This is a genomic window from Neobacillus sp. 204, from assembly GCF_046562815.1.
Taxonomy (GTDB): Bacteria; Bacillota; Bacilli; order Bacillales; family Cytobacillaceae; genus Neobacillus.
The window spans coordinates 115,344-346,029 of record NZ_JBJORY010000002.1; the positions used below are offsets into that span (position 1 = coordinate 115,344).

General features: G+C 37.0%; 224 protein-coding genes, 5 pseudogenes and 2 riboswitches (2 of these 231 only partly in view). Of the genes and pseudogenes, 126 read left to right on the forward strand and 103 right to left on the reverse strand.

Going from position 1 to position 230,686, the window contains the following annotated elements:
• From ACJ004_RS04675 to ACJ004_RS04740, 14 genes and pseudogenes are all read left to right on the forward strand, one after another.
• Positions 1-451, forward strand: the 3' portion of a protein-coding gene (locus ACJ004_RS04675) for a S8 family serine peptidase (protein ID WP_410891416.1). The gene continues 3,728 nt to the left of window position 1, outside the view; only the last 451 of its 4,179 coding nucleotides appear in the window; the start codon falls outside the window, past its left edge; the stop codon is at positions 449-451.
• Between the two features lie 392 nt (positions 452-843).
• Positions 844-1,263, forward strand: a pseudogene (locus ACJ004_RS04680) (substrate-binding domain-containing protein).
• A 500-nt stretch (positions 1,264-1,763) separates the two neighbouring features.
• Positions 1,764-3,047, forward strand: coding sequence for an ABC transporter substrate-binding protein (locus ACJ004_RS04685; RefSeq protein ID WP_410891417.1), 1,284 nt, complete (start codon positions 1,764-1,766; stop codon positions 3,045-3,047).
• Between the two features lie 37 nt (positions 3,048-3,084).
• A complete protein-coding gene (locus ACJ004_RS04690; RefSeq protein WP_410891418.1) occupies positions 3,085-4,026 on the forward strand; it encodes a carbohydrate ABC transporter permease in 942 nt (313 codons plus the stop codon).
• A 1-nt stretch (position 4,027) separates the two neighbouring features.
• Positions 4,028-4,849 carry a carbohydrate ABC transporter permease gene (locus ACJ004_RS04695; protein WP_410892120.1) on the forward strand — a complete coding sequence of 274 codons (822 nt, stop codon included), beginning with the start codon at positions 4,028-4,030 and terminating at the stop codon, positions 4,847-4,849.
• 20 nt (positions 4,850-4,869) lie between these two features.
• A complete protein-coding gene (locus ACJ004_RS04700) occupies positions 4,870-5,658 on the forward strand; it encodes a sugar phosphate isomerase/epimerase family protein (protein ID WP_410891419.1) in 789 nt (262 codons plus the stop codon).
• 2 nt (positions 5,659-5,660) lie between these two features.
• A complete protein-coding gene (locus tag ACJ004_RS04705) occupies positions 5,661-6,629 on the forward strand; it encodes a Gfo/Idh/MocA family protein (RefSeq protein WP_410891420.1) in 969 nt (322 codons plus the stop codon).
• An 18-nt stretch (positions 6,630-6,647) separates the two neighbouring features.
• Positions 6,648-7,556 (forward strand): myo-inosose-2 dehydratase, encoded by a 909-nt coding sequence (gene iolE / locus ACJ004_RS04710; protein ID WP_410891422.1) that lies wholly within the window; start codon positions 6,648-6,650, stop codon positions 7,554-7,556.
• A gap of 27 nt (positions 7,557-7,583) precedes the next feature.
• Complete coding sequence (locus ACJ004_RS04715) at positions 7,584-8,576, forward strand: LacI family DNA-binding transcriptional regulator (protein ID WP_410891423.1); 993 nt, start codon at positions 7,584-7,586, stop codon at positions 8,574-8,576.
• Between the two features lie 105 nt (positions 8,577-8,681).
• Positions 8,682-9,683, forward strand: coding sequence for a 5-dehydro-2-deoxygluconokinase (gene iolC / locus ACJ004_RS04720; RefSeq protein WP_410891425.1), 1,002 nt, complete (start codon positions 8,682-8,684; stop codon positions 9,681-9,683).
• A 50-nt stretch (positions 9,684-9,733) separates the two neighbouring features.
• Positions 9,734-11,197: a CoA-acylating methylmalonate-semialdehyde dehydrogenase gene (locus ACJ004_RS04725; RefSeq protein WP_410891426.1), complete on the forward strand. Its 1,464-nt coding sequence runs from the start codon at positions 9,734-9,736 to the stop codon at positions 11,195-11,197.
• A 95-nt stretch (positions 11,198-11,292) separates the two neighbouring features.
• A complete protein-coding gene (gene iolD, locus ACJ004_RS04730) occupies positions 11,293-13,212 on the forward strand; it encodes a 3D-(3,5/4)-trihydroxycyclohexane-1,2-dione acylhydrolase (decyclizing) (protein WP_410891427.1) in 1,920 nt (639 codons plus the stop codon).
• A gap of 156 nt (positions 13,213-13,368) precedes the next feature.
• The gene (locus ACJ004_RS04735) at positions 13,369-14,226 is read left to right on the forward strand and encodes a class II fructose-bisphosphate aldolase (RefSeq protein ID WP_410891429.1); all 858 of its coding nucleotides are present in this window, start codon (positions 13,369-13,371) and stop codon (positions 14,224-14,226) included.
• A complete protein-coding gene (locus tag ACJ004_RS04740) occupies positions 14,219-15,007 on the forward strand; it encodes a 5-deoxy-glucuronate isomerase (RefSeq protein WP_410891430.1) in 789 nt (262 codons plus the stop codon). Before ACJ004_RS04735 ends, ACJ004_RS04740 begins: the two co-directional genes overlap by 8 nt.
• Positions 15,008-15,511: 504 nt before the next feature.
• On the opposite strand, the pseudogene ACJ004_RS04745 reads toward ACJ004_RS04740, so the two are convergent.
• Positions 15,512-15,822 (reverse strand): annotated as a pseudogene (locus ACJ004_RS04745) (ornithine cyclodeaminase family protein); the annotation flags it as partial.
• A gap of 251 nt (positions 15,823-16,073) precedes the next feature.
• On the opposite strand from ACJ004_RS04745, the gene ACJ004_RS04750 reads away from it, so the two are divergent.
• The 14 genes from ACJ004_RS04750 (at position 16,074) to ACJ004_RS04815 (ending at position 34,439) form a co-directional block, all read left to right on the forward strand.
• Positions 16,074-16,343: a hypothetical protein gene (locus tag ACJ004_RS04750; RefSeq protein ID WP_410891432.1), complete on the forward strand. Its 270-nt coding sequence runs from the start codon at positions 16,074-16,076 to the stop codon at positions 16,341-16,343.
• Positions 16,344-16,907: 564 nt separating this feature from the next.
• Positions 16,908-17,624: a GntR family transcriptional regulator gene (locus ACJ004_RS04755; RefSeq protein WP_410891433.1), complete on the forward strand. Its 717-nt coding sequence runs from the start codon at positions 16,908-16,910 to the stop codon at positions 17,622-17,624.
• A 213-nt stretch (positions 17,625-17,837) separates the two neighbouring features.
• Positions 17,838-18,920 carry an ABC transporter substrate-binding protein gene (locus ACJ004_RS04760; protein WP_410891435.1) on the forward strand — a complete coding sequence of 361 codons (1,083 nt, stop codon included), beginning with the start codon at positions 17,838-17,840 and terminating at the stop codon, positions 18,918-18,920.
• Positions 18,921-18,935: 15 nt separating this feature from the next.
• A complete protein-coding gene (locus ACJ004_RS04765) occupies positions 18,936-19,994 on the forward strand; it encodes an ABC transporter ATP-binding protein (RefSeq protein WP_410891437.1) in 1,059 nt (352 codons plus the stop codon).
• Between the two features lie 11 nt (positions 19,995-20,005).
• Positions 20,006-20,929, forward strand: coding sequence for an ABC transporter permease (locus ACJ004_RS04770; protein WP_410891439.1), 924 nt, complete (start codon positions 20,006-20,008; stop codon positions 20,927-20,929).
• Positions 20,926-21,729 carry an ABC transporter permease gene (locus tag ACJ004_RS04775; RefSeq protein ID WP_410891440.1) on the forward strand — a complete coding sequence of 268 codons (804 nt, stop codon included), beginning with the start codon at positions 20,926-20,928 and terminating at the stop codon, positions 21,727-21,729. The genes ACJ004_RS04770 and ACJ004_RS04775 overlap by 4 nt, the downstream gene beginning before the upstream one ends.
• 12 nt (positions 21,730-21,741) lie before the next feature.
• On the forward strand, positions 21,742-22,065 hold the full coding sequence (locus tag ACJ004_RS04780) for a (2Fe-2S)-binding protein (RefSeq protein WP_168243807.1): 324 nt from the start codon (positions 21,742-21,744) through the stop codon (positions 22,063-22,065).
• A complete protein-coding gene (locus ACJ004_RS04785; RefSeq protein WP_410891441.1) occupies positions 22,055-23,143 on the forward strand; it encodes an NAD(P)/FAD-dependent oxidoreductase in 1,089 nt (362 codons plus the stop codon). Before ACJ004_RS04780 ends, ACJ004_RS04785 begins: the two co-directional genes overlap by 11 nt.
• A gap of 25 nt (positions 23,144-23,168) precedes the next feature.
• Positions 23,169-23,507 carry a (2Fe-2S)-binding protein gene (locus ACJ004_RS04790; RefSeq protein ID WP_410891442.1) on the forward strand — a complete coding sequence of 113 codons (339 nt, stop codon included), beginning with the start codon at positions 23,169-23,171 and terminating at the stop codon, positions 23,505-23,507.
• On the forward strand, positions 23,508-24,593 hold the full coding sequence (locus tag ACJ004_RS04795; RefSeq protein ID WP_410891443.1) for an NAD(P)/FAD-dependent oxidoreductase: 1,086 nt from the start codon (positions 23,508-23,510) through the stop codon (positions 24,591-24,593).
• A 57-nt stretch (positions 24,594-24,650) separates the two neighbouring features.
• Positions 24,651-24,986: a DUF1904 family protein gene (locus tag ACJ004_RS04800; protein WP_410891444.1), complete on the forward strand. Its 336-nt coding sequence runs from the start codon at positions 24,651-24,653 to the stop codon at positions 24,984-24,986.
• Between the two features lie 403 nt (positions 24,987-25,389).
• Positions 25,390-32,340 carry an immunoglobulin-like domain-containing protein gene (locus ACJ004_RS04805; RefSeq protein ID WP_410891445.1) on the forward strand — a complete coding sequence of 2,317 codons (6,951 nt, stop codon included), beginning with the start codon at positions 25,390-25,392 and terminating at the stop codon, positions 32,338-32,340.
• A gap of 410 nt (positions 32,341-32,750) precedes the next feature.
• Positions 32,751-33,035 (forward strand): ArsR/SmtB family transcription factor, encoded by a 285-nt coding sequence (locus tag ACJ004_RS04810; protein ID WP_098573007.1) that lies wholly within the window; start codon positions 32,751-32,753, stop codon positions 33,033-33,035.
• A 66-nt stretch (positions 33,036-33,101) separates the two neighbouring features.
• On the forward strand, positions 33,102-34,439 hold the full coding sequence (locus ACJ004_RS04815; protein WP_410891446.1) for an MFS transporter: 1,338 nt from the start codon (positions 33,102-33,104) through the stop codon (positions 34,437-34,439).
• 105 nt (positions 34,440-34,544) lie between these two features.
• Here the strand turns inward: ACJ004_RS04815 and ACJ004_RS04820 are convergent, their stop codons facing one another.
• Together ACJ004_RS04820 and ACJ004_RS04825 are read right to left on the reverse strand one after the other, a co-directional pair.
• Positions 34,545-35,012 (reverse strand): hypothetical protein, encoded by a 468-nt coding sequence (locus ACJ004_RS04820; RefSeq protein WP_410891447.1) that lies wholly within the window; start codon positions 35,010-35,012, stop codon positions 34,545-34,547.
• 832 nt (positions 35,013-35,844) lie between these two features.
• Entirely contained in the window at positions 35,845-36,273 is a 429-nt protein-coding gene (locus tag ACJ004_RS04825; protein ID WP_410891448.1) for a hypothetical protein, read from the reverse strand.
• A gap of 281 nt (positions 36,274-36,554) precedes the next feature.
• On the opposite strand from ACJ004_RS04825, the gene ACJ004_RS04830 reads away from it, so the two are divergent.
• From ACJ004_RS04830 to ACJ004_RS04875, 10 genes are all read left to right on the forward strand, one after another.
• A complete protein-coding gene (locus ACJ004_RS04830; RefSeq protein WP_410891449.1) occupies positions 36,555-36,929 on the forward strand; it encodes a FixH family protein in 375 nt (124 codons plus the stop codon).
• A 589-nt stretch (positions 36,930-37,518) separates the two neighbouring features.
• Positions 37,519-38,832, forward strand: coding sequence for a Toprim sub domain-containing protein (locus tag ACJ004_RS04835; RefSeq protein WP_410891451.1), 1,314 nt, complete (start codon positions 37,519-37,521; stop codon positions 38,830-38,832).
• Positions 38,808-40,232, forward strand: coding sequence for a hypothetical protein (locus ACJ004_RS04840; protein ID WP_410891453.1), 1,425 nt, complete (start codon positions 38,808-38,810; stop codon positions 40,230-40,232). The genes ACJ004_RS04835 and ACJ004_RS04840 overlap by 25 nt, the downstream gene beginning before the upstream one ends.
• 31 nt (positions 40,233-40,263) lie before the next feature.
• Entirely contained in the window at positions 40,264-40,893 is a 630-nt protein-coding gene (locus ACJ004_RS04845; protein WP_410892122.1) for a hypothetical protein, read from the forward strand.
• Entirely contained in the window at positions 40,890-44,096 is a 3,207-nt protein-coding gene (locus ACJ004_RS04850) for an AAA family ATPase (RefSeq protein ID WP_410891455.1), read from the forward strand. Before ACJ004_RS04845 ends, ACJ004_RS04850 begins: the two co-directional genes overlap by 4 nt.
• A gap of 411 nt (positions 44,097-44,507) precedes the next feature.
• Entirely contained in the window at positions 44,508-45,746 is a 1,239-nt protein-coding gene (locus ACJ004_RS04855; protein WP_410891457.1) for a Bcr/CflA family multidrug efflux MFS transporter, read from the forward strand.
• 371 nt (positions 45,747-46,117) lie between these two features.
• Complete coding sequence (locus tag ACJ004_RS04860) at positions 46,118-46,885, forward strand: TatD family hydrolase (RefSeq protein WP_410891459.1); 768 nt, start codon at positions 46,118-46,120, stop codon at positions 46,883-46,885.
• Positions 46,886-47,083: 198 nt separating this feature from the next.
• Positions 47,084-47,617, forward strand: a complete 534-nt coding sequence (locus tag ACJ004_RS04865) for a hypothetical protein (RefSeq protein WP_410891460.1) — start codon at positions 47,084-47,086, stop codon at positions 47,615-47,617.
• Between the two features lie 181 nt (positions 47,618-47,798).
• Positions 47,799-47,966, forward strand: coding sequence for a hypothetical protein (locus ACJ004_RS04870; protein ID WP_410891462.1), 168 nt, complete (start codon positions 47,799-47,801; stop codon positions 47,964-47,966).
• A 203-nt stretch (positions 47,967-48,169) separates the two neighbouring features.
• Positions 48,170-48,463 (forward strand): hypothetical protein, encoded by a 294-nt coding sequence (locus ACJ004_RS04875; protein WP_410891464.1) that lies wholly within the window; start codon positions 48,170-48,172, stop codon positions 48,461-48,463.
• A gap of 104 nt (positions 48,464-48,567) precedes the next feature.
• Here ACJ004_RS04875 and ACJ004_RS30200 read toward each other — a convergent pair whose 3' ends face one another.
• Positions 48,568-48,705, reverse strand: coding sequence for a hypothetical protein (locus ACJ004_RS30200; protein ID WP_486348386.1), 138 nt, complete (start codon positions 48,703-48,705; stop codon positions 48,568-48,570).
• A gap of 227 nt (positions 48,706-48,932) precedes the next feature.
• Here ACJ004_RS30200 and ACJ004_RS04880 point away from each other — a divergent pair, with 227 nt between their 5' ends.
• Positions 48,933-49,175, forward strand: a complete 243-nt coding sequence (locus tag ACJ004_RS04880; protein ID WP_410891465.1) for a hypothetical protein — start codon at positions 48,933-48,935, stop codon at positions 49,173-49,175.
• 106 nt (positions 49,176-49,281) lie between these two features.
• On the opposite strand, the gene ACJ004_RS04885 is transcribed toward ACJ004_RS04880, so the two are convergent.
• The gene (locus tag ACJ004_RS04885; protein WP_410891467.1) at positions 49,282-52,407 is read right to left on the reverse strand and encodes an efflux RND transporter permease subunit; all 3,126 of its coding nucleotides are present in this window, start codon (positions 52,405-52,407) and stop codon (positions 49,282-49,284) included.
• Positions 52,408-52,701: 294 nt separating this feature from the next.
• Between ACJ004_RS04885 and ACJ004_RS04890 the strand changes: the two genes are divergently transcribed.
• Together ACJ004_RS04890 and ACJ004_RS04895 are read left to right on the forward strand one after the other, a co-directional pair.
• On the forward strand, positions 52,702-54,642 hold the full coding sequence (locus ACJ004_RS04890; protein WP_410891468.1) for a PhoX family protein: 1,941 nt from the start codon (positions 52,702-52,704) through the stop codon (positions 54,640-54,642).
• A gap of 115 nt (positions 54,643-54,757) precedes the next feature.
• On the forward strand, positions 54,758-56,080 hold the full coding sequence (locus tag ACJ004_RS04895; RefSeq protein WP_410891469.1) for a multicopper oxidase family protein: 1,323 nt from the start codon (positions 54,758-54,760) through the stop codon (positions 56,078-56,080).
• Positions 56,081-56,243: 163 nt separating this feature from the next.
• Here ACJ004_RS04895 and ACJ004_RS04900 read toward each other — a convergent pair whose 3' ends face one another.
• Together ACJ004_RS04900 and ACJ004_RS04905 are read right to left on the reverse strand one after the other, a co-directional pair.
• Complete coding sequence (locus ACJ004_RS04900; RefSeq protein WP_410891471.1) at positions 56,244-56,750, reverse strand: hypothetical protein; 507 nt, start codon at positions 56,748-56,750, stop codon at positions 56,244-56,246.
• Between the two features lie 149 nt (positions 56,751-56,899).
• The gene (locus ACJ004_RS04905) at positions 56,900-57,664 is read right to left on the reverse strand and encodes a YqjF family protein (protein WP_410891472.1); all 765 of its coding nucleotides are present in this window, start codon (positions 57,662-57,664) and stop codon (positions 56,900-56,902) included.
• A 189-nt stretch (positions 57,665-57,853) separates the two neighbouring features.
• On the opposite strand from ACJ004_RS04905, the gene ACJ004_RS04910 reads away from it, so the two are divergent.
• The 4 genes from ACJ004_RS04910 (at position 57,854) to ACJ004_RS04925 (ending at position 67,078) form a co-directional block, all read left to right on the forward strand.
• Complete coding sequence (locus ACJ004_RS04910; protein ID WP_410891473.1) at positions 57,854-59,266, forward strand: FMN-binding glutamate synthase family protein; 1,413 nt, start codon at positions 57,854-57,856, stop codon at positions 59,264-59,266.
• 162 nt (positions 59,267-59,428) lie between these two features.
• On the forward strand, positions 59,429-60,829 hold the full coding sequence (locus ACJ004_RS04915) for an FMN-binding glutamate synthase family protein (protein WP_410891475.1): 1,401 nt from the start codon (positions 59,429-59,431) through the stop codon (positions 60,827-60,829).
• Between the two features lie 255 nt (positions 60,830-61,084).
• Positions 61,085-63,838 carry a bifunctional YncE family protein/alkaline phosphatase family protein gene (locus ACJ004_RS04920; protein ID WP_410891477.1) on the forward strand — a complete coding sequence of 918 codons (2,754 nt, stop codon included), beginning with the start codon at positions 61,085-61,087 and terminating at the stop codon, positions 63,836-63,838.
• Positions 63,839-63,991: 153 nt separating this feature from the next.
• Complete coding sequence (locus ACJ004_RS04925; protein ID WP_410891478.1) at positions 63,992-67,078, forward strand: efflux RND transporter permease subunit; 3,087 nt, start codon at positions 63,992-63,994, stop codon at positions 67,076-67,078.
• A gap of 120 nt (positions 67,079-67,198) precedes the next feature.
• Here the strand turns inward: ACJ004_RS04925 and ACJ004_RS04930 are convergent, their stop codons facing one another.
• A complete protein-coding gene (locus ACJ004_RS04930; RefSeq protein ID WP_410891479.1) occupies positions 67,199-67,372 on the reverse strand; it encodes a hypothetical protein in 174 nt (57 codons plus the stop codon).
• Positions 67,373-67,469: 97 nt separating this feature from the next.
• Positions 67,470-67,798 (reverse strand): annotated as a pseudogene (locus tag ACJ004_RS04935) (MFS transporter); the annotation flags it as partial.
• A gap of 182 nt (positions 67,799-67,980) precedes the next feature.
• On the opposite strand from ACJ004_RS04935, the gene ACJ004_RS04940 reads away from it, so the two are divergent.
• The 3 genes from ACJ004_RS04940 to sstT all read left to right on the forward strand — a co-directional run bounded on the left by ACJ004_RS04940 (position 67,981) and on the right by sstT (position 73,701).
• Positions 67,981-69,390 (forward strand): phospholipase D-like domain-containing protein, encoded by a 1,410-nt coding sequence (locus ACJ004_RS04940; protein ID WP_410891480.1) that lies wholly within the window; start codon positions 67,981-67,983, stop codon positions 69,388-69,390.
• Between the two features lie 367 nt (positions 69,391-69,757).
• Complete coding sequence (helD, locus tag ACJ004_RS04945; RefSeq protein ID WP_410891481.1) at positions 69,758-72,067, forward strand: RNA polymerase recycling motor HelD; 2,310 nt, start codon at positions 69,758-69,760, stop codon at positions 72,065-72,067.
• Positions 72,068-72,462: 395 nt separating this feature from the next.
• Positions 72,463-73,701 carry a serine/threonine transporter SstT gene (gene sstT, locus ACJ004_RS04950; RefSeq protein WP_410891483.1) on the forward strand — a complete coding sequence of 413 codons (1,239 nt, stop codon included), beginning with the start codon at positions 72,463-72,465 and terminating at the stop codon, positions 73,699-73,701.
• A 67-nt stretch (positions 73,702-73,768) separates the two neighbouring features.
• Here sstT and ACJ004_RS04955 read toward each other — a convergent pair whose 3' ends face one another.
• From ACJ004_RS04955 to ACJ004_RS04965, 3 genes are all read right to left on the reverse strand, one after another.
• Positions 73,769-74,635: a nuclease-related domain-containing protein gene (locus ACJ004_RS04955; RefSeq protein ID WP_410891485.1), complete on the reverse strand. Its 867-nt coding sequence runs from the start codon at positions 74,633-74,635 to the stop codon at positions 73,769-73,771.
• Positions 74,636-74,670: 35 nt separating this feature from the next.
• Positions 74,671-75,099 carry a hypothetical protein gene (locus tag ACJ004_RS04960; RefSeq protein WP_410891486.1) on the reverse strand — a complete coding sequence of 143 codons (429 nt, stop codon included), beginning with the start codon at positions 75,097-75,099 and terminating at the stop codon, positions 74,671-74,673.
• Positions 75,100-75,396: 297 nt separating this feature from the next.
• On the reverse strand, positions 75,397-76,482 hold the full coding sequence (locus ACJ004_RS04965; protein WP_410891487.1) for a hypothetical protein: 1,086 nt from the start codon (positions 76,480-76,482) through the stop codon (positions 75,397-75,399).
• A gap of 455 nt (positions 76,483-76,937) precedes the next feature.
• Between ACJ004_RS04965 and ACJ004_RS04970 the strand changes: the two genes are divergently transcribed.
• From ACJ004_RS04970 to ACJ004_RS04985, 4 genes are all read left to right on the forward strand, one after another.
• Positions 76,938-77,852, forward strand: a complete 915-nt coding sequence (locus ACJ004_RS04970; protein ID WP_410891488.1) for a proline dehydrogenase family protein — start codon at positions 76,938-76,940, stop codon at positions 77,850-77,852.
• A 30-nt stretch (positions 77,853-77,882) separates the two neighbouring features.
• Positions 77,883-79,451, forward strand: a complete 1,569-nt coding sequence (gene pruA / locus ACJ004_RS04975; RefSeq protein ID WP_410891489.1) for an L-glutamate gamma-semialdehyde dehydrogenase — start codon at positions 77,883-77,885, stop codon at positions 79,449-79,451.
• A 129-nt stretch (positions 79,452-79,580) separates the two neighbouring features.
• Positions 79,581-81,038 (forward strand): sodium/proline symporter PutP, encoded by a 1,458-nt coding sequence (gene putP / locus ACJ004_RS04980; protein WP_410892124.1) that lies wholly within the window; start codon positions 79,581-79,583, stop codon positions 81,036-81,038.
• Positions 81,039-81,301: 263 nt separating this feature from the next.
• Complete coding sequence (locus tag ACJ004_RS04985) at positions 81,302-82,990, forward strand: sigma-54 interaction domain-containing protein (RefSeq protein ID WP_410891491.1); 1,689 nt, start codon at positions 81,302-81,304, stop codon at positions 82,988-82,990.
• Between the two features lie 127 nt (positions 82,991-83,117).
• Here ACJ004_RS04985 and ACJ004_RS04990 read toward each other — a convergent pair whose 3' ends face one another.
• Entirely contained in the window at positions 83,118-83,354 is a 237-nt protein-coding gene (locus tag ACJ004_RS04990) for a YitT family protein (RefSeq protein WP_410891492.1), read from the reverse strand.
• Between ACJ004_RS04990 and ACJ004_RS04995 the strand changes: the two genes are divergently transcribed.
• The 7 genes from ACJ004_RS04995 to ACJ004_RS05025 all read left to right on the forward strand — a co-directional run bounded on the left by ACJ004_RS04995 (position 83,349) and on the right by ACJ004_RS05025 (position 90,378).
• The gene (locus tag ACJ004_RS04995; RefSeq protein WP_410891494.1) at positions 83,349-83,765 is read left to right on the forward strand and encodes an Lrp/AsnC family transcriptional regulator; all 417 of its coding nucleotides are present in this window, start codon (positions 83,349-83,351) and stop codon (positions 83,763-83,765) included. The genes ACJ004_RS04990 and ACJ004_RS04995 overlap by 6 nt on opposite strands.
• A gap of 445 nt (positions 83,766-84,210) precedes the next feature.
• A complete protein-coding gene (locus ACJ004_RS05000) occupies positions 84,211-84,642 on the forward strand; it encodes a nitroreductase family protein (RefSeq protein ID WP_410891496.1) in 432 nt (143 codons plus the stop codon).
• Positions 84,643-85,217: 575 nt separating this feature from the next.
• Positions 85,218-86,879 carry a LytS/YhcK type 5TM receptor domain-containing protein gene (locus ACJ004_RS05005; protein ID WP_410891498.1) on the forward strand — a complete coding sequence of 554 codons (1,662 nt, stop codon included), beginning with the start codon at positions 85,218-85,220 and terminating at the stop codon, positions 86,877-86,879.
• Positions 86,876-87,643, forward strand: a complete 768-nt coding sequence (locus ACJ004_RS05010) for a LytR/AlgR family response regulator transcription factor (protein WP_410891500.1) — start codon at positions 86,876-86,878, stop codon at positions 87,641-87,643. Before ACJ004_RS05005 ends, ACJ004_RS05010 begins: the two co-directional genes overlap by 4 nt.
• A gap of 149 nt (positions 87,644-87,792) precedes the next feature.
• Complete coding sequence (locus ACJ004_RS05015) at positions 87,793-89,040, forward strand: L-lactate MFS transporter (protein ID WP_410891502.1); 1,248 nt, start codon at positions 87,793-87,795, stop codon at positions 89,038-89,040.
• Between the two features lie 211 nt (positions 89,041-89,251).
• Positions 89,252-90,007, forward strand: coding sequence for a DUF2087 domain-containing protein (locus ACJ004_RS05020; RefSeq protein WP_410891503.1), 756 nt, complete (start codon positions 89,252-89,254; stop codon positions 90,005-90,007).
• 20 nt (positions 90,008-90,027) lie between these two features.
• Positions 90,028-90,378: a GIY-YIG nuclease family protein gene (locus ACJ004_RS05025; RefSeq protein ID WP_410891505.1), complete on the forward strand. Its 351-nt coding sequence runs from the start codon at positions 90,028-90,030 to the stop codon at positions 90,376-90,378.
• 129 nt (positions 90,379-90,507) lie between these two features.
• Here ACJ004_RS05025 and ACJ004_RS05030 read toward each other — a convergent pair whose 3' ends face one another.
• A complete protein-coding gene (locus ACJ004_RS05030) occupies positions 90,508-91,179 on the reverse strand; it encodes a hypothetical protein (protein WP_410891507.1) in 672 nt (223 codons plus the stop codon).
• A 91-nt stretch (positions 91,180-91,270) separates the two neighbouring features.
• On the opposite strand from ACJ004_RS05030, the pseudogene ACJ004_RS05035 reads away from it, so the two are divergent.
• Both ACJ004_RS05035 and ACJ004_RS05040 read left to right on the forward strand, forming a co-directional pair.
• Positions 91,271-91,984, forward strand: a pseudogene (locus tag ACJ004_RS05035) (phospholipase D-like domain-containing protein); the annotation flags it as partial.
• 58 nt (positions 91,985-92,042) lie between these two features.
• On the forward strand, positions 92,043-92,858 hold the full coding sequence (locus tag ACJ004_RS05040; RefSeq protein ID WP_410891509.1) for a lipid II flippase Amj family protein: 816 nt from the start codon (positions 92,043-92,045) through the stop codon (positions 92,856-92,858).
• Positions 92,859-93,151: 293 nt separating this feature from the next.
• On the opposite strand, the gene ACJ004_RS05045 is transcribed toward ACJ004_RS05040, so the two are convergent.
• Positions 93,152-94,135, reverse strand: coding sequence for a DUF3231 family protein (locus tag ACJ004_RS05045; protein ID WP_410891510.1), 984 nt, complete (start codon positions 94,133-94,135; stop codon positions 93,152-93,154).
• Between the two features lie 221 nt (positions 94,136-94,356).
• On the opposite strand from ACJ004_RS05045, the gene ACJ004_RS05050 reads away from it, so the two are divergent.
• The 5 genes from ACJ004_RS05050 to ACJ004_RS05070 all read left to right on the forward strand — a co-directional run bounded on the left by ACJ004_RS05050 (position 94,357) and on the right by ACJ004_RS05070 (position 98,107).
• Positions 94,357-95,517: a DUF4317 domain-containing protein gene (locus ACJ004_RS05050; protein ID WP_410891512.1), complete on the forward strand. Its 1,161-nt coding sequence runs from the start codon at positions 94,357-94,359 to the stop codon at positions 95,515-95,517.
• A gap of 209 nt (positions 95,518-95,726) precedes the next feature.
• A complete protein-coding gene (locus ACJ004_RS05055) occupies positions 95,727-95,945 on the forward strand; it encodes a DUF1540 domain-containing protein (protein ID WP_410891514.1) in 219 nt (72 codons plus the stop codon).
• Positions 95,946-96,132: 187 nt separating this feature from the next.
• Positions 96,133-96,594: a Gmad2 immunoglobulin-like domain-containing protein gene (locus ACJ004_RS05060; protein WP_410891516.1), complete on the forward strand. Its 462-nt coding sequence runs from the start codon at positions 96,133-96,135 to the stop codon at positions 96,592-96,594.
• Positions 96,595-96,749: 155 nt separating this feature from the next.
• Positions 96,750-97,571 (forward strand): GNAT family N-acetyltransferase, encoded by an 822-nt coding sequence (locus tag ACJ004_RS05065; protein WP_410891517.1) that lies wholly within the window; start codon positions 96,750-96,752, stop codon positions 97,569-97,571.
• A gap of 53 nt (positions 97,572-97,624) precedes the next feature.
• Positions 97,625-98,107 carry a DinB family protein gene (locus ACJ004_RS05070; RefSeq protein ID WP_410891518.1) on the forward strand — a complete coding sequence of 161 codons (483 nt, stop codon included), beginning with the start codon at positions 97,625-97,627 and terminating at the stop codon, positions 98,105-98,107.
• Positions 98,108-98,209: 102 nt separating this feature from the next.
• Here the strand turns inward: ACJ004_RS05070 and ACJ004_RS05075 are convergent, their stop codons facing one another.
• A complete protein-coding gene (locus tag ACJ004_RS05075) occupies positions 98,210-98,599 on the reverse strand; it encodes a DEAD/DEAH box helicase family protein (protein WP_410891520.1) in 390 nt (129 codons plus the stop codon).
• A 148-nt stretch (positions 98,600-98,747) separates the two neighbouring features.
• Between ACJ004_RS05075 and ACJ004_RS05080 the strand changes: the two genes are divergently transcribed.
• Together ACJ004_RS05080 and ACJ004_RS05085 are read left to right on the forward strand one after the other, a co-directional pair.
• Positions 98,748-99,215: an SRPBCC family protein gene (locus ACJ004_RS05080; protein WP_410891521.1), complete on the forward strand. Its 468-nt coding sequence runs from the start codon at positions 98,748-98,750 to the stop codon at positions 99,213-99,215.
• Positions 99,216-99,600: 385 nt separating this feature from the next.
• Positions 99,601-99,704: riboswitch (purine riboswitch) on the forward strand.
• A gap of 151 nt (positions 99,705-99,855) precedes the next feature.
• The gene (locus ACJ004_RS05085) at positions 99,856-100,734 is read left to right on the forward strand and encodes a 5'-methylthioadenosine/S-adenosylhomocysteine nucleosidase (RefSeq protein WP_410891522.1); all 879 of its coding nucleotides are present in this window, start codon (positions 99,856-99,858) and stop codon (positions 100,732-100,734) included.
• A gap of 465 nt (positions 100,735-101,199) precedes the next feature.
• Here the strand turns inward: ACJ004_RS05085 and ACJ004_RS05090 are convergent, their stop codons facing one another.
• From ACJ004_RS05090 to ACJ004_RS05105, 4 genes are all read right to left on the reverse strand, one after another.
• Positions 101,200-102,171, reverse strand: a complete 972-nt coding sequence (locus tag ACJ004_RS05090) for an NAD(P)-dependent alcohol dehydrogenase (protein ID WP_410891523.1) — start codon at positions 102,169-102,171, stop codon at positions 101,200-101,202.
• A 179-nt stretch (positions 102,172-102,350) separates the two neighbouring features.
• Positions 102,351-103,337, reverse strand: coding sequence for an inorganic phosphate transporter (locus tag ACJ004_RS05095; RefSeq protein ID WP_410891525.1), 987 nt, complete (start codon positions 103,335-103,337; stop codon positions 102,351-102,353).
• A gap of 52 nt (positions 103,338-103,389) precedes the next feature.
• Positions 103,390-104,007, reverse strand: coding sequence for a DUF47 domain-containing protein (locus tag ACJ004_RS05100; protein WP_410891527.1), 618 nt, complete (start codon positions 104,005-104,007; stop codon positions 103,390-103,392).
• A 162-nt stretch (positions 104,008-104,169) separates the two neighbouring features.
• Positions 104,170-105,453 (reverse strand): ATP-binding protein, encoded by a 1,284-nt coding sequence (locus ACJ004_RS05105; RefSeq protein WP_410891528.1) that lies wholly within the window; start codon positions 105,451-105,453, stop codon positions 104,170-104,172.
• Between the two features lie 339 nt (positions 105,454-105,792).
• Here ACJ004_RS05105 and ACJ004_RS05110 point away from each other — a divergent pair, with 339 nt between their 5' ends.
• The 7 genes from ACJ004_RS05110 (at position 105,793) to ACJ004_RS05140 (ending at position 112,004) form a co-directional block, all read left to right on the forward strand.
• Positions 105,793-106,602, forward strand: a complete 810-nt coding sequence (locus tag ACJ004_RS05110) for a class I SAM-dependent methyltransferase (protein ID WP_410891529.1) — start codon at positions 105,793-105,795, stop codon at positions 106,600-106,602.
• Positions 106,603-106,892: 290 nt separating this feature from the next.
• The gene (locus ACJ004_RS05115; protein ID WP_410891530.1) at positions 106,893-108,302 is read left to right on the forward strand and encodes a GH1 family beta-glucosidase; all 1,410 of its coding nucleotides are present in this window, start codon (positions 106,893-106,895) and stop codon (positions 108,300-108,302) included.
• Between the two features lie 85 nt (positions 108,303-108,387).
• Positions 108,388-109,095, forward strand: a complete 708-nt coding sequence (locus ACJ004_RS05120; protein WP_410891531.1) for a GntR family transcriptional regulator — start codon at positions 108,388-108,390, stop codon at positions 109,093-109,095.
• A 61-nt stretch (positions 109,096-109,156) separates the two neighbouring features.
• A complete protein-coding gene (locus tag ACJ004_RS05125; RefSeq protein WP_410891532.1) occupies positions 109,157-109,726 on the forward strand; it encodes a dihydrofolate reductase family protein in 570 nt (189 codons plus the stop codon).
• Positions 109,727-109,897: 171 nt separating this feature from the next.
• Entirely contained in the window at positions 109,898-110,389 is a 492-nt protein-coding gene (locus ACJ004_RS05130) for a hypothetical protein (protein ID WP_410891533.1), read from the forward strand.
• A 129-nt stretch (positions 110,390-110,518) separates the two neighbouring features.
• A complete protein-coding gene (locus ACJ004_RS05135) occupies positions 110,519-111,790 on the forward strand; it encodes an MFS transporter (protein ID WP_410891534.1) in 1,272 nt (423 codons plus the stop codon).
• Between the two features lie 49 nt (positions 111,791-111,839).
• Positions 111,840-112,004 (forward strand): hypothetical protein, encoded by a 165-nt coding sequence (locus tag ACJ004_RS05140; RefSeq protein WP_410891535.1) that lies wholly within the window; start codon positions 111,840-111,842, stop codon positions 112,002-112,004.
• 176 nt (positions 112,005-112,180) lie between these two features.
• Here the strand turns inward: ACJ004_RS05140 and ACJ004_RS05145 are convergent, their stop codons facing one another.
• The gene (locus ACJ004_RS05145; protein ID WP_410891536.1) at positions 112,181-113,623 is read right to left on the reverse strand and encodes a flavin monoamine oxidase family protein; all 1,443 of its coding nucleotides are present in this window, start codon (positions 113,621-113,623) and stop codon (positions 112,181-112,183) included.
• A 228-nt stretch (positions 113,624-113,851) separates the two neighbouring features.
• Between ACJ004_RS05145 and ACJ004_RS05150 the strand changes: the two genes are divergently transcribed.
• Together ACJ004_RS05150 and ACJ004_RS05155 are read left to right on the forward strand one after the other, a co-directional pair.
• Positions 113,852-114,400 (forward strand): GNAT family N-acetyltransferase, encoded by a 549-nt coding sequence (locus ACJ004_RS05150; protein WP_410891538.1) that lies wholly within the window; start codon positions 113,852-113,854, stop codon positions 114,398-114,400.
• A gap of 16 nt (positions 114,401-114,416) precedes the next feature.
• Positions 114,417-115,706 (forward strand): ATP-binding protein, encoded by a 1,290-nt coding sequence (locus ACJ004_RS05155; protein ID WP_410891540.1) that lies wholly within the window; start codon positions 114,417-114,419, stop codon positions 115,704-115,706.
• A 480-nt stretch (positions 115,707-116,186) separates the two neighbouring features.
• Here ACJ004_RS05155 and phaC read toward each other — a convergent pair whose 3' ends face one another.
• From phaC to ACJ004_RS05170, 3 genes are all read right to left on the reverse strand, one after another.
• Entirely contained in the window at positions 116,187-117,272 is a 1,086-nt protein-coding gene (gene phaC / locus ACJ004_RS05160) for a class III poly(R)-hydroxyalkanoic acid synthase subunit PhaC (protein WP_410892125.1), read from the reverse strand.
• Between the two features lie 68 nt (positions 117,273-117,340).
• Complete coding sequence (locus ACJ004_RS05165; RefSeq protein ID WP_410891542.1) at positions 117,341-118,084, reverse strand: 3-oxoacyl-ACP reductase; 744 nt, start codon at positions 118,082-118,084, stop codon at positions 117,341-117,343.
• 74 nt (positions 118,085-118,158) lie between these two features.
• A complete protein-coding gene (locus ACJ004_RS05170; protein ID WP_410891544.1) occupies positions 118,159-118,563 on the reverse strand; it encodes a polyhydroxyalkanoic acid synthase subunit PhaR in 405 nt (134 codons plus the stop codon).
• A gap of 318 nt (positions 118,564-118,881) precedes the next feature.
• On the opposite strand from ACJ004_RS05170, the gene fabG reads away from it, so the two are divergent.
• The 3 genes from fabG (at position 118,882) to ACJ004_RS05185 (ending at position 121,544) form a co-directional block, all read left to right on the forward strand.
• Positions 118,882-119,616: a 3-oxoacyl-[acyl-carrier-protein] reductase gene (gene fabG / locus ACJ004_RS05175; RefSeq protein WP_410891546.1), complete on the forward strand. Its 735-nt coding sequence runs from the start codon at positions 118,882-118,884 to the stop codon at positions 119,614-119,616.
• 382 nt (positions 119,617-119,998) lie between these two features.
• Positions 119,999-121,189: an acetyl-CoA C-acetyltransferase gene (locus ACJ004_RS05180; protein ID WP_410891548.1), complete on the forward strand. Its 1,191-nt coding sequence runs from the start codon at positions 119,999-120,001 to the stop codon at positions 121,187-121,189.
• 136 nt (positions 121,190-121,325) lie between these two features.
• Positions 121,326-121,544: a hypothetical protein gene (locus ACJ004_RS05185; protein ID WP_410891550.1), complete on the forward strand. Its 219-nt coding sequence runs from the start codon at positions 121,326-121,328 to the stop codon at positions 121,542-121,544.
• 100 nt (positions 121,545-121,644) lie between these two features.
• On the opposite strand, the gene ACJ004_RS05190 is transcribed toward ACJ004_RS05185, so the two are convergent.
• Positions 121,645-121,962, reverse strand: a complete 318-nt coding sequence (locus ACJ004_RS05190) for a hypothetical protein (protein WP_410891552.1) — start codon at positions 121,960-121,962, stop codon at positions 121,645-121,647.
• 267 nt (positions 121,963-122,229) lie between these two features.
• On the opposite strand from ACJ004_RS05190, the gene ACJ004_RS05195 reads away from it, so the two are divergent.
• Positions 122,230-123,807 carry a cation:proton antiporter gene (locus ACJ004_RS05195; RefSeq protein WP_410891554.1) on the forward strand — a complete coding sequence of 526 codons (1,578 nt, stop codon included), beginning with the start codon at positions 122,230-122,232 and terminating at the stop codon, positions 123,805-123,807.
• A gap of 97 nt (positions 123,808-123,904) precedes the next feature.
• A complete protein-coding gene (locus ACJ004_RS05200) occupies positions 123,905-124,198 on the forward strand; it encodes an antibiotic biosynthesis monooxygenase family protein (RefSeq protein ID WP_410891556.1) in 294 nt (97 codons plus the stop codon).
• Positions 124,199-124,206: 8 nt separating this feature from the next.
• Here ACJ004_RS05200 and ACJ004_RS05205 read toward each other — a convergent pair whose 3' ends face one another.
• Positions 124,207-124,884, reverse strand: coding sequence for a DUF421 domain-containing protein (locus ACJ004_RS05205; RefSeq protein ID WP_410891558.1), 678 nt, complete (start codon positions 124,882-124,884; stop codon positions 124,207-124,209).
• Between the two features lie 149 nt (positions 124,885-125,033).
• On the opposite strand from ACJ004_RS05205, the gene ACJ004_RS05210 reads away from it, so the two are divergent.
• From ACJ004_RS05210 to ACJ004_RS05235, 6 genes are all read left to right on the forward strand, one after another.
• Positions 125,034-125,378 carry an avidin-fold protein gene (locus tag ACJ004_RS05210; RefSeq protein ID WP_410891560.1) on the forward strand — a complete coding sequence of 115 codons (345 nt, stop codon included), beginning with the start codon at positions 125,034-125,036 and terminating at the stop codon, positions 125,376-125,378.
• A gap of 26 nt (positions 125,379-125,404) precedes the next feature.
• Complete coding sequence (locus ACJ004_RS05215) at positions 125,405-125,908, forward strand: GNAT family N-acetyltransferase (protein WP_410891562.1); 504 nt, start codon at positions 125,405-125,407, stop codon at positions 125,906-125,908.
• 124 nt (positions 125,909-126,032) lie between these two features.
• Positions 126,033-126,479 carry an NUDIX hydrolase gene (locus tag ACJ004_RS05220; protein WP_410891564.1) on the forward strand — a complete coding sequence of 149 codons (447 nt, stop codon included), beginning with the start codon at positions 126,033-126,035 and terminating at the stop codon, positions 126,477-126,479.
• Positions 126,480-126,706: 227 nt separating this feature from the next.
• Positions 126,707-129,217, forward strand: a complete 2,511-nt coding sequence (locus ACJ004_RS05225) for a sensor histidine kinase (protein WP_410891566.1) — start codon at positions 126,707-126,709, stop codon at positions 129,215-129,217.
• The gene (locus ACJ004_RS05230) at positions 129,195-129,842 is read left to right on the forward strand and encodes a response regulator transcription factor (protein ID WP_410891568.1); all 648 of its coding nucleotides are present in this window, start codon (positions 129,195-129,197) and stop codon (positions 129,840-129,842) included. The genes ACJ004_RS05225 and ACJ004_RS05230 overlap by 23 nt, the downstream gene beginning before the upstream one ends.
• Before the next feature lie 458 nt (positions 129,843-130,300).
• Complete coding sequence (locus ACJ004_RS05235) at positions 130,301-130,918, forward strand: nitrite reductase (protein WP_410891570.1); 618 nt, start codon at positions 130,301-130,303, stop codon at positions 130,916-130,918.
• 107 nt (positions 130,919-131,025) lie between these two features.
• Here the strand turns inward: ACJ004_RS05235 and ACJ004_RS05240 are convergent, their stop codons facing one another.
• On the reverse strand, positions 131,026-131,622 hold the full coding sequence (locus ACJ004_RS05240) for a YdhK family protein (RefSeq protein ID WP_486348384.1): 597 nt from the start codon (positions 131,620-131,622) through the stop codon (positions 131,026-131,028).
• A gap of 378 nt (positions 131,623-132,000) precedes the next feature.
• Between ACJ004_RS05240 and ACJ004_RS05245 the strand changes: the two genes are divergently transcribed.
• The 4 genes from ACJ004_RS05245 (at position 132,001) to ACJ004_RS05260 (ending at position 134,891) form a co-directional block, all read left to right on the forward strand.
• Positions 132,001-132,384 carry a MarR family winged helix-turn-helix transcriptional regulator gene (locus ACJ004_RS05245; RefSeq protein WP_410891571.1) on the forward strand — a complete coding sequence of 128 codons (384 nt, stop codon included), beginning with the start codon at positions 132,001-132,003 and terminating at the stop codon, positions 132,382-132,384.
• A gap of 60 nt (positions 132,385-132,444) precedes the next feature.
• On the forward strand, positions 132,445-132,843 hold the full coding sequence (locus ACJ004_RS05250; RefSeq protein WP_410891572.1) for a DoxX family protein: 399 nt from the start codon (positions 132,445-132,447) through the stop codon (positions 132,841-132,843).
• 83 nt (positions 132,844-132,926) lie between these two features.
• Entirely contained in the window at positions 132,927-133,895 is a 969-nt protein-coding gene (locus ACJ004_RS05255) for a ring-cleaving dioxygenase (RefSeq protein WP_410891574.1), read from the forward strand.
• Positions 133,896-133,913: 18 nt separating this feature from the next.
• Complete coding sequence (locus tag ACJ004_RS05260) at positions 133,914-134,891, forward strand: ring-cleaving dioxygenase (protein ID WP_410891575.1); 978 nt, start codon at positions 133,914-133,916, stop codon at positions 134,889-134,891.
• A 151-nt stretch (positions 134,892-135,042) separates the two neighbouring features.
• On the opposite strand, the gene ACJ004_RS05265 is transcribed toward ACJ004_RS05260, so the two are convergent.
• Positions 135,043-135,939: an RCC1 domain-containing protein gene (locus ACJ004_RS05265; RefSeq protein WP_410892127.1), complete on the reverse strand. Its 897-nt coding sequence runs from the start codon at positions 135,937-135,939 to the stop codon at positions 135,043-135,045.
• Positions 135,940-136,036: 97 nt separating this feature from the next.
• Complete coding sequence (locus ACJ004_RS05270) at positions 136,037-136,933, reverse strand: AraC family transcriptional regulator (RefSeq protein ID WP_410891576.1); 897 nt, start codon at positions 136,931-136,933, stop codon at positions 136,037-136,039.
• 288 nt (positions 136,934-137,221) lie between these two features.
• On the opposite strand from ACJ004_RS05270, the gene ACJ004_RS05275 reads away from it, so the two are divergent.
• The 4 genes from ACJ004_RS05275 (at position 137,222) to xerS (ending at position 141,855) form a co-directional block, all read left to right on the forward strand.
• The gene (locus tag ACJ004_RS05275) at positions 137,222-138,205 is read left to right on the forward strand and encodes an aldo/keto reductase (RefSeq protein ID WP_410891577.1); all 984 of its coding nucleotides are present in this window, start codon (positions 137,222-137,224) and stop codon (positions 138,203-138,205) included.
• A gap of 37 nt (positions 138,206-138,242) precedes the next feature.
• On the forward strand, positions 138,243-139,094 hold the full coding sequence (locus ACJ004_RS05280) for an aldo/keto reductase (RefSeq protein WP_410891578.1): 852 nt from the start codon (positions 138,243-138,245) through the stop codon (positions 139,092-139,094).
• A gap of 754 nt (positions 139,095-139,848) precedes the next feature.
• On the forward strand, positions 139,849-140,679 hold the full coding sequence (locus ACJ004_RS05285; protein ID WP_410891579.1) for a hypothetical protein: 831 nt from the start codon (positions 139,849-139,851) through the stop codon (positions 140,677-140,679).
• An 87-nt stretch (positions 140,680-140,766) separates the two neighbouring features.
• Positions 140,767-141,855, forward strand: a complete 1,089-nt coding sequence (gene xerS / locus ACJ004_RS05290) for a tyrosine recombinase XerS (RefSeq protein ID WP_410891580.1) — start codon at positions 140,767-140,769, stop codon at positions 141,853-141,855.
• A 253-nt stretch (positions 141,856-142,108) separates the two neighbouring features.
• Here xerS and ACJ004_RS05295 read toward each other — a convergent pair whose 3' ends face one another.
• From ACJ004_RS05295 to ACJ004_RS05330, 8 genes are all read right to left on the reverse strand, one after another.
• Positions 142,109-144,007, reverse strand: coding sequence for an ABC transporter ATP-binding protein (locus tag ACJ004_RS05295; protein ID WP_410891581.1), 1,899 nt, complete (start codon positions 144,005-144,007; stop codon positions 142,109-142,111).
• Positions 144,004-145,731 (reverse strand): ABC transporter ATP-binding protein, encoded by a 1,728-nt coding sequence (locus ACJ004_RS05300; protein WP_410891582.1) that lies wholly within the window; start codon positions 145,729-145,731, stop codon positions 144,004-144,006. The genes ACJ004_RS05295 and ACJ004_RS05300 overlap by 4 nt, the downstream gene beginning before the upstream one ends.
• Positions 145,732-145,944: 213 nt before the next feature.
• The gene (locus ACJ004_RS05305; RefSeq protein WP_410891584.1) at positions 145,945-146,703 is read right to left on the reverse strand and encodes a hypothetical protein; all 759 of its coding nucleotides are present in this window, start codon (positions 146,701-146,703) and stop codon (positions 145,945-145,947) included.
• A 96-nt stretch (positions 146,704-146,799) separates the two neighbouring features.
• Positions 146,800-149,238, reverse strand: a complete 2,439-nt coding sequence (parC, locus tag ACJ004_RS05310; RefSeq protein ID WP_410891585.1) for a DNA topoisomerase IV subunit A — start codon at positions 149,236-149,238, stop codon at positions 146,800-146,802.
• Positions 149,235-151,214 carry a DNA topoisomerase IV subunit B gene (gene parE, locus ACJ004_RS05315; protein ID WP_410891586.1) on the reverse strand — a complete coding sequence of 660 codons (1,980 nt, stop codon included), beginning with the start codon at positions 151,212-151,214 and terminating at the stop codon, positions 149,235-149,237. The genes parC and parE overlap by 4 nt, the downstream gene beginning before the upstream one ends.
• A gap of 291 nt (positions 151,215-151,505) precedes the next feature.
• Positions 151,506-151,922 carry a CoA-binding protein gene (locus ACJ004_RS05320; RefSeq protein WP_410891588.1) on the reverse strand — a complete coding sequence of 139 codons (417 nt, stop codon included), beginning with the start codon at positions 151,920-151,922 and terminating at the stop codon, positions 151,506-151,508.
• Between the two features lie 123 nt (positions 151,923-152,045).
• Positions 152,046-152,519 carry a hypothetical protein gene (locus ACJ004_RS05325; RefSeq protein WP_410891589.1) on the reverse strand — a complete coding sequence of 158 codons (474 nt, stop codon included), beginning with the start codon at positions 152,517-152,519 and terminating at the stop codon, positions 152,046-152,048.
• 22 nt (positions 152,520-152,541) lie between these two features.
• The gene (locus tag ACJ004_RS05330; protein ID WP_410891591.1) at positions 152,542-153,831 is read right to left on the reverse strand and encodes a diguanylate cyclase; all 1,290 of its coding nucleotides are present in this window, start codon (positions 153,829-153,831) and stop codon (positions 152,542-152,544) included.
• Between the two features lie 303 nt (positions 153,832-154,134).
• Here ACJ004_RS05330 and plsY point away from each other — a divergent pair, with 303 nt between their 5' ends.
• From plsY to ACJ004_RS05345, 3 genes are all read left to right on the forward strand, one after another.
• Positions 154,135-154,734: a glycerol-3-phosphate 1-O-acyltransferase PlsY gene (gene plsY / locus ACJ004_RS05335; RefSeq protein ID WP_410891593.1), complete on the forward strand. Its 600-nt coding sequence runs from the start codon at positions 154,135-154,137 to the stop codon at positions 154,732-154,734.
• A gap of 127 nt (positions 154,735-154,861) precedes the next feature.
• Positions 154,862-156,016 carry a CapA family protein gene (locus ACJ004_RS05340; RefSeq protein WP_410891594.1) on the forward strand — a complete coding sequence of 385 codons (1,155 nt, stop codon included), beginning with the start codon at positions 154,862-154,864 and terminating at the stop codon, positions 156,014-156,016.
• A gap of 50 nt (positions 156,017-156,066) precedes the next feature.
• On the forward strand, positions 156,067-156,858 hold the full coding sequence (locus ACJ004_RS05345) for a CPBP family intramembrane glutamic endopeptidase (protein WP_410891595.1): 792 nt from the start codon (positions 156,067-156,069) through the stop codon (positions 156,856-156,858).
• Positions 156,859-156,884: 26 nt separating this feature from the next.
• On the opposite strand, the gene ACJ004_RS05350 is transcribed toward ACJ004_RS05345, so the two are convergent.
• The 8 genes from ACJ004_RS05350 to mtnA all read right to left on the reverse strand — a co-directional run bounded on the left by ACJ004_RS05350 (position 156,885) and on the right by mtnA (position 162,723).
• A complete protein-coding gene (locus ACJ004_RS05350; RefSeq protein ID WP_410891596.1) occupies positions 156,885-157,202 on the reverse strand; it encodes a hypothetical protein in 318 nt (105 codons plus the stop codon).
• Between the two features lie 55 nt (positions 157,203-157,257).
• Positions 157,258-157,686, reverse strand: a complete 429-nt coding sequence (locus ACJ004_RS05355; protein WP_410891597.1) for an acyl-CoA thioesterase — start codon at positions 157,684-157,686, stop codon at positions 157,258-157,260.
• Between the two features lie 27 nt (positions 157,687-157,713).
• The gene (locus ACJ004_RS05360) at positions 157,714-160,038 is read right to left on the reverse strand and encodes an AAA family ATPase (protein ID WP_410891598.1); all 2,325 of its coding nucleotides are present in this window, start codon (positions 160,036-160,038) and stop codon (positions 157,714-157,716) included.
• 103 nt (positions 160,039-160,141) lie between these two features.
• On the reverse strand, positions 160,142-160,372 hold the full coding sequence (tlp, locus tag ACJ004_RS05365) for a small acid-soluble spore protein Tlp (protein ID WP_410891600.1): 231 nt from the start codon (positions 160,370-160,372) through the stop codon (positions 160,142-160,144).
• A 131-nt stretch (positions 160,373-160,503) separates the two neighbouring features.
• Positions 160,504-160,644, reverse strand: coding sequence for an acid-soluble spore protein N (locus tag ACJ004_RS05370; RefSeq protein ID WP_410891602.1), 141 nt, complete (start codon positions 160,642-160,644; stop codon positions 160,504-160,506).
• A 66-nt stretch (positions 160,645-160,710) separates the two neighbouring features.
• Positions 160,711-160,842 (reverse strand): FbpB family small basic protein, encoded by a 132-nt coding sequence (locus ACJ004_RS05375; RefSeq protein WP_007087036.1) that lies wholly within the window; start codon positions 160,840-160,842, stop codon positions 160,711-160,713.
• 138 nt (positions 160,843-160,980) lie between these two features.
• Entirely contained in the window at positions 160,981-161,517 is a 537-nt protein-coding gene (locus tag ACJ004_RS05380; protein ID WP_410891604.1) for a redoxin domain-containing protein, read from the reverse strand.
• Between the two features lie 156 nt (positions 161,518-161,673).
• Positions 161,674-162,723 carry an S-methyl-5-thioribose-1-phosphate isomerase gene (mtnA, locus tag ACJ004_RS05385; RefSeq protein WP_410891606.1) on the reverse strand — a complete coding sequence of 350 codons (1,050 nt, stop codon included), beginning with the start codon at positions 162,721-162,723 and terminating at the stop codon, positions 161,674-161,676.
• A 193-nt stretch (positions 162,724-162,916) separates the two neighbouring features.
• Here mtnA and ACJ004_RS05390 point away from each other — a divergent pair, with 193 nt between their 5' ends.
• Positions 162,917-163,957 (forward strand): NAD-dependent epimerase/dehydratase family protein, encoded by a 1,041-nt coding sequence (locus tag ACJ004_RS05390; RefSeq protein WP_410891608.1) that lies wholly within the window; start codon positions 162,917-162,919, stop codon positions 163,955-163,957.
• A 71-nt stretch (positions 163,958-164,028) separates the two neighbouring features.
• Here the strand turns inward: ACJ004_RS05390 and abc-f are convergent, their stop codons facing one another.
• Both abc-f and acnA read right to left on the reverse strand, forming a co-directional pair.
• Complete coding sequence (gene abc-f, locus ACJ004_RS05395; protein WP_410891610.1) at positions 164,029-165,765, reverse strand: ribosomal protection-like ABC-F family protein; 1,737 nt, start codon at positions 165,763-165,765, stop codon at positions 164,029-164,031.
• A 325-nt stretch (positions 165,766-166,090) separates the two neighbouring features.
• Positions 166,091-168,796 (reverse strand): aconitate hydratase AcnA, encoded by a 2,706-nt coding sequence (acnA, locus tag ACJ004_RS05400; RefSeq protein WP_410891611.1) that lies wholly within the window; start codon positions 168,794-168,796, stop codon positions 166,091-166,093.
• A 332-nt stretch (positions 168,797-169,128) separates the two neighbouring features.
• On the opposite strand from acnA, the gene sspO reads away from it, so the two are divergent.
• Positions 169,129-169,281: a small acid-soluble spore protein SspO gene (gene sspO / locus ACJ004_RS05405; RefSeq protein ID WP_026567316.1), complete on the forward strand. Its 153-nt coding sequence runs from the start codon at positions 169,129-169,131 to the stop codon at positions 169,279-169,281.
• A gap of 161 nt (positions 169,282-169,442) precedes the next feature.
• Here sspO and ACJ004_RS05410 read toward each other — a convergent pair whose 3' ends face one another.
• Positions 169,443-169,712: a hypothetical protein gene (locus tag ACJ004_RS05410; RefSeq protein ID WP_410891613.1), complete on the reverse strand. Its 270-nt coding sequence runs from the start codon at positions 169,710-169,712 to the stop codon at positions 169,443-169,445.
• Between the two features lie 112 nt (positions 169,713-169,824).
• Between ACJ004_RS05410 and ACJ004_RS05415 the strand changes: the two genes are divergently transcribed.
• Entirely contained in the window at positions 169,825-169,962 is a 138-nt protein-coding gene (locus ACJ004_RS05415) for a small acid-soluble spore protein P (RefSeq protein WP_410891615.1), read from the forward strand.
• A 95-nt stretch (positions 169,963-170,057) separates the two neighbouring features.
• On the opposite strand, the gene selA is transcribed toward ACJ004_RS05415, so the two are convergent.
• Complete coding sequence (gene selA / locus ACJ004_RS05420) at positions 170,058-171,464, reverse strand: L-seryl-tRNA(Sec) selenium transferase (protein WP_410891617.1); 1,407 nt, start codon at positions 171,462-171,464, stop codon at positions 170,058-170,060.
• Between the two features lie 148 nt (positions 171,465-171,612).
• Here selA and ACJ004_RS05425 point away from each other — a divergent pair, with 148 nt between their 5' ends.
• The gene (locus ACJ004_RS05425) at positions 171,613-172,011 is read left to right on the forward strand and encodes an Hsp20/alpha crystallin family protein (protein WP_410891619.1); all 399 of its coding nucleotides are present in this window, start codon (positions 171,613-171,615) and stop codon (positions 172,009-172,011) included.
• Between the two features lie 95 nt (positions 172,012-172,106).
• On the opposite strand, the gene ACJ004_RS05430 is transcribed toward ACJ004_RS05425, so the two are convergent.
• Positions 172,107-172,346, reverse strand: coding sequence for an Rdx family protein (locus ACJ004_RS05430; RefSeq protein WP_410891621.1), 240 nt, complete (start codon positions 172,344-172,346; stop codon positions 172,107-172,109).
• A gap of 128 nt (positions 172,347-172,474) precedes the next feature.
• Between ACJ004_RS05430 and selD the strand changes: the two genes are divergently transcribed.
• Positions 172,475-173,542 (forward strand): selenide, water dikinase SelD, encoded by a 1,068-nt coding sequence (selD, locus tag ACJ004_RS05435; protein ID WP_410892128.1) that lies wholly within the window; start codon positions 172,475-172,477, stop codon positions 173,540-173,542.
• Positions 173,543-173,647: 105 nt separating this feature from the next.
• Here selD and ACJ004_RS05440 read toward each other — a convergent pair whose 3' ends face one another.
• Both ACJ004_RS05440 and ACJ004_RS05445 read right to left on the reverse strand, forming a co-directional pair.
• The gene (locus tag ACJ004_RS05440; protein WP_410891623.1) at positions 173,648-174,592 is read right to left on the reverse strand and encodes an L-threonine 3-dehydrogenase; all 945 of its coding nucleotides are present in this window, start codon (positions 174,590-174,592) and stop codon (positions 173,648-173,650) included.
• Positions 174,593-174,628: 36 nt separating this feature from the next.
• Complete coding sequence (locus ACJ004_RS05445) at positions 174,629-175,819, reverse strand: glycine C-acetyltransferase (RefSeq protein ID WP_410891625.1); 1,191 nt, start codon at positions 175,817-175,819, stop codon at positions 174,629-174,631.
• A 424-nt stretch (positions 175,820-176,243) separates the two neighbouring features.
• On the opposite strand from ACJ004_RS05445, the gene ACJ004_RS05450 reads away from it, so the two are divergent.
• Entirely contained in the window at positions 176,244-176,531 is a 288-nt protein-coding gene (locus ACJ004_RS05450) for a hypothetical protein (RefSeq protein ID WP_410891627.1), read from the forward strand.
• 183 nt (positions 176,532-176,714) lie between these two features.
• Here ACJ004_RS05450 and ACJ004_RS05455 read toward each other — a convergent pair whose 3' ends face one another.
• A complete protein-coding gene (locus ACJ004_RS05455) occupies positions 176,715-177,713 on the reverse strand; it encodes an NAD(P)H-dependent flavin oxidoreductase (RefSeq protein ID WP_410891629.1) in 999 nt (332 codons plus the stop codon).
• A gap of 209 nt (positions 177,714-177,922) precedes the next feature.
• Positions 177,923-178,024: riboswitch (purine riboswitch) on the forward strand.
• A 135-nt stretch (positions 178,025-178,159) separates the two neighbouring features.
• Between ACJ004_RS05455 and ACJ004_RS05460 the strand changes: the two genes are divergently transcribed.
• From ACJ004_RS05460 to ACJ004_RS05470, 3 genes are all read left to right on the forward strand, one after another.
• Complete coding sequence (locus tag ACJ004_RS05460) at positions 178,160-178,753, forward strand: xanthine phosphoribosyltransferase (RefSeq protein ID WP_410891631.1); 594 nt, start codon at positions 178,160-178,162, stop codon at positions 178,751-178,753.
• Entirely contained in the window at positions 178,753-180,057 is a 1,305-nt protein-coding gene (locus ACJ004_RS05465; protein ID WP_410891633.1) for a nucleobase:cation symporter-2 family protein, read from the forward strand. The genes ACJ004_RS05460 and ACJ004_RS05465 overlap by 1 nt, the downstream gene beginning before the upstream one ends.
• Before the next feature lie 96 nt (positions 180,058-180,153).
• A complete protein-coding gene (locus tag ACJ004_RS05470) occupies positions 180,154-181,161 on the forward strand; it encodes a tyrosine-type recombinase/integrase (protein WP_410891635.1) in 1,008 nt (335 codons plus the stop codon).
• A 43-nt stretch (positions 181,162-181,204) separates the two neighbouring features.
• Here ACJ004_RS05470 and ACJ004_RS05475 read toward each other — a convergent pair whose 3' ends face one another.
• From ACJ004_RS05475 to ACJ004_RS05515, 9 genes are all read right to left on the reverse strand, one after another.
• Complete coding sequence (locus tag ACJ004_RS05475; protein ID WP_410891636.1) at positions 181,205-181,345, reverse strand: hypothetical protein; 141 nt, start codon at positions 181,343-181,345, stop codon at positions 181,205-181,207.
• 174 nt (positions 181,346-181,519) lie between these two features.
• Positions 181,520-181,699 carry a hypothetical protein gene (locus ACJ004_RS05480; RefSeq protein ID WP_410891638.1) on the reverse strand — a complete coding sequence of 60 codons (180 nt, stop codon included), beginning with the start codon at positions 181,697-181,699 and terminating at the stop codon, positions 181,520-181,522.
• Between the two features lie 123 nt (positions 181,700-181,822).
• Positions 181,823-182,647, reverse strand: coding sequence for an ATP-dependent DNA ligase (locus ACJ004_RS05485; RefSeq protein WP_410891639.1), 825 nt, complete (start codon positions 182,645-182,647; stop codon positions 181,823-181,825).
• 98 nt (positions 182,648-182,745) lie between these two features.
• Positions 182,746-183,021, reverse strand: a complete 276-nt coding sequence (locus tag ACJ004_RS05490) for a hypothetical protein (RefSeq protein WP_410891641.1) — start codon at positions 183,019-183,021, stop codon at positions 182,746-182,748.
• 164 nt (positions 183,022-183,185) lie between these two features.
• Positions 183,186-183,452: a hypothetical protein gene (locus tag ACJ004_RS05495; protein WP_410891642.1), complete on the reverse strand. Its 267-nt coding sequence runs from the start codon at positions 183,450-183,452 to the stop codon at positions 183,186-183,188.
• Positions 183,453-183,501: 49 nt separating this feature from the next.
• Complete coding sequence (locus ACJ004_RS05500) at positions 183,502-184,194, reverse strand: hypothetical protein (protein WP_410891644.1); 693 nt, start codon at positions 184,192-184,194, stop codon at positions 183,502-183,504.
• Positions 184,195-184,748: 554 nt separating this feature from the next.
• Positions 184,749-185,234, reverse strand: a complete 486-nt coding sequence (locus ACJ004_RS05505) for a hypothetical protein (RefSeq protein ID WP_410891645.1) — start codon at positions 185,232-185,234, stop codon at positions 184,749-184,751.
• Between the two features lie 12 nt (positions 185,235-185,246).
• Entirely contained in the window at positions 185,247-185,840 is a 594-nt protein-coding gene (locus ACJ004_RS05510; protein WP_410891647.1) for a replication-relaxation family protein, read from the reverse strand.
• On the reverse strand, positions 185,776-187,119 hold the full coding sequence (locus ACJ004_RS05515; protein WP_410891649.1) for an FtsK/SpoIIIE domain-containing protein: 1,344 nt from the start codon (positions 187,117-187,119) through the stop codon (positions 185,776-185,778). Before ACJ004_RS05515 ends, ACJ004_RS05510 begins: the two co-directional genes overlap by 65 nt.
• Positions 187,120-187,397: 278 nt before the next feature.
• Here ACJ004_RS05515 and ACJ004_RS05520 point away from each other — a divergent pair, with 278 nt between their 5' ends.
• From ACJ004_RS05520 to ACJ004_RS05540, 5 genes are all read left to right on the forward strand, one after another.
• Positions 187,398-187,604 carry a helix-turn-helix transcriptional regulator gene (locus tag ACJ004_RS05520; protein WP_410891651.1) on the forward strand — a complete coding sequence of 69 codons (207 nt, stop codon included), beginning with the start codon at positions 187,398-187,400 and terminating at the stop codon, positions 187,602-187,604.
• Positions 187,585-187,743, forward strand: a complete 159-nt coding sequence (locus tag ACJ004_RS05525; RefSeq protein ID WP_410891652.1) for a hypothetical protein — start codon at positions 187,585-187,587, stop codon at positions 187,741-187,743. Before ACJ004_RS05520 ends, ACJ004_RS05525 begins: the two co-directional genes overlap by 20 nt.
• Entirely contained in the window at positions 187,727-187,984 is a 258-nt protein-coding gene (locus ACJ004_RS05530; RefSeq protein WP_410891654.1) for a hypothetical protein, read from the forward strand. Before ACJ004_RS05525 ends, ACJ004_RS05530 begins: the two co-directional genes overlap by 17 nt.
• A gap of 124 nt (positions 187,985-188,108) precedes the next feature.
• Positions 188,109-188,462, forward strand: a complete 354-nt coding sequence (locus ACJ004_RS05535) for a DUF898 family protein (protein WP_410891655.1) — start codon at positions 188,109-188,111, stop codon at positions 188,460-188,462.
• A 20-nt stretch (positions 188,463-188,482) separates the two neighbouring features.
• Positions 188,483-188,635, forward strand: coding sequence for a hypothetical protein (locus ACJ004_RS05540; protein ID WP_410891656.1), 153 nt, complete (start codon positions 188,483-188,485; stop codon positions 188,633-188,635).
• Between the two features lie 51 nt (positions 188,636-188,686).
• On the opposite strand, the gene ACJ004_RS05545 is transcribed toward ACJ004_RS05540, so the two are convergent.
• The 32 genes from ACJ004_RS05545 to ACJ004_RS05700 form a co-directional block, all read right to left on the reverse strand.
• Positions 188,687-191,173 carry a phage tail tape measure protein gene (locus ACJ004_RS05545; RefSeq protein ID WP_410891657.1) on the reverse strand — a complete coding sequence of 829 codons (2,487 nt, stop codon included), beginning with the start codon at positions 191,171-191,173 and terminating at the stop codon, positions 188,687-188,689.
• Entirely contained in the window at positions 191,173-191,427 is a 255-nt protein-coding gene (locus ACJ004_RS05550) for a hypothetical protein (RefSeq protein ID WP_410891658.1), read from the reverse strand. The genes ACJ004_RS05545 and ACJ004_RS05550 overlap by 1 nt, the downstream gene beginning before the upstream one ends.
• Before the next feature lie 17 nt (positions 191,428-191,444).
• Positions 191,445-191,789, reverse strand: a complete 345-nt coding sequence (locus tag ACJ004_RS05555; RefSeq protein ID WP_410891659.1) for a hypothetical protein — start codon at positions 191,787-191,789, stop codon at positions 191,445-191,447.
• Between the two features lie 67 nt (positions 191,790-191,856).
• A complete protein-coding gene (locus ACJ004_RS05560) occupies positions 191,857-192,669 on the reverse strand; it encodes an IPT/TIG domain-containing protein (protein ID WP_410891660.1) in 813 nt (270 codons plus the stop codon).
• Positions 192,670-192,686: 17 nt separating this feature from the next.
• Positions 192,687-193,073: a hypothetical protein gene (locus ACJ004_RS05565; protein ID WP_410891661.1), complete on the reverse strand. Its 387-nt coding sequence runs from the start codon at positions 193,071-193,073 to the stop codon at positions 192,687-192,689.
• Entirely contained in the window at positions 193,070-193,474 is a 405-nt protein-coding gene (locus ACJ004_RS05570; RefSeq protein WP_410891663.1) for an HK97-gp10 family putative phage morphogenesis protein, read from the reverse strand. Before ACJ004_RS05570 ends, ACJ004_RS05565 begins: the two co-directional genes overlap by 4 nt.
• Positions 193,474-193,791: a hypothetical protein gene (locus ACJ004_RS05575; RefSeq protein ID WP_410891664.1), complete on the reverse strand. Its 318-nt coding sequence runs from the start codon at positions 193,789-193,791 to the stop codon at positions 193,474-193,476. Before ACJ004_RS05575 ends, ACJ004_RS05570 begins: the two co-directional genes overlap by 1 nt.
• A complete protein-coding gene (locus ACJ004_RS05580; RefSeq protein WP_410891666.1) occupies positions 193,788-194,108 on the reverse strand; it encodes a phage head-tail connector protein in 321 nt (106 codons plus the stop codon). Before ACJ004_RS05580 ends, ACJ004_RS05575 begins: the two co-directional genes overlap by 4 nt.
• A gap of 2 nt (positions 194,109-194,110) precedes the next feature.
• Positions 194,111-194,314: a hypothetical protein gene (locus ACJ004_RS05585; RefSeq protein ID WP_410891667.1), complete on the reverse strand. Its 204-nt coding sequence runs from the start codon at positions 194,312-194,314 to the stop codon at positions 194,111-194,113.
• A 60-nt stretch (positions 194,315-194,374) separates the two neighbouring features.
• Positions 194,375-195,304 carry a major capsid protein gene (locus ACJ004_RS05590; protein ID WP_410891669.1) on the reverse strand — a complete coding sequence of 310 codons (930 nt, stop codon included), beginning with the start codon at positions 195,302-195,304 and terminating at the stop codon, positions 194,375-194,377.
• 27 nt (positions 195,305-195,331) lie between these two features.
• Positions 195,332-195,919: a DUF4355 domain-containing protein gene (locus ACJ004_RS05595; RefSeq protein ID WP_410891671.1), complete on the reverse strand. Its 588-nt coding sequence runs from the start codon at positions 195,917-195,919 to the stop codon at positions 195,332-195,334.
• Positions 195,920-196,048: 129 nt separating this feature from the next.
• Complete coding sequence (locus tag ACJ004_RS05600) at positions 196,049-196,924, reverse strand: minor capsid protein (protein WP_410891673.1); 876 nt, start codon at positions 196,922-196,924, stop codon at positions 196,049-196,051.
• Positions 196,924-198,195 carry a phage portal protein gene (locus ACJ004_RS05605; protein WP_410891675.1) on the reverse strand — a complete coding sequence of 424 codons (1,272 nt, stop codon included), beginning with the start codon at positions 198,193-198,195 and terminating at the stop codon, positions 196,924-196,926. The genes ACJ004_RS05600 and ACJ004_RS05605 overlap by 1 nt, the downstream gene beginning before the upstream one ends.
• A gap of 21 nt (positions 198,196-198,216) precedes the next feature.
• Positions 198,217-199,938, reverse strand: a complete 1,722-nt coding sequence (locus ACJ004_RS05610; RefSeq protein ID WP_410891677.1) for a hypothetical protein — start codon at positions 199,936-199,938, stop codon at positions 198,217-198,219.
• Between the two features lie 679 nt (positions 199,939-200,617).
• Positions 200,618-201,169, reverse strand: coding sequence for a tyrosine-type recombinase/integrase (locus ACJ004_RS05615; protein WP_410891678.1), 552 nt, complete (start codon positions 201,167-201,169; stop codon positions 200,618-200,620).
• Between the two features lie 146 nt (positions 201,170-201,315).
• On the reverse strand, positions 201,316-201,738 hold the full coding sequence (locus tag ACJ004_RS05620; protein WP_410891679.1) for a phBC6A51 family helix-turn-helix protein: 423 nt from the start codon (positions 201,736-201,738) through the stop codon (positions 201,316-201,318).
• Between the two features lie 212 nt (positions 201,739-201,950).
• The gene (locus ACJ004_RS05625; RefSeq protein WP_410891681.1) at positions 201,951-202,109 is read right to left on the reverse strand and encodes a hypothetical protein; all 159 of its coding nucleotides are present in this window, start codon (positions 202,107-202,109) and stop codon (positions 201,951-201,953) included.
• The gene (locus ACJ004_RS05630) at positions 202,106-202,258 is read right to left on the reverse strand and encodes a hypothetical protein (RefSeq protein ID WP_410891682.1); all 153 of its coding nucleotides are present in this window, start codon (positions 202,256-202,258) and stop codon (positions 202,106-202,108) included. Before ACJ004_RS05630 ends, ACJ004_RS05625 begins: the two co-directional genes overlap by 4 nt.
• 1 nt (position 202,259) lies before the next feature.
• Positions 202,260-202,502: a hypothetical protein gene (locus ACJ004_RS05635; RefSeq protein ID WP_410891683.1), complete on the reverse strand. Its 243-nt coding sequence runs from the start codon at positions 202,500-202,502 to the stop codon at positions 202,260-202,262.
• 77 nt (positions 202,503-202,579) lie between these two features.
• The gene (locus tag ACJ004_RS05640; protein WP_410891684.1) at positions 202,580-202,738 is read right to left on the reverse strand and encodes a hypothetical protein; all 159 of its coding nucleotides are present in this window, start codon (positions 202,736-202,738) and stop codon (positions 202,580-202,582) included.
• The gene (locus tag ACJ004_RS05645) at positions 202,739-202,876 is read right to left on the reverse strand and encodes a hypothetical protein (protein ID WP_410891686.1); all 138 of its coding nucleotides are present in this window, start codon (positions 202,874-202,876) and stop codon (positions 202,739-202,741) included.
• Positions 202,877-202,962: 86 nt separating this feature from the next.
• Positions 202,963-203,661, reverse strand: a complete 699-nt coding sequence (locus tag ACJ004_RS05650) for a hypothetical protein (protein WP_410891687.1) — start codon at positions 203,659-203,661, stop codon at positions 202,963-202,965.
• A 70-nt stretch (positions 203,662-203,731) separates the two neighbouring features.
• Entirely contained in the window at positions 203,732-204,439 is a 708-nt protein-coding gene (locus ACJ004_RS05655) for a hypothetical protein (protein ID WP_410891689.1), read from the reverse strand.
• Between the two features lie 142 nt (positions 204,440-204,581).
• On the reverse strand, positions 204,582-205,337 hold the full coding sequence (locus ACJ004_RS05660) for a hypothetical protein (protein WP_410891691.1): 756 nt from the start codon (positions 205,335-205,337) through the stop codon (positions 204,582-204,584).
• A gap of 3 nt (positions 205,338-205,340) precedes the next feature.
• The gene (locus tag ACJ004_RS05665; protein ID WP_410891693.1) at positions 205,341-205,619 is read right to left on the reverse strand and encodes a hypothetical protein; all 279 of its coding nucleotides are present in this window, start codon (positions 205,617-205,619) and stop codon (positions 205,341-205,343) included.
• Positions 205,620-205,635: 16 nt separating this feature from the next.
• Positions 205,636-206,112, reverse strand: a complete 477-nt coding sequence (locus tag ACJ004_RS05670; RefSeq protein ID WP_410891695.1) for an SLOG family protein — start codon at positions 206,110-206,112, stop codon at positions 205,636-205,638.
• A complete protein-coding gene (locus tag ACJ004_RS05675) occupies positions 206,099-206,311 on the reverse strand; it encodes a hypothetical protein (protein WP_410891697.1) in 213 nt (70 codons plus the stop codon). The genes ACJ004_RS05670 and ACJ004_RS05675 overlap by 14 nt, the downstream gene beginning before the upstream one ends.
• Before the next feature lie 370 nt (positions 206,312-206,681).
• The gene (locus ACJ004_RS05680; protein WP_410891699.1) at positions 206,682-206,861 is read right to left on the reverse strand and encodes a helix-turn-helix domain-containing protein; all 180 of its coding nucleotides are present in this window, start codon (positions 206,859-206,861) and stop codon (positions 206,682-206,684) included.
• Positions 206,862-207,306: 445 nt separating this feature from the next.
• Positions 207,307-209,937: a hypothetical protein gene (locus ACJ004_RS05685; protein ID WP_410891701.1), complete on the reverse strand. Its 2,631-nt coding sequence runs from the start codon at positions 209,935-209,937 to the stop codon at positions 207,307-207,309.
• A 383-nt stretch (positions 209,938-210,320) separates the two neighbouring features.
• A complete protein-coding gene (locus ACJ004_RS05690; protein WP_410891703.1) occupies positions 210,321-211,934 on the reverse strand; it encodes a DEAD/DEAH box helicase family protein in 1,614 nt (537 codons plus the stop codon).
• Between the two features lie 39 nt (positions 211,935-211,973).
• Positions 211,974-212,174 (reverse strand): DUF5659 domain-containing protein, encoded by a 201-nt coding sequence (locus tag ACJ004_RS05695; protein ID WP_410891705.1) that lies wholly within the window; start codon positions 212,172-212,174, stop codon positions 211,974-211,976.
• A 12-nt stretch (positions 212,175-212,186) separates the two neighbouring features.
• A complete protein-coding gene (locus ACJ004_RS05700; protein ID WP_410891707.1) occupies positions 212,187-212,366 on the reverse strand; it encodes a helix-turn-helix domain-containing protein in 180 nt (59 codons plus the stop codon).
• A gap of 376 nt (positions 212,367-212,742) precedes the next feature.
• Here ACJ004_RS05700 and ACJ004_RS05705 point away from each other — a divergent pair, with 376 nt between their 5' ends.
• The gene (locus ACJ004_RS05705; RefSeq protein WP_410891709.1) at positions 212,743-213,048 is read left to right on the forward strand and encodes a hypothetical protein; all 306 of its coding nucleotides are present in this window, start codon (positions 212,743-212,745) and stop codon (positions 213,046-213,048) included.
• A gap of 363 nt (positions 213,049-213,411) precedes the next feature.
• On the opposite strand, the gene ACJ004_RS05710 is transcribed toward ACJ004_RS05705, so the two are convergent.
• From ACJ004_RS05710 to ACJ004_RS05730, 5 genes are all read right to left on the reverse strand, one after another.
• A complete protein-coding gene (locus tag ACJ004_RS05710) occupies positions 213,412-213,567 on the reverse strand; it encodes a hypothetical protein (RefSeq protein ID WP_410891710.1) in 156 nt (51 codons plus the stop codon).
• Positions 213,568-213,672: 105 nt separating this feature from the next.
• Positions 213,673-213,993 (reverse strand): hypothetical protein, encoded by a 321-nt coding sequence (locus ACJ004_RS05715; protein ID WP_410891711.1) that lies wholly within the window; start codon positions 213,991-213,993, stop codon positions 213,673-213,675.
• Positions 213,994-214,008: 15 nt separating this feature from the next.
• The gene (locus ACJ004_RS05720; RefSeq protein ID WP_410891712.1) at positions 214,009-214,281 is read right to left on the reverse strand and encodes a hypothetical protein; all 273 of its coding nucleotides are present in this window, start codon (positions 214,279-214,281) and stop codon (positions 214,009-214,011) included.
• 65 nt (positions 214,282-214,346) lie between these two features.
• Positions 214,347-214,580 (reverse strand): hypothetical protein, encoded by a 234-nt coding sequence (locus ACJ004_RS05725; protein WP_410891714.1) that lies wholly within the window; start codon positions 214,578-214,580, stop codon positions 214,347-214,349.
• Between the two features lie 157 nt (positions 214,581-214,737).
• The gene (locus ACJ004_RS05730) at positions 214,738-214,968 is read right to left on the reverse strand and encodes a hypothetical protein (RefSeq protein WP_410891716.1); all 231 of its coding nucleotides are present in this window, start codon (positions 214,966-214,968) and stop codon (positions 214,738-214,740) included.
• 157 nt (positions 214,969-215,125) lie between these two features.
• Here ACJ004_RS05730 and ACJ004_RS05735 point away from each other — a divergent pair, with 157 nt between their 5' ends.
• Both ACJ004_RS05735 and ACJ004_RS05740 read left to right on the forward strand, forming a co-directional pair.
• Entirely contained in the window at positions 215,126-215,344 is a 219-nt protein-coding gene (locus ACJ004_RS05735) for a helix-turn-helix domain-containing protein (RefSeq protein ID WP_410891718.1), read from the forward strand.
• Positions 215,345-215,493: 149 nt separating this feature from the next.
• Positions 215,494-215,931: pseudogene (locus ACJ004_RS05740) on the forward strand (solute carrier family 23 protein); the annotation flags it as partial.
• Positions 215,932-215,965: 34 nt separating this feature from the next.
• On the opposite strand, the gene ACJ004_RS05745 reads toward ACJ004_RS05740, so the two are convergent.
• Both ACJ004_RS05745 and ACJ004_RS05750 read right to left on the reverse strand, forming a co-directional pair.
• Positions 215,966-216,190 (reverse strand): spore germination protein, encoded by a 225-nt coding sequence (locus tag ACJ004_RS05745; protein ID WP_410891720.1) that lies wholly within the window; start codon positions 216,188-216,190, stop codon positions 215,966-215,968.
• Positions 216,191-216,503: 313 nt separating this feature from the next.
• Positions 216,504-216,977, reverse strand: a complete 474-nt coding sequence (locus ACJ004_RS05750) for a hypothetical protein (protein ID WP_410891722.1) — start codon at positions 216,975-216,977, stop codon at positions 216,504-216,506.
• Between the two features lie 216 nt (positions 216,978-217,193).
• Here ACJ004_RS05750 and ACJ004_RS05755 point away from each other — a divergent pair, with 216 nt between their 5' ends.
• The 6 genes from ACJ004_RS05755 (at position 217,194) to ACJ004_RS05780 (ending at position 224,107) form a co-directional block, all read left to right on the forward strand.
• The gene (locus tag ACJ004_RS05755; RefSeq protein ID WP_410891724.1) at positions 217,194-218,747 is read left to right on the forward strand and encodes an ABC-F family ATP-binding cassette domain-containing protein; all 1,554 of its coding nucleotides are present in this window, start codon (positions 217,194-217,196) and stop codon (positions 218,745-218,747) included.
• 212 nt (positions 218,748-218,959) lie between these two features.
• Positions 218,960-219,859 carry a putative selenate ABC transporter substrate-binding protein gene (locus ACJ004_RS05760; protein ID WP_410891726.1) on the forward strand — a complete coding sequence of 300 codons (900 nt, stop codon included), beginning with the start codon at positions 218,960-218,962 and terminating at the stop codon, positions 219,857-219,859.
• A 13-nt stretch (positions 219,860-219,872) separates the two neighbouring features.
• Positions 219,873-220,625, forward strand: a complete 753-nt coding sequence (locus tag ACJ004_RS05765) for a phosphonate ABC transporter ATP-binding protein (RefSeq protein ID WP_410891727.1) — start codon at positions 219,873-219,875, stop codon at positions 220,623-220,625.
• 1 nt (position 220,626) lies between these two features.
• Positions 220,627-222,264 (forward strand): PhnE/PtxC family ABC transporter permease, encoded by a 1,638-nt coding sequence (locus ACJ004_RS05770; RefSeq protein WP_410891728.1) that lies wholly within the window; start codon positions 220,627-220,629, stop codon positions 222,262-222,264.
• Positions 222,265-222,541: 277 nt separating this feature from the next.
• On the forward strand, positions 222,542-223,714 hold the full coding sequence (locus ACJ004_RS05775) for an MFS transporter (protein ID WP_410891730.1): 1,173 nt from the start codon (positions 222,542-222,544) through the stop codon (positions 223,712-223,714).
• A gap of 72 nt (positions 223,715-223,786) precedes the next feature.
• Positions 223,787-224,107 (forward strand): hypothetical protein, encoded by a 321-nt coding sequence (locus ACJ004_RS05780; RefSeq protein ID WP_410891731.1) that lies wholly within the window; start codon positions 223,787-223,789, stop codon positions 224,105-224,107.
• Between the two features lie 50 nt (positions 224,108-224,157).
• Here the strand turns inward: ACJ004_RS05780 and ACJ004_RS05785 are convergent, their stop codons facing one another.
• Positions 224,158-225,228 carry a pyruvate kinase gene (locus ACJ004_RS05785; protein WP_410891732.1) on the reverse strand — a complete coding sequence of 357 codons (1,071 nt, stop codon included), beginning with the start codon at positions 225,226-225,228 and terminating at the stop codon, positions 224,158-224,160.
• A gap of 334 nt (positions 225,229-225,562) precedes the next feature.
• On the opposite strand from ACJ004_RS05785, the gene ACJ004_RS05790 reads away from it, so the two are divergent.
• Together ACJ004_RS05790 and ACJ004_RS05795 are read left to right on the forward strand one after the other, a co-directional pair.
• Positions 225,563-226,453 carry a permease gene (locus ACJ004_RS05790; RefSeq protein ID WP_410891733.1) on the forward strand — a complete coding sequence of 297 codons (891 nt, stop codon included), beginning with the start codon at positions 225,563-225,565 and terminating at the stop codon, positions 226,451-226,453.
• A gap of 13 nt (positions 226,454-226,466) precedes the next feature.
• Positions 226,467-227,315 carry a TIGR03943 family putative permease subunit gene (locus ACJ004_RS05795; RefSeq protein ID WP_410891734.1) on the forward strand — a complete coding sequence of 283 codons (849 nt, stop codon included), beginning with the start codon at positions 226,467-226,469 and terminating at the stop codon, positions 227,313-227,315.
• Between the two features lie 263 nt (positions 227,316-227,578).
• Here the strand turns inward: ACJ004_RS05795 and ACJ004_RS05800 are convergent, their stop codons facing one another.
• Complete coding sequence (locus tag ACJ004_RS05800) at positions 227,579-228,514, reverse strand: metal ABC transporter substrate-binding protein (protein ID WP_410891736.1); 936 nt, start codon at positions 228,512-228,514, stop codon at positions 227,579-227,581.
• A 222-nt stretch (positions 228,515-228,736) separates the two neighbouring features.
• Between ACJ004_RS05800 and ACJ004_RS05805 the strand changes: the two genes are divergently transcribed.
• The gene (locus tag ACJ004_RS05805) at positions 228,737-229,747 is read left to right on the forward strand and encodes a permease (protein WP_410891737.1); all 1,011 of its coding nucleotides are present in this window, start codon (positions 228,737-228,739) and stop codon (positions 229,745-229,747) included.
• 10 nt (positions 229,748-229,757) lie between these two features.
• Positions 229,758-230,686, forward strand: the 5' portion of a protein-coding gene (locus ACJ004_RS05810; protein WP_410891739.1) for a TIGR03943 family putative permease subunit. Its footprint extends 4 nt past the window's final position; 929 of the gene's 933 nt are visible here — the first part of the coding sequence; its start codon is at positions 229,758-229,760; its stop codon lies beyond the right edge, outside the window.

Here is a 230,686-nt window from a genome sequence, read left to right on the forward strand (position 1 = left end):
TGATGATGGAAAAACAGTTGTTGAAGCTCCTCTGACAAACAAAAGTGGTAGTTACGTTGCTGGTGGAATGAAAGCTGATAAAAATCCTTATACAGTGACTGTTGATGTACCAGGTCATTTTACGATGTCTAAGTCCATTGTGTTATCGTATGACGTTCGAGGTGAAATAATTGGAAGGGACATGAGTTATTTATTATCTCCAGCTAAAGCGGGAGATGTTAATAAAGATAATGTCATTGATGTATTAGATGCAATTGAGTTACAAAAAAATTGGGGTACGAAAGCATCAGGATCGGATTTGAACTTCGACGGTATCGTTGATAAAAAGGACATGGATTATGTCGTTAAAAACTATGGATTACAAAATGACTCTGTTCCAAATGCCCCTAAAGCGCAAAATACGTATAAGAGTATTACGTTGGATACGGTGTTAAGTCAGCTAGGATTATAATAATAGGCAACTAGAAAAAAATCTAATGCAGTGACTCCACTTAAGCATCTTTTATAAAATATAATTTTTATGACTGAGTTCTAAATTTAATAGGACTCAGTTTTTTCTTTTGATCTTGATTTAAATGAGGATTCTTCTATCGAAAGGGTGGAAGCGTTATCTTTTGCTGAAGAAAAACGGTAGAATAGAAATGAAAAGAAGTTCATTTGGCCACTGTTTCTATAAAGACAAACTTAGATAACTATTTTTTTGTAGCCAACAAAAATTACTTAGATAATTTATCCAAATAATATGGTGGTTTCCCTTATATTTAATCATGAATCAATATCTTATAGCGGTTCTTCACATAAAAACATGTGCCAAATAGGAGTAAATGATTTTGTCGGAGAAAAATGGCTGCAATACACCTATTAGAGCACGGCCATCGTCACATTGGCGTTATTTGTGAAGAGGATGGAACTCCAAACAATCATGACCGGCTCCTTGGCTGTAAAGCAGCAGTACAGGAATGGAAACTGGACCAGTCATTAACTGTTATACATGCGGAATCGACCATTTATTCAGCATGGGAAGCTTCCCAAAAGGTCTTCAGCAGAATTCATATGTCACAGGTATAGTCTGTTGTAATGATTTATTAGCAATTGGTCCGATCTTTGGGGTTGCGGGTACCGAAAGATATACCAATCGTAGGGGTTGACTGCACCATGTTCGCAATAACCTTTGAGCCGAGCTTAACAACGGTTGTCCAGCCTTTGAATAAGATGTATGAAGTAGCCGTTCAAATGTTTGTAGATGAAATAGAGTCAAATTAGATCATTGAGAGAAAATTAGTTTTTGAACCGAAATTATTTATAGAAAATCAACTAGTTTATGTCCGGTTTAATCAAATATTCAAAAGTTAGAAGTGGAATTATGTCCGAAAAAAAGCTGTGTATCTCATTCGAAAGAATAGGGAACATAGATTTTTTACTTCCTATTATCTACCATTTTATTCCCTTAAGAAAAAGTTAATTACATAATAAGTAATTATTCAAAATATTTATAAAAAATAAAAAATAAGTATTGTAAAAATATTATGAAAAATATATGATAATTAATGTAAGCGCTTAATAATTCTTTCATGATAGTTACAAAAAATTCAATCTAGGCGGGTGGTAAAGAATAAAATGGAAATAATAGAAAATAGCTGAAAAATAAAGAATATAAGGGTATTTACCATTAGCTTGATGCTTTGATTTACAAGATTTTTCAAAACAATCATGTAAGAATTTACATTTATAGAAGGAACATAAACTTGAAAGGGGTATAAATTGTGAATAAAAAAAGACTAATTAAGAGTTGCGTTTTCTTAATGATCATGACAATGTTGTTTCTTACTGCGTGTAATCAACAATCTGCTACATCAAATGGAAAGGTCACTATTACATTTTCAGTAGCAGAATATGATTCGCAAATTAAACCTGAAATGCAAGATTTAATCAAGAGATTTGAAAAGGCCAATCCAAAAATTCAAGTGAAACTTCTTGTTAGTAACTGGAATGATTATCATGACCGTCTAGTTACATGGATTTCAGGTAATCAAGCGCCTGACATCGCAAATCTATCTGGCTTATGGCTAGGTGAGTTTAAAGATATGAATGCGATTCAGCCTGTAGATTCATATGCTAGCTCAGATTTTCTTAAAGGATTTGTTCAAGGCCCGCTAGATTCATTTAAAGACAGCAATGGAAAACTATCAGGATTACCATTTTTCCTTGATCCAAGGGTGCTTTATTATCGAAAGGACTTATTTGCACAAAACCATTTATCAGCACCGAAAACATGGGATGACATTTATAAAGATGCAAAAGTGTTAACTTCTACCTCAAATGTGTACGGATTTGGAGTGGGCGGTAAGTATCCAAACGTTATGACTGGTTTAGAGTACTTCTATTTTAATTCAGATTCGAATGTAACCGCTTCACATTTTGGACCAAAGCACCAATTATTGTACAACTCACCTGAGGGAATTAAATCATTAGACTTCTTAAATAAGCTTGTAAAAGAAAATTTAACAAACCCTAATCCAAATGCAGTGGAATGGGAAAATGGAGTTCAGCCAATTTTCCAAGCTGGAAAAGTCGGAATGATGATCACCGGACCATGGTTTGCTTCTATGCTGGATCAAGCAAAGATCCAATATGGTATGGTACCGATTCCAACAGCAGAGCCTGGAATGAAATCGAGAGCAGTCATGCAACCAGATGTCCTATCAGTTATGACGACTGATTCATCGAAAAAAGCAGGTATTGAGAAATTCCTGCAGTTTATCTATCAACCAGAAAACCGTTTAAACTTTGCTGTTAAACACGGTGCTATTCCAGAGTTGAACTCCGTATTAAATGATTCGAAATGGTATAATTTACCTAATAATAAATTTTTTGCCTCTCTTGTACCAACTGCGATCAACAAATATGAAGATGTAGGTAAATACGGAGATCAAATGGACCATGTGGTAACAGATGAAATCCAAAAAGTATATTTACAGCAGCAAATTCCTGCACAAGCTCTTAAAACAGCAAGTCAAAAAGTAAAAGATTTGTATTCAAATAATTAATTGTTTAATTTCTCTAACGTGAGTGGAGGTGAACGGCTTGTCTTTACAAGCTGAAGTCGAACAAAATTTGAAGGTAACAGCTGCCAAAAAACGAAGAAAAAAATCTCCATTTCAAATGGTATTGCCTTACCTACTCGTATTACCTACATTGCTTTTAGTATTTGTCACGCTTATTTACCCGCTGTTTAAAACACTATTACTTTCGATCTCAAAGGTTAATAGAATTGGACAAATACAATCGATTGGTTTCTTAGGAAATTTCAGATCCGTACTATCTCAAGATGGAATTGGAACCATTTTATGGCAGACTATTTTGTGGGTCATCATTACGGTAGGTGTCACATTTGTTTTGGCCTATATGCTTGCACTCATTTTAAATGAGAAATTCCGTTTTAGAAGAATGGCTTATATGTTAATCGTTTTACCATGGGCGGCTCCGCTAAGTATTGCCACGATGAGCTGGATGTGGATATTCCATGGGGATTTGGGGCCATTGAATCAAATCTTAAAGGATTTACATCTTATCCAGCAGTTCCATCAATGGCTGGGAACACCCGTATCAGCATTCATCGCCGTTTGTATCGTTGGAATCTGGTCAAACATTTCTTTTATAGTTATAACCTTAATCGCAGGCTTGCAATCTATTGATCCAGAATTATATGAATCTTGTTCACTAGATGGTGCAGGACCAATTACAAAATTCTATCATATCACTTGGCCGTTAATGAAAACGGTAAACTCGTTAGTAATTGTTTTATCCGTAATATGGGCATTTAATGCTTTCCCGATAATTTGGATTTTAACGAAGGGCGGGCCAGCAGGAGGAACGGAAACTTTAGTGACTCTTATTTATAAATTATCATTTGTAAAGATTGACTTTGGACAGGCTTCGGCGCTATCTATTTTTACTTTCCTAATTATGACGGTCTTTACCGTTGTATACTTCTTCATTAGTAAAAGGGGGGGAAATCGTGCTTAATATGAGACTGAACGGTTGGGCTACAATCAAATGGAGCTTTCTCTTAATCATGATTGTCCTGCTTGATTTCCCTTTTTTCATCATGCTGATTACATCATTAAAAACAAAAGCGGAAGTTTTTAATACGTCTATTTTCTTACCGAAGCATTGGGAATTTGCAAACTATATTAAACTTTGGAAAAGTACAGGATTAGGAAATTATTTTTTAAATAGTATAAAGATTTCTTTAGGTTCAACGATTCTAGTACTATTATTTTCCATTCCAACTGCGTATGCGTTAAGTCGCTTACAATTTATTGGGAAAAACATCATCTTATCTCTGTTACTAGTGATTCAAATGTTTTCGCCAATTGTGATCTTAGTACCGCTATATAAAATGTTTGCGATGAATCATTTGCTGGATAATATCTGGTCATTAATTCTTATTAATACAACGTTCTCGATTTCATTTGCAGTTTGGTTTATGTATACGTTTTTTAATCATATACCAACTGAAATTGATGAAGCTGCACAAATTGATGGTTGTAATGAAATGACAACATTATTCAAAATTTTAGCGCCATTAGCCGTCCCTTCGATTGTAACGGTTGCGATTTTCTCGTTTATTAATGCTTGGAACGAGTTTCTCTTCGCCTTAACGTTTATTCAAAGTGACAACAAAATGCCAATTACCATTGGGTTATATAGTTTTGTCGGCAGATACGATGTTCAATGGAATTACATGATGGGTGCTTCACTGCTCAGTACAATTCCAGTACTAATTTTATTCATACTGATCCACAAACATCTTGTAAAAGGCCTTGCAGCCGGGGCAATCAAATAATGAATTAGGAGATTTCAAATATGAAAATTGCATGCAGTTCTCAAACCTTCGATACACAATTATTAGAAAAAAAGCTGAGTTTAAAAGAGTTCATTCAATTTTGTTCTACCCACGATTTTATTAAGGGAGTAGAGCTGGAGGATAAACACATTTTTTATCCAGAAGATCAAGAATATTTAAACGGAATTGTTGATTTAAGTAAACAATTTCAGCTTCCAATTGTGAATCTAGCGTTTGATTGCAACTTTGGCTATGAGTCAATCGAAAAAAATGAATTAGAGCTACATAAAGTTCAAGAATGGATCAAAGTAGCAAAAACTTTGCAGATTCCAAACTTCCGACTTTTCGCAGGATGGCCGGATGTAAACAAAGAAGAACAATGGAATACTATGATTCAATATGTAAATAAAGCCAGTGATTTAATTGAACAGGCAGGTATGACAGTAGTGATTGAAAACCATAATCATGGCGGGTTTTTATCTAGCAGCGATGATGTATTAAGGTTATTTAAAGACTTAAACCGTCCATCTATTAAACTATTATTAGATACCGGAAATTATGTCGATCAATTAAGTGGTGTATTAAAAACAGCCCACTATTCTGGACATGTTCACGCAAAAGTGAAGGAAATTACCGAAACGGGTGAAGCCGTTGATATTGAGTATCCAACAATATTGAAAAAATTATCTGAAGTTCAGTATGATGGCTGGCTGTCCATTGAGTACGAAGGAAACGAAGAACCGAAATCGATTGTAAATCTTTTTGGGGAATTTTTAAAAAATAATTTAACAGAATTACTGGAGGTATAAACATGAAAATTGGTATTGTTGGCGCAGGAAATATGGGTTCACTGCATGCATTGCTGCTTAAAAATCGCCCAGATGTGGAATTTATGGGCGTTACGGATATCGATTTAGACCGTTGTAAGCTATTTTGTGAAACTCATGGTGGAAAAGTCTATCGTTCGGTTGCTGAAATGGTTCAAGCTGGTACAGAGGTTGTTTTTGTAACGATTCCGAACACAAAACATAAGGAAGTTGTCGTCTCCGCATTAAAAGAAGGAGCTATCGTATTTTGTGAAAAACCATTTGTGACAGACATGAGAGACGCCGATGAAATCATGAGTGTTCTAGGCGGACAAGAAAATCGCGTTTATGTTGGATTTAATAGACGATTTGCGCCAGTTTATGCGGAATCAAAGAAATTGATCAATAACGGGTTCAAGGTGTTTTCTGGAAACATCATCATGAATGACGGTGATATGACATCGCCGCCATGGGTAACGAATGTGGAATTAACTGGCGGGTTTTTATATGACTCCACCATCCATATGTTCGATATGGTTCGCTATTTAATAGGTGAAATTCGCGAAGTAAGCTGTGTTGCACAGCAATGCTTATATCCTTTACAAGATAATTTTTCCTGCATGTTTAGAACAGAGGGAGGACAATCGCTTGTATTAAGTACGAATGGGCATGCGTCCTGGACTTGGCCATCTGAAAGAATCCAGCTTTGGGGAGATCATGGAACAATCGTGACGGAAGAACTGGACTTAGTTACTGAATGCGGTCCGTTTAAACCAGAACAACAAACAACAAATGTAAGAAACTTAGATCGTAACTTAAAATGGGGATATGTCCAAATGCATCAAGATTTCTTAGATTCAGTTAAAAATAAAACACCATTTAGTGTTACAGCTGAGGATGGTTACAAATCAGTGCTTATTACCGATGCTTGCTACCGCAGCGCAAGTGAAGGCGGAAAAATAATTTATTTATGATAAAGGGAGAGAATAAATATGAAGCCATTATATAACTGTCAATTAGCTGTTTCGCCAATTAACTGGGCAAATGATGATATGCATGATTTAGGAGATCATTATTCCTTTTCACAAATCGTAGATGAAATGAGTGAGCTTGGTTTTCTCGGTACGGAACTTGGCAGAAAGTATCCAAGAGATATTGCAACTTTACAGAGTGAACTTGGGAAGCGCAATTTATCTTTAACTTCCGGCTGGTGCGATATTCTCTTCTCAGACCCGGATTATTTAGAAGAAAGCTTACAAAAGTTTCAAGCACATGTATTATTCTTAAAACTGATGGGCTCCAAATATGTTGTTACAGCAGATGGTGGTGGTTCTGTCCATTGGGATCCAAGAGAAGACCGTTCAAATAAAGGAATTAAGAAATATACAGAACGGGAATGGGAATCACTTTGTAAAGGATTAAATATTGCCGGACAATTTTGCCGCAAGCACCGAATGACACTTGTTTATCATATTCATACGGGAACTGGGGTAGAAACATTAGAAGAAACAGACAGACTATGTGCAGGAACTGACCCAGAAGTGGTATCGTTATTAGTAGATACAGGTCATTTGTACTATTGTGGAGTAGATCCAGTTGATGTCATAAAAAAATATCGGGACCGCGTAAAGTATATCCATCTAAAAGATGTGCGCGAAGATGTACTACAAACGGTTAAAGAAAAACTAATTAACTTTAATGATTCAGTACGATTAGGGATTTTTACAGTACCTGGAGATGGTGCGATCGATTTCAAACCTTTCTTTACAGAATTGGCTGAGATCAATTATCAAGGCTGGCTGGTCATTGAAGCAGAACAGGATTCTGTTGTAGCGAATCCGGTAGAATATGCAAAAAAATCAATTCAATATATCGAATCGATTACAAATCTAAAGTTATAGTTTTAGGAGAACGGAGTTGTATGTAGGGTGACTGTCACTATTTACGATGTTGCAGAAAAAGCAGGGGTTTCTATTGCTACAGTATCAAGAGTTATTAATGAACACCCAAGTGTGAAAAATGAGACGAAGAAAAAGGTTTTTGAAGTGATTCATCGGTTGAATTATCAGTACAATTCAGCTGCAGCCACTTTAGCAACTGGGAAAACCAATACTGTCGCATTAATAACTCCTAACAATAGTAACCCTTTCTATTCGGAAGTGGCAGAAGGCATTTATCAAGAAGCATTAAATAAAGGAATCAATGTTTTTACGTATAATATGCCGTTGGATCAAGATAAAGATATTCCATTCTTAAACCAGCGGCTTGTTGACGGAATATTGGCGATGGATATTTCCATCCATCAAGTAGAAAAGCTGAGAAATCAAGTTAGTAATTTAGTATTGATCGGAAATGATATGCTTGATGGAAAAACAAATTGTGTCATAACCGATAATTTCGCGGGCATTCAGTTAGCAATGAATCACTTAGTTCAATCCGGGCATAAAAAAATCGCATTCATCTCTGAACCTCCTAATTACAATGATATAAAAGCAAGAATCCGAGCGTACCAAGCCCTTATGTTTGAACATGAATGTTCAAAATATTGTGAAGTACTGATAGCAGAAGGATCAGGGATTAAAGATGGGGAAAAGATGGCTGCTAATCTGATCAAAAGTGGTATAAAGAATACTGCCTATGTTGTCAGCAATGATATGATAGCGATTGGTCTTAAAAAATCATTAAAAGCAACAGGTCTTCAAATACCAGCAGATATCTCGATTATTGGCTTTGACGGTTCATGGATTTCGACGGTTGTCGAACCGCCGTTAACAACAGTTAAACAGCCGATGCATGAATTAGGTGAAGCAGGACTTTCATTATTATTAGATATCATTAAACAAGAGCATTCTTCACCAAGAAAAATTGTTTTAAATCCTTCTTTTCAGCTCGGTGGTACAACAAAAAAACTAAATATTTAAACTTAATTGAATAGGACATGTTGATTGGATGTAGTGATATCAGCATGTCCTTATTGTTTAGTATTAAATAGTTCCATTAATTTTCAAGGAAAAGGACGGGAGAATATGAACCCGCTAAAATTTAACCAAAATCGTCCGCTAGATATTGTTGCTATTGGTCGGCTATGCATTGACTTGAATGCCAATGAGACAAACCGCCCGATGGAGGAGACCAGTACATTTACCAAGTACGTTGGCGGTTCTCCTGCGAACATTGCCATTGGTTCAGCCAGGCTAGGCCAAAAAACAGGCTTTATCGGTAAAGTATCTGATGATCAGATGGGCCGTTTTATCAAAGATTACTTAGAAAAAAATGCAATTGATACAACAGGCGTGAAGATTGATCGTACTGGTGGGGTTACGGGTCTTGCTTTTACAGAAATCAAAAGCCCTGAGGATTGCAGTATTTTGATGTACCGCGACAATGTAGCCGATTTGAAGCTTCATCCATCTGAAGTAGATGTGAATTATATTAAACAATCAAAATCGCTATTGATTTCCGGGACAGCCCTTGCAAAAAGCCCCTCACGTGAAGCGGTATTTTTGGCACTCGAATATGCAATGGAGCATGAGGTAACCGTTTTCTTTGACCTAGATTACCGTCCATATACCTGGACTGACGAAGCTGAAACGGCTGTTTATTATAATCTGGCTGCAGAAAAATGTGATGTTATTATCGGTACACGTGAAGAGTTCGATATGATGGAAAAATTGTTAAATATCGAAGAATCAAATGACCATTATACAGCGTCCCGCTGGTTCTCATACCGCGCAGACCTTGTTGTCATTAAACACGGCGGCGCCGGATCCATTGCATATACAAAAGACGGTGGATCACATAGGAGCGGAATTTTCCGGACGAATGTTCTGAAAACATTTGGGGCAGGCGACTCGTATGCCTCGGCATTCATATACGGACTGATGAATGGGAAAGACGTATCAGAGGCAATGAAGTTGGGCAGTGCTTCGGCATCGATTGTCATTTCGCGTCATAGCTGCTCCGATGCGATGCCAACAAAGGAAGAACTTCAACATCATATGGATACGGCAGTCTATGAATTGGCTTAATGAAATATCTAAAAGTTTGGTAGATTTTAATAAGAAAGGAAGAGTTTCAGATGACATTGACAACAGTAAAAACGTTGAAAAATTATATTAACGGCGAATGGGCAGAGTCAACAGCAGAAAAGACAGAGGTAGTTTACAATCCTGCAACGGGAGAAGAGCTGGCAATCGTACGACTTTCCACAAAAGAAGAGGTTGACCGGGCTGTTCAAGCGGCGCATGAAGCATTTCAAACATGGTCTCAAGTAGCTGTTCCAAAACGCGGTCGCATTCTTTTCAAATATCAGCAGCTTCTTGTAGATCATTGGGATGAACTTGCAAAACTCGTAACCATCGAAAACGGAAAAAGCTTTGCAGAAGCACATGGTGAAGTACTTCGCGGCATTGAGTGTGTGGAATTTGCAGCAGGAATTCCAAATCTAATGATGGGGAAACAGCTTCCGGATATAGCATCAGGACTTGAATCAGGTATGTACCGTTATCCGATTGGCGTAGTAGGCGGGATTACACCATTTAATTTTCCAATGATGGTTCCATGCTGGATGTTCCCATTGGCAATTGCTTGTGGAAATACATTTGTTTTAAAACCATCTGAACGCACTCCTCTGCTTGCGGCACGCCTAGCTGAATTATTTGATGAAGCTGGTCTTCCAAAAGGAGTATTAAACATTGTCAATGGTGCACATGATGTCGTGAACGGTTTATTAGATCATAAGCTTGTGAAGGCCATTTCTTTCGTTGGTTCACAGCCTGTCGCAGAGTATGTGTACAAAATGGGTACGGCAAACTTAAAGCGTGTTCAAGCTCTTTCAGGAGCAAAAAATCATTCTATCGTCTTAAAGGATGCGAATCTTGATGTAACTGTATCACAAATTGCCAGTGCTGCATTCGGTTCAGCGGGAGAACGCTGCATGGCAGCGGCAGTCGTTGCTGTTGAAGAGTCAATTGCAGATCAATTAATTGAAAAACTTCAACAAGCTGCGGATGACATTATGATCGGAAATGGACTAGATAAAGGAGTATTTTTAGGGCCAGTTATTCGCCAAAACCATAAAGAGCGTACACTTGGTTATATCGAAGCTGGAATTGAAGAAGGCGCAACATTGCTGCGTGACGGCCGTAATGACGAAGCAACTAGCGGTAATGGGTACTTTGTTGGACCAACCATCTTCGATCACGTCACACAAGAAATGAAAATTTGGCAGGATGAAATCTTTGCACCGGTTCTATCCATCGTCCGTGTAAAAGATTTAACTGAAGCGATTGATTTAGCTAACGCTTCTGTTTTTGCGAACGGTGCATGTATTTATACAGACAGCGCATCTGCTGTCCGCCAATTCCGTGAAACCATTGATGCGGGTATGCTTGGTGTCAATATTGGTGTCCCGGCACCGATGGCATTCTTCCCATTTTCAGGCTATAAAGGTTCCTTCTACGGAGATCTACATGCGAATGGTACAGATGGAGTTGAATTCTATACTAGAAAGAAAATGCTTACAGCTCGTTATGTAAAGTAATTCGGTCTATAAAAGGGAAGTGGTGGGATGGAGAAAGTCCGTGCTGCATCCCTTTTTTTTTTGAAAAAACGTTATGAAAGAGAGGAGATTGACTAGTGGGTACGATTCGTTTAACGACAGCACAGGCGCTAGTAAAATTTTTGAACGCACAATATGTAGAATTTGATGGCAAGCAAGAGAGGTTTGTAAAAGGGATCTTTACGATTTTTGGCCATGGGAATGTGCTTGGACTTGGTCAGGCTTTAGAAGAAAATCCAGGCGAATTGGAAGTCTTTCAAGGACGGAATGAACAAGGGATGGCGAATGCAGCGATGGCCTTTGCTAAGCAGAAACTTCGAAAACAGATAATGGCCTGCACCGCTTCTGTCGGCCCGGGATCGGCCAACATGATTACGTCCGCTGCTACGGCAACGGCGAACAATATTCCTGTTCTTTTACTCCCTGGTGATGTATTCGCGACACGGCAGCCTGATCCTGTCCTGCAGCAAATTGAACAGACGCACAATTTATCGATTTCTACGAATGACGCTTTCCATGCTGTTAGTAAGTATTGGGATCGCATCAGCCGTCCTGAGCAGCTAATGTCTGCGATGCTAAACGCTATGCGTGTTTTAACAAACCCTGCTGATACGGGTGCCGTTACGATTGCTCTGCCGCAGGATGTACAAGGAGAGGCATGGGATTTTCCCGAAAGATTTTTTGAAAAGCGGGTTCATCGAATTGAACGCCGTCAGCCTTCTGTGGAAAGTGTACAGGATGCAGTGAACCTCATTCAATCAAAGAAGAAGCCTTTATTAATTTTAGGCGGAGGAGTCCGCTATTCAGAAGCGGCAGATACTTTCTTAGCATTTGCTGAAAAATTTCATATTCCATTTGGGGAAACACAGGCAGGTAAAAGTGGTGTGGAAAGTACTCATCCGCTGAATCTTGGTGGACTTGGTGTAACAGGTAACTCGGCAGCCAATGTAATCGCAAAAGACGCAGATTTAATCATTGCGGTTGGCACTCGCTTTACTGATTTTACAACCGCTTCTAAGCAATTGTTTGGTAAAGCAGACATTCTGACTATCAATATCTCAGAATTCCACGCAGCGAAATTGGATGCAGTGAAGTTAGTTGCTGATGCCAAGGCTGGTATTGAGGCCATTTCCTCTGGCCTCGAAGACTATGTTTCCGGCTATCAATATGAAATCGTGGAAGCGAAGCAAGAATGGGCGGATGAATTGACTCGCCTTAACGAGGTTACATATAGAGAAAATTTCACACCAGAAATCGCCGGACATTTGGATAATAAGCTGTCTGAATATAAAGAAGTACTTAAATCTGTCCTAACACAAACTAGTGTGATTGGCAAGGTGAATGAACTTCTCGATAATAATGCCGTGATTGTGGGGGCCGCGGGAAGTCTGCCAGGTGACTTGCAACGTATGTGGGTATCGAAATCTCGTAACACCTATCATATGGAATATGGTTATTCTTGCATGGGGTATGAGATTGCTGGGGCGTTCGGTGCGAAGCTTGCGGAGCCTAACAAGGAAGTTTACGCGATGACAGGGGATGGAAGTTATTTGATGCTCCATACTGAACTTGTCACAAGCCTTCAGGAAGGGAAAAAAATCAATGTCATCCTATTTGATAACTCTGGATTCGGTTGTATTAACAATTTACAAATGGAAAATGGCATGGGAAGTTTTGCCACAGAATTCCGTAAACGAAATCCGGAAACTGGGAAATTGGATGGGTCCGTGATGACGATTGATTTTGCAAAAGTGGCAGAAGGCTACGGTGTAAAAACTTATTCCGTTCGTACAATGGAAGAACTAGAAGCGGCGATTATTGACTCGAAAAAACAGCAGGTCAGCACGCTGATAGATATTAAAGTATTACCCAAAACAATGACACATGGCTACGGTTCCTGGTGGAATGTGGGAATTGCCGAAGTCTCTGAAAAAGAAAGCATCCAGGCTGCATATGAAAAAAACCAAACAAATCTAGAAAACGCGCGTGCGTACTAATGGGGGTAACGAAAATGTTTGAGGGAAAGCATGTTCATTTAAAGGATGTCTGACGATGAAGCGGACCAAGATCCTACAGTAGCGAAGCCTTTTGAGTATGCATTGAAAGCAAGCCACTATATCCGCTAAACCAGCGGATTATAAAGGAGAAAGACCATGACATTAGTAAAAATGAAAGAGATTCTTAAACATGCCAAGGCAAATCATTATGGTGTAGGAGCGTTTAGTGTAGCCAACATGGAAATGGTGATGGGGGCTATCCGAGCAGCAGAGGAACTTCGCTCTCCACTTATTTTGCAAATTGCGGAAGTCCGTTTGAAGCATTTTCCGCTTCATTTATTTGGTCCAGTAATGGTAGCGGCGGCAAAGGAAGCGACAGTTCCGGTGGCAGTACACTTTGACCATGGTTTGACAGAAGAAAAGATCCTTGAGGCGCTTGAAATTGGTTTTTCTTCTATTATGTATGATGGCTCTCACCATCCTCTTGAAAAGAATATTGCCGAAACGAAGAAAATGGCTGCCATTGCGCGGGAATTTGGGGCAACGGTAGAAGCGGAGGTTGGCCAGGTTGGCGGCAGTGAAGACGGTTCTGTTGATCTTGAAGTTTTGATCACTTCAACGGAAGAGGCCAAGCGATTCGCTTCTGAAACAGGGATTGACGCACTGGCGATTGCAATCGGCAATGCACACGGAATGTATAAAGGAGAACCAAAATTACGAATGGACCGTTTAGAAGAAATCGATCGTGAAGTGGATATTCCGCTTGTGCTTCACGGCGGTTCGGGAATTTCAGAGACTGATTTTCGGACTTGTATCCACCATGGCATCAGGAAAATTAACATAGCTACTTCAACCTTTAACCATTTTGTCCATATGGTCAATGAGGAAGCTCCATTCAAGGATTATTTTACCTATCATGGGTCTGTAATTGAAGCAGCTGCAGAAAATGTAAAACGCCATATGCATATGTTTCAAAGTGTGGGGCGTGTGAAAGGGGATAAAGTGTATGTATGAAAAGCTTGGTGAATTAAAACATGGCTATACCATGATTACAGATATGGAAAGCAAGCATCCTGAAATGCTTCAGGATATCGGTATATCCACATTGGCTGAGGGTGAAGCCAATGTGCTTTTTGATGATAGCAAAGAAACTGCTATCCTTCTTCTTGAAGGTGCCGTACTTTTAGAATGGAACGGGCACTCACAAGAAATAAAGCGCGATAGTGTATTTGAAGAAGACCCATGGTGTCTGCATGTTCCAAAAGAGGTAGAAGTGAAGGTCACTGCGCATGCGAACAGTGAAGTGCTTGTTCAAAAAACGGATAATGAAAATACCTTCGAAGCAAAGTTATATTCGCCGGAAGATTGTTCGAGCACCGTTGCTGGTGAAGGAGTTTGGAATGGAACGGCGGAACGTGTCATCCGGACCATATTTGATTATAACAATGCTCCTTATTCCAATCTTGTGATTGGGGAGGTTATTTCTTACCCTGGCCGCTGGTCAAGTTATCCACCGCATCATCATGATCAGCCTGAGGTTTATTACTATCGTTTTGATAAGCCGCAGGGTTTTGGATGTGCAATGGTTGGACCAGAAACATACCGTGTCGAACATAACAGCTATATTACAATCCCGGGTGAACTGGACCATCCGCAAGCAACAGCACCTGGTTATGCAATGTATTTTTGCTGGATGATTCGCCATCTCGAAAACAATCCATGGACAGAGCGTATATTTGAGGAAGAGCATAAATGGCTGCTTGAACCTGATGCAAAAATATGGCCTGAAAAGTAAAATGATAGAAAACATTGAAGAGATGTTTTACTTCGTAGTAAGTGATAGTAGAAGCCCTACGTAATGCTCCATCATCCAAAAGAAATTTACTTTCTTAGCTGATCTTGAATTGGTTGGAAAACGTTGTCGATACCAGCGACTTTCTAATATAATAAAACCGTAAAGGACGAACGAAAACTTTAAACGTGATTAAACAAAAACTGTGTAAGGCGTTGATTGAACGTTGATGTTGACGCCGATTTAATGGAATGAATGAGCGGAATATATAGCGTCAGTCTTCAAAACTGCAGTTAAAGTGCGTGGTTCAAAGTTTTGATATATCAACGTAGGGTGTTAAAACCCACCCAGTTTTTTTGTCATTTTAGGAGGGTTTGTTCACGTCCGAGAGTGCGAAACTGGGTATGTTGAAGACTCTATTTATGTACCTTCAAATTACAATATTTGGAGGTTTTTATTATGAGTAAAACTGTACGTAAGCATGGAAGAAATACCGTAACAAGAACAAATAACACACAACTTTTTTGAATCTTGACGGGATAAATATTGTGGTGCCCCCCCTGAAAAGGCACCTGTTCTAATCATCGTTAAATATGAGCCCTCCAAAAGAGCGATTGGTACCCCAGTCATAAAGTCTGATAGCATAACGACGCCTGTTATCGTTTTCTTACCTAATTTTTTGTTATTGGGTGCTACCGATACTACCTTTAATCCACAGTACCAAGATCCTCAGCTACCGAAGGCATAATTAAAGATGTATTTTGCCCATTATTAAAAGGAAGGGTTGCACGGATAGGTGTAATCGTTCTTTCTGCTGAATCCATTCCCCTTTACTTCTGTAAAAAGGCAGCCCAGTACGCCAATAAAATGGTTTAAGTAACTCAAAACGCTAAACTCTAATCCTATTTAAGTTTAGCGTTTTTTCTATTGTTATAACAATTCGAAAAAGTACAAAGTTTGACCATTCTGGATTTTTATTGTTCCTATTTTTGAATCCAGTTAATATCTTTATGGCACTATAATATTAATAAATAAGAAATAAACTTATATTTTATAGGAGTGACCATAATTGGATATTGAAAATACGCAAAAAGTCACATTTAAGTTGGAGAATGGCAAAGGGAAGCTTGAAGTAAAAGGGGAAATTATCGGGGAAAGCCGAATCCCATTTTTTGATGATTTAAAGTTTAAAGGGGTAATTGCTTTACTTAATTCCATCGATAAACAAAACTTTAATGAATCAGGGAATCCTCAACTATTTGATCATTTTATCAGGGAAATAGAAGAGACAATCGATGAAATGAAAAAATATGACCAATTTCAGGGGAAACTTAGCTGATCCAAGTATTTTCATAATCATCTTAAATTAGCTGGGTTTGTTTAAAAGAGAAGAATTACAACCATTCTTGCTGGGCTGCCCTTCCCAACTCGACGGCTGCTTTCCCTTGAAGAATCTTTAGAAAAGAACAAAGAACGATTAAAGAACCTTGTTAAAAAAGAACATACCCAAAAATATGAGTCCACAATAAGCTGGGCATCCGACTTAAAAGTTAAAAAAACAGAGAGACAGTCGGTATCCATATCATCCAAGTTAACGAAGTATAAGAAGTAATGGGGTCTCATTCAGTTTCAAAATGAAAGATGAGTAAAAGGAAACACATCGGAATGATCCATCCGATATGTTTTTTACATTGAACCTCTTTTAAAGGGATAAGTGTAATGAAATAGTAAACACCGCGATGTTAGAAGTTCGTAAAATAATAAGTGGGGAAACCATTCATAATCAAAATTTTTAAGGTACAAAATATTCAAAAAATATTGACAACGGAGGGAAATCACGGTAAATTATGTATTAATAGTATAAGGTTATAAAGTTATAATATTATAAATTAGGTGTGATTTTATGAAAATAGACAAAAATAATCATGTTCCTCTTTATCGTCAAGTGGAACTTGTATTAGAGGAAAAAATTAAATCCAAGCAGTGGGATATAGGTTATCAGCTGCCAACTGAACAGGAATTAGCTGATCTGTTTGATGTGAGTACCATTACAGTCAAACGGGCGGTCATTGAATTGGTAAACAAAGGGTATCTATATAGGCAGAGAGGGAAAGGGACATTTGTTGCAGGTACCACAAATGAACAAGACATCACTGCCATTTTTTCTTTAGTAACGGAGGAAGAAGAACATCCCCATGAATTAATTAGTTTTTCTATTGAAGATTCGGATAGAGAAGTCGCAGAGAAACTGGGGTTAGAACCTAAAACAAAGATCTTTAAGATAAAGCGTTTAAAGATTGAAAAAAATGAACCTGTGACACTTGAATATACGTATCTTCCGTATGAACTATGTACAAGTCTCACACCGGATGACATCAATAATGAACTGATTTACAATATTCTAAGGAAAAAATTTCATATATCGCTGGGCAAGGCAAAGTTATTTATTAAGCCATATATTGCTTTAGATGAAAAAGCAGATAGACTGCATATTGAACCTGGTACGCCAGTTTTTAAATGGGAGAGGTTTACCTACTCAAAACAAGGGGAGATCGTTGAATACTCGAAATTTTATGACCGTCAGGACAAAATTACCTACTATACAGAGATAAATATTTAATAATAACAGAGATCATTTTTATACTATAAAGTTATAATATTATATCTTTAAAGATTATAATATTATATTTTTTTAGAATTAAATATCTGAAAATTAGCAATATTATATAGATATAAAATTGCTGATCTTACATATGAAAGGGAGGGTTGAATCATCTGTTAATGCCTTTTGTGTTCATGAAAGTAGGAAACCTATTACAAGGGAGGAATTATGATGAAAAGTAAAACTCTGCTTTTTGGATTTATTTGTTTGATCCTTGTTGTTATGTCTGCATGCGGTAGTAAAACGGGCAGTACCTCCAAAGACACAAACTCAAAAAGTGACAAAACCTTGGTATTAGCAGCTTACGGTGGAAGTTATGAGAAAAAAATGAAGGAAACCGTTATTCCTAAATTTGAAAAAGAATTTGGTGTAAAGGTTCAGTATATTACCGGCAGCTCTGTTGATACGGTATCAAAGCTACAAGCACAAAAGGCTAACCCACAAATTGATGTAGCCTTTATAGACGATGGTCCTCAAGCCCAGGCAAAATCCTTTGGTTTGCTTGCACCATTAGATGAGAAAATTGTTACGAACTTAGCCAATGTCTATGATATTGCAAAAGATAAGGATCATATTGGTGTCGGTTTTGGGATTATTACCACTGGACTTGCTTATAATAAAAAGCTCTTCGAGGAGAACAAGTGGGAGCCAATCACATCTTGGAATGATTTAGCAGATCCTAAGTTTAAAGGAAAACTTGTATTACCATCCATCTCAAACACTTATGGTATTCATATGCTCGTTATGGCAGCTAAGGCCAATGGAGGAAGTGAAACAAATATTGAACCTGGATTTGAAAAACTAAAAGAAATGGCTAAAAATGCTGTGACATTTGATAAAACGGCAGATGTATCCAATTACTTTTTACAAGGACAGACTGTTGCAAGTGCTTGGGGGAGCAGCAGGGTTTTCACTCTAAAAGAGTCTGGGTTCCCAATTGAGTTTGTTATTCCAAAAGAAGGCGCCCCAGCATTAATGTCGACAGTTAGTGTGGTTAAAAATGCTCCGCATGAAGAGCTTGCACAGAAATTTGTCAATTATGTTCTAAGTGAAGAAGTGCAATCAGAATTTGCCAAATCCTTGTTTGACGGTCCAGTTAATAAGAATGTGAAATTAGAAGGAGATATTCTTGAAAAGATTATTTATGGACAAGAACAGGTCTCGAAGCTTGTGAAAATAGATTGGGAATCTGTGAATCAAAAACGAGCTGAGTGGACAGAGAGAGCAAACAAAGAAATTGAAGTGGCCCACTAATGAAGGGATGATATGATGAGTTATTTATGCCTTGAAAATGTTATCAAGACGTTTAACAAAACAGAAGTTGTCAAAAAGATGAATCTTGAAATTAAGCAGGGAGAGCTTGTTTCTTTTCTTGGACCTTCAGGCTGCGGTAAGACAACGACTCTAAATATGATTGCAGGATTTTTGGAAGTAGACGGCGGAAGAATTGTGGTGGACGGTAAACCCGTTCACCTGCTTCCTCCTAATAAAAGAGAAATGGGCATGGTATTCCAAAACTATGCACTCTTTCCTCACATGACTGTGTTTGATAATGTGGCCTATGGTCTAAAACTTCGCAAAGCTGGTAAAAGTGAAATCATTAAACGTGTTTTGGAAGCGCTTGAAATGGTCCGATTATCCGGGTATGAAAAACGTTATCCGAAGGAGCTTTCAGGCGGACAGCAGCAGCGTGTCTCATTAGCCAGAGCACTTGTCATAAAACCTAAAGTATTACTCCTTGATGAACCATTAAGCAATCTGGATGCGAAATTGCGACAGGAAATGCGTGAAGAAATTGTGGAAATTCAAAAAAAGGTGGGCATCACAACCATTTTTGTTACCCATGATCAGGAAGAAGCGCTTGCGATTTCAGACCGGATTGCGGTTATGTATGAGGGGAGAATTGAACAGGTTGATACCCCAGTAGCCATTTATAACCACCCGCAAACCGATTTCGTTTCTAGGTTTATTGGAGAAGTGAACCAGATTCAAGGCCATGTTGGTGATACGTACAGCGATAAACAATGTAAGGTGTCCTTTCATGGATATCAGCAGATTATTTCGTATCATGGTACAAAAGATGCTGTGGTTGACTTTTATCTGAGACCCGAAAAAATACAAATCTATCAGGAAAATAACGATGGGCTTAGAGTAAAGGTAGAAAGAAAAATGTTTTTAGGTGCTAAAACGCGATATATTTTAAAACTCCAAGATAAACAGTTGATTGCAGATATTTCCAATACTATTTTAAACCCTGATCAAATAAAAGAGGGACAGAACGTATTGGCTGTTTGGAACCCAGAGGATCTATTAGTTTCTAAAAAGTGAGGTGATTTCGAATGCAAGCAGAAATAGAAATGAATCAGGAACAAGAAATACTATACAAGGGAAAGAAAAAGAAAGTAACGAAAAAAAGGCTTGATTCATGGTTATTGTTACTGCCGACGCTCGCTATTTTTATTTTTTTCTTTCTGATTCCTTTGTTTTTCCTTTTTATCACGAGCTTTAAAACATTCGATGCAGCTAGTGGAATTGGTAATGATTGGACCCTTCAAAACTATGTGAAGTTTATTACGGATAAATTTTATCTGGGAGTTTTATGGAGAACGGTAAAAATCGCCTTGATAACCACATTAGCAGCCATTGCTATTTCCTATCCGGTAGCTTATCAGATTACAAAAGTGAAAGGCAGAATGAAAAATTATTTAACACTTCTCGTATTATCCCCGTTGTTAATTAGTATGGTTATCCGCTGTTATGGATGGGTCATCTTATTGTCCAATAATGGGGTAGTGAATAATACCCTATTGAAGATGGGCTTAATTGAAAAGCCTCTAACTTTATTATATACGGAGTTTAGCGTTGTGATTGGAATGGTCCACGTTTTATTTCCATATATGGTGTTAAGTATCATGGGGTCACTTGAAAGAATCGATCCTAGTATCATCAGAGCCTCACAAAATCTTGGTGCAAGCCCAATTAGAACCTTCTTTTCCGTTGTTTTACCACTAACTCTTCCTGGAATATTTGCCGGATCTGTCATGGTGTTCAGTTTAGCAGTGAGTTCATTTGTCACACCTGCCATTCTTGGAGGCCCGCAAGTAAAGGTGATGTCCTTCCTTACATATGAACAGGTGTCTACTATGTTGAATTGGCCATATGGTTCAGCAATTGGCTTCATCCTTATCTTTATCGCCACGATTACCATCATCGTATATAGTAAACTGCTTACTCAATCAGAAAAAGGGGTGGCCATTCAATGAGGAAGGCATTACCAAAATTCGGCTTAAATTTCTTTTGTCTGATCGTCTACATCTTTTTGGCTGCCCCGATTGTCGTTGTTTTATTGTCTTCCCTGACAACCACTGAGTTTATCGTGTTTCCTCCCAAAGGGATCACGTTCAGGTGGTATGTCGAATTAATCAATCATCCTGAATTTATGCAGTCCTTTATGCTCAGTATTAGCGTTGCATTTGGTACGGCAATCATTTCAACGATTATCGGAACGATGGCTTCTATTGCTGTTGTCAGATATCAATTTAGAGGGAAAACAGCTATCATGCAATTAATTGGTTCCCCTCTCTTAATCCCCTCCGTTGTATTTGGGGTGGCTCTTTTGCAGTTTTATTCCTGGATTGGTTTGGCCGCGAGCCCGGCAGCTTTAATTATTGGTCATATAATCTTAACCATCCCCTTTGTCATGCGCCTGGTTGTTGCCAGTTTAGTAGGCTTCGACCGCACGATCGAGCAAGCGGCTATGAATCTAGGGGCGGGAAGCCTCAGGGTATTTTTTCAAATTACACTTCCAATCATTAAATCGGGTGTGATCGCAGGAGCTATTTTTTCCTTCATTACCTCTTTCGACGACTTAACCGTTGCCCTATTTATTGTCAGTACCGATGTGGTGACGCTGCCAGTGCGGATTTATACCTATATGCAATATCAGTATGATCCTATCATCACCTCTGTTTCTAGTATCATGATTCTTTTAACAGTCGTATTAATGGTCGTTATCGAAAGAGTATTAGGCGTAGGAAAAGTATTTGAGTCGAAAAATTCATAAGAAGGTGTTTTTATGCACATTAAACATCATCCCGTATTAGGGGAACAGCTTCAAAAACAAGTAACAATCTACTTTAATGATGAACCGTATAAAGCTTATGAACACCAATCCGTCGCTGCAGCATTGTTAGCCAATGATATAAAAAAATTAGGGCAGAGCAGGAATTTAATCCAGCCAAGAGGCTTGTTTTGCTCGCGGGGCAGATGCTGCAGCTGCTATATGACGGTAAATGGGGAGGATCATGTACGAACGTGCATGACGAAGGTTGAAGAAGGCATGAAGATTTATCCGAATGATGGAGATCCAGAAGTAAGGAGTGAATGCCGTGGAGACTGATGTTCTTATTATTGGTGCTGGTCCCTCAGGTCTTACAGCTGCATTGGAAACAGCATCAAGAGGTTTAGATGTAACCATAGTAGAAGAATCTTTTTCAATGGGCGGACAATTAATTCAACAGACCCAGCTCATTCAATCGCTTCCTTCGTCCTATCAGCCTATGCGCGGGTTTGAGCTGGCTGGTCTTTTAACGAAACAAGTAGAGGACTACTCGATTCGTTGTTTGCTAGGTCATCGTGTGATTGGCTTTTACAAGGATGGAAGTGTTGGTATTACCGATGAGGTCAATGTAATCCCTCTTAAAGCGAAAAAAATAATCGTCGCTACGGGTGCGGCTGAAAATGCCCTTGCCTTTCCGAAATGGACGCTACCTGGAGTCATGACCATAGGTGCAGTCCAAACCTTAATAAATCGGGATTTTGTTCTCCCTGGTAAACATGCCGTAATTTTAGGATCCAGTGACTTTGCAATGGATGTTGCGCTCCAGCTTTCTGAGCTAGGTGTACAAATAAAGGGGATAGTTGAAAAAACTCCAAGCTTAACGGCACGGGATACAGAAAAAGGGGAAGAGGTTCGAAAAAAAGGTATTCCAGTTTATGTTAATTCCTCCATCAAGGAAGCCAGGGGAATTGGTAAGGTAGAGGAAATTGATATCGAGCACGGAGAACAAATTCTTACCGTAAGTGTTGATGTCGTATGTATAGATGGCGGCCGGTCGCCTATTCTAGATGTTTTTTACCAGCTTGGCTGTTCATTCAGTTATCAAAAAGAACTAGGAGGCTGGATCCCGCAATACAACAAATCTTTACAAACAGACCGGGAAGATGTTTTTTTAGCAGGGAACGCTGCTGGGGTCAGTTCTCAGGGAGTTTTACTAACAACAGGTATGATAGCCGGGGTTAATGTTTCTGAATCCTTGGGAGCTATCCGTAAGCAAGAGGCCGATATCGAGACCACGTCTCTATGGAGAGAACTCGAAATACTGGAGACGAAGCTTCATCCAGATGCATGGAAAGCAAGAATGCATCATGTTGAAAACTATGAACATCCCGTCCTTAAGGACCAATTTATCTCTTAGTTCGAAAAGATTAAGAGACTAGAAGGTGAATAAATTGGATAAAACCACGATTATTTGTCGATGTGAAGAAATTAGTTACGAAGAAATCGAGGAAGTCATTTCGAATGGCGCCAAGAGATTTGATGATATTAAAAGAATGACACGCTGCGGCATGGGACCATGCCAGTCAAAAATATGCAACAGCCTGGTGGCCACTATAATTCATGAGAAAACAGGCCTACCTTTTCATGCGATTTCCCTGCCGCGTATGAGGATGCCGATAAGTCCAATTAAGCTTGAAACACTAGCAACGAATAGTACCTCATTTTCCTCGGTGAAATCTGTTTTAGATGAGGTGGAGCTAGAGGATGGGAAGGTGAGATAAATGGAAACTAGTTATGAAACAATCATTATCGGGGGAGGGGTAGTCGGAAGCAGCATCGCTTATCACCTTTCGGAACGAAAAAAGGAAGGAATTATGATACTGGATCAAAAATTCCCTCTATCGGGAACTTCAGGTTCCACACAAGCGTGGGTATGGGTTCATAATAAAACACCGTCTTGGTATGCAGAGTTTAATATGTACAGTGCCGAACTTTATCCTTATTTATCAAAAAAAATTGGGGATGTAGAATATAAACGGACTGGCGGACTTTCCCCATTTTTTAATAAAGCCGATTGTGAAAAAGCGTTACGGCTTGCGGAGGCCTACAAAAAAATTGGCATCAAAATTAAGGTTTTATCCCGTGAGGAGGCCTTAGAAAAAGAACCATCGCTCAATCCGGAGGTTGCAGGCGCTACGTATAGTTCCATTGATGGCAACGTCAATCCTTTTCGGTTAGTCGATATGTATATGAGGGCGGCCAAGAAAAATGGGGTTCAATACTCTACTTATAATAAAGTAACGGAGATTCAAAAGCTTCCCGGAAAATTCATTGTTGTCTCACAAAAGGGAACGTATGCTTGTAAGAATCTTGTTCTTGCTGGCGGCACCTGGTCAAGAGAATTAGGAAAATTAGTAGATATCAACATTCCGGTCAATCAGTTAAGAGGGCAGATTCTTGTTACCGAACCTCTAAAACCATTTTTACATTATACCATCAGCGGGTTAAGACAGGCCTTTAATGGCGAGGTATTAATCGGTTATTCAATGGAAGAAGAAGGATTTAACAGAGCAACCACATTGGATGTCATTCAAGAAACGGCTAATATGGCTGTTCACTATATTCCGCAATTAAAAAAAGCAAAGATTGTTCGCGCTTTTTCAGGAATTCGAGCCATGCCGGAAGATGGTTTTCCCATTCTAGGGAATATCCCGGGTATTGAAAACCTTTATGTGGCAGCTACGCATAGCGGCATAACTCTGTCGCCGCTAATAGGGACTCTTATGACTGAGTTAATTCTGGATGGGGAAACTTCAATCCCAATTGATCGCTATTCCATCAGCAGGTTTGATTTGGCCATTATATAAATTAGTGTCATAATTTATATAGTAAAAATTTATCAAACCCATACAGGAGAGATTTGTATGCCACATTTAATCATTCGAGGAGTTTCAGTGGATCAGGTAAAAACGGTTAGTACTTCATTAGTACAAGATTTGGCGGATTTATGTGCATGTGGAACGGACAATTTCACCTTAGAAATTGTCAATTCTACCTATGTATTTGATGGCAATGAAGTGCCAGGTTACCCATTAATTGAAGTAAAATGGTTCAATCGCGGTCAGGAAATTCAAGATCAATTTGCCAGCATTGTAACCAAACATATTCAAGCACTCGAATTTCCAGAAGTAGAAGTCGCTTTCAGCACATTTCAGGAGTCCGCTTATTATCTGAACGGAAAGAGTTTTGCCTCATCGTGACATAGAAGATTTTTATTAAGTTATGGGGGTCAGACCCCATGCCCAAAGATCGCAAGCGAATTAAACAACGAATGCATTTGAACTCATTTCATGAGTTCTTTTTTTGTGGAAAATGGTGAGAAACGAGAAAAGTACAGGAGAATACTAGAATGCGCCAAAATTCCCCCAAGTTTTAAGGTGATTTCGATCGATTTTTAGGGCGTAGACACGAAATTTAGTTAATTTGTCCTATTTTTCGTTCAACGCATGGGATATAAACAGGCGGAAAGGGGAAAAATTCCCCCATTTTACGCCAGTTTACTATTTCGGTAGAATGACATTATAAGTATTAAGAAAATTTTAAATACTTATAATGTTAAATCAAAACAACCGGATTGAGCAGGGTCAGTCGGAGGGGGAAGCTATGAAAAACAAACACAAGAAGAAGTCGATGAAGGTCCTGTCGGTCGCAACGATGATTGGGTTAACCTTTTCGAACATGTCATTTGGACATGCCGAAGAAACCAAGTCAAGACCAATCGTCGCAAACGAAGAGGGGCCAACGGCTGGGATTTTAGTCACAAACAATGACAAAACCCCGGGTTCAGCCCAGTTATCGCCTGAAAAATTGGCGGAACTAACAAAAAAAGGGGAAAAGAGTATCGAGGCTGCGGCAGCTAGCTATTTAAAAAAGAAACTAGCAAGTAAAGAGTCTCTCTCAACGATCGAAACACACAAACCAGATGAACTGGTTTCCGTTATTGTTGAGTTAAAAGGTCAAACGGTTTCGGATATGACAGAAACAGTTGGGGCGACACAATTATCGCAAAATAAGGCAAAAAGCCTTGTGAAAGCAGACATTGAAACCAAAAAGAATGCCGTGATGAGTACCTTGTCAGTCGGGAAATCGAAAAGTGCAAAACCAGCCGTTTTCAAACATGAATTCGAACATGTCTTCAAAGGGTTCAGTATTGACCACATCAAGTATAGTGACATTGAAGCAATCAAGGATCTACCTGGAGTGAAAGCGGTAACCCTTCAAAAAACGTTCTACCCTGCGATGAACCAACAACATGAGTTAACAGGGATTAAAAACGTATGGAATGGTTCAAGCGTTGGGAAACCAACTGGTTATAAAGGAGAAGGGATGCTGATCGCCGTCGTTGATACGGGCGTTGATTATACACATGAAGCGTTTCCTGATCCAAAGGAACAAAGTAAATTACGCATTAAAAAAGGGAAATTTACGCGTCCTGATGGAACGACTTCCCTAAAGGTTGTCGATGGATACAACTGGGCGGACCAAAATGATGATATCATTCCGCGTGTGGAAGATCCAAACAATGCAACAAGTTCACATGGTGTGCACGTCGCTGGGATCGCAGCTGGTTCCGGTCCTGTGATGCAAGGTGTTGCGCCAGAAGCGCAAATCATTGCGGAAAAAGTGTTTTCAGACCACCAAGCCGGTGCGTTAACAGAAGATATTATCAAGGGGATTGACCATGCGTCCGCACTTGGAGCAGACACCATTAACATGAGTTTAGGGTCTTCTTCTTCATTCGATACAAGAGACGCAAATGATCCACTTGGGATTGCCATCCGAAATGCAACAGACGAAGGACATATCGTTGTTGTGGCTGCGGGGAATGCATCAAATGCCTATGCAGACCGTGGAAGAGGATTAGGTGAAAGTATCAAAATCGGCGAAACGCCTGATTTAAATAAAATTGGAAATCCTGGCGTGTATCCAGATTCCTTTACTGTTGCAGCAGCAAACAATTTGGTGTCAAAGCATACCTATACTTTCTCTGGTGATGGATTGAACAATACATTCTCAGGTGAAGGGCTAGATGACTGGCACTGGAAAGATGACAAAAACAAAATTTATTCTCTTGTGACACTTGGTGAAAAAGTTGGTGAACTGTCTGACTATGACGATATCGATGTCACAGGGAAAGTGGTCTTAGTCAAACGTGGTACCATCAATTTTGGCGAAAAAGTAGCGAATGCAAAACAAAAAGGCGCTGTCGGTATCATTGTTTATAACGGAAGTACGACGCAAGCAAAGCCAGAACCATTAGGGTTCAGTAGTATTCCCTTTTCTTTTCTAAGCTACGAAGATGGCATGATGTTAGAAGAAAAATTTAACGAATTGTCTTGCGATGATGATGGTGGCATTGTCATCGGACCAATGGCAACCTGTGATGATGGTGACATTGACATCGGACCAATGAGTGCAAATGAACCGGCTTCGATCGACTTTGCGATTCAAGGAGAAAAAATTGGTTCGGCTTTTGCAGAATCGAACCCAGGTCAACCAACAGACTTTACCTCTTGGGGAACAACAAGTGATTTATTATTAAAACCAGAGATCATGGCACCTGGTCATGCCATCATGTCGAGTGTTCGAACGAGTGATCCAGACCAACACAATGGCTACGAAAGCGAAGACGGCACGTCAATGGCAGCACCTTATGTGGCGGGTGCAGTGGCTGACGTGATGCAAGGGCTGATTGCAAAAGGATTCACCCCGGGAACAAGAGCGTTTGCTCAATTAACGAAAAACGTTCTGATGAATACGTCAATTCCGGCAAAACGCGATTTCGTCAATGGAGACAATTCGATCAACCGAAATGACTATATGACAGAATACCAACCTAGACGACAAGGTGCTGGGATGATTCGTCCGGATCTTGCACTCCAAACACCGGTTGTGGTGAGTGGATCGACTGGAACAGGTAGCATTAGTTTAAAAGAAATCGGAAAAGAAACATCGTTTACGATAACGGCACAAAATCTTACGAATAAGGCAGTGACATATAAATTAAACGGCACCGTGATGACGGATAGCTTAAAGGATTCACTGAAAACAAATTCAGATAATATTCGTAGTCGCTATTTAGATGACGCGAAATTGTCATTTGATAACAAGGAAATTACGATTCCTGCAAATGGCACAAAACGTGTAACGGTGGCGGTCAAACTTGGTGCATCCGCCCTGAAAAATACGTTTATCGAAGGCTATATCTACCTAGAGCCAACGGACTCAAAACTCCCTCTATTAAACGTCCCCTATAACGGATTTTACGGGGATTGGGATGAGCCGACGATCATTGATACGAAAGACACAACGAATGTGTGGGGCAATTCAGGCGGCGGCACACAACTTGCGCTTCAAGCAGGCGGACTGTATTTTGGGTACGATCAAATATTTGGTGTCCCAACAACAGAAGCCCAGAAAGCGCTTGGCGACAAGTTTTATGCGTTTGGTCAGGGTTTATATCCAGTACCGGCCATCTCATTATTACGTAGTGCACGAAACTTGAACATCGATGTCGTGGATAAAGACCATAACGTGGTGTCGCACATCACAAATGACGAATGGGTTGTGAAAACCGATCCGTATAGCGGAGGCTACCCTTCTGCACTCCAAGAAAACTGGGTTTGGTATGGTTGGAATCAAGCTGTTGACCTTCCAGATGGGCAATATTATTTCTCCATGACGGCAACAGCAGATGGAAGTAATACAAAACCACAACCAACAGTTTATTTACCGATGTACAAAGATACAACCGCACCAACATTAAATATGCTTCGTTCAAAAGATTATGATGAAAAAACACATCCAGAAACAACGAATAACGATTCTTATACAGTGCGTTGGACAATGGATGATGGGGATGCTGGGTTTGTGGATGGCAACGTATTCCTTGCTGTCAACGGGAGTGAGCCATTTACGAACTATCGTGGTGATGTGAAACAAAACGAAGATGGTTCATACGAACTGAAGATTCCTGAATTAAATGAGGGACTAAACACCATTACGATTGCACCGATGGATAAAGTCGGCAATCAAGGTGAACCACATACGGTTGTTGTCAAAAAAACAACAAAACATGTATGGATCGATTTATCGTCTGCGACACTTGGGAACAATGTACCAAGTATGTACTGGGATGTAGACGGGAAACCAGGCGATGAGTTTACCTTAAACTTTGATGCGGTTGGGCCAAAAAATGGCGTGAAAAAACTGCAAGCGATCGTTTTACGAGATTATTACGATAACGCGAGTATCATCGGCTCACCTGTTGATCTAAATGTAGAGGATTTAGTCACAGAAACACCTGCTTACGCTGAGTATAGCCAGTACAAAATTAAAGGGAAATTCACCATTCCTGCTACCTTGGAAAAAGGTCAATATTATGTGAAATTTGTTGCATTAGCAGAGGGTGAAAATTGGAATGATCAAACCACTTCAGCAATTGGGATTAAAACGTACGTGGATACAGATGCACCAACGATGACGATTAACCCAACGAAAATGAAAGCGTATGTTGAAAAAACAGGCGATCCGGTATCGCTGATGATCAACACATCTGCAACAGATAGTGTGAGTAATTCACATGGGTTTAAATTAGACGTAGCTGTTGACGGAAACGCGCCAAAAACAATGGGTAGTGTGCTCACATCGACAACTTCTGCTCAAACATTCCGTTACCCAGTAGTGCTCGGAAATGGCGAACACAATCTGATGGTAACAGCGACAGATGCACTTGGGAATACGCGAAATAGCGAGTTCACTGTGAATGTAGCGGATGACAAAGTAACCGTTACGAACGGAGATACAACAACGAACGTCGCGATTAATGTCGTGCCATATAAAGATGACACGCGACAACCAGGAATCAAAATGAACATGGAATCGTACAATGTTGAAGGATTTGATCCATATGTGTCAGGATACCTAGTTTCACCTTACGGAAATACGAAAAACTATTCGTTTAACCCAGATTTAGCACCTGTTCTATTAGTAGGCAATCAACAAAAAGCAGCCGGTCTATCTTATGTGCCAGATGCGATTCCACAATGGAATCTACCAATTGGTGATGTGTATGCTTTTAACGCTGCTGTTGGCTATAACGACCCAAGTAGTATCCCACAAGGAGATAGTGAAATCCCGGTCACAATGATTGACTACTTAGGTCATGAAACGACGATTAAGGTACCTGTACACAAAAATTCGTACATCCCAAAAGTCAAATTTGACGAAGCGATCATTGATGCAACGGGTACGGCTACATTCTTTACGTATGATTCAACGTTCACTGTAAACGGAAACGTGACCGCTGTGAATAATAACTTCTACGCGGAATGGGTTGACTGGAATCGAAGAGTTGCGGGAGAAGACAACTTCTACAAAAACTTATTTGATCCAACGTCAGCATGGCGAAGTGGCCCTTATGACAATGCCTTTACAACACAAGACATCCCAGGAGGATACAACAATGAACCGGGTGTGAAACGTTTCAGTATGCCAACGGGTGAGTTAAAACCGGGTGTGAACTTCTTTGAAATTGATGGTGGAAGCACGATTGGTGAAAACCCAGCTCATCCATTCGCAGGGAATCATCCACTTGTCTTTAATGTGGTGGTTTATCGTCTTGGGGCTGCTGAAAATGCAGATCAAGCACTTGCAACCATGGCTTCAGAAAAATTATCATGGGAAGCGATCAAAGGGTTAAACACGGAACCTACAAATGTGTTAACGCATCTATCCCTTCCGACTGTTGATAAAGAGAATAAAGCAGACATCACATGGAAAAGTAGTGATGAGTCAGTTATCACAGAAGACGGACATGTCTACCGACCAGAAGTTGATGCAGATGTGACCTTAACAGCCATCACAACAGTTGGAAATGCGACAGGGACGAAAACGTTTACGGTTACCGTCAAAGCGAAAAACGGAGACGATCGTTTTGCAGTCGCAGAAGATGCATCATTCCTAACGTGGGATGTAATTCGCGGAGCGAACACAAACGAAAATGATGTCGCACAAGCACTTACATTACCAACAAGAAGTTCAAATGGCTCGAAAATTTCTTGGACGTCAGATGATGTGGCGCACATTACAAATCAAGGTCGCGTGTACCTACCGTTATTTAACGAAGGCGATGCGCACGTTGAACTCGTTGCGAAATTCACACGAAACAAAAGTACATTCTACAAAACGTTTCATCTAACAGTCCTAAAAGATAGCAAAAACGAAGAACGCACAAAAGTGTTGCAAGCTGCTAATTCAATTGAAACAAAAGACTTACTTGGCGACAACACGAGTGATTTAGACGTCACAAAAGACTTAACGTTCCCAACAACTGTTGGAACAAACGGCGTTGAAATCCGATGGGAGTCAGATGCACCAGACGTGATCGCGAATGACGGAAAAGTGACAAAACCAGCTCAAAACCAGTACATTCGAGTGACGGCTTACTTAAAACTAGGCAATGTAGGTTTGGCAAAACCGTTTTATTTCTTTGTGCGAAGTGAAGATACGTCATACGATGCAAGTGTGGTTGCTGCAAAAGCATCCATTACGTGGAATGTGATCAAAAACGCGAACATTGCGCAAAACGCTGTGAAAACCGCATTAACGTTGCCAACAAAAGGTGCAAACGACACGAACATCAAGTGGTCATCAAATGTTCCTTCGATTATTGGAGCAGATGGAACAGTGAAACGTCCAAGTTATGTGATGGGCAATCGAACCGTTACATTAACTGCAACGATTACAAAAGGAAACGCAAGCACAACAAAAGCATTTACCGTTACCGTTTTACGTTATGAATCACCGATCAAATTAACGGTTACTACAAAATTAGTTGATGACAATGACACGGTGATCTCAGGAAAAACAGAAGCAAACGCAACAGTGATTGTGAAAAACAAAGGCTTCCAAATTGGAAGTGGAAAAGCCAATGCGAAAGGCGACTTCAGCGTGAAATTCGCAGTGCAAAAGGCAGGTTCGACGCTTTCTGTTTATGCGACGAACACAATCGGCAATCAAAGTTTAACAACCACATTCACGGTAATTGATAAAACGGCACCGAAACCACCAAAAGTGAATACGGTCGATGACAATGATTGTGTATTCACTGGCGTAACGGAACCCAATGCAGTGGTTAGCATCAAACTAGGATCAAAAGTGATTGCAACTGGAAAAGCCAATTCAAAAGGTGTTTTCCAAGTGAAAATCGTAAAACAAAAAGCAGGAACGATGTTAACTGTGACGGCAAAAGACTTTGCTGGTAATGTGAGTACCATTTCGAAAGTGACTGTACTTGATCGGACGGCGCCACCAAAACCAAGTATTACAAGTTTAGTAGGCAGTTCGAAGTATGTCACCGAGATAAAAGGAAAAGCAGAAGCAAAGGCAATCGTTGTGATTAAAGTAGGCAACAGCGTCATCGCAAAAGGCAAAGCAACAAGCAAAGGAACATTTAGCATTAAATTACCAAAGCAAGTGAAGCGAGGCACTACATTCACGGTCTACGCGAAAGATGCCTCAGGAAACAGCAGCATCTCAATCAAACGGAAATAAAGTAGCGTTCATAGCAAACAAGAAAAAACCGCCAGGTTGTTGTAACGGGTTCTGATACCTGTCACAAAACGTAAAAATGTAAATGAAAATGGCCATCAAATTGTAGTTGTATTTGATGGCCTATTTTTGTTGATATATATGGCATTATGGCAATATTATTATTTGTATTTGTAGTACAATTTGTATACGAAATTGCAGGGTTACAGAACTTTCCGTAAGTATACAATTTACAGTACATTTTCACTTACAAATTGTTGAACATAAATTTGCCAATAAATATAATACAGTAAACCCAAAAGGTAGCTGCTCTATTAGTTGAACTGGTTTGATAATTTGTGCATCCCGGCCAAATCCAAGAAAGTATTCGGCAAAGAAGTTGACAATTTGAATTCTAATAATATAATAGTCATATGACTTTAGAACAAAACGATACGCAACGAATAAAAATATTTAATGCCTTAGCAGATGAAAAAAGGATCGCAATCATCCGCTTATTGTATTACGGAAACAATCGCCCGATGTGTACGGATATAGGAAGGAGTTTAGGTGTAAGTAAGTCCAATGGTTCCTATCATTTAAAAATTTTATCCGAAGCAGAGCTGGTGAAGATTGACCGTGAGGGTGTCATAAAATATGTCTCATTAAATGAGGAGACATTCACCCGCTATTTACCTGGGTTTTTGGCTACACTTTAATGTAGCCTCCTTTTTTGGTTATTAGTTCTAAAGTTTTATGACTTTGATATAATGGGGGAGAAATAGATGAATCAAAAAGAGAATAGGTTGATTATCACATTATGTTTAATCGTTTTATCCGGGGTAGCCAATTCACTTCTGTTTAATGTTGCCTTATTTGATATGATGAATGGGCTTGAGGTGACAGCTTCCAAAATTAGCTGGGTGGTTATTTCCTATACTTTAGTGATTGCCTGTGGTTCGATTACTTATAGTAAGCTAGCCTCTTATTTTCAAATTAAAAGTTTGTTGATTTTTGGGATTAGTTTATTCGTTTCAGGTTCCCTTATAGGGTACACGACGAATGATTTTATCGTTGTGGTCTTGGCCCGTATTATTCAAGCAGCAGGTGGTAGCTCGTTTATTGCATTATCCATGATCCTGACGAATCAGTATCTCACCTTCCCTAAACGCAATCTGGCTCTATCATTAATAGGTGCCTGTCTATCACTTGGTTCAGGAATAGGATTTTTGCTCGGAGGCTTCTTTACTCATTTTTGGGGCTGGCACTCCCTATTTTTATTAATGAGTATGGCTATTTTTACGTTGCTAGGAATTATTTTGTTTGTGCCCTCCGGATATGCCAATCATAAGAAGCTTACCCAACCGTTTGATTTTTTAGGCTTCCTTTATTTATTGACTTTTGTCGTGACGTTTATTTTAGGAGTCAAATTAAATGGTTATTTGCTAATCATTACAGTGATATCTGTATTTTTTATGGGGATCCATAGCAAACGTCAAGATGTCGAGATATTTATGGATCTATCAGTTTTTCGATTCTATGCCTTTAATCGGTTCCTTTTGCTTAGTTTTATTAATAGTGCTGCCATGGTGGGAATTATTTTTCTTTTTCCGTTATTAGCAGGACAGCAGTTTCATGTCTCTGCCTTGAAAACTGGCTTTATTTTGGCGGGGATATCAATCTTTTCCTTTTTGCTGAGCTTCGTAATAAGACCAGCTATAACCCGCATCCAAGGGAATGGTCGATTGGTCGTTGCTGTCGTCCTTCAATTCATTGGATTTCTGCTATTAGCCATCTTTGGAGTAAACCAATTTGCAGTGGCTAGTGTTGGAGTTGCCCTTATTAATATAAGCTTTACAATCCTTACCATTGTCATCAATATTGATATTCCCCACACGATAAAGAAGGAAAAAAGTGCAATGGGGCTGGGGATCTATAACTTAATCAACTTTTTAGGAATGTCATTTGGCCCTTCAATAGCGAGCCGAATCCTAAACGTGACATCAAGTTTCAGCCTGAGCTTTGGATTTTTCGTTAGTCTATTACTTGTAGCATTGCTATTATCATGCGTGAGCAGCATTCCAGTCTCTTCAAGGGATATAAAGCAGTCACGTCAACTGTAATCTTAAAAAACTGGTTAGATATTTTCGTAGAGGCTCTGACAAACAAGGTCAGGGCTTTTCTTTTTAGATGGTAAGTACTTCAGGGAGGGAGGCAGAAGCGCCTCCTTACTGAGACTTCCAGTATATAAGAACCTTGCTTGCTCCAGTACCATAATGGCTATAAACATCATAGTTAGTCCCATAGACCTCATTAACCTTCTCCATGATAGCCTTATTATCAGTAGGGTTATATGAGTACGTATTATCAGGGTCATTAAAGTAGATATGGAAAGTCTCAGTCATAGGAAAGTGGTCATACTCACGCCCTACCCAAGTTACTTCCCTGCCTAAAGTAGCCTCAGCAAACTCCTTTATAATCAGTTCATTAGACTTAGGAGTTACATAATGGGGATTCCTTTCATTCTGCCAACCTAAATGCTTACCCTGATTATCAGTGTTAATCTGGTTTTCAGTACTAACCTTTTCTGGGGTAATCTCATTCTTAGAAATATCTTGATTAGCATTAGCACAAGCTCCAAGAAAGCCTGTTAGTAATAATCCTGCTGATAAAATTACTGTAGATGCCTTCTGCATAATGTTTATTAGACCTCCTGATTTAAAGTCTCACGACTATAGTTTGTGATTGCCCTACAAGAACCATCCTTATCAACAGCAAGGGTTGTTAATGCAACTCCTTCTAAATAAAGAAGTAAAGTTTGTGAATTAATGTACTTAAGCTAACGGGTGCTTTAGTGAAAGAAGAGATAATAAGAAGCAAGGCTTAGAGGAAAATTCTCTAGGCATTTTTCAATGTGAATTAAAATCTGAATTGTGTTGTAAAAACCTTTGAAAAGTATTGCGATTTTCTGTGTTATTTAGCAATTCGTACCGAAAAAACACTCCAAAAAAATAGATACCTTGATATAAAAAGAAAATGACATAACCAATTCATACGTCATTTTTAATAAACAAAAAGCACCGCATTTTACGGTGCAATTAGTTATACATATTTCCATACATTAGTTAGAACAAATAAAAGTTTTGTGACAGGTATCAGAACCCGTTAATGTTGTTGGCGGTTTTTTTCGTCTAAACCGAAAAATCGCGACTATACTAGTAGCGAAGTCAAAAAAACGAAGGGTGAGTTTAATGGAAAACAATGAGCGCAATGTGTTTGAACGAAATGAAAAACCTGTGCTGAGTCTACATGGCACCCTTCGATTGAAGGGAGTAGTTTATTAGTACTTAAAGTTATGGAGGGGCTGCCCCCATAACTATGTTTCCACAGTTCTATTAATCGTACATATCATTAACGTTTTCCATCAGATGCTTTCTTTTATTCATCTGAAAAGCACCATATAATCTATTTTGGATGCAAGCACATGGATAAAAACTGTTGTAACTGCTCTTTATTTTTCAACCGTGTTTAATAGCTTTTTAGGAGCATTTTATCTAACTCACGGACTTTATCATAGGAATTTACTAATTTTTCAGGTACCAATGTTCTACCATAATCCCAGGCATTGGATTCTATTTGAGCTAGAAGCTGTGCTTTTTCATCTTCCTCGAAATACTTTAAAACCCTTAGATCATGTTTGTTGTTTTTAAAAACTAAATAATAACCGAGCTGATGATAGAGAATTAGTTTTACACAGTCTTCATCTGTCTCTTTTATTTTAAAGTTAATATTCGCTATGTATCCATTAATTTGTAAATAGTTAAACTTAATCGTAGAAGTTGATACATTAAAACTCATAGGTGCAGGTAAGTTATTGTTAAATTCATAATCAATAGTTAATTTGTGCTCTTGCAATGTATTTTCAATAATTTTTTCAATATCCCGTATATAAAGCATCTTATGGATCACGGCCTTTCAAAATCTTCTCCTTTTATTTTTCAGAAATAATAGTGGAAAGTAAATCCTTCTATTTTCCTTTAGACTTTATTCCTATGCATTAGAGCTGATTAACATAAAAAAACTGAAATAGGCCTTTGCTTATTTTTATTGGTAATGAGTATATAGCCCTTCCGTTTAAATTTAATATTTGTATCTATCATGGTTTTGAATGATAATCTTAAATGGTGAGTGCCTCATTTTATTTCAACAAGATAAAACAATAGAAAGGATGGGGAGTAATGAACAAATTTACGATTTTACTTATTAGCCTCATTTTAATTTTGATAACAGGCTGCAGTTCAAATAATTTTGAGATCAAGCTATTTACGCCAAAATCATTTACACCAGATCAATCTACTCCCATTAAAGTAAAGATTTTAGATCGAGAAGGTAATCCAGTAATAGGTGCCAAGGTAAGTGCAGATTTGGATATGCAAGGGATGAGTCATGGAGATATTACAATGAAGATGCAGGAAACAGGGAATGGCGTGTATGTCGGAAGGGCTAAATTTGAAATGGAAGGGGATTATACTGCTACCATTAAAATAGATTACAACGGAGAAAAATGGAAGAGGGAAAAAAGATTTTCGATTGTTTACAATAATGCACAATAAAGTCGACCCCTCCTGAGGGTACCATCTCTTGCTTGACTGGACATGTTGCTGCATGTCTGGTCTTTTTTTATTTAATTCATTAATTAGTACATATCATCCTTTTTTTTAAAAATATTGTATTTACAGGTGGGAAAAACTATTAGAATTTTAATTGAAGAAGAATTTATTCAATTACTTATCTAGTAAGCTATTAATTCTATCTTTAAAACGTTTAAATGGAGTCTACAGAATTGTAGGCTTTTTTTACTCTTTATATATTCGAAAGTTAAGAGGTTTGTACACAGCTAACCACTTTATTTTTTCTATCGAATCCGTAAAGAAACAATTACTTTAGGAGAACACATTCGTTAACCCGCGAATGTGTTCTATTTTATTTATCTCTAATTAATAAAATCATAAGGTTAGGATGTTTCCTTTCGCAAAATTTTATCTTAGGTTAATCCATATATCTAATACCTTTTAACATCATTTCAACATTGCTTTTAGTATAGGAATTCATTAAACTTTTACAGGATTTCAATTTTTTCCATTCTACAACAACCCTTATACTTTGTTAGAATAAGATTAAATAAGTTAATGGAGAAAAAACATGATGAATCAAGAAGAAATAAACTATATTAATAAATTATTATTAAAAAGTGGAGAACGATTAGACTTCTCCCATCAGATAATAGATAGTGACCCTTTAGTCGATATAAAAATTGTTAAGCAAACGGAAAGAACGTATCGAGTGGTTGGAATATTTACTCTAGCAATATATGAAGAAGCATTACATGTGGATGAAGATTTACTGAAATTAGCTTTTACCCCAAAGAAAAAAATTCATCTTAATGAACATAATCAAAACACGATCACTTGGTTCAATCAAGGTTTAATTATTAAAGAGATAAGGTTTAAAAAGGACGGTAAAACACCTGATGCACAACATTTTAGAATGGGCTTCCGCTTATTCCAATATCAACAAGAACAAATCCGTGCTAAAGAATTAGAAATAGAACAGGAGTTTAGTAGTTGGAAAGAAAGCTTGTCAACTTTAGTTGATGAAAACATACAAGTTTTCTCAAGTCAAAGACAGTGGGGATACAAATCTTGTTTATCAATCCTGAACGAGGTTTGCCGTTATAATGGTTCTGATCTTAAGGACTTGTCCCACTTTCCTAGAGGTTGGTCGGTGTCAAAGAGACTTAAATTCCTTCATTTTATTTCTGCCTTTCTCCAACTTTGCATACAAAAAGACAACTTTGACTGGAAGGAAATCGGAGCAAGATACTATCAAGAAATTGGAGGATCAAAGGAATTTGATCGGTTTAAGGATGAATTTATCAACCAATTAGAGGAATGGGCCCAATGTCCAGCTGCTTTATTAGGACTGACCAGTCTTGGAAAGATCACCCCATTGTATTTTTCTGGAACAATAATGGGACGTTTCTCAACCTATAGGCATGGTCCTGTTCACTCTCTGACAGATTTATCGATTTCCGAAGAAGAATATACTACTTCTTCAACAACCATCTGGCTAGTAGAAAATAGAGCCATCCTGACAAGATTAGCTGCAGAGAAGCACTTTCTTGAAGAAATGAAAACCCTTGTTCTATGCATTGATGGACATATCAGGTCATCACATAAGAAATGTATCAAACAGCTCTTAACAAACGGGAATGTTAAGCAGGTGTTAATATGGTGTGATTATGACCCAGATGGCTTACTGATTTCTAAAGAAGCATATGGAACTGTCTCTGCTGTATATCAGGGTTTGATTAAGTGGATTACTCACAGTAAGGAAGTCCTCCATGATTGGAAGGAATACGAACAATATTTGCAGGATTTACTGGTATATAAAAGAATCGAACAAGAACAGGTGTTAGGAGGTGTTGATGATTGGAGAAAGTGGATCAGTCGTTGATTTCAATTTTTCAAGTGAATGATTCCAATCCTGAAGTGCTGCAAACGATGAGAGATATTGCCTCCTTGTCAGGTGTTTTGAGTGATTTGGGGTCACAGAATGCATTTCAGTCACCTGGGGAAATCTTACGGTTTCTAAAAATTATTCAATTAATCAACGAAGAAGCCCTCGGATTAGATGATCCGATTGAAAATGCAGAAACCGTCTATTATCGTTATCGTAACCGCTATTTCGACCCTGAACCTCCAACGAAGAAAAAGGTAGAGCAAATTGTCAATGTCCTCGTGAAATATAATTGGATTTCCAAACAATCCAGGCAGTTGAAAATGCGTGATTCCGGGAAGCGAATGATGGATGCATTGATCCGTTTAGCGAATGATTCGTTGGCTTACTATTTGCATGATGATATTGGCCGATCACTGTTTCAAGCGAGGCGGGATGCAGAATTAAGTGAAGCATATGATGACCACGGAATTTCTGGTGGCAATAAGATTGCTAGTATGATCCGTAATGTAGAAAATGCCATTCAAATTATGAAAGAACGAGAGCTTGAGATGCTTGCGGATCGGAATGCCCTTCCACAGTTGGAATTGATTCATCAGTTAATGCAGGAGTTAGAGGTAAAATTACAGGAACGGTTTCGATTGTTTCAGACCGTAGAAGAAAGTCTGGTTCTATCTAATTTAATGCAAAAGGGAACAGCGGTTCTTGCGGAAGGGACCAATTTAAGTTTAGGAATGATTAATAAATATTTGAGGTTTACTCATATGCAAAAGACACCCCTATCCTCTACGATTCAACCGGATAAGGTCCGCGCCTTTATTATGCAAATGTACGATCCTCCACTAGATTCAGATGTACCAAATATTTACCAGCTTTTTAGTTTCATCGAGCAAGGACAGTATGAAGAGGAAGCTATTGATGGTTTATGGATGCCCATAAAGTTTGCCGCAGCAATACCGCCTGCTGCTATCGATGAAACAATTCACTATCTTGAAACCTATGAACCAGTCGCAGATCCAATCGCAGATTTGGAAGAAGATCCTGACTATACAGCCGAAATGATTTCTCAGGGGGAAATGGAAGAACTGATGGGGGAGGCTCATTGGATGTTGACAAAGACTATGATTGAAACAGAAGCCATTGAATCCTATTTAAAAGAACATGATGAAACACCTATGGAACAGTTAGTCATTGAAGCTACCTCCTCCAATTGGAGTGATGCGGTTAATTCTATCACCGCCATTGCTGCATTAGTAGGCAACAAAAAAATAACCATCTCAAAGCCGAAAGAAAAGGTGGAAATTCCACAATATGAAAGAAGATGGGAGTGGATGAATCGTGAAGATGGATCCAATATTATCACAAAACGAATCAAGTCAGACAAACCATCAGATTGATAGCGAGGCTAACGTTAATCCTCTCAATGTGATGCAGTCTTTAAAGGGTTTTTTAACGGAAAATGAGGAAATAGCTTTTATGAATATTCTCTTTTCGTCATCGGCGACGATTCGGTCTGGAAATTTTGGACTTTCTCGAAAAGAGGTAGAAAAGCTGCTGCAAGTACAAGGTAACGATGAAAAATTTTTCTCTTTTCTAACAAGAGTCAACCAGGCCATGAATCGGTATATGAAGTTGATTTATGACAACCGCCGTGACCAAGTTATCGTGATGATGAGAGTTCCAGCAAAATCGGCCCGTAATACCTTAACGAAAGAAAGTTTGTCGATTTTACTTTATATGTTTTATCAGCAAGAGGTATTACAACATGAATTTACCTTATTTGATCAGCTTTTAGATGCATTTGGGCACGAAACAACAAAAGCCAATCAACGTATCTTACTCAATATTGACCCGCTTAAAAAGATAGGAGCAATTGAGGAATATAATACAAACTCACAAGAAAAGGCGTACCAGCTTACAGCAATTGGTGTTCATATGTTCACTGACTCCTTCTTAAGGCGGACGGCAGAGTTTAGTCAATCCAACCAGTTAAATAAAGAAGAAGTATTAAAATTTTTCAAACGATATAATCTCTATCAACAAGGTGATCGTGTATGATTCCATGGCGACTTACTTTTTCTGGTATTCGTGACTATCCGCCAACGTTAATAGACCTATCGGGGGAAAATGACCATGTGATGATTACAGGACCAAATGGCGCAGGAAAATCAACGATTACATTCTGTATGGGAGGAGTTCTGTATTCCTCAAAAGTTGATGTGGAAGGTTTAAAATCGCGTAATTTACCGGCGGGTCAAACTTGGAAGGCTAGAATTTCGCTTACTTTTAAGAATGAAGGCTGGATGAAAATCGATGCGCCTGAATTTGTAGAATTCGGTTTAAACATTGTCCAGGATTCTGGGCAGCCCATGAAAAAAGAGTTTAGTGTTTCTACGGGTGATAATATCGACCATTGGGAAGAAACGATTAAGTATACATCTGGTGATCGCTTCTATAACTTTACGGCTTTTAAAAGAGATCTTCAATATAAATACAAGGTGGATCCGGATCTCTTCTATTTAATTTGGTACCAGCAAGAAGTGAACCAATTTGCTGTGATGAATCCTGAAGAACGTTTCCGTATTTTTAGTGAAATGCATGGGATTGCCCAAGTGCAGCGCGACTGGGAAGAGAGTATGGAGAAGGTGAGAGATACAGAGGAATCACTTCGTACCGCAGAATCAAACGTTAAGTTTATGAAGGCAGAACTTTCTATGAAAAAGACTGCATTAGAGCGATTCATGGATAATCAAAGCAGGATTAATGAGGGCGGCAGGCTTTATGCTACATCCCTTTTCCAATTAGAAACCCATTATAAAAAGGAAATTAAAAGAATTGAAGAAATCTTTTTAAATGTAGAAGAGGAAATCGCCGAGGCAAAGGATGATATATCCTTAAAAAGGGGCTTAAAAGAAAACGCCGAAGAACAATTACAAATTTCTACTGAGCGGTATTCCCTGCTCAAAGTAGAGATTGAGGAAGAAGAACAAAAGCGGGAAGAGATGGACCGGAGAATCAAACAAATACAATCCCGTACAACCGAACTTGACCAAGAATTAGAAGCCTTTACGAAAAAGCAGAACCAAATTACGAGAACAGAAGAAGAGGTAAAAGCAGCATTAACGAAGCTTTTTGATGAGCAAGAAAAAACAAATTGTGATTTTGACCAGAATCAGGACCTGCTAAACAAAAACAATTTTGCTTGGCAAGAAAAGGTTGAACTAATCACCAAAATTAAACAAGAGCTAGAAAATGATGAACAATTAAAACAGGTACATCTTGAAAGATTACAACAATATAAAAGCAGTCATGAAGTCCAACAAACGATTCACTCACTTGAAGCAAGAGTAACTGCTAATAAAGAAATCTTTTTCTCGGATTCACAAAGGCTAAAAGAATTAAAAGAAGAATGGATGCTCCTTGACGAGAATCGCGATTTATCGATTCGACAAATAGAATCCATGAAATTTTTTGCGTCTCAGAAGATAAAATTTTACGCTCTTCGGGAATTGTTAGAGTTGGATGAGACTGCAGCACTAAAGGATGAACAATTATACCATACGATAAAATATACCATTTTCTTTAATGGTAAACATGTTACACCGCCAAACGATTTATACCATGTTCCGTTAATGCTTGTGATTCCCGACCGGGTAGTAACCAAATTGCCGTCTCTTCATTTACAAGTAAAGGAAGGATTAAATGAAGAAGAACTTACTTATGCCATGAAAGCACTTTGGTGGGTAGAGCAATTTTTTAAACCAGGATCTTTTTCGATCAAAAATGGAACATTAATAGACCCCATGGGAATACGTGGTCCGCAGGAAAAGGAACGTTATATCTTGAGTGCCAAGGCGCTTAAATTACGGAAACAGGAAGTAGAAAAGCTTGCTAACGGCCTTTCTCTTAAGCTTTCTAAATTAGAGCAGGAAATCTCTGCCGATACCAAAACCATTCAAGAGCTTAATAGTATTATTCATCAAGTAAAAGAATCCGAAGCCTTTATGACGAAGGAACATGAAAGGGTTGCTAAAAGTAAGAAACTTGAAGAGGAACTACATCTAAAACAATTAATTGATGAGACGATAACGGAATTGAAACAAAAAGAAAAAGAATTAATGCGGCTGCAAATGGACCAAGAAAATCTATACAAAAAATTAGAGGAAGAAGCAAAGATATACGAAGAACTGGGAAAAATGAAAGATAAGTATGAAGAGCGGAATCAACTAATCATTCTATGTGAGCAGGAAAAAGGGCTTTTTACTCACCAGAAAGATAAGATTGAACGGCTCAATGATGATTATGATACATTAGAAAGAACCATTCATCGGATGGAACGTGAAATTAGAAATATCGCTTATGCGGTAGAAGATGCTGAGCGAAACATCGCCGTTATTGAGAAACGGAAACGTCATACTAGTGATGATAAAGAGACGAACCAAAAAGAACTTGTGGATGTCATGAAAGAATTGGCTGACTTACAAAAATTAATCCCCAAGATATACTCTGAAGCCGCTGGAAGCAGTGGATGGGACTCTATGCCTTCCGTTTCACAATTGAAGCAAAATCGTGAGAAGGGAAAAGTTATGTTTGATAATGCCCGGACAGAGGCTGATATCGATCCCGCAGCTCCGGAGAATTATCATACGATCAAACAGGAATTTGAACGACTTGAAAATGAATATAAACGTACGAAAATATTGCTTGACCAAGACAAAGAGAGAACAGAGACTCTTAAAGATCAATTAGAAACCACGATTAACATGCGTGTCTTAGAATTGCAGCAACGATTTAAATTTTATATGAGTCAGTTCCAGTTTGAAGGGGAGATTAGTTGGGAGTCGTATGAGGACAGACGACAGCGTACACGTTTTCACTTGTATATTAAAGCTCGAAAAGAAGGACATCGCGGTGCCATGGAAGATGTAAGCATTAAAGCACGGGGTGGCAGAGTAGGAAAAGGGGTATCTGGTGGTGAGGAGTCTCTAAGTTCCTTGCTTTTTGCCCTAGCACTCCTGCAAAATCTACAGACCACACCTGGATTTATTGTTCTTGATGAGTTTGACAGTGCATTGGACGAGCATCGGAAAGTAAAAGTCTTTGATTTATATGTTAGTGAATTAAAACGGAAACTCATTATCCTGACACCAAAGTCACACGAAGAAACATACTTAGACCGATTTACAAAAGCCTTTGTTGTACAGCATGATCCGACCATTCCTAAAAGTAAAGTCGTAGGTATCGTTAAAACTCTTTGTTAATTTCATAGTCGCATTGAGGAATGGAAGGAACGAAATATCGGTGATCTAGTAAGGTTTCAGAAAACCAATCAGAATAAGATTCAGAAAGAAAATCCTCGAACCAATAAGGGTCCGAGGATTTTTTAGTGGATACATAATTATCAATTACCAAATGGTGATAGAATCATTGTTGTGTATTTTATGCCGTAAATACATTACGGGTAGCTGGTATATCTAAGATTATTTACGGACATGGAGCAGAAGAACCGTCCTCCTTCTGCCATTTCACCTATACTCGAAAATTGAAATCGTTTCCAAGTAATTTAATTGTTTACCCCTGAGCAAGGCTCAGGTTATAATAAGATTTATTATTTAGGATGTCGAAATAATAGCAATAAGAAATAAACTTCTTTTATAGAAAGGCGATGGACATTGAATAAACCTAGTGGAAAAAAACGAATACAGCTTGCAATACTTCTTGGATCACTTGGACTGTTAGGACCTTTTACAATCGATACGTATCTACCATCCTTTCCAACGATAGTAAATGATTTTCATACAACGGCTTCACTCGTACAAATAAGCTTAACTTCTTGTTTATTAGGCCTGGGATTGGGGCAATTGATCATTGGTCCTATGAGTGATGTTAAGGGCCGTAAAAAACCCTTGTTAATCTTTATTACCTTGTACTTACTTGCTTCTTTAACATGCTCATTCGCACCCAATATCTATTTCCTTATTATTTCTCGTTTAGTCCAGGGCTTTGCTGCAGCAGGGGGACTTGTGATTTCAAGAGCGATTGTTCGAGATCTCTTTAGTGGAAAGGAACTGACCAAGTTCTTTACGATGATGGTGTTAGTGGGTAACCTCGGGCCGATCGTAGCACCGATTGCTGGAGGGGGGATCCTTGCTTTTACCAATTGGCATGGGGTTTTTGTTGCTTTGGCTTGTGTGGGTGCAGTGCTTCTGTTCACTGTTACATTAAAATTAGAAGAAACGCTGCCAACAGAAAACCGTGTTCCAAGCAATTTACCACAAATCATGAAGAATTTTGGTTCTTTATTCAGAGATCGGACGTTCATGGGTTACGCACTAACTCAAGGTTTTACTACTGCTGGTATCTTTGCCTATGTATCTGGGGTTCCATTTGTCTATCAGAATATTTACGGAGTCACACCGCAGCAATTTAGTTTCTTATTCGGGACAAATGGATTAGCCTTAATTATTGGAAGTCAGTTGGTCGGCCGCTTGGCAGACAAAGTTTCGGAGCGGACATTCTTAAAGCTGGGCTTAGTCATCTCTAATGTAGCCGGTGTATCGTTACTAATAGCTCTGTTGTTAAAAGCTCCGCTTTTCGCCGTTGCGATCCCGATCTTCTTTTTTATCTCTTCCATCAGTATGATCGGAACCACGTCCTTTGCTTTAGCGATTGAAACCCAAGGACATATTGCGGGCAGTGCCTCTGCATTATTAGGTTTATTACCATTTGTACTTGGCTCGATATCAGCTCCACTTGTTGGAATAGCAGGGGCGAATTCAGGCATTCCTATGGGCGCCATCATCTTTTGCTCAAGTTTTTTGGCTTTCCTTTCCTATTTTGTGTTGGTACGAAAAGCTTCACTGGGGATTCTATCCAATGACCAGTGCACAATAAAGAAACCCAGTGTCTAAAAATATAAATTTAAAGGAGAACACATTTCGTAAACCAGTGAGTGTGTTCTCCTTTATTCATCAACTATTAATCTTAATATGAACATAAAGGGTAGGATTTTTCCATTCAACATAAATTTTATCTAAAGGTTAATCCATATATCTAACACCTTTTAACATCATATGCACCTTTCCTAATTCCTTTGCTTTTTTGAAGGCTTCCAGGTACTGTTTCTATCCTATCGAGTGATGAAGCTGTCTGGTAAGCAGGCAAAGGTCGTTTCAAACATAGAGGTCCCATTTGAAAGGAAGCGGCACGAAGGTCTTCTGCTAGATGAAAGCTTTATTCAATGCAAAAGGGATTTATATTACCAATTAGTAGGTAAAGTCAAATGAACATGATCGACGCTCATATCCATTTGGATCGCTATCAGGATGAGGAAATCAAAAGGATTGTATTGGATTCTGCCCAAATCGAGGCCTTGATTTCTGTATCCTTTCATTTGGAATCCAGTAAACGAAACCTTTTGCTTTCGCAAAAATATCAAAAGGTAAAACCTGCATTTGGCTACCATCCAGAACAAGCATTGCCTTCTGAAAACGAGCTGAACGTGCTGCTAAATTGGATGGACGAACATCGTGATGAGATGATTGCTGTGGGAGAGGTGGGGCTGCCATACTACTTAAGGCAAAAGCAGGGGATTTCGATTGCTCCTTATCTAGAAGTATTAGAAGTGTTTATAAGTAAGGCGAAAAAATGGGACAAACCGATCGTTCTCCATGCTGTTTACGATGATGGGCCTTTCGTTTGTGACCTTCTCGAAAAATATTCTGTTTCCAAAGTGCATTTTCATTGGTTTAAAGGGGAGCAGAAAACAATAGATCGAATGATACGAAACGGCTACCATATTTCTATTACGCCGGATGTGGTGTATGAACCAGAAATCCAGCAGCTTGTCAGCGTCTTTCCTCAGGAGCTCATGATGGTTGAAACAGATGGTCCTTGGCCATTTGAAGGTCCATTTGCAGGGAAAATGACCCATCCGAATATGATGGAGGAATCCATAAGGAAAATGGCTCTGCTCAAGAAGCTTTCCGCTGCGGAAGTTTCAGATGTCTTACATCAAAACACAAAAGGGTTTTATCAATTAACATATTGAAGCTGCCGATCAAACATTGGCAGCTTTCTTTATTTGTAAATAATGATTAGGAAGCCAATTGATTCATAAAGATCCAATATTGATTGAGTGCTAAGCAACTATTTTTTAGATTTCCCGCGATACTCTGATATAATTTCACTAAAAAAAGAACGTAGCTGTAAAAATTTTAATCTTATCAATCTTTCGAGGTGGGCAGGTTTGACTAATAAAAAATTGGAAAAAGGTTTACTTAATGTCTTACAAGGTTTAAAAGAGACGAGGAGAAACATGGAACAGAAAGCAGATTTAAAAACCTGGAGTGATATATCTGTTCCCATATCAATAAAAGATGCTCTCGCAAGACTTTCAAAAGATGAATTAAGTGAGATAAGGAAACGTTTGGATTTAAAAGGCGTCATCCATTTAAAAAAAGGGGAATTAGTCGAATTACTTAGTATGAAGATTCCGGGTTTGCTTGAAAAGATCTGCATGAATATAGACTTGGACCGTTACAACCTTGTAAAGGAAATTATCCGAAATGGTGGATCTTTCGCAGCACCCAAATTAGAAGCACATCAATTAGATTATTTACGTACCAGCGGTTTTATTTTTATCGGAACTTTTGAAGGCAAAAAGATTTTGGTAATGCCTGAGGAAATTTTGAAGAACCCGCTTATTCAAGAGAATGACAAGGAAATCAGGTCCATTTGCCGACGAAATTCGGAATTTATAATTAAATATTCAAGTAAATAAAAAAAATCACCTCTTTGATATTATCCCCTTTAAGACAGTATAAAAAACCAATTAGTCAGTTTCCTTTAACTTCCACTATTAAAGAAAAAACTTTTGAAAAGAATAGTTGATGAAAACGGCTGTAAACGCTTCAAAACGGAAGGAAATTGTATTCATTTAATCGTCTAAGGAGGAATAGTGAATGACTGAGCAAAATCAATCTGCTATTGATCAGGGGCGTAACAAAACCAAACAGGGCGTTGAAGCAGCAGGCGATGCAACAAAAAATGCAATTGATGCTGTTGAAGATGCTGGAAAAGGAATAGTGGACCGTATTTCCGACGCAATTAAAGATGTTACAGCAAGATGATTGTTATGAGTCTATGGAGTAATCTTTGAGCAAAGAATAAGTATGAAATAATATCGTCAAGAGTTGATGGTCTTATTTTGAACTTACCCGATGGAGTGGAACTAAGCCAAAATATTGCCAGCATATTTAAATGCCTTAAAGCTAAAATTAAATTCGGAAAGTCGTTTTGCTTTCTGAATTTCTTTGATAGGAAGTGCTAAAATTTGAATAACTGGATAACAGGGCTTTTGAATATTGGCAGAAGACAACCCTTTTTAAATATGTTTGGCAGAAGAAGAAACAATCGGGGGATCATGTGGGGTTCCTTATTAGGTTTGGGATTAAGTGTAGCAGCATATGGAGTAGGCAGAAATGGAAACAGAAATATGGGGCGCCCCATACAAAATTTATTAAATAATTTTGGTAAGGGAAAAACAACCCTGACGCCGAACATTGCTGGATTAACTGAGTTTTCTAAGGAATTAATCCCCAACAATAATCCAAATACCAAAAAATAGGTTTTTTCAGAAAAATGCCCTAGCTTTTGCGGGCATTTTTCATGACATCATTTTTTATCAAAATATTTTCTGCAGATCATCCTGGAGTGAAATTATTTATATCATTAGGTCCAGTTCTTAGAGTTGGAATGATCTTTTCCTAATTCTTTTCGCATCAACCTATTATGCAGTTTGGATAGGAAAAGTAATGCAATGATTGTTCCAGCTAAGGTTAATACCATATCCCATTGTGTATCCCATATATCACATTTTTTAGGGGTACCGTCAGGAAAATGCGGTTATCTTAACTAGTCATAACGGATGACTTTACAGTATTCAATGTAAAGTTTGGGCTTTCCCGTTACTTTATAAAATATATTTGACTATTTATTATAAAAAGGTTTCAGATAATCGAGAAGTAATAAACCCTTCTAAAAGCTCCGCTTTTCGCCGTTGCGATCCCGATATTCTTTTTTTCTCTTCCATCAGTATGATTGGAACCACGTCCTTTGCTTTAGCGATTGAAACCCAAGGACATATTGCGGGCAGTGCCTCTGCCTTATTAGGTTTATTGCCATTTGTACTTGGCTCGATATCAGCTCCACTTGTGGGAATAGCAGGGGCGAATTCAGGCATTCCTATGGGGGTCATCATCTTTTCTACAAGTTTTACTGGCGTTCCTTTCCCATTTTGTATTCGTACGAAAGGGTTCGCTGCGGATGCAAATTTCTAATGACCAGTGCTCAATAAAAGAGACCAATATCTAAAAAATAGAGATAATAAAAGAAGGAAAAAACAAAGAAGCATCGACAAATTTGTCGGTGCTTCTTTAGATTTTTTTAACTGTTCATACTTTGATTTGTTGTACTCATGTTTTTGGTCGCAGATTTTTTATGCAGCCATTCATAAATGATTGGGATGATAATAAAGCTGTTAATGGTCGATGTTACCATACCTCCAATGACGACAATCCCAAGGGTTTGAGAAATTACCGTATCGGCATTATGTGAAAAGGCAAGTGGTAACAATGTAAGGACTGTTGCTGCAGCTGTCATTAAGATCGGTCTAATCCTTGAAAGACTACCATTCAATACAGCTTCTTTAACAGGCATTCCTTCTTTTCTATTTCTTTCAATTTTGTCAATTAACACAATACCGTTGGTTACTACAATACCAGTAAGCATTAAAATGCCGATCAATGCCGCTAGATTCCACTCTCCATGGAATAAAATTAAGGCGATGACCACACCGCTTAACGCTAGAGGGATACTTAATAGTACCGATACTGGTGCTCTCCATCCTTTGAAAATAGAAGAAGTAATGAGCAATACTAAAAGGATAGAAAAGGCAACGGCAACAGACATATCGAAAATCATTTGTTTGACTTGTTCAGTGATTCCTCCCAATGAGTACGTTACATCTGTCGGAAGTTTCAAGCTGCTTAGCGCTTTGTCCGCTTGACTTGACACTTTACTAATATCATTTGATGTAATCTGAGCAGTCACTAATGAGAATGGCTGGCCATCTCGTTCACTAATGGTGGACGGAGACTGATCTTTTGTAATTTTAGCTAATTGGTCAAATCGAACCATTTCGCCATTATTTCCATTAAACGTTTCGGCTGCTAGCGAAGCTAAAACATCATTCGCAGAAGCATTTAACGTAATATTTGAATGGTTCCCTGATGCAATTTGATCTAAAAATTGGTCGACTGGAAGTGCTTTATGGTCAACTGTAATCGTTGCATCTTTAGATAAAGACATATAACGATTAACAACGGTAAGAATATCAGCAACTTTTACCCCTTTATCTTGAATTGCTTTTTGGTCAAATGTAACCTTGTATTTTGTTGAACCATTCGTTAAATCCACTTTTCCATCTACACTTAAATCAGCAATTTTTGCTAAGTTCGTTCTTGCTTCTTGAGCTACTTGATCCAATGTCGCTTGGTCGGAACCTGTAAACAGGATACGCATTTGTGAATCATCACCAGAAATGTTCTGGCTTGTTACGGTATAAATTACATTTTTTGATAGAGTCGGAAGCTGCTTTTGTAATTGTTTGATGACAGAATCAGCATCCTTGTCGTTTTTCAAAACAACAGATAGGTTGGCGACATTTGGATAAGTGATAAATCCGCCGCCTTGGTCAAACACGTCATCACTTTGTGGTGTCATCGTCGAACCAAAATTGGCCGAATAGGCATCCACTTTTGGATTTTCCTTTAATGCTTTTTCCATTTTTTGTACTTCTGAATCTACTTGAATTAACGTGCTTCCTTTAGGCAATTCTGCTTTAATGGCAATTTGTCCAATTTTCCCGCTAGGTAATAAACTAACTGGAAGAAAAGCAGAATAGATTCCAGCGCCTAAAAAAACTACTATAGAAACAATAATCATCGCTTTTTTATGCTTGAAAGCAGATTGCAAGATAGGTTTCATTTTTGAATCGAGTTTGACCGTTTGTTTTTCCCGGTTTCCACCTTTCCATCCCATAAAAGCAAGAGCAGGGATGACAAGCATGGCAACGAAGAATGAAATAATTAGTGCAATTACGACTGACCAGGCAAATCCGCTGTATGATGCACTGATGACGCCGCCAACAAAGGCAATCGGAATATAAACAGCAATGGTCGTTAGAGTGGAGCCTAATATTGCCGGAATCATTTCCACAACCGATGATGCAAGAATAGAAAGCAGCGGTGTGTCCTTTGTTTCTTCCCGTTTTCGATACATGTTATCTAAGATAACTATCGAATCATCGACAATTCGCCCCATTGCTACAATTAAGCCTGAAACGGTTAAAATATTTAACGTAATACCCATTGACTTTAAGAAAGCAGTTGTCGCTAACAATGAAATGGGCAGCGAAATCGCAATTAATAAGGTTGATCTTACATTTCGGAAAAAGAAGAACACACAGATCATAGAGAATAAACAACCAAGTAGTCCTTCTCGAACTAATCCGAAAAGAGAGCTGTTTAATTCTTTTTCCCGGTCAAGTAACACTTGGAACGAAACATCCTTTGGATTTACCGTATCCAAGTGAAGGTGAGACACACGGTCTTTCACTTGATCAGCAACATCCGTGATATTTGCTGATGGAGTTTTGATTACATTTAATTGAACGCTTGGTGCTCCATTTGTTCTTGATACCGTTTTCACGTCATTTAAGGAATGCGTTATCGTACCAAAAGCTGAAACAGGAATTACTTTTCCATCCTTATTCTTAATTGTTGCGTTTTCCATTTGCTGTTCAGTTAACGGTAACCCATCAAATGATACAGGTATTGATAATTGGTTGTTTACAATATTCCCCTGGGGCATGGAGGGAACTGCCAAAGCAAACGATTTATTAACATCATCCAATGTTAATCCATTTTTCACTAGGTCTTTCATGCGGACCGTTAATACATATCCATCCTTTGCTCCCCCAAATACGGATACATCCGCTACACCAGGAACAGATTTTAATTGTTTAATAATTTCCTGTGTTGCGGTGGAGCGTAGAGTTGGTTCATCTAATTTTGAACTTGTTACGCTGTAAGTCAAAATTGGAAATGAACTAGTTGTTAATCGTGTTACAGAAGGAGTGCTTGTAATGGTTGATGGTAGATCTGCATTTGCTAAGGCTTTGTTTACTTGATCTTCCGCTTGTTTCATGTCTGTATTCATCGGAAAATATAAACTCATAAACAAGCCGCCGTCATAAGAAGTAGATTCTACATTGGAAAGCCCATCGACTACCTTGACGGCACTTGCCAAATTATCGGTCACTTGCTGTTTTACCTGTGCTGCTTGATACCCAGCTACCCTCATACTAACAGAAAGGGTAGTATTGTTGATCCCAGGCAAATAATCCCGTTGCATCTGGAAAGCTGAAATACCACCCCAAGCCAAAATGATGATAACACACACAATCATAAGAATGGCTCTTTGCATAGTTGCCTCTACTAATTTTTTCATACCTTTGCCTCCCCACCTTTTTTTCTATAAATAAACCCAAATAACCTGATTGTTTTCTGTCGTGAATCAAGAATGCTAATGTAATCCAATTAGGCAATGTAAGTATACAAAATGGACCTGTACGTTCTCTTAATAAAAGATTAAAAATTCATTAAGATGCAAAGAGTGAACAAAACTTTTACAAAGTCTTAATCTTCTTTTACGAACGCTTAACATAAGGTAAACCCTAGATTAACATTCCTGTTATTTAATAGATATGTGAAGTAAAAGTATTTACATACTAGGGGGAGAACAATGAATAAACATGGTTTTAGCAAAAAAGCGGCTGCTATTGCACTTGGACTAGCACTAACCATTCCAGCATTAACACCTGCTGCTGCTGCAGGTAAGGGGCATGTAACCATTGATTCTGTAAGGTTTAATGGAATGGATGCACCGAAAACGATTGAAAATATGGTTAAAACCTATACGAACGCATCCATGGATGTGAAGTATAGCAATGGGGAAGTAAAGAATTTCCCACTTTCTTATAAAAGGCTTTTTAAATCGGAAGATAAAGTTGCAATGAACAAAGGTAAGTTAATTCCTGCAGGAACACCGATTGACGTGAACGGTGATCCGATTATGGATACAAGTGTTGAAGGAAAACCAACCTATTATGTATCAGATGCTCCTGATTCCAACAGTTTATTGAACCCCATTCAGGGACAGCTTTACATGGTTACCCACTATGAATATCAAACCATTGATGCTGCTGGTAAATCAGCCTATGGAATCGTTCCTGCATCCATGTCATTATCTACGCTGGAACAAGATAAGGAAACCGGGGAATTAACACCTAAAGCTGTTAAGAAAATTGATTTTTCAAGTGTAAATGGACTTTGGATTCCATGTAACGGATCCCTTTCCCCATGGAATACCCATTTAGGTTCGGAAGAGTATGAGCCAGATGCCCGCAATTTTGAAATGGACCCGAATTCCTCTGCAAGAACTGGGGTAGAAAGCTTTGCGAAGCTCTACTTTGGAGACAAGTCAAAAGCCAATCCTTATTTCTATGGTTTTGTCCCGGAAATTAAGGTGAACAAAGATGGAGCTGCTTCTGTATCAAAACATTACAGTATTGGCCGTTTCTCTCATGAATTAATGAAGATGATGCCTGATCAACGGACTGCGTTCTTTGGAGATGACGGGTCCTATACGACGATGTTTATGTATGTAGCGGATGAAGCGAAGGACCTTTCAGCGGGTACTCTTTATGCAGCAAAATTCCACCAAACAGGTACTGAGAATGGCGGTGCTGGTAATTTAGAATGGATCAAGCTTGGACATTCAACTGATAAGGAAGTTAAAAAAATCATCGACAGCGGTATTAAGTTTAGCGATATTTTCGAAACATCTGATGTACCAAAAGAAGGCTTTAAAGCGATTAAGCAATACTCATACGGTAAAACTGAGTACTTAAAACTGAAGCCGGGTATGGAAAAAGCGGCTGCGTTTTTAGAATCACGCCGTTATGCAGCAATGCTTGGAGCAACATCTGAGTTTAATAAAATGGAAGGTGTCACCCTAAACGAAAAGGATAAAAAAGTATATATGGCCATTTCCGATCAAAGTAATGGCATGCTCGAAAATCCTGCTGATCCAGTCGATGATATGAAACTACCAAAAATTAAATCTGGTGTAACCTATCAATTGGATTTGACAGATGGTCAAAAAGACAGCACTGGCCAAAAGATTAATAGTAAATATGTAGCTGCTAGTATGTCTGGCTTAATCGCTGGTAAGGATATGCCATCTGCGGATTCCTATGGGAATACAGCAGATGTGAATTCAGTAGCAAATACAGACAATGTAAGCTATTCTGAATCACTTAGAACCTTATTTATTGGTGAAGATAGTGGAATGCACACCAATAACTTTGTCTGGGCTTATAATGTGGATACGAAGGAATTATCAAGGATTTTATCCGTTCCAGCAGGAGCTGAATCAACTGGTTTGTTTGCTGCTGATAACCGTAATGGATTCTCTTATATTATGAGTAATTTCCAGCATCCTGGAGATGAATTAGAAGGTAAGAAGATTATTGCAGTTGATAAAACGGAATTAGAGCAGGCGATGGAGAAAGAGATTGGAATTGATCGTACCGGTGGAGTAGGGTATATTTCTGGGCTTCCTTCTCTTGAAGACTTGCAAAATACGAATCGGGATGTAAAAAACGATTTAAACTCCAAATAAACAGAATTTGGCTGTTTAACAAAAAAATTCATTTAAACTCCGGTAATCTAAGGTTACCGGAGTTTATGGTTCCATTGCCATTCTTTTTTTAAATTCATCAACTAGGAGTGTTTACATGAAGAAAAGAGAGATCATCCTGCTTTTTTCCATTGTTTGTTGTTTAGTAGGAATTGCTGTTTTTATCGTAGATGCCAAGCGAGAATCAGCGTCAGTTCAACCAAATAAGGGCCAAACAAAGGTGTTCCACTTATATGCTTCAGATATGGAACAGGAAGTGTCTCAAGGAACCACCCTTTATTCCTGGGGCTTTGGTTTGTGGGATCCTAAGAAAAATGCTCCAGCTTCTCCGCCGAGTGTTCCGGGACCTGAAATTCGGGTCAAAGAGGGAGATCACGTAAAGGTCGTTTTCCATAATCAACAACAAGAGGTTCATACCATTCATTTTCACGGGATTGACAATAGTTTTGCAGGGGATGGAACCCCAGAAATGAGTCAGCATCCAACGATGAAAAACGATTCCTTTACTTACGAATTTGATGCTAAAAATGCAGGCACCTATTTTTATCACTGTCATGTTGAACCGGACAGGCATCCGGAAATGGGGTTATATGGGGCTTTTATCGTGGAGCCGAAACAAGCAAAATATAAAACAAACGGAGAGTTTACCCTGCTTCTTTCGGAAAGAGATCCACTTTTAAGCCTAGCTGAAGGAACAGAAGCACATCAGTATGTCGGAACAGCTGCCGAGCATCTTCATTTAGAGGGTGAATATGATACAACCGAACGAAAGGCTAAGTACTACACCATAAATGGTAAAGTAGATCCAGAAATCCCGCCTCTCCATGTGGAAGAAGGAGGCACTTATTTGATCAGGTTAATAAATGCGGGTTCAGAAGTCCATACCTTTCATACCCACGGTCATCATTTCAAAGTAGTTGCTTCTGACGGCCGAGACATCACACATCCGATGACGAAGGATTCGATTACTATAGGTCCAGGCGAAAAATATGATTTATTGCTGAAAGCGGACAATCCTGGTATTTGGCCGATTCATTGTCATATGGGTCCGCATGCTACACATGGTATGCATATGATGATGGTCTACGATCAGTACCATGACAAAATGAACCATGGCACCATGAGCCCGGTCAGCGAAGTAAAACACCATTTGGCGTTGTTAAAACAATATCAATTCGAAAAGAACTCTGACTCTATGAAAACAGAAATAAACGAAATCATAAAAGGAATCCAAGGGTTTTATAGTATCTCAGCATCCGAGCACTTTGAAGAATGGACTGCTCTCGATACCGCTGCCTCGGCAGTAAGTAATCAACTCAGTAGTCCTTCGAATCCAGCTGCCATGGAGAAGGCTATTAATAATCTGGAACAAAAGATTAATGCCATGGAGAAAATTTTACAATCTGGAGATATGAGTTAATTTTATCATGAATAAAAAATGAAGGATGAAAAGAACCCGACTGATAAAATCGGGTTCTTTTCTTATTTTCGAAACACATTTTTTGTCTATACCAAGATGAAATAACTAACCGTCAATTTAAGTTAGAAACATTTCGTACAACACAATTGTTTTTTACCTCATCTTAATTTTCATTACTTGATAACTCTGTGTTTTTAAAACTTGTTGCTTTCCTAATTGATTGTTCCACAACATACTGAAAGCCATAGATAATAATTGCCAAGGATACACATATAAAATACCAAGCAGTGTTTTTCATCTTTATAAATTTGACAACTCCAACTTTACTTCCAATGTAAGGCAAAGGAAAAGCGTTAATAAGATCCAATACCATATTTGTCATTAAGTACTTTGGGAAATTCCCAAATGTTAATTTAAATATCCAAAGCGTTGCTACAAAATAAGGCCCTAATATATAGGTAAAATCTATTGGCCCAGGTGATATAGGATTTTTAGTGATCCACCATTTTTTCCTATAACAGATAAGACTAAAAACACTTAAAAACAAATTGGTAAAACTTGCAACAGGCAAAAACCTAATAAAATTTTGTTTCCCCATAAAAGGGACGGTTAGCCAAGGAAGAATTAATGTTGCTAAAGAGAATGCAATTTTTATATTATTCTTACCCATTACGCTCCTCCTTAAATTGAAACAATTTATTCACACATAACGAATCAAGCTTGTCCTTCCAGTTAGTTGTCTCTAGCTACCTATTTAATATCTCCAATTTATGGTTGTTTATGAAAATAAATCATGGCTCATCCCCAATTTTTATTGTTTCAAGTTCCCATTGAATTACTAAATCCGCTTTTCTTAATATTCCACATTAGCGAATCTACACCTGTGGAGAAATGAGCGATCGGATTTACTTCAGAAAGGTCAAAATGAAAAGGTGTAAAAAGGGTATTCCTAACTATTTCTATTTCTGCTTTTTGTAACGGCCAAGGTCGATGATGTATTTCACCGCAATAAATGTTAATTCCGTTATTCGAACTATAGAGACAATATCGCTCAGTGAGCCAATGGTCCAGCGTTCCTTCTTTTGGAAAATAAACTTCCGATACGGGAAAGTATTTGCCCTTAAATGTTATAGGAGTAACCGTGTTTCCTTTACGAATACTATCGCAATGAAAGGTTTGTCCTTCTTTTTGAATAGAAATTTCCGCTGAATGATAGGGTAAACGATACCATCTCTTTGCAATCTTTAAGGAAGCCCAGTTCTTAACATCAATTGACAAAAAATAAATACCGGGTTTACCATCGCATGTAACATATGTCCTTACATTGATTTCTGGAAATTTAGGGGTTAGAGAGACAGATGATATTCCACGGGGATAGATTCCCTCTAAAACGAATAAAATGACGCCTAACCATGCGGAGCCATTAAAGGTGTCAATTTGTAAAGAAGAAGGAATATGTGGCCGTAGTTTATCAAGTGGAATAGGCCAATGCAAAAACAATAGATTTCTCCAAGTTTGTCGCATAATCCAATATTTCGAAGGCAATGGCCAAGAACGATGAACAATATCATTCATTATATTCATGAAATGATCCCCCTGTTTTTATATGTCCATAGTTTGGTGGAAAATGAAAATTTAATACGATTAGGAATACAAAAAAGCTCAACTATTTTCAAAGCATTACCTTGATATTTATATGATTTCCCTTTTTTTGGATATAATAAGAGTGGTGGACTTCCTACTAGAAAATATGCTGAATATGGAGCAATAAATATGCTGAACTTATTTTATTTTTTGAGCTTTGCGATGATGGCAATTATATTTATCTCTTTTTTATTCATTCTTCTTGGTTGGCGTTGGATAATGAAACGAACAGTGAAGCAAATGGGAAAAATCATCTTAACTGACAGTTATCAAGAAAATATTATGGAATTGATGCCGGGACTCCGGCATATGGGCATTCAAAATATGCTTGAAAATAGCTTGCGTGCAGAAACAGGCGACGTTCTACACCGACCACTTGGCTCTTCAAAAAAATGGCCGCATTTAGATCCGATTACTTTCATCCCTGCTCAAACATCACCATTTCCTATTGACGGTGAAGAAAATGTCGATGTGGAAGTAACCATTGGGCCTAATGCAAAAAAACCTATGAAAATAAAAATCCCGTTAATGATCAGTGGGATGGCCTATGGGATCGCACTTAGTGAAGAAGTGAAACTCTCGTTAGCAGAAGCATCTAATAATGCAGGAACTGCAATTAATTCAGGTGAAGGGGGAGTCTTACCTGAGGAAATAAATAGTGCCGGAAAGTATATTTTACAGTTCTCCAAAACAGATTGGGCAAAGGAAGACGAATTAATTAAGCGCGCTGATATGATAGAAATTAAGTTGGGACAAGGGGCATTAGCCGGTACGGGTGGGAAAATTTCTCCTAAAAATTTAACAGGTCGTGCCCGTGAACTGATGGGGTTGAAGGATAATGAGGATGCCGTGATTTATGATAATTTTGTTGAAGATCAAACCCTAGATGATTTGAAAGAACTTGTTGATGGGCTTCGCGACCTGACAGGTGGTGTTCCCATTGGAGCGAAAATAGGGGCTGGCGGAAAAATTGAAGAAGATATTGATCATTTACTTTACATAGGTGTTGATTATATTGCGGTTGATGGCGGACAAGCAGCTACACACGGTGCCCCACCCATTTTATCTGACGACGTTGGAATCCCAACTCTGCATGCGATTGTCAGGGCTGCTAATCATCTAGAAAAGAGAAATTTGAAGGGAAAAATTAGTTTAATTGCCTCTGGTGGACTTCTGGTACCCGGGCATTTTTTAAAAGTCCTCGCCCTTGGAGCTGATGCAGTATATATAGGATCCGCTATGTTATTTACCGTCTCACATCCTCAATCATTGAATGCCCTTCCGTTTGAACCGCCTACACAAGTTGTTTGGAATCAAGGGAAATTCAAGGATCAATTTAAGATTGAAGAAGGGGTAAAATCAGCGGAGAAATTCTTAACAGCAAGTACCGAAGAAATAAAAATGGCATTAAGAGCAATGGGAAAACGCTCTTTAAAAGAGTTATCAAAAAAGGATCTGGTGTCCTATGATGAATTGACCGCCAAAATGGTCGGCATTCCGTATTCCTTTGAACCATGGGAAGACAAACAAATGGAGAAATAAATTGTCCATCACTTCGATTCAAATTTTCTTTAAAAAGTTCATCATATCTAGGGACCTTTACCATCATAAAATTCTTATTCTTTCTTACTGACTCTTATGAACCTTTTCATGAAAAGTAATAAAATTCTGTGATCCATTTTCTGTAATTTTGGAGAAGTGACTATGGCAAACATTTTATTTTATTTGACTTTTGCAATGATGTCCCTATTATTTGTAGTGTTTATATTCATGCACGTTGGTTGGCGCTGGATTTTGAAACTAATAGTGAAAAAGGCTGGAAAAATCATTTTAACTGACAGTTATCAAGAAAATATTATGGAACTGATACCAGGCCTTCGGCATATGGGCATTCAAAATATGCTAGAAAATAGTTTGCGTGCAGAAACTGGAACTGTTCTTTTTCGCCCGCTTGGCGGCTCATCAAAAAAATGGCCGCATTTGGATCCAATTACCTTTATTCCTGCCCAAACATCACCGTTTCCCATTGATGGGGAAGAAGAAGTAGATGTATCCGTTACGATTGGACCAAAGGCGAAAAAACCAATGGAAATAAAAATCCCACTTATGATCAGTGGAATGGGCTATGGGGTTTCACTAAGTGAACAAGCTAGGCTTTCTTTGGCGAAAGCAGCTAAAAAGACAGGAACTGCGATTAACTCTGGTCAAGGTGGAATTTTACCCGATGAATTAAACGCAGCAGGAAAGTATATTTTACAATTTTCTAAAACAGAATGGGCAAAGGAAGAACACTTGTTTACGCGTGCTGACATGATTGAAATTAAATTAGGACAGGGTGCTTTAGCAGGAATGGGCAAAAAAATCCCGCCACAAAGTTTAACAGGTCGTGCTCGTGAAGTAATGGGACTTAAGGAAAATGAGGAAGCGGTCATTTATGAAAACTTTAGTGAAGATCAAACATTAGTAGATTTAAAACTACTGGTGGAGAAACTTCGCGTAATATCAGGTGGAGTTCCAATTGGGGTGAAAATTGGGGCAGGAGGAAAAATTGAAGAAGACATTGATCATCTGATTTTTATGGGGGTTGATTTTATTGTCATTGACGGCGGACAAGCTGCCATGCACGGCGCCCCGCCTATTTTATATGATGACTTTGGAATCCCGACATTGCATGCGGTAGTTAGAGCTGTTAATCACTTAGAAAAAAGAAAGATGAAGGGAGAGATTAGTTTAATCGTTTCAGGAGGACTATTAGTCCCAGGACATTTTTTAAAAGTGCTTGCACTCGGAGCCGACGCTGTTTATTTAGGCTCTGCAATGTTGTTTGCTCTCGCACATGATCAAGTATTGAATGCACTTCCATTTGAACCGCCTACACAAGCTATATGGTATGACGGGAAGTTCAAGGATAAATTTAAGAGCGAAGATGGGGTAAAAACAGCGGAAAAATTCTTAACAGCTAGTACAGAAGAAATGAAAATGGCATTAAGAGCAATGGGAAAACGCTCTTTAAAAGAGTTGTCAAAAAAGGATTTAGTTTCCTATGATGTATCGACCGCTAAAATGATTGGAATTCCGTTTTCCTTTGAACCATGGGAAGAATAAAAAATGAAGTATGAAAAGAACCCGAATGATAAAATCGGGTTCTTTTCTTATTTTCGAAAAGATTTTTTGTCTAAACAGAAGATGAATGAAATATGGTACCAACTAACCGCATAGAAGAAAAGGAGAAATTAATTAGTCCTATAGTAATAGATAAATAGTCAGAATTTAATTTATTTCTAATTTACAATTTATCCATAGCAGCTTAATAAATCAGGAGTAATCTAAGACCGTATTAATAAAAGGGGAGTGAGAAAGATGTTAAAGAAATTTAAAAAGAAGAAAAGGCTGTTTGCCGGACTTACTTTAAGTACCATGCTATTAGGTTCAGCCGGGGTTTATGCTGCACAAGACGGTGCTTTTGGAAGCAATTTAGTGGGAGTACAAGCAGATGGTTCCGTTCAAACACCTGTTAACCAGTTGATTACACCAGCTGGAAAGCAAATTGAATTTGGCGGCAATCCGATTTCAGTAGCTGTTCATCCAAATGGAAAAACAGCTGCAACCATGGTTGGCCGAAACAATTACGGCGGCAAAGGTATCAACGTTGTGGATCTGGCAACAGGAAAAATGACTGTAACTGATTTCTCTCTTGGCCTTTCTTCTATGTGGGGATTAGCTTATTCTAAAGACGGAAGTCAGCTTTATGCTACTGGTTCGTCAGGCGGTAAAGGTAAGGTTGTGGTTATGTCTGTTGGTACAGACGGAAAACCTGCTATTCAAAAAACTTATACCCTTCCGAATGCAGCTGTTGGCGGAAATATCAACCCGCTTGATTTAACGGTTGGTCCTCAAGGTCAGCTATTAGTAGCTCTTAACCGTGATAACAGTCTTGGTGTGATTGATCCGCAAACAGGCGCTGTAACTGCCAAAATCGCAGTAGAAAATGCCCCTACAAGTGTTTTAGTTGATGGCAATACGGCTTACGTTACAAACCAAGGCGGTAGAGTGGCGAAAGCTGGAGACACAACTGTTGATTCATCTGGAACTAAAGTGGTCGTAGACCCTAAAACAGGTGCAACAAATACAGGGACTGTGTCTGTAATTGACCTGACTTCGAACAAAGTTACAAAAACAATTGAAGTCGGCGTCCAGCCTGAACGTATGACTCAGTCCGGGCAATACATATTCGTAGCCAATACTAACAGTGATACTGTTTCAGTTATTGATACTAAGACGAATACTGTAGCTCAAACGATTGACATTGAACCATATCCTGATGCTGAAAAAGGTTCCGCACCGAACGCTGTCAAAGTAGTAGATAACAAATTAATGGTCAGCCTTGGCCGTGATAATGCAATTGCCGTATATGACTGGCAAGGTCCTGATAAGACTCCTGAACTTCAAGGACTCTTACCGACAGCCTGGTTCCCGGTTGATATCGCAGTGGATTCTGAAAATAAAAATTTAGTTGTTGCCAATGCGGATGGAATTGGGTCACGCGGACCAGCACGTGATTTAACGATTCAAGGGGTTAAGGTGACAGGACACTCCTCTTATGCCCAAATAGGATCTTTATCATTGGTTCCATTCCCAACAACTGAGGACCTTGCGAAAGGGACAAAGCAGGTATATGCGAATAACAACTGGTTTGGCTTAAAGAACTTGAATGCTGAGGCAAGAAACAATAAGAAGCCAGTTGCCATGCCTGAGCGTATCGGAGAGCCTTCAACTATTAAACACGTATTCTATATTATTAAAGAAAACCGTACCTATGACCAAGTGCTTGGCGACTTAGGAAAAGGGAATGGAGAAGTGGGCTTAACTCAGTTCCCAAGAAAGGTGACGCCAAACTTCCATAAATTTGCTGAAACCTATCCGCTGTTAGACAATTTCTATGTTTCTGGCATCCAGTCAGCAAGTGGACACCAATGGGTAATGCAAGGGACGAACACAGATTATGAAGATAAAGAAACGGATGCAGCTAACGTCCGCAGTTATCCAGGCGGTGCGGGGGATCCAATGGCCTATGCCCCTACAGGACATTTATGGGATCAAGCAATTAAACACGGTGTATCCGTTGAAAACTTCGGGGAAGATACAACAGGCTTCACAGGTTCAGCACCATTCGGTACTTGGACAGATTGGTATAACGATTACTTAATCCTTTCTGGACAAAAGAAAGGCGAGCTGCATGTTCCAATTGGAAACTATTCAGCAACATACGATATTCCATCACTTGGACCAATTACACATAAACCATACCCAACGTTTGATATGGGCATTCCTGACCAGTATCGTTTTGAAATTTTCAAGCAGCAGTTTGAAAAACACGTAAAAAATAATGATTTACCAGCCTTGAACACATTATGGGTGACGGATGACCACACTAATGGAGTTGCGACAGGATTCCCTACTCCTCAGGCAATGGTAGCGGACAATGACTTGGCTGTCGGTAAAATTGTTGATCTCATTTCACACAGCAAGTACTGGAAAGACTCCGTTATCATTATTACGGAAGATGATGCACAAAATGGATTGGACCACGTTGATGGTCACCGTGAACCTGCATTTGTCATTAGCCCTTGGGTGAAAAAAGGAATCACTTCCAGCCACTACTGGACGGTTATTAACATGGTTCGCAGTATTGAACAGATCTTAGGGCTTCCTCCAATGAACCAGAACGATGCGGCAGCGGAACCAATGAGCGAAATCTTTACAAATGAACCTGACTTTACACCATACGACGTCGAACAAAACCAAATTCCGCTTGATACGTTAAACGGCCCGACAACTTCAAATACGGCTGCACTTGCGAATACAACAAACGTAACACCGGAGGCAAAGGAATTATCAAAGAAATGGACAGAATGGTCCAACAAAAACAAGGGTAAGTTAACTGGCAAACATGCCACTCCGGATTTAACGAATGCCAATATGCTTAATCATGCTGTTTGGTACGCAACAGAAGGCTTTGATAAGCCATATCCAGGTGATAAAAAGGTCCATACACCAGATGAGGTAGAAAAGCAGCCTGAAAGCTTTGCACCATCACCTGCTGACAATGACTAATCGTTTAAATCTACTATTCTAATGAAGTCGCGTTAAAGAAATAGAGACTGAAACAATAATAGCTATCCATAAGGGTAGCTATTGTTGTTAAAGGTGATTTGAATACATAAAAGAGGGGGACGGTTTCGGGCTTTCCTTGCCCGGATCAATTATATGAAACGATTAATAAATGAAACAATGAATCGTTCGATTCTCATTGTCACTTTGATTGTTCTTATACTAGTTTGGGGTGGAATGTCTGCCCGACAAATTCAACGGGACTACCTGCCGGAAATTAACAATTCAACCTTGTCGGTCACCGTTCGTGCAGATGAATATCAAGCGGAACAAGTAAAAGCAAAGATAACAGAACCGATCCAACAGGCAGTACGAGTAGTTGACCGTCTGGAGGATGTAGAAACAAACTCCTTTAATGGCGGGGCATTGGTAAGTCTGAACTTTCCCATGAATTATGATATGGAGCAAGCGGAGGAACAAGTTTCAAAAGCCTTGGAAACTATTACACTACCTGCTGGTATTGAAAAACCGCTAGTAACTCGTCTTAGTACCCATTCCATGCCAATTATAAGAATGAGTTTGATGAGTTCTTCGGAAAATATTACGGAAAATATGCTCCGAACTGCTATCCAAGAAGATTTCGTCAATCGATTAAAGACCGTGCCAGGGGTTAAAGATGTACGAGTATCCGGAGGTGGTACTGCCGGTTATGCCGTTAACCTGCGAATGGCAGATTTAAAAAAAGCAGGTCTAACAGTAAATGACGTAAAACAATCCCTCGAAGAAAACTATACAACTGGAATAGAGGGAAAGGTATCTAACAACCAGGTTTCTATTCCTGTCCAAGTGTCGGGTTGGATATTAAATCAACAAGATCTGCTCCATTTACCTATTCATCACGGAGAAGGAAAAACATTACCACTTTCTGAAGTGGCGGATATATCAAACTCTATTGTGAACCTGGAGACGATTTCAAGAACCGACGGGAAACCTAGCGTTCTACTAGATGTGTTGAAAACCCCATCATCTAATATTACAGAGGTATCGGATCGAATTAAGAGCAAAATCAATGAAATTCCTGCATTAAAGAATAAGGATATTCAAGTTTCCATCCTTTTTGATCAAGGAGAACAGGTCAATGCGTCTCTAAAAGGACTTATTAAAGAGGGGATATTAGGCTGTTTATTTTCGATGATTTGTGTTTTTCTGTTTTTTCGTAAAGTCCGTTCTACCTTATTAATTGCTATTTCCCTGCCAATCTGTCTATTAGCAACAACTGGTTTATTAAAAACGATGGGGATCAGTCTCAATCTTCTTACCGTGTCAGGACTTATCGTTGCCATGGGCAGGGTAGTCGATGATTCGATCGTTATCCTCGATAATATGAACCGGAAAGTAAATGAAGGACAAGAGAAAATCAGTATTCCATTGTTAACACGAGCAGTGAGTGAAATGATTCCAGCGATTGTTTCCTCAACCGCCACCACAGTTGCTGTCTATGTTCCGATCGCCCTTATCGGCGGGTCGGTAAGCTCAGCATTTTCAGGATTTGCTTGGTCTGTGGTAATTGCACTGATTATTTCACTATTTGTTTCCATTTTGGTTGTTCCAGCTCTTTATCACCTTTTTTGGAAAGGAAAACCTATCTCGGGCGGTGATAAAATAGAGCCTTTTGCCCTGAAAATAATTACTTGGGTTTTTGGACGCAAGAAAAAAGTGGTTTTTGCCTTTCTTGGCTTATTTTTAGTAACATCGGTTGGAGCTGCTTTCCTGCCCGTGAATTTTTTACCTGCGTCCATGAACAAGGGCCAAATCGCTATACAGGTTGAAATGCCGCAAAATACTTCCTTAACAGAAATTGATGCAGAAGTGAAGAGATTGGAAGGGTTGCTGGAAACGAATTCTAAAGTTGATTCATTGTCTTCCGGTTTAGGCTCATCTTTTACGCCTCAATCGGATGATGTATTTGATGCAGGCGGTGGATGGCTTCAGAAACCGAATATCGCCAATTTGTCCATAAAAGTAAAGGAAGGTACTGACATTGATGCGTTTATTAAGAGTCTACAGAAACAATTAAATGCTTTGCCAAACAAAGCTGTCTATGCTGTTTCAAATCAAAACATTGCAGGCGATGATTCCCAATTAAAGATTAATCTTACGGGATCAGATAGCCAAACGCTTGAAGCAATGGCTCAAACGATGCGAAACGAGCTTAAACTCGTTCCTGGACTATCCGTACAGGGGATTGCGGATAATGACGATCAGATCACTCAGTATCAGATTACGCTTAACCGCAAGGGGATCGATCATTATGGAATTAAGCTGGACGATGTGATCAATCGAATTCAGCAATATACTGCTGAGGGATTAAAAGGGTCGATTTCGATTAATCAAAATACCTTTCCAATTGTCATTCATACGGATAAACAAAAGGGCAGCACCAAGGATATTTTTACTTTAATGGGCGGGGAGACCTTCCAGACTAACGAAAGACAAAATGTGACATTGGATCAGCTCGCAGTATTAGAGCCAACAGGTTCATCCGTGATTCAAGAAAAGGGTGGACAACCGTACGCTGTGATTACCGCAAACATCATTTCAAGTGATATCGGGCAAGTGACGAAACAAGTCAAAAGTGCCCTTGGGAAAATACCGCTGCCAGAGGGTATCCATTATTCCTTTGCAGGTGCACCACAGCAGGTATATGAAATGATTTATGAAATGGCGATTGCTTTATTCTTTTCCGTTTTACTTGTTCTCTTAATCATAAGTTCTGTTTTTCGAGGTTGGCGAGCACCGTTTTCCGTTTTAATTTGTATTCCCTTAGCATTTATCGGTTCGGTTATTGGAATGTATATTTTTAGACTTGAATGGAATCTTGCAGCATTAGTAGGATTAATGATGTTAACGGGAATCGTCGTTACAAATGGGATTGTTCTTGTTGATAAAATTGAAAGAAATCTTTCGGAAGGAATGGGACCAAAAGCGGCGATCCTTAGCGGAACTGCTACAAGGGTTAGACCCGTCTTAATGACAGCAGGAACGACTATTTTAACATTGCTGCCATTAGCTGTATCAAATAGCGGGGACACCATCATTTCACAAACACTTGGCGTCGTCGTGGTTGGAGGTATGATTAGTTCCACCCTTATTTGCCTTTTGGTCATCCCGATTATGTATGATTGGTTGACTAGAAAAGCTGCTGAAACGAGGAGCAATCAAGAGACTTCACTTTCCGCATAATATAAAAGGAGAACACATTTCAGGTAACCTGCGAATGTGTTCTCCTTTATTTGTCTACTAGTAATCTTATTAAGATCATAAAGTATAGGATTTTCCTTTCAAAATAAATTTTATCCAAGATTAATCCGTATATCTAACACCTTTTAAGATCATATCAACCTTTACCTTAGTATCTTGAACAATATTTTTTCGAAATTCCTTTGCCTTTTTAAAGGCTTCCATCATTCCTGATGCGATGATCTTAATTTCTCTAGTATCCACTGGTTCTTCTAGTAGAAAAATATATTCTTTCATGCTGCTTCACCTCACAAGTTGTAATTTTAATATAATTATATACGATAATGTAAGCGATTTCTATAACAATTTTGTGAACGTTTTCACTTGCTTTAAATTAGCTAGCAAGTTGTTTTGTTGTAGTACTATACATAAAGTTTCTTAGAAAATGGATACCGATCCCAATATTAACGATAAAAATCTTACTTATACGACGTATTGTGTACCCATTTCTGATATAAAAAATCTCTCTACAGTGAACTGCACCCCAATTGTTGTTCCTACGTTACATGCTGATATAAATAATCCATTAGCAAAACCAGGTGCTTCTGGAGCTGAAGACATAATCCAATATTGATTTATATATCCTCCTAATCCAGCTAAGATTCCCCAAACTAAGGTAATGATTAACATAGGAACGGAAAACTGACCAAATAGGAATAATATGAAGTTGGAAAGGGATTGACTTTTTCCATACCTAACCTAACTTATTGTTATTTATTACTTTGTTATTTATTCCTTTGTTATTTCATATTTTAAAAAATGTTGAACAAACTATTAACAATTATTATGGCGTTACATGTGTTTGAAAGGAGGTAAATTCGATAAAAAAGGTTAGGAGAGCGGTTATGATTATTCTTTTTTTTTATTTAATGTATATTACCATATTCGGCATTGTTATTTTTAAAGATAAACATCCGCAGGTTAGTAGTACCTATAAAGAGCAGCATAAAGTGGAAAGATTCTATGGAAATGAGGCGGCACAGGATCGCGTGATTCTACTGGAAGAAAAAACGTTTTCAGGGCTTGCCCGTGTTAACTTAATGGAAAATGCACAGGAGTCTATTGATGTCGCCTATTATGCGATTCATAAAGGATATATTACCGATTTATTATTAGGTATGATTTTGGATGCGGCCGATCGTGGCGTAAAGGTAAGGATTCTTTTGGATGGAATTTTCCATGGTCTTAGATTTAGTCTAAAAGATGTTCAATACGCCTTAATCAATCATCCAAATATCGAAATGAAATTTTATGAACCATTAAATCCTTTACTGCCTTGGACATGGAATAATCGACTCCATGATAAATTACTTATTATCGATCATAAGTATGCAGTTATCGGCGGCAGAAATATCGGGAATCGTTATTTTATTCAGGAAGGTGAAAAATCCCCTACGAATGACCGAGATGTTCTGATAATTAATACGGATCCCAAGACAAAGGAAGGCAGTGTTTTGAATCAAATGGAAGGCTACTTTAATCAAGTCTGGGACCATCCAATTACAAAGGTTCATTTTGATAAGCTATCCTCACGCCAACAAAAGAAAGCTAAAGAAGCCAATCAACAATTAAAACAGAAACTAGAGAATCTGAGAAAAACGGATAAAAAATTATTTAATAGTTATTATGATTGGGTGAAAATGTCCCTTCCTACCAAAAAGATCACCTTTATTCATAATCCTATACAAAGATTTAATAAAGAACCTTGGGCTTGGTATGATTTAACGAATCTCATGAAGAATTCGAAAAAGTCCATAGTCATCCAAAGCCCGTATGTTATTCCAACGAAACCTATGCTTCCTTATATGGATAAGTTACAAGTACCTCCGGAAAAGACAACGATTTTAACGAATTCGTTAGCATCGACAGCCAATGTTATGGCTTATTCAGGACATATTAAACATATTAACGGGATGGTAAAAAAGGGTGTGAATGTATTCGAATATCAGGGGCCTGACTCCATACATGCCAAAACATTTATCTTTGATGATCGATTGAGTGCCATTGGAGCATTTAATATGGATTCCAGGTCGGCGTTTTTAAATACCGAGTCCATGGTCGTCATTGATAGCTTGGAATTTACCGAAAGTCTCGAAAAGGAAATGAACCAGTATTTTAAAAAGAGCTTAAAGGTAGCAAAGGATGAATCGTATATAGAGGACCCAAACTTAAAACCAGGAAAAGTAAGTTGGGTTAAATCAATCAGTATAAAAGGACTATCCTATATAACGGGTTTATTCCAGCATTTATTATAAGGCTCCACTCAATAAACTCAGATAGGTATAGTTAAATTGCACTAAAAAAACAACAAACTTTTCGAATACAGCCTTAAATAAAAAAGGATTAATAAACATACAGCCAAAAAGTGTATCAATTAATTGCCAGAAACATGTAAAGACTTCTGAAGTTGAAAAACGTTAAAAAGCCATATATAAATTAAAAAATACATCTTATTTTCTCTAATGACCATCAATTATTGTATTTACTTTTATCAAATGGTAAAATATAACTTCATCGTGAATGAAAGCATCTGCAAAAATTTGTAGATGTTTCTTTTTGTCTAGGAATTTTCTAAAAGTTCAAAGGTTATTAAGTCGTATTGAGAGGTGACTGATTAAGCGAATGCGCCAGAAAAAAGGAAAATCAGTTCTTTATCATAAGGATTATCAAGCGGAAGTGGAACGCTTAGAGTTTACAAAGGAATATATTAAAAGCGTTTTAGAAATTTCAAAGGGAAACAAAGAACAATTTGTTGAGAATTTAAAAGAAGCCTTCGCTGACCTTGATACTTCAGATAGTAGTTTAAGCTATATGACCCTTCTGACTAACGCTCAATATTTAGAATTGGCCGAAACGGAATTGGAAAGGTTAACAAGCGTTATCGGGAAACCGTACTTTTCAAGAATTAACTTCACAAGCAGCGGGGATACCAACGAAGAGATTTTATATATTGGGAAAGCATCATTGTTTGACCGTGTAAATCAGATCCCCATTATTGTCGATTGGCGCTCGCCGATTGCCAATGTTTACTACGATGGCCGTTTAGGCGATGTTACGTATGAAGCCTATGGGGAAACGCAAAGTGGTTACTTATCTCTTAAGAGACAGTATGAAATCGAAGATGGAATACTAAAAGAAATTAGCGATATTGATTTAACCACACATGACGAATTATTGCAGAAATCCTTAGCAGGGAAAGCGGACAATCGCTTAACAGAAATTGTCGCAACCATCCAAAATGAGCAAAATGAAGTAATTAGAGCATCTCTTAAACACCCCATTATCGTTCAAGGAGCAGCTGGAAGTGGAAAAACAACCATTGCGCTCCATCGAATTTCTTATTTTCTTTACTCGTCCGGATATCGGTTTCCTCCAGAAAAATTAATGATTCTTGCACCCAATCGATTGTTTATTGATTATATTTCCGCCGTTCTGCCTGATTTAGGGGTAAACAAGATCAAACAAACCACCTATATTGATTTTATGAGAGATTGTTTAGGGAAGAAAATCAAATTAATATCTCCTACTTCCAAATTAATGGCCCTTATTAGAGGGGAAGTCAAAACCAAATGGATTCAATGGGTTTCTAGTTATAAAGGATCCCTGGAATTTAAGGAGATAATCGATGGTTTTTTGAAAGAAATTGAATTAAATTTGTCACCTTCAGAGGATTTTAACGTGGAAAAATACCTGCTGATGAAGGGAAAAAAAATCAAAAGACTTTATTTAAGAGAATTTCAATACCTACCGATTTATAAAAGATTGGATAAGATCAAAAATATATTAGCCAATGATTTAAGAATAAAAAAATCCATCATTCTATCCAAAATTAATCATAAATATGATGAAGCCTTAGAAAAAGCCCTTTATAACAACAGGATGGATCCTGTAAAAAGAAGGGAAAAAGTTGTCACCATTATGGATACTAAAGAAACTAGACTTAGTACGGTGGAGCAAGAGTCGAAGGTAGTGATCAAACAATATATGGATTCTTTTGTTACGAAGGATATTTTTACGCTATATAAGGAACTGATGACTTCTCATGAACTTTTACAAAGGTATTCATCTACTTTATCGGAGATAGAATCTATGAAGTTAAGTACCTATTGTCAAAAGGTTTTTGCCAAAAATGCGCTAGAGCTTGAGGATTTGGCTCCATTATTCTATATGAAGGCAAAACTAGAAGGCATCGAAGAACCCTATAAAATGAAAAGTATCTTTATTGATGAGGCCCAAGACTTTAGTTATTTCCAATTTGCCGCACTAAAAGAAGGTTTCGAAACTGATTTGTTTACGATCGTGGGCGATTTAGCGCAAGGCATTCATTCTTATCGAGGGTTAAACAGTTGGGAACCATTGGTTAAGGACATTTTCCCCGACGCCAATTATAAAACGTTACAAAAGAGTTACCGAACGACGGTTGAGATCATGCATTTAGCCAATGAGATTCTTTCGATTATGGATAAAGACATGCCAAAAGTACAACCAGTCATACGGCATGGTGACAAACCATCTTTTACGAAAATTGACCCCACTAATTTAGATCAGGTAAAAGAGGTCCTTGAACAGGATATTTTGTTACTTAAAGAGGAAGACCTTAACTCGATTGCCATCATTGGGAGAACTGACCGAGAGTGCATAAGAATCCATCAAATGCTAGAAAATAGCAATCTGCCAATTCAGCTATTAGAAGAAAAACAAGATATGAAAAAGGGGAGCGTTGTCATCTTGCCTTCCTACCTTTCCAAAGGATTGGAGTTTGACGCCGTTCTTATTGTTACTTTGGAAGAATCGTACTCAAAAGAAGAATTAGATATCAAATTGTTGTATGTGGCCATGACTCGACCGATGCATAAATTATTTTTATATGGGGATTCCCCAGCTCAATTATTATTAGATAAAGTTACATCCGGCCATTTTGATAGTAAATGAAAAAAGACTGCCACAGAAGATCGTTGAGCGACGATCGATTGTGGCAGTTTTTTTATATAGTATTTGTTACAGCTATCTTTCATAAAAGAATAGTAATAAATTATATGATGGAGACATAACAGCCCAATGATATATACATATTTCTCAATATTCATTATATTTAAATTAATAATAATGTTATTGTAAAATATCTAAATATTCTTTATAATAATATTTGTTACAATTATTAGTATAGTTGAAAAGGTGGAGAGCACTGGGATGGGTAATCCACCGTAGAAGTACCTCGTTCTTATCTCTATTTTATTAGAAAGACCTGTATTGGAATCGGCTGAAATTAGGATAACTAATTTGGCTACGGTAAGTTGGACTTATATCATATACAAGGGGGACTATCTTTGAAAAATCTATGGAAAAAATGGAATCAAATGAGTCTGGTAAAACAAATCATCATCGGTTTGATTATTGGTATTATCTTAGCTGTGACGATTCCGGATGTCGCTAAACCAGTGGTCATTTTAGGCTCATTGTTTGTAGGTGCGTTGAAAGCTATTGCGCCTATATTGGTCCTCTTCTTGGTTATGTCGGCCATCGCGCAACACAAAAGTGGTCACCAAACGAATATGAAATCGGTTATCATCCTATACCTTTTAGGAACTTTCTTAGCTGGACTTATCGCCGTTATTGTCAGCTATATTTTTCCTGTAAGTATCACACTTACAAAGGGCACTGAGGATTTGGCGGCTCCTGGCGGTGTTGTAGAGGTTCTCAAATCCTTACTGCTCAACGTCGTTGATAACCCAGTTAAAGCCATTTATAATGCGAACTATATCGGTATTTTAGCTTGGGCGATTGTTCTTGGAGTTGCTTTGAAAAATGCCCCTGCTACGACTAAAACAATGATTTCTAATTTTTCAGATGCCGTTTCCAAGATGGTTACATGGGTTATAAAATTCGCACCATTAGGAATCATGGGTCTAGTCATCGATTCTATTACGACAAATGGAATTGATTCTTTACTAAGCTATGGAAAATTACTGGCCGTCTTAATTGGCTGTATGGTATTTGTTGCTCTTGTTGTGAATCCAATCATGGTGTACGTAGCTATACGTCAAAACCCATATCCACTTGTATTTAAGTGCTTAAAGGAAAGTGCCATTACTGCATTCTTTACACGCAGTTCAGCTTCAAATATTCCCGTGAATATGAAGTTATGTGAGAAACTAGGTTTGGATAAGGATACTTATTCCGTTTCCATTCCATTAGGCGCAACGATCAATATGGCTGGTGCAGCTGTGACTATTTCTGTTTTGACACTTGCAGCAGTTCATACACTAGGTATTGATGTAGATATACCTACAGCCATCATCCTTAGCGTATTGTCAGCAATCTGTGCTTGCGGTGCTTCAGGAGTTGCCGGCGGTTCCTTATTGCTAATTCCTTTAGCATGTAGTCTATTTGGAATCCCAGCTGACGTTGCGATGCAAGTAGTTGGAGTAGGCTTTATTATCGGTGTGTTACAAGACTCTTTTGAAACGGCCCTTAACTCATCAACAGACGTGCTGTTCACAGCCACTGCTGAATTTAAGAAGTGGCGTAAAGAAGGAAAAAAGATCGATATCCAAAAAGCATCATAAAGAAAAAAGAAGCCCACTATCTGTGATAGTGGGTTTTCTTATCCAGCTCTCAAAAATTCTTCCAAACTTAAATATAATTAGCGTTTTCGATAAGATGCTTGATATTTTGCAGCTGAAAAGCTCCGTATATTCTATTTTTAGATGTAAGCTCATTTAGAAAAAAACGTTGTAATTGCTCTGGGTTCGAAACCCGTTTTACTAAGCTGTTATCCGACCAATCATGGACCTCTTTTTCGTCGTCATTAAAAAATACCACGGTGTTAATCCATGTTGTAACATCTTGATCTTTTAAATAATTGGAAAGGATGATGGCTGTCTCTTGCACTTGGTTAATTGGATTTTCATACGTCTTTACAGTTAATGCTCCCGACTCATCATTATCAAATACAACCGTTTCCTCTTTTTCTCTGTCTACTAACTCTGCTAAAAAAGAAAACTTATGGCTGCCCATTTTAGTTAATCCTAGTACGATGTGACCTTTCCAGGGTTTTGTTTCGATTACATATATACCGGTTGATAAAAGGACAAGGTGATCAATCTGCCGTGTACCGTTTATCTCAGGAATAAAAATGTTCGGCATAATAATCATTTCATCAGGGGAGATCAGTGTTTTTCTAATTATATCCGCTTTAAAATTTTCTAGGATCTGATGGGTTATGATTTCCTCACCGTTTCGATAATTTTTCCGGATCTCTTCATTTTCGATCATCAGTCTTTCCATTTCACGTTTGTATGATTCGGACAAAAGATTTACATTTTCATCGAAGTTTGCTGCTGCCGTTTCCAACGAAGCCTTTTGTAATTCTTTCATCGCTTCTAATTCTTGGAAATGATTGTTTCTCATTTCTTTTTGTTTAGCCTTTTCCTTTTTTACGATATAAGCTAACCAACCGACAGACGCAGCAAGTAACATGCAAATAATTAACCAGGTCATTTAATTTCTCCTTGTATATCAGATATTCTATTTGTTTAATAGCTTTTTAGTAGATTTTTATCGATTTCACGGACTGTATCATAGGAATTTACTAGTCTCTTAGGTACCAAGGTTCTCCCATAATCCCAAGCATTCGTTTCTATTGTAGCTAGAAGCTGTGCTTTTTCGTCATCCTCACCATATAGTATAGTCCTTAAATCATGTTTGTTTTTTTTAAAATCTATATAATAACCAAGCTGACGATAGAGAATAAGTTTCACACAGTCCACATCTGTCTCTTTAATTTTATACTTGATATTTGCTATGTATCCATTCACTTTTAAGTAGTTAAATTTAATCGTATTTGTCGATACGTTAAAACTCATCGGTGAAGGGAGGCTATTGTTAATTTCATATTCCATATTTAATTTCAATTCATTCAATATATCTTCAATTATTTTCTCAATATCCCGTATATAAAGCATCTTTTTGATCACTACCTTTCAAAATCTTCTACCTTTATTTTTAAGAAATGAAAGTGGAAAGTAAATCCATCTATTTTCCTTTAGACTTTTATCCTATCACATTTTACCAAATTTAAAAGGAATGAACCCTGCTAAATACAAGGCCCATTCCAAGTAAGATATTATCAAGTTCTTTGGGACCAGTCCAGCTAGTTATTTTGGCATCTTTCGTATGGCTGAACTGGTTTATCCGGGAAAAAGCTTATGATAAAAAATGGAACAAGCTGTGTGAGGATCATAAAAAACTTAATTTTGGTTTCATTTAGAATATTTTCGTAAAAACTTTTCCAATGTGGAGAAGAGATCTGCAAGATCATTTTCAATATTTTCAAGAGCTGTTTTTTGAGAAGTTTCTTTTGTGGATAAAGGAATGTCTTGAGCAATTTCAGCATCTTCAACAGTTATATATTGCGAAGTTCCCATTATGGATAAAGCTATCGCTCGATCAATTTCATTATCTTCAACAGCTGTATCTTGCCAAGTTCCCATTGTGGATAAAGCAATCGATCGATCACTTTCTGTATCTTCAACTACTTTATCTTCCCAAGTTCCCATTGTGGATAAAGGAATCGATAGATCACTTTCAGAAGCTTCAACTGCTGTATCTTGCCAAGTTCCCATTGTAGATAAAAGAATCGATCGATCACTTTCAGCATCATTAACAACTGTTTCTTGTAAAGTTTCCTCTGTGGATAATGGATACGCTAGAGCCATTTCAACCTCATCAACAACTGTTGCTTGTGAAGTTTCCTTTGTGGATAATGGATACGCTAGAGTCATTTCAGCATTCTCAACAGTTGTTTTTTGTGAAGTTCTCTTTTTGCTAGTTTCGGTCTTATTCTTTTTATTTTGTCTGTCATCGTTTGATTTTTCGACTTTGTGATGTGACTGTTGTGTATCGGATTTCTCTTTAACCCTTTCAATTTTTAATCCATAACTAATACTTTTAATGTGGTTCATGGAAAGGCGCACGATTTCCTGATTATTGATCAAAAAAACATAATCTTTATTTACCTCAGTGAGTACGCCCTCTAACTTCTCAGGACCTCCACGATTAATTTTAATCCATTTAAATTTCAAAGAATCAAGTAGGTCTTGGAAATTAGAAGCTTTTATAAATTTGAAATCTTTTGGAACCTTAATGTTAAATTCCATATGATCCTTCGTGTTATCAGTAAAACTTTTAATATGTTTAGTGTTGTAGTAAACGACCCCATCATCTTCCGTGAGAAGGACCAAAAGATCGTCACTTGCATCCATTACCATCCCAATTTTGGATTCTGGTCCTCCTCTATCAACCTTGATTACTTTACCTATAAAACATTTCATGATGTCTTTATCCATAAAATTTCTCCCCTTTAAATTAAATAATTATATATTTACACTGCATCTATATGTATCACGGGAGGATGTTGTCCTAATAAAAAGGCCTGTTTATTTAACTTAAGAGAAAATTAGGTAAGCTTTTAAAGAATAGTTACACTTTTATTTCCAAAACCGTTAAGCACTTTGGGGAATTTGTTCTTTCTCTGTTTTATTAATAAGGCTCTTTTCGTAAACTTTGTGTAGTTTGTCCTTAAGGAGTATGGAAGTTTAAACAATTAATAAAAAACTATGTTCGATTTCCTTACAACATTGTTCAAAAGTCGTTAGACAAGGAGTATATTCAGTTTAACAAGTTAACAAATGTGTTTAATTTTAAAAATATATAGACAATTTTGTTCATAGTATTATAAAATCGGGTAAAGGCTTTACATAATAAACAATAATGTTCATTCTATTAAGGAGGATTGAAGACAATGGAATTATTAATGAGAAATATGTTTCAATCGCTTGGGAAGAATACCTCAGCTAACAAACTAGCTAAAAAATACGGCTTACGTTTTGGAGCTGGGCGATTTGTGGCGGGGGAAACCATCCAAACAGCCATTGATTCCGTAAAAAGGTTGAATCATGATGGCAAAATGGTTACCTTAGATCACCTTGGGGAATTTGTTTATACAGAAGAAGAAGCACAGGAATCAACTGCCATGTGTATTCAAACACTCGATGCTATTGCCGAAGCAGGAGTCAAGTCCAATCTTTCTCTTAAAATGACATCGCTTGGCCTTGATATTAGCAGAGATTTATGTATGAAGAATATGCGTAAAATTCTTAATCGAGCTAAACTCCATCAAAATTTTGTCAGAATCGATATGGAAGATTATGATCACTGTCAAGTATCATTGGATATTTATAAAGAGCTTCGGAAGGAATATGACAATGTAGGCCTCGTTATTCAAGCCTACCTTTTTAGAACAGAACAGGATATTGCAGACTTAAATCAACTTAATGCAAACCTGCGTCTCGTAAAAGGGGCATATAAAGAGTCTTCAACTGTTGCTTTTCCTGAGAAAAAAGATGTAGATGAAAATTTTAAAAAGATTATTAAGCAGCATTTATTAAACGGCAACTATACAGCGGTAGCAACCCATGATGCATCGATGATTGAATTTACAAAAACTCTAGTAAGAGAACACCGCATACCAAAAGAGCAGTTTGAGTTCCAAATGCTATATGGAATTTGTGAGGATATTCAAGCAAAGCTAGTAAAAGAAGGGTTTAATGTCCGTGTATATGTGCCTTACGGGGTAGATTGGTTTGGTTATTTTATGAGACGGTTAGCAGAAAGACCAGCTAATGTATGGTTTGTTCTAAAAAATTTATTAAAATAGCAATTTTATATAAAAAGGAGTCGGAAGATTATGATAACTACAACACAACAAGCACCTTACAAAAATGAGCCTTTTACCAATTTTTCTCTGGAAGAAAATAAGCAATCGATGGTTGCAGCTCTTGCAAAAGTGAAAAAGGAGCTAGGCAGGAAGTACCCGCTTGTGATCGGTAACGAAAAGGTCTTTACCGAGGAACAAACCATTTCTATCAATCCTGGAAATGTGGATGAAGTCATCGGAACTGTTAGTAAAGGGAACAAGGAATTCGCTGAAAAAGCCATGCAGAAAGCGTTGACAACCTTTGAAACTTGGAAAAAGGTTGCTCCGGCTGAACGTGCGGAATATCTATTCAAAGCAGCAGACTTAATGAGACAGCGCAAGCACGAGTTTTCTTCTTACCTTGTCTATGAATCTGGGAAAAACTGGGCTGAAGCTGACGCTGATACAGCAGAAGCAATCGATTTTATGGAATTCTATGCAAGAGAAATGATTCGCCTTAGCGAGACAAGCATTCATCAGCCGCTTGTAAACATTGAAGGTGAGGCCAATCATATCTCTTATATTCCTCTTGGTGTAGGGATTGTTATTGCTCCGTTTAACTTCCCATTGGCGATCATGGCAGGAACAACTGTCGCAGCGATTGTATCAGGGAATACGGTGATTTTGAAACCAGCGGATGCAACTCCTGTGATTGCAGCTAAATTTGTTGAATTAATGGAAGAGGTGGGTCTTCCTTCAGGAGTCCTCAACTATATGCCAGGGGATGGAATCGATGTAGGTGAGTATTTGGTCGAGCATCCAAATACTCGGTTTATCTCTTTTACAGGCTCACGTGCGGTTGGATGCCGTATTTATGAAAGAGCATCAAAGGTTCAGCCTGGTCAATTGTGGTTAAAGCGTGTCATTGCAGAGATGGGCGGCAAGGACGGAGTTGTTGTCGATGAAACAGCCGACTTAGATGCAGCAGCAACGGCTATTGTCGCTTCAGCTTTTGGCTTCCAAGGACAAAAATGTTCAGCAGGCTCGAGAGCGATTATTGTGGAATCGGTTTATGATAAAGTGGTGGAGAAAGTAACGGAGTTAACGAAGAATCTAACAATTGGTCTTCCTGAAGAGAACTATGCGATTGGGCCGGTGATCGACCAAAAATCAGTCGATAAAATCATGGGCTATATCGAAATTGGCAAAACAGAAGGCAGATTGCTTACAGGCGGCTCTAGAGCAAATGGTAACGGCTTCTACATTGAACCAACCGTCATTGCGGATGTTCAACCAAAAGCCCGGATCATGCAGGAGGAAATCTTTGGTCCTGTCCTTGCCCTTGCCAAAGCAGCTGACTGGCAGGAAGCCATTGAAATCTATAATGACACGGATTATGGATTGACAGGCGCTTATCATTCCCAGAAAGAGGAACGTATTCAGTATGCCCTTGAAAACATGTACTGCGGAAACCTTTATATTAATAAAAAGTGTACAGGTGCATTAGTTGGTGCCCATCCATTTGGCGGATTTAACATGTCAGGCACCGATTCAAAAGCTGGTGGATCCGATTACCTGCTGTTGTTTACCCAAGCTAAACTGAAATCTAGAAAACTTTAATAACATAATAAATTGGGTCCCCCTCTACAGGGGGGATTCCCAAAAAAACAGCCGTGTTTAAAATTTCATTGTAAGCGCTTCATGTGATTATTTGGAGTCAAAAAAAAGAATGGGGGATGGGCTTTGAATATACAGATTCTTATTTCTATCGGTATTTATATGGTGGGTATGCTAATTATTGGGTATTTTGCGTACAAGCGTACGTCCAATCTAGAAGATTATATGTTAGGTGGAAGAGGGCTGGGGCCTGCTGTCACAGCACTAAGTGCAGGGGCATCGGATATGAGTGGCTGGCTGCTCATGGGTCTTCCCGGGGCGATGTTTTCTCAAGGTGTGAGTGCCTCATGGATTGCCATTGGATTAACAATAGGTGCCTATTTAAACTGGCTTTATGTAGCACCACAGTTAAGAACTTATACAGAGAACGCCAACAATTCTATGACCATTCCTGCTTTCCTGGAGAATCGTTTTGGTGATCGTTCGTCTATGCTGCGCTTGACCTCTGGACTCATTATTATTGTCTTTTTTACTTTTTATGTATCCTCGGGAATGGTTTCAGGCGGGGTTCTATTTGAAACAACCTTTAATCTGCATTACCAGACAGGACTTTGGATTATCGCTGCTGTTGTGATTGCCTATACTTTATTTGGCGGATTTTTAGCGGTGAGCTGGACCGATTTTGTACAAGGCTTAATAATGGTAACTGCTCTTATTTTAGTTCCAGTTGTGACCATCATGGAAGTAGGCGGAATTGGCCCCGCATTTCAGGAAATAAAGGGTATCGATCCCAAGTTATTTGATATTTTTAAAGGTACCACCGTGTTAGGGATTGTTTCCTTGATGGCATGGGGCTTGGGGTACTTTGGCCAGCCGCATATCATTGTCCGCTTTATGGCTATTTCGTCCGTTAAAGAAATTAAAAAAGCAAGACAAATTGGTATGGGCTGGATGATATTTTCTGTTTGTGGAGCAATGTTTACTGGTTTCATCGGCTTGGCCTTTTACTCAAAACAGGGACTCACACTATCTGATCCTGAGACCGTCTTTATTGAACTAAGTAGAATTTTATTTCATCCATTGATTACTGGATTTTTACTGGCAGCATTATTGGCGGCGGTAATGAGTACGATATCTTCCCAGCTTCTTGTGACAGCAAGCTCGCTGACCGAAGATGTTTATAAGACATTCTTCCGCCGGTCTGCAACAGATAAAGAACTATTGTTTATTAGCAGACTATCGGTGCTAGTAGTTGCCTTTATTTCAGTTGTGATTGCCTTTGATAAAAATGGAACCATTTTATCGCTAGTCGGATACGCTTGGGCTGGATTTGGAGCTGCTTTTGGGCCTGTCATTCTGTTGAGTCTGTACTGGAAACGGATGAACAGATGGGGCGCTCTAGCCGGAATGGTTGGCGGTGCCGTAACGGTAATCATTTGGGCCAGTGTACCGATATTAAAAAATAGTTTATACGAAATCATCCCAGGATTCATCGTAGGCTTGGCTGCCATCTGGGTTGTCAGCTTGATGACTCCCGAACCGAGTGAGCAATTACAAAGAGAGTTTGAACAATATAAACACTCGGCTTAACATGTTACACCTAGTGCCCCCAAAAAACAGATGGTTGAAGCCTCTGATTTAAATTGTTGGGTATAGGTTTATAGAATATGTTTGTGAAAAAAGCTGATATCCGTATAAACATACGGGTTCAGCTTTTTTAATTAATGTTCACTCATAAAAGGAGAATCCTAATGCTGAACTATTCCTACTATATCGCACCTAAAAGGGCAGCTTATCTAGAATAGCCGTTGAATTTATGTTAAAGTGAAGAAAAAGCTTGAAAGGATTTTAGTATGTTCAAATGCGCACCATTTATACTGGATTACTCCTTTACAATTGTAAATAATCATATACCATTATTAGAAATAAAAAAGAAACTTAACGAGTACAATTTTGTTATTGTGTCAGGTGGAACATACTTTATCATTACTCATTATGAAAACAGCCTAATGGCCTTAGGCGACGACTCCATGCCCATTATTGATTGGCTCGAACATCTCAATTGGCTGGAATCAACCGTCATTTCTGATGGCAATGGAGTCGATTCCGCTGTTGATTGGCGCAGACCGGTTCTTGTTAAAAACGAAAAAGGAATAATCGGTGTCCTTCCAGCTGAAAAGCGGATTGAAATGCTAGAAGATGAAAACCGCCAAATATCTGCTTATTTTCAGACATTAGCGGAGACAATTAATGAATCGGTTACGGCTGTCGATCAAGCTGGACATGTCGTCTATTGGAATACTACAGCGGAAGAAACCTATAAGATTAAAAAAGAGTACATTCTCGAGAAAAAAATAGGGGAACACTTTAGTGATGAATCTATTATCCTTCACCGAATATTAAATGAAGGACGCCCAGTAAGAGGACAATATCATCGACCTGATAAGGATACACACGTTCTCATTAACGCTTCACCAATCATTATCGAAAATAAGATTATAGGTGGAGTTGCGACCGAACAGAATATCACGAATATTATCCGTCTTAATGAAGAATTGGATTCAAACTCATCCTTGCTTGTTCAAAAGTCCAATCCCTTTTCAACCATGGTAAGCGGCAGCTCTAAATTTCAGGATGTCTTGAAGATTGCGCAAAAGGTCGCCCATGCGGATATCCCCATCCATTTAACAGGGGAACCTGGGTCAGGAAAGGAAATGCTGGCACAAGCGATTCATTATGGAAGCACAAAAGCTGAAGGTCCTTTTATCACCCTAAACTGTTCGGTCATCCCACCTGCATTGTTGGAAATGGAGCTTTTCGGTTTTCAAAAGGAAACCTTTACAGCGGAACAACAAACCTTACAAATCGGCCGGATTGAGCAAGCTTTTGAAGGCACTTTATTCATAGAAGATATTGATAAAATGCCGCTTCAGGTCCAATGGAAACTATTAAATTATATGGTCGATCATCATTTTTACCGTGTGGGTGGGGTAGAGAAAATTACCTCGCCAACACGTATTATTACTTCCACCTCAGAATCGATTGAGGTTCTCGTGAAACAAGGAAATTTTAACGAGCAGCTTTATTTTCATTTATCCGTTATTACCATCGATATCCCGCCATTAAGAACCAGAAAAGAGGATATCATTGCCTATGCCCAGAAGTATATTCAAGAATTTAGCTCTAAGTATAAAAAGCCAGTACCGGAGATCTCTTCTGAAACGATGAACCAGTTAGTGAAATATGATTGGCCAGGAAACATCCGTGAGCTTAGAAACACGATGGAACGTTTGGTTCTACTTAATGACAAATCCGTTATTACTGATGAACATTTGCCTGAAAATATTAAGTTGATTGCGAAACAAATTACCATCCAAACAAGGGAAAACGTTCACCAGGAAGATCCTATAATAAATACTGAAGTCTTAGAGATTGAGGAAGCATTAAGAAAAACGTATGGAAATAAAAGTGCAGCGGCTAACCTTTTAGGGATTTCAAGAGGGACATTATATAACAAAATAAAAGAATTTGGATTAAATTAAACAGAAAAATACACCAGCTTTGGTGTATTTTTTTATCTTTTCTATTCATTAATATGAGATAGGATTCCTGGTAAATAATGTTTTAAAAATTGCCGCTGCCAACTATGGGATAGCGGCTATTTTATCTTTAAACAGCTACCTTAGAATCAGCCGTCTTAATGGAATAAGTTCCTTTTTGCTCTGCTACTTTGTTTCTTTTCGCAATGTCATTTTTATAATAGCCAATCACTTTGGCTGTTACTGCGATTGACAAGATGGAGCATAACCCTCTGGCCAGTCCAACGACGTAAATACTTGAAAGGATCACTAGAGTATCGAAGAGGAAGTTGGTATTCCCTGGATTAAAGTTAAATCTCTTTTGCAAAAAAATGCTGGAATAACAATTAGTGATTTATCAGTTGAATTGTCCTTAAGCCGGCCAAGTATTACCGAACGTCTTCACAGGTTGCAAGAGAAGGGGATTATTGAAGAATACAGCGCTAGAGTATCTATGTCTGCTGTTGGACGGGAAATTTTATTAATTATTCAAGTAAGCGGCATAAAAGTATCTTTGCAGGAATTCGAAGATTTCATAAAAAGGGAAGAGGAGATTATTGAGTGCCACCGGGTTACCGGAGAAGTCAGCTATTTTTTAAAAGCAGCTGTTTCAAATATGAATAGCATGAGGCTCTTAATCGATCGATTAATTCCATATGGAAACATCAATACTTCAACCGTTTTATCGTCACCTGTTCCTTATCGTTACATTTTGCCGATCGTAAAAGAATCTGAATAGCTTATATATATATCCATTTCTAAATTAAATTTCCGTATTAAGAAAAAGTTTTAATTAAAACAGAACATTTGTTCTATTGCTACTATTAATATGGTAAACTATAAGAGCAATAGAATAGGATTTCTCAAGGGTGGTCGGCTCTCTCCCATATAGAAAGGGGGTGATGCTGTTGACAGTTTTTGAAACACTAATGTTTACGATTGCTTTTGCCAGTCTAATCGTTGCCGTACTGTCATCTAAACAAAAATAATCCACCCTTGAGTTTAGAGGCTCGGGTGGATCATCATCACTAAATAGCTGATCCCCTCCTGAGGGAACCTTCTATTGCTGGATCGGACATGTTGCTGCATGTCCGGTCTTTTTTAATTTATTCAATGTTTATTTAATTATAACCGATATTAGTACAAAAGAAACATCTTTTATTCGTAAGGAACCAGAAGAAATCATGATTTTATATATCGATAAAATTAAGAAGGGAGGGTTCGCCGGCACAATGGCTCCCAATCATAAAATGACCGAGCCATGGGAAGTCTACGTGGTTGGTGCAGATACAAGAGCAACGTTAAACCACAAAACCAATTTCTGCAATGCCCCTGTTGTACTTGCCATTTTATCCAAACACGGTGCCACAGAAATTGAAACCATTGAAAACGCACATGCTACTACATGCTTTGTGCAAAATTTTAATTTAGCCGCTTGGGCGGAAGGAGTTGGAACCTTCTGGTCATCAATGGGGAGTGCTCAGAAAAACCGTGAAATACTAGGTGTTTCGGATGGGTATGATGTGATTGGAGTATTTGGAGTAGGGTACCCAAAAGAAATCAATGAACCCAAAGAAAGAACTCAAATTCAAGAAAAAATAAAGTACCTTCCGTAAGTAGTCGTGTATAGTGATAAAACAATATGAAAAAGAGCAAGGGGTACCGTTTTATAAAGTTAAGACAAATTCATTAAAAGTGCAATAAGAGGATGGAGTCACTAAGACTTCATCCTCTTATTTGCTTCCATATGTTTATTAAGATATATAAATTTGGCTCTTTTCTAAAGGATCGTTGCTTTTTGGATTCGCTGATAAAATGCTATTTTCCGCTGATAAATTATAAAATTCGCTGATAAAATGCTATTTTCCGCTGATAAAACTATAAAATCCGCTGATAAATCATTCTAATCCCCTGATAAGGTGTAATTTTACACCTAATTGAGCCGTTTTGGAGTTTAAACTTTATAGAAAACAATAATATTTGCGAAAACAGCCATAAAGTTCAAGCAAATAAGTGGAAATAATAATTTGATATCACTAAAATAGAGGGGTTTTTGAAAAAGGTTAAACGTAGTAAAATTCATGCCTGTTATTTGGGAATAATACCAATAAAAACTGCAAAAAGAAATGAAGGAATTACTGCAAGGAGGCCTTTAAATTTAAGAAATTAGAATTATAGAAAGGAAATATAGATGAACACATCATTAGAAATGCTGATCCAATTATTTGAACGAGCTGCCTTGCTCTTGATTTGCCTGTTCTTTATGATACGGATTCCGAGATTTAAGGAATCACTTCAAAAAGACCGCCATTCTCCCACAGAGCGTGTTGTCATTACACTTGTGTTTTGCTTATTTGCCATATTTGGCACGTATTCAGGGATTAATGTGGAAGGGTCGCTTGTGAATGTCAGGATTATCGCTGTCGTTTCGGGTGGGATCTTGTTTGGACCTTGGGTAGGAATCATTACTGGTATTGTCTCAGGAGTACATCGATATTTAATTGATATTGGTGGAATTACATCGATTCCATGTCTCATTACAAGCATTCTTGCGGGGATTATATCCGGTTATATTAACCGAAGAGTGAAGAGGTCGTTGCGTTGGATTTATGGAATAGCGGCAGGAATTGTGTCCGAAATTTTAACCATGCTTCTGATACTTGCTATGGCCGATCCATTTGAATTAGGTTTGGACATCGTCTCTAAAATCGCCTTCCCTATGATTGCAGGAGAGGTAAACATAGGTTTAATTGTTTTGCTTGTTATGAGCGTGGAAGGTGAAAAGGAAATGATTGCAGCGAGACAGGCGAAGTTAGCATTGGATATCGCAAATAAGACTCTGCCTTACTTTCGGTCTATTAATTCGGATTCCCTTAAGGAGATTTGCCGTATTATAAAAAATGATATTAAGGCCGATGCAGTTGCCATTACAGATACCAATAATGTGCTCGCTTATGTTGGTTTTGGAGAAGAACGATATGTAATTGGGCAGGAAATCATTAGTGATTTGACAAAAGAGGCGATTTACAGCGGAAAATTCATTATTCGGAATCATGTGGCAGATCACCATACACCCCAAATTCACTCCCTTCTCATTGTACCCTTTGAGGAGCATGGAGAGGTGACGGGATCTCTTAAAATCTACTACCGTAAATCTTATAAAATGACCTATTCGCTTCAAACTATGGCTATCGGACTCTCACAAATCATTTCCACCCTTATGGAGGTTTCCCGTATAGAACAAATTAGGGAAGCAGCGAACAAGGCGGAGTTAAAGGCGCTCCAAACGAAAATTAATCCGCACTTTTTATTTAATGCACTCAATGCAATTGCCTCCACAACACGCAGAAACCCGGACAAAGCGCGTGAGTTAATTATCAATCTTTCTAGCTATATGCGTTACAATTTAGAAGTTAGTGATGAATTAATTGATATCCATAAAGAATTGGAACAAATCCGTGATTATGTGCAGATAGAGAAGGCTCGGTTCGGCAACAGATTAACGGTTGAATACGATATTGACGATGTAAAGGTCCACATACCAAGTCTGCTCATCCAGCCTTTAGTTGAAAATGCCATTATCCATGGAATCTTAAAAATAAAAGGCCCAGGAGTGGTGACCATTTCGGTTAAGGATTTGGGAAGTAAAATAAGAATTAGTGTCAAGGATACGGGAGCTGGAATTAGCGAAGATGTTATTCAACAGTTGCAACATGATGATGTACCAGCCAACAAAATCGGCTTGTATAATGTTCACCAGCGAGTGAAACTCATCTATGGACATGGACTGGTCATTCACCGGCTGGCACCTGGAACAGAAGTTTTTTTCGATATGGTAAAGGAGAACCTATGAGAGCGATTATTGTAGAAGATGAAGTACCAGCTCGTGAAGAACTGGAGTATTTAGTTGAAGTCTATAGTGAAATAGAAGTGACCCATTTTTTTGATGATGGCTTAGATGTTTTAAAGTTTTTGCAGGAGCATGAAACAGATGTAATCTTTTTGGATATTAATATTCCTTCCCTTAATGGGATGCTGTTAGCGAGTACCATTAGTAAATTTACAAAAAGGCCTTATATTGTCTTTACCACTGCCTACAAAGAGCATGCAGCACAAGCCTTTGAACTGGAAGCCTTTGATTATGTTTTAAAGCCCTATGACGAGAAGCGAATTGCCGCGATGTTAAGCAGGCTGGAATCTGCCTTTAAACGAGATCAAGCAGAAACAATGTTACCAGAAACGCAACTGAATTCACAAGGACTACAAAGAGAAATCCCTTCGAAGGCGTCTAGTCGAATCAATTTGAAAAAGAATGATAAAATTATCGTAACAGATGCGAATGATATCTATTACGCGATAGCAAGTGAAAAAGTTACATTGGTGTATACCCACCAGGAGGAGTACACCATGCCGATGAGCATAACGGAATTTGATTCCCTTTTACCAGAGGACCTTTTCTTTCGCTGTCACCGTTCCTATACTGTTAACCTGACCAAAATCCGTGAAATTGTTCCATGGTTTAATCAAACCTACATGCTGCGCCTGAAAGATCTTACAGTGGAAATTCCGGTAAGCAGAAGTAAAGTGAAAGAGTTTCGACAAATTATGCATCTATAACCTCCATTCATTCCGATTAATAGGCATCTCATTCTGAAAACGATTTCTATCTTTTTTTCGATGCTATGATGATGATATAGACAAGATCAATTAAAGGTTTTTGATATTGAACATTATCATTTTTATATGGAAGAAAAGAGGAGATCGCAATGAAATCAAGTACAGATCGTCGATGGCTGATCGTGTTAGGAACTATTATTGTACAGATGGGATTAGGAACCATCTATACTTGGAGTCTTTTTAACCAGCCGTTAGTAGAACTCTTTCATTGGAAGCTAAATTCAGTTGCTATTACATTTTCAATAACCAGCTTCGCCTTGGCATTTTCTACGTTGTTTGCCGGGAAGCTGCAGGATAAATGGGGTCTTCGTCGTTTAATTGGTTGTGCAGGCCTTGTATTGGGAGCAGGATTAATCCTTAGTTCCCAGGTATCATCATTATGGATGCTTTATATTTTAGTAGGTGTGGTAGTTGGGGCCGCAGACGGCACAGCTTACATCACCTCGTTATCTAATCTAATTAAGTGGTTTCCGGAGAGAAAAGGACTTATTTCAGGAATTTCTGTAGGTGCATACGGTACGGGAAGTTTGTTATTCAAGTTCATTAACGGTTCCCTTATCCAATCAGTTGGTGTGTCCCAAGCCTTCTTTTACTGGGGATTAATCGTTATGATTTTGGTTGTGGCTGGTTCATTCCTTGTACGGGAAGCAAAAATGAGTCATGTGTCGCAAACCCTTGGCGGCAGTATCCAAAAAGATTTCACTGTTAAAGAAATGCTTAAAACAAAGCAAGCCTATCTATTATTTTTCATTTTCTTCACAGCCTGCATGAGTGGGTTATTCTTGATTGGAATTGTTAAGGATATTGGTGTTAGATTAGTAGGACTTGATATTGCAGCTGCCAGTAATGCTGTGGCATTGGTTGCTATCTTTAATACAAGCGGACGCATCATACTCGGGGCATTATCAGATAAAGTGGGCCGTTTACGAGTGGTATCAGGTGCACTTCTTGTAACAGCAGCAGCAGTGACAGTATTAAGCTTTGTCCAGCTTAATTATGGGTTGTTCTTTACCTGTGTAGCCGGAATTGCCTTCTGTTTTGGCGGTAATATTACCATATTCCCTGCTATTGTAGCTGATTTCTTTGGCTTAAAAAATCAGAGCAAAAACTACGGAATCATTTATCAGGGTTTTGGTATTGGAGCCATTTCCGGATCATTTATTGCTTCAGCCTTAGGTGGTTTCATACCTACATTTAAGCTTATAGCGATACTGAGCATAGTCTCATTGATCATCGCCCTGACGATCAAGGCACCAGGTTTCGGTGAGCGGAAAACGAAGAATAAAAGGACTCGTGGGGAGATTCGCAACCTTTCACCGGAAACACGAGCAAGTTAATAGAGCATTAAAAAAAAGAGGCAGCGCCCCAATTTAATTGTGGGCGCTGCCTTTTGCCTATCTGAAAAACCTGAAAGCCATCCTTTTGAAATCAGTTACTCACGTTTCTAAATTTATTGTATTTTATTAAACTTTACTTTAAAATGTTTATATATTAGTAAACAAAACAAATAAATGTTTATAAAATAGTGATGGAAGAGAGGTTTTCCCAATGGAACTATCGGAAATATTCTGGAATGCCTCAATCGAAGAATTGAAGAGGGGGTATATAGAAGATCTAGATTCCTATATATGCCTTCTATGTGGTAAGAAGTTAGAGAAGGGAATTATTTACCCACATGAGGATATTCTTTATGAGGCAGAAAGGTTTATACGGGTCCATATTGAAGATACACACCACTCGGTATTTGAATCTCTCATCGACCTAGATAAGAAATTTACCGGACTAACGGATCACCAGAATCAACTTCTGCGTTTATTTTTTCAAGGCAAAAACGATTCTGAAGTGCAACAGGAGATGGGCATTGGCAGTGCCTCAACGATCAGGCATCACCGCTTTGCCTTAAAAGAGAAAGAGCGCCAGGCTAGGATATTTTTGACGATGATGGAATTATTAAAAGAAAAAGATCAACATGCCCCAGCCTTTGTTTCGGTTCCTAAAACGGCGAGAATGTTGGATGAGCGTTACAATATTACCGAAGAAGAACACGCGGAAATTGTGAAGAAGTATTTTCCTGGTGAGTTATCGGGGCGATTAAAAAAATTTCCTTTAAAAGAAAAGCAAAAGCTAGCGGTCCTACGCGAAATTGTCAAACATGTAAAAAGTGAAAAAACGTATGCTGAAAAGGAATTGAACCAATTATTGCAGTTCTTCTATGATGATTATGCACTGATCAGAAGGTATTTAATTGAATACGGATTTTTAGATCGAAAGCCAGATGGCAGCGAATATTGGTTAAAAAAGTAATCTAGAAAGTAGGGAATCAAATGGATCGAAAAAAAGAATTAAAGCAATTATATAAAGAAACACCGGTAGAAGCGGGAATTTATCAAATTAAAAATACCAAAAATCAAAAAAGTTTTATAGCAAGCACAAAGAATTTGAAAACGTTAAATGGTGTCAAATTCATGCTTGATATGGACGGACATAAAAATAAACAGCTTCAAAAAGAATGGATAGAATTTGGCAAGGATGCCTTTGAAATTGAAGTATTAGAAGTCCTTAAAAAAAAGGAAACAGGGTACTTCAACGAAAAAGAAGAGCTGCGTAAACTAGAAGAAAAATGGTTCGATCAGATCCAACCATATGGAGAGAATGGGTATCATACAAAAAAATAAGTTAACAAGGCATTTTTGCAGTTATTTTCCTCAGAGCAATTAATCTTAAAAGAAAAATACTATTAAAAGAGCTTGGATCAACCAAGCTCTTTTTGGGCTATCTCATTTGTTTGGTATAAATGCTTGAATCTAATTCGATAAAATGGACGGTTCTGAAGGAAACCAAAAGTAGGTATGTCCATCAAACTGCAGGTCAAACTTGTAAGCCACTGGTTCTCCAGTATAGAGAATCATCTGATAATTTTCAGGATCACCTTTCTCCATATTCGGTTGAAAGTTAGGAGAATCCTTACTTGTTTTTAATATTTGAAGAAACTGGCTAACTTGCTCGGGACTATTTAATTCTTTGATTCCTTTCGTATTGTCTGGAGTATATCCTTGATAAATTTCAATTCGATTGACTTTTTCTGTCGGCATATCTTGAAATTGCCATTTGTCCTTTTCCACATCTCTCGAAAAGTAAAGGGCATATCCATTAATGTTTCGGTTAGATTTTACGGCGATGAGATTTGGAAGCCCCTTAATCGTAAAAATCTCAGTTCCTTTTTCATGGAAGGCGGCATCGCCATCTTTTGTTTTATATTCCGGATCCGAAACATTGTCTGCTACTTTAAACTTTACCTCACCAAGTTTTTTGCCAATGTACTTTTCGTCAGCAATCACACCTGAATAGATTCCATCATACTCCTTACCGTCCCACTTAATAAAATCCACCCAATCAATGATTGCATTGTGTCCTAATGTCTGACAGCCTGATAGAATGATCACCAATAAAATAAACAGACTAAATGATTCCCTCATATTCCCACCCCCTTAATAATATAGACGAAGGTTAACCCTTTGGGTTTCGAGCTACTTTGTTGTCATTTTTAAAGAAGCACGGATTATTTTAAACATCGGCAAGAAGTATTTAGGAGAAAAAGTAAAACTCGGTCACTGGAGAGATTACCACCTTCAAATACGAGGAGAAGGAGTTCAAGATCTAGAACATCAATTTGTGTTAGACTGGAAGAAAAACACAGAGCAACAGATTCCTATACACAGTGCAACAAAGGAAAAGGGTGCAACCTCGCATCGATTTACTGCATATTATAGCGGAGAAAAACTTGGGCAAGATTATGCAATGCTGTTTCATCAAGCAAAAGAGTCCATCATTATAGTAACACCTTATTTTATACTAAATGACAGAACTATTTGGAACTCATTAGTGGATGCAAGAAAAAGAGGAGTTCGTGTTAAAATTCTGTTCTCACCTCATTCGGATGCACTGTTAGTTAAAGAGGCAGCGTTTCCATATATTCGAAAAGCATTAAACCAGGGAATAGAAGTATACGGTTATAAAAGGGGAGTGATACACGGTAAAGTATTCTTGATTGATAAAAACGTATTGATGGTAGGGACCGTAAATTTTGATTCGCGCTCGTTTCATTTAAATGAAGAAATGAACTGCTATATCCATGACCCTGTCTTTATTTCTAAAATAAAGCCAGTCATCAATGAAGACATCCAAAATTCAAAGCTAGTAACATCCTCTGACGTCAATCAATTATCTATAAAAGAAAAACTGAAAGAAAAGTTTGCAAAAATGATTGAGTATTATTTGTAAAAACTTTTATGAAACATAGGTTATAATACATCTATAATAAAATTAGTAAGGGGATATTATGGAACTTATTACAGGTAAAGTAATGATCATATCTTTATTTTTATTGATTATTACAATGATTGAGACCTTAGCCTATTCAACTAGAATCTCAGGAGCAAGAGTGAAATTAATTGCAACAGCCTTATCCTTGTTTAGTACTCTTGTGATAGTTTCAAGATTTTCAACGATGTTTCAACAACCTTTAACAGCGAAGCTTATTGCTGACGCACCTAATTTAAACAAATTACACTACATAGAGGAGCAATATAGAATCTTAATAGGTGTGACATCGATTGGAGTATTATTTGGAATTCTTCTTTTTCCATCGTTTATCAATATTTTTTCACGAGCTATCATTCAACTATCTAATCAACGTGGTTCCGTTATCGCACTATTTATGAATGAATTTAATCTTAAGGGTGTTAAAAAGGTTATCAGGTGTTTTAGACTACCAAGACTGAACTACCTAAAAGGGATTACATTAAAGACCATTCCCAAACGTCTTTTTGTTGTTAATGTCTTTATTTCTGCTGTATTTACCGTGGGTGTGCTTTCTTCAATATATGCATCCATGATCGTTCCAAAGGATTATGCCCAGGCTGCCTTAATGTCTTCAGGGATTATAAACGGTATCGCAACTATTTTGTTAACATTGTTTATTGACCCTAAAGCTTCCGTATTAGCAGATAGAGTAATGAAAAAACAGAGTGATTATATTTATTTAAAGAGTTATTCGTTAACAATGATTAGTTCAAAATTAGTGGGTACGATCGTGGCTCAACTATTATTCATTCCTGCTGCTTATTATGTTGCTTGGTTTGCCAAGTGGATATAATGAGCATTCCTCTTTCTTCTAATGTTAAAATGAAAAAGAGCTAGGCAAGAATTCTTTCATTTTTGAGCCACTCATAAATGGTGTAAAATGCAAAGTTGTTTACTTTCAACAGATTTAAGCCGCATTCCTCGTTGGAAAAATGCGGCTGTTTCAAAAAATAGTTATTTACTTATGATTTAAACCCGACGATCAGACACAAATATTATGACCAAAAGAGTTCTTTACTAAATTCGTTACTCAACAAAAGCTCCCGCTTGTTGAATAGAAACACCAACATATATTGTGGCTCAGGCTCATTGGTCTTTTTCCTTTGCCATAGGCAGTTGATCTAAATATTCATTTTTAATCATCAGATTTAGACTATCTTCTCCATATTTCAGAAGCTCGGCTCTTAAACGAATAAAATGAAGTCCTAAATCTCTTCTCATCATTATTGATAATGCCATTCCATATCTAACTGAAATAATATCTGTAAATATTAATATTTTAAATAACATTAATCGATCAGAAAATGGTGCCACAGTCAAATCCGTTATTTCACTTTCCCATGTTGGGAGATGCGGTAAGTCATTTTCAGAAAGGATATCCTGAAAAATCACCAAATGTTTTTGTAAAATTTCCGATCCACGTTTAAAATGACTGCTTAACTCTTTAGATTGTGATGTCTGCGCAAAACTTTTCAAAAATTCTTTGTAATTTTCTGCTGCTTTGAAACAAAATTCTAGTTGGCTAATTTCTTGTACATTTAACGGTCGTCTGTCTGAAAACCACCCTGCTAAAAAGCTTTGATTATCTACTTTGTCAACTCGTTCTGGTTTTGGTACGTGTAGTTTCGGATGATGCAACCCTTTTTTTACCATGATGTCAGAACATTGGTTATAAATGTTTTTGGCGTTCGTCCAGCAATATTCATAAAATTGGCGTATATCAGAATTAATAGAAGTGGTTAAAAACATGGAATAAAATATACATCCATCTTGTGCCAGTACAAACTTTGTGAAAAGCATGAAGTTATCAGAATAAAGAGGTTGACCTTTAACATCCACATCCTGCTCATCAAATCCATCTGGAAGAGGATAACCAGCCTCTTCTAAAAACTTTTTCGATTTTTCCACTTCTTCAACTGAAAACATTTCTGCATTTTTAAGCATGTTAGATATATCATCATCTTGACTATTGGCAAGAAAATAACGAGTAACCCAAACAGTCATCGTATTAATTAAATATGTGTTCCAAAGATTAGATATTTCTGATGGAGTTAAGTCTTTGATTGTCAATTCTTTCCCTCCCAAAAAACGATAAAGTTTAATTTATTAATTAAAGTACCCATATTACAGAACTATATTTAACATTTCTGCTACAAGATTCTAAAGTATTAGATGAATTCTTTATACATTTTTAGTTAAAGTGGTTGGTTATTAGATTCATCAAATAGGAGTTGTCGAGACTTTCTATTTTCCTGTCTGAACAGTATAATCAGGGATGGGAGTTGAGATAGATGAATAAAAATGACATCGCTAATATCCGGAAGCAATTTAAATTAAATAATGATCTCATGTCCATCCGAGAGATCTACAATGTCTATGTGAAAAAAGAATCAGGTGAGATTTATCATCATGTTTGTCAACCATTTCAAATGTTAGAACAGGAAGCACAGGAATTGTTTTTGGTAAATTTCAAAAAGGTTTTGACAGGTCAACTAGATGCCAAACTATTTGAGCTGAAATTCAGGCGTGATATGGAAGACAGCACACAGACCATCCTCTTCGACGGTTTACAGGCAGACACAACCGAAGATTGGATTGAATATATGTTCGAAATCGTCGGGAAAATGTTTGCTCATACTGTTTATGAATTTGATACGGTCGTGACATTTATCCGGGGAGAATATCGAAAAGCGACTCGGAAGCGGAGTTCTGAATCCGAAGAAGGCGGGGATAACGAAGTCTATACCAACCAGTTTATTCTTTGTAGTCTCAATAAAACGGATCAGCCGAAAAAGGCTTTGCTGTTTGATTATATCGAGAAAGAATTTAAATCGAATACAGTCTTTGATCCAATTATTAATTTAGCCTCTCCATTGTCAGGCTTTCTGTTCCCTGCTTTTAATGACAATTCTGCAGATGTGAACCGAATTCTTTATTGTGCTGGGAAAGTGAATCAACCGGATTTTACCTTTATTGAACAGGTTCTCAATTGTGAAGAAATCATCACTGCCGAGGAAGATAAAGGCGGTTTTGAACTGATTTTAAAAAAAGTAATTGGAGATCAAGTGGATTCCACGGTCATTTCCAATGTCTACGAGGAAATTGATAAAGTGGTACAAGAGAATATAGAAAACGAAGAAAGTGAAGCACCTATGCTAGATTATCGGGACATCGGACGCATCTTAGAGGTGAGCGGAGTCGAAAACGTGGATGCCGCCAAAGTAGAGCATGCTTTTAAAGATGTGCTAGCAGACGAAAACCATGAATTTAAAGCAAGCAATTTAGTTCCTAAAACGATAAAGATCAATACCAATGTGGCAAATTTAGTCATCGACCCAAAAGACCTAAAGAACATAAAATATATTATGTATCAAGGAAAACGGTGCCTATTGTTAGAAATCGATGAAGATGTAATCGTCGAAGGATTTCGACTTGAATCGGAAACGCTCTAGTGGTTGAGGGACAGGTTCCTTGATCTGAATTTTAGTTGGTTCTCTACAAATCGTAGAGACCAATTTTTTTGTTTTAGGCTGGGTTTTAGACAAGTTAAATTCCTTTATTTTATTATTTCCTAAACCCTAATAAGTAATAAAACAGTGAATGAAAAAATTATTTTTACAAAAAATAATAAGGCAACAGGTCAATATCAAGGAGGTATTACATGCCTAAAGTTGAAGTATCTTGTGCAATCTCTAACTGTTCATTTTATGGAGAAGGAAATGTTTGTACTGCCGAAAAAATTATGGTGGAAATAGATAACCATGCAAGATATGATACAGAGATGTCTTCCGAATTAGGTGAAAAGAATCATATAGATACGGCAAGTACCTCAGCCGAAACCTGTTGTAAAACCTTTAAACCTAAACGAAGCAGATCTTAGCTAAACTTATACAAAAGTAAAGGGACGGATCTTGTGCTTCCTAGGTGGGAAGATCAAGTTCCGTCCTATTTTTTATCATTTATTTTTAGACAAATTCAAATTTTTTTGGATTTACTTTTTCATCACACGGTTTTTAGATAACGAAATACAATATAATAAATTAAAACAGGAATAGGCGGGATAAAAGATGAGGAAAATGATTTATTTGTTCGCTATCTTAATCGCTTCGATGGGTTTAGCCGCTTGTAACCAGCAACAAGAAGTGGTAAAAGAAAAACCACCTGTAACTGAACCAAACGAAGAAAATACCTCTAATCCCGATGAGCCCGTTATCAATGAACCAGAGGAAAAAGTATATCATAATGAAGTGTTTAAAAATGTCGTCGTCACGGAAACCACGGATTCCATCATTGTAACAGGGAAAGCTCAAGTCTTTGAAGGAGTGTTTCAATATGCTCTATATGATGGAGAGAAAGTCGTGAAAGAAAGTAACTACCAAACAGCAGGGGCACCTGCCTGGGGAGATTTTGAAATCACTTTTGAAAAAGATCTAAATTCAACAAATACCATGAAATTGGAATTATTTGTTTACTCAGCAAAAGATGGTTCAAAAATAAATACATTAGAAATTCCGATTTCAAAGAAATAGAGATTATAGGGTCTCTGCAATCTATATAAGTAAACGTAGTAGCTGCCATTTGGTGGCTTTTTTTCATGGAAAACCCAAATTTGTTTTTAGAAAAGGAGGAATGATAAGGCGCTGTCAAGAATAGGAATAGTTGACAATGAACAGAGGTGAAATCAATGTTAACAAAGGAAAAATTATTTGAAATAAAAACACTTCAGAAGATTTGCGAGCAAGAGGGAGGCTTTCAGCTGAAGTTGAATTATGAAATGCTTGAAAATCGGGTAGGAAATAAAAAGGAAGACTTCTTCCATTATGAAGAAGGAAGGCTAGTCGGTTTTCTTGGCTGCTATGCGTTTGGAAATAAAGTAGAGCTTTGCGGTATGGTGCATCCGGATTACCGGAGGAAAGGGATATTTTCTAAGTTACTTGAAATGGGACTTGGAGAGGCCAATCAACGATATTCTAGGATTTTGTTAAATGCTCCAACCGAATCCCAATCAGCGAAGCAGTTTTTGAAGAACATTCCATGTACCTTTGAGGTGGCGGAATATCAAATGAAATGGCAGGAAACTGAATTGATCGAGGATTCGACTGTTACTCTAAGGCCGTCTATTTCAAATGAAGATATGGAAGCGGAAATACAACTCGAAATATTGAGTTTTGGATTTGAGGAAAATGGAGCACGGGAGTTTAATCAACTGATTAGAGAAAACAGCAGTGATCATCATCTTATTATCGAATCCAATGGAAGAGTTGCTGGGAAAATGCGTGTTTCCGAATCGAAGGGAGAAGCGTGGATTTATGGGTTTGCCGTATTCCCTGATCTTCAGGGTAAAGGGATTGGGAGAAAAGCGTTAACTAAAGTGGTGCTAATGGAACATCAAAAAGGGCTGCCCATTTTTCTAGAGGTAGATTCCAAGAATGCTCATGCCTTGAGACTGTATGAATCATGTGGATTTAGAAGTTACCATTCACAGGATTACTATCTTTATCAATAGTAATTTTTTAACCGATAGATGAATTAACTGTCTTAAAATATGGAGGGGTGTCATTGCAAACATTGTTTCGTTATAATTGGATGGTCAGAGAAGAGTGGTATCGATGGTGTGAGGATGTCAATGAAGAAGAACTTCTACGGAACCGAACTGGTGGAGTTGGGGGTATATTGCATACACTCTTCCATATAATAGATGTGGAGTGGAGCTGGATACGCGTTTTAGAAGGTAAATCAGATTTTAAGGAAAGTTTTGACGCCTATAAGAGCTTGGATCAGGTTCGAAAATTGGACGCAGAATTTCGACCATATGTAGAGAAATTTGTATACAACTGGGACAGCAGCATGGAAAACAAACTATTTTACGACAGACTGCCAAATGGGAGCATTGTTACTGATACTTGGGGCGAAGTGATAAGACATGTCATTGCCCACGAAATTCACCATATAGGACAGATATCCATCTGGGCAAGGGAAGCAGGTAAAAAGCCTGTATCTGCAAACCTTATTGGACGGGGTCTTGCACAGCGGATTAACTAGAGAAATTTGATTGACGAGGGCTGACGTTTCTTCTATCTGAGGAAACGTATTTTCGGTAAAAATGGAAGTGGGTTTATTTGCCTCTTCCATAATAAGGATTTATTATTTTAGCTTGAACTGATTTTTTACAAATTTATAATTTTGATCGATAGTTTTACTACCATCTACCTTTATCGTCATGAAACCGAGTTGTTCCGCATTTCCACTGATCTTTTGAGCAAATCCAATATCCCTATTCATCCAATTGGAAAAGGCTAACTCAGGATTGTCATATTGGTTTAGTATGTCGTGAATCCATTCCCGTTTAGAGTAGTGCCTTACTTGGAATTCAGGGGTTGGTACACTGGACATATGGTCTTCATAACAGTCATCACATTTGTAATATGTAAAGTCATATTCATTCACAAGCCGTCGAGCAATGGTAGTCTTTCCCGCGCATGGAGAGCCTCCAATCCAATAAACATGGGAAAGTTCTTGTTTTAAATCAAGCATCAAAAACTCCTTTCAATACGAAAATAACAGACATCTAAAAATTTTAAGTGAGTCTAAGTTACCTTCAATGCAACCAATAAATTATACCATTATTTAGGGATGACAGAAAAAAATTAATAAATTCAAATTTGAAATTGGAGGAATTAATATGGAACCTATTAACATGCCCGGTCTTTCTACAAGGCCGTTTCAGCTGACCGTGGAGCGTACAATGGATTCCTCGACCGCTGTTCTTTACCAAGCATGGACTAAGCAATTAGACCGCTGGTTCGCCGCACCAGGGAGTGTAATTATGCAGGGGGAAGTCAACACGGTTTTCTTCTTTGAGACCGTTTATAAATTAGAGACTAAAAGTGAGGCACAACGACATCCTCATTATGGGCGTTTTTTGAGGTTAGAGAAAGACCGTTTAGTCGAAATCACTTGGGTTACTGGTGAGGGGGGAACAAGGGGAGCTGAAACAGTTGTCACGGTTGAACTTGAACCTAATGGCAACGGAACGAAACTCCGTCTTACCCACACAGGATTTCCAGATGAGGAATCGAAAAATCAACACGAGGAAGCGTGGCCCTTTGTTCTTGAACAGTTAGACATGCGTATGAAGGGTCATTCCTAAATAGGTAGAACTTCACATCAGCTAAGAAAAATCTCATCACTCCTCATGAACACTTCATGAGGACAAATGTTGCATAAAGTTTTGGAATTCTGTCCTCATGAACACTCCATGAGGACAATTTTTGCATTTTGTATTGGATTTTGGTCTTCATGAACACAAGTTTTTCAATTTCGCGGCATCCGAAACTAGCTACAATACAAGGTGGTTTTCTTATAAAAATTCACAGTAAGTGCAAAGAATGTTTGTAAAATAAGCGAGAGAATTAGTTGTTTTCCCCGGTTTTTTCCTCAATAAACATCTAAACACGAACATTATTTAATTTTTTTATAAAATTATTCACCTTTTCATTGAAAATCTATTAATACTTTGTTATATTAACAAAGTAATAAACTTACATATCGTTACTCGTATATGCTCGGAAATATGGTCTGAGTGTCTCTACCTGGTTCCCAATGAAAGAACTAGACTACGAGTTAAAGTGTTTGGCTTCTGCCAATCAATCATTAAGCATAAAGAAAATTTCTGCTTAATAACCAATACTTTAACTTTCGTATGTCTAGAGGGGTAGAAATCATTCTACATTTCTAGACTTTTTTATTTTCGAGTGTATCAAACCACAAGAAAAAAGGGGCGCTTATCTATGAAAAACAACATGCTAAAAAAATGCACGTTATTAGCAGCGATTGCAGTACTGTTAATAACTGTATTTGTAGGAGTTAAGCCAAATTTACTTCATGAAACAGAAGTAGAAGGTGCCGAGCGACCAATTCTCATTGAAGGTCCAATGCCAATTGAAGCTGAAAATTTTGCTCTAAAATTAGAAAAGGTTAAAGTGGAAAAGTCTGGAACTTTTGTCTTTTACAAAGGAAAGCTAAATAATTATCCTGTCATTGTCGTTAAGACAGGTAAAGGAATGGAAAACACAGCGGCTGCTACCGCAGTTGCGATTGAAAAATATAACCCTATCGCAATTATTAACCAAGGAACATCGGGCGGGCATGACCCAAGCTTGAATGTATTTGATATTGTTTTAGGGAAGAGAACGACAAATATCGGTTCATTAAAAACAGGAAATATCGCAGAAAACCAAGGGATGGATCCATCTAATTGGAAACCAATGGACTTAATGGCTTCTGAAGGCAGTGGATCAGATCCGAATGCTGAAAAAATCCGTTATTACGAGGGTGATGCTGAGCTACTTGCAGCTGCTAATGCTGTAAAAGATAAATACACCAAAGGTAAGGTAGTTAAAGGTACGATTGGTTCAGCAGACGTTTGGAATAATGAAGTTGATCGCATCAAATGGTTCCATACAAATTACGGTACATCAGTAGAAGAAATGGAAGGCGCCGCCGCAGCACAAATTGCCAATGCTTATGATGTAGCATTCTTAGGCATTCGAATCCTATCTAATAATAAAACAAATGGCGGGCAATACAATCCGAATACTGCAGCTGCAAATCAAGACTATGTTTATGAAGTTGTTAAACAATATATTTCAACTTTACAGAGCAAATAATTCGGAAAAGAAGTACTGATATTTTCGGAGTCTTTAGTAAAGGTACCTGAGAGCTGTTTTAAACAGCTCTTTTTTTTATGAACCTTTTCTTAAAATAGTTGGTTTTTTTATTCGCTGATAAAATGGTTGGATTCGCTGATAAAATTGCAGTTTCGCTGATAAAATTGTAGATTCGCTGATAAACTTACGAAATTCGCTGATATATTAGATTGAGTAACTAAAAAGGTGTGATTTTACACCTTATTTTGACTTATTTGGAGATTCAACGTGGCTAATAATGACATTCTAATGAGGCAACGGTCAATCACTGCATTTAACTGTAGTTTTTTTGCTGAAAAAGGGTGTCTTTGGTGAAAATAATTCAAATATGATCATCAAAGGGCTGATGAATAGATTAATATAAAGTGGATTTTAATCATATTCATTGTGTTACTAATTACTGTTGATCGGGACGTTATGATTCTATCAAGAAACAGTGATCACCACTTTTCCTTGCGAGTGTCCTTCTTCGAAATATCGGAAGGCTTCATGCACTTCACTCAACTTATAGCATCGATCAATCACAGGTTTTACTTTCCCGTTATCAAGAAGTTCTTTCAAAAATAACAAATCTTTTTGGTTGGGTCTTTGTAAAAAGGTTCCCATTTTCTTACTTCCAGTCATGGATATCCATGGTCCGAGGGTCATCGCTTGGAACATTTGAGCGCTGGAACCTCCGACGTGAACAAATATTCCATTGGGATTTAATGTACGCTTATAAGCAGAAATAGGTTTATGTCCGTTAACACCAAGGATCAGATCATACTTCTCCGCTTCCTGGGTAAAATCATCTTTGGTATAGTCTATCGCATGATCTGCTCCAATTGATTGTAAAATGTCTAAATTTCTTGGACTACACACACCGGTTACTTCGGCCCCCAAGGATTTAGCAATCTGGACGGCGAAAGTCCCGACACCGCCAGAGGCACCATTAATCAGGACCTTTTGCCCTGATTGAATCTTGCCTTTATCTCGTAGGCCTTGTAAGGCTGTCACTCCCGCCATGGGTGCTGCAGCGGCTTCTTCATAGGACAGATTGGCTGGTTTTAATGCTAAGGCACTTTCGGGAACTGATACATATTCGGCAAAACCGCCCCAACCAAAACCCGAAAGATCCCCGAACACATCTTCACCAGGTTTAAACTGCTGTACATTTTTGCCAACGGCTTCTACCTGACCTGCAATGTCACCTCCGGGTATCCGGTATTTTGGTTTAAAGAGCCCGAAAGCAAAACGGGCTAAGAACGGTTCTCCTTTTAAAAGCACCAAGTTGCCAAAATTAATGGATGCTGCATGAATTTTTACCAGTACCTGATTGTCCTTAGGGATCGGTTTTTCCACTTCAGTTAATTCAAGCGCATCCGGCGGACCATATTTGTTAGAAACGATTGCTTTCATTTCGAACCTCCTCATGACCTTTATGAGTTCATCGCTTATTGACGCTCAAGTTAAAAGATATTCCAGCTAAATGGTATTCAAGACTGAATTTAACTTTTTTCCACAAAAAAAAGAGAAGTAAAAAACAAATTTAATGTTTTTTACTTCTCATTATATTTTTACAAATGTAAGTAACATTCTTATACAAAAATTTTCAAGATTATCATAACTATACCTGCTATCAATGCTGATAATGGCAGTGTAATCACCCAAGTTGTCACAATTCTTATCGCGACACCCCAATTAACCCCCCGAAACCGCTTCGAAGAACCAACACCTAATATAGCCGATGAAGATACATGGGTAGTTGAAACGGGTAGTCCAAACATGGTTGCCCCTTGTAAAACGGCAAAGGATGTTAAATCGGCTGCAAAACCATTGATTGGTTTTACCTTGAATATTTTTTTCGCAACGGTTTTGATAATCCGCATTCCACCAATCATGGTTCCTAGACCAATTGTTCCTGCACAAATCACTTGGACCCATAATGGAACATCTAATGTAGATTGAAAACCACCTGCAACCAAGGCAAAAACAATGATTCCCATTGTCTTTTGACCATCATTTCCTCCATGAGAAAAGGCAGCTAACCCGGAAGCTACAATTTGGAATCCACGGAAACCACGAGTTGCACGGTAAGGATTTACGTTTTTGAAGATAATCGCTAAAAGTTTCATTAGAACGAATCCAACACCAAACGCTAAAAAAGGAGAAATGATTAGAGCTTTAATAATATCGGTGAATCCTTCCCAGTTAATAGAATCTAAACCCGATCCAAAAATAACCGCCCCAGCTACAGATCCGATTAAGGTATGGGATGAAGAAGAAGGAATCCCATAATACCAAGTTAACAGGTTCCAAAAGATTGCCGCAATCAGAGCAGCAATGACGATTAACAATCCATTATCAATTTGAAAAGGATCCGCAATTTTTCCGCCAATCGATTTCGCAACGGCTTGTGAAGTTAAAGCCCCGACAAAGTTTAAAGCGCCAGCATAGAAAACGGCAAAACGTGGAGATAAAGCTTTTGTAGAAACGGACATGGCAATCGCATTAGCGGTATCATGAAAACCATTGATGAATTCGAAGATTAAAGCAAGGATAAGGATTATAATGATAATTGTCATTAGAACCTCCAAAAGTTTATGGACTAATAATCTAAGTCTTAATTCAATGTCATTAAGCGTTCTTCATAATAATGGTTTCTAATGTATTGGCCACGGTTTGACAGAAATCAGCAATGTTTTCCAGTTCTTCATAGATTTCTTTATATTGAATAATACGGATCGGATCTTTTTCATTAATAAACAGATTTTTAATCGATTCACGCAAAACTCCATCACATTTTGATTCCAAATCTTTAATTTTGATGGCATGTTCCCGCATGTTTAGTAATTTCTTTGTTGCCAGCATTTCCACCGCTGTTTCAATTTCAGCAGTACAGCTTCGGATCGCCTCAACAAACCTAAGCATGTAATCATCCGCATTGATAATCGAATACATTTCAAATAAAGCAGCAGTATGTTCTAAGCCATCTAAAACATCATCCATGCTCATCGTCAATGTTAAAATATCCTCACGTTCAATATAGGTGATGAAGGCATTATGTAAATCTTTAATCACCTCATGGACCAAATCATCACCCTTGTTTTCATATTCCTTCATCTTTTCTGAAAAAATTTTCAGATCGCTAACGTTTTTTAGTTTATAGTCTGCAAAATAATTAGCACTTTCTTTCAAATTAGTAGCAATATTCCCTAAATAAACGGCAAATTTGTCTTTTTTTCTAGTAGCCATGCGATAACCTCCACTTTTTCAAAAGAATTAAAATATCAATTTTGTTAATAATACAAACTTAATATTTCCAATTAGCCATATCCGATTCATGAAGGGGAGGGAGTATATTGCCTAATGACAATAAAAAAATATCCTGGGTATATTCCGCAGGATATTTTCAACTTATGGTTTTGTGTTGGCTAAAAAGTGTTTCCCTTCATCACCTATGCATGCTTGAAAGATAATCGAGAACTTGGTTCCTTTTCCTGGTTCACTTTCGAGTTCCACTTTTCCTTTCATCGCATGGACTAACTGATAGGAGATGGTCAGCCCTACACCCGTCCCTTTGTCCTTTGTCGAGTAAAAAGGTGTACCAACCTTGTTAATCTGCTCTTTTGTCATGCCCGACCCTGTGTCAATTACTTCTATGATGATTTCCCCAAGATTATTTAAATAGGCATTAACAGTCAGTAACCCCTTGTGTCCGATTGCTTCAATTCCGTTCTTGATGATATTTACCAAAATCTGCTTCAGTTCGTCCCTATTTCCATTCATATATAACGAATCCTGGATGGAAGTTTCAATTCGGATATTATTAATATTAGAGTATGACGTGATAAGACTAATGGCATTGGTTACTTCGTTTGAGACGTTAATGGAACTGAAACCCTCTGTATTGGGTTTTGCTAATGATAAATAATCATTAATGATCGATTGGGCATGGTTCAATTCTCTAAGAGATATGTCGATGTAGTCCTTATGGCTACTATGTACGTGACTGTCACTGCCCATCAACTGCAAAAAGCCTTTGACGGTTGTCATCGGGTTCCTTACCTCATGTGCAACGGATGCTGCCAGTTGACTAATAACATTCAATTTTTCAGCCCTTTGCAGTTCCTTTTGGATCTTTAGATGCTGATCCACGTAATCAATGATAAATACCACCATCAGTAAACTAATCCAGGAAACTATATAAAATAAAATCATAAAAGGTATTTGTTCAGTATGATGGTACTTAAACATAAAAAAGGTTTTGAATAACATTGATGCAGAATAGATAATGCTGACAACTAAAATCTTATTATCCGCCATAAAGGATTCATACTTCATTGTGAAAAAAATCATGAGACACGTGACAAGCGAAATATTTAATAAATTGATGTATATGCCATCCCCGCCAAGATAAAACCTGTAAATAAACAGCAAAGTTACTGTCATGAAACCTGGAATCATTCCTGCATAAACAAAAGAAATGATGGCAGGTATAACTCTGAAATCATAGTAATATCCCTTTTCTAATTCGATAGGAAACGACATCGTCAGGAGTAACATGATTAGAAGCAATAGGGACAATTTAGAATACGGTTTCCTTCGTTTATCATCGCTCTCATTAAAGAACAATTGGTAAACCAAGATAGGAAAGAGAACCATTAAAACTTGATCAAAGACATGTGGAAACTCAGTCATGATGCATCACTTGAATTTAACCTATCAAATTTATAATCTTCAGATAGGAATAAAGACAGTTGTTTGAGATGACCGTTGTGGGTCTCTTTCTTCATTAAGGTTATTGAATCATAAAAAACCATACCTTTGTTATCTCCCCTTATAAAATATAAACGTATTCTTAATTATATGAAACTTAAAGAATAATGCAAATACTTTTCTATTAATTCACTAGCTTAACATAAAACGACCAAAGAGGTACTCGTAAAAAACAGTCTTGATGAAGAATATGTTTAAGCAGGATATTATTGTTTTTTATAGAATTTTACATATAAAAATGGGGAAAATAGGTGGAAATATATGAATAACATCATAAACTATTACAGTGAGTTTGATGAGTGGGGAAGACTTGATCGAGAACCGATTGAATTCCAAGTAAATTGGCACTACATAAAAAAATATCTGCCTGAAACGGGATATATCCTTGATAACGGGGCTGGACCTGGAAAATATTCAATGGAACTCGCCAAAGAAGGTTATAAGGTAACTCTAACAGATTTAACGCCTAGATTAGTAGAAATAGCTGAAAATAAGGCAAAAGAAATTCATTTAAGAGAACAATTTGAAGGTTTTTATACAGCTGATGCTAGAAAACTTGATATGTTTAAAGATGAACAGTTTGATTCTTCTTTAATGCTTGGTCCTATGTATCATTTACAGGAGGAAAATGAGCGAATTCAAGCCGTCAAAGAATTACATCGAGTAACAAAAAGAAATGGGCTGGTTTTTGTTGCTTTTATGCCTAGAATAAGGCACATTCTTACATCGCTCTTATACCCTGAAAATTGGAGGCCCCACGATAATATCGATACCATTATTCAATTTTCTCACTCGGGTTGCTTTAATCACGCAGATGAGAGGCGTTTTACAGGTGCGTATTATTTTAATATTGAAGACATCAATCCTTTTATGGAAGTACACGGATTTGAGACCTTAGAATTAATAGGTTCGAATATAGGCGCAATCTTAAACCATGATCATTGGAATTTTTGGAAAGACAAAGGTGAACAAGAAGTAGAAAAGATTATAGCTTTCTTCAAGGAAAGAGCAGCAGACCCCTATATTCTCGGAATATCATCGCATTTGTTATATATCGGAAGGAAGAAATAAGTTTATTACCGTGGTAAGAATTTATATGACAAAGTGAAATATAACTTTTAAAAAAGTAGGGATAACCTCAATAAGAATGATAAGAGCTGAATGCAGCTCTTTTTTCTTTGCAAATTAATGGAACTTAAATATAAATATTCCATTACTGTAGATACTAAACTTTACTTGTTTTACGAGATTAAGGTAGTCAAATATTAAACGAAGGTATATAATCAATTTATAATTTGTACCTATAAATTTTATAAATAGTAATAAATTTAATTGAATGGTATAAAAACGGAGGTTTTATCATGAGGTTTCCACATGATTTTTTATTTGGAGCAGCATCTGCTTCTTATCAGATAGAAGGGGCATGGAATGAAGATGGTAAAGGGTTAACAAATTGGGATGTCTTTTCAAAGATTCCGGGAAAAACGTATGAAGGGACAAACGGAGATGTCGCGATAGATCACTATCATCGCTACAAAGAAGATATTAAATTGATGGCCGAAATGGGACTTGAATCTTACCGTTTTTCCATTTCATGGGCACGAATTCTGCCTACAGGAGATGGGGAAGTCAATGAAAAGGGTTTGGAATTTTATAATAATGTCATTAATGATTGTTTAAAGTACGGGATTGTTCCCTTTGTTACGCTTTATCATTGGGATTTGCCTCTGACGCTTGAAGAAGATGGAGGATGGACGAATAAACGTACAGCAGAAGCCTTCGTGAAGTATGCAGACGTTTGTTTTCGGGCATTTGGTGACCGCGTCAAACATTGGATTACGTTCAATGAAACAGTTATGTTTACGGGATTAGGCTATTTAAAAGGAGCTCATCCGCCCGGTATCCAAAATGATGAAAAAAAATACTTTCAAGCGACCCATTACGTATTTTATGCCCACGCAAAGGCCATCGAGGTCTATAAAGAATTGAATCATTACGGCGAGATTGGGATCACCCATGTGTTTTTACCAGCCTACAGTGTAGATGATCAACCTGAGAATATATTAGCAGCAAGACATGCCAATGAATATGAAACTTTTTGGTATTATGATCCGATTTTAAAAGGGGAATATCCGTCTTATGTGGTTGAGCAATTACAGGAGAAAGGCTGGACGCCAAACTGGACTCAAGAAGAACTGGATACGTTAAAAAGAAATGCGAGAAAAAATGATTTTATTGGACTTAATTATTACCAGCCGATTCGAGTGGAAAAAAATCATGAAGCTGCTTTATCGATGGAGCACTCACGAGAAACATCTACGCTAGCGCCAGGAAACCCGTCCTTTGATAATTTTTATCGGACAGTTAAGATGGAAGATAAAACCTATACAAAATGGGGCTGGGAAATCTCGCCGCAAGGATTTTTAGACGGACTGCATATGTTAAAAGAGCGTTACGGTGATATAAAAATGTATGTAACAGAAAATGGCCTTGGCGATGAAGATCCGATTATTGATGGAGAAATCGTCGATGTTCCTCGTATTAAATATATAGAGGAACATTTAAAAGTGGTTAAGCGTGCTATTAAAGAAGGTATTAATCTAAAAGGGTATTATGCGTGGTCTGTGATTGATTTATTAAGCTGGTTAAACGGGTTTAAAAAGCAATACGGATTTATTTACGTGGATCATCAGGATAACTTAAACCGAAAGAAGAAGCTGTCGTTTCACTGGTATAAGCATATTATTGAGACGAGAGGCGAGGAGCTATAAATAAAAAGAACCTCTTGGTTTTAACCAAGAGGTTTTGTGTATAATAGAGGCAGTTAAGAGTTTTGAGCGATAATAGGGAGATAATATGGCCGTAAAATACAAAGAAATAGCTGATTGTTTAGAACAGGAAATTCGGGATGGGAAATTTGATCAAACGAAAAAATTACCGACAGAGGATGAACTAATAAAAAAATTTGAAGTGAGCCGAAATACAATTCGGAAAGCAGTTACACAGCTAGTTAACCTCGGGCTTATCTACCAAGTCCAAGGCAGTGGAATGTTTTTACGTGATAAGTCTGTTACTGATTATATCAATTTAGGCAGTCTTAGAGGGTTAACAAAAGATTTGAATTCAAAAGTAATTGAGACAAAAATCCTGTCATTACAAGTCCAAACAGCCGATGAAATAATCGCTAAACAAATGCGTTGTGAAGTCGGTACAAAACTTTATTATATTAAGCGGCTGCGAGTGGTTGATCATGAACCCTTCTCGATTGAAATAAGTTACTTTAATAAAGATATTGTGCCTTATTTAAATGAAGACATTGCATCGAGTTCTATTTATAGTTTTCTTATCGATGACCTGAAATTAAATATTGGCTTTGCTGACAAAGTAATCAACTGTGAGAAAATTGATGAAGCAAGTGCAGAATTGCTTCATATTCATCCATTAGATCCAGCATTAATCATTGAAAATACAGTATGCTTAACGAATGGAACCATCTTTGAAGTATCGAAATCATTATTTCACTATCAAAAAGCAAAAATCTTAAATCGAATTAATTTTAAATAAAAACGGTTAAGACCCCCATTATAGGGTTCCGTTTTGAGGATAATTAAAGGGAGGAAGTATAATGTCCAATAACGTAAGACAAAGAAAAATAATTTTAGATTTAGCAGTTACTTTAGACGGTTTTATTGAAGGGAAAAATGGGGAAGTTGATTGGTGCATTATGGACTCTGAGATGGATTTTATTAATTTCTTAAATCAAATTGATACTATTTTATATGGAAGAAAAAGCTACGATTTATGGGGACAATTTACTCCAGAAAATGAAGAAACTGATACTGAAAAAGAAATGTGGGAATTAGTTTATAGTAAAGAAAAATATGTGTTTTCCAGAACGCAAAAAGGGACTGATCATAAAGCAATATTCATAAATGATAATATTCTTGAAGAAGTAAATAAATTAAAGAATAAGTCTGGTAAAGACATATGGCTATATGGCGGGGCAAGTCTCATTACATCTTTTATCAATTTAGGGCTTGTTGATGAATTTAGATTATCTGTTCATCCTGTTATTTTAGGAGAAGGAAAACCGTTGTTTATTGATATAAAACAGAGGTTGAATTTAAAAATGGTTAATACAAGAACGTTCTCCTCCGGCGTTGTGCAACTAATCTATCATTTGAATGGAAATTAATAATTTTGCGTGGGCCCGAAATGTTTTTAACATACTTCGTATGTGACATGCGCCCAAATCATACATATTTTAAAAGGGAATTAATCGTACTTCATACCGAATTTCACCAACATAACGCACCTGCTGCATGCAATTAAGGAAAGGTAAATGAAAAAACAGGAGGGGCTTAGTATGAAATTTACGATCCAGTACATTCCTTTAAACAAAATCAAGCCTGATTTATCGATGAAAATTACAGAGCACATTAAGAAACTTCAGAGAGTAATGTGGGACTGCATGTTTGTTTTGGTTGTCAAAAAAAATCGGAAGGATGGTAACTACATTATTGTTAGCGGTCAAGATCGATTTGAATCCCTTAAAAAGCACACGAAAAATATTTATGCACCTTGTATTGTTGATAAAAATAGTAGTTCCTCTGGAATGAGATCGTGGCTTCATCGTTTACGAAACAAACAACCCCTTGATGATTTTCCTTTAATGCCGGCCAGCTGGTCAATCGTTCGCTCCTTTTTAAAACAAGAACCTCGTTTTAAAGAACTATCCCGTTCCGAACAAATAAGAGTGCTACTTATCGCAGCACGTTATAAGAAAACCGTGATTTATTCCATGAAAACAACAGTAAATGAAATTTTAAAAAGTAAAAATAAACCACCTCTTCAATAAAATCATGATGAAGCCCCAGAATGGAAAAGCGGCATTTGATGCCGCTTTTCCACATACTAATACAGAGTTGACAAGTGGATGACTATTGACTTATATTCTGAATATTCACTACAACTGGAGGGTAAACATTTGAGACGTATTCATTATAGTTGGTTTATATTATTGATAACTTTCTTTTCTATTATTGTGGCAGGCATTGTTCGATCCTCATCCGGAGTGTTAATTGTCCCATTAGAAAACGCGTTCGGATGGGATCGGTCATTAATCTCCTTGGCGTTTGCGATTAACCTTCTCATATACGGGATTTCAGGTCCTTTTATGGCGGCGCTGTTAGAGGAAATTGGATTAAAGAAAATGATGATGTTGGCCATGTCAACGCTGTTGGTCGGTGTATTACTCACCCTATTAATGGAGGAACCTTGGCAATTAATGTTAATTTGGGGTGTGATTATCGGCTTAGGATCGGGTCTGTTCTTAACGATATTAAGCCCCTATGTTGCAAATCATTGGTTTGAAAAAAGAAGAGGACTTGCCGTTGGTATTTTGACAGCTAGTACAGCTACGGGACAGTTAATCCTCCTACCGTTGTTAGCTATGATTATCGAAGCGTATTCGTGGAAATGGGCGATTGGTTTTATCCTAATCCTTAGCTTGATTATGTTGGTCATCATTCTACTATTTATGAAAAACTCTCCAAAAGACGTAGGGATTCTCCCATACGGACGTAAAGAAGAAGTACTAGAGAATGAAGTAGTCCAAAAGAATAATCCCATAATAATCGCCTTTCGTACATTAACGGAAGCGGTAAAAGTGAAAGAATTTTGGTTGCTAGCAGGAAGCTTTTTTATATGCGGACTTTCTACTAGTGGTTTAATCGGCACTCATTTTATTTCGTACTGTATTGGTTTCGGATTTACTGCGGTTACTGCGGCTTCGATGCTTTCTTTTATGGGGATATTTGATTTAATAGGAACCACGCTTTCTGGTTGGTTATCCGATCGGTTCGATAATCGTTGGCTGCTGTTTTGGTATTATGCTCTAAGAGGGGCCTCACTTGTCTTACTTCCCTTTGCACTATCTGAAGGTTCTATTACTCTACTAATTATTTTTTCTGTTTTTTATGGACTAGATTGGATTGCAACCGTACCTCCAACTATTAACATTTCACGGCAAATTTTTGGAATTGAAAAAAGTGTCGTTGTTTACGGCTGGATCTTTGCAGCCCACCAATTAGGTTCAGCTGTGGCTGCCGGTGGAGCCGGGATTATTTATAATATCTTCACCTCTTACACATGGGTATTTGTTCTTGCCGGAATGTTTTGTTTATTAGCTAGTTTATTTGTCATCGTGATAAAAAAACAACCATTAAAAGTAGAAGTGAGTCAATCTTATAAAGCCTAGATTTTTAAAGAAGTAGTCTTCATTAATAAAAAAAATCGGAGGGAATTTTATGGAGATTGAAAAAATATATGGTGATTTACCAATTTTAGAAACTGAACGTCTTATTCTTAGAAAAATGACTTTTGAGGGGATATTAAGAAAAGGGATATACATAAAAGACAAACATCAAGATCTAAAGATGTACTCTATTTTAAAAGAAGAGTTTCAAACTTGATTGTCTTGTATAAAAATGTTCATAGACTTGAAGAAATGGCTCAGAATAGTGAACTGAGCCATTTTATTTATAATTGCAAAACAGATGCAATACAAGGTGTAAATTTGGTTATATTTTCTGGTATCACGATAAGAAACGAAACCCGTTCCTGTCATCACAGCCTTTTTTTACTAAGATTATTTAGGCAGGTCATTCACTTCATCTGCCACACGGATTCCTGATTCAATTGCTCCTTGGATCCAACCATGCGTAAGTCCAGTATGTTCACCGGCAAAATGTACTCTCCCCTCAGGTTTAGAAACGTAAGGATATAATTCTCTATCCTGACCAGGTTCTAAGGATGTAAAAGCTCCACAAGAATACGGATTCTTACTCCAGCTAAAAGAAGCTCCTGTCACGAATTCTGAATAAACCTGATGCCCGAAAATTTCTGCCAAGTTCATGAGAGCATATTGGATCAATTCTCTTTGAGTTAGGCTCTCTAATGTTAAGGCCTCATCAGCCCAGGTGTAACTCGCGATTATTACGGCAGGTCCATTTGTACCAATGCCATAGCTTGGATAATATGTAAAACGGATCGGCAGTTCCGTAATGGATTTACCTCCAAGTTGCCCTGCTTTTTCCCAAAATCTACTTTTAAACTCGATGGCGATCTTTAATGAGGCCATATAATTGAGTTCACGAATCGCGGTTCTTTTATAATAGGAGAAAGACTCGTAGGGTTCAACTTTCACAAATCGTAAGGTCGAAAAAGGGATGGCAACGATCGCAAGATCACCCGTTATCATGAAATTCTCGCCAGTTTGTTGGTTCATACAATGAATAGTTACACTATTTTTGTTTTGAGAAATCTTCATCATCTTTTGGTTGAACAAAATATTCTTGTATAATTGCGGGAGAAAGGCAAGAGGCAAACGGTCCATGCCACCTGTAATTTCATAGAAAGTCTTGGTTGTTGTTAAAATGATAAGTTCTCGGATAACTTCAACAAAGGCCATCCCCATAAATGCTTCCAAATCGAGAAGTACACCAATCATATCAATGGCACCGATTGAAAAATAAGTGTTTAAGAATGAATTAAAGGATACATTCCTATATTGTTTTTCAATTAGAGGCAAATTCTTTTCTGGATCTTGATTAATAAAATCGATAATTGGCTGTACCACAGAAAGCAATAGTTTTTCAGACGATTTCCCTCTTTCATTTTCTGCAACAGGATATTTTAAAATGCTTGGGTTACTTTCAAATACACTCAGTCGTGTTTTAATGCCATTTGCGTAGAGGATGTCATTTGGAGTTCGATTAATAAATTTATTTGTAGGTAACTTAAATTTTTTAATATATTCAAAGGTTATCTTATGTTGTTCGGGAATACGCATTGCTCCAGCATTAAAATATAAGTTACTACTAAAGGGAGCCCTCATCGTGAAAACACGTCCTCCAATTCTATTATTCGCTTCCAGAATGGTGACTTGATGACTGCTTTCCTTTAGTAAAGACGCCGCGACGAGTCCAGCCATTCCGGCACCAACAATAATCAAATGTTTAGGAACTTGTGTCTTCTTAAGACCATTTTTAATGATGGCGAGCATTTCTTGTTCTGTTAATGGAGAATTCATGTGATGAGGCAACCTCCCTTACTTTCCCCAAAAAATGGCTTAATGAATTATATACAGTTAAATGGCTGCTTATGTGCTATTTTCCCGTTTAGACACTGCTCTTTTTGTTGGGAAAATTTGTTGATTTATCCATAAGAAAAATTACCTATTAGTATATTTCTTTTACTGAACGTATGTGCTATAACATAGTAGAGAAAGGACCTCTATAATAAATAAGGAGGACAATTCATGAGAGTGGAGCAGAAAGAATTTGATGTTCATCATTTACGCTATGTGATAAGGTCTGCTATGGAGAAAGATGCGAAGGACTTGTCTGAATTAAGAATGCAAATAGATGGTGAAACAGAAAATTTAGATAGAGAAAAAGGCGAAGCCTTCATAGATGAATCAGGTTTTAAACAGATTATTAAGAATGACACAGAAAATATTCATAACCTATTTTTGGTTGTTGAAGTGGATAATAGAATTGTAGGGTTTTCGAGATGTGAAGGATTCAAATTGAAAAGATTTGCTCATAAAGTAGAATTTGGAGTCTGTATTTTAAAAGAATTTTGGGGATATGGGATCGGGAAAAACCTCTTAATAGAATCTATTCGATGGGCAGACTCAAATGGGTTAAAGAAAATATCTTTGGCTGTTCTCGAAACAAACCATAAAGCAATCAAGCTTTATGAAAAACTTGGCTTTGAAGTGGAAGGGATTCTAAAAAAAGACAAAAGACTATCTGATGGGAATTACTATCATACCATTTTGATGGGAAGGTTTAATAATTACTAATAATAAGGAGAAATTAATGAAAAATAACGTACTGTTTGATACAAAAACAATCGAACGCGAGGCATTGCCGTATTATTATGACTATGGCAAAATCGTTTCTACACTTCAAGAAAAACTTGTGAATGAAGTGGGCCACGACTTTCACATGTATTCAGATGAAGATACCTCAAATGAGATTTGGGACATACTTGAGGAAGACTTGAAAGAGGAATCGCCAGAAGCACAACTGATTTGTCACGTGTATAAAGAAGGCGAGACAAAGACGATCTCATCCAACCATACCGAAAAAGCGATGGAGCTGATTGTGAAACCACGCATCACCAATGGTCTTTTTTATTATCCTAATTATCAGGTTGCCCTTGCAAGAGTGGTCATTTTCCAGAGTGACGGCGAAATGAATCGGGATTTTATTTTTGCAAAAAATGATGCTTGTATGGTTTCCTATTTGAAGTATGTTCTCAAAAGAAAAAGAGACTATATTAAAAACTATGTAACTGTTTTTACAGATACTGAAGACGGTGTAGAAACTGAGATTGATAGTATTACTACTTTGGTTAGCAGAGAAGATGTATTTTTAGAGGATTCATTGAAGCGGGAAATTTACCGCTCGATTGACGAATTCTTCTCGGAAAGCGGTCAGTTTTTCAAAACGTATGACATTCCTTACAAACGGGGGATTCTTCTTTATGGAAAGCCAGGTAATGGGAAGACCACCCTCGTTAAATCGATCGCCAGCAGCATTAATGCACCCGTTGCTTATTGGCAGATCACTGAATTTACCTCGAGTTATACGATTAAAGAGGTATTTACGTCTGTATTAAAATTAACACCATTGGTCCTTGTGATTGAAGATATCGATTCAATGCCCGCGAGTGTTCGATCTGTATTCTTAAACATTTTAGACGGAGCCACCTCTAAGGAAGGAATTTTCATTATTGGGACGACGAATTATCCTGAAAAAATTGATCCCGCCCTTATGAACCGCTCTGGCCGGTTTGACCGCGCCTATGAAATTCACGTACCGACGAAGGAGCTTCGTTATCAGTACCTAGTCCACAAGAATATTACTCTGATTTTATCAGAGGAGGAGATTCAACAAGTCGTTGACTCGACAAAGGATTTCTCCTATGCTCAGCTCAATGAATTGTATACATCGATTGCCCTTGAATGGCATTACGAACAAAAAGTGGATGTGGTACGACTATGCGCGGACCTAAAATCCTTGCAACACAAACAACAAAAACAAGAATGGGACCAAGCCCTTTCCTCAGCATCCATCGGATTTTCTGGGTTTGGTGACGATTAATTCATTGGAAAAAATTAAAACATGTTTTACCACAGTATTTGATACTGTGGTATTTTTTTTGTTGATAGGGGAGGAGGATGAACACGTTCTACGATAAGTCCCGAACTCAATGAGTGAAAGCGAGAAGCGTCGCATTTTACACATTAACTTGAGTAGGATGGCAGTTCATGCTTCCTATCCTAAAAATCATAGAAAGAACAATTAATAGGAAATGATTTCTATACAATTAGTACTATATTTAGACCACAGCTCTCGAGGCTGTGGTTCTTTTGTTTATGTAGGTCAACAGCTGTCAGTTCCACCTGTTTTTTTCCTTTTTTATATATAAAATATTTATTTTTAACTCTTGCCAATTCTCTGAAAATTACATATAATTAACTTTACCACTAACTATGACTTGTTTAATCTGAAAGAATGTGTTATTAGGAAAATAAGATGAGTGCCCAAAGGACACTCATCTATTTTAAAATATTTATTAGATTAGTTGGATCTTTCTTCTAACCAGTTTCCAATGGTTGGATAGGTAATTTTTGTCGCTTGGCTGCCAAACGTAATCGAAGTATGCCCAACTGGTAATACTTTAAATTGTTTGTCTTCACTTGAAATCGCATTCATCAAAGCCTCGACTTGATGCGGTGGGGCAATAAGGTCGTTTACCCCAGCTAAGTTCAGGACATTCGCCTTGATATTTTCAAGTTTAACCTTTTGACCACGAATAACCAGTTCACCTTTAATCAGTTTGTTCTTTTGATAGAAGTCTCTAATCCACTGACGGTAGGCTTCACCTGGAAATAAGATTCCATCGTTTAACCATTTTCGTAGTAGTTTGAAGCTCTTGATGAAATTTTCATTATCAGCACGCTCATAGAGACTAATAAATGGTCCAAAGTTGGTCCCCATTGGATTGATCATTTTGTTTCCAAAGTCTATCATTTCTGGAGGAATCACACCAAGGGTTTCTACCACTTTATCAATATCAAAATATCGCTCATCTAGCATCGCACCATATGCGCCACTATTTTCAAAATCAAACGGACTAGTCATAAAGATAAGGTTGCGGATTGGCAATTCAGGGTGTAGAGCCGCAAATGCAGACGTGATCGTTCCACCCATGCAATATCCAAGGATCGATACTTCCTCAACTTTCGATCTTCTCATTACCTTACGAACAGCACGTGGGATATAGTCCATAATGTAATCATCTAGTTTCATATGTCTATCTTCGTAACCTGGTGTACCCCAATCTAGGAGATAAACATCAAATCCGCGCTCAACTAAAAATTCTATTAAACTGCCACCCTTGGTTAAATCCAAAATATAGGGTTTATTAATTAGAGCATACACTAATAGAAGTGGGATTTTATGTTTATTTGGTTGATCGGAAATATACCGGTAGAGTTTTGCTTTATTTCTAGTCCAAACAACTTCTTTCGGTGTAGGTGCTACCTCAGGTTCAGCATCGGTCGTTAACACTTGACTTGCCCTAATTACTCGTTGATACGTCTCTTGATACTTTTGAGGTGCAAATTCGAGCACCTCATTCCATTCTTTCATAAGAACGTTAATGACTGTTCACTCCTTACTCAATTTATTTACTCATTTAATATATAAAAAAATTCGTACCTTCATGACACTTACATGTAAAGTCCGCCGTTAATATTTAATTGCTGACCAGTAATATAGTCTCCATCTTTACATAAGAAAACCACACCACGAGCTATTTCTTCTGGTTTGCCTAAACGTTTTTGCGGTACTTTTTCAACGATTCCTGCAAGAACTTTTTCAGGAATGGCTTGGACCATCTCGGTTCCAATAAATCCTGGGCAAATCGCATTAACTGTTACTTTACTTTTAGCAAGTTCAAGTGCGAGAGATTTAGTGTATCCAATTAACCCAGCTTTGGCTGCAGCATAGTTAGTTTGTCCAAATCCACCGGCTTGGCCAATGATTGACGAAATATTGATAATGCGGCCTGCATCTGATTCAAGAAGATAAGGTAAAGCTGCAGATGTATTGTTGTAAACACTGTTTAAATTAACATCGATTACTTTTCTCCAATCTTCTTCGTTCAATTTTTTAAACGTGCTGTCTCTTGTAATTCCTGCATTATTAACCAGGATATCTAATTTGCCATAATGGTTGATCGTTTCTTGAACAAGGTATGCTGCTTCATTACTTTCTGAAACATCAGCTTGAACTGCGTATGCATCTCCGCCAAATTCATTTATTTCTGCGACGATTTTATCAGCTAGTTCTTTGCGGATATTATAGTTAATAACAACTTTCGCGCCATTTTTAGCCAGTTCTAATGCAATCGATGCACCAATTCCTCTGCTGCCGCCTGTTACAATTGCTACTTTGTCTCTTAATTCTGTCATTTTTACGCACCTCATCTATTGTAGTTGTTGGTTGACTAAATTACTTGGTTTTACATGCATTATGTAATGCGTTTCTATTTGGTTTTATCTGGTGTTTTTAACAAAGCCAGGATTTGATTCAATTTATTATCCAAACTCTTCATTTCCTTTTTTAAATTCGACAATTCTGTCTTAAATGACTCCTGATCTCCCTGATTAACCAATTTTTCTTCCAAGCTTTCTTCTAAATCATCTACTTTTGCATCTACATTAACAATCAACGAGGAAATGTCTGCAAGGTCTTTTCGAGATGGAACATTCATAAATTCTAAATAACGTAATGTTGATTCATCGAGCATTTTTTTAAATTGAAGATTCATTTCCAAAACCTGTCCCATGCCTTGAGAAGGGAAATCCTTGCTGATTTTTTCATCGAATAATTTACTTGATTGTGAATATAAATCCTTCCACATTTCAGAAAAATTAAAGTCTTGGCTCATTTTTTTTCCTCCTAAAATACTTTTGTTGACGTAATCATCATACCTACTTCATAGAATTTTTTAAAGGTGAAATATTGAAAATTATCCAAAAACAATTCTTCATTTTTTGACAAATTTCTCACTTGGATTAAATTCCCAAACCAATTACCAAGAGTGATAAATAGGGATAATCCGTCATAAATATGGGTAAAAAGGGTTTATTGCTGTTGTCAAAGCCTTGCATCCATCACATGGTTTGTCGCGAATTTTTCTATGCATTTGCCAAGGGTTGATCTTGAAGCTAACTGTCAAATTGGAAAAAAATAAGAGGTGATATTATTGCAGTATAATAAAAAAGTCGTTTTAATTACAGGTGGAGCACAAGGGATTGGCAAAGAAACCGCTAAACAATTTCTTCAAGAGGGAGCAAGTGTCGTAATTTGTGATTATGATGAGTCAGCTGGTAAAAGTGCATTAGAAGAATTCAATAGTGAAAAGGTAGAGTTTTTTAAAGTAGATGTAACAGACAGTGCCCAGATCGAAGCGATGGTTCGTTCCACGATAGAAAAACATAGCCGAATTGATATCTTAATTAACAATGCTGGAATTACCCTTGATGGCTTTCTTACTAAAATGGAGGAATCCGATTGGGAAAAGGTCATATCAGTAAACCTCTCTGGTGTTTTTAAATGCACAAAGGCCGTAGCTCCCATTATGTTAAAACAGGGGTCGGGTGTCATTCTTAATGCATCTTCAGTTGTGGGTTTATATGGAAATATTGGCCAAACGAACTATGCTGCGACAAAAGCCGGGGTTATCGGGTTGACCAAAAGCTGGGCGAAAGAATTTGGTCCAAAAGGGATCAGGGTCAATGCAGTCGCACCAGGTTTTATAGAAACTGGCATGACGGCAGCGGTACCAGACAAAGTACTGCAAATTATGAAGGAAAAGACCCCGCTTAAAAAGCTTGGAAAGCCAGAAGATATTGCCGCTGCGTACTTATTTTTGGCTTCAGATAAGGCTAGTTATATAAACGGGACGATCTTAAGTGTAGATGGCGGCTTAGTGATTTAAACAAAATAGCAAACGGGAAGGGAGGAAATTAACATTTTCTCTCTTTTTGTTTTTTTATTATATAAATTAATAATATTGAAAAATAATGATCCAAAAAATATTTCTACAAAATCTGTCATTTTCTTATATAGTTCAACACGTACATTTTTCCAGTTAATTTTGAGTTTTTATTTTATATTTTAATGCGCTTCCATTGCTGTAAGTTGATTTTTGAACATTTTACTGAAAGAGTTTAAATGTGTTTTTGCACAATGAAGCAATAAAGAAATCAAATTATAACTCTGAATTTGTCGAATAGTTTGTCACTAAAAGCACGGCTAATGTAGTAATATTTGTGTGGAATTATTATTCGAATACATAAATTACTTTGGAGGAGATTAGGATGACAGTAAATGAAATAGTAATTGTTAGTGCTGTAAGAACGCCAATTGGAAGTTTTCTAGGAGGTTTAGAAAACGTTTCAGCCACCCAGTTAGGATCCATGGTCATAAAAGAAGCTATTCAAAGAGCTGGAATTAGTCCCAATGATGTAGAACAAGTTATTATGGGGAACGTTTTACAAGCAGGCTTAGGCCAAAATCCAGCCAGACAAAGTGCCCTTGCTGTTGGTATTCCTCAAGAAGCCACAGCTATGACAATAAATATGCTCTGTGGTTCAGGCTTAAAAGCTGTTCATTTAGCTACCCAAGCTATTCTTGCTGGTGAAGCAGAAGTAGTGGTTGCTGGTGGAATGGAGAATATGAGTCAAGCTCCATACCTACTAAAAGGCGGACGGAACGGTTTTAAGATGGGCGATCAGAAAATTTTAGACAGTATGCTTCAGGATGGATTAGTTTGTGCGGAAAATGACTACCATATGGGAATTACGGCAGAAAATCTTGCCGAGAAATATGAAATTTCACGTGCCGAACAAGATGAATTTGCAGCGTGGAGTCAGCAGAAGGCACAAGCTGCGATTGAAGCCAATCGCTTTGCTGATGAAATTGTCCCTGTAGAGATCCCTGGCCGTAAAGGACAAGTGACAATATTCAGCCAAGATGAATTCCCGCGGTTTGGAACGACAGCAGAAGGATTAGGAAAACTTCGTCCTGCCTTTAAAAAAGATGGAACAGTTACGGCGGCAAATGCTTCAGGAATTAACGATGGGGCTGCAGCGTTTGTTGTTATGAGCCGTAAAAAGGCCGAAGAATTAGGAGTTACCCCTCTTGTTACAATAAAAGCGAATGCTACCGCAGGTGTGGATCCGAGTATTATGGGAATCGGGCCAGTTCCAGCTGTAAAAAAAGCTCTAAAAACTGCGTCTTTATCCATCGATGACATCGGCCTAATTGAGGCAAATGAGGCATTTGCTGCCCAATCTATTGCAGTGGATCGCGAGCTTCACTTTAGTAAAGAAAAGCTAAATGTTAATGGTGGTGCCATTGCACTTGGTCATCCAATCGGTGCAAGTGGAGCAAGAATTTTAGTGACTTTAATTCACGAAATGAAGAAAAGAGAAAATCGTTATGGTTTAGCCACCTTATGTGTCGGTGGAGGACAAGGTGTAGCAACGATCATCGAAAATGTTAAATAAGACGTCGTAAAAAATGGCTGGGAGGCAAACTCCCAGCCATTTTTTTGGGGGTTACGAGAGGTATTTTTTACCTTTAATAAAAACAAAAAGCAGGGTGATGATATAGAGGTATTACAAAACAAAAGGAGAGATAATCATGCCTCAAATTGATGTAAACCAACTAAGCCAAGCAAAAGCAAATGTAGCACTTACGGAAGAATTATTAACAAAAGCAATTGAAAAAGCCAATTCCGACCCAACACTTGCAGAGGAAGCCATTAAACAAGCATCAAATGAAATTTCGAATGCTTTAACAGCTGTAACTCAAGTTCAAAAGTCAGCCCAAGCCCAATCCCAATCCATTGTTACTGAATAAACTTGCTATTTATTCAATCACCACGAAATGGTGGATAGCCTAAAAAAAATGAACACCCCAGGGAAGTCTCTACGGGGTGTTCATTGTTAAGTCATTGAAATTATCCTTCAATTTCATGATGTTGAAAGCCGTTTTTGGTGGCATACACTTCATACCATTTGTATTTGGGGGATTTAAACCACTCATACTGTGGCAAATAAATCAAATATCTTATATTGCCATCTGCATCAAGAATGGATTTGAATATTTTTACTGGGCCAATTCCAAACGTTTGAGCCAAATATCCTTCCATTCCATCAAGGACCACATTTTTTTCAGCTTCCTTTTCCTCCTTATATAACTTAATCAGGCCATCAGCAAAGACACTTAATAAGACTAAAGTAATAGCAATTAAAGCGAAAACCAATAATTTCAACAATTGAATATCCTCCTAAGTTTTTTAAAGATTCATATGTATAATTACAACACTGTTAAACTTCTAGCCCCCGGCTTCAACCCCTTTACAAAAATGGATTCCTCTTGATTGTACATCCGCTAGGAAAGTAAAGATGTGATGAAAAATACATAACCACGCTTTTATAAAAAGAAAATTATTTTTACGCATGGTCCTTTTTATTTTAAACAGTAAATTAATGATACGTTCTCCGCTAAATGGATATGATGAATTTATAAGGAGGTTTAAAACGTGCATGAATTAGATTTCCACCATATTTTCGAACTTGGACTTACATTAATTATGATTGCAGCGGGTATTACTGCTATCGCAAAAAAAGTAAAGCAACCTTATCCCATTGCATTAGTAATTGTTGGAGCTATTATTGGCCTTATCAACATTCCGGCCTTAGTGGCAGTAAAGGATTTTATTACAGAAGGAGAAGTTTTTAATTTTGTCATTATTACGCTGTTCTTGCCAGCCTTATTAGGAGAAGCGGCATTAAAGCTGCCCTTTTCCCATTTAAAAGAGAATAAAGGGCCGATTTTAGCTTTAGCTTTTGGAGGTACGCTATTATCCTTTCTCATTACCGGTTTTTCAGCGTTATGGCTTTTAGATTTTTCCATTCCAAAAGCCTTTGTTTTTGCTGCATTGATGAGTGCCACTGACCCAGTAAGCGTGATATCTATTTTTAAAAGCGTGGGGGTAAACAAAAGACTAGCAACTGTAATTGAAGGAGAAAGTTTATTTAATGATGGACTGGCTGTCGTCCTGTTTAAAATTTCCGCCTTTTATTTACTTACATATCTTGATCTTGGCATAGTAGGTGCAGGCTATGGATTATGGGAATTTATTAAAGTGATCTCACTTGGACTCATCATTGGCGGTGCACTCGGTTATGGCTTCTCTAAATTAACCAGTTATTTTGACGATTACCCATTGGAAATCATCTTTAGTATTATTCTATTTTACGGGGCATTCTTACTTGCTGAATCTATGCATGCCTCAGGCGTAATTGCCGTTGTTGTTGCTGCCCTGATGTTTGGAAATTATGGAGCAAAAATTGGCATGAGCCCAACGACGAAGTTAAATATTAATAATTTTTGGGAAGTTACGGCATTGCTAGCTAATTCAGTCGTATTTTTAATGGTTGGATTAGAAATAACCAAGATTAACTTAGCAGACAAATGGGGGTTAGTTTTTCTTGCTATTTTGATTGTACTTATTGCTAGAAGCATTGCTGTTTATGCAAGCTTAATGTTTACTAAAAATTTCCCAACTTCTTGGAAGCACGTGATCAACTGGGGAGGTTTAAAGGGATCCCTATCGATTGCTCTTGTTTTAAGCCTTCCTCATGATTATTCAGGACGGGAGGACATCTTAATCATTGCCTTTAGTGTGGTATTATTCTCATTAGTTTTCCAAGGACTTACGATAAAACCGTTATTATCCGCCTTAGGGCTTAATAAAAAAGAAGTAGGGTATAAGGAATATGAAGAACTTATCGCACGGGGACACCGATTTGAAACAGCCATAAATGAAATACACACAGTTAGAAAAAATTTGTTCATTACCGAAACAGCAGCAAAAGAAGTAATAACCCATTACGAACAAGAATTATCATTATTACAAAGCAAATTGGAGAAACTTTTTGAGAAGTATCCAAGTCTAAAAGAAAAACAACAAACGATCTTACAAAAGCATGCATTATACGCGCAATACGAAGCCATTGAAAAATTGATTAAAGAAGATATTATCTCTAATGAAGTGGCTGAGCAGGAACATTCCCAAATCACTGACAAGTTAGTAAAATTAGAAGATTTACATTAATAATTAAAAAATGTGAATATTTTTAAAATCGAGACAACTTAAGTGATTTTATATAAGAACATGTGTAAAATGTACTTTTAAGAAAGAGGGGAATGACATGATATTGGAAGCAGTTATGCTTAAAGTAAGGCCAGGCATGGAAGAGGAATATGAGGACGCATTTCGTCAGGCCTCAGAAATCATTGCATCTATGAAAGGGTACATTTCTCACGAATTGCAGCGTTGTATAGAGGTGAAAGGGAAATATTTATTACTTGTAAGGTGGGAAACATTAGAAGACCATACAGTTGGATTTAGGCAATCAACCGAGTATCAAGAATGGAAAAAACAATTACATCATTTTTACGACCCATTTCCAACTGTAGAACATTTTGAAAACATCCGACTTTGATAAGGACATTAATTTTTTATATCAATATACAAATTTCCTTTTGTCCCTACAACAGCATACGAAACATCAGTTATAGCAAGGTTTCTTTTATTAAGTTCTTTGATTAACCACTTTTCGCCGTATCGGGGATGTGACATGTTTTCGGTTACGATTTTTCCATCATAGATCAACTCTACCGGTGATGATTCAGGAGAGGATAATTGCTGTAAATCCTCTTTTGTGGTTGTTAGGAATTGTGCTTTTTTTAAGACTGAGAGAGAGCCATCAATCTCTAAAATGGCACAATCGACTTCTTCAATATTGAAGATATCTTTGCCCCGTAAGGCCTGTTTCAGGGAATCCATTGAATATCGCATCCGTTCCATGGATTCTACAAGAATTTGTCCATTTTGAATTAAAGTAGCTGGTTCTCCAGCAATCCATTTTCGGAAGCGTGGATTTTTTACTGCCACTAGATTTAAAACGAAAACCACAGTACCCATTATAATAATAGCAATAATAAAATACATAAATTTTATTTTGATATTAAATGCTAGATTTCCTGCAATTGTCCCCATCGTAATGGAAGCGATATAGAGATGATACGTCTTCTGGGCAATCGTTTGCTTTCCGAGCACGAGGACAAATACCCATAATAAAATAAATGAAGTTAAGGTTCGAATAATGATATCCATAGATCCATGCATCGTTTGTTCTCCCTTTAAAAATAACGAAAGTACTTTTCGTGCTAGTATGTGCATCCACCAAGCTCTTTATTCTAATAGGTAATAGTGTATCCAATGGAATTACAGATCTAATCTTTATTAAAAAATAAATTTCAAAGGGGAGAAAATTGTTGATTAATTACAATGGACGGAAATTTGTTTCTGTCGAAAATACAACAAATGGAGAGGTTTCTTTAGAAACATTTTTTGAATACCAACAAGAAGGAAACATACTTTCAGCAACATATAGTGGTGGAGACATTGTAAAAGGAACGCTTATTGGAATTGTTGAGGAGAATGGCAGTTTACAGTTTAGATATAACCATGTTAACTCAAAAAATGAAATAAGAGGCGGTCAATGTTCCTCTACTCCAGAGACTCTATCAGATGGAAGAATTAGATTACATGAAAAGTGGAAATGGACAGATTCTGACCATAGCAAGGGAGAATCCGTTATTGAAGAAGTTAAATTGTAATCAATATAGCTAAAGCAGGTGGTTTTATGGAAAATTCAATTCTATTGGATAATATGCTAAAAGAAGATTGGGATCAAGTTCTCGAAATCTACCAAGAAGGAATCTCTACTGGAAATGCAACATTTCAAAAAGAACCTCCAACGTGGGAAACTTGGGATAGTGGTCATATCTTAGAATGTCGGTTTGTTGCACGTTTAAATGGCAAAATTCTAGGATGGGCCGCATTAAGTCCTGTCTCAAGCCGCTGTGTTTATGCTGGCGTAGCTGAGGTTAGTATATATGTGAGGCAAGGAAGTAAGGGTAAGGGAATCGGTAGTTTACTATTAAAAACTTTAATCGAAAAAAGTGAACAGAATGGATTCTGGACATTACAATCAGGAATTTTTCCTGAAAATGTATCCAGTCTCAAATTACATAGTAAGTATGGGTTTCGGGAAGTGGGAAGACGTGAGCGTATTGGACAATTAGATGGTGTGTGGCGTGATACGATCTTGTTAGAAAGAAGAAGTAGCGTAGTTGGAATGGATTAGGGTTTTTAAGTAAAAATTTTATTTTAACAGATGGCCACTGCTGTGGCTTTTAATAGCATTTATTGATCTTATAAGAAATATATTAAGAGAATTATAATTACAGATTAATAACAGGGGGGATATTATGGCTGAGTATATAAAGGAAATAAGAGAGCTTATTGGTACCAGACCTTTAATTCTGGTAGGGTCCACTATTTTAGTTATAAATGATAAAAATGAAATTTTATTTCAACATCGTTCTGATACAAAAGAATGGGGGTTACCAGGCGGAGCAATGGAAATTGGTGAAAGTTTAGAGCAAACTGCTGCACGTGAACTTTTTGAAGAAACTGGCTTGAAAGCAAAGGGTTTTAAGTTTGTTGATCTTCTGTCAGGAAAAGACCTATATTATAAATATCCCAATGGCGATGAAGTATATAACGTTATATGTGTCTATATTGCAGAAGGAATAACTGGAGAATTAGCAATGAATGATGGTGAAAGTTTGGATTTGAAATATTTCTCCCTCAATGAATTACCTTCCCCACTAGATGAAAGAGCAAAGATAATTATTGAAAAACATTTAAATTAATAGTGTTTATTCATAAAGGATATGAAGGACAAAACTAACTAGGCAAGCATAAGATTTGTCCTTCATCCTGCAATCAAAGTTTTTCCCGTATTTCCTCAGATTAACGATTTCCACCTCAACAAAACTCCCTCGCAATAAATTGCGGAATTCCACCTGATTTTTGCGTGTTTTATTGATGACAGCTCCATTATAATGATGATAAAAGATTGGATCGAAAGGAGTTTGCGATGAACCTGGAACAAAATGTATTAAAAGGTGCGCGGCAATTGCTGTATGAAATGCCTGATGCAATCTACATCATTGGCCTGGACAATAAAGTTTTATGGGAAAACAAAGCTTTTCAAAGATTATTTGGCTCGGATCAAAATCAATGGGATGATGACTTAACCAATTTAATCTTCGCTGAAAAGAAAGAGAATGTTCCTTTCATTGTTCATTGCATGGATTACTCGGCTATCACTGTGAATCTGCAATTAATCCCTATTAAACACGGTTCCACACTAATTGCTTATACAGGGATTTTACAAAAGTCCTCTATAGAGCAGCTATTAAATGAAGATCTACGGTATAAAATTGTCACAGACAACACATCCGATGTGATTGTGGTCGTTGATAATAGAGCTATCGTTCGCTATGTATCGCCTTCCATTCAGCAGACGATTGGTTACACAGTTGAGCAATATGAAGGGATGAATGCATTCAATATTATTCATCTCGAGGATCGAGATCGTGTTCGCTCCTTGCATTTACAAGCGATTCAAACCAAAACGAAAGTTGATTTGGAATATCGTCTCATTCATTCACAGGGTACAACCCTTCATGTAGAAACAAGGGTAAAACCTGTTCTGGATAGTTTTGGAAACGTAAAGTATGTCGTTGCAGTCGTTCGGGATATCACATCCCGCAAAAAGACAGAGCAATTGCTTGAAAATATCCTAGAAAGTGTAAATGCTGCGGTGTGGTCAACGGATAAAGATTTTAGTTACTATACCTTTTGCTCTGAAAGCATTGAAAAAATCACGGGTATTCCTAGACGTGAAATCATGAATAATCCAATACGTTTACATGACCATATTCACCCTGACGATAATGTTATGCTGATGGGAGAAGTAAAGAATAAATTAGATAAAGGTCTCCCCGTAAACAAAATCATTCGATATACCCATATTGAAAATGAAATAAGATGGGGACGGCTGATTGTCCATCCATTTTTGGATAATACAGGGGCTGTGGAACGACTTGATGGAATGATTTTGGATATTACCGAGAAAAAACGGTCCGAGTTAGCATTAGAGGAGAGTGAACAAAGGTATAAATCATTATTCGAAAACAATTTGGATGGAGTTTTTTCGATTGATTTAAAAGCTTATTTTGTCAATGCCAATCAATCGTTTGAAAAGATTACAGGCATAAAAATAAATGATTTACCGGATCGTTGTTTAATAGGGTTAATTTATGATGAAGACCATATGTCTATTTATCAAGTCCTTTCGGAGGTCATTACCAGCCATGAATCAAGAGACATTGAATGCCGGATCGTTCGCTTTAGACAACAAGATCAGCGCATTGTCCATATTACCTTTGTTCCAATCTTTCTTTATGGTGAACTGATGGGCGTTCATGGGATTGTTAAGGATATTACCGAGCGCAAAAAAGAGGAACTTGAATTAATCCAAAGTGAAGAAAGATATAAGACACTTCAGCAAAGTATTAATCGTTTCTCAAATGACCTTGCGAACGTGATGAAAGTTTCTGAGTTAGAAAATCGTTTGATTGACGAGGTTCAGAGAGTATTACCTGTTAAAAGTGCTTCTATTGAAGAAGTTCCTAGAAATCTAGAATCTACTTTAAATGGCGTGAATGTGAAATGGGTGAAAATCGCCGATAAGGAACAGCCTGTCTATTTAAAGATTGGTACCGAACAAGCTTTGCAAAAAATCGAGGAAGATTGGCTTGAAACAGCGGTTCATTATGTGACGATTTTATATGATAATCTACAGTTTATTGAAAATCTGATGAAACGTATTGAGGACATGGTAAGCATCAATGAGACCCCTAAATGGATGCTGCGTCTTTTGTTTAGGCTTTCGGAAAAGGAAAGAGCTTCACTGTCCAGTGATTTACATGATTCGGTTTTGCAAGATTTAATTATTTGGTACCGTAAGCTTGAATCTTTACGCTCCACCTCCATGTTTAACGAGGGGATTCAGGAGGAAATGATGCAAATTGAAGAGGGACTGCTGGACGCCATCCATCAAATACGGATAACCTGTAATGAACTGCGCCCGCCATTTCTTTTAAAAATGGGTCTTGTGGAATCATTTAAGAGCCTCTTTTCCTATGCGCGTATGTTTTCCAATTATGAGATTGACTTCTCAGCAATGGAGTTAAAAAACCCTCTAAACGAAGATCAAATCCTAGGCATGTATCGAATAGTCCAGGAGTTATTAAATAATGCTACTAAACATTCGAAAGCAACAAAAGTAACGATGAATTTGACCAGCAACCGGGATGATACTCATTTTTCCTATGCTGATAACGGGGTCGGGATGGATCTAACTTCATTTGGAGGCTCATTTAAACATATGGGTTTAGCAGGTATTGAAAATCGGGTCCTCAGCTTAGAGGGGAAAGTGGAAGTCCACTCTGCTCCTCATGAAGGATTCCACATGGATATTACAATTCCAACTATAACAATGCAAAAAGGTGATCACTATGGAAATATTATTGGTGGATGATCATAGATCCGTCGTCGAAGGAACAAAGATGTTAATAGAGTCAGAACCGGATATGAAGGTCACCATTGAAACGGACGTTTATCTAGTTTCAGATTTGGTCCGTCTAAAGAGTTTTGATGTCATTCTGTTTGATTTATATATGCCTAATATCAATGGGGCCGATTTGGCACGAAAGGTATTAGAGGATGTTCCAGACGCCATCATTCTGATTTATTCTGGTTTTGATATTGCTCCTCATTTTAATTTGCTGATGGAATCAGGGGTTTCTGGTTTTATTGCGAAAACGTCTACCCGCGAGCAATTGGTTCAAGCGATACGTAGCGCAGCCCGGAAGGAAGCGATAATTCCGGTGCAGCTTCTTAAACAGCTTAGACGCCAAGAAATTGTCTTGCAAGGGGATCATTCGAATGAAAAAACAACGATTGGGAAAAAGGAAGAAAAACTTCTTCGCGAATTAGCAAAGGGTCAAAGCAATAAAGAGATATCCAAGACATTGTTAATTAGTCAGCGTTCATTGGAGTACAATCTGACAGAACTTTTTCAAAAATTAAATGTGAATTCACGGGTGGAAGCGATCAAAAAAGCTAAAAACCTGGGGATTTTGCCTACGGAAGATTTATATTAGATAGGAAGGGACCGGCGAATATGTCGGTCCTTTTCATATGGAAATAAACGTATGAGATTCGGGTAGTGATTCGTAAAGGATTGCAAAAAATTGCGGAAACACGAAAAACTTTTGCGGTTTGAAAAAGATGATAAATTGTAAAATGAATATATAAAGAAAAGAAGTTTTATATTTTTTATACAATACAGGGGTATTGTAACTAGCGGCAATTGGAATAAATAATTATAAGAGTGAAAGGTGATGGAAAATGCTTCACTAAAAGGAGTGACCGAAAAGGCAAAATTTGATATATGCTTATAATGCGGTAGGGGGCCCGTTTGCCGCATCAGGATTTCTGGAACCTTGGATTGCAGGAACTGCGATGGCATTTAGCTCGGTATCGGTTGTATTAAATGCTTTACGTCTCCAAAGAGTTAAGCTATAGGCTAAGTAACTATTGAAACAGGGGAGATATTAAAATGGTGAATGAGGTTAAAAAGATTAAGATCGCCATAAACGGAGGAATAGGGTTTGGGGCAAAACTCAACTCGAAACAGCTGATAATCATCTCTAAATATATGGATGAAAAGGAGGACATTGAGCTAACAACGTTTCAACAACTGTATATAGAAATTCTAGAAGATAAAAAAGAAGAAATCATAGAAGAATTCCAAAATGTTGGATTAGAATGTTATCCTGTCGGAAACTTTGTAAAGAGCTTAAGAACCTGTAATTTTTGCAAAGGGGAAGAGGAGGAAGGAATGCCCGTGGCGAAAGAATTAAATCGTCGTATTTCAGGTAAACCTGTCCCTGCTACCCTAAAGGTTGCGTATACAGGATGTCCTATTGGTTGCGGAGAACCAATGTTAAGCGACATAGGTATTATGAAAATTAGAGAACATTATAATTTGTATGTTGGAGGAAAGGCAAAAGGAAAAGATGCTGAGGTTGGTTCCTTGTTGATCGAAAATATAACACCAGAAGAATTGTACGATGCAGTAGAAAAGATACTTGCTTTATACACACAATTGGGTAAAAAATGCGAAACATTCTATAAATTTTTGAAACGGGTAGATAGGAGTTTATTAATAGGTTAGCAAATTGAGGATAAATAACTATTCATTTGAGTGAAAAATATCATTCACATGAACAAAAGCACCAGCAAATTATAATGTTCATAATTTACTGGTGCTCTTTTGTTTTTTTATTTAGCTGAAAGTTCGTCTTCTGTAACCCATTTATGATTTGTCACTTTTTCTCCACCCGTTGTAGAAGTGTAATCAACCATATACACAGTAGTTTGTTGGGCTGAATCAATTACAGCAGTCGCCCCATTCATCCCCTCCATATGGTTTGCCTCTACGATCACTTCATCACCTGATGTATAGGGTTTGTCACTAGCGTCTTTTATCTCTTCATGAATAATCCATTTATGATTCGTCACTTTTTCTCCACCAGTTGCTGGTGTATAAGAAATTGTATAAACAGTAGTATCGTAGGCACCTACGATCGTTGCTTCAGCACCTTTCATGCCTTCCATGTGGTCAGAATTAATAATCGCCTGACTTCCAACCTTAAATTTTGGATTTTCAGCTACTTTTAAACCTTCTGGTACTTCACCAGAACTGGAATGATCCATGCCTTCCATATCTTCATGGTTCATATTGCCTGAATTATTTTTTTGCTCTGTTTTTTTCTCCCCGTGATTCATGTTTGAATGTTCCTTGTTATCATTGGAACATGCTGCTAAAAATAAGGCAGTGATCACAGTAAGAAGAAATAGGATAGTACGTTTTTTCACTATATTTACCTCCTTAATCTTAGTTCGTAACTTATAGTACAACAAAAATTTGCAGAAATTATGCAGAATCCTTAAATGATAAAAAATTACAATCAGGCAATCCTAATCATATTAAAAGTATGGGAGTGATTGCTGTGAACAAAGTAGTCCTAATGCTAGTCATGACATTTTTCTTTGTTGCTGGGTTAGTTTAAGAGGCTGAGTTGGATATTCGTTCTTCAATTATATGGGAGTTTAGTTCAATCAATTAAAAGGTATTGACAAAAAAATTTATAAGTATTATTATTATCTCAGATTCAAGATATTTTAATTTGAGATTTTAAAAAGGGGGTGGAGTAAATGGAGAGGAAATGCTCGAATTTGCCCTTTCTGATATTAATGCAAACATCGAAAGGAATTCATGATCAAATAAAGGAAGAAATGGCAAAAAACAAGCTTGGTATTACGGAATTTTCTGTTTTAGAGATACTTTATCAAAAAGGGAAACAAACCATTCAACAAATTGGAAATTGCATATTGGTTTCAAGTGGTTCAATGACCTATTGTTTAGATAAGCTAGAACAAAGAGGTTTATTAAGCAGAAATGCCTGTCCAGATGACCGCCGTATGATACACGTAAGGTTAACTGATGATGGAAATAAATTGATGAACGAAATCATGCCGAAATATCATAAGTTTGTTGACGATATGTTTGATTCATTAAATTCTGATGAGGCAGAGACATTGGTGAATCTTTTAAAAAAAGTAAGGGATAATGTTTAAACGTACATTTTTTTTAAACTAATATCTCGAATTCGAGATAAAAAATAGGGGGATTTTAAGATGATAAACATTGGTTTATTAATAATTCGTTTGGTAATTGGTTTACTATTTGTGGGTCACGGTGCTCAAAAATTGTTTGGTTGGTTCGGTGGCTATGGATTGAAAGGTACCGGTGGATGGTTTGAATCCATTGGCATGAAACCAGGAGTGACCATGGCTCTTTTCGCAGGTTTAGCAGAACTTATTGTGGGACTTTTGTTTGCTTTAGGACTATTAACACCACTTGCAGGAATTATGATTGCAGGAACTATGTTAATGGCTATCGTAAAAGTGCATGCTCCAAATGGATTATGGGCAACAGCTAATGGGTATGAATACAACTTAACTTTGCTTTCAGTAGCTATTGGTATAGCTTTGATTGGTCCAGGTCAATATGCTTTAGATTCGTTTTTATTCTAAAATATCGGTATTTTATGAGTACAGGTGGTCTTTAATTTCGAATAAAAGAATTAAATTAATATTGTGACAGGAGTGAGTAGGAGATGGAACTCTTAGGACTACATCATGTATCAATATTAACAGGAAAAGCGGAAAAAAATTATGAATTTTATACAAAAATTTTAGGAATGAGATTGGTTAAGAAAACTGTTAACCAAGATAATACAGAATCCTATCATCTTTTCTATGCTGACGCGGAAGGAACCCCAGGAACTGAAGTTACGTTCTTTGACATTCCTCATCTTGGGCAAACATACAGGGGAACTTCTGATATCTCTACTGTATCACTACGGGTTAGAAATTCTGATTCATTGTTATTTTGGAAAGAACGTTTTATACAATTTGAGGTTGATCATGATGATATTCAAAAAAGAGCAAATCGTGACACATTGGCTTTCAGAGATTTCGAGGGGACTCGTTTAATACTCGTAGCTGATAACGATGAAAAAGGTGTAAGAGCTGGGATTCCTTGGCAAAGGGATGACATTCCACTGGAACATGCCATTATTGGTTTAGGACCTGTAAACCTCACAGTTGCAATTGCAGAACCAACTATCGGTGTTTTAACAGAAGTTATGGGTTTTCGATTTGCCGGTGCTTATCCTTCACTTGAAGGGGATTATCCAGATATATTGATTTATGTAACTGGAGAAGGCGGCAGCGGTGCGGAAGTTCATATTGAATCAAGATCCGATTTGCCAAGAGTCCGCTTAGGTCGTGGAGGTGTTCACCATGTTGCCTTCCGTGTTCCGAATGAGGAAGAATATGATCAATGGGCAGAGCGTTTGAAAGAATACAGGTTACCGAATTCAGGGAAAGTGAAACGGTATTACTTCAAGGCATTATATTTCAGGGAACCCAATGGTATATTATTTGAATTATCAACAGATACACCAGGATTTGCGACAGATGAACCAATGGAAACAATGGGGGAGAAATTAGCACTTCCACCATTTTTGGAACCAAATCGAAAAGAGATCGAAGAAAAATTACGACCATTGATCTTAAATTAAATCTTGGAGGAATAGATAATGAACCATCTAAAAGGAATACACCATGTAACTGCTATTACAAGCAGTGCAGAAAAGAACTATGAATTTTTCACTTATGTTTTAGGTATGCGTTTAGTTAAAAAAACGGTAAATCAAGATGATATTCAAACCTATCATCTATTCTTTGCAGATGATAAAGGCAGCGCAGGCACAGACATGACTTTCTTTGATTTCCCTGGCATTCCTAAAGGCATACATGGGACAAACGAGATTTCAAAGACATCGTTCCGTGTACCGAGTGATGAATCATTAGACTATTGGGTAAACCGTTTTGATCGTTTAGAAGTCAAACATACTGGAATCAAAGAGCAATTTGGCAAGAAAACCCTCTCTTTCATTGATTTTGATGATCAGCAATATCAATTGATTTCAGATGAATTCAATAAAGGGGTGGAATCTGGAACACCATGGCAAAAAGGTCCAACTCCACTGGAATATGCAATTACTGGTTTAGGACCCATTTTTGTTCGCATTGCGAACTTTGATTACTTTAAAGAAATGATGGAAAAAGTCCTATTATTTAAAGAGACAGATAAAGAAGGGGCATTCCATTTATTTGAAGTGGGGGAAGGCGGGAATGGTGCATCGGTCATTGTAGAATATAATGCCATTCTTCCTGAAGCCCAGCAAGGTTTTGGTACGGTTCACCATGCGGCATTACGTGTAGAGGATCGCTCAGTTTTAGAAGAATGGATTGAACGGATGAGTAGTTTTGGATTCCATACATCCGGTTATGTAAATCGTCACTTTTTTGAGTCATTATACGCAAGAGTTGCACCGCAAATTTTATTTGAATTCGCTACAGATGGTCCTGGCTTTATGGGAGATGAACCTTATGAAACGCTGGGGGAAAAATTATCTTTACCGCCATTCTTAGAGCCTAAACGTGCAGAAATAGAAAAATTAGTTCGCCCAATTGATACAGTGAGAAGTACAAAGGAATTCATCAAAGAATAAAAAGAAAAATATTTAACGGTAAAAAATAGAAAAAACAATGACACAAAGGTCCTGAATTATAAGGACTTTTGTGTCTATCGTCATTTGTGTCCTTGTTGTTTAGTGACACAGTTCAACAATAGGGCCATATTGTTGCTTAACACATCAAAAACTAATTGCCGGGTAGTTGGATACCGCGCCAGCCGCTTACATCGCATTGACCATATTCATTATCACCCACAGCAATCACCGTGCCGTCCGATTTAAGGCCGATGGTATGAGCACAACCCGCCGCAACTGCTACAATATCGCACCATTCACTTACATTGCATTGACCGTACTCATTCCAGCCCACAGCCGCCACCGTACCGTCCGATTTAAGGCCGATGGTATGACTACTACCCACCGCTATCGCCACAATACCGCGCCAGCCTCTCACATCGCATTGGCCTACCTTATTTTGACCCACAGCAACCGCCGTGCCATCCGATCTAAGCCCAACAGTATGAAGATACCCCGCCGCAACCGCCACTATGCCGCGCCAGTCGCTTACATTGCATTGGCGATACTTATTATTACCCACAGCCGTCACCGTGCCGTCCCATTTAAGACCGATGGTATGCCAGTCTCCCGCCGCAACCGCCACAATATCATGCCAGCCGCTTACATTGCATTCACCTTCATTATTTCGGCCCACAGCTACCACCGAACCATCCGATTTTAGCCCAATAGTACGACGCCAACCCGTCGCAACCGCTACAATATCGCGCCAGTCGTTTACATCGCATTGGTCATGCTTATTCCAACCCACAGCCGCCACAGTACCGTCAGATTTAAGACCGATTGTATGAGCATTACCCGTGTTCGTCGCCATATGAACATTACCAGCCGAAACCGACACAATATCGAGCCAACCGCTTACATTACATTGGCCATATTTATTATCACCCACAGCCGTCACCGTGCCGTCAGATTTAAGCCCAATGGTATGACGACGACCCGCCGTTATGGTATCTTTAGGCCGCCGTTTTAGTTTCAGATTTTTTTCATAAGCATTCCGAATTTCAATATTTATTTTCCTCACCCCACTAATAAGTATATCAGTTTGAAGCAATACTCTATATTGATCCTAGGTATTTGAATGTAAAAAATTAGAAGAAAATCAATCAACTAAATTTAAGGCGGTTGATATCTTCTTTTGGTGGTAAACCAAACATACGGGAATATTCACGACTAAATTGTGATGGACTTTCATAGCCTACCCGGAATGCAATATCTGCTGCATCTGCTGATTTGGATAATAACAGGCTTCGGGCTTCCTGAAGCCTCAATTGTTTTTGAAACTGAATAGGGCTCATTGCTGTTACCTCTTTAAAGTGTCTATGAAGCGAAGAAACGCTCATATTCGCAATTTCCGCAAGCTCCTCAATCTTAAAAGATTTTTCATAGTTATTCATGATATGTTCAATCACGTCACTGATTTGATGGGTAGAACTTCCTTCTAACGCTAATTGTTTCAGCATCTCCCCATGTTCACCTTGCAGAACCCTATAGATTATTTCTTTAATAATTAGAGGTGCAAGTACCTTGATGTCTTTCGGAGTATCTAGCAAACGAGCTAATCTTGTTACCGCGTCTAGTAGAGATGGCTCTATTTTGCTGACATACATACCTCGTTTAGCATTTTCCTTCTTGTCACCCCCCATTTGGAATTCACGTAACACCTCCAATATTTCACTCGGTGTGAATTCAAGTTTAAGAGCTAGATATGGAACGTCGGGAGAGCCTTCAATAACTTGTGCGGTTATTGGCAAGTTAACGGATGCAACAAGGTAATCGGCAGGACCATACTGAAAGCGCTCCTGTGAAAGCAACACCTCCTTCATCCCTTGAACTACAATGCATAAGGAAGGTTTGTAAACTCCGTAATGTGGACCAGAATCATTAGAGTAACGTGAGAAAAATAAAGTTGGAATATCAGTGTTATAAGTCCCGTCCCGTCCTGTGTAGTGCTCTATGATTTTGGTAAGCTCCACTCTTTGTTTTAATAATTGTTCAAGCATAAAACCCTCCTTGATCTTTTTTCTTGTTAGCTCCATTCTAATATATATTCGTTTGAAGTTTAAGTGGTATAAGAGGATTAGGCAATGATTTAGTAGGAATGGGATAAGGGTTTCTTATTCATTTATTGCATAATAAGGAAGTCAAAGTTTTTTAAAAATTTTTTATGTCAGGAAATAAATAAAACAGATTGAGGAATCTCCTGCTACCTAACTGAACATAACTTCACTTCGGTGGCAGATAACATATAAAGGCTAAAGTGATAATAAGAACGAAAGGAATGATAAATGATGCAAAAGCGTAAATTGGGGAAAAATGGACTAGAAGTTTCTGCAATCGGACTCGGTTGCATGGGAATGAGTCATGGTTATGGTCCGGCATCGGACAAGAAAGAGATGATTTCGCTGATTCATGCAGCAATTGATCGAGGCGTTACTTTGTTCGACACTGCCGAAGTTTATGGTCCATATGTGAATGAGGAGTTGGTTGGTGAAGCGCTTAAACCTTTCAAGGGAAAAGTGGTCATTGCCACTAAATTCGGAATCCAAATGGAAAATGGCCAGCAGGTGCTTGACAGCAAGCCGGAGACCATTCGGCAATCAGTTGAAGGCTCGCTAAATCGCCTAAAAGTTGACACCATTGACCTCTACTATCAGCATCGGGTTGATCCAAATGTGCCGATCGAGGAAGTAGCCGGAGTTGTACAAGACCTAATCAAGGAAGGTAAGGTTAAACATTGGGGGCTTTCTGAAGCAGGTGTGGAAACGATTCGCCACGCGCACGAGGTTCAGCCCTTGACTGCGATTCAAAGTGAATACTCAATGATGTGGAGAAGTCCTGAAGAACAACTGCTGCCTACCCTTGAAGAACTTGGAATTGGCTTTGTGCCGTTCAGTCCTCTGGGCAAAGGCTTCCTTACCGGAAAAATTGATAAAAATGCAACATTCGATAGCTCCGATTTTCGCAGTATTGTTCCTCGCTTCAAACTGGAAAATATCGAAGCTAATCAGATATTGGTCGAACTGATAAAGAAGATTGCAGTAGAGAAAGATGCCTCACCGGCTCAAATCTCACTAGCATGGGTACTTGCTCAGAAGCCATGGATTGTTCCGATTCCCGGTACAAGGAAAATGGAACGTCTGGAAGAAAATCTTGGCGCAGCGGAAGTTGGGCTGACTCCTGAAGAACTACATGATTTGAACGACGCACTATCAAAGATTGAAATTTCGGGAGAGCGCTATCCGGCAGAATACGCAAATAGAGTGGGCAAATAAAAGACACTCAAAATTTAATAAACAGGAGGAATTTTTTATGCAAAAAGTTATTTTAAACAATGGTGTTGAAATGCCGATACTCGGTTTTGGTGTGTTTCAAATTCAAGATGAAAAAGAATGTGAACAAGCTGTTTATGACGCTATTATGGCAGGCTATCGTCTGATTGATACCGCTGCCTCTTATCTAAATGAAGAAGCGGTCGGCAGAGCTATTAAGCGGAGCGGTGTGCCAAGAGAGGAATTGTTTATTACTACGAAATTATGGGTTCAAGATACTGGTTATGAGAGCACGAAGAAAGCATTTGAAAAATCGCTGGAAAGACTGCAACTGGATTATTTGGATTTGTACTTAATTCATCAGCCATTTGGCGATGTTTACGGTTCATGGCGTGGGATGGAGGAATTGTACCGCGAGGGTAAGATTAGAGCAATTGGAGTTAGCAACTTCTATCCAGATCGTCTGACCGATTTCATTATTCATAATGAAGTTGTTCCTGCTGTAAACCAAGTTGAAACGCATCCTTTCAACCAACAAATAGAAAGTGCTAAATTAATGAAAGAGAACAATGTTCAAATCGAGTCTTGGGGACCGTTTGCTGAAGGAAAAAATAACATGTTCCAAAACGAAATTTTAGTATCAATAGCCGAAAAGCATAATAAATCCGTTGCCCAGGTGGTTTTACGTTGGTTAACACAAAGAGGTGTCGTTGCAATTCCAAAGTCTGTTCGTAAGGAAAGAATCATCGAAAACTTCAATATCTTTGACTTTGAATTAAGTCAAGAGGATATGGAAAGAATTGCTGCCTTAGATACGAAACAAAGCTTGTTCTTTTCACATCAAGACCCTGAAATGGTGAAATGGATCGGGACTCGTAAACTTGAAATTTAATATTCTTTCCTATCAATACAATCTTCAAACTCATAACGGATGTTATGAGTTTTTTTCATTAATTTAGAGATTTTCAATTCTGTATCAATTATTATGCCTTTGGTAAACGGGAACCTAGACAGATGAGTGGGGCGAAGATGTTTCGCATGATTGGATTTGGTGGCGACGCCAAATGCCGTATTATTTAGGAAAATTACTTTAATAAAAAGTCAAAAAACATCAGTTCGGTTGAGTCGCTGGTGTTTTTTGACTTTTAGGTAATAAATAATTGATTTCTTGTTGTATGAAGAAGGAGAATTAAGAAACCTCATGGGAAGATTCAAACCTGAAGTAGTTGACCATAATCAAGCTTTATTCAAATTAATAGCTGAATTTGCTGAAAGCAAAAAGTAGTCAGGCATTTGTCGATATGTTAAAATAAGGTTATACAAACAAATGTTCTGTAAAAGGTATTTGAGAAATGAAAAAAGCATTTTTTTTCGAAAAGAGGCTATAAAAACTCTATAAATAAAAAGGATGTGAAGGCTATTTCTAATTCACTTCTTTGGTATAATCGTGCAAAGGATTTTGCCTTTCAAACACTAAAAATCAAATCTAATTCTTCAAAGAAAAACCCAAATTTTAAGCGCGGTATAATGTGGAACATTTTTGTCTGGTCCAACATCAATCACAAAGGACAAATATTTAAATCAGATGTATTGATTTTAGCAGTAGACAAAAATTTAATACAATGTAAAATGGGGTGGAATATAGAATGAGGAAGTATACTTATGAAGAAGTGCAGTTAGCGTTTGAAGAAAAAGGTTATCAATTGTTGGAGCAGGAATATGTCAGCACCCGTGTGAAAATGCGTTTTCGTTGCACAATTCATCCTAATGATGAACAGAGTACCACTCTTGATAATTTTTTAAGAGGAAAAACAGGCTGTGTATGTTGTTCTGGCAAAAAACATTCAATTGATGAAGTTAGATTAGAATTTGAAAAAAGAGGCTATCAACTATTAGAAACTACATACATTAATAGTAGGACAAAAATGAGATATAAATGCCCGAAACATCCAGATAAAATTAACAAGATAGAATTTTTTGCTTTACTTAATGGAAATAGTTGCCCGCATTGTTATAACGAGATAAAAAGTAAATGGTATAGTGGGAGGGAAAATCCTAATTGGAACGGCGGCATTACATCTCTAAACATAGCATTAAGAGAGAGTACGAAAAATTGGAAATTTAAAACCTTGATTAAATATGAGTATAGATGTGCGGTTACTGGTGAGAGAGCAAATGATCTGCAAATACATCATACCGAATCATTTGCTGCTTTACGTGATGAGGTATTAAAAGAATTAAATTTTAACAAAAGAAAAAATAAAAAAGATTATACTAATGATGAATTACAACTCATTTTTAGCAGATTAGAACAAAAACACGATGAATTTATTGGTATACCCCTAAGAAAACAAGTTCATATTTTGTTTCATAAAATATATGGTAGAAAAAATAATACGTTAGAACAGTTTCTTGAATTCAAGAGACGCTGGGATAACAGAGAATTTAATGAACAATTAGCGTTAGATTTATTTTAATACTTTAATCTTAAAAATATAAACTGCGTAAAATATAAATTTGACGCAGTTTATATCATGAAGTAAAATATTGAAGGAGGTGTTAGTATGGTGAATCAGGCAAAACAAGAAAAATTTAAAAAACTTCAAGCCTTGCTCCGAGAATTGCCGTGGTATGTTGAAGAATACATAAATCATAAATTACGAAATCTTTCGACCGCATCCCTGTATAATTACTGCCATGATTACAAAATCTTTTTTAATTGGATGCTTAGTGAAGGCCTATTTGAAGGTAGAATTGACGATATTCCGTTAGATCGCCTAGAACAATTGACTGTGATAGAGATTGACGGATTTCTTAACTTTTTGAACTTCCAATTAAATAATAAAGAGCTGACCGTAAATCGTAAATTATCCGCATTAAAATCCTTGTTCAACTATCTTCAAAATATTGCTGAGACATCGGAGTTAAAACCTTATATTAATCGGAATATCATGGCGAAAATTGATTTTAATGAAGTTAAAGAAAGCATGGAAACGAAAGCTACGAAAATGGAAGGAAAGATTCTGCTTGGTGATGAATACGAGAAATTCCGCTTATTTATTGCCAATGATTATGGTGAATTGAACAAAGAAAACAAGAGATTATCCTACTTTTATCAATTAAATAAAGAACGTGATACTGCAATTGTGTCGTTAATACTAGGATCTGGACTTCGCCTTTCAGAGCTGGTAGGAATTGATTTGGATGATATTGATTATAACAAGTATTGTGTACGAGTTATCCGCAAAGGAAATAAAGAACAATTCGTTTATTTTAGTCAAGTAGCTATGGCTGACCTCCAAGAATATTTAGCAGTCAGAACTGCCAAATACAACGTGGATAAAAATGAAAAGGCATTATTTGTTAGTGGACCAACGGGTCCTAAAGTAAAATCACGAAGATTAAAAGTTAGAGCCGTTGAAAATCTGATTGAAAAATATGCAACTGCATTTGGGAAACCATCGTTATCGGTACATAAGCTGCGTCATTCGTTCGCAACCAGATACCATGCAGAAATCAATGATGTTCCAAAATTGAGACGCCAATTGGGGCATTCATCCATCCAAACGACAATGATTTACACGCATATTAAGAATGATGATCTTAAAATTGCAGTTGATAAAATGGATATGCCAAAAGAACAAATGGAATAAATCATCCGACTGTCATTTTCAGGGCAGTCTTTTTTAAATTTTTATCAGTTTACATAATATTATTATGGTAACTAAAAACTGGATTATCTCAAATACTAAGTATACTTAAGATAATGAGACAGAACAAATTTTTTTTATTTTTCATAGTTACGTATTAATTGTGCTCATTTTTACAAATTTCGAGTATTGGTCCCTATCTAAATTCCAAAAAAAAAGCGTTCAGAAAGTTCTTAGGCTTTCCAAACGCATCCTTTTATCCAACATTCTTTATAGAGTTTCGACTAGTAAATTGACTATTATACAGATCTGCATAAAAACCGCCTTGTTCAAGCAATTCAACGTGAGTTCCCTTTTCAATCACACTGCCGTTATTCATCACTAGGATCAAATCTGCATCTCGAATCGTTGACAATCTGTGTGCAATCACAAAGCTGGTCCTCCCTTTCATCAAATGGTTCATCGCCTTTTGAATTTGGACCTCTGTTCGGGTATCGACGCTGCTGGTTGCTTCATCAAGAATAAGAATTGCCGGATTGGCTAGGATCGCTCTCGCAATCGTTAAGAGCTGTTTTTGTCCCTGAGAAATATTGGATGCTTCTTCATTTAAAATCGTATCATACCCATCAGGTAGAGTTCGTATAAAGTGATCCGCATTGGCAGCACGAGCCGCTGCAACCACTTCCTCTTTTGTTGCTCCCTCTTTCCCGTAGGCAATATTATCAAAAATTGTGCTATTAAACAGCCATGTATCCTGCAGCACCATCCCAAACAAACTCCTTAGGTGCTCCCTTTTTAAGTCTCGGGTATCTATTCCATCAATTAATATTTTACCAGAATTAATTTCATAGAAACGCATAAGCAAATTAATAAGTGTGGTTTTACCAGCCCCAGTTGGTCCGACAATCGCTACCGTCTGGCCCGGTTTCACGTCTATTTGCATGTCTTTGATTAATAGTTCATTTTCCTCGTAACCGAAGGTAACATGTTCAAATCTTACTTCACCCTTTGGCTCCCTAATTACCTTCGCATCTACTGCTTCTGGGACCTCTTCTGTTTCATCTAATATTTCAAACACACGTTCGGCACTGGCGATTGTGGATTGAATGACGTTGGCAATGGAAGCTGTTTGAGCAATTGGTTGAGAAAATTGACGTGCATATTGGATAAAGGCCTGAATATCACCAATTTCAATCGCCTTTTTGGTTACCAAGATTCCACCGACGACTGATACAAGTACATAGCCAATATTATTGATAAATCCCATCAGCGGCATAATCATCCCTGATACAAATTGTGCCTTCCAGGCCGATTGGTAAAGGGTTTCATTGATTCCCTCAAACTTTTCAATCGATTTCTTCTCATGGCCAAATACTTTGACTACCTTATGACCGGTATACATTTCTTCCACATGACCATTAAGCTGGCCAAGTGATTTTTGCTGTCCTTTAAAATACTGTTGTGACTTTTTGGCGATTTTTGCAATCGCTACACCGCTTAGTGGTAGTGTCACAATCACGATCAGTGTCATCAACGGACTAATGGATAGCATCATGATAATAACACCAATGATCGTAACCACCGATGTAATCAACTGGGTTAGGCTTTGCTGTAAGGTTGTGCTGATATTATCAACATCATTGACTGCACGGCTGAGAATTTCACCATGGGTGCGTGAATCAAAGTATTTTAACGGCAGCCGGTTAAGCTTCTCCTCTACCTCTTTACGAAGATTGTAAACCGTCTTTTGCGCAACACCTGCCATGATATATTGCTGGATATAAGCAAAGATTGCACTCAAAATATAGAGACCAATGAGTAAAATAATAATTTGACCGATATAGTCAAAATCTATTTTAGCCCCTGGGACACCCCTTAGTTTCAGCATCAAGCCTTCAAATAACCTTGTTGTCGCCTTCCCCAAAATTTTCGGGCTGACAATCGAAAAAATGGTACTAATAATCGCTGTAATTAATACCGCTAGGAGCTGTAATTTATAAGGCTTTAAATAGCTGATTAACCTATTTAAGGTTCCTTTAAAATTCTTTGCCTTTTGGACAGGCATGCCCATTCCCATCGGGCCAAATCCGCCGCCCGGTCCTGGTCTACGAGCCCCATTGTCTTGAGTATGTTTTTGATTGGAATCCTTACTCATGCGATTTCCTCCTCTGACAGCTGTGACATGACAATCTCGCGATAAACCGCACTCGATTTCATCAATTCTTTATGCATGCCAATTCCGGAAATCTCGCCATTATCTAGAACAATAATTTGATCAGCGTCGATAATTGTGCTAACACGCTGGGCCACAATTAATACCGTCGAATCGCCAGTTTCTCCTTTTAGTGCAGCACGGAGTTTGGCATCTGTTTTAAAATCCAATGCAGAGAAGCTGTCATCAAATATATAGATTTCCGGCTTACGAACAAGGGCGCGGGCGATCGATAATCGCTGTTTTTGTCCTCCTGAAACGTTTGTTCCCCCTTGGGAGATGACTGCATCAAAGCCATCGGGCATGTTTGAAATAAATTCTTTCGCCTGGGCAACTTCAGCAGCATGTGCTATCTCTTCTGTCGTTGCATCTTCTTTCCCGTAACGAATGTTTTCGGCAATAGTTCCAGTAAAGAGAACCGATTGCTGTGGAACAAACCCAATTTTTTCACGAAGCTGTTCTTGGGTCATCTCCCTTACATCGACCCCATCGACAAGCACTTTACCGCTATCGACATCATAAAAACGTGGAATCAAGTTAATTAATGTTGATTTTCCTGATCCTGTTCCGCCAATAATGGCTGTCACCTCACCAGGTTTTGTTGAAAAAGAAATATTTGAAATCGCTGGCATCTCCGCCCCAGGATAACTGAAGGTAACATCTTGAAACTCAACATAGCCTTTTTTTCCTTGGCCAGTTTTTGTTGATGTTGGATTGTTAATATCTGCTACCGTCTCAAGTACTTCATTGATACGAACGGCTGATACCGATGCCCTTGGGATCATCACAAACATCATCGACAGCATGATGAACGAGAACATGATTTGCATTGCATATTGAATAAATGCCATCATATCTCCGACCTGCATATGACCATTGCTAATCCGAAGTCCGCCAAACCAGACAATTGCAACAGTGGAAAGGTTAAGGACAACCATCATAATTGGCATCATCGCGGCCATGATTTTATTGACCCTAATAGCCGTTTCCGTTAAATCCCAGTTTGCTTCATCAAAACGTTTCTTCTCATGCCCCACTCGGTTAAAGGAGCGAATGACACGAATACCAGTTAAATTCTCACGTAAAACACGGTTGAGGTTATCTAATTTTACCTGCATCGCTTTAAAAAGAGGAATACCTTTTCTTGCGATAACCACGATTGCCAGCACGAGAATAGGCAAAGCAACAGCAAGAACTAAGGTAAGTTTGGCATCTTTTGAATAGGCCATAATAATTCCACCAATACACATCATCGGTGCCATGGCCATCATTCTCAACATCATCACTAAGACCTGCTGTATTTGGGTAATATCATTGGTCGTTCTGGTAATCAGTGAGGCTGTTCCGAGTTGATCAAACTCATGTAATGAAAAATTACCAACGTGCGAGAAAATTTTGCTTCGCAACAACTTCCCAAAGCCTGAGGCTGCTTTTGCTGAGTAGAAACTAGCGGCAATAGAACAAATCATCCCTCCTGCCGCGACAAGCAGCATAAAACCGCCAATTTTCCATATGTATCCCGTGTCACCTTTAACCACTCCTTTATCAACGATATCGGCCATTAACGTTGGCAAATATAGTTCAGATAAAGATTGTAAGAGGACGAGTCCTAAAACCAGGTAAATAGCAAATTGAAATGGTTTTAGATATTTGGTTAATTTGGTCAATAGCATTCAACTCCGTTTTCATTAAGTATTAAGAGTAACTTTATCCTATTTTTATGAACTAAATATGAACAATTTTATTCGTGTAATCTTTTTATCAAACTAACTGGGAGAATTATGCAAATCTAAGTATATTCCCGACTGGTAATCTCGTCAAATATTAACGAAAACGACAAAAAAACACAGGAGAAACCCCTGTGTAGATAGCAGTAGTGCTTATTTATTTTGCTCTTTATGAACAACGGTACCCTCCAGTTTCCAATGACCATGATCATATGACCATGTTGATTTTACAGAGGCGATTACGTCAGCATTGGCGATGCCGGTAATCCGCTGCTCCCCTAGTAACCCGATTTTATTGTTCTCTACGGGGATTGGTTGGAGACTGCTAAAAGGATTAACGGTTAATTCTGTTGGTTCATTTAGCTTTCCATGAGAATAAAGGCCAAGCTTTTTATAATATTTTTGACGGTCCTTTAAATCAAACAAGTAAGACTGCCCCGTTTTGGTGAGTTTGATTTCAGCTTTATAACCATTAAGAAAATGACTATCCATTTCAAGCGGTTCAGGCAGAGCTAATTTTGTCTGGACAAAATTCTTAACAGAATAAGAGTAATTTTGTACAATTCCCTCACTTTCCCCTGTCAATACACTTGCAAATACGTCCTTCACTCCATCATTGTTTAAGTCCACAATTTGTAGTGCCGCCTTCGTACCACTTTCTAAAGGAAAAGTATATTTCTTTCCATTGGAGGCGCTCAATTCGATATAGATCTTTTCTAAAAATGAATCATCCTTCTGATAAGGAATTCCCTTTAGAAAGATCTCTTCCTCTTTTGCATCACCTGTAATATCAGCTTTCTCTTTTGAAATAGTAATAACTTTTGTAGTTTCTTCAATCGCATTAACCCCAGTAATCGCAGTAAGTGACATGAGAAAAAACGAAACAATAACCAATAGCATCTCTTTTTTCATCCATGAACCCCCCAAATTCTGTTACTAGTTAGTATGTCCAGATTTGGAAAAAAGATGAAAAAAAGACTCTCTAATTTTTAGAGAGTCCAGAAATAATTATTCACTTGGTTTTTCTGGTGAGAATACTTTCCAAACCGTGGTTACCTTCCCGTTATCTTCTTCATCAAGGATAAACGATCCATTCGAATAACGGTCACTATAATGAATATCTACTGTATTAAGTGTTTCGATTTGACCCTTTTCCGTTTGGATATAAATCACATCTTGCTCATTGGCAATTTCAAATCCCACGATTCGGTGTGGATTTGATTTAAGCTCTCTTAAAATGACCACGCCACGCTTGGCACGGGTAGCTTTTTCAAACTCTTTCATTTTCATTCTTTTCACAGCTCCGCGCTGTGTAGAAATAACGATCGTTTCGTTACTGTCTGGATGGATGATTTTCCCGCCAATCACGAAATCGTCATCTTTTAAATTGATCCCTTTAACGCCCGCAGCACGTGCACCAACAATACTGATTTCTTCTTCATGGAACCATAATGCATAACCTAAGTTGGTAATTAAGAATAATTCCATGGATCCATCTGTTAAATGAACATCAATAACTTGATCATCATCCTTAAGATTTACGGCGACAAGCGGTTTAGAATATCGTTGCGCTTTATATTGTTTCAGCTCTGTTTTCTTAACCATGCCATTTTTCGTGACAAAAACAAGGTAAAGGTTCGCTTCGAAATCTTTGACCGGAATCGCTTCGATGATTTCTTCATCACGATCAATTGGAATAATATTCGCCACATGTTGTCCAAGGTCCTTCCAACGGATATCCGGAAGTTCATGAACTGGGGAGAATAAGTAATTTCCTTTATTAGTGAAGAGTAGCAGAACATCCTTGGTATTCATGTCAAGCTGCGCTAACAACCGGTCTGAATCCTTCATCGCTAAGTCTTGACCATTGGATGCCGCATAAGAACGTGGACTCGTCCGTTTCACGTACCCTTGTTTTGTAATCGTGACAATCACGTCTTCACTTGGAACCGTAACTTCAAGATTGATCTTTAATTCTTCAATTTCTGCTTCAATTTTAGATCGACGTCCATCAGCAAAACGTTTTTTTACGTCTTTTAATTCCTTTTTGATAACGGAGAAAAGATTTTTCTCACTTGCTAAAATGCTAGTTAGCTCTTCAATCTTCTTCGCTAATTCTTCCGCTTCTTGTCTCAGTGCGGTAATATCGGTGTTTGTTAAGCGATAAAGCTGCAAGGAAACAATCGCTTCAGATTGCAACTCGGTAAAGGCAAACTTTGCGATCAAATTGTCCTTCGCGTCGCGTTTATCTTTCGATGCACGGATGGTCGCAATTACTTCATCGAGAATCGATAAAGCTTTCATGAGACCTTCGACGATGTGCTGCCGTTCTCTGGCTTTATTCAGATCATATTGTGATCTTCTTGTGACTACTTCTTTTTGGTGCTCGATATAAGCATCCAATAATTCTCGAAGTCCCATTAATTTAGGATGTTTCTTATGAATCGCAACCATATTAAAATTATAGGTTACTTGGAGATCACTATTTTTATATAAATAGTTCAAGACACCTGCTGCATCCGCATCTTTTTTCAGTTCAATAACGATTCTAAGTCCTGTCCGGTCGGTTTCATCGCGGATTTCTGAGATCCCTTCCACTTTACGATCGAGACGGAACTCATCCATTTTTTTAACGAGATTGGCTTTATTCACCTCATACGGAATTTCCGTAATGACGATTTGCTGCTTACCCCCACGAACCTCTTCAATGTCTGCTTTACTGCGGATGATAATTTTTCCTTTACCAGTTTCATAGGCTTTTTTAATCCCATCTATCCCTTGAATGATACCACCCGTTGGAAAATCTGGACCTTTGACAATCGTCATTAATTCCTCGACGGAACAATCCGGATGGTCCATTCTCTTGATCACCCCGTCAATGATTTCGCCGAGGTGATGTGGAGGAATATCGGTTGCATAACCAGCGGAGATTCCGGTCGAGCCATTGACCAGTAAGTTCGGGAACATCGCAGGCAAAACAGTTGGCTCTTTCGCCGTGTCATCAAAGTTTGGAATGAATTCAACTGTATTTTTTTCGATATCCCGCATTAATTCTGCGGCAATGGCGGAAAGCCTTGCTTCTGTATAACGCATCGCTGCCGGCGGATCACCATCGACACTACCGTTGTTACCATGCATTTGAACAAGGACATTTCGAACCTTCCAGTCCTGACTCATCCGTACCATGGCCTCGTAAACGGAGGAATCTCCGTGTGGATGGTAGTTACCAATTACATTACCGACCGTTTTTGCCGATTTTCGAAAGCCTTTATCATGTGTATTACCCTCTACATGCATGGCAAATAGAATTCTTCGTTGAACGGGCTTTAGACCGTCACGTGCATCCGGAAGGGCACGTTCTTGGATAATATACTTACTATATCTGCCAAAACGGTCACCAATGACATCTTCTAGAGGCAAGTCACGGAATTTTTCATTTGCACTCATCCTTCAGAACCCTCCTCGGCGACCGTAATATTTTCATTTTCTAAAATCGTGTCATCTTCTTCTAAACCAAATGCCACATTACTTTCAATCCACTTACGGCGCGGCTCAACCTTGTCGCCCATAAGGGTGGTCACCCGGCGTTCTGCTCTTGCAGCATCATCGATTTTCACCCGAATCAGGGTTCGTGTTTCTGGGTCCATCGTTGTATCCCACAGCTGGTCAGCGTTCATTTCACCAAGTCCTTTATAGCGCTGGATGATATAGCCTCTGCCTACCTTTTTGAGAGCACCTTGAAGTTCATCATCATTCCAAGCATATTCAATGATTTCCTTTTTGCCCGTTCCCTTACTCACTTTATAAAGCGGCGGCAGGGCAATAAACACCTTGCCTGCTTCTAACAATGGCTTCATATAGCGATAAAAGAAAGTAAGCAGTAAAACCTGAATATGTGCCCCATCTGTATCAGCATCTGTCATAATGACGATTTTATCATAATTGATGTCTTCCACATTAAAATCGGTTCCGACACCACCGCCGATGGCATGAATAATGGTATTGATTTCTTCATTTTTAAAAATGTCAGCGAGCTTGGCTTTTTCGGTATTAATTACTTTACCTCTGAGTGGCAGGACAGCTTGAAAGCGTCGATCACGACCTTGTTTCGCTGAACCTCCTGCGGAATCACCCTCAACCAGGTAAAGTTCGTTCCTTTGCGGATTACGTGATTGTGCTGGTGTTAGTTTACCAGACAAGACAGCATCTGAACGCTTCCGTTTTTTACCGCTCCTCGCGTCCTCACGTGCTTTTCTTGCAGCCTCTCTTGCTTGATAGGCTTTGATTGATTTTTTGATAAGAAGGGAGCTAATATCAGGATTCTCTTCTAGAAAGTAGGAGAGGTGCTCAGAAACAACTGAATCGACGGCTGATCTTGCTTCACTTGTTCCTAATTTCCCCTTCGTTTGTCCTTCAAACTGGAGCAATTCTTCCGGGATTCGAACGGAGATGATTGCCGATAATCCTTCGCGGATATCTGCGCCATCAAGATTTTTATCTTTGTCTTTTAAGAATGAAACCTTACGAGCATAATCATTAAATACCCTTGTCATCGCTGTTTTTGCCCCGGCCTCGTGGGTACCGCCATCTCTTGTACGGACATTATTAACAAAGGAAAGGACATTTTCTGAATAGCCATCATTAAATTGAAAGGCAAAATCCACTTCAATTCCATTCTGAGAGCCTTCCAAACTGACAACCGGATGAAGGACATCCTTCTCTTCGTTTAAATAGGCAACGAACGCTTCAATCCCATTTTCATAATGAAAGACTTCATGGAAATCATTACGATCATCGATAATTTCAATTTTCAATCCTTTTAACAAGAAAGCTGATTCTCTTAACCTCTCACATAACGTTTCGAAATTATATGTGGTTGTCGAAAAAATGGACGGATCTGGCTTAAAATGAATCGTTGTTCCTGATTGATTCGTTTTGCCGATTTTTTCGAGGGTAGTTACGGGTTTTCCCCCATTTTCAAAGCGCTGTTCATATACGAAACCGTCTCTTTTAATGGTGACAGTTAACCATTCTGATAAGGCATTAACAACAGATGCACCAACTCCGTGCAACCCGCCGCTTGTTTTATATCCGCCTTGGCCAAACTTTCCGCCGGCATGAAGCACAGTTAAAATAACCTCTGGTGTCGGTTTCCCCATTTTATGCATACCAGTAGGCATTCCGCGTCCACGGTCATGAACACTTATAGAATTATCTTTGTGTATTTTTACAATGATTTGATCACCAAATCCACCAAGGGCCTCATCGACAGAGTTGTCGACAATCTCATAAACGAGATGGTGAAGACCTCGTGAATCGGTACTGCCAATGTACATTCCTGGACGTTTCCTAACCGCCTCAAGTCCTTCTAGTACCTGTATGGCATCATCATTATAATCAAAAGCTTGCTGATTCCTTGCCACTAAAATACCCCTTTCATTCCCTACAAAAAGAAGTATCCTTCTAATTGCTTCATGAACTAATTGATTAGTCATTCTTTATATTATCTTTTCATAATAATAAAATAGAACCAATGTTTGCCGCTTTTTATTTTAGCATATAACTTGCGGCGTCTATGCTTTATTTTAGCGATTTATTTCGATTTAGCAAATATGTAATTTGAAACAACATATTTTTGTAATAATATTTTCATTGGTATTTTGGTGAATTGAAAGAAAAAAACTGCTAAATATTAGCAGTTTTTGGGCCAGATTTTAAACTCTTGATAACGCATGTTCTACCTTAATGCAGCGATTCATGATGACTGTATAACCTTTATTTTTTAAGAATTCATATGCTTCTTCATTTTCAAGGCCAAGTTGGGCCCAATATACATCTGCATCAATCTCATCAAATTCCTTTGCGACATCGAACAATTGTTCTGACCTGCGGAAAACATTAACGATGTCCACGTGTCCTTGGATATCTTTTAGTGATGCAACGGCTTTCACTCCTAGTGCTTCATCAATCGTAGGATTCACTGGAATAATTTCATAACCTGCTCTTTGCATTGCTTCAGTCACTTGATAGGAGGTCCGTTCAGGATTATTACTCAAACCAACTACGGCAATTCGTTTTGCTTCTTTTAAAATTGTTCCGATTTCATTGCGACTTGGATTTTCAATAGTCATCAGTCTCACTCCTAGGGTCTTTTTCTTTTATTTTACCTATATTTTCAAAAAAAACATAATTTAAAATCTTAAACAGAAATAGTTCTGGTAAGAGCGGCTAATGAAAGACATCGATTTACTTCTTTAGGAAAAGATTTTCTCTTCGTTTGGTTTATATATCTTCCGAAAATCATTCATCGACCGCGACATTTGCTTAATCTGCAGCATACTATCCAGGGTAAAGCTGTCAATATATTGATCATCGATTTCCCTGAACTCATGTGCTTCTTTTACATCTTGAATTAATATAGACAAACAATTTAACGACTGGCTCAAGGATTCCTCAATCTTGGTCGCCATTTCATCGATCTCTGCATGACTTAAATGCTCGATTAAGCCACTACCCTTCTCGCCGTATTTGGCTGTTTCTTCCTGAATTTGTTTTTCTAAATTTAGACTTTTGCTTTCTAATAGTTCGTATCTTTGGGCTAAGTTTTGATAGTTCTTTTCACTTTCTTTTAGCTGTTTCACAAGCAAATGGTCCTTATTAATATATTTGAAAACGATATAAATGAAAGCTCCAATAACAAAGGTTAAGAAAATAAACCACAAAAGCACTCTAACCACCTTCTTAACTCGCTTAGTTGTAAATCGTTACACAGTTTCTCCTAGTGTTTTTAGAATGAGTGAGTGCTTGATTTGCCTCTAGAATCAATTTCCCTTTCTCTTTCCCCTTAGAAAACTGTGAGATCCCAAAGCTGCAAGTGATCTTACCGATATTTTGAAAATGAAACTCTTCGATAATCGAACGGATAGATTCGGCTAATTCCTGTGCCCCAGCTCCATCAGTTCCAGGGGTGAGTAGTATGAATTCTTCTCCTCCCCAGCGGGCAAAAATATCAGATTCTCGAATCCGTTGCTGCACAATAATAGAAATGGTAGAAAGGACTTTATCGCCTGCCAGTGGTCCAAACCGTTCATTCACACTTTTAAAGAAATCAATATCCATTAATATCATCGAAAAAGGCTGGTTTAATCGTTCGGCACGTCTCATTTCTACTTCCAAGATCGCATTTATTTCCAATTGGTTTATACTGTGCGTTAAAGAATCCATCAGGACTAATGGTCTGTTCTGCCTGCGCTCATCCTCTGATTGAGTGATATCCTTACATACACATATATACTGGTTCGAACTCGGTATGGCCTCGGTCTTTAGAAGAAAAATAACATCTCTGCTATTGGTGTCTTTCCAGTGTACATGTAAAGAGGCTTCCCCCGTTTCTTTCATTTCCTCAAACCATTTGCTTTTGTCGATGGGATAAAAATAATTAGCATCTTCAACAAAATAATTAGAAAGGTATTGACACTTATGTAGATGTGTCTGGGCCTTACTAATTCCAGTAAAGTGACTAAAGGCTTGATTGAATTCAATTATTTCATCGTTTTCAATAACAAAGATAAGGTGGTCCTGAAAGTCCAATAGGGCCCTTGTTAACTTCTTTTGTTTGGAAAACTCTTTTTCAAGGTGCACTTGATAGACTGATTTTTGAATGGATTGGAATAGCTGATTTAAGTCGATGGGTTTTAAAATAAAATGGGTCACATGATTAGCGATGGACTGAATCATGTATTCATAATGATCAAAAGTTGTTGTTACAATCACTTGAACTTGGTCGTTTAATGCGCGGATTTTGTTGATCATTTCTATCCCGCTCACTTGGTTCATTTTGAGATCACAGATAATAATCTCCGGTTGATAACGTTGGTATAGATCAAATCCAACTACACCGTCGATTGCCCCATAAACATTGGCAAACCGACGATTTAGAACGCGCAAAAGCTTTTCTCTTGTAAACTTTTCCTCTTCAACATATAAAATTTTCACATCTTGGGATTGGAAATTTAGGTATTGCTGAAGATTCGTCGCCATTTGGAATCACCTCATTTCTTTCAGAATGATATGATAAAACCGACCATCCACATGTTTTCTAGGCCGGTTACTATTGCTTTTATATGATTTTATCTAAATTATATTGACTCCATACATTGCTTTCAACGGATTAACAAATGGTTTGAAAATTCTCCATATTTTTGTAATAAATTTGACTCTATTTGTCCTTACTTTTGACAGAATCAAAAAAGCAGAGACATGTGTAAAGGAATGATAGTGCTTTTTCTAGATTACATGGTAAAATAGAAGGACCGGATCTTTTTGTAGAAGGAGAATTTGTTAATGGTTCAAATTATTTTAGTATTAATTCTGGCATATGTACTTGGTTCGATCCCATCTGGTTTAATTATCGGAAAGGTTTTTTATAAAACAGACATCCGTGAACATGGGAGTGGAAATCTAGGAGGTACCAATACATTTAGGACTTTGGGCGTAAAAGCGGGATTAGCCGTTACCCTTGCAGACATCCTGAAAGGGACCTTAGCTGCTGCCTTGCCTCATCTCTTCCAAGTGGATATGAATCCATTATTAGCGGGTATTTTTGCGGTGATTGGGCATACCTATCCAATCTTCGCCGGGTTTCGCGGGGGGAAAGCGGTTGCCACATCAGGTGGTGTTGTATTGTTTTATGCGCCGTTTATGTTTATTACCGTATTAATTTTCTTTTTTATTAGTTTATACATATCAAAATATGTTTCCTTATCTTCGATGATCGCAGGAATTACAGCAGTGATGTTTGCGATTGTTTCTGGAATGATTCGTGAATGGGACATCCCGTTACTCATCGTCGTACTTCTAATGGCTACGTTTGTTATCTACCGGCATCGAGCAAACATTAAGCGAATTATTAATAAAACAGAACCGAAAATCAAATGGTTGTAGGAACAAAAAGAACCGATTATTTCGGTTCTTATTTTTTTGACTTTAATGGTTTTAGACAAGGAATAGTTTTATAATTATACAAAAATATAATATAGTATAATTATCAGTCTAAAATTAAGGAGAATCCATGAAAAGGCAAGCGATTATACCTTCCGTAGTAATTATTATTGTTTGTATTGCTTTAGCTTCCTTCCTATTAATCCAGCAATGGCAAAATTCTCAAGAGGATGATCAGAAAGTTTACAAGATGAAAAATCATCAAACTCGTTCATCATTGATGATCAATCGGGAGATGACAGAAAAAATAACCATTGGAGCGATCGGGGATATCCTTATTCATGACAATGTGTATCAAGATGCCTTTAATGGTGCTACCTATGAATTTGACCCAATGTTTAAGAACGTGAAACCATTATTAGAGAAACCAGACATTTTAACGGCTAATCAAGAAAGTACGATTGGCGGAACAAAACTCGGTATTTCTAGTTATCCGCGGTTCAATAGTCCATACGAGGTGGCGGATGCTCTTGTCCATACAGGTGTTGATATAGTCTCCACAGCCAATAATCATACGTTAGATAAAGGCGAAAAAGGGATTAAGTCGGAAGCCCATTATTTAGAGAGTATTGGTTTACCACACGTCGGAAGCTTCCTTAACGAAAAGGATCGCCAAAATTTGCGAATTTTAAATAAAAATGGGATAAAGATTGCTTTTCTCTCCTATACCTACGGAACAAATGGAATCCCGGTTCCAAACGGTAAAGATTTTCTGGTTAACCTAATTAATCGTGAAACCATGCGTGAAGAGATTCATCGTGCCAAAAAAGAAGCCGATGTCATTGTCATGAGTATTCATTGGGGGAATGAGTACAAACGAATTCCTACCAAAGAACAAAAGGATCTGGCCCAATTTCTCGCAAATGAAGGTGTCGACCTTATCTTTGGTTCCCACCCTCATGTACTTCAACCCATGGAATGGATTAAAACAACTGATGGTAGAAAAACGTTTGTGATCTATTCTTTAGGAAATTTTATATCTTCACAACATAATGATTATAAAGACATTGGCGGGTTAGCTACCATTGATATAACAAAACATGTTTCTGATAAAGGAAACACGATTTCATTATCAAACCCGAATTTTTATCCAACTTATATCTCTAGTAAACACAATCATACCTTCCGTGTGATTCCATTAGAAAAGGCTGGATCATTTGGTCTTCGTAATGCAAAAGGAAAATATAAAGAAATTCAAAATCATATGCTGCAATGGCTCCGTTGATACGGGGCCTTTTTACTAACAATTAAGGTAAGATGACAGGAGAATGTGGGATGGAACGGATAAATCAAAAAGGTATTTGGTTATCTGGGTATTTATTAATTATGTTGTTTCTTTTTACTAGAGGATTTTATTCCCCTTTTTTTGTGGTTTTAATTACGTTATTACTATTAATGCTTTTTTTGAAAGAAGCGGAGCGCCTCTTTGCTTGGATGATTATTTCCTTCTTTCTTGGAAATCTCCTGCTTGGTTATATGGATCACTTTATAGAAGGTTTTCATCTGTCGGCCTTCTCGCTTATCATGTTGAGCCAATTATTATGGTTGGTACCGATCTTGATGATGGGCTATGTGATCAAGCAGTTTAATCAGGAGAGTATTCCCTATTTTCACCAACCAATTTTCACTATGGACATTCACCTCCCTTTTAGGATTGTTTTTTCCTTTAAGAGATTTCTCCTTATTTGTGGCCTCCTTGCTTTAATAGCTTTGATTAGCACATTTTTATTCCAAAAAGAAGAAATACAGTGGCGTCTATTCCTATTGATTTTGCTGTTCTCTATGATAAATGCGTTGCTTGAAGAGGTTGTGTGGCGTGGGATGCTCCTTGCAAAACTGATAATGATTACTAATCAACCGATAGGGATTATTGTAACAAGTATCGCTTTCGGTATTAATACAACGATGTTTGGCTTTTCATCTGTTATATGTATAACTTATATTTTTCTAGGATTAGTTTTAGGATTTTTGACGGTTGAATCAAGAAGTATATTTCCTGCGATGATTGTTCATACCTTGGTAACAACCCTATTATTTATGAACGGGTCAATGCCCCTCCCTGTGTAGGATTAAAAAAGCACACTTAAAGATGGCTACTCTTCAAGCGTGCTTTTTTTATTTTTCCAAATATGTTCTAACAATTCTTCTTTATGTAAAATTTCTCTTTGACGCTCTCCAAGTAAATCATAATGTGAATAGCCATCCTTACGAACATGAATCCATTCTTTTTTTAATCCATGCTTTTGTCCCCAGGCAGCTAATTTTTCAAGGTTATTACAGCCAACCTTTGTTACCGTATTGCATCCTGGAAAGCGGTCATCCAGCCAGTAATGGGTTAAGAAAGCTAACTCTCCATGGTCAATTTTTCTCTTCCACTCGATGACTTCCTGTCGTTTGATTCCAAAAGCCACTTTTAGTCACCTCATTTCGACAGAATTATTACCTAAACATGTGTTTGGAAAATCACTATTTTTTCTTTATTTCTTCATATTTTAAAAACCATTCAGGGAAGGCTTTTTTGAATGATGTCGGTCTAAAATTCTCCTTTTTCACGATAATGTGGGTTGTCTTCCCTTCAGCACATACCTCATCATCGCCATTTACAACCTTATAGCCATAAACTGTTTTGATTCCATCATTTAATTCCACCCATGTTCTTACAAAACCTCTATCACCATAGCGCAATGGTTTTTTGTAAGTCACTTGAACGTCATAAACGGGCGCAAAATAACCTGACTCTTCCATGGCAAGATAACTATAGCCAAGATCCTCAATAAAACCAGTTCTGCCAAGTTCAAAAAACTTAAGATAATTAGCATGGTAAATGACACCCATCATATCTGTATCAGCATAATAAAGCTGAATTTCTCTCGTCGAAATAAAAAAGTTTTCCACTGGCCTCCACCCTCTCAGGTAATAAATTTACATTTTACTAATGGCTTTTAGTACATCCTCTACTTCTAGGAGCAGAGACTTTTCAAAAAGGTCTTCATCTTCTTCCGCTTCCATTAACCTTGAGGCCTGTGCTTGTATCATTTCATCGACCATGTTTGTTGCAAAACGACCATTCCCTTTAAAGGATTCGTCATTCATTTTACTTAATAACATCAGTTTAGCATCATCTGATAATCGGTATTGAAAACTTTCAGCATAGACTCCCATGATTTCAAACAGTTCTTCGGATGAATAGTCAGGAAATAAGAAAAATTTCTTAAATCTTGAGCGAAGACCTGGATTGCTTTCTAATAACAAGTCCATTTCATCTGGGTACCCAGCCAGAACTACCACCAAATTCTCATTATGCTTCGTCATTTCATCGACAAGCGTATCGATTACTTCTTTCCCAAAATCCCCTGAGGTTGAACTGAAAAGTGAATAGGCTTCATCAATAAATAAGACGCCTCCAAGTGCTTCTCTAATCTTTTTTTTCGTTTTTCCTGCTGTTTGACCTACATATCCGGCCACAAAATCGGCTCTGCTTGCGACAATGAGGTGACCTCTTTTTAAAATGCCACATTCCTTCAAAAGCTCCGCATAAATCTTAGCTACGGTTGTTTTTCCTGTTCCAGGGTTTCCAGTGAATACAGCATGTAATTGAATCGGCACTGGCGACAGACCTTTTTTCATCCGGTATTGCTGCATTTTAACAAATGAGACAAGTGACCGCATCTCCACCTTTAATGCTTCCAAACCAATTAGCCGGTCTAATTTTTCATAAGGGGATTCTTTACTTTCCTCTTTGTCGATAAGGAAATCTTCTTTATTCAGTAACATATATTCAAGGATATTTTCTTCCGTGACTTCCTTATTGGAGCCCTTCTTGAAAATGGCGTCGATCACGATATTACGGACAGTTCTTGCATTTCCAAATGTATCATCTACCCGTTCACGGTCGAGACGATGATTAATTTCGATTTTAGCATCGTCACTTAGGAAATAATCATTATCTGCCGCTATTTGATCAGCAATACTTATTAACTCTTCATTTGAATAATTAGGCAAATGAATGAGATTGGACTGAGGAAAGCGACTGCGTAAACCGGGATTAGCATCTAAAAAGGTACGCATTTCTTCGGGATAGCCTGCCATAATCACCGCAAATTTCCCCCCATACTCATTACCGGTCATCAGTGAAACTAACGTATCAATTGCTGTCTGACCATAATCATTTCCGGTTTGTCCTTCGCGCTTCAAACTATAAGCTTCATCAATAAATAGCACACCCCCGATCGAGCGTTCAACAATTTTGCGGACGTTTTCTTCTGTCTGACCCACAAACGAGCCGACAAGTTGGGAGCGATCCGTCTCGATAACTTCTTCTCGGGGCAGAACACCTAATTCATGATAAATTTTCGCTAGTAACCGGGCAAGGGTTGTTTTTCCAGTCCCAGGATTTCCAGTTAAAATCATATTCAGGCTCAGATCGTCCTTAATTTGAAAGCCTAAATCCTTCCGCTGTTTTTGGTACTTGAGAAACCGGTAAAAGTCATTGACCCGTTTTTTGACAAACTCCATCCCAATCATTTCGTTAAGTTGATCTAAAGCATTGATTCGCTCGGTAACAGCTTGACCTTCCTCTTCATAAAATAACTTTTGCCACGTCTCTTTGATTTCCTCTAAATTAGATAAATGCACTTTTAAATCATCATAATAGGTGGATGTATGGAAAACACCTGTAATCGATTGGTCATACTCCTCTACTGCCTTTAACAGTCTTCCGGTTTCGTCAATTGCAGATGAGAACAACTCATAAAGGTGATTATACTTTTGAAAAATATCCTGCTTACTCATCGTGACTGACAGGTCTCTTTTCGCTGCTAAATCAGTTTGAATTTCATCTGCATTATTTAAAAAGTTTTGACATACTTCTATGTATTGTTCCGCTGTTTTCTTTTTTGCTGTTCGATTATCTGTTTCTCTCATGGAAGGAAACGTAAGCGGTAAGAGTAACCCCTTCATCTTTTTCCAATCAGATTCCATCATATATTCTTTAGCTGCTTGATTATTTGGGTATAAATGAAGAGCTCTTTCCAGCCATACCACTGCCATTTTATCTTGTTTGTTTCGTCCTAATCGAGAAAGAGCAGCCACGGTTAGCAGTTTTGATAAGGTGACAGGATTGGATTCATCAGTCAAAGCAGAAATTAATGCACTCTCATTGGAAATAGTTCCGTTTTGATGTAATTCCTGTTCCCATTGCTTTAGTTTCTCATCATTATTTATGTGCTTGTTGACAAGTTGTCTCAAGGATTATCACTTCTTCTTCAAAATTTCCTTTCTATCTTACCATAACCGTGTCTCCATACCTAAATAAAAGACCTGTCCAAAATGAACAGGTCTACACATGATTTTAGCTTTGTTGGTTATTTGCTTCATCCTTAATTTCTGAACGGAAAGAATCAATGCTTTCTCGACGGCGTTCGTTCTTCGCCTCAATTTGCTGGCGTTGTTGTTCGCTGTCTGTTAATGCGATTGATTCCTCAGCTGCTTCAATATTATTTTCAGTATTTTGAATCATTGCTTGAAGCTTTTCTACGTTATCACTGCGGTCATCTGGGTTCGGTTTGGTATTATAGGCCATTGTATTTCCTCCTATGGTGTAATTGGTACAAATATAGTTTGTTACGGACTTCAAAATTTAAACTAGAAAAATTTTTTGAAGACAAAAAAGACTCACAGGCTTTTCGCCTATTGAGTCTTGATCATCCATTTCTATTCACCTTTTGTTTGCATTACTTGTGCATGCTCGCCTGATGTATCATTCATTTTTTTACCCTTATTCCCACTAAATCCTCGTGGCTGGGTCCCGACGTGGTCTGGTTGAAAACGTTTCGTTTGATATTTTTTACCCATGTGATGATCCCTCCTTATTAACATTTTGTCCATCAAGGAGGAAATCATTTATGGAAAACATTTCGTTTACTCTGCTTTACCGAGACGTTTTTCTTCTAGGCGCTGTTCAATTTTTTCCATCGCAGCACGGTCTTTTAAAAGTTGCGATTTATTTTCAGAAACTAGCTCTGCAAAAGAGCGTTTTCTAGGTTTTCTCATCGGTATCACCGTCCTTATTTCCTATTCTAACAGTTATTATGCCCGGGAACGGTTGCAATTATTACAACTTTTTGAAAATTTTAAAGAAAAGCAAAAGCGCATGAAAAAAAAGACATTGGAATGATCCAATGTCTTTGTCTATTTTAGTTTGTTTGTAAAATCTTTCATATCATCAAGCTTCATTTCCCCGATATATTTATTCTGAATGATCCCTTTGCTATCAATAAAATAAGTAGTAGGAATAGAAAGTACTTGATAAGTTTCGTTTACTGTATCCTCGGCATCAAGTAGGATTGGAAAGGTAATTTTATTCTTATCTACAAAACCTTGGACATCTAATTGTGGATCAATGTTAACCGCTAAAATAACAATATCCTTTGGCATCTGTTTTGAAAATTGCTCCATTGCCGGCATTTCTGCCTTACATGGGGGACACCAGGTTGCCCAAAAATTAAGCATTACTTTTTTTCCTTTTAAATTAGACAGTTTTATCTTTTCACCGGTAAGGGTTTTTAATTCAAAATCAGGGGCTTTTGCTCCAACAGCGAGACCTTCTTTACTGGCTGTGTTTTGACTTGACGTTTCGGGAGTTTCTGGTTTCTTATCCATAGCTTGAACAATTGCAACTGTAAGTAAGGAAACTAGTAGTACGGCAGCAATTACTTTTTTTATCATTCCCGAATCCTCCTTTACTTCTTAATTTGCTATATCGATTTTACACTATAATCTTAGGTAAAACCAAACACGGTTATGCCGAAACTGTGACAATTTGCATAAACAAAAGGGTTAAAGATGATTTTTCAATTCTGAGTAGCAGTCTGCTTTCCATTTCTAGGCTTGATAGAGTTTTACTAGTTCTTCTTGGTAATTCCCTTTTATTATACCCTTTTCAGTGATGATTGCGGTAACAAGCTCATTTGGTGTGACATCAAACGCAGGGTTAAACACTTTCACACCTTCTGGAGCTGTTCTTTTTCCAAAGCCCTCTGTAATTTCTGCCGCGTCTCTTTCCTCAATGGGGATATCAGTCCCAGTCTTTGTATCTAAATCAATCGTGGAGATCGGGGCTGCTACGTAAAATGGAATATTATGGGCTTTTGCTAATAATGCTACTCCATAGGTCCCTATTTTGTTGGCAACGTCGCCATTTGCTGCGACACGATCGCATCCGACAATCACAGCTTGAACCCAGCCTTTTTGCATGACCATGGCTGCCATATTATCCGTAATGAGGGTGACATCTATTCCAGCTTGCATCAGTTCCCAAGCGGTTAATCGGGCTCCTTGCAAGAGCGGTCTTGTTTCATCAGCAAAGACTTTGATATCCCAGCCCTTTTCTTTGGCCAAATAAAGTGGAGCTAGGGCTGTTCCATATCTTGCCGTAGCAATCCCACCCGCATTGCAATGAGTTAGAATTCCCATCCCATCCTTCAATAGGTTCAATGCTTGTTCTCCGATGGTCCGGCATACTTCTTCATCCTCATTGCGAATGTTATGCGCCTCATTTTCAAGTGCTTCTTTGATTAGATACACCGGTAAATCTTTCTCCTTAAGTGCGCGTTCCTTCATTCGTTTCAATGCCCAAAACAAGTTGACTGCGGTAGGGCGTGATGTTGCTAAATAATCGGATTGTTTTATTACATGTGCATAAAAATCCTCAAAAGAATTTTCTGGGGCATCCTTAATTCCAAGCACCAAGCCGTATGCTGCTGCAATTCCAATCGAGGGTGCTCCGCGAACTTTTAACTGCTTTATGGCGTCCCAAGCATCTTCAATTTTTGTGGTTTCAAGAAAGTCTGTTATGTTCGGGATTTTGGTTTGATCAAGTATTTTTAGAACACCGTTTTCATATGAAACAGATTGTAAGTATGTGTTTTCCAAGTAAAAACATCCCTTCAACTTTTAAGTAAACCATTATTTAAGTTTTAGTATCATTCTTTCAACTTCATCAAATGTAATTTTAACAATATCCAAGGCAGATGCAATACTTTCATTTTTTTTAATTCTCACTCTAGAAATTAACTAAATTGTGAGAAAATTTGTTAAAATAGAAGCATGAATGGAGGGGGATCGTTTGAAGATTCTTGTTTTAGGCGGAAGTCGCTTTTTAGGAAGAACATTTGTCGAAGAGGCTTTAAAAAGAAATCATGAAGTGACTATTTTTAATCGAGGAATTCAAAGTCCAGGAATGAAGGATATTGAAATTCTATATGGAAATCGATTTGGAGATTTGAAAGCGCTTCAAAACCGTAACTGGGACGCTGTTTTGGATACAAGCGGGTTCATCCCTTATACAGTCCAGAACACAACTAATTTATTAAAGGACCGAGTTAACCATTATACATTCATCTCTAGTATTTCTGTGTATCAAGACTGGGTTGAGGAGAATTTGGATGAAAATTATCCTGTATTGAAAATGTCACTTGAGGAAGCCAATAAACTCTCTATTGATGCTGACGGCCCGATCTATAATTATTACGGACATTTTAAGGGATTATGTGAGCAAATCGCTGAGGAAAATATGCCAGGGCGCGTGTTAAATGTACGGGCCGGTCAATTAATGGGTCCCAATGATTATACGGACCGTGTCCCCTATTGGGTCAATCGAATCGCAAAAGGTGGAAAAGTTTTGGTGCCCGGAAATCCTAATCGCCGAGTTCAGGTTATTGACAATAAAGACCTTGCTAATTGGATCCTTGATATGGAAGAGAAAAATTCCTCTGGAACCTTTAATGCGACGGGTCCTGATTATCCATTAACCATAAAAGAGTTTGTCGATACATGTGTAAAAGTGACTAATTCAAATGCCGAAGTGGTCTGGGCGGAGGAAAAATTTCTTCTAGATCAAAAAGTTGCCCCATGGACGGAAATGCCGCTATGGATTCCTGAGAATTCTCCGTTATCACCTGAGTCTAGTGAGCCATGGAAAGGTGCATTTTCCATCAATGTGGATAAAGCTATTGAAAGTGGACTGTCATTTCGGCCGCTTAAAGAAAGTATCACTGATATTTATGAATGGGAGAAGACTCGCCAGTTGACTGAGGATGAGTGGAAAGCAGGAATGCATGCGGACAAAGAGAAAGAGCTATTAGATTTATTAAAAATTGAAAAGTGAGTTGCTAAACTGTCCTCAATAGCGAATATTGAGGACAGTTTATTTTTCAACCAATTCCCGTACTAAATGTATTAGCCCTTAAGTGTTCGTTTTTCTTTAAGAAGGTCATTAAATTCTTTGTCTAACTCGGAATATCTTGGGTCCTTTTGATCCATGAAGGATAACTCACCTAAAATCGACGCAATCTTGTTTTCGATTAGTAATAATGTTTCTTTTAAGGTATCCTCCCTGTTCTTATTTACATCTTGATTTAAATACTCTTCAGGTTGCATCTCAAGCCGTTTTATTTGCTGGTTTTCATATACAAGCAGCCGGTCACAAAGTTTATTTAGAAAGTAATAGTCATGGGAAACGGTAATAATCGTACCGGTAAACTCTGCTAACGTATTTTCAAGCTGCTCTCTGCTAGGCAAATCAAGATGGTTGGTTGGTTCATCCAGGATGAGAACATCATATTCCTTCATTAACATCTCGACGAGCTTAACTCGCGTTCGTTCCCCTAAACTCAACGTCCGAATTGGTTTTGTAAGAAACGCTTCCTTTAGGCCTAAATTAGCAAGAAGGGTTCTTGCTTTTAAATCATTCTCTCGATCAGTGAATCCCAGTGCCTCAATAGCCGTTTTTTCGGAAGGTAAATCGTCCACATCTTGACTTAAATAGGCGATTTTGATCGAGTCGCTTCTCCACAAATCCCCATTAGAATGGCTTTCTTGATCTAATATCATTCTTATTAGTGTCGTTTTGCCGCAGCCATTTTCACCAAAAAGACCGATTCGTTCTCCGTGATTAATGTAGAAGCTGGAATTTTGAAAAAGCGTTCTATCGGCGTAGGTTTTCGTTAAATTCCTAGCTTCGATAATTCGTTTGCCTCTCTTCCCTGCTGAGTCAAACTCAAACCTTATGTGAACTTCATCTAAAGGTTTTTCCAGCTTATTTTTCTCTAATTCATTTTGCAGTCGTTTCATTTTTGACTTCACTTGATTGTCTGTTTTTTTAGCCTTTACCCGATGATATTCCTTAATCCCATTTTGTCTTTTGCTTGGTCCTTTCCCCTTTTTTGTAGATTCTCGATGGGCTTTTTCGGACCACGATTTTAATTGGGTAATTTGTGTTTCCACTTCTTTTATTTTTTGCTGTTGAACACTGTATTGGTGCCTCATATTTTCAACTCTCTGTTGTTTCTCTTTACGATAGTCACTGTAGTTTCCATTGTAAAAATGAATCATGCTATTTTCTAATTCAAAAACTCGAGTAACCGTTTGATCTAAGAAATGACGATCATGCGAAATGATTAAAACTGGGCCCTGGAACTTCTTTAATTCTGAAACCAGCCACTCAATCCCTTTGTAATCTAAATGGTTTGTCGGTTCATCAAGAATTAAGAAGTCAGGTTTTGAAGCCCAAACCATGGCTAATGCCAGTTTTAACTTTTCCCCGCCGCTTAAATGGCCTAAACGATCTTCTTCCCAGTTATAAACCTTTGTAAGGCCTAATGAGCTAGCATGCTCGAGCAAATGATTATCTCCAGTTACTGATAACGACTGCTGGAAGTCACTTACTTGGTAATCAATGGATTGGGAGAGATAGCCGATTGTTAAATTACCTGATTTTTCAATGATGCCTTTATCAGGTGTTATTTTTCCGAATAGGATATTGGCCAATGTGGTTTTCCCTGTTCCGTTATAACCGACAAGTCCAATTCGTTCCCCGCTCTTTATATCGAAATGGATATTATCCAATACCTTCCTTAATTGAAAACTTTTTTCTAAACCGATTGCTTTTAAAACGGTCATTTGATTTGTATGCATAAAAAAAACTCCCTTCACTTGAACCTGAAGAGAGATTTATGTCATAGCTATATCGTTTTAATGACACAACAAATAGACCTGTACAAAGGTTTTGTTGTATAAGCATCTCTACGATTAGGACATAAAAAAGGACAGATTAATCCTATTCTTCAGGTTCAACATTTTTCGTTATTCGAATCATGTCTGAAAAATAAGATTATAATTTCATGGGCCCTTAATCATTCCTTTTCGTTTGTTATATTAATTCTATTAAAAATAGATAAAGATTGTCAATCATTTCAATAAAATTAAAAAACACCATGCCAAGTGACATGGTGTTTTAATATTAAGCTTGTAATTTTTCACGTAGAACCATTGGAAGAATTCCACCGTGACGGTAGTAATCAATTTCAACTTCAGAGTCAAAACGAACAAGAACTTCAAATTCTTTCTTGTTACCAGCTTCGTCAGTTGCCGTTACTTTTAGAAGGTCACGTGGTTTTACATTTTCGTCTACTTGAACATCGATTGTTTCTTTACCAGTTAAACCAAGTGTTTCAGCGCTTTCGCCTTCTTTAAATTGAAGTGGAAGCACGCCCATTAACACAAGATTTGAACGGTGAATACGTTCGAAGCTTTCAGCTAGAACTGTTTTAATGCCTAACAGGTTTGTACCTTTGGCAGCCCAGTCACGTGAAGAGCCCATTCCGTAATCTTTACCAGCAAGAACAATTAGACCAGTTCCGTTTTCTTTATACTTCATACAAGCATCGTAAATAGAAGTCACTTCGCCTGTTGGCCAGTAAGTTGTAACTCCACCTTCTGTACCTGGTGCGATTTGGTTACGAATACGAATGTTTGCAAAAGTTCCACGCATCATTACCTCGTGGTTACCACGACGAGATCCGTATGAGTTAAAGTCACGAATGGCAACGCCTTTTTCAAGCAAATATTTTCCTGCTGGAGTATTTTTACCAATAGCTCCTGCTGGTGAAATATGGTCAGTTGTTACAGAATCACCGAATTTACCAACAACACGAAGTCCTGTTAATGGTTCAACAGTCCCTGGCTCAGGTGATAAGCCTTCAAAGAACGGTGGGTTGGCAATATAGGTTGAATCTTCATCCCAAGTATATAATGGCTCATTGCTTGTTTTGATTTCGTTCCAACGCTCATTGTCCCCGAATACGTTCGCATATTCGCTGCGGAATAATTCAGGAGTAACCGTGCGTTTAACTACATCATTAACTTCAGCAGTTGATGGCCAGATATCCTTGAAGAATACATCGTTTCCATCTTTATCTTTACCGAGAGCTTCAGAAGCGAAGTCGATGTTTACAGTACCAGCAAGTGCGTAAGCAACAACTAATGGTGGTGAAGCAAGGTAGTTTGCTTTAACAAGCGGATGAATACGTCCTTCGAAGTTACGGTTACCAGAAAGAACTGATGTAACTAAAAGATCGTTTTCAGCGATTGTTTTTTCAATTTCTTCTTTTAATGGACCGGAGTTACCGATACATGTTGTGCAGCCGTAACCAACAAGGTTGAAGCCGATTTGCTCTAAATATGGAAGTAATCCAGAATCACGAAGGTATCCAGTTACAACCTTAGATCCTGGTGCTAAAGAAGTTTTTACGAATTTTGGAACTTCCATTCCTAATTCGACAGCTTTCTTCGCAACCAGACCAGCACCTACTAAAACGTATGGATTAGATGTGTTTGTACAACTTGTGATGGATGCAATCGCAACTGCCCCGGTTTTAATTGTTGTTTCGTCACCATTGTTGAATTTTACCGTAGCAGACTTATCAAGCTCATCAGCTTGTAAGCCAAAGCCTTGATTTCCTTGTGGTGCTGAAACAGCTTTAACGAATTCTTCTTTCATTTTTGAAAGAGGAAGTAAATCTTGAGGACGTTTAGGACCAGAAAGATTTGCCTCAATCTCAGAAAGGTCGATTTCTACTACATTTGTGTAAACTGGCTCTAAAGCTGGATCAAAGAATAAGCCATTTGCTTTGCAGTATTGTTCAACCACATTGATTTGATCCTCTTCACGGCCTGTTAAGCGCAAATACGCTAGAGATTCATCATCAATTGGGAAGAATCCGCATGTAGCACCGTATTCAGGAGCCATGTTGGCAATTGTTGCACGGTCTGCAAGTGGAAGTACGGATACACCAGGGCCGAAGAATTCAACGAACTTTCCAACTACACCTTTACTGCGTAGTACTTGAGTTACTTTTAAGGCTAAGTCAGTGGCAGTTGCTCCATTTGGAAGTTCACCAGTTAACTTAACACCAACAACTTCAGGTACTGGGAAGTAAGAAGGCTGTCCTAACATTCCAGCTTCAGCTTCAATACCGCCAACGCCCCAGCCAAGGACACCAAGACCATTGATCATGGTAGTATGTGAGTCTGTACCAACTAATGTATCTGGGTATGCTTCTAATTCACCATCAACTTCTGCCACATGAACAACATCAGCCAAGTATTCAAGGTTAACTTGGTGAACGATCCCTGTTGCAGGCGGAACTGCGCGATAGTTGTTGAATGATTTCTGCGCCCAGCTTAAGAACTGGTAGCGTTCTGCGTTACGTTCAAATTCTAGATCCATGTTTACTCGTAAAGAATCAGTAGATCCATAAGCATCAACCTGTACTGAGTGATCGATAACAAGGTCTACTGTCTTCTCAGGATTAATTTTATCTGGGTCACCGCCAAGGTCAGCCATTGCTTTTCTTAGAGAAGCAAGGTCCACCACCGCTGGAACTCCTGTGAAGTCTTGTAGAATAACACGTGAAGGTTTGAATGGAACATCTACCTCTTTAAGTTCAGCTGTTCCCCATTTAGCTAAGTTTTCAACGTGCTCCTTTGCAATTACGCGGCCATCATATTGGCGAAGTACAGATTCAAGTAATACTTTTACTGAGTATGGCAATTTAGAAACGTTTCCGATTCCTGCCTCTTCAAGTGCACTTAAACGGTAATAGTGATAAACTTTACCATTGGCTTCAAAAGAAGCACGTGCGTTAAATACATCATTTTTAACCATGTGTTAAAAACCCCCTGATTCGTCATAATATACCATAATTAACGAAAAGTCGAAAAGTCTGAATTTTCCCATCCTGCTTAACTTTTCTCGCAATTCTAATCTTAATACAACCTTTTTCATAAGTAAATAACAAGAAAGTTATTGTTATTGATAAGTTTCACTTATGTTATTTTATGTATTCTGTTCTGAAAATTCAAAAAACACCATCTGTGCTGATAAGAAAGCAGCTCGGGAAAAAACAAAATTTTCACTAATATTATCTCAAAAAACCTTTTAAATGTCATTATTTTTGCCACGAAGGAGATAGTAATGGTGTAGGAGGTGTATAGATAATGGTGAAACGAAAGTCTAATCATGTAATTCCAGGAATGAATGCAGCCAAAGGGCAAGGAAAAGGCGCTGGTTTTAACGAAGAAATGGCCAGTGAACCAGAATTAACTGCCAAGGAAAGAATGAATAACAAAAAGCGGAAGAAAAATCAATAAACTTCAAAAAGCGGAAGCGACTTGCATAGGGGCGACAGGCATAAGACGAGCCGGCGAGAAGGTTGTTCTTTAACCTTCTTGACGGATTGGCTTATGACCCGAGCCCCTAGGCGCTCAAGCTAGATTCAGAAATCAAAAAGCAGGCATCCCGCCTGCTTTTTCTATTCCACCTGATTTACTTCTGATACCATGCTTTGCAAATCTTGTTGAAAACGCTCTAATTGCGCCCGTTGATGTTCAGATGCCACTTCCATTGCATTCGCGATCTGCTGGTAGGCTTCATTTACTTCGTCTTTTAGATGCTTCAATTGATGACCATAACTTGCACTATCATTCACAATCGTCTCAAATAGTCCTTGGGCATTCTCATACCCTTGCTGTGCTGCTTGAAAGGCCTGTTGTTTATCTTTGTTGTATGGAAATTTTTGCATTTGCTTCATTCACTCCTTCATTTTGTTTACCGTTAAATTGCACAGAACAACAAAAAATATACGGTATAAAAGGACTTAATGACTGCATCCTAACATATAGGAGGGATGAAAAATGAACAAAAATGATAGCAAAGACATGCGAAAAAATGCACCAAAACAATCCGGTCAGCCTGAACCTCTAAGTGGGTCTAAAAAAGTAAAGAATCGCAACCATACAAGAGCCAAACATAATACTCATCATGATATGTAGATAAAACGAAGCACCCTATGATGTATGGGGAGCTGAATTTGGTTAATAAAAAGCCCCAGCACTTTGTTCAAGTGCCGGGGTTTCCCTCGATAATTTTAAATATTGATTAATGCTTGAAGTAAGTGGGCTTCTTCTTCAGGAGTCACTGTTCGTAAATCAATGATAAATTCATCCTTTTGAATTCGTCCGACTATTGCTGGTTTCGCTTCTGTTCGCAGCTTCCTTCCCAGTTGTTCTGCTGTCAGTGTATCATGTTTTAAGGCTATGACCATGCTTGGAAGCTCTACATCAGGCATTGTTCCCCCACCCACTTGACTGGTTGCCTCTGTAATTTTTGTAACATATTTTCTGGTATTTTGTAATAAGTTTGTAACGAAAGACTGTGCTCGAACGTCTAATTCTTCGAGAGAAACTAATAAGTCCCGAACCGTTGGAATATTTATTAGACCATTTTCACCGCGGGCATAGTCAATTAACGTCCCCTCTAAGGCAGCTAACGTCATTTTATCCACCCGTAACACACGTGCTAACTGATGTTTTTTCAGGCGATCAATGATTTCTTTTTTTCCAGCAATAATCCCTGCCTGTGGCCCGCCAAGGAGCTTATCACCACTAAAAGATACAACATCTGCCCCTAATTCAATGACCTCTTTTACGACCGGTTCTTCACCAATTCCATGCTTTCTGAAATCGTATAATGCACCACTTCCGAGATCTTCATAAAAAATAACATTATCCAATCGTTTCGTTAAATCAATAAGTTCTTCTGTTTCAACTGATTTGGTAAATCCAATCACTTTAAAGTTACTGGTATGTACCTTCATGACAATTGCTGTTTCTGGGCTGACAGCTTTTTCATAATCATACCGATGCGTTTTATTGGTGGTGCCAACTTCAACTAGGTTCGCCCCACTCTCTTCCATGATTGAGGAAATTCGAAACGAACCGCCAATTTCAACAAGTTGCCCCCGAGAAACAATAACTTCTTTTTTGGCAGCTAGGGCTCTTAAGACAAGATAAACGGCAGAGGCATTATTATTAACGACCATGGCCGCTTCTGCCCCGGTGATTTCTTTAATAAACGCTTCAACATGACTATGTCGTGAACCTCTTTCACCTTCAGACAACTTATACTCTAGATTAGAATAGTTCCTTGCCGTTTCAATGACATGATTGATAGCGTTTTCACTCAATCTAGCTCTTCCTAAATTCGTATGTAAAATTGTTCCTGTCGCATTAATGATTCTTTCAATGGTATAGGAATACTGTTTATTTATTTTTGATTCGAGGAGTGAAAACAGTTCATTATTAAATTCGTTGGTCCCTGGCCTAGAACCAGTCCACTTGTCATTAAGAATTGCTCCCCTAATGGTATCAATGACATCTTTAAGTTGATTGGTCAAATTCATTCGATCCAGCTGACTTTCTTTAAGCAGATTCAAAAACTTCTCAGTATTTTGAAGTTCATGGATCGCTGGTAACGAGCGTAGCCATTCTTTCAAGATAAAAACTCCTTTATTAATCGTTCTTTGTCTATACTAAAATTCACGGGCCGGCCAAATGGGTCATTTCCGCATTCCCAATTATATCACATCATTTTCACGTTTTTATCCCTACTGAATAAAATGAAACGAGCAAGGGGGATTAAATATGTCAAAAAAGAAACAACGAAAAAATCAAAGCTTTGACTTTGAAATCGTAGAAAAATGGTTGGAAGAATATTTTCTTGATCCGCTTACAGCCTATTATGATGAAACACAATTTCAAATCGATCTTTATGAAACTGATAAGGAATGGATCGTTGAGGCCATCTTAAGTGAATTTGAGGCTTCTGAGATAAAGGTATATATAGAAGGAAATAAATTAGTGATATCTGCAACCCAATACCCCCCTTCCATGAAACAACAAAAACGTGTCCGGTCTATAAACTTTCCCTTTCTGGTCGTTAATCAAACCGTATATGCAACTTTTACGAATGGAACATTAGAAGTGGTCATTTCGAAAATAGATAGTTGTGTAGGAAAAAGTAGATTTATTACCCTGCCTTGAGTTATTTTGTGGCTTTATTTTTTACGCCACAGTTAACATAATATTATTATTAGTAAAATAGAGCCCTCCTATCCATTTGGACAAGAGGGCTGCTTTTATTTTTTGGAAATGACTTTAATCATTTCTTCTGTATCTGGAAAAACGCCTGTATCAAGCTTGGAATAGATTTTCTCTCCATTTACTGTTACTTCAAATGCGCCGCCTGAACTTGGTATTAGTTCTAACTTTTGTATGTCTCTGAAAAAATGGTTAAATAGCTCTTCCGCGAAACTCGCGGCTTTAGGTGCGTAATTTCATTGCATGCAAAATTCTACAATTATATGGTAATTCTTCATAAAAAATACCCTCCCAAAAGTGTGATTACTACATCATGATAGAGTTAATATTTTATCCCATTCCCACTGCCACTACAAATTTTTTGTCTATTCGTGCGGATTTACCTGGAAAGAGTTATACTATAAAAATGGAGGTGGACACGTTGAGTGAACTAGATAAAATTCGCCTGACCTCTTTGTCAACAAAAGCTGGTTGAGGCTGTAAAATTGGTCCTGAAGACCTGGCGCAAGTTTTGCGTCAATTACCAAAACAAGAACCTGTTCCTGAATTATTAGTGGGACTTGATACATCTGATGATGCAGGAGTTTACCAAATTACCGACTCTATCGCCTTGATCCAAACAGTGGATTACTTTACCCCAATCGTTGACGACCCATATATGTTCGGTCAAATCACGGCAGCCAATGCATTAAGCGATGTTTATGCCATGGGCGGAGAACCTAAAACCGTTATGAATATCGTTGGTTTCCCAATTAAAAAGTTAGGGGCTGAAATGTTAGCTGATATCCTTCGTGGCGCAGCTGATAAAGTAAAAGAAGCTGGGGCGATTACTGTTGGCGGCCATTCTATTGATGACCAAGAACCAAAATTCGGACTATCCGTTACAGGAATCGTCCATCCAGATAAAGTTTGGAAAAATGTCGGGGCTAAGCCAGGTGATGTCCTTGTGTTAACTAAGCCAATCGGTGTTGGAATTATCACAACTGGTATCAAAAGATCGGCGGTAACCCCTGAACAGGAACAAATTGTAACGGAAACTATGGCTACTTTAAACAAAGTGGCATCTGAAGTTTTAACAGATTTTCATCCTCACGCTGTCACAGATGTGACTGGATTTGGATTACTAGGTCATGGCAGTGAAATGGCTCGCGGCAGTGAGGTAAGTTTTGAATTTTCCCTCGCACAAGTACCAGTTTTAGAAGGTGCTCTTGAATTAGCGGAGAATGGTGTGGTTCCCGGCGGTTCAAAGGCGAATCATAAATGGTTAGCGGATGACGTTGTATATGAGGATATCCTTCCAGAGGAACAACTTCTCCTTTGCGATGCGATTACCTCTGGCGGTCTGTTTGTTGCCCTTAATGAGCAGGAAGCCGTTGAATATGTTGATAAGCTTAGATCCAGAGGATTAGCTTATGCTTCGATTGTCGGAAGAGTTACCGAGAAAAAGGATAAATATATATATGTGAGAAGATAACAGCAAAGCCATTTGGTTTTGCTGTTTCTTTTTATGTTTGGAAAAATAACCAATCACCTTTATTAAGAGAAAATCCTGGACCATATTGGCCCAGGATTTTTCTGTTTATCGCTTTTGCCGCAGCTTCTCGATCATGTCTTTCGTCATTTTATCCAGGTCAAACGCGTATTTGAAGCCCCATTCCTCTTTTGCTGCGCTAGCATCAATGGAATTCGGCCAGCTTTCTGCTATCTTTTGGCGCTCCGGATCCACATTATATGAAATTTCAAATCCAGGAACAATCTTAGCAATCGAAGCAGCGATTTCTTCAGGATCAAAACTCATCGCTGTAACGTTAAATGCATTGCGGTGGATTAATTTAGCTGAATCTGCCTCCATTAAATCAACAATCGCGTTCAAGGCATCTGGCATATACATCATATCCATGTAGGTACCTTTATCAATATAAGAAGAATATTTTCCATTTTTGATGGCTTCATAGTAAATTTCAACAGCGTAATCCGTGGTTCCTCCACCAGGAAGCGCAACATAGGAAATTAATCCCGGAAAACGCAGGCCACGGGTATCAACACCGAATTTCTGGAAATAGTAGTCAGACAATAATTCCCCAGCCACTTTATTGACCCCGTACATCGTCGTTGGACGCATAATCGTATCTTGCGGGGTGTTGTCCCTAGGAGTAGAAGGTCCAAAAGCACCAATTGAACTTGGGGTGAAAAATTGTGCCTTTAATTCCTTTGCTGTTTCAAGTCCATTCATCAGTCCGCCCATATTTAAATTCCAGGCAAATACAGGCTTCGCTTCTGCAGTAGCCGATAATAAGGCTGCTAAGTGCATTACCGTATCAACGTTATATTTTTTAGCTACTTCAACCATTCTGTTTCCATCTGTTACGTCGACCGTCTCAAACGGACCACTTTGGGCGGCTTCACTGTCATTCTTTTTAATATCTGTCGCAATAACATTATCCGCTCCATAAATGTCTCGTAGCTTTAAAGTTAATTCTGATCCAATCTGCCCTAATGCACCTGTGATTAAAATACGCTTCATTTTCGTTTCTCCGTCCTCTTCAATTAAGCTAAAAAATTAGATAACGCCCATTTCCTTGCCGACTTTTTCATATATTGCAATCGCTTGATCGAGCATTTCTTTTGTATGTGCAGCAGTTGGCATGTTACGAACACGTCCGGTTCCCTTTGGTACAGTTGGGAAGACAATAGCCTTGGCATAAACCCCTTCTTCATTCAAACGTTTACTGAATTGTTGGGTTTGTGCTTCATCACCAATGATACAAGGAGTAATCGGCGTTTCACTATTACCAATATTAAAGCCTAACTCTTTCAAGCCTTTTTTAAGATAATTTCCATTTTCCCAAAGCTTCTTGTTAAGTTCCGTGCTTTCCATCAGGATTTCAATCGACTTCTTGCTCGCTGCTACATCGGCAGGAGTAAGTGAAGTTGAAAATAGGAATGGGCGGCTGCGGACTTTTAACCAATCAATAAGATTCTTCCTGCCAGCCACATATCCGCCAACTACGCCAATGGCCTTGGATAAAGTGCCAATTTGAAAATCAATTTTATCAGAAAGACCAAAATGCTTGACGGTCCCTGCTCCATCACCCAGCACACCTGAACCATGGGCATCATCGACATAAGTGATTAAATCAAATTCTTCAGCTATCTGCACAATTTCCGGTAGTAAGGCGATATCGCCGTCCATTGAGAAGACGCCGTCGGTGATAACCATAATCTTATTGTAGAGACCAGACTCTTTTGCTGCTTTTGCTTTTGCACGTAAATCTTCCATATCGGAATGATTAACACGGATTATTTTTGCTTTCGAAAGCCGACAGCCGTCAATAATCGACGCATGATTTAATTCATCCGATAGAATCGCATCATTTTTATCCATTACAGCGGAAATAGCCGCCATATTACAATTAAATCCAGATTGGTAGGCGATCGCTGCTTCGGTATGTTTAAATTCAGCCAATTTCTCTTCGAGTTCAACATGCAGCTTAAGCGTTCCATTAATCGTCCGTACAGCCCCTGCCCCTACACCATATTTTTCAATAGCCTCGGCTGCTGCTTTTTTCAAGCGCTCATCCGTTGCTAAACCTAGATAGTTATTGGAAGAAAGATTGACAAGTTCTCTTCCATTAATGGTGATAACGGGACCATTCGGGCTCTCGAGTGGATCAATGACATTGTATAACCCTTTTCCTTTTAAATCCTCTAGATTTTCATTTAAAAATTGCTCCAAAATATGACTAGACATATTTCATTCCCCCTAATTCTTTAAACTAGTATTGTCGTTTACGGAAAAACAATTGTCCGTTTCAGACGGACGTTAATATTCCTGTTAAATAGCGGTATTAAAGGATTCCTATTGTATATTTTAACATAAATTTTTAAAGTTGTTCATATCTAGCGGACAAAAATGAAAAATATTTTTATTCTTTTAAAGTACCCAATTTGAAATTATGTTATTTCTAAAGAAAAAACCAAGGACCTCATTCCTTATTTTAATAATCGCACACTTTACGTTATAATGGTTTTTAAGGCTCTTTTCGTAAACTTTGTTGCTAAGCATAAAGTTATACGGGTTAATGAACTTATACGAAAAAAAACAATTAATGCGAAAATAGCCTTTTTTAATAACCTTAAGCAATCTCGCTCGCTAGAAAGAAAGGATGTCAATTTTGTCATTATTGTATTCTACCCTTTATACACTTTTTATTGGCGCAGTCTTTATTTTTATTATTATTGCCGCTTACGATTTCCTGTACGGAGAAAAGGATGAGAAGCAAACAAAGAAAATACATAAATATTTTCGCAAAGAGACGGTTAAAAAAATCGACGTGCTCGAACGTCAGCCTCGGAAATTTACTATGTTCCATGTTACAACTAATAATGGAGTCCAAAAGATTAAGATGAAACCAGGTTATAAAGTGATCAAGATGGTCACAAAAGAGAAAAACAAAAAGTAACAAAGTCTTCTAACCTCAAAACGTGAAAAAAGCCAGCGTCTTTTAGCGACCTGGCCAACGGGCATATAAGCTGAAATAGGAACGGAACCATTTGCTGAAATAGTTCCGTTCTATATGTAGAAGATATTCGATAGAAAGAAAGGACCCAACAATGCGAGTCCCTTTTTAGATGATTTAATTGCTTTAGTTTACCGACACTGAACTTAATTTCCCGGCATTTCGATTGATATTTTGCAATGCTTCTTTGTATTCTTGTTCTAAACAATTAATTATTTCTGATACTGGTTCAATTTTATGGATGGTTCCGACGCCATGGCCTGCTGACCAAATATCGCGCCATGCTTTCGCGTTCGTTTCTCTTTGCATACTATCAAAATTTACCTGGTCTTTTTTGACAAGTTTCTCTGGGTCTAATCCCGCCTTTTTAATACTAGGTACCAGCATATTGCACATAACTCCAGAGAAAGCATCGGTTAAAATGATATCCTCTTGTGTGGCTTCAACAAGCATTTCCCGGTACTCATTATTAGCCATACTTTCGGTTGCCACGATAAATCTTGTCCCCATATAGGCAAGATCTGCACCTGCCGCTTGTGCCGCTAAAATCCCTTTGCCCGTTGAAATTGAGCCAGCGAGGATTATAATTCCATCCCAGAAATTTCGGACCATATCCACAAAGGCAAAGCTGTTAATTTGTCCAGCGTGACCCCCTGCTCCGCTTGCCACCAAAATTAAGCCATCGACACCAGCTTCTGCCGCTTTTTTAGCAAATTTCAAATCACTCACATCTGAGAAGACGAGCCCGCCATATTCATGAACAATATCGACGACTACTTTTGGACTTCCTAACGAGGTAATCACCAATTGCGGTTGATGCTTTTTAATCAAATCCAGTTCTTCCTGGAGGCGGCTGTAGGAGCTATGTACAACCATATTCATGGCCCAAGGGGCAATTTTTCGATTAGGTTCGAGGGCTCGCGCCTCTTCCAACTCCGCATTTAACTGTCCCATCCACTGATCTAGTACTTCGATTGGTCTTGCATTTGGAGCAGGAAAAGAACCGATGACACCATTTAGACAGCAGTTTTTTACAAGTTCGGTGCCTGACACCAAAAACATTGGTGCCGAAATGACCGGTAATTTCAGTTGGTTCCACCATGATTCTGGAATAGATTTTTTCATTTTTTTCACCCTTTATTTTAGAATTTTCTGAATAAATTTACACTCTAATAGTACCTGAAAATGAATGGTTATTCAATCTTGGAGTTAGCCTTTTATTTAAGCTGAAAAAATCATTTGTAATATACGAACGATGAGTAAATAAAAAATTAAAATGTTCGTTTTTTACGAAAAAGCTATTGATTTAATTTTTAACTGCTCGTATAATGTGAATAAATTCATATCGTTTCACTCATATAATCGCGGGAATATGGCCCGCAAGTTTCTACCGGATTGCCGTAAACAATCTGACTATGAGTGGGTAATAGGAAAGTCGTCGTCTTTTTTAAGATGTGCGCTCATTCCATTTCTTTTGGCAACGAAGCCCAAAGGTCATTACCTCACTCAATTATTTTGTTGTGAGGCAATGACCTTTGGGCTTTTATTATTTAATAGAGGAGTTAACAAACATGAGATTACTAGAAGAGAAAATCAGCTCAGACGGAAAGGTTCTATCGGATCATGTTTTAAAGGTAGATTCTTTCTTAAACCATCAAATCGACCCACAATTAATGCTTGAAATTGGAAAAGAGTTTGCTAGGATTTTTGCAGATGATGGCATTACCAAAATTGTGACAATCGAATCTTCAGGTATTGCCCCTGCTGTCATGGCCGGTTTATATATGAATGTCCCTGTAATATTTGCACGGAAAAGAAAATCGTTGACACTTGTCGATGACTTAATTACAGCATCAGTATACTCATTTACAAAAAATGAAACAAACGAGATTTCCGTTTCAAATAAATACATGAATGAAAGTGATCGAGTCCTGATCATTGATGATTTCCTAGCTAATGGAGAAGCTGCCCTTGGTTTAGTAAAAATCGTTCAACAAAGTGGTGCGGAAGTTGCCGGTATTGGCATTGTCATCGAAAAATCATTTCAACACGGTGCACAAAAATTAAAGGACCTAGGTTTAAGAGTAGAATCCTTAGCTAGGGTTGCCTCACTTTTAAACGGAGAAGTGACATTTATCAATGAAAATGTGGAGGAATTAATCTAATGAAACAACATCCATTTAAAATTACCTCATTAGGTATTCAGCATGTTTTAGCGATGTATGCAGGCGCAGTCATCGTCCCACTCATTGTCGGCGGAGCGCTTAAATTTTCAGGGGACCAATTAACCTACTTAGTATCAATCGATATTTTTATGTGCGGAATTGCGACGATTTTACAAGTTTGGCAGAATCGCTTTTTCGGAATTGGTTTACCAATTGTACTTGGCTGTACCTTTACCGCTGTCGGACCTATGATCGCGATCGGTGGACAGTTTGGTATTTCCGCAATTTATGGTTCGATTCTTATTTCTGGTCTTATCGTCATTGTTATTTCTCAATTTTTTGGGAAGCTAATTAAGTTCTTCCCTCCTGTTGTCACTGGCTCAGTTGTAACGATTATTGGGATTACCTTGATTCCTGTAGCGATGAATAACATCGCTGGTGGTCAAGGCAGCCCTGATTTTGGCAGCATTTCAAATATCAGCTTAGCTTTCGGAACGTTGCTGTTTATCATCTTGCTTTATCGATTTACGAAAGGTTTTATTCGCTCTATCTCTATTTTACTTGGATTAATTGGTGGTACCCTGGCTGCTTCTTTTATGGGGAAAGTTAATTTCTCAGCCGTAGCTGATGCATCTTGGTTCCACATGGTAAAGCCCTTTTATTTTGGCACACCTACCTTTGAATGGACTCCGATCATTACGATGACTCTCGTTGCCATTGTTAGTCTTGTTGAATCAACTGGAGTATATTTCGCCTTAAGTGATATCACTGGAAAAAAACTAACTGAGAAGGATTTATCAAGAGGATATCGTGCGGAGGGTCTTGCAAGTATCATCGGTGCGGTGTTTAATGCATTTCCATACACAACCTACTCTCAAAACGTTGGACTTGTCCAGCTTTCAGGAGTAAAGACTAATAACGTCATATATACAATGGGTGGTATGTTAGTATTCCTTGGATTTATTCCGAAAATTGCTGCGTTTACTACTGTTATTCCAACACCTGTTCTTGGTGGTGCAATGGTGGCGATGTTTGGAATGGTCATCGCGTATGGAATTAAAATGCTAGGCAATGTAGATTTTACATCCCAAGAAAATCTTCTAATCATTGCTTGTTCTGTGGGTATGGGAATGGGCGTAACTGCCGTACCAGATATGTTTTCCCACCTGCCAGAAGGAGTGAAAATTCTAACAAGCAGCGGGATCGTAACAGGAAGCCTTACTGCTATATTCCTAAACATTGTTTTCAATGTTTCAAAGTCAACAAAGCAAATGAAGCAAGTAAATAATCAAATTACCTCTTAAAGTCAAAAAGACGATATATCCCACATATTAAGACCAAAAATACGTTGATACGTTGCCTACATTTTCTTAATAAAATGTGTATTGAGGGTGACGTAAATGAAACGAAAAAGACTTACAAGTAGAACAGTAAATGAAGAGGAATCGAACAAAGTCAATTTTACTTTTGCACAGGCTTATGAATATTTTCTTTCCTCAAAGAAGGCTGAAGGGTTAAGAAAACCTACAATTGTAAGCTACCATGAGCATTATAATTTTTTCAGTAAATGGTTAAGTGAATTTCAAAAGGAAATTGTAAACGTTAATGCTTTAACTACTCAAATTGTAAGACAATACATTAACTATCTTAGAGAAGAGCATTTTAACTACAAGACAAAAGAATATGGACTATCTATCCAAACAACAAATGCCCGATTAAGATTTCTTAAAACATTTTATAACTTTTTATTCAAAGAAGAATTAACAGATATTAATCCACCAGAACAAGTGAAATTTATTAAAGAGGACGAAAGAATATTTGAACCTCTAAATGAAACTGAAATACTGAAATTACTTAATGTGCCTGACACAGATCAATATCCTCAGTTTCGTGATAAGTGTATTATGTTTCTTTTATATGATTCAGGGTTAAGGATTAAAGAAGCTATAAGTTTAACTGTTGATGATTTAGACCTAAGTGGAAGAAGGATCATCTTACCTTCTGAAAAGGCTAAAGGAAGAAAATCAAGAATAATTCCCCTATCAGGCTTAGTAATTAAAATGTTAATTGAATTAATAACGGAAAATGAGACGCACTTTGATAGTAAGAAATTGTTTTTGAATTGGTATGGGGAACCGATGTCAGAAGATACTTTTAGAAGAAATTTAAACAGATATGTTAAAAAAGCAGGAATTACAAAGTCATTTACTTGTCATGATTTTCGAAGGCAGTCTATTACAGAAATGTTAGCTTCAGGAGCCTCAATATTTGCTGTCCAGTCTATAGTTGGGCATAGTCAAATTAGTACAACTAAAAAATATGTCCATTTTGACGAACAGACAATAAAAAACCAGCATGAGTTATATAGTCCTTTAGTAAAGGTTAAACGAAGGGGTAAATTAAGATAAACTTAAAAGAGACGATCCTTTAATGGGTATCGTCTTTTTTAATTCATTTCCCTTTATATTTCCTGCCAGTAATGTATTTGCTTTTCAATAGTCGGAGAATTAGTTTCTCTACATCTAATTCTCCGACAGATGTTACATTCCCTACACCTTTAATGTATATTGTCTTTTCATCATTCTTTCTCATCTAGTACATCCTTCTAAAATTCTCTTGTTTGATGATACAAATTAATTATTGCTTTAGCCATTAAATCTAAATTCGGCTCTCTAGTTCGTCTTCTGTTACATGGAGGTCTTCTCTGACCAGTAATTTTTGAATAGACGATATTATCTTCAATAGTTTGTTTTTTGGCCATTGTTTTTACCGTTTCCCATCTTCATTTAATTCTAATACTGTGTATCCGTAATTTTCATCAATAATCCCCTTTCCTAAAATAATTTTATATAATTCTCTTAATGAGGTAGTACAATCAACCCCATTATTTATACTAATGACGCTGATTTTCACATCAGCATATCTGTTTATCTTTGTTGACTTCATCTCCACACCTCCAATTCTTAAATGATTATACACAAACCAAAAATTAATATCAAAATTTTCTGTTAATAATAATTAAGTTGATATTAGAACAAAAAAAGAGCGACCATTTCAGCCACTCTTTGATTAATTAGTCCATTCTATAAACGAAGGGATTCTAAGTAGTCCCTTTTTTGTAAGGTTACGATATTTCACCTTTGCCTTCAATTTTGGATCAAGATAAATGAACTTATCATTCTCTTCTACAATATAATCTTTATATTGCTTATAGAACTCTTTACGATTCTGTATAGGCATGAATTCCATTAATCCTGCATACTTACCGTTATCAAAGTTTAGCAGAAGTCCAAATTCATCTTTCCTTAATCCAGATATATAAACATCTTCATAATGATAATTAATAACCTTTAACCAGTCATGAGAACGCTTGTTGATTTGATATTTAGCGTCAAACTTTTTCTGTACAATTCCTTCAAGTCCATGCTGCTTAATTAACTCAAAGTATTGTACACCATTACCCTCTAGCCACTGGACTTTATTAAACAATGGAGTATCTTCAGGTATGATTTCCTCAAGTAGAGCCTTACGTTCAATTAATGGTAAATTAGTAATCTTTTCTCCATCGTAATAAAGAATATCAAATACAGTGAATGATATTTGGTGCTCGGATTTCCTACTCATAAAACGTTCCATAACTGCCTCAAAGTCAGGTTTCCCTTGAACATCCGTTACAATAATTTCACCATCTAAAACTACCCCATCTGGTAAAGGAAGATTAACCAATTCAGGAAACTTAGATGTAATTTCATTCTTGTGTCTAGTATATATTTTTACTTTATTATCAAACTTAGTCCAAATGGTACGGAATCCATCTAGTTTTAATTCAGTTATATAGTTATCATCATCAAAAGGATCGGTTGCTTTGTGTAATAACATTGGTGAAACAAACATACAAACCACCTCATGTTAATTTTAACATGGTATTTATCCTATACTTAATGGAAATTAAATGTAAAAAAGAGCGACCAATTAAGCCACCCCACGCAATATTATTTCCTTTGATTTTTTGTTTTGTGCATATACCATGATCTCATAATTTTATGAAGTTCATCTTCTTTCCCTCTGCTGCTAATTACCTCTACTACCTTTTCATAACTAACGTTTAATCTTTTCGATACTTCAGGAATACTACTTGTTTTGGCATATTCTTTGATGATTTCTTGTTCTAAGTTAATTGGTTCGTAGGTTTCAACTAGATTAACATAGTATTGCAGTCTCTTAATTTCACTTTTTGCCCTGTCCAGTGTAATAAATTTACTTGCCACAAAGCACCTCCCAATTTTCGACACAAGTTAAGCATATACTATTGGAAGATAATAAAATGGAAATAATTATGAAAAAAGAGTGACATTTTTGCCACTCTTTGCATTAACTAGCCCATTCCATAAACGAAAGAACCTGCTGAAATTGGTGTTATTTCCTAATAAACTCAATTTTTTATTAAGTTCATTTTCAGTAACCTTTTTATTAAATCATCTGGAGTTATCGCCTGTCTAGTAAAGTATTCTCTTTCATTCTTGGGTAGTAAATCCATCAAATCAGAATAATATTCCATACCTATACTCCAACATGATCTTTCTTTATTGAAATCATCAATCAATGAACCATACTTACCTAATTCACCTTCATCGGCACATTTACCATTAAAATTAGATTCACATGTCCTACATGTTTTTGAGAGTTTTATTTTCTCCATATTCTGTCCCCCTTTAAAACTAAATTTTTAAATCAGGACTAATGTATGATTACTCTTTTAGATATTTAAAAATATCCTTAAATCTTTCAGAATCTGGATTTTTCTTATAATCTTCCAATTCTTCTTTGTATTGATCAAATTCTTCTCTTGTATTAAAAGCGTCAATATCAAATTCTTTCCCCTTAATCACAAAATTGATAAAATGCTCACTGAGTTGATATTTTTTTCTCGTCCATTTTTCCATAGTTCTTTTATTGTGTGTTACTTCTTTTTGTTGAAATAATTCACCTGTATATAAATCCAAAAAATCACTTAGTGTGATCTTTGCTGTAAACAAATCACCGTACTCAGCATTTCGAGTTTGGTTATCATATTTAAATGAAATATTATAAAGTTTACCAGCCTTAGTTCTTTGAACTAAGTTATTATCAACTAAATATTTGGCAAGTAATTTCAAGCTATTTATATCATCATTAGAATACCAACATATAACCCATGAATTATTATCTTTTGCATGAAAATTTTTAAATTCCGATTCAATATTTGTATGTTTAACTACAGGTGTGATATCATGTTTAATCGCATTTAATATCAATTGTTGTAAATCACTAGAAATATCACCTTCTCCAAAGGTCATAAATTTACCGACGGATTCAGGACGAAGTGTAGGTTTAAGACGATAATCTGGACTTTCATACCAAACCCAAGCGACATCTACCCTGGTGGCTAATTTTAAATTCACTTTCATCCACTCCTAATAAATGATTGCATTTACGCGTTATTTCTTTTTATTCTTAATTTCTTTTGTGAAGATTTTTCCACATTCTACACAACAAAAATCAACAATATTTACTGTCCTATACGTACCATTAAAACTATCTTTATCAATAACTTCATAAACCCCATGTTCACAACTTTATTGTTTCTTCTCTATCTCTTCTAATTGTGAATAATCAGTAGTTAAAAATGGCTTCTTTTTATCATTACTCATTTAACCCACTCCTTTTTAATATTTGGCTTAATAGGTAAAAATTTCTTATAAGAATAATATAAAAGTCTTATGCAGTAATACACAAGGCTTTTTATTAAATTAATATAAATCAATTAGAAAAAGAGGAATTTCTACCCCTGAAACTATTTCCTTGTACACACAACTTGCTTTTTGTTTTTCTTCCCCTTTGACATCTTGTGATAAACTCCACATTGATTACATTGTGCGTACTTTCTTCCGTCAATTTTAATCTTAATTCCCATTATTGTAGCCTCCTAAGATGTAGTTTTATATAAACCCTCATTTTAGACAGCGTTACCTACTTGCTTTAAAACGTCTAAGATAAGAGGAGATACCTGAATTAAGACGTAACCTAAACCAGCGTTTTGAATCATTTGCCAACCCCTATCTGCTCTATCGAACATAAATTGGAAACATGAACCCACAATGATAACTGAAGCTATAGGGAAAGAAAGAGCAACTAGTATATCAACAACTGGATCAAGTACGTGTGCTAATGTACTAAGAGTTGCTTGTGACATCCATTCCTTTGCACCAACAGTTACAGCCACTGGAGCAGTTACAGTCAACGCATTGGTTGAAGTTGTAGCAGCTAACGCTGTCATTGCAAATCCTATTGTTCCTACTGAACCACAAGTGACTAATGGTAAAATTGCTGCTGTTGCTATTTTTGTAGTTTTACGGATCATTCTTTGTTTCTTTTCTTTTTGTTTTACCTTATATTCACCATTCATAAATTCACCAAATTTGATTGCCTTTGCTTTTCTCATTAGAATCACTCCTTATTTGATGTCGTTAATTGTGAAAATCCCATAAGGTAATCCTTTGCATAACTCTGTTAGTTTCTTTTTTCGTAATTCTGTTGTAGTAACCCAAATTAAAGGTGGGACATAACCTAATTTATTTTCCATACCTTTGTTTTTATAAAGCCCTCTGTACTTTTCAATTTTAATTCTGTTTTCTTTCATCGTTTGTTGATAATCGACTTCTAGGATGTGATATTTTCCATTGGAATTGAACCAAGCATCACAGATAACCTTGTATTCACCGTCATTTAATTCCATTTCATTTTTCCACTCACTCGGAAATCCTGCATATATATAAAATTGATTTCTCATTAATACATGGTTAACAAAGTTTGTTTTCTTACGGATTTTTTCAGAAGTAACATATTCTCTGCCTTCTTTATTGAGATAATAAATAGTTGAATAATCTTCACGATAACTAGATAGATAGAGGGATAATTGTTTGAGGATACGGTTAGTATTGCGGATTGTGCCTAGCCTGTGGATTCTGTTTAATTGATCTCGGTCAAGATAGTCTAGTTTCTTTAGCGACAAAAGAATCTGTTCTTGTCGTTTGTTTAGGGGTTTCAACGTTGACAACCTCCTTTTTTTGAATAATAAATTGTGAAATGGTTTCTTCAATATCTTCAGATGTGATTAGTGGTGTTTGGACAATAACACGTTCATCTGCCATCTGATAAATTGCTCTACCTTTTATTTTAGGTAATGATTCTGCACCTTCACTATCTAAAACAACCCTAGATGCAACACCAGACTGAACACGAAAACAAAGTTTAGCATCGCTATTTTGCTTACATTGACGTGGGATAATGTCTCCAGTTCCGTATTGGGTTGCTAGTATCAATCTAAAGCCTAATCCAGCTCCCAAACGTGCGATTTGGCTCATATATTTTTGGCATTCTAATTTGATCGTTTTTTCGCTCTTATGAATGAAATTTCCATCTTTATCCTTAATATCTTTCTTATCAACTGCTTCATCAGGATTCAATTCCCCTACTTCATCAATAATTACAAAATGACGTTCCGTAATTCCTGTATCCTCTACCTTCTTCTTCCTTGCTTTTTTAAGGATTTCTTGTTTCATTCTCATAAGGTTATAGGCATTTTCTAATGTTTCAAGTGCTTCTTCAGGCTCATATGCTATTGAAACGGTCTGCTTAATATTTTCATAGTCACATAGTTCAACCCCACCTTTAAGATCAACTAAATGTAGTTTCACATTGTCAGGTTGCTGCCTAAGTAAAGAAGTAATAATACAATTTATCATGTTAGATTTGCCGTATCTTGTAGCACCACCAAAGCAAATGTGAGGGATTTTTTCAAAGTCATGTAATATCAATTTATTTCTATCCCTAGTCGCTCCGAAAACCACCTTCCAGCCTTTCCCCTCTTGAAATTTCACCTCCGTGGGCAACGGTTGATTATACACTCTAATCTTCAATAATCCGTCATATATCATCTCTATTTCTTTATTATCAGTGAGTTTTTTTGTATAGAGTGTTTTTATATTACTAATGATATTTCGGTCTAATTTCAATGATTTGAGGTCTTTAATTTGAAGTTTAACTTGTCGAGTGTTGATCCCTGACTCAATGGTTTTTTGTTTAGCAAGATAATCCTCAAAACTTCTACCCAATGGGATTCGATATCGATACTCAACGCCCCAATCATAATTTTTCTTTTTTAGTTGTTGAGCAGTTAATGTTTGATTTCCGTCTTTAACATTTAATCCACTGAGAGCGAAAATCCTGTTGATTTTTTTTGAATCATTCCCTGCCCCACTTTTCGATTGATAAGCTTTCAAAGAAATTGCTGCCATTAAAATTGTTGAAGCTACTTCAAATATCATACTTACTCCTCCTTCTTTCAACGCCACCTCTTTGATAATTACAGAGTAATTAGTTGCATCAATCTGGAACAGTGAAAATAGTGTCGAAACTATTGATATTTCAACATCTGGAATATACCTTGGAAGTATGTTGAGGTGGAATTTCATCTGGTTTAATACATGGTATGGGCGATGGAATGTCCATTATTCCTTTCTATCCAAAATAAATTTTGATAACTACAAATCTGATTATGAAAGGATTTTTAAAAAGAATGGGGAAATATTAATTAGGTGATAAAATGAAGAAATTAAAAAGTAATATTGGGTGGCTAATAGATAAATCAGAGTATTCCAGGGAAGATTTAAGACAGAGATATAAAAAAACAGCTAATACAATTTCGAACTGGTGTACAGGAAAAAGTTTTCCTTCAGCACCAGAATTGTTTGATTTAGCTGAGCTGTTGAACTGTAAGGTGGATGATCTTTATGAACGAAAAGTGGATTAATTTAATTGAGGAATTTGAAGAAAATGGACAGACTCCTGAAGATATACAGATGATAATTCATTTTTACGATATGATGACTGAGCAGCATAAAATTATGAAGAAGTATTATGAGGATATGAAAAATGAATGTAGTGATTGAGATACATTACAAATCAAACTCAACTAGAGCAATGCAATCAGGGTCGTTCCCTCTTAGAGGAAAAAAGTCAGAACAAATTGCACTGGAGTTTTGGAAACAAATTAAGAAGGATATGTCTTACCAAGCTGAATTGGAGAAAGTAATAGCGTTTGGAGATCAAGATATTACCGCTAACGTAATTGAATTAGAAGAGGAATTAAACAGAAGTAGGCAATCAGACGTAGATCAGTTACCTTTTTAAACAAAAAAGCCCAACTCAATGATGAGAAGGGTTTATTTTTTTGGGATATTTTGAAACTTTTCCATTTTTCAATACGTAGTTCTGGTATAATTCTACTATACTAGAAAAAATAGGGGGAAATTAAGTGAGTGAGTTAACTGTAAATGTCAACCAAACTTATGCAGCACAAACAGAAGGAAAGTCTTATTTCGATGGTGGATTACTTCAATATATTGGATGGTCATTATTGGGCTTGTTAGTAACAGTTTGTACATTTGGAATATGTTATCCTTGGTCAATCACAATGATTTTAGGATGGAAAACAAGACATACAGTTATTAATGGTAGAAGATTGAATTTTACAGGTTCAGCAATGGGGTTATTTGGGAATTGGATAAAGTGGTGGGTCCTAACCATTATTACATTGGGAATTTATTCTTTTTGGTTATTCATTGCTATGGAAAAATGGAAGGTTAAACATACTGTTTTTGCTGATTAATTTCCAAAGGAGAGGTAAATATGACAATTGGAAAAATAAGAAGTATTCTTTATTCAATTGCTAAAATTCTAGGGGATACTAATGCAGTAAAAAGAGGAAAAGTTGGAAAAAGAATCGAGCGAAGAGTTGTAGGTAAGATTACTGGAAGATTACTAGGTAAATTGTTTAAATAATAAGCCCTCCAAACAGGAAGGCTTTTTTGTTTGTGTCATTAAAAATATCAGTTAAGGTTTCCTTGTACTGACAATACGTCGTAAATCAGGAAGGAAAGTTGAAGCATTTTCAGTTTTAATTGTGAGATTGTTAAAATGATAATTTTGGATATTTTGAGTTGAGTTAGCTTGATTTGAATTCATTCTCATTTGTTTATCTAATCGGTTAAAAACAGCGTCAGCAAAAGGATCCATCCTTCGACCAATTAAAGGGACAGCTGCTTCCTTACCTCCATCACCTAAAACAGCCAATTCAGGTCTGTCAAAGAAACCTCCATTTGCATACCAACTAACATCAAAATCAGGATATGGAATTCCATAATCATTCTTTTTCATACTCACAGAGACATGAGGAAGTTTTAAATCTGGTAATTTCCAAGTAAAATTAAAGGCATTTTTTATTTTTTCTACAATACCCAAAACAGTTTCTTTTGCATTCTCTACAGGATCGGTAATAGCAGACTTCACTTTATTAAAAATTTCAACAGCTTTACTTCTAATCCCATCAAATATTGTTGCAGCTGATTCTTTTAATGATGTAATCTTTCCCTTTACTTCTTCCCAAATATTGTGAGCAATACCAACAAGACCTGATTTCATATCAGTGAATATTTCAGAAGCCTTTGTCTTAATTGATCCAATAATTGAAGAGATACTTTCCTTCAAAGAATTGAATTTTCCCTTGACATCATTCCATATATTTTGTGCTATATCCACCACTGAAGTTTTCATATCAGTAAAAATCGTACTGATACTGGATTTTATATTATTTACTGTTGTCGAAAGACTTTCTTTCATTGAGTTGAATTTAGCCGTAACACTATCCCAAATAGATTGAGCAATACTCACGACAGCATCCTTAATACCAGTCCAGATAGTTTTGAAAACATTTGAAATGGCTGTTAAAACTGTATTAATTACCGCATTCATGGCATTCATATAGGTCTGAACTAAACCATTTAACGCATCCCAGACACCGCTAAATATTTGCTTGATACCATTCCACGCTTTATCCCAATCCCCTGTAAGTAAACCTAAAACAGTATTAACTACTCCACGGATAACTTCTAAAACCCCAGAAATAACTTGTGAGATACTTGCCCAAATCGTTTGTGTAAAACTCATAATAACATCACCGTATTTTTGCCAGATCACCTGAATAGCACCCATGACATCTGTAATTATACCTTTTATCGTTTCAAGAATAGTGGAGATAGTTTCCTTTACCTTGCCAAAAGATGTACCTGTTGATGATTCTGTTTCCTGAAAAGCCCCAATGATTGACTTAACAATGTCAATAAAACCACCAATTACACTTCCAATGGCACTGAAAACAGTAGACATAGTAGCTTGTATTTGAGGTAAATGAGCTATAAACCAATTCGCAAATTCGGAAAGAACAGGAAGAACATTCTTTTGCATAGGTTCAAGTAAACCAGTAAGGAGATTTCTTTTAATTCCCTCAAATGCTTCACCTAAAGAATTATATTTAACCTTATTAATTTCACCCAAAGCATCTTTTGATAACGAAGCAGTAGTGCCAATATTCGCTAATGATGCAATCCCCTTCGCTTCCAAATCCTCAAATTGTGTACCGAATAATTCAACTCCAATTCGATTCTTTTCAACAGGGTCTTTGATACTATTTAATGAAGTCATTACTTGACTAAAGGATTTCTGAGCACTCTCTCCACCTTTTGCGAAACTTTTACTCATTTCTTCCCCATTTAATCCTAATGATTTAAAAGCATCCATTGAAGTTGCGGACATATCCTTTGAACGAATATTAAATTCCTTCATTGCATCTCCGACTTTATCAATACTGAAAGCACCATTCTTGGCACCGTCAATTAGGACATTTGTAAATTCATCAGCAGAAAAGCCCATAGCTTTAAATTGTGGTGCGTATTCATTGAGTGAGTCAATTAAATCCCCATTCTTATTAGCACCATTTTGTGCCCCTTGAGCAATCAAGTTAAATGCTTCATCTGAACTAATACCAAATTGCTTCATCATTGAATTAGCTGCATTTGTAGATTCTGTAACATCTAGTTCAAATGTATCTCGAAGCATTAGAGCATTTTGAGTTGTTTTTTCTAATTCAGCACCAGTTAAACCTGTATTTTGCTTTACCGTTGCCATTGAATTAGCAATATCTTCAAAGGAATCACCAAAATTATTATTGTATATATTTTTAAGGCTTTGTTCCATGCCTTTCATTTCCTCATCAGTAGAACCAGTGGAAGCTTGTAGACCATTTAAGGCTTTATTTAAGTCATCTGCCATTTTTACACCTGCAACGGCTGCTCCTGCTACCGCTAAACCTAGACCAGCAACCGCACCTACTGCAATGGTTCCAATACTCCCTGCCCAACCTTTTGTTTTTGTTTCATTGTTAGTCATTTGTTGCTCAGCATTTTGCATAGAAGATTCAAATTGAGAAGTATTTAAGACTATCTCAGCACCATATGAACCTAGATCAAATGCACCTGTACTCATTAATTACCACCTGCCTTTTGATAACCGCTTATTTGACTTAGTTTACTAAAGTCAGGAGTGGTTACTTTTAACCGTTCAATTTGTTCTAGATAAGCACGACCTTCAGGAGTTTCTTTTAAATCCAAAATGTAATTTTCTCTTAACAGAGCCAAAAAAATAGGATATTGCAACTTCATTAATTGCTCATATCCCATTCCTGTTTTCCTATTCAAATATGTAATGTTCGGCATAATACGAACTTCTTCGTTTCCCATGTTCCCCTTCCCCTGTGCTATTCCTGTTGTTGGGAGGGAAGGGATTGAGAGTTTGGGTTTGAATTAATCTCACTCATACGGTTTTTATAATGCTGGATAATTGCACTTTTTTGAGTTTGACTTAATTTGCCTACCCATTTTTCATCAACTTCATTTAATTGTGAAAACAAAATAAGAACCATTTTATCTTGAAGTTCTAAAATTTTCTCAATGTCCTTTGTTTTCTTAATCTGCTGTTCAGTATGCATTAAATTAATAACTGTTTCAGTTGTTAGAGAAGTTGGAATTTCATAAATTTCTCCACCAATTTTAAACGGAATTGCTTCCGATACTAATAAATCTAAATCAATAATTTCAGCCATTTATTTTCACCTCTATAATTTTTGTGCGAAAAAAAAGGAAGGAAAATATCCTCCCCTTTTACATTAATTAAGAAATTGTAAGCGTTTTGGTTGCTGTGGATACAGACGCACCATTTCTGACTTGAATAATCTTAGTACCTGTTGATAGACCTTGAATTACTGCCTTCAATTGAGTAGAACTATCGTAAATAGTTTGCAGGTCAATATCTCCACCAGCAATTTGGTCAACGAATACAACACTATCCTTAGTAAATCCTGAGCCTGTAACCGTAATTAAAGTTGGTTGTGAAGCTGCTGCTAGAGTTGTAGGAGTCATAGTTAACAATACTGGTGCTGGTGGTGCAGTTACCTCTTCAATAATTTCAACCAAGTTACCATCGCTCTTAGTTGTTACAGCAAGTGCTTTAAATTCTGCATCAATTACAGTTTCTTTTTCTTTGTCGAATGTTAATTCAAAACCTGATTGTGCTTGTGCTTTAAATACATTCACTGTTAATTTCTTTCCATCTGGCTTGGTATGTACAAATCGAAGGTAGTTAATAGGAATATTTTTCATTCCCCCTACTCCAACTCGTCTAGTACCTGCTGTATTATCCTCAGAATAGTAAGCTGCACTTAATTTTTCAACATTTTGTAAATCCCAAGTTAAAATACCAGACTTAAAAGAAACTTCCTCATCAGATTTAAAACTTGCGATTGTCCCTCTATTCGCTGATTTAATCTCAGTAAAAGACGGTTTATAAGTAAGGGAAGCACCCCCACTAATCGCTCCTACATTTTTAAGAGCCGCATTAATTTCGTCTGCTGTTGCAGTTGGGGAAACTACTCCAATATATAAATCTCCACTCCCCAACAAATATGTATCTTCTGCTATTGTCATTGTTAATAACACCCTTTCTAATTAGCTTTAATATTAAAAGTTAACGTTTGTTCGAAAACTTTGTAATCAGGATAAAAAACAATTCCACTTCCACCAGCATGTCTTGATGTATAGATGGTTGTTTCATTGACTTTTACACCTGTTTTTTTCTTGTGGAATAAAAAAAGAAGCCTATTCGATATAGACTCCAACAATAATACATCTTGAGTTGTCACTCGAATGTCACAACGATATTGAGTAGTCCCCTCACTTGCAAGAAATGGAGAAACCTCATAGACTATGTTCGGATAATCTTCATTATTGAAAGCTTCATAGGGGTTAATACGTTTATTTTTATCGTTATAACCAATTAGACTTAATAAGTCTTGGTCAGCTAATAAATATTTAAGTATTGATTTAATCAACTTACTCCAGTCCCCCTTTTTATCCTTTCTTGAATTTCTCCTACATTTTCGTCAATTGCTGGACGTAAAAATGGTTGAGCCTTCGTTCCGGGGTGATTAACCTCATCAACTGTTACCCATTTACCATCAATTTTTATTTTTAAGGGTTTATCATCGTTACGCTTAATCTTATGAGGATTTGAACCTTCCTCAACTGAAGGAGCATATTCCAAGTTAGTCCCTATTTTGGCACGACTCTCATCATCACTATGTTGTGTGATATGAGTAATCCTTCGTCTAAGATCACCAGTATCAACGGGGGCACGTTGTTTAGCTTCTGCCTCTACAAATATAGCAATCTCATCTAAGGTTTCTTTTCTTTTTCGCTTCATATCCTCGATAGCATCCTGAAACCGACTCATTATTTCACCTTCTTTATCAAGACTTCATAATGATTGTCGTATGCAGTAAATTCTGTTACTTCAAAATTAAGACCATTGTATTCAATCAATGATTTAACCTTAATCTTTTCATTAGGAAAGCAAAATACACGGTTAGTAACTTCAACCATTACACCATACCGTTGTTCAGCTAATCTAGTGGAATAAGGCTCTACTTCACCAAAAAAAGGTGTTTTTGTTGGAATATCATTATAAATCGGTCTGTCAAATTCATCTACCCCATTAGAAGTTTCACTTTTGACTTTTTCAATTATGTAAAGGGTTTTAGTCAATCTCATAGGAATTTCACCTGTGCATGTCTACTAAGCCGATTCATGATATTTGATGGATATTCAGGTAAGTAAGACTCACTTAAACTTCCTTTTCCCTCAGATTGAATATTTTCAACACCCTTTTGCCTATATTGAAAGACAATCATTTGAGTTAGTACAGAAAATAATGTTGTTGGAACTTCTGTAAGATTACAATAATCACTGATAAAATCGACAGCATTCTGAAAATAATATTCAAGTAGACTATCGTAATCAACATCTAAAGGAATATCAAGAACTAACCTTGCTTTTTCGATAATATCCTCTTGATCAACAATATCCATAATTATTCACCTTCTTTTTTTGGTGACTGTTTACCCTTTTTAGATTGTTCCTTCTTATGTTCTTCTTGTTTTAACAATTTATAACCAAAATCATTAACAAGGATATTTTTTATTTCCTCATTGTCCGTCTGTCCATAACCATTTTCAAATTCCACACCAGAAGTTTTACCACTATAATGAGGATTTGGAGTTTTAATTTTATACATTCAATCACCTCGATAAGAAATAGGAGAGTGACTAATCACCCTCCTAAGTCCAGTTATTTATTAAACAATTAAACCTTTTAAACGAGCCGCTGCTTTACCATTGAAGATGCCGATTCCATTGTAGAATTCAATACGAGTACGGTAAGCAGGTTTAGATTCAAGTTCACCAAGGTCATAGACTTGTACTCCGCCATTAGTTAAACCTGATACATACTCATCTGCACCAAATTTTACTGCATAGATTGAAGTCGTATTAGTGGCTGTCCCTTGAGTTTCTGTGTGACCAATAACCTTTTGTCCTGCTGCATTTACACCTGCATCAAAGAATGGTACTCCATCATAAGCGAATACAGAACGACCGAAAGCATCCACAGTTTTATCAAAATAGTTTAATTGGCGAGCAATTGATTTAACCTTTAACAGTGTCTTAGAATCCATGAATAAAGCATCTGATTTACCAGCAACTTGATAAATTAGAGAATCAAGTGCTTCCATGAATAAATTCATGTTAGTTACATTAGCGTCAATATCTAATCCATTTGTATCCCCAGTAATTACCTGACCACCAGTTAAACGCTTTTTCAAACCATCAAAAGAGTTTGCATCAACAGCAGTATCACCATTGAAGAAAGTATCTTGGAATTTAAAAGCTAATGCCTTTGATTTTAAAGCAGTTTGAATTGCTCTTTGATCATTGATATTACTACGTGTTTGGGCAATAAATTTGTCAGTATCAGCATCTCCACCAAGAATTACTAATGATTCTGTTTTAGGATTTACTGTACCTGTGCTTTCAGAATAAGAATTGTTAACAGCCCGGAATTCCACCCCAGGAAGTGTAGCCTCTTCGTTATATGTATAAGCATTTCCTTGAATATCCATAAACGGTAACATTTGAAGAACAGGAGCGTTTAATACAAAAGTTTCAGAAACACCTTTTTTCAATTGATTTTGAGATAATTTTGCAGATTCTAATAATGTAATAGCCATAATTTAATTCACCTTAACCCTTCGATTTTAATTTTTATTATTTTGTGAATATGCCGCACTCATGAGTTGAGTTGGAGACATATTACTTGTGTTGTTGTTTTGGTTGTTTAATTGAGGGTCAATTCCCCCATCTTTTAACTTTTCTTGTACTAAAGTTTGAAGCTGACCATTAAATACTTCCTCAAACGTTTTTAAATTACCTAGAGTTGATTCCTCATCTTTACCAATTAAATATTCAACTAATTGAATAGGGAGTTTCTTTTCACCTGCAACAGTAACCGCTTTTGCTTTTAACTTTTCACGTGTATTTTCTTGTTGCATTTGTTCAAGTTGTGCCTGTAGTTTTTTCATTTCTACATCTTTCGGGTCTGCTTCTGGGAAACGTTTCTTAACTTCTTCATCAATCAATTTTGAAATATTATTGGATTTCCAAGTCTCTAAACTCTTTGTAAAATGTGAATCTAGTCGAGGTTGTAGTAATTTCTTACCATCCTCAGTATCTAAGAATGTTGTAACTCCTTCAGATGTTACTTGTGATAACCCCTGTAAGTAGCTTTTTACATCCTCATTATCTTTTTGTTCCTCAAAAAACTGTTTTACTTCTTCTAAATTCATTCCAATTACCTCCAATAACCCTTTATGTACGAGCCATAAAGTGTTTGATTTTTGTTCCAGTTGTTCTTTATTTCGTCTACAAACAAGAAAAAAGACAATATAAAAAGCCACTCCAATGAAGTGACTTAATTACTTAATTCCTTTAGCTTTTGACCATTCTTCATAATTCTTATATTCAACAATTCCCTTAGTTTCATTGTCTTTGCGTTTCTTAGGTTGATAATTTGATACTGCCGGAATCCAACATGAGCGACAATTCGGGTGTGCTGGAATCTTAGGTCGTTTTGGACCATCCACTTTCCATCGTTTACCGTCACGGTTGCGACAAATCTCAGAAGTTTTATTGTCTAAAGTTGCAGTATAGATTAATTCTTGAACAACTCCACTTTCTTGGTAAATCTTCTCTTGTGCAGAAGAAATTACTCTTGCTGATTCTGTTCTCATTAATCGTTGAGAATTATACACAGACGTATTGAAACTTTTCCTTATCCTTCTTGCCATTTTATCAACCGAATCACCGTTTATAATGCCCTGTGTTAGTTCTGTTCTTAATGCTTTGACTAAGGCATCGTTATTACCCCAAATACGCTCGGAGAATGGGACACCAGACCAATTAAAGGCAATAGCTTCCTTCACAAATTCAGGCTTCAACAAAGCAAAATCAATGACTGCTGCCGTATTCATTTCTAAAGTAAAGGCAGATTGATAGTATGATTGTTTATAAATATCGGTAAGAATAGAATTAAAATGTTTTGTTTCAATACCGCCTAAATTTTTTATTTCTTCCCTAATTTGCTGTTCAATGGATACAAGCCGATTGTATTTGTTTAAATCGGCCAATGTTAATTTTCCATCAACCGCATACTGCATGAATAATTTAGCAACAATCGAAAGGACATTATCCAAAGAACCCTTATAAGCCTTAATAATTTCCTTGTGCTGCTCATCTGTTAAATTGAACATACTATCTATTAGATTAAGAAAATCATTTTCAAACTTAGACATTAAGCATCACCTAGCAAGTCTTTATTCATTCCCGTTCCATCCATTTCTTCTTGTAGTTTCTTAACAGATGCAGAAGGATTAGTAATTCTAGGTAACCATGATAAACGCTCCTCTAGTGGAACAATTCCCTCTAAGTCTCTAACCATTTGAACAATGGCCGCTTCATCAACTGGAACATTTCGAGTAAATGAAATGCCTATATCCCTGCTATCGAAGTCTTTATTTTTAGCAATTTTTAACCACTCACAAAAGAATTCTAAGCGATCCTTTAAAACCTTCTCAAACATTGATTCCGCAATAGCTGATTGATTCTCTAATTCTTGAAGTTTTAAACGAATAGCCACCCCTGAAGTATTGCTCTGGAAGGATTCATTTAAATTAACTTGGGAACTCTGAATATAAATTTCATCTTTCAAGTTATCCAATAAATCTTTAAAGAATTGGCTATTTGGATTCTTGGTCAACCATTCTGCTTTAGCCTTTTCGTTAGGAAGAATGATAATTCCATTTTCCTTCATTTTTTGTGCTTCTGTTTGGTCTATTGAACAATTGGTTAGAACAAGATAAGCATTTCTAAAGTCCATCATTTCTTGAACAGATACACTATGAAGGGAATTATACATGTCGATAATTTTTATGATATCTGCAAATGTAGACTTTTGATTGTCATTGTTCTTTAATTTACGAACTGGACACCTTGAGAAACGATGTGGTTTTTGCTCAAGTAAAGTGAGAATACCGCCACTCTTTGAATATCTGGAATAATTCTGAATGTCCCATACCTCTACATATTCAGTATCATCAAATTCAACTTTATATTTCCTTACTGCTAATGAAACCTTTGAATCTACTGTACCATCATGTAGAACTGACATTTCCAAAGGTGTAAAATAAGTACACTGGAACTCTCCTTTAGTATTGATAAAGGAAACCTCATAAGCTGCTCCATGAATCGCACTTTGTAATTTTAGATTGATATTATGTTCCTTTTCCCATGCACTACAATAATAATCAATTAAATCAAGAAATTCCTTATTCCCACTTTTAGAGGAATAATTAACAGGCTTACCCAAGATGTAACCAACACTGTTCTGAACCATTTTTCTGCAATAATTGAAATAGGCTCGCATATCAGATTTAGTGGGATCACTTTTTCCTTTTTCATGTAGGATGTCATGATCACCATTGTAGTATCTTTCTAACTTTGAAAATATTGGTTTATCCAAGTCGATTTTTTCAATTAATTTTAAAACAATATCTTGTTGATTCACTATTTCACCTTCCTCTATACATTAAAAAAGCCACTCCTTAGGAATGGTTTTAATGTCTCTTGGTATATTTAATTCATCTATTAACCGGTCAAATTCTGCTGTAATATCAGGAGCATCATCATGTAGTGTAAACTTTTCTCCTTCATAAGAAAGAATTTGATCCGTGAATTCCTTATCTTCTTCAGCAAATACAATAGAACCTGAATCCACTTTACCAGAAATAGCTCGAATTTTAGCTTCTTTGTTTTTATGCTGTCGTTCATTGATAATTTGAATTCTACGACTTATTAAATTTACATCTTCATTGATACGCTTCTGAATATCTCGCACATCTGCACCGTTAAATGTATTCTTTTCTACCCAAATTGTTTTAATGTCATCATATTCCTTTAATAACTCAATAACCTTGTCTATATATTCATCAAAAGTAAACCGTTTAATAATTCCTTTTCGAACCCATCTAAAGTTATTAATACTTTTAGAGCCGACTAATAAAGCTGTATAGTCATTGTTATCTTTTTGTTCAACTGCTGGATCACAACAAAGTATCGTATTTGTGAATGCTTCCTTTTCCATTTCCTCTCTAGGAATAGTAGTAATTTGATGAAAGGCTTTTTCACCAATTTTGGAAGCGTCATTTTGCATTTCCTGTTTGAAGGCTTGAGGATTAGAATAGTAATCTAAAGCTAAATCTAAACAATCATATTTATCTTCCCATAGGACGGGATATTTCATTTCATTTTCATGCTGATAATAAAACTCTTTCCCTTTTTCTTGAGCATGTTCATCTTTTGAATTGAAATAAATCTTTTTAAACTCTTCCCATAAACCAGTATTAAAAAGTATGTCTAAATCATCCACTAAGATAGCCTTTTCCAACATATGTACATATGAGTTATCCTTTAACAAGCGAGATATGAAACAATCCCTATGCAGTATCGTACCAAGTACAATAAATTTTGTTGCCATTTTAACTTTTTTACCTTGACGGATAACCGCTTTATCCCCTGCATACACGGAATCCTGCTGCCATGTATCATATTTCTTATCCCTGGCCTCTTGTGTGATTACATCGCTCTTACTCTGATAATCGTCCGCAATGATTAGGCTAGGTCTATTTCCATTAAACTTTTTACCACGCATGGAAGATGAAGAAGAGATAGCTTGAATCTTCGTTGAGTTGGTTAATTCCAATTCCAACTTATTCACCGTATATTTCCGAGTATCAATCAATTCACCAAAGGTATGCTTTATGTATGGATTCTCTTCAAATGCTCGTCTAGTTTCACGAATGAATTCAATGGAATCCTGTTCTGTTTTACCTGCAACTAAAGTGTAAATAGAAAACTTGTAACAGTGTGCCCATACGGATAAAGCAAAGTCACAAACAGTAGTCTTCGCTGCTCCCCTTGGCATGACTAATTCTAATTTATCAAAGGAATCGGATATAAACATATCTTCCAAGTTATTCCATATTTCATAATGGATAGAAGCGAGTTTCCTTGCTTGATTATCTGGCTTAGGGATAAAGGTATCTTGTAGAAAATAGACACAAAAAAACTCAATGGAACGTTTACCAAGTGAATAGGCAAGACCATTGAATTCAAATAGATTGTCTTTATGCTTAATCATTAATTCCTTTGCTTTGTTTGATCCGTAAAACTTAGATAAATATTTAAAGAGATGTTGCCGATTCTCTTTTGTATTAATTACATCAATTTGTTTCGTTGCTATTCTGTTCACCTCCAATCAAAAGAAAAAGAGTCCATTAGACTCTTTAGTTAATCTTTCTTATAAATTTTTCTGGCTAATAAGAAACCAAAAAGTAAGGCTGGAATGACATGACGTAAAAATATAATAAATTCATTATCCATTAATAAGTTTTTCTCCCATAATTTTATATTTTTATCATAGAGGAAGAACCACTATTTAACAATTACTTTTTACTTTCTTCAAAACTTGTAAAAATTTTATAAAATTCTTATTATGATTACGATTATTGCGAAAAGCAAAATTAAAGAAAAGCCGAACATTACATACCCAACAAACCACGATAGACTATATCCTAACTTTTTCCGTAATAACTCATGAAATGCTTCTGGTATTATTTTGTAAGAAAAGTAGATTACTAAAATCGGTACAAGCCATAATATATTAACTCCACTTCCACTGCCTCTTCCCATGACTAACCATGAAAAATCCAAACTTCCCCACCCCATACCATTTTTCTATATTTTAGCATTACTTCAATACTAAAATATCTTTAAAATCCTTAAAAATTTTATAAAAAATTGTAGAGGTTACCCCTACCCTATTTAGACTTTTCAAAACAGAAGGGTGGGGGTCTGACAAAATAAAATTTTCTTTTTATCAGAAAATATTTTCATGGACAAAAGAAAAAGACCATCACATTGTAATGATCCTAGAGTACAAAGTCATCTAATTCTTTTTCGATTTCTTCATCAGTAATACCAATATAAGTTAATGTAATCTTAGGTGTACTATGATTCAATATATCTTGAAGCTGAGCAACGTCTTTAGTCTTCTTATAGTACCAGTAGCCAAACGTTTTCCTCATGGTATGTGTCCCTATTCCCTCTACAATATCACTCATCTCTGCTGCTTTATTAAGCTGTCTGTATGCCTGTGTGGGTGTGATAGGCTTATCACCTTTTCTCGATGGGAATAACCAGTCGCTATCCACTGTCTTGATATATTCCTGTATCTCATCATAGATATTTCCTAGCATTAACACACGCTTCTTTTTAGTCTTACCCTCTTGGATTACTACCCTTTTCTTACGTCTAACATCACTTACTTTTAACATTAACAAATCCCCGACACGACAACCAACATTAATACCAATGAGGAATAAAATATAATCACGTTCAGAACAATGTCTTTTGAGTGACCATTTCATATCTTCAATTAGTTTTTTACTTCTAATCGGTTGAACATCTTTTATCTGATTCATTATTAACACCTTCCTTGATATTAATGAAATCAATAATTTGAATGTATGTTTTTTTATGATAATTTCATTTTAATACCATTTTAGGAAATAGTCAATAATATCAATCAAACGAATGTAAGTTTTTATTTATTTTCTTACATTGGGAATTACTCCTCGCTATCCTGTTCAAACTCTGCAAACTCAGCTTCCAATACATCCTGATCCACAATCTTAGTGTTATCTATTTCAGTACTTAGTTTAATGTTATTAGTCACTTTACCCAATGATCTCTCTATAAAGAACTCGTAACCACCCTTAGCAACCATTGGATTATTGGTCTTATGTATCAAATCCCAGTAACCATTAACCGCATCAATTAACTTTGCCTCCATTATTTGCTGCCCAAAATTTTTGTAGTCACGTCGAATCGAGTCCACTTCCGCCATAAACGCTTTATTCTTATTAATCCAATTATATAAGGTTTGCTTACTACAGCCCACAGACTTTGCAATGTCTTGTTTATCAATGGTTCCAATGGCTAATAATTGAGCTGCCGCTAATTGTTGCTTATTTAATTTTTCATCACTCATAGTCAATTTTCCCCCCTTTACACATTGACTTATAATTAGTGTAATTTTACACCTAATATTCCTCGATCTATCTCCAAGTTAAATAAACTTTTTCCCCTGTTCTCCATTGCTTATATAATGCAATCATACAAGCTAACAATACAGAAAAAGTAACTAACACAATTACAAATGCAATCACTAAAATGATTACAGTAAACATAAATGAAAAGAAATCAAGCATTCTCTTCACCTACTTTACCGTTCAAATATTCTAAGAACTTATCACAAGCCCTAATACTGTCCTCATTAAGTTGTAATAATTCCTTAGTTGAATAAGCCATATCATCAAATATAAGCTGCAATCTATCTAATGTTTCAAGTGTAGTTTTCACTCTACATCACTGTCCTGTACTTCTTTTAATTCCTTTAATGCATTTGTCGCTTTCCTAGCTTCCCTCTGTACTGCTTTAAGCCCTTTTAACGCTTCTGATACATCTACATCAATCTTATATTGTTTGTTTGACTCTCGGCTCTCTGCCATGTCACAACAACTCCATTCTTATAAAATTATTAATCTTTTCTAGTTCACCCTTAGCAATCTCATATTCAACTAATAATTGATTATGTTTCTCTTTATCTTTACGATTAAGCCACATATCAAACTCAATTCGAGTTACCTTATCAAAATATGTATTAATAAACTCGTTATAAAATCTCACTGTATGTACATGCTTACAAACAGGACAAACATAATGCCATTGGAATACAGGTTTATCCTTGTACATTCCGACATAAGGCTTATAAAGTTTTTTTACCCTGAATTTAGTAGGACAGACATCACACTTAGTCAGATGAATAGGCATTAGACAAAGAAACAAACACATTCCGCAATTATTGCTGCTAAAACAACTGCAACATATCTATTCTTGTCTTCATAATCTACATGATCATAATCGGCAAATAAGCCTAAACTGAAAAGGACAATTAGCACAAATAAAATAATTTGAAAGGCAATAAGCATCTATTTACCCTCCAACAATTCCCCTAATTTCTCATTAATACTTTTCAATACCGCTAATACATCTTCTTTCCACTGCCTATCTTCTTGCTGCTTCTCCTTAACTAAATTAAGGTTTCTTTGTAAATCCGTATTCAACATTTGTACCTCTCCAATCTAATTTTCATTAATTTTGAGCAGGAATTTCCTATTTTAGACATAATAAAAGCACCCCTTGAAAAAGGATGCTAGAATGTTATTGACCCATAATCATTAACTTCTATATTATAGTTATCTTTATCCAATTCGTAATCGTCCATATTAATACGAATTAATTTTTTACACACTTTATTATCATCAAAATAAAGCAATCCAATTTCACAATCTCTTCCAACATTACTAGGAGAATTCGTTGATATTTCATTGAACATTTCTAATGTCTGATTTATAACTTTATTAAGGTTACATTCTTGGTTAAGCATATCATATCTATTTTGAAACTCATCGACATCTATTTGTGTATAATTTGAAGGATAAAAAATAAGAAATCCATTAAATAGTTTAAGTTTACCATCTGTATAAGTATTTGAAATATAGCATGAAAAAATGTCAAGTATTGAATCATTTTTAAGGATCATTGCTAAAGAAACTGCACTGTCGTCAATTTCCTTTTCTGACATCTCCCATTCAATCATTTTACTTTTTGAATCAAAAAATATCTTTTCTATATCTTCTTTAATATTACTAATATTAGCTTTAGATAATTTCTCTTTAAATATCTCTAGAAAGTTTCCTAAACCCATTCCAGAAGTCCAACCAAAAATATTATCCAAAGAAATTATCTTACTTTCAAAATAAGGTTCAATAATGTTATCCTTAAATGTTACTTTTGTGTCGGAAGCAATTAAAGAAAAATTTTCTGACATATAATTAATAACTAATGTCATTTTTCCACTCCTCATCGATATTAGTTGCTTTTCCAATATTCGACAATAAGAGTACATATCCTTTAATTTATCATATTTTTATAAAATGGACTAAATCTTCTTCTTTTAATTCTATTAATTTCGAAAGTGTTTTAAACAATGTTGATGTGTACCCTTTTGCACCTAAACCAGCAAAAGTTAATACATCTACAAAACATCCTGTCCTCATTAACCTCATAAGAAATAATCTTAATTCTTCTTCTGTAATACTTAAATCATTTGTTATTTTTGAAGAAAACTCTTGCCAATGATTTAATTCTTTCGAATCTGTATAATTCGTTATATCCTCAAATCCTTTTAAAGTATATAGTATATAAATTTCTCTGTAAGTTAACTCATCGAGTATTTTTAAATAATCATCATATACTTCTACATCATCAATAACTTCAGAAATCATCCCGTTTTTAAGTAACCGTGCAAAGAATCTTATTTTTTCTCTGTGTTTTGTATAAAGAGCTGCTTTGTATGTAGTAAAATAAGAATGTAAAAAGTCTTCATTTTTTATTAATTCTGGTGTAATTTCAATATTCCCTAATCCTAATTCATCAAAAAAAGTCTTAGAACGAGCAATCAAAATATTATTATATGAAGATGTTAAAACACTATCAACTAATCCTCCATAAGGAACAATTTGAACAAGTCCCTTTAATAAAGTATTTTGAGAATATTTATTTAACAATTCCTCTTTTACTGTATTTTTTATAATTTTATCAGTTATCGATAAATCATTATTTGACATACACTCACCACTCCATTTTTTGGACATGAGTATATTATACCATTATTTAATTGATCAGGAGTGTTGGAATCGAACCAACTAACCACGTTGTCAGAGGAATGACAAGTTGAACTTCCATTGTTCTAACACCTGTTATGTATTATTAATCATCAATTTCAATTTTCCAATTGATTAAAGTAAGATGCAATCTTTCAGGAATTTTTCCTTTGTACTCATCGGCTACTTCCTTAATAACATTTTCTTTACATTCCTTATAAATAAAAAACGCTTCTTCAGAAGTATCAAAATGACCTAAAGGGATAACCTCACCTTTTCCATTTGCACATTGTGCCTGATACTTATTATTTCCTTTATTAAAAGTAACCCCAACAGGTAGTTTACCTCTTGAACCATTACATTTAACAACCAAACTATTAATTCGTTCTGGAACAAATACACAAGTATCTGGTGAATAAATTTTATTTCCCTTCACTAATATATCTTTATCAATGGACATAGGCTCATTATCAACTTTATAATAGTTATTATAAAACCATTCAGCAAAGTTTTGAAAATTCCACCATTCTCTGCAAACAGTCACATCTTTATAAGATGGATTCCTATCATGATACTTTTTACTGTACGCACGATTTAACATGGAATTCCAAGTCACATAAGCCCTAGTTAATTTACCATTTTTACTTGCCTTATGAATTCCCTCTCCAATAAAACCAACCTCACATACAGTTGGATCATATGGATTTCTCACACTACCGTTTTTAAATCGCTCATATGTAGTCCTAACTAAATTACCAGTATCAAACATTACAATAACATCCATTGCACTATGGTATTCTTCAATTACCATTTCGCTGCCATAATTATTAGTATTTACTTTTCCAATTCTACTTGCCTTCATTACTTAGCTTTTTCCTTCATGAATTAACTCTAAAATTACATCAATCTCATTCGATGAAAAAGCCAACATTTCCAATTTTTGTGTATGGTCAAGTATTACAAATAATTTTTCTTTGTCATCAATTTTATTAAAACTGTTTAAAGCCCAGCGCAAAGCATGGCTTTTAAAAAAGAAATTAGCTAATACTGGTGACCAATCATCGTCAGTACCTTCAAAATCTCCGAAACTGACTTCATACATATTACTATCTGGATTTAATTCAACTAGTACATCCTTTATCAATTCAACACATCCCCTCTTAATATCTAATAATCTTGTAATCTATCCCATATTTCTTAGCTGCTCCCACTGCAAAACCAGCCTGGTCATTTTTCATTCCATTCCAAAAAATCAAGGAATAATTAGCGAAATTGTACATGAGATCGTTTCTTATCTTTGCTGCATCTCTTCCATACTCATCCCAATGGATAGGAAAACTAACAATATCTGCATCGTTCGATACTGCCCATTTCTCACCCATCGTTCCGATTTTTTCTTCATCTGACACAATTACAATATCCGATTTATCTTTAAGCAATAAATCTAATTTTCGCTTCAGGAAATCATAGTCATCAAAGTCTTTTGAGCCTGTCACAATAACCCTATTCATACTTTTTTCCTGACTGATGTAATATGTAAATATCCTTTGTTTCTTGGTTACAGCAATTTTAACAATCTCTTTATCTAGTGATATAGATAAACACCTTGCACAATAGTAATATTTAGCCATGTTCATTCTCATTCCCTCTATGCTGCAATTTAAGATTAATATCATCTAATTCCTTAATAATCGTCTCAAAATCCTTATCGTATCTATCCAAGTAAGCTTTAACCAAACCATTGTAAAGGTTACTACATGCCTTGCTTGATGCTTTAAAAACTATATCTTCCAATGTCTCTAATGACATAGTGACTTTCACACTCTTATTATCCATACACAACACCCTTTCAGATTGAATGCACGATAAACAGGCTGACTCTCCTTGGAGTGTTACCTTGTCAGCCATTCATGCACAATAAAAATAAACTAATATTCGTTAGGAGGGCTTACCTTTTGTTTATTAGGATGGAGGTAAACTAGGGCGCACAGCATGACGCTGCCGATACCATCCCATTTCATCATGTACGATACAAAGTTATCTACTATTACCTTGATAACCCTCATACATCCAAGAGGAAATACATAAATGAACAAACTCGAAACATGCTGTATTCAAATATATTTATTACGTCCGTTTGAATACTGTCAGCAATTAGCAACCGACACGGACAAGAAAATACTTAATAAGTGATGCGGACAGAATATTAATTTGTAAACTTTAAACTAAAACCAAAACACTGCTCCAATTTCTCATTAATTTCCTTCGTTACTGGTCTTTTTTCCCGTTCAAGTAAGCTAAGATAGGACTGGCTTATTCCTAAACGTTCAGCTAACTCACCCTGACTTAAATCGGACAATATTCTCAGCTTTTTTATAGATGACAATCCTATCTCAACTCCTTCCTGTAAAATTTTATGACATAAAAATAAATAAAAAAACTTGCAAAAATCTTCGTTTCTATGTTATGATTTAGATGGATAATTATATTCATTTTTATAATATAAAAAAAGAAAAGACATTCGGTACATGAATGTCTTACTACCCACAAATTAAGGGATTTTTATTTTACCTAATAAAATCGTAGACCTAACTCCATATAGTCACACGTTCGAATTATCGCATGCCCACACACAATTAAGTCTACATATTTTTTATTGAAAGAAGCATGTTGCAAAATCACACTTCAAAACAATAAAAGGAAAGAAGGCTCGCACTACTGATCCTATAGATGTTCGTGCATTGTGAACCCTCTCTACCACTAGGCGACCTTTAGAAATACCCTAAAACCCTTTATTCATGCGTATTTGAGCGTTGTAAGTGGTGACATTTTTAACCTTGTTTGAAAGCATTTAAGAATGCTTGTTTTTGAGTTTGATATAAAACATTTAACAATTTAACTGGTAATTTACCTAATCTCATATCATCCAAAATAGAGAACATTGTATCTGGTTTGACCTCTAATTTTTGCATGTAAAAATCATAATATTTAATCACATCTTCAATAGCATTATTTCTTTCTTTGCCATCCTCGAATTTGTCAAATGCCTTATTAATTTTTGTATTCATGTTTTCAACATAATTAAGAATCTTTTTCTTCTGCTTACGATTTCCTTTTCTTTTATCCCGTTTAACTAATAAACTTGTAAATTCAACATCCTCATGATGATCTGCATATGGTAAATTACTCATTTCTTCATAAAGGTAATCCATCGGACAATTATAAGCTACAACTTTATTCTTGATATTTTTATTTTGACTTACATACTTAAAGAACATTGGCTTTGCTGGAATATTTTTATCATTCCCTTTTTTATCCACTACCTTTTTATTCCTCAATATCAAGTCTTCTTCAACATTCTTAATTTCCTTTTCAATATCAATTTCAAAAAACTTTTTACTCATATCAATTGCAATGCCGGAAAGAACTGTCATAACGTCCGTTTTCCTCATTAGGGAATCTAATATTTTTTTACTTACATTGTCCTTTTCTTTAAGATCCCAATACCTAGACATGCACAATTGCCCTAGGTTAACCACTGTACCAATATAATCTTGACTGGCAGCTAACTGATTATCAATGTTAGACATATCCAAATTGTTTAGCATATATGGTTTCTTTTGACTCTCCACCTTGTTAACGCAAACATGAAATTTACCATAGCAATTTTCAGAAATTTTTCGAAGATGCTCGCTGTCAAACAAAAGGACTGAATCAGAGTCGTAATCACATCCAGATAAAATATCTTGAATAGCAAACCTAACTGCATTTACACAAACGATGTTATCACTTAAATTAAAATATGTAGCAATGTCTTTATTATATGTATTCTTAGCTTTTAGAACGTTAGAAGGACTTGTGTGAGGGTTCCTAAAGCCCGTCAGCACTACTTTATCAGCAAATAGAGGGGAATATACCTCATTATCCTTTAAAGCTAATTTCGACTTTTCTACATCAAATTGACCAATAGCATGATACAAAAATTCCATCGGATTCCCTAACATCACACAATAATCACCCTTAGAAAGTCTAACTTTCCCCTTTTTCACATGCGTAACATATTTATTGATCTCCGATTTCCTAAAGTCACGGAATACTCTTATATTAACAATCTCCTTATTCCACTTGTACAAATCAGCAAACATCAAATTACTGTTCATGTCATTAGCATTATCAATTATGTATCGGATAAAAAATTCATCGTTATTTTTTAGTTTTTCTATGTAATCTTTTTCAAATGTAACCAATTGTGCAATATCTTCTTTTTCCATCGGAATACTATTCAACATTTGATAAGAAGTTTGTTGAAGAACATTCCCTTCTGCATCAATCCCTCTTTTTGACTTCTTTTCACTTTTACAAACTCCGAAATGATTACCCTCTTTATCAACCAACCCCTGCCAATAGTTCCACATTTGTTTTTCTTTATGCTCACCTTCAAATACTTGACTGAATCGTAAGGCTTTCAGCGAAGAAGGAGTTATTATTAATTCCACATCTTTTGCAAGGATCGGATAGTTAAACATATCAGCTAATTCCCATTCATCATAAGGCGTATCTACTGGACAATTATCCTTTAAGAATTTTTGAATATTTGTATTGAAAGCTGCACTCTTAAACATGTGATTTCTCAATAATTTCATTGATTGTCCATCGTCAAAGTATTTACTATCAAGAAGTGATTCACCATCAAACAGGCTATTTACCACTTCAACATTCTCTTTAAAACTATCCAAGCATTTCTTTTTTTCATCCTTCTTTACCACATTACAAATTTGATCAAATTTACTTTCAACATCATCGACAATTAGTATGTGTTTAGGGTTAATTTCAATCGTATCCTCAATAGAAGAAAGCACAAGAGATTCATAAGCTAATAGACTAGCATAATCAATTTCCATATTCTCTGTGAATGGTAAGTACATCCGACTCCAGTTAATCATTTCTTCGTGTAGGCTCTCTTTGATAAATAAACATTGACCGGTTCTAGATTTTGATGAGCTGCGTTTGTATACTACATATTTAGTTTGAATCCCTTTATCATCTGTAATTGTAAATCCATTCAAGTATAAATATTCTCTTAACTTGTCATTACTAAGTCCTTGCCATTTTTCTAGGGGCTTTTCATTCAATAAGACATTTTTAAATTCATTCAATTTTTGCTTATAATTTTCACTGGTATTTTCATCATTAATTTTCTTGGTCAATTGCTTAATAAGAAATTCACCTGATTTTACACTTTGCTTAAATTTCACATTAATAATATCATTGCTAAAATTCTTTTCACTTGTCTTAACTTTGAATGTAGAAAATTCTTTTTGCTGCTTAAGCTTTATTAACTCTAGGCTAAAAGGTATCATCCCTTTATAAGTTAAATCAATTTCCTTTTCCCTGTGCATATGTGAATAAATCTCATTACCTTCTAAACTTAAAATATAGACATTTTTGTTTTGAGTTGCCATTATTTATTTCCTCCTATTTTGAATAATTAAATTTTTATTAATCGCAATGACCGAGTAGGGAATTGCAGACATGAGCAAATGCGAAATGTCATTCTTTTAAGTATGTAAAAACAACTACCGCACAAATTCCTGAAAAGAGTGGAATTCGTTTGGTCAAGTGTCTAAATCCCCTTTCCGTTGGTCAGGAAATTTAAACGCTTGGAATATAAAATTATGTATTTACTTTTCTATTAAACTTTGCTAAACTTTGTAATATAGAAATTGGGTTCGACTGTACTTTTTGAAAATGAATTCTTAAACAACTGCCAAATTATTAAGTAATTCATTCTCGCCAGTTTTACTTTATATTTACTTATATAAAAATTTCGTAAAAGTGGCGATTTTTAGTTTAGCTTGGATATGACAATATACCTCTTATCCTTCATATCGCCTTTAGTTTCTTTTTTCGGTTTACTTACAGCATATGGAAGTTCTAACTGTTCTCTGATAATAATTTCAAGTGTGGAAGGTTTCAGTTTTTTAGTTCTATAATCTGTCTTAGGTGAAACAGTAATTAATTCATTAATAATTAAATCGCTTAGTTTTTGTTGATCATCATTGAATAACTTTTCACCCACTACACTATTAAGATACTTATTCAAAGAATCAACCTCCTCATTAACTACTACCTCAGTTATCATATTCTCATCATAATTAGAATCCTTTAATCCTAACCAACTTAATTGTTCATGGATGAAAGCGTATTTTCCAATATAGTCAAACTTTGCAACCATGTATTCAGCAAATTTAATATCTCCCAGCAATCTTGCACATCCTATTTCATTGAATTTAATTTCACCAGTAGAAAATTCTCTGTAAAAAATATCATTCATTCCATTGAAATCCTTTAGAGCATTATCAAATTTTCTGTAAAATTCCATTTTGTCGTTATTTAACAACTTTACTGCCTTTTTCTTCTTGTAATAATCATTGAGTTTAGACCTGAAGCTATTCTTATATCTAGTTGGTATGTACAAATTAACTGTTTCAGCGTTATCAATATCAATTCGTTTTCTTCCTAACATTTGAATAAAACTGATTCTATCCCAAGTCATGATAACAATATTCTTAAGTAAAGGATCATCAATATTGACGCCATTATCCATTGCTTTAGTTGAAATCAACACTTTCTTATTAAATTTACTGTCATTGATTATGGAAGTAAGTTCATCACTATTTGTACCAGATTTAATTAATGAACATTTTTCATCCCCCAGCTCCTCTAATATTCTATTTCCATCTCTTCCTATATCACTAATGAATATCAACCACTTTTCATCTGACATATCATTCTTAATCAAATTGATAATATTATTAATCTTATTGAAGTACTTTGCTGTTATGTAACTATAATCATTACCTGTGTTGTATTCATGGATATTATAATTATCAAGTCCAAATCCACTACTCTTCAATTGCTCAACACGTTTGATTATAGGACTTCTAATTTCATGCATTGTGGCTGAGATAAATATCTTAATGCTATATGGAAAATGCTCTCTAACTAGTTCATCATAAGCAAACCTTGTCTTATTATTGAATCCACTATCAGAAAACAGGAAGTGCACTTCATCCATCACAATATAATCGTAATTACCTAAGTTCCATTTTTCACCACTTCCATACATAGAATCTTTATTGTTATCGCTGATTGCATGATACGAAGTGATAGACACCTTTTCTATTTTTGTAATTCCATCTAATTCCTCCAATGTTTCAGGAATAGTTAAGTTATGTTTTTTCAGTAAGTCTTTCTTAATTTGTCTTTTTAAGTTAGTTCTATTGGAAATAAACAACAATCGATCATTAGAATCCAATTCATCCAATAGCACTTCCTTGATAAAATATGTCTTCCCTGTTCCAGTCTGTGCTTGGATTAATACGGTATCACCCTTGTTCCACTTTTTGTAATCATCACCTATTGAATCTGAAACCCACTGTAAATTTAGTTTTTTCATTTAATTAACTCCTTTGTATAGTTGATCATTTGAATAGAATTATTTGAATGCTGTCATTAATTGATTGAATCTGACATCTGTTTTGTATTCCAAGATTGCCTTTTGGATTCTGTCGCTTTCCTTGAATATAAACACTTTGCGTTTAGTCTTTAAATCAGGCTCAACTTTAAACAGGATAAAGCCCCGACATTGAAGATAAATCGCTAGTCTCCTTGAATGGATAATAACTGTTTCGTTCATGTTTTTACCTCCTTATTTTTCCAATATGTATTTTTTGTACTTGTCTACATAATGCTGCGCCACTTCCCTAGTACCAGTTTCAAGAAATGATACATAGGTCTGCGAGCACTCTAATACTTTTGAAAGATCGTTTTGACTTATTTTTTTCTTTCTACGCATCAACATAAATAGGTCTCTTTCTGATTCATTCATTCGATACACCTCCTTACTAATAGTTATTACAAAAAAATATTTAAATCAGGCAATAATCTGAGCATAAAAATATGTAATTATTATTACCAAAAAATATAAAACTACTACTCTACCATTAGGTAACCTTTAGGATATAGTCATAGCAAGGCTTCAAGGCTCAATTGTGTGACTTTTTATTTAGTCTCCTTAAAATCCTATTTCCCATAGACAATCTAACCAAATAAAAGTATTAATTTATTAGGATTATTATCCTTTTCAAGCATTGTTGAGTTATTATTAATTCCGTGTTAAGAAACATGCCATTGTATTCTTTAACACGCCCCCTTCGAATAAAATTAAGCTGTAAATATTCTTTCTTAGGAGGTATATATTTTATATGGCTAATTTAAAAGACAAATTTACGGTTGAAGACATCAAGGAATTAGACCGAAGGCTTAATCGTATTTATTATCATGCTACACACGGAATTACCATAACAAATTCAGGGGTTACAGAAATTCAATTATTGAACATAATAGACCATCTATGCAGAGCATCCGGTATGCTTTGTGATATGATCGAACAACAGTTAGAAAATAATATTGAAACAGTCGATCCTTATGGATACATTGTTCGTAAGATATATTCTGCTGAAAATGGTATAGAAAATTATTTAAAGGTTAAAAAAATAGATATATATTAACTACCCTGGAGGCTTACTAAGAGCTTCTTTTTTTCGTTTAAATTTATCTTCAATTAAATTACATTCCAATTTTACTTTTTTAAAAAATTGGATTGATTTTTTATTGCGTTCTGAAATGACTTGTTGTATACTTTGTTTAAGAGTTTACTAGCTATCAAGTTGACAAAGAACATTTAAATAGATAAGAAAGCAGACATGCAGATTTACTAATAAAAGTAAATACAGCACGTCTTATTTGTGTTTATAAAGGTGTTCACTCTTAAATATATCAGACTAATTCCCTTTCGTCATCTATTTTTTGTGTAGTTTTCAAAATATTTTTAATACCATTCATTTGACCTCGTATAATGCCACCAAGCATCTTCATAGTAAACTTTTATACAACCCTCTATCACACCATTTAATATCACTAATCTTAGATAGACAGTATTTCTTTTGCATTTCTGTTCCCATAGCCTTTAAATGTTTAATATGTACCTGTAAAAACAAGAAATACTGATCTGGTTTTAATCCAAACATTATTCAGTACCTCCCTTTTTGAATTCCCCTGATTTATCCATCCCACAATAAAGTCCCACAGCGAATGTAAATATCGAAAAGAATGCGAAAAATGTGGTCATAGATTTACTCCCCCATTATCTGTTTAATATCTTCATCATTAAGAAAAGCATTTATCACCTTATCCTTTATCTTAAATAAAGAACCTCCAGCAATAATTTGTAAAAGTTCCTTATGAGTTTTAGCAGCAAACATTCCTGATAAAATTTCATAAGCAAAGGTTTCAATAATAAACATTGAATCGTACTCTTTTAATCTGCTAATTGTTTTTATCATTTCTTCTTTATTTTCTTGGACACATCCATTAATAAAATTATCAATACCTACAGGAAGCTTCTTTTCTTTGCTCGTTTTGTATGCAAAAGCAAGATCAACTAACTGATTCATTTAAAATCCCCCAATTTAACATACTAATGGTTTAGTTTTGATAAAATTATTCATTTCTTGGTGGATTTCATCTTGGGTGATTTCATAAATGTCAATTTCCTCTAAAATTTCTTCCTTAAAGTCCAACCATTCAGAATCTAAATTACTTACCATTTGTTGAAGGAATTCCACGTAGTGATCTTCTAGGTTGGATGACATTAACCAATGTTGAACAACCATCAATCGCTTTAGATTTTTTAACCCATCAGTGTACATTAGATGGCTGTTTTCTGCCTTAGAACTAAACATTTAACGTATCCCCCTGAAATAATAGTAAGTGGTTTAAAAGGGGCTTAAATACCCCCTAGCAGCATTTACAGTACACAATCTTCCTGATAAATCTCGATTCCATCACTATCACAATACTGTGTTTCTCTTTCTAAAACTTCCATAACGCTGAAAGAAGTTTCTTTGCCATCACAGTCAGTTAGAACAAGTTTCGCACCAACAAAATTGGTGAATAATCCTTCAAGTTGTTCCCGTGAAAGTGTAGAGAAATCAAAAGTGTTAATTGTAAATTGGTTCATTACCATTTTTTCGTTTGTCATAATATGTACCTCTCCCTTTTCCTTCAGAATTTTTGTATTCTATTTGGCTCCCTTTTTCAGAGAGCCGTTATTTTTAAATATTAGTTACGTCGAAATTGATATCCTGATCCGAATAACAGTGTTTCTGAACGATGTAGCTAAACAACGAGGTGTTTTTTTAATGTTTAACTATACTCTTTGCATATTCTTCTAAATCAGGTACTTGCTTTTGTTCACCAAGAAGTGACATAGGCTCGTTTATTTCAAAAATTCCATTGTCAGTCTCTTTCACTCTTCCGAGCCATACTTGGTTGTGATAAAAAACAATTGTGTTCTCCTCATCGATTAAGTAGCCAAATGTTACTTCGAATCCTTCAATGTTGTGTATTAAGACTTTAATCGATTTCAACTTTCGAAAGCCTCCCTTCATTTTTGTTGGGTAAATCTTTAACTTTCTAAAGATAGTATATAATGAACCTCATTTTAAGTCAATAATTTATTTTTAGTTATCTAAAGATATGTTACAATTAAATAAAGATATGCTTTTTGTTAAGGGAGAGAGTAATATGATTTCTTATGCACCTTTGATGGCAACTTTACACAAACGAAAAATTTCTAAAACTGAACTTCAGAGTCTAATCAAAGTTTCTTCAGCTACTATTGCAAAGATTAGTAAAGATGAATTTGTTTCTATGCAAGTGATTAATGATATTTGTACAGTTTTAAATTGTAATATTGAAGATGTAATTATCCATCTAAAAGAGCAAAAAGACGTTACTGAATAAAACCAGTACGTCTTTTTTATTTGATAAAATTTAACTACTCAGTTATCATTGGTATGTTAAGAAAATGTAGGACAATTTATAATATGTTGGGTATTTTACAACCTTTAAATGTTGATATGACAATGTTTTTTAACTTAAGTGGATTCTAAACCTACTCTCAAAACGTGGGACTTGTCCAGCTTTCAGGAGTAAAGACTAATAACGTCATATATACAATGGGTGGTATGTTAGTATTCCTTGGATTTATTCCGAAAATTGCTGCGTTTACTACTGTTATTCCAACACCTGTTCTTGGTGGTGCAATGGTGGCGATGTTTGGAATGGTCATCGCGTATGGAATTAAAATGCTAGGCAATGTAGATTTTACATCCCAAGAAAATCTTCTAATCATTGCTTGTTCTGTGGGTATGGGAATGGGCGTAACTGCCGTACCAGATATGTTTTCCCACCTGCCAGAAGGAGTGAAAATTCTAACAAGCAGCGGGATCGTAACAGGAAGCCTTACTGCTATATTCCTAAACATTGTTTTCAATGTTTCAAAGTCAACAAAGCAAATGAAGCAAGTAAATAATCAAATTACCTCTTAAAGTCAAAAAGACGATACTTGTTCGAGTATCGTCTTTATTTATTATTCATTGTCTTAATCGTTTCTAAGATATTCGTTATTGTTCTTTGTGATGTCGAGCTCCTACCAGAACTCGAAGTTACTTCTGTGCCTGAATTATCACTTCCAGAACCTGAGTTTGTTGTAGTTATTGATATGGGAGCAATCCAGACGGCACCGCCAAAGTTTACAATCCCGCCAGAAATGGTCCCAATAGAAATTCCCTCTCGATTGATTGCCAACCTCTTCACGCCTTCCACTCTTTTTTATTACTATATGGACAAGATGATAAAATGGTTTAAGCTTTTCCGTTAATATAATGAAATACTTTTTTGCCATTGAAAAAAGAGCCGCATCTGCAGCCTTTCCAAAGTTATTAATGGCTATTTTCGCATAGATTGTTGTTTTTCGTATAAGTTCATCAACCCGTTTACCTATATGCTTCGTGGCATCTTTTCGTAAGAACATTTGCGAAAATTGCCTACAAACTTAGTAAATTCCCTTATAAAGCTCCAAGAGCAACAATGTATACGAAAAGAGCCTTATTAATTTACCTTATTGAAGCTTGCATGCTTTTTTTTCCAATTTACAAATCCACTTATAGAATCCTAACAGGATTAGTAATAGAAAAGGATTGATCATGGCTGCATGCCACAACTTCCACCATCCATAATGAAAATACCCCCAGGGAGCCGGAAGTAATGTGACGGCTTCATATGTCAAAATAGTGATAACGAAAAGAATAATAAAAGATATTTGCTTGACTACTTTTGATTTATGAGGGAAATAATTCAAAAAAATCATATTTACGGGTGGAACTAAACAAAGATGTGGGAGAACCCCTGCCCAATCGATTTCTCTGTCAAAATACCAGTATCCGTGGTATTTAAATTCAATAAACACATCGAACAAGGATTGAAGGGCAATCGTAAAAGTCCAAATATGAACAATTTGGTTACCTGTCAACCGTTTATTTTTTTTAAAAGCGAAGTAATTAAATAAGAAAATGGCGATAAGAAGTCCAATCATATTTATATCCTTTTTTTAATTAAATTACCCAACTAAATAGGCAAATTATACATTAGGTCTAAAATGGATGATGACTTCGAATTCCTAAATTTGAGTCAAATTTCTATTTCCAATAAAACTCACAGGATTTTTCATAGTAAAAATATAGTCGGATTCTCAAAAATCTAGTATGATGTACTAATGTATTAATTCTTGAAAAAGCGAGGATTACAAAAAATGAGCTTACTAAACGTTGAAAATTTAAGTCATACATTCGGGGACCGTACTTTATTCAAAGACGTTTCCTTTCGATTATTAGCTGAAGACCATGTTGGACTTGTTGGTGCTAATGGTGTCGGCAAATCCACTTTAATGAATATTATCACTGGACAATTGATTCACGACAGCGGTCGTGTGGAGTGGACACCTGGTACCCATTACGGGTATTTGGACCAGCATACAGTACTGACAAAAGGAAGAACGATGCGTGACGTCCTACGCGACGCGTTCCTTCCACTTTTTGAAAAAGAAAAAGAATTAAATGAAGTAATCGCTCAAATGGGTGACGCCACACCTGAAGAGCTGGAGGTTCTTTTAGAGAAAATGGGTGAAATCCAAGACGTCTTAGATGCTGGCGGCTTCTACTCTTTGGATATTAAAATTGAAGAGGCAGCTCGTGGCTTAGGTCTCGATGCCATTGGTTTAGACCGCGACGTTGCAGCGCTTAGCGGTGGCCAGCGGACAAAGGTTCTGCTAGCTAAACTTCTATTGGAACAACCCAAAGTCCTTTTGCTGGATGAGCCAACCAACTATCTTGATGTAGAACATATTCGTTGGTTACAAAATTATCTTAAAGACTACCCTTATGCGTTTATTCTAATCTCTCATGATACTGAATTTATGAATCACGTATCCAATGTTATTTTTCAATTGGAATTCTCTAAGCTGACACGCTACACAGCAAGTTATGAAAAGTTCCTTGAACTTGCGGAGATCAATAAGAATCAGCATATTAACGCCTATGAGAAGCAAATGGAATTTATCAAAAAACAAGAAGATTTTATTGCGAAAAATAAAGCTCGCTATTCTACAACCGGCCGGGCAAAGAGCCGTCAAAAACAACTGGATCGCATCGAACGAATTGATCGTCCGGAAACGGCCATGAAGCCAACCTTTGGATTTAAAGAGTCTCGCAGCAGCAGCCGTTATGTGTTTGAAGCGAAAGATTTAGAAATTGGTTACTCTGAGCCACTTCTTCCAAAAATGAATATCACGATTGAACGTGGTGAAAAAGTGGCGATCATTGGTTGTAACGGTGTCGGGAAATCGACCCTTCTTAAAACGATGCTTGGAAAAATTGATCCAATTAATGGGAAAGTTGAACGCGGAGACTTCCTCTTCCCTTCTTACTTTGAACAAGAAGTTAAAGCTGGTGGAATTACACCAATTGATGATGTTTGGAATGCCTTCCCATCTATGGATCAAAATCAAGTGCGTGCAGCGCTTGCCCGCTGTGGATTGAAAAATGATCACATTTCTCGTCCTATGAATCAATTGAGCGGTGGAGAACAAGCAAAGGTTCGACTATGTAAGTTGATGATGACTGAGAGTAACTGGATCCTCTTTGATGAGCCGACAAACCACTTGGATATTGACGCGAAAGCAGAACTCAAACGAGCGCTAAAAGAATATAAAGGAACAATTGTTCTGGTTTGCCACGAACCCGACTTTTATGAAGATTGGATAACCAAAGTGTGGAATGTCGAAGAATGGTCACAATTAACGGTTTAAGAAACTTTACGGAACCCCCTGCTCCTTGGCAGGGGTTTTTTTGATATCATTGGACTAATAGTTTATAACCATCTGTTTCTACTATCGAAAAAATCGATTAGTAGGAATAGTATAAATCGATTTAATGAATTTATTAATAAAAAACATTTAAGTATAATTCTAAAAGTACAAAGATATTTATTGTATTTAAATTAAACTAAGGTGGAATTATTGTGAAAAAATGGCTTTCTGCTCTTATTCTTGTTATGATTGTATTTTCATTAGCAGCTTGTGGTCAAAGTGATGAAAAAACAACTGAAGGAAAAAAAGAAACGACAACAAATGAAGTGTTTAAAATTGGGGCAATTCCTGATCAGAATGCTGCAGATTTAGATAAAGGCATGACAGCTGTTGCTAAGTATCTTAGTGAAAAGACTGGTTTGAAGGTTGAATTTGTACCATCAGTAGATTATGCTGCACTGGTTACCGGGTTTCAACGTGGAGAAATTCATATGGCTTGGTTTGGCGGTTTAACAAGTGTTCAGGCCAGAAACCTTGTTCCTGAAGCAGAATCGATTGTGCAACGTCCTCGTGACGCACAATTCCATTCTGTCTTTATTACACAGTCATCAGAAAATATCAGCAAACTGAAAGATTTAAAAGGCAAGTCCTTTACTTTTGGCAGTGAAAGTTCAACTTCCGGCCATTTAATGCCGCGCTACTTTTTATCAGAGGCTGGAATTGATGCAAATACAGACTTTGATGGCAAACCAAACTTCTCTGGATCTCATGATACAACCTACAAGTTAGTTGAATCGGGTGCCTTTAAGGCTGGAGCATTAAATGAAGCAGTTTGGGAAGCAGCTGTAAAAGAAGGAAAAGTGGATACGAATAAAGTGAAAGTATTCTATACAACTCCTGCTTACTATGACTATAACTGGACAATCAATAGTAATGTCGAAGATGTCTTTGGTAAAGGAACAGAACAAAAGGTAAAAGAGGCCCTTCTATCAATTACAGGAGACCAAAAGGAAATAGCGGATTTATTCCAAACTGATAGCTTTATTGAAACGAATAACGATAATTACAAAAAGATTGAAAAAGTGGCCAAGGAACTAGAGATTATTAAGTAGTAGGTGTCGAGGAATGTCTTCAAAAATAATGATTGAAGCAAAAAATATATCAAAACACTTTGAGCGGAAGATAGCCTTATCTTCCCTTTCTTTTTCTATTAAGCAAGGAGAAATGGTCGCGTTAATAGGACCAAGTGGTGCAGGAAAAACAACATTATTAAATTCTATTGCTGGTTTAGTGCCCATCCATAGCGGTGAGCTATTAATTGATAGCAAGCCGATATCATCCTATAAAAATGGCAAAATATTTTCAAAAAAAGTTGGGGTCATTCGCCAGCAATTTGATTTGATTGGGTCAATTGCGGTAATTCATAATGTCCTGGCAGGCCGATTAGCAAATTGGGGTGTTTTCAAATCCCTCTTCTCTTTGCTAATCCCACAAGAAAAAGAAGTTGCATTGACAGCACTTGAAAGAGTCGGCCTTGCTGATAAAATGTACGAAATCACCTCCACTTTATCTGGAGGCGAACAACAGCGTGTCGCAATGGCAAGATTGATGGTGCAAAAACCGGAAGTAATCTTAGCTGATGAACCAGTCGCCTCTCTTGACCCGGCACGAGCGGAAGATGTTTTAGCCATGCTGATTAAAATCGTTACTGAAAAACAACAAACATTAATTGCCAGTTTACATTCCGTCGAATATGCTCGTAAATATTTTACAAGAATCATCGCCCTTAAAAATGGGGAAATTCTTTTTGATTTACCAAATGAAAAGGTAACAGATGATTTGTTAACCGACCTTTATCGAATAAAGGAGCAAGGGTAAGATGTTAAGACAAAAATCAGTATTTGATCAGCATAATCGTCTCATTCTTACTTTGTTTTTAATGGCAGTCTTCGCTTGGAGCTTGTTTTCGATTCACTGGAATGCCGATCTTTTTCATGCCGGCGGGATTCCGACAATGCTGCAAATATTTGAAGGACTGATTCAACCGGATTTGTCAGCAGAGGTCTTAATTAAAGGGCTTGAATCAGCCTGGGTTACACTGGCATATGCTGTTGCTGGAATGTCACTAGCGATTATTTATGCGCTCCTTGTCGGTGTTCTTGCATCTGGAACCTTAACATCCAGCAGAGTTGCCCGTTTAACATCTAAAATATGTTTTAGAGGAATTCTCGGGTTTACCCGTTCGATTCATGAGTTAATCTGGGCATGGCTTTTCGTTGCTGCAATTGGTCTCTCCCCTTATGCAGCAATATTTGCCCTTGCGATTCCATATGGGGGGATTCTTGGCCGTATTTTTGCAGATATGTTAAATGATGTACCTGAGCAGCCAATTACTGCCTTAAAATCTACGGGAGCATCAAAACTCCAAATTCTAATTTATGGCTATTTTCCTTTGGTTTGGGCAGACATGATCAGCTATACGATGTACCGCTTTGAATGTGCAATCCGATCTTCAGCAATTATGAGTTTTGTCGGCCTTGGAGGTCTAGGCTACCAAATACAATTATCGCTCGCGGATTTGAAGTATGATCAAGTCTGGTCTTATGTATTTTTCCTAATTGGACTGGTAATTTTAGTAGATATATGGAGTAATTTCGTCAGAAAAGGATTAACGGAAAGGAAACGTCGAAAGGTGATTAGTCCTGGTTGGACTTCCCTCCTCTTCACACTGTTGTTAATCGTTTGTTCTTGGGTCTTTATTACGGTTGCTGAGAACGCTCAATTATTTGAATTAATTTCTGATAAGAATATAGAGTACGCAAAAAAGTTCTTTGGTGGCCTTATTGGAATAAATAAAAAGCACCCTGCCTTCTTCCAGGCTGACAGTTGGGCCGCGGCGCTGAAACTTACCCTTGAAACGTTGGAAATGAGTATCATGGCGATTGGATTTACAACAATCTCTGCGTTCTTAACGGTAATTCCAGCGGCAAGAAATATGGCTAATGGGAATTTAACCTCGTCAAAGAAGTGGTATAGCTGGATTCTTTATGGGCTCGTCCGGATCACCTATATCTTTTCTCGTTCTGTTCCTGAGTTGGTCTGGGCAATGATGATTATTTTTATTTTTAAACCAGGGTTATTGCCTGGGGCTATCGCTCTTGCACTCCATAACTTTGGGATTCTCGGTAAACTCTGGGCAGAAGTAATTGAGGATATGGACCCTCGCCCGATCCGAAATTTAGCTTCTGCAGGTGCATCGAAAATCCAGATTTTCTTCTACGGCATCCTGCCAACGGTCTTACCTAGATTTCTCACTTATATCCTTTATCGTTGGGAAGTCATCATGAGAACAACCATTGTGGTTGGTTTTGTCGGAGCAGGTGGACTTGGAATGGAGTTTAAGCTTGCCATGAGCTATTTCCAATATACAGAGATCACCCTGTTGCTGCTTTGTTATATGATCCTGGTCATTATCGCTGACTTTGCCTCAGAAAGTACGAGAAAAGCAGTGAAATAAGAAGAACACCATTCCTTGATCGGAATGGTGTTTTTTTTACACACTCGGATATGAAAGTCATGCTACTAATTTGATAGCCTTTACTAGCTATTCGCTATCCTATTCCTATATATCAAATAACATTCGATAGGATCAAGTAAGAAACAGTGCATACTATTACCATCCAAGGAAATAATTGATGAATGAGGCTTGTATTTATATGAACTCTTCCATTATCCTATTTATAGGAAGAAAGTAATATCAACAACATCAAAAGTTTATCTAGGAGTGAAATTCTTTGCAATCAAAGTCCGCTTTACCGATTTTATTTGTGGTTATGTTTTTGGTGATGGTGGGATTTGGAATTATCATTCCAGTTTTGCCTTTCTATGCCGAAGAAATTGGGGCGAACCCCACAGAATTAGGATTGTTAATGGCCGTTTATTCGCTCATGCAGCTCATTTTCGCACCCATGTGGGGCCAAGTTTCCGACCGAATTGGGAGAAAACCAGTGATGATGATTGGGATTGCTGGACTTGGTTTATCCTTCCTAATTCAAGCTATGTCAACGGAACTATGGATGTTATTTGCCGCAAGAATTATCGGCGGCATTCTTTCTTCTGCCAATATGCCAACCGCCATGGCCTATGTTGCAGATATAACCACGGAGGAAAATCGCGGCAAGGGAATGGGAATAGTCGGTGCAGCAACAGGCTTAGGCTTTGTATTTGGTCCAGCAATTGGCGGTATTTTTTCAAGATTCAGCTTGAATATGCCCTTCTATCTTGCTAGTGGGTCTTCCTTTATTACTTTGATCCTTGTTTTTCTTTTGCTAAAAGAATCGAAACAGAAAAAAGATGCAGGTAGTAAACAAAAACGCTCGTTTGGGAAGGCGTTTAGTGGTGCAGTAGTGGTTTTATATTTGGTGCAATTATTAATTTCCTTATCCCTTTCTGGCTTGGAAGCAACGTTTGCCTACTTTGCCGCTAAAAAGGCAGAGTTGGGTGCCACCCAACTGGGGTACATTTTTATGATCATGGGGTTTGGAAGTGCGCTTGTCCAGGGCGGTCTAGTTGGTAGATTGACTAAGAAATATGGTGAAAGAATGGTTATCCAAGCGGGAATCATTGTTTCTGCCCTTGGATTTGGGTTGATTTTATTCGTGAATAGCTTTGCAACAGCAGCCCTTTATTTAACGATTTTCGGTTTAGGGAATGGGGTTATTCGTCCAAGTGTCTCATCATTAATTACGAAGACCTCTAATGCTGGCTATGGAAGTTCAACCGGCCTTTTATCTTCCTTTGACTCACTTGGTCGAATTATTGGTCCGCCGCTTGGCGGATGGTTATTTTCGATGGCGCTGGGGCTTCCTTATATTTCAGGTGCAATTATTTCAATTGCAGCATTTATCCTATTTCTATTTTTTCACCCGCAGATCGCCTCAGTGAAAACAACAAATATTCATAACTAAACAATTGGCATATGTTTTTAGGACATGCATAAAATGGGTTACGAGAATGTAAGTGAAAAAGGAGCCCAGATTATGAAATTAAAAACTTTTCTATGTGTTTCTTTCCTTTTGGTTACCTTAGGTTTTGCAGCCTATCTCGATTCACCCTACTCATTTATTAATAAAAAGTATGCCTATTCAGCCGATCAACCTGTAATGGCACAGCCTGTAGATGTTGAGCCTTCAAGCGATGTTCCAGTTTTGGAGGAAAAACTCGAGAAAATCGAAAGAGTAGATGACTATATCGTCGAAACGTACCAGGAGTATGAGGTTTATAAAGACAAAGATGGCAATGTATTAAAAAGTGAACCTACTGGAAAAATAGACACGCTACAATACTGGGATAATCAATAACAACACGAAAGACCGCTACCATTAGCGGTCTTTCGTGTTGTCCAGATCTATCAACAACTAATTGTATTATTCAATAATTTCAGCATATCGGCAAAGTCGAACGGGGCCTCTTTCCTAACACATTCTGCAAATTGAGAAACAAGCTTCAATGTTTCGATACTCTGAACTGGATAGTTGCCTGCAGCGCTTTCTGCAGATAACATGACACCATTTGTCCCATCTAATACGCTCTGGAATACATCCATGACTTCCGCTCTTGTTGGTAAAGGGTTATCCACCATTGATTGCAGCATCTGAGTAGCCGTAATTACATAGGTATCCAACCGATTACATTCACTAATCATTGCTTTTTGTAGTAAAGGAATCCATTGGTAGGGCATCTCAACACCGAGGTCACCACGAGCAATCATTACGGCATCAGTCTCCCTGCAGATTTCTTGGAAATTTTGAACTGCTTCAATGGTTTCTATTTTTGCCACTATCTTTGGAGAATGTCCTTGCTGATTTCCAATAAAATTCCGTACTTCTTTGATATGCGATGCCCTACGGACAAATGAGCAAGCAATAAAATCGATTTCTTCCTTTAAAAGGAATTGGATATCTTGTCGATCTTTTTCTGTAATAGCAGGTAAACTTGTAACAACACCTGGAAGATTGACTCCTTTATGGGATGATATTTCACCGCCAGTTTTAACTGTAGTGAAAACTTTAGTTTGTTCTACATCCGTAACAATTAATTCCACAGCTCCATCATTAATCAAAATACGATTTCCTGGTTGAACATCTTTAACTAAATATTCATAATCAACACTTGCTTGTTTCTCGCTTCCTAATACTTGATCAATATGAAGGATAAAGGTCTGTCCCGTTTTGAGAGTAACTTTTTCACCTTCAACTCTACCCAATCGTATTTTTGGACCTTGTAGGTCACCTAACAATTTGATTTGTTTCCCCGTCTCGTCGATAAGTGATTTTATTAATCGAATCACGTTACTATGGCTTTCGTGGGTCCCATGGGAAAAATTCAATCGGGCAATTGTCATTCCATGATTAATTAGTTCAGTGAGCACTTTTTTATCATTACTTGCTGGTCCAATTGTACAGACTCGATCAATCGACATAATATCACCTCAATTTTTATGGTCAAAACTATTGTGCCCTAAGCTTATCCTTGCTCAATAGAGTTTAAAAAAGAAAAACCCATATAAATGGGCATTGTGTTATTATCCATAACAAATATCCCCCAAGGTTACAATTTGTCCGTTGAACTGGATTCACTAGTTCGAACATCAAATGGTACTGGTTGATTTATTCCATAATATAAGCAAAGAGTTACTCAATTATTCAAATAATACAGATAGGATAATAAATTGATTTATTCCATATTTTTCGTTGGACGAATGAATAGGATGAGAGTATAGTAGACTCCATGAGTCTTGTAATAGGAGGACTAATATGTTTGGTATAACCTTACCGCAATCTTTTTTACAAATGAATACTATTTTTATTTCAATCTTAATTGAAGCCTTGCCGTTCGTGACTCTTGGTGTATTAATATCAGGAATCATTCAAATATTTGTTACCGAAGAAATGATTGCAAAAATCATGCCTAAAAATAAAGTTCTAGCAGTAATCTTTGCAAGTTTCTTAGGTATTCTATTTCCTTCATGTGAATGTGGGATTGTTCCAATTGTTAGCAGGCTGGTCTCAAAAGGAGTACCGATATCGGCGGGTATTGCCTTTATGCTGACCGCTCCGATCATCAATCCTGTTGTTTTGTTCGCCACCTTTATTGCGTTCGGCAGCGATTGGAAAATGGCAATTTATCGTGCGATTGGCGCCATAGTTGTAGCTATTTTAGTAGGGACTTTGATCGCTTTTCGATTTAAGGGAAGCCCATTTAAAGAACATCTTCATCATCATCATGCTGTTGGTGGGACATCTACTCCATGGTTTAAAAAAATATGGCAGACCTTGGAACATGCGGTTGAAGAATTTTTCTCCATGGGTAAATATTTAATTATTGGTTCACTAATTGCAGCAGCCGTTCAAACATATATTAAGACATCGACTTTGGTTTCGATTGGTCAAGGACAAGCTTCATCCTCTATCGTGATGATGGCTCTTTCCTTTATTCTTTCGCTTTGTTCTGAAGCTGATGCATTTATTGCATCGTCATTTAGAACGACGTTTTCGACTGGTTCATTATTAGCGTTTCTTGTGTTTGGACCAATGGTAGATATTAAAAATTTAATGATGATGCTTGCAACATTTAAAAAGCGACTTGTATTTATGATTGTTTCTTCCGTTTTCGTTGTTGTATTTGTTTACTCTTTGCTGTTTTAAAGGAGTTGGAACTATGATAAGAAGCTTAATATTAATTGGTTTTACTTATTTAATCTTTCATATGCATCTGACAGGAGATATTAATAAATATATCAACATGAAATATTCTTATCTTTCTGCCACTGCTGGTTATGCTTTACTTGTGTTAACGATTGTCCAAATTATTATGCTGAGCAAAAGCGATTCAAAAGAGGCTTCCTGTGATCATGAACATTGTGGACATAATCATGCGAAAGAAAACAAATGGTATAAAAAGATTTTCATTTATCCGATTTTCGCTTTTCCAATCATTTCAGGATTATTTTTTCCAATTGCAACCCTTGATTCCAATATTGTCAAAGCTAAAGGATTTCATTTTCCCATTTACGATGAAAGTAAAGGTGATTCCTTTATGCAGCAGCAATTTTTACGGCCAGATACGAGTGTGTATTATGGGAAAGAAGATTACGATGTGTTAATGAAGAAGGAAAAGAAAAAGTACGTCAACAAAGAAACGATTATATTAAATGATAAGAATTATTTAAAAGGGATGGAAACAATTTATAACTACCCTGGTGATTTTCTTGGAAAAGATTTCGAGTTTAAAGGGTTCGTTTTCAATGATTCGGAAACTATCAATAAGAACCAGCTGTTTGTCTTCCGATTTGGTGTGATTCATTGTATTGCTGATTCGGGTGTCTTTGGAATGCTCGTCGAAATGCCTGATGGCACGAAATTGAAAGATGATGAATGGGTCACAGTAAAAGGTAAAATATCTACAATCTACTATCAGCCCTTTAAAACAAACATCCCTTATTTAAAAGTAGAAGACTGGTCTACAACTTCTGCTCCTAAAGAAGAATATGTTTTTAGAGGATATTAATATGTAACGGAAAATGACCTATTCAACTGCTGAATAGGTCATTTTTTGATTTAGCTGTTTTCGAAAAAACCGCAGCCTGAATACACTTCGCTTTCCGCGGGCGGCCCGGGGAGCCTCCTCGGCGCAAGCGCCTGTGGGGTCTCCCCAGCCCCGTCCTCCCGCAGGAGTCTTCGTGTATTCAAGCTGCTCAGTACTTCTATAATGTTTTCAACTTATTTCAAGAACAACACATTTTTTAGAAAACAGTCTTTTCATTTAAGTTTCTAAAATGATTGTTTTAATGCTTCAAGGTTTTTTTTCATCACATCTATATAGTCTAACCCTTTTTCTTGTTCTTCTTTAGTTAATCCTTCTAATGGATTTAACACTTCAGTTTTAGCACTGATTTCATTAGCTAATGTTTGAGCCACTTTAGAAGATGTAAGTCCCTCAAAATAAATTACCTTTACGTTTTTCTTCTTCGTCACTTCTGCTAATTCTTTCAATTTACCTAGGGTTGGTTCTACATCTGGGGACAATCCGGCGATTGGGATTTGAGTTAACCCGTATTGTTTTGCTAAATATCCAAAGGCGGCATGTTGTGTTACAAATTCTTTTTTCTTTGCCTTAGCAATTGTCTCTTTGTATAAGTGATCTAAATCAGACAGTTGGGAAATAAAATCCTGTGCATTTTTTTCGTACTGATTTTTATTGTTTGGATCTAGCTTTTCGATAGCCTTAGTAATCGTGTCGACCTCCTGCTGTGCTAACACAGGAGAAAGCCAGACATGAGGGTCTTTTGAAGAGGCATGATCAGAATGATGCTCCTCCTCCTCTGATGCTAATGCATTCATCAATTCAATCCCCTTTGAGGCTTCAACAACAGTTAAATTTGGATCATTAATACTCTTTAATACCTTTTCAGTCCAGCTTTCAAAGTATCGGCTATTGTAGATAAACAAGTCTGCATCTTGAATTTTTGCCATATCTTTTGCTGTTGGCTCCCAATCATGTGGTTCTGCACCGTTCGGTATTAATAGTTCAACATTCGCTGAATTGCCAGCCACTTTTTGGGTGAAATAATACATTGGATAAAATGTGGTGACAATATGTAATTTTTTTGTTCCATCAATAACTTTTTCACCTTTTGTCTGTTCAGCATTAGAACAGCCACTTATTACCAGTAGAAAAATAATTAAAGGACATATAAGTTTTTTCATGATCTATTTCCTCTCCATTTTCATTAATTAGGAATTATTACGATTTAAAACGAATAACTTTTCCATATAATATTAGTTTATTAGATTCAATAAATCGTAATCGTTACGAATTGAATGTTATAACGATTAACTATTAATGTCAATATCAAATTTTATGAAATTATCTCACCAGAGGTGCATATCAATATGATAGGGATGATAGATTTGAGGAGGAATTTTGTTATGACCTATTTAATGAAGCTGCTAAAAGACGTCATATGTATACTATTATTTGGTTTTTTCATGCTTCTTTTTCTTTTTGCAGAGGAAATGAAAGACATCTCCTTTTTTAATAGAATACCAAGTACTTTTTTTAATATAAATACGATTTTCTTAAGTATTATTTTAGAAGCAATTCCTTTTATATTGTTAGGAGTATTTGTATCAGCGATTATCCAAGCATTTGTATCGGAAAATGCGATCCGAAGAGTGTTGCCGCGTAATGCCTATTTAGCCGTCATACCCGCAGCCTTACTTGGAATCATTTTTCCAATCTGTGAGTGTGCGATAATCCCTGTGGTTCGCAGGTTAATAAAGAAAGGCATGCCATCACATGTAGGAGTTGTATTTATGCTTAGTGCTCCTATCTTAAACCCTGTCGTCTATGCATCCACCTTTTTTGCTTTTAAAAGCACACCCTATATTGCCAATGCTAGGATGGTTGTTGGATTTATTAGTTCAATCATCATTGGACTCATCATCTACCGGCGATTTAAAGGGGAAAATATTCTTAAGTTAGCTAATAATGGTGAGCACGATCATCACCATAAACACCAACATAAGAAAGGGAATAAATTTTTAGAAACGTTATATCATGCAAGTGATGAATTATTTGATACAGGTAAATATTTATTCATTGGTGCCTTCCTTGCGAGTTTATTTCAGGCGTTCTTTGACCGCAATGTTCTCTTATCCATTGGGACAAGTACCGGCTTTGCACCAGTGGTAATGATGGGGTTTGCCTACGTCCTTTCTGTGTGTTCTTCAGCAGATGCCTTTGTTGCTTCTTCATTCGGTTCTACCTTTACAGAAGGATCAATCCTTGCTTTCCTAGTCTTCGGACCTATGATTGATATAAAAAACACTTTAATGTTATTTGGTTATTTTAAGAAACGATTTGTACTATTCTTACTTATGGTAACTCCTGTCGTCGTATATTTGTCAGTCTATATTTTTCAACTATTCTTTATATAGGAGATGCATTATGAAGAAGAAAGATGAAATCAATAACTTCCACCATCTTATCAGAGGAATCATTTTAATTGGATTTATGTTGTTTTTATTTAAATTACTTTTAACCGGTAATATCACACTTCTCATTGCACCCAAAATGATTCGTTTTATTTACTTTACCATATTTGTATTGCTCACTTTAGGTGTCCTATTGATAATAAGAGGAACATCAGATCAGAAACATCCTCATCATTGTGATTGTGAAGGCGATCATGCCTACCCAACTTCATTAGGTAAAAGTTTATTTCTTTATTTATTATTTATTATTCCTATCACCACCGGCTTTCTTTTCGCAAATAATGTGCTGGATAGTTCCGTGGCGATGAACAGAACGATTAAAATTGGCGCAAGTTCACATGACGTTAATCAAAACAAGGCAGTTAAAAACAAGACCAAATCAGAACAACCAAAGTCTACTTCTGTTACGGATAATAACAGTCTCCTAGTTAATAACAAAAATAATCTCGATGATCCACCAGAGCCACTAACTGAAACGCAATATAATAAATTAAAGCGAGACATGTTACAGACAAAGAATATTAATTTTAATGATCGATCGTACGTTCCAATGATGACTATCATTCAAGATAATCTGCAAAGTATGATTGGTAAAACTGTCTCCACAAAAGGGTTTGTATATAGAGAAAAGAATTTCATGCAAAATCAAATCATAATTGCTCGATTTGGAATTTCATGTTGTGTTGCAGATGCCACTGTATTTGGAATAATGGCAAAAGGAGATGTAGCTGCCTTACCAAAGGATAAATGGGTGCAAGTAAGTGGTACAATTGATCAAACTAAATATGATGGTGGTACAATCCCTTTTATAAAAATAAAGAAGATTTCAATAATAGCTCCACCAAAGCAGCCCTATGTATTTGATGTTGGTGTAAAGATTGA

Bases quoted from the DNA above. Each gene is read 5' to 3' on its own strand.
- ACJ004_RS04695 (WP_410892120.1), top strand. From the start codon at position 4,028: ATGAGACTGAACGGTTGGGCTACAATCAAATGGAGCTTTCTCTTAATC.
- ACJ004_RS04700 (WP_410891419.1), top strand. From the start codon at position 4,870: ATGAAAATTGCATGCAGTTCTCAAACCTTCGATACACAATTATTAGAA.
- ACJ004_RS04705 (WP_410891420.1), top strand. From the start codon at position 5,661: ATGAAAATTGGTATTGTTGGCGCAGGAAATATGGGTTCACTGCATGCA.
- iolE (WP_410891422.1), top strand. From the start codon at position 6,648: ATGAAGCCATTATATAACTGTCAATTAGCTGTTTCGCCAATTAACTGG.
- iolC (WP_410891425.1), top strand. From the start codon at position 8,682: ATGAACCCGCTAAAATTTAACCAAAATCGTCCGCTAGATATTGTTGCT.
- ACJ004_RS04725 (WP_410891426.1), top strand. From the start codon at position 9,734: ATGACATTGACAACAGTAAAAACGTTGAAAAATTATATTAACGGCGAA.
- ACJ004_RS04735 (WP_410891429.1), top strand. From the start codon at position 13,369: ATGACATTAGTAAAAATGAAAGAGATTCTTAAACATGCCAAGGCAAAT.
- ACJ004_RS04740 (WP_410891430.1), top strand. From the start codon at position 14,219: ATGTATGAAAAGCTTGGTGAATTAAAACATGGCTATACCATGATTACA.
- ACJ004_RS04755 (WP_410891433.1), top strand. From the start codon at position 16,908: ATGAAAATAGACAAAAATAATCATGTTCCTCTTTATCGTCAAGTGGAA.
- ACJ004_RS04760 (WP_410891435.1), top strand. From the start codon at position 17,838: ATGAAAAGTAAAACTCTGCTTTTTGGATTTATTTGTTTGATCCTTGTT.
- ACJ004_RS04765 (WP_410891437.1), top strand. From the start codon at position 18,936: ATGAGTTATTTATGCCTTGAAAATGTTATCAAGACGTTTAACAAAACA.
- ACJ004_RS04770 (WP_410891439.1), top strand. From the start codon at position 20,006: ATGCAAGCAGAAATAGAAATGAATCAGGAACAAGAAATACTATACAAG.
- ACJ004_RS04775 (WP_410891440.1), top strand. From the start codon at position 20,926: ATGAGGAAGGCATTACCAAAATTCGGCTTAAATTTCTTTTGTCTGATC.
- ACJ004_RS04780 (WP_168243807.1), top strand. From the start codon at position 21,742: ATGCACATTAAACATCATCCCGTATTAGGGGAACAGCTTCAAAAACAA.
- ACJ004_RS04795 (WP_410891443.1), top strand. From the start codon at position 23,508: ATGGAAACTAGTTATGAAACAATCATTATCGGGGGAGGGGTAGTCGGA.
- ACJ004_RS04800 (WP_410891444.1), top strand. From the start codon at position 24,651: ATGCCACATTTAATCATTCGAGGAGTTTCAGTGGATCAGGTAAAAACG.
- ACJ004_RS04805 (WP_410891445.1), top strand. From the start codon at position 25,390: ATGAAAAACAAACACAAGAAGAAGTCGATGAAGGTCCTGTCGGTCGCA.
- ACJ004_RS04810 (WP_098573007.1), top strand. From the start codon at position 32,751: ATGACTTTAGAACAAAACGATACGCAACGAATAAAAATATTTAATGCC.
- ACJ004_RS04815 (WP_410891446.1), top strand. From the start codon at position 33,102: ATGAATCAAAAAGAGAATAGGTTGATTATCACATTATGTTTAATCGTT.
- ACJ004_RS04820 (WP_410891447.1), bottom strand. From the start codon at position 35,012: ATGCAGAAGGCATCTACAGTAATTTTATCAGCAGGATTATTACTAACA.
- ACJ004_RS04825 (WP_410891448.1), bottom strand. From the start codon at position 36,273: ATGCTTTATATACGGGATATTGAAAAAATTATTGAAAATACATTGCAA.
- ACJ004_RS04830 (WP_410891449.1), top strand. From the start codon at position 36,555: ATGAACAAATTTACGATTTTACTTATTAGCCTCATTTTAATTTTGATA.
- ACJ004_RS04835 (WP_410891451.1), top strand. From the start codon at position 37,519: ATGATGAATCAAGAAGAAATAAACTATATTAATAAATTATTATTAAAA.
- ACJ004_RS04845 (WP_410892122.1), top strand. From the start codon at position 40,264: ATGCAGTCTTTAAAGGGTTTTTTAACGGAAAATGAGGAAATAGCTTTT.
- ACJ004_RS04850 (WP_410891455.1), top strand. From the start codon at position 40,890: ATGATTCCATGGCGACTTACTTTTTCTGGTATTCGTGACTATCCGCCA.
- ACJ004_RS04860 (WP_410891459.1), top strand. From the start codon at position 46,118: ATGAACATGATCGACGCTCATATCCATTTGGATCGCTATCAGGATGAG.
- ACJ004_RS04870 (WP_410891462.1), top strand. From the start codon at position 47,799: ATGACTGAGCAAAATCAATCTGCTATTGATCAGGGGCGTAACAAAACC.
- ACJ004_RS04880 (WP_410891465.1), top strand. From the start codon at position 48,933: ATGATTGGAACCACGTCCTTTGCTTTAGCGATTGAAACCCAAGGACAT.
- ACJ004_RS04885 (WP_410891467.1), bottom strand. From the start codon at position 52,407: ATGAAAAAATTAGTAGAGGCAACTATGCAAAGAGCCATTCTTATGATT.
- ACJ004_RS04890 (WP_410891468.1), top strand. From the start codon at position 52,702: ATGAATAAACATGGTTTTAGCAAAAAAGCGGCTGCTATTGCACTTGGA.
- ACJ004_RS04895 (WP_410891469.1), top strand. From the start codon at position 54,758: ATGAAGAAAAGAGAGATCATCCTGCTTTTTTCCATTGTTTGTTGTTTA.
- ACJ004_RS04900 (WP_410891471.1), bottom strand. From the start codon at position 56,750: ATGGGTAAGAATAATATAAAAATTGCATTCTCTTTAGCAACATTAATT.
- ACJ004_RS04905 (WP_410891472.1), bottom strand. From the start codon at position 57,664: ATGAATATAATGAATGATATTGTTCATCGTTCTTGGCCATTGCCTTCG.
- ACJ004_RS04910 (WP_410891473.1), top strand. From the start codon at position 57,854: ATGCTGAACTTATTTTATTTTTTGAGCTTTGCGATGATGGCAATTATA.
- ACJ004_RS04915 (WP_410891475.1), top strand. From the start codon at position 59,429: ATGGCAAACATTTTATTTTATTTGACTTTTGCAATGATGTCCCTATTA.
- ACJ004_RS04920 (WP_410891477.1), top strand. From the start codon at position 61,085: ATGTTAAAGAAATTTAAAAAGAAGAAAAGGCTGTTTGCCGGACTTACT.
- ACJ004_RS04925 (WP_410891478.1), top strand. From the start codon at position 63,992: ATGAAACGATTAATAAATGAAACAATGAATCGTTCGATTCTCATTGTC.
- ACJ004_RS04930 (WP_410891479.1), bottom strand. From the start codon at position 67,372: ATGAAAGAATATATTTTTCTACTAGAAGAACCAGTGGATACTAGAGAA.
- ACJ004_RS04940 (WP_410891480.1), top strand. From the start codon at position 67,981: ATGATTATTCTTTTTTTTTATTTAATGTATATTACCATATTCGGCATT.
- helD (WP_410891481.1), top strand. From the start codon at position 69,758: ATGCGCCAGAAAAAAGGAAAATCAGTTCTTTATCATAAGGATTATCAA.
- ACJ004_RS04955 (WP_410891485.1), bottom strand. From the start codon at position 74,635: ATGACCTGGTTAATTATTTGCATGTTACTTGCTGCGTCTGTCGGTTGG.
- ACJ004_RS04960 (WP_410891486.1), bottom strand. From the start codon at position 75,099: ATGCTTTATATACGGGATATTGAGAAAATAATTGAAGATATATTGAAT.
- ACJ004_RS04965 (WP_410891487.1), bottom strand. From the start codon at position 76,482: ATGGATAAAGACATCATGAAATGTTTTATAGGTAAAGTAATCAAGGTT.
- ACJ004_RS04970 (WP_410891488.1), top strand. From the start codon at position 76,938: ATGGAATTATTAATGAGAAATATGTTTCAATCGCTTGGGAAGAATACC.
- pruA (WP_410891489.1), top strand. From the start codon at position 77,883: ATGATAACTACAACACAACAAGCACCTTACAAAAATGAGCCTTTTACC.
- ACJ004_RS04985 (WP_410891491.1), top strand. From the start codon at position 81,302: ATGTTCAAATGCGCACCATTTATACTGGATTACTCCTTTACAATTGTA.
- ACJ004_RS05000 (WP_410891496.1), top strand. From the start codon at position 84,211: ATGATTTTATATATCGATAAAATTAAGAAGGGAGGGTTCGCCGGCACA.
- ACJ004_RS05005 (WP_410891498.1), top strand. From the start codon at position 85,218: ATGAACACATCATTAGAAATGCTGATCCAATTATTTGAACGAGCTGCC.
- ACJ004_RS05010 (WP_410891500.1), top strand. From the start codon at position 86,876: ATGAGAGCGATTATTGTAGAAGATGAAGTACCAGCTCGTGAAGAACTG.
- ACJ004_RS05015 (WP_410891502.1), top strand. From the start codon at position 87,793: ATGAAATCAAGTACAGATCGTCGATGGCTGATCGTGTTAGGAACTATT.
- ACJ004_RS05020 (WP_410891503.1), top strand. From the start codon at position 89,252: ATGGAACTATCGGAAATATTCTGGAATGCCTCAATCGAAGAATTGAAG.
- ACJ004_RS05025 (WP_410891505.1), top strand. From the start codon at position 90,028: ATGGATCGAAAAAAAGAATTAAAGCAATTATATAAAGAAACACCGGTA.
- ACJ004_RS05030 (WP_410891507.1), bottom strand. From the start codon at position 91,179: ATGAGGGAATCATTTAGTCTGTTTATTTTATTGGTGATCATTCTATCA.
- ACJ004_RS05040 (WP_410891509.1), top strand. From the start codon at position 92,043: ATGGAACTTATTACAGGTAAAGTAATGATCATATCTTTATTTTTATTG.
- ACJ004_RS05050 (WP_410891512.1), top strand. From the start codon at position 94,357: ATGAATAAAAATGACATCGCTAATATCCGGAAGCAATTTAAATTAAAT.
- ACJ004_RS05055 (WP_410891514.1), top strand. From the start codon at position 95,727: ATGCCTAAAGTTGAAGTATCTTGTGCAATCTCTAACTGTTCATTTTAT.
- ACJ004_RS05060 (WP_410891516.1), top strand. From the start codon at position 96,133: ATGAGGAAAATGATTTATTTGTTCGCTATCTTAATCGCTTCGATGGGT.
- ACJ004_RS05065 (WP_410891517.1), top strand. From the start codon at position 96,750: ATGTTAACAAAGGAAAAATTATTTGAAATAAAAACACTTCAGAAGATT.
- ACJ004_RS05075 (WP_410891520.1), bottom strand. From the start codon at position 98,599: ATGCTTGATTTAAAACAAGAACTTTCCCATGTTTATTGGATTGGAGGC.
- ACJ004_RS05080 (WP_410891521.1), top strand. From the start codon at position 98,748: ATGGAACCTATTAACATGCCCGGTCTTTCTACAAGGCCGTTTCAGCTG.
- ACJ004_RS05085 (WP_410891522.1), top strand. From the start codon at position 99,856: ATGAAAAACAACATGCTAAAAAAATGCACGTTATTAGCAGCGATTGCA.
- ACJ004_RS05090 (WP_410891523.1), bottom strand. From the start codon at position 102,171: ATGAAAGCAATCGTTTCTAACAAATATGGTCCGCCGGATGCGCTTGAA.
- ACJ004_RS05095 (WP_410891525.1), bottom strand. From the start codon at position 103,337: ATGACAATTATCATTATAATCCTTATCCTTGCTTTAATCTTCGAATTC.
- ACJ004_RS05100 (WP_410891527.1), bottom strand. From the start codon at position 104,007: ATGGCTACTAGAAAAAAAGACAAATTTGCCGTTTATTTAGGGAATATT.
- ACJ004_RS05105 (WP_410891528.1), bottom strand. From the start codon at position 105,453: ATGACTGAGTTTCCACATGTCTTTGATCAAGTTTTAATGGTTCTCTTT.
- ACJ004_RS05110 (WP_410891529.1), top strand. From the start codon at position 105,793: ATGAATAACATCATAAACTATTACAGTGAGTTTGATGAGTGGGGAAGA.
- ACJ004_RS05115 (WP_410891530.1), top strand. From the start codon at position 106,893: ATGAGGTTTCCACATGATTTTTTATTTGGAGCAGCATCTGCTTCTTAT.
- ACJ004_RS05120 (WP_410891531.1), top strand. From the start codon at position 108,388: ATGGCCGTAAAATACAAAGAAATAGCTGATTGTTTAGAACAGGAAATT.
- ACJ004_RS05125 (WP_410891532.1), top strand. From the start codon at position 109,157: ATGTCCAATAACGTAAGACAAAGAAAAATAATTTTAGATTTAGCAGTT.
- ACJ004_RS05130 (WP_410891533.1), top strand. From the start codon at position 109,898: ATGAAATTTACGATCCAGTACATTCCTTTAAACAAAATCAAGCCTGAT.
- ACJ004_RS05140 (WP_410891535.1), top strand. From the start codon at position 111,840: ATGGAGATTGAAAAAATATATGGTGATTTACCAATTTTAGAAACTGAA.
- ACJ004_RS05145 (WP_410891536.1), bottom strand. From the start codon at position 113,623: ATGAATTCTCCATTAACAGAACAAGAAATGCTCGCCATCATTAAAAAT.
- ACJ004_RS05150 (WP_410891538.1), top strand. From the start codon at position 113,852: ATGAGAGTGGAGCAGAAAGAATTTGATGTTCATCATTTACGCTATGTG.
- ACJ004_RS05155 (WP_410891540.1), top strand. From the start codon at position 114,417: ATGAAAAATAACGTACTGTTTGATACAAAAACAATCGAACGCGAGGCA.
- ACJ004_RS05165 (WP_410891542.1), bottom strand. From the start codon at position 118,084: ATGACAGAATTAAGAGACAAAGTAGCAATTGTAACAGGCGGCAGCAGA.
- ACJ004_RS05170 (WP_410891544.1), bottom strand. From the start codon at position 118,563: ATGAGCCAAGACTTTAATTTTTCTGAAATGTGGAAGGATTTATATTCA.
- ACJ004_RS05180 (WP_410891548.1), top strand. From the start codon at position 119,999: ATGACAGTAAATGAAATAGTAATTGTTAGTGCTGTAAGAACGCCAATT.
- ACJ004_RS05185 (WP_410891550.1), top strand. From the start codon at position 121,326: ATGCCTCAAATTGATGTAAACCAACTAAGCCAAGCAAAAGCAAATGTA.
- ACJ004_RS05200 (WP_410891556.1), top strand. From the start codon at position 123,905: ATGATATTGGAAGCAGTTATGCTTAAAGTAAGGCCAGGCATGGAAGAG.
- ACJ004_RS05205 (WP_410891558.1), bottom strand. From the start codon at position 124,884: ATGCATGGATCTATGGATATCATTATTCGAACCTTAACTTCATTTATT.
- ACJ004_RS05215 (WP_410891562.1), top strand. From the start codon at position 125,405: ATGGAAAATTCAATTCTATTGGATAATATGCTAAAAGAAGATTGGGAT.
- ACJ004_RS05220 (WP_410891564.1), top strand. From the start codon at position 126,033: ATGGCTGAGTATATAAAGGAAATAAGAGAGCTTATTGGTACCAGACCT.
- ACJ004_RS05225 (WP_410891566.1), top strand. From the start codon at position 126,707: ATGAACCTGGAACAAAATGTATTAAAAGGTGCGCGGCAATTGCTGTAT.
- ACJ004_RS05230 (WP_410891568.1), top strand. From the start codon at position 129,195: ATGGAAATATTATTGGTGGATGATCATAGATCCGTCGTCGAAGGAACA.
- ACJ004_RS05235 (WP_410891570.1), top strand. From the start codon at position 130,301: ATGGTGAATGAGGTTAAAAAGATTAAGATCGCCATAAACGGAGGAATA.
- ACJ004_RS05245 (WP_410891571.1), top strand. From the start codon at position 132,001: ATGCAAACATCGAAAGGAATTCATGATCAAATAAAGGAAGAAATGGCA.
- ACJ004_RS05250 (WP_410891572.1), top strand. From the start codon at position 132,445: ATGATAAACATTGGTTTATTAATAATTCGTTTGGTAATTGGTTTACTA.
- ACJ004_RS05255 (WP_410891574.1), top strand. From the start codon at position 132,927: ATGGAACTCTTAGGACTACATCATGTATCAATATTAACAGGAAAAGCG.
- ACJ004_RS05260 (WP_410891575.1), top strand. From the start codon at position 133,914: ATGAACCATCTAAAAGGAATACACCATGTAACTGCTATTACAAGCAGT.
- ACJ004_RS05270 (WP_410891576.1), bottom strand. From the start codon at position 136,933: ATGCTTGAACAATTATTAAAACAAAGAGTGGAGCTTACCAAAATCATA.
- ACJ004_RS05275 (WP_410891577.1), top strand. From the start codon at position 137,222: ATGCAAAAGCGTAAATTGGGGAAAAATGGACTAGAAGTTTCTGCAATC.
- ACJ004_RS05280 (WP_410891578.1), top strand. From the start codon at position 138,243: ATGCAAAAAGTTATTTTAAACAATGGTGTTGAAATGCCGATACTCGGT.
- ACJ004_RS05285 (WP_410891579.1), top strand. From the start codon at position 139,849: ATGAGGAAGTATACTTATGAAGAAGTGCAGTTAGCGTTTGAAGAAAAA.
- xerS (WP_410891580.1), top strand. From the start codon at position 140,767: ATGGTGAATCAGGCAAAACAAGAAAAATTTAAAAAACTTCAAGCCTTG.
- ACJ004_RS05295 (WP_410891581.1), bottom strand. From the start codon at position 144,007: ATGAGTAAGGATTCCAATCAAAAACATACTCAAGACAATGGGGCTCGT.
- ACJ004_RS05305 (WP_410891584.1), bottom strand. From the start codon at position 146,703: ATGAAAAAAGAGATGCTATTGGTTATTGTTTCGTTTTTTCTCATGTCA.
- parC (WP_410891585.1), bottom strand. From the start codon at position 149,238: ATGAGTGCAAATGAAAAATTCCGTGACTTGCCTCTAGAAGATGTCATT.
- ACJ004_RS05320 (WP_410891588.1), bottom strand. From the start codon at position 151,922: ATGACTATTGAAAATCCAAGTCGCAATGAAATCGGAACAATTTTAAAA.
- ACJ004_RS05330 (WP_410891591.1), bottom strand. From the start codon at position 153,831: ATGGCGACGAATCTTCAGCAATACCTAAATTTCCAATCCCAAGATGTG.
- plsY (WP_410891593.1), top strand. From the start codon at position 154,135: ATGGTTCAAATTATTTTAGTATTAATTCTGGCATATGTACTTGGTTCG.
- ACJ004_RS05340 (WP_410891594.1), top strand. From the start codon at position 154,862: ATGAAAAGGCAAGCGATTATACCTTCCGTAGTAATTATTATTGTTTGT.
- ACJ004_RS05345 (WP_410891595.1), top strand. From the start codon at position 156,067: ATGGAACGGATAAATCAAAAAGGTATTTGGTTATCTGGGTATTTATTA.
- tlp (WP_410891600.1), bottom strand. From the start codon at position 160,372: ATGGCCTATAATACCAAACCGAACCCAGATGACCGCAGTGATAACGTA.
- ACJ004_RS05370 (WP_410891602.1), bottom strand. From the start codon at position 160,644: ATGGGTAAAAAATATCAAACGAAACGTTTTCAACCAGACCACGTCGGG.
- ACJ004_RS05375 (WP_007087036.1), bottom strand. From the start codon at position 160,842: ATGAGAAAACCTAGAAAACGCTCTTTTGCAGAGCTAGTTTCTGAAAAT.
- ACJ004_RS05380 (WP_410891604.1), bottom strand. From the start codon at position 161,517: ATGATAAAAAAAGTAATTGCTGCCGTACTACTAGTTTCCTTACTTACA.
- abc-f (WP_410891610.1), bottom strand. From the start codon at position 165,765: ATGCATACAAATCAAATGACCGTTTTAAAAGCAATCGGTTTAGAAAAA.
- acnA (WP_410891611.1), bottom strand. From the start codon at position 168,796: ATGGTTAAAAATGATGTATTTAACGCACGTGCTTCTTTTGAAGCCAAT.
- sspO (WP_026567316.1), top strand. From the start codon at position 169,129: ATGGTGAAACGAAAGTCTAATCATGTAATTCCAGGAATGAATGCAGCC.
- ACJ004_RS05410 (WP_410891613.1), bottom strand. From the start codon at position 169,712: ATGCAAAAATTTCCATACAACAAAGATAAACAACAGGCCTTTCAAGCA.
- ACJ004_RS05415 (WP_410891615.1), top strand. From the start codon at position 169,825: ATGAACAAAAATGATAGCAAAGACATGCGAAAAAATGCACCAAAACAA.
- ACJ004_RS05425 (WP_410891619.1), top strand. From the start codon at position 171,613: ATGTCAAAAAAGAAACAACGAAAAAATCAAAGCTTTGACTTTGAAATC.
- ACJ004_RS05440 (WP_410891623.1), bottom strand. From the start codon at position 174,592: ATGAAGCGTATTTTAATCACAGGTGCATTAGGGCAGATTGGATCAGAA.
- ACJ004_RS05445 (WP_410891625.1), bottom strand. From the start codon at position 175,819: ATGTCTAGTCATATTTTGGAGCAATTTTTAAATGAAAATCTAGAGGAT.
- ACJ004_RS05455 (WP_410891629.1), bottom strand. From the start codon at position 177,713: ATGAAAAAATCTATTCCAGAATCATGGTGGAACCAACTGAAATTACCG.
- ACJ004_RS05460 (WP_410891631.1), top strand. From the start codon at position 178,160: ATGAGATTACTAGAAGAGAAAATCAGCTCAGACGGAAAGGTTCTATCG.
- ACJ004_RS05465 (WP_410891633.1), top strand. From the start codon at position 178,753: ATGAAACAACATCCATTTAAAATTACCTCATTAGGTATTCAGCATGTT.
- ACJ004_RS05470 (WP_410891635.1), top strand. From the start codon at position 180,154: ATGAAACGAAAAAGACTTACAAGTAGAACAGTAAATGAAGAGGAATCG.
- ACJ004_RS05475 (WP_410891636.1), bottom strand. From the start codon at position 181,345: ATGAGAAAGAATGATGAAAAGACAATATACATTAAAGGTGTAGGGAAT.
- ACJ004_RS05480 (WP_410891638.1), bottom strand. From the start codon at position 181,699: ATGAAGTCAACAAAGATAAACAGATATGCTGATGTGAAAATCAGCGTC.
- ACJ004_RS05485 (WP_410891639.1), bottom strand. From the start codon at position 182,647: ATGTTTGTTTCACCAATGTTATTACACAAAGCAACCGATCCTTTTGAT.
- ACJ004_RS05495 (WP_410891642.1), bottom strand. From the start codon at position 183,452: ATGGAGAAAATAAAACTCTCAAAAACATGTAGGACATGTGAATCTAAT.
- ACJ004_RS05505 (WP_410891645.1), bottom strand. From the start codon at position 185,234: ATGAGAAAAGCAAAGGCAATCAAATTTGGTGAATTTATGAATGGTGAA.
- ACJ004_RS05515 (WP_410891649.1), bottom strand. From the start codon at position 187,119: ATGATATTTGAAGTAGCTTCAACAATTTTAATGGCAGCAATTTCTTTG.
- ACJ004_RS05520 (WP_410891651.1), top strand. From the start codon at position 187,398: ATGAAGAAATTAAAAAGTAATATTGGGTGGCTAATAGATAAATCAGAG.
- ACJ004_RS05525 (WP_410891652.1), top strand. From the start codon at position 187,585: ATGAACGAAAAGTGGATTAATTTAATTGAGGAATTTGAAGAAAATGGA.
- ACJ004_RS05530 (WP_410891654.1), top strand. From the start codon at position 187,727: ATGAATGTAGTGATTGAGATACATTACAAATCAAACTCAACTAGAGCA.
- ACJ004_RS05540 (WP_410891656.1), top strand. From the start codon at position 188,483: ATGACAATTGGAAAAATAAGAAGTATTCTTTATTCAATTGCTAAAATT.
- ACJ004_RS05545 (WP_410891657.1), bottom strand. From the start codon at position 191,173: ATGAGTACAGGTGCATTTGATCTAGGTTCATATGGTGCTGAGATAGTC.
- ACJ004_RS05550 (WP_410891658.1), bottom strand. From the start codon at position 191,427: ATGGGAAACGAAGAAGTTCGTATTATGCCGAACATTACATATTTGAAT.
- ACJ004_RS05555 (WP_410891659.1), bottom strand. From the start codon at position 191,789: ATGGCTGAAATTATTGATTTAGATTTATTAGTATCGGAAGCAATTCCG.
- ACJ004_RS05560 (WP_410891660.1), bottom strand. From the start codon at position 192,669: ATGACAATAGCAGAAGATACATATTTGTTGGGGAGTGGAGATTTATAT.
- ACJ004_RS05570 (WP_410891663.1), bottom strand. From the start codon at position 193,474: ATGAGTCGGTTTCAGGATGCTATCGAGGATATGAAGCGAAAAAGAAAA.
- ACJ004_RS05575 (WP_410891664.1), bottom strand. From the start codon at position 193,791: ATGAGATTGACTAAAACCCTTTACATAATTGAAAAAGTCAAAAGTGAA.
- ACJ004_RS05580 (WP_410891666.1), bottom strand. From the start codon at position 194,108: ATGGATATTGTTGATCAAGAGGATATTATCGAAAAAGCAAGGTTAGTT.
- ACJ004_RS05585 (WP_410891667.1), bottom strand. From the start codon at position 194,314: ATGTATAAAATTAAAACTCCAAATCCTCATTATAGTGGTAAAACTTCT.
- ACJ004_RS05590 (WP_410891669.1), bottom strand. From the start codon at position 195,304: ATGGCTATTACATTATTAGAATCTGCAAAATTATCTCAAAATCAATTG.
- ACJ004_RS05595 (WP_410891671.1), bottom strand. From the start codon at position 195,919: ATGAATTTAGAAGAAGTAAAACAGTTTTTTGAGGAACAAAAAGATAAT.
- ACJ004_RS05600 (WP_410891673.1), bottom strand. From the start codon at position 196,924: ATGTCTAAGTTTGAAAATGATTTTCTTAATCTAATAGATAGTATGTTC.
- ACJ004_RS05615 (WP_410891678.1), bottom strand. From the start codon at position 201,169: ATGAATCAGATAAAAGATGTTCAACCGATTAGAAGTAAAAAACTAATT.
- ACJ004_RS05620 (WP_410891679.1), bottom strand. From the start codon at position 201,738: ATGAGTGATGAAAAATTAAATAAGCAACAATTAGCGGCAGCTCAATTA.
- ACJ004_RS05630 (WP_410891682.1), bottom strand. From the start codon at position 202,258: ATGGCAGAGAGCCGAGAGTCAAACAAACAATATAAGATTGATGTAGAT.
- ACJ004_RS05635 (WP_410891683.1), bottom strand. From the start codon at position 202,502: ATGTACAAGGATAAACCTGTATTCCAATGGCATTATGTTTGTCCTGTT.
- ACJ004_RS05640 (WP_410891684.1), bottom strand. From the start codon at position 202,738: ATGCTTATTGCCTTTCAAATTATTTTATTTGTGCTAATTGTCCTTTTC.
- ACJ004_RS05645 (WP_410891686.1), bottom strand. From the start codon at position 202,876: ATGTTGAATACGGATTTACAAAGAAACCTTAATTTAGTTAAGGAGAAG.
- ACJ004_RS05650 (WP_410891687.1), bottom strand. From the start codon at position 203,661: ATGACATTAGTTATTAATTATATGTCAGAAAATTTTTCTTTAATTGCT.
- ACJ004_RS05655 (WP_410891689.1), bottom strand. From the start codon at position 204,439: ATGTCAAATAATGATTTATCGATAACTGATAAAATTATAAAAAATACA.
- ACJ004_RS05660 (WP_410891691.1), bottom strand. From the start codon at position 205,337: ATGAAGGCAAGTAGAATTGGAAAAGTAAATACTAATAATTATGGCAGC.
- ACJ004_RS05670 (WP_410891695.1), bottom strand. From the start codon at position 206,112: ATGAACATGGCTAAATATTACTATTGTGCAAGGTGTTTATCTATATCA.
- ACJ004_RS05675 (WP_410891697.1), bottom strand. From the start codon at position 206,311: ATGGATAATAAGAGTGTGAAAGTCACTATGTCATTAGAGACATTGGAA.
- ACJ004_RS05685 (WP_410891701.1), bottom strand. From the start codon at position 209,937: ATGGCAACTCAAAACAAAAATGTCTATATTTTAAGTTTAGAAGGTAAT.
- ACJ004_RS05690 (WP_410891703.1), bottom strand. From the start codon at position 211,934: ATGAAAAAACTAAATTTACAGTGGGTTTCAGATTCAATAGGTGATGAT.
- ACJ004_RS05695 (WP_410891705.1), bottom strand. From the start codon at position 212,174: ATGAACGAAACAGTTATTATCCATTCAAGGAGACTAGCGATTTATCTT.
- ACJ004_RS05700 (WP_410891707.1), bottom strand. From the start codon at position 212,366: ATGAATGAATCAGAAAGAGACCTATTTATGTTGATGCGTAGAAAGAAA.
- ACJ004_RS05705 (WP_410891709.1), top strand. From the start codon at position 212,743: ATGGCTAATTTAAAAGACAAATTTACGGTTGAAGACATCAAGGAATTA.
- ACJ004_RS05710 (WP_410891710.1), bottom strand. From the start codon at position 213,567: ATGTTTGGATTAAAACCAGATCAGTATTTCTTGTTTTTACAGGTACAT.
- ACJ004_RS05715 (WP_410891711.1), bottom strand. From the start codon at position 213,993: ATGAATCAGTTAGTTGATCTTGCTTTTGCATACAAAACGAGCAAAGAA.
- ACJ004_RS05720 (WP_410891712.1), bottom strand. From the start codon at position 214,281: ATGTTTAGTTCTAAGGCAGAAAACAGCCATCTAATGTACACTGATGGG.
- ACJ004_RS05725 (WP_410891714.1), bottom strand. From the start codon at position 214,580: ATGACAAACGAAAAAATGGTAATGAACCAATTTACAATTAACACTTTT.
- ACJ004_RS05735 (WP_410891718.1), top strand. From the start codon at position 215,126: ATGATTTCTTATGCACCTTTGATGGCAACTTTACACAAACGAAAAATT.
- ACJ004_RS05750 (WP_410891722.1), bottom strand. From the start codon at position 216,977: ATGATTGGACTTCTTATCGCCATTTTCTTATTTAATTACTTCGCTTTT.
- ACJ004_RS05755 (WP_410891724.1), top strand. From the start codon at position 217,194: ATGAGCTTACTAAACGTTGAAAATTTAAGTCATACATTCGGGGACCGT.
- ACJ004_RS05765 (WP_410891727.1), top strand. From the start codon at position 219,873: ATGTCTTCAAAAATAATGATTGAAGCAAAAAATATATCAAAACACTTT.
- ACJ004_RS05770 (WP_410891728.1), top strand. From the start codon at position 220,627: ATGTTAAGACAAAAATCAGTATTTGATCAGCATAATCGTCTCATTCTT.
- ACJ004_RS05780 (WP_410891731.1), top strand. From the start codon at position 223,787: ATGAAATTAAAAACTTTTCTATGTGTTTCTTTCCTTTTGGTTACCTTA.
- ACJ004_RS05785 (WP_410891732.1), bottom strand. From the start codon at position 225,228: ATGTCGATTGATCGAGTCTGTACAATTGGACCAGCAAGTAATGATAAA.
- ACJ004_RS05790 (WP_410891733.1), top strand. From the start codon at position 225,563: ATGTTTGGTATAACCTTACCGCAATCTTTTTTACAAATGAATACTATT.
- ACJ004_RS05795 (WP_410891734.1), top strand. From the start codon at position 226,467: ATGATAAGAAGCTTAATATTAATTGGTTTTACTTATTTAATCTTTCAT.
- ACJ004_RS05800 (WP_410891736.1), bottom strand. From the start codon at position 228,514: ATGAAAAAACTTATATGTCCTTTAATTATTTTTCTACTGGTAATAAGT.
- ACJ004_RS05805 (WP_410891737.1), top strand. From the start codon at position 228,737: ATGACCTATTTAATGAAGCTGCTAAAAGACGTCATATGTATACTATTA.